Source organism: Flavobacterium sp. ACN2, from assembly GCF_002303885.1.
GTDB lineage: Bacteria > Bacteroidota > Bacteroidia > Flavobacteriales > Flavobacteriaceae > Flavobacterium.
In genome coordinates this window covers 1-230,686 of record NZ_MRCM01000006.1, presented here as the reverse complement: position 1 = coordinate 230,686, position 230,686 = coordinate 1, and the positions used below count along the sequence as shown (strand labels likewise).

Annotated in this window: 208 protein-coding genes and 1 tRNA gene (1 of these 209 cut by a window edge); 95 read left to right on the top strand and 114 right to left on the bottom strand. The window is 34.0% G+C overall.

The window, feature by feature from the left end:
- From hisG to BSF41_RS09680, 3 genes are all read right to left on the bottom strand, one after another.
- Positions 1–121 carry the start of an ATP phosphoribosyltransferase gene (gene hisG / locus BSF41_RS09690; RefSeq protein ID WP_095929293.1) on the bottom strand. The gene continues 737 nt to the left of window position 1, outside the view, so 121 of the gene's 858 nt are visible here — the first part of the coding sequence; its start codon is at positions 119–121; its stop codon lies off the left edge, out of view.
- A 311-nt stretch (positions 122–432) separates the two neighbouring features.
- Entirely contained in the window at positions 433–1,833 is a 1,401-nt protein-coding gene (locus tag BSF41_RS09685) for a cell wall metabolism sensor histidine kinase WalK (protein ID WP_095929339.1), read from the bottom strand.
- Between the two features lie 4 nt (positions 1,834–1,837).
- Entirely contained in the window at positions 1,838–2,500 is a 663-nt protein-coding gene (locus BSF41_RS09680; RefSeq protein ID WP_095929292.1) for a response regulator transcription factor, read from the bottom strand.
- A gap of 202 nt (positions 2,501–2,702) precedes the next feature.
- Between BSF41_RS09680 and BSF41_RS09675 the strand changes: the two genes are divergently transcribed.
- Positions 2,703–4,838: an LTA synthase family protein gene (locus tag BSF41_RS09675; protein WP_095929291.1), complete on the top strand. Its 2,136-nt coding sequence runs from the start codon at positions 2,703–2,705 to the stop codon at positions 4,836–4,838.
- Positions 4,839–4,916: 78 nt separating this feature from the next.
- Here BSF41_RS09675 and BSF41_RS09670 read toward each other — a convergent pair whose 3' ends face one another.
- On the bottom strand, positions 4,917–5,915 hold the full coding sequence (locus tag BSF41_RS09670) for a zinc dependent phospholipase C family protein (protein ID WP_095929290.1): 999 nt from the start codon (positions 5,913–5,915) through the stop codon (positions 4,917–4,919).
- A gap of 174 nt (positions 5,916–6,089) precedes the next feature.
- Here BSF41_RS09670 and BSF41_RS23730 point away from each other — a divergent pair, with 174 nt between their 5' ends.
- Complete coding sequence (locus BSF41_RS23730) at positions 6,090–7,040, top strand: hypothetical protein (protein ID WP_095929289.1); 951 nt, start codon at positions 6,090–6,092, stop codon at positions 7,038–7,040.
- A gap of 151 nt (positions 7,041–7,191) precedes the next feature.
- Here the strand turns inward: BSF41_RS23730 and BSF41_RS09660 are convergent, their stop codons facing one another.
- The 21 genes from BSF41_RS09660 to BSF41_RS09560 form a co-directional block, all read right to left on the bottom strand.
- The gene (locus BSF41_RS09660) at positions 7,192–8,157 is read right to left on the bottom strand and encodes a YeiH family protein (RefSeq protein ID WP_095929288.1); all 966 of its coding nucleotides are present in this window, start codon (positions 8,155–8,157) and stop codon (positions 7,192–7,194) included.
- Between the two features lie 75 nt (positions 8,158–8,232).
- Entirely contained in the window at positions 8,233–9,129 is an 897-nt protein-coding gene (locus tag BSF41_RS09655) for a LysR family transcriptional regulator (RefSeq protein WP_095929287.1), read from the bottom strand.
- A 24-nt stretch (positions 9,130–9,153) separates the two neighbouring features.
- On the bottom strand, positions 9,154–9,495 hold the full coding sequence (locus tag BSF41_RS09650; RefSeq protein ID WP_095929286.1) for a hypothetical protein: 342 nt from the start codon (positions 9,493–9,495) through the stop codon (positions 9,154–9,156).
- A gap of 11 nt (positions 9,496–9,506) precedes the next feature.
- On the bottom strand, positions 9,507–11,534 hold the full coding sequence (locus BSF41_RS09645) for a hypothetical protein (protein ID WP_095929285.1): 2,028 nt from the start codon (positions 11,532–11,534) through the stop codon (positions 9,507–9,509).
- 79 nt (positions 11,535–11,613) lie between these two features.
- Positions 11,614–12,360, bottom strand: coding sequence for a 3-oxoacyl-[acyl-carrier-protein] reductase (gene fabG / locus BSF41_RS09640; RefSeq protein ID WP_095929284.1), 747 nt, complete (start codon positions 12,358–12,360; stop codon positions 11,614–11,616).
- A 245-nt stretch (positions 12,361–12,605) separates the two neighbouring features.
- Positions 12,606–12,794, bottom strand: a complete 189-nt coding sequence (locus BSF41_RS09635) for a hypothetical protein (protein WP_141248133.1) — start codon at positions 12,792–12,794, stop codon at positions 12,606–12,608.
- Positions 12,795–13,339: 545 nt separating this feature from the next.
- Positions 13,340–14,680 carry a DUF4302 domain-containing protein gene (locus BSF41_RS09630; protein ID WP_371611026.1) on the bottom strand — a complete coding sequence of 447 codons (1,341 nt, stop codon included), beginning with the start codon at positions 14,678–14,680 and terminating at the stop codon, positions 13,340–13,342.
- Positions 14,681–14,696: 16 nt separating this feature from the next.
- Positions 14,697–15,554 carry a substrate import-associated zinc metallohydrolase lipoprotein gene (locus BSF41_RS09625; RefSeq protein WP_095929338.1) on the bottom strand — a complete coding sequence of 286 codons (858 nt, stop codon included), beginning with the start codon at positions 15,552–15,554 and terminating at the stop codon, positions 14,697–14,699.
- Positions 15,555–15,571: 17 nt separating this feature from the next.
- The gene (locus BSF41_RS09620; RefSeq protein ID WP_095929281.1) at positions 15,572–17,047 is read right to left on the bottom strand and encodes a RagB/SusD family nutrient uptake outer membrane protein; all 1,476 of its coding nucleotides are present in this window, start codon (positions 17,045–17,047) and stop codon (positions 15,572–15,574) included.
- 11 nt (positions 17,048–17,058) lie between these two features.
- Positions 17,059–20,784 carry a SusC/RagA family TonB-linked outer membrane protein gene (locus BSF41_RS09615; RefSeq protein WP_095929280.1) on the bottom strand — a complete coding sequence of 1,242 codons (3,726 nt, stop codon included), beginning with the start codon at positions 20,782–20,784 and terminating at the stop codon, positions 17,059–17,061.
- Positions 20,785–21,014: 230 nt separating this feature from the next.
- Complete coding sequence (locus BSF41_RS09610) at positions 21,015–22,130, bottom strand: FecR family protein (protein ID WP_095929279.1); 1,116 nt, start codon at positions 22,128–22,130, stop codon at positions 21,015–21,017.
- A 90-nt stretch (positions 22,131–22,220) separates the two neighbouring features.
- A complete protein-coding gene (locus tag BSF41_RS09605; RefSeq protein ID WP_095929278.1) occupies positions 22,221–22,826 on the bottom strand; it encodes an RNA polymerase sigma factor in 606 nt (201 codons plus the stop codon).
- Positions 22,827–23,335: 509 nt separating this feature from the next.
- Entirely contained in the window at positions 23,336–23,764 is a 429-nt protein-coding gene (locus BSF41_RS09600) for a hypothetical protein (protein WP_095929277.1), read from the bottom strand.
- A 144-nt stretch (positions 23,765–23,908) separates the two neighbouring features.
- Entirely contained in the window at positions 23,909–24,781 is an 873-nt protein-coding gene (gene sucD, locus BSF41_RS09595; RefSeq protein WP_057118027.1) for a succinate--CoA ligase subunit alpha, read from the bottom strand.
- 86 nt (positions 24,782–24,867) lie between these two features.
- A complete protein-coding gene (locus tag BSF41_RS09590; RefSeq protein ID WP_095929276.1) occupies positions 24,868–25,230 on the bottom strand; it encodes a nuclear transport factor 2 family protein in 363 nt (120 codons plus the stop codon).
- A 2-nt stretch (positions 25,231–25,232) separates the two neighbouring features.
- A complete protein-coding gene (locus BSF41_RS09585; RefSeq protein ID WP_095929275.1) occupies positions 25,233–26,162 on the bottom strand; it encodes a UDP-3-O-(3-hydroxymyristoyl)glucosamine N-acyltransferase in 930 nt (309 codons plus the stop codon).
- 121 nt (positions 26,163–26,283) lie between these two features.
- Positions 26,284–26,850, bottom strand: coding sequence for an elongation factor P (gene efp / locus BSF41_RS09580; RefSeq protein ID WP_095929274.1), 567 nt, complete (start codon positions 26,848–26,850; stop codon positions 26,284–26,286).
- A 125-nt stretch (positions 26,851–26,975) separates the two neighbouring features.
- Positions 26,976–27,761, bottom strand: a complete 786-nt coding sequence (gene lpxA, locus BSF41_RS09575) for an acyl-ACP--UDP-N-acetylglucosamine O-acyltransferase (RefSeq protein WP_091497682.1) — start codon at positions 27,759–27,761, stop codon at positions 26,976–26,978.
- A 74-nt stretch (positions 27,762–27,835) separates the two neighbouring features.
- Positions 27,836–29,224: a bifunctional UDP-3-O-[3-hydroxymyristoyl] N-acetylglucosamine deacetylase/3-hydroxyacyl-ACP dehydratase gene (locus BSF41_RS09570; RefSeq protein ID WP_095929337.1), complete on the bottom strand. Its 1,389-nt coding sequence runs from the start codon at positions 29,222–29,224 to the stop codon at positions 27,836–27,838.
- On the bottom strand, positions 29,217–30,260 hold the full coding sequence (gene lpxD, locus BSF41_RS09565) for a UDP-3-O-(3-hydroxymyristoyl)glucosamine N-acyltransferase (RefSeq protein WP_095929273.1): 1,044 nt from the start codon (positions 30,258–30,260) through the stop codon (positions 29,217–29,219). Before lpxD ends, BSF41_RS09570 begins: the two co-directional genes overlap by 8 nt.
- A gap of 39 nt (positions 30,261–30,299) precedes the next feature.
- Positions 30,300–31,529, bottom strand: coding sequence for an HD domain-containing protein (locus tag BSF41_RS09560; protein ID WP_095929272.1), 1,230 nt, complete (start codon positions 31,527–31,529; stop codon positions 30,300–30,302).
- 223 nt (positions 31,530–31,752) lie between these two features.
- Between BSF41_RS09560 and BSF41_RS09555 the strand changes: the two genes are divergently transcribed.
- From BSF41_RS09555 to BSF41_RS09540, 4 genes are all read left to right on the top strand, one after another.
- A complete protein-coding gene (locus BSF41_RS09555) occupies positions 31,753–33,306 on the top strand; it encodes a bifunctional response regulator/alkaline phosphatase family protein (protein ID WP_095929271.1) in 1,554 nt (517 codons plus the stop codon).
- 104 nt (positions 33,307–33,410) lie between these two features.
- A complete protein-coding gene (tsaE, locus tag BSF41_RS09550) occupies positions 33,411–33,818 on the top strand; it encodes a tRNA (adenosine(37)-N6)-threonylcarbamoyltransferase complex ATPase subunit type 1 TsaE (RefSeq protein ID WP_095929270.1) in 408 nt (135 codons plus the stop codon).
- Between the two features lie 84 nt (positions 33,819–33,902).
- Positions 33,903–35,102 (top strand): alanine dehydrogenase, encoded by a 1,200-nt coding sequence (locus BSF41_RS09545; protein WP_095929269.1) that lies wholly within the window; start codon positions 33,903–33,905, stop codon positions 35,100–35,102.
- Between the two features lie 36 nt (positions 35,103–35,138).
- Positions 35,139–35,513, top strand: a complete 375-nt coding sequence (locus BSF41_RS09540) for a DUF4258 domain-containing protein (RefSeq protein ID WP_095929268.1) — start codon at positions 35,139–35,141, stop codon at positions 35,511–35,513.
- 143 nt (positions 35,514–35,656) lie between these two features.
- Here the strand turns inward: BSF41_RS09540 and BSF41_RS09535 are convergent, their stop codons facing one another.
- On the bottom strand, positions 35,657–36,322 hold the full coding sequence (locus BSF41_RS09535) for a uracil-DNA glycosylase (RefSeq protein ID WP_095929267.1): 666 nt from the start codon (positions 36,320–36,322) through the stop codon (positions 35,657–35,659).
- Positions 36,323–36,485: 163 nt separating this feature from the next.
- Here BSF41_RS09535 and BSF41_RS09530 point away from each other — a divergent pair, with 163 nt between their 5' ends.
- Together BSF41_RS09530 and BSF41_RS09525 are read left to right on the top strand one after the other, a co-directional pair.
- Entirely contained in the window at positions 36,486–38,651 is a 2,166-nt protein-coding gene (locus BSF41_RS09530) for a DNA mismatch repair protein MutS (RefSeq protein ID WP_095929266.1), read from the top strand.
- Between the two features lie 283 nt (positions 38,652–38,934).
- Entirely contained in the window at positions 38,935–39,348 is a 414-nt protein-coding gene (locus tag BSF41_RS09525) for a thiol-disulfide oxidoreductase DCC family protein (protein ID WP_095929265.1), read from the top strand.
- A 142-nt stretch (positions 39,349–39,490) separates the two neighbouring features.
- On the opposite strand, the gene ettA is transcribed toward BSF41_RS09525, so the two are convergent.
- The 3 genes from ettA to holA form a co-directional block, all read right to left on the bottom strand.
- Positions 39,491–41,182 (bottom strand): energy-dependent translational throttle protein EttA, encoded by a 1,692-nt coding sequence (ettA, locus tag BSF41_RS09520; RefSeq protein ID WP_095929264.1) that lies wholly within the window; start codon positions 41,180–41,182, stop codon positions 39,491–39,493.
- Between the two features lie 49 nt (positions 41,183–41,231).
- Positions 41,232–41,414, bottom strand: coding sequence for a CAL67264 family membrane protein (locus tag BSF41_RS09515; protein WP_095929263.1), 183 nt, complete (start codon positions 41,412–41,414; stop codon positions 41,232–41,234).
- Between the two features lie 64 nt (positions 41,415–41,478).
- Complete coding sequence (holA, locus tag BSF41_RS09510) at positions 41,479–42,483, bottom strand: DNA polymerase III subunit delta (RefSeq protein ID WP_095929262.1); 1,005 nt, start codon at positions 42,481–42,483, stop codon at positions 41,479–41,481.
- 93 nt (positions 42,484–42,576) lie between these two features.
- Between holA and BSF41_RS09505 the strand changes: the two genes are divergently transcribed.
- Genes BSF41_RS09505 through BSF41_RS09495 form a run of 3 tightly spaced genes read left to right on the top strand, consistent with a single transcriptional unit; the run spans position 42,577 to position 44,938 of the window.
- Positions 42,577–43,029 carry a type I restriction enzyme HsdR N-terminal domain-containing protein gene (locus BSF41_RS09505; protein WP_095929261.1) on the top strand — a complete coding sequence of 151 codons (453 nt, stop codon included), beginning with the start codon at positions 42,577–42,579 and terminating at the stop codon, positions 43,027–43,029.
- Between the two features lie 23 nt (positions 43,030–43,052).
- The gene (locus tag BSF41_RS09500; RefSeq protein ID WP_095929260.1) at positions 43,053–44,072 is read left to right on the top strand and encodes a glycosyltransferase; all 1,020 of its coding nucleotides are present in this window, start codon (positions 43,053–43,055) and stop codon (positions 44,070–44,072) included.
- A gap of 32 nt (positions 44,073–44,104) precedes the next feature.
- Complete coding sequence (locus BSF41_RS09495) at positions 44,105–44,938, top strand: OmpA family protein (RefSeq protein WP_095929259.1); 834 nt, start codon at positions 44,105–44,107, stop codon at positions 44,936–44,938.
- 187 nt (positions 44,939–45,125) lie between these two features.
- On the opposite strand, the gene BSF41_RS09490 is transcribed toward BSF41_RS09495, so the two are convergent.
- Both BSF41_RS09490 and BSF41_RS09485 read right to left on the bottom strand, forming a co-directional pair.
- Positions 45,126–45,746, bottom strand: coding sequence for an L-threonylcarbamoyladenylate synthase (locus tag BSF41_RS09490; RefSeq protein WP_095929258.1), 621 nt, complete (start codon positions 45,744–45,746; stop codon positions 45,126–45,128).
- A gap of 102 nt (positions 45,747–45,848) precedes the next feature.
- A complete protein-coding gene (locus BSF41_RS09485; RefSeq protein ID WP_095929257.1) occupies positions 45,849–48,185 on the bottom strand; it encodes an ATP-dependent helicase in 2,337 nt (778 codons plus the stop codon).
- Between the two features lie 282 nt (positions 48,186–48,467).
- Between BSF41_RS09485 and BSF41_RS09480 the strand changes: the two genes are divergently transcribed.
- A complete protein-coding gene (locus BSF41_RS09480; protein ID WP_095929256.1) occupies positions 48,468–48,755 on the top strand; it encodes a type II toxin-antitoxin system RelE/ParE family toxin in 288 nt (95 codons plus the stop codon).
- Here BSF41_RS09480 and BSF41_RS09475 read toward each other — a convergent pair.
- Together BSF41_RS09475 and BSF41_RS09470 are read right to left on the bottom strand one after the other, a co-directional pair.
- The gene (locus BSF41_RS09475; RefSeq protein ID WP_095929255.1) at positions 48,732–49,031 is read right to left on the bottom strand and encodes a hypothetical protein; all 300 of its coding nucleotides are present in this window, start codon (positions 49,029–49,031) and stop codon (positions 48,732–48,734) included. The two genes, BSF41_RS09480 and BSF41_RS09475, sit on opposite strands and share 24 nt — an antisense overlap.
- A gap of 134 nt (positions 49,032–49,165) precedes the next feature.
- Positions 49,166–49,933 (bottom strand): TSUP family transporter, encoded by a 768-nt coding sequence (locus tag BSF41_RS09470; RefSeq protein ID WP_095929254.1) that lies wholly within the window; start codon positions 49,931–49,933, stop codon positions 49,166–49,168.
- Between the two features lie 124 nt (positions 49,934–50,057).
- On the opposite strand from BSF41_RS09470, the gene BSF41_RS09465 reads away from it, so the two are divergent.
- Positions 50,058–50,582 (top strand): hypothetical protein, encoded by a 525-nt coding sequence (locus tag BSF41_RS09465; protein ID WP_095929253.1) that lies wholly within the window; start codon positions 50,058–50,060, stop codon positions 50,580–50,582.
- Positions 50,583–50,659: 77 nt separating this feature from the next.
- On the opposite strand, the gene BSF41_RS09460 is transcribed toward BSF41_RS09465, so the two are convergent.
- Together BSF41_RS09460 and BSF41_RS09455 are read right to left on the bottom strand one after the other, a co-directional pair.
- Positions 50,660–51,568, bottom strand: a complete 909-nt coding sequence (locus BSF41_RS09460; protein WP_095929252.1) for a patatin family protein — start codon at positions 51,566–51,568, stop codon at positions 50,660–50,662.
- A gap of 109 nt (positions 51,569–51,677) precedes the next feature.
- A complete protein-coding gene (locus tag BSF41_RS09455) occupies positions 51,678–53,741 on the bottom strand; it encodes a M1 family aminopeptidase (RefSeq protein WP_095929251.1) in 2,064 nt (687 codons plus the stop codon).
- 100 nt (positions 53,742–53,841) lie between these two features.
- Here BSF41_RS09455 and BSF41_RS09450 point away from each other — a divergent pair, with 100 nt between their 5' ends.
- Genes BSF41_RS09450 through BSF41_RS09440 form a run of 3 tightly spaced genes read left to right on the top strand, consistent with a single transcriptional unit; the run spans position 53,842 to position 55,465 of the window.
- Positions 53,842–54,579: a diphthine--ammonia ligase gene (locus tag BSF41_RS09450; RefSeq protein ID WP_095929336.1), complete on the top strand. Its 738-nt coding sequence runs from the start codon at positions 53,842–53,844 to the stop codon at positions 54,577–54,579.
- Positions 54,580–54,960 carry a hypothetical protein gene (locus BSF41_RS09445; protein ID WP_095929250.1) on the top strand — a complete coding sequence of 127 codons (381 nt, stop codon included), beginning with the start codon at positions 54,580–54,582 and terminating at the stop codon, positions 54,958–54,960.
- A 1-nt stretch (position 54,961) separates the two neighbouring features.
- Positions 54,962–55,465, top strand: a complete 504-nt coding sequence (locus BSF41_RS09440) for a hypothetical protein (protein ID WP_095929249.1) — start codon at positions 54,962–54,964, stop codon at positions 55,463–55,465.
- 2 nt (positions 55,466–55,467) lie between these two features.
- Here the strand turns inward: BSF41_RS09440 and BSF41_RS09435 are convergent, their stop codons facing one another.
- From BSF41_RS09435 to BSF41_RS09420, 4 genes are all read right to left on the bottom strand, one after another.
- The gene (locus BSF41_RS09435) at positions 55,468–55,869 is read right to left on the bottom strand and encodes a DUF4348 domain-containing protein (RefSeq protein ID WP_095929248.1); all 402 of its coding nucleotides are present in this window, start codon (positions 55,867–55,869) and stop codon (positions 55,468–55,470) included.
- Positions 55,869–56,408 carry a DUF1697 domain-containing protein gene (locus tag BSF41_RS09430; RefSeq protein WP_095929247.1) on the bottom strand — a complete coding sequence of 180 codons (540 nt, stop codon included), beginning with the start codon at positions 56,406–56,408 and terminating at the stop codon, positions 55,869–55,871. The genes BSF41_RS09435 and BSF41_RS09430 overlap by 1 nt, the downstream gene beginning before the upstream one ends.
- A gap of 29 nt (positions 56,409–56,437) precedes the next feature.
- Positions 56,438–58,213, bottom strand: a complete 1,776-nt coding sequence (locus BSF41_RS09425) for a hypothetical protein (RefSeq protein ID WP_253251795.1) — start codon at positions 58,211–58,213, stop codon at positions 56,438–56,440.
- Between the two features lie 130 nt (positions 58,214–58,343).
- Positions 58,344–58,769 carry a hypothetical protein gene (locus BSF41_RS09420; RefSeq protein ID WP_095929246.1) on the bottom strand — a complete coding sequence of 142 codons (426 nt, stop codon included), beginning with the start codon at positions 58,767–58,769 and terminating at the stop codon, positions 58,344–58,346.
- Positions 58,770–59,026: 257 nt separating this feature from the next.
- On the opposite strand from BSF41_RS09420, the gene recG reads away from it, so the two are divergent.
- Positions 59,027–61,135: an ATP-dependent DNA helicase RecG gene (gene recG, locus BSF41_RS09415; protein ID WP_095929245.1), complete on the top strand. Its 2,109-nt coding sequence runs from the start codon at positions 59,027–59,029 to the stop codon at positions 61,133–61,135.
- Positions 61,136–61,386: 251 nt separating this feature from the next.
- Here recG and BSF41_RS09410 read toward each other — a convergent pair whose 3' ends face one another.
- The 4 genes from BSF41_RS09410 to BSF41_RS09395 all read right to left on the bottom strand — a co-directional run bounded on the left by BSF41_RS09410 (position 61,387) and on the right by BSF41_RS09395 (position 63,941).
- Positions 61,387–61,989 (bottom strand): PAS domain-containing protein, encoded by a 603-nt coding sequence (locus tag BSF41_RS09410; RefSeq protein ID WP_095929244.1) that lies wholly within the window; start codon positions 61,987–61,989, stop codon positions 61,387–61,389.
- Positions 61,990–62,046: 57 nt separating this feature from the next.
- On the bottom strand, positions 62,047–62,391 hold the full coding sequence (locus BSF41_RS09405) for a hypothetical protein (RefSeq protein ID WP_095929243.1): 345 nt from the start codon (positions 62,389–62,391) through the stop codon (positions 62,047–62,049).
- Positions 62,392–62,458: 67 nt separating this feature from the next.
- Positions 62,459–63,313, bottom strand: a complete 855-nt coding sequence (locus tag BSF41_RS09400; RefSeq protein WP_095929242.1) for a hypothetical protein — start codon at positions 63,311–63,313, stop codon at positions 62,459–62,461.
- A gap of 28 nt (positions 63,314–63,341) precedes the next feature.
- Entirely contained in the window at positions 63,342–63,941 is a 600-nt protein-coding gene (locus BSF41_RS09395) for a peroxiredoxin (RefSeq protein ID WP_095929241.1), read from the bottom strand.
- Between the two features lie 477 nt (positions 63,942–64,418).
- On the opposite strand from BSF41_RS09395, the gene BSF41_RS09390 reads away from it, so the two are divergent.
- The 5 genes from BSF41_RS09390 (at position 64,419) to BSF41_RS09370 (ending at position 72,116) form a co-directional block, all read left to right on the top strand.
- Positions 64,419–65,477 (top strand): efflux RND transporter periplasmic adaptor subunit, encoded by a 1,059-nt coding sequence (locus BSF41_RS09390; RefSeq protein WP_095929240.1) that lies wholly within the window; start codon positions 64,419–64,421, stop codon positions 65,475–65,477.
- A gap of 111 nt (positions 65,478–65,588) precedes the next feature.
- Positions 65,589–68,687 (top strand): efflux RND transporter permease subunit, encoded by a 3,099-nt coding sequence (locus tag BSF41_RS09385; protein ID WP_095929239.1) that lies wholly within the window; start codon positions 65,589–65,591, stop codon positions 68,685–68,687.
- A gap of 38 nt (positions 68,688–68,725) precedes the next feature.
- Positions 68,726–70,036, top strand: coding sequence for a TolC family protein (locus BSF41_RS09380; protein ID WP_095929238.1), 1,311 nt, complete (start codon positions 68,726–68,728; stop codon positions 70,034–70,036).
- 221 nt (positions 70,037–70,257) lie between these two features.
- A complete protein-coding gene (locus tag BSF41_RS09375) occupies positions 70,258–71,121 on the top strand; it encodes a bestrophin family protein (protein WP_095929237.1) in 864 nt (287 codons plus the stop codon).
- Between the two features lie 71 nt (positions 71,122–71,192).
- Entirely contained in the window at positions 71,193–72,116 is a 924-nt protein-coding gene (locus BSF41_RS09370) for an AraC family transcriptional regulator (protein ID WP_095929236.1), read from the top strand.
- An 85-nt stretch (positions 72,117–72,201) separates the two neighbouring features.
- Here the strand turns inward: BSF41_RS09370 and BSF41_RS09365 are convergent, their stop codons facing one another.
- The 3 genes from BSF41_RS09365 to BSF41_RS09355 form a co-directional block, all read right to left on the bottom strand.
- Positions 72,202–72,576 carry a DUF779 domain-containing protein gene (locus BSF41_RS09365; RefSeq protein ID WP_091497581.1) on the bottom strand — a complete coding sequence of 125 codons (375 nt, stop codon included), beginning with the start codon at positions 72,574–72,576 and terminating at the stop codon, positions 72,202–72,204.
- Between the two features lie 68 nt (positions 72,577–72,644).
- Complete coding sequence (gene adhP / locus BSF41_RS09360; RefSeq protein ID WP_095929235.1) at positions 72,645–73,679, bottom strand: alcohol dehydrogenase AdhP; 1,035 nt, start codon at positions 73,677–73,679, stop codon at positions 72,645–72,647.
- 61 nt (positions 73,680–73,740) lie between these two features.
- On the bottom strand, positions 73,741–75,246 hold the full coding sequence (locus tag BSF41_RS09355; protein ID WP_095929334.1) for an aldehyde dehydrogenase family protein: 1,506 nt from the start codon (positions 75,244–75,246) through the stop codon (positions 73,741–73,743).
- 274 nt (positions 75,247–75,520) lie between these two features.
- On the opposite strand from BSF41_RS09355, the gene pheT reads away from it, so the two are divergent.
- A complete protein-coding gene (gene pheT / locus BSF41_RS09350) occupies positions 75,521–77,941 on the top strand; it encodes a phenylalanine--tRNA ligase subunit beta (RefSeq protein ID WP_095929234.1) in 2,421 nt (806 codons plus the stop codon).
- Between the two features lie 231 nt (positions 77,942–78,172).
- Here the strand turns inward: pheT and BSF41_RS09345 are convergent, their stop codons facing one another.
- The gene (locus BSF41_RS09345) at positions 78,173–78,685 is read right to left on the bottom strand and encodes an adenine phosphoribosyltransferase (protein ID WP_095929233.1); all 513 of its coding nucleotides are present in this window, start codon (positions 78,683–78,685) and stop codon (positions 78,173–78,175) included.
- A 114-nt stretch (positions 78,686–78,799) separates the two neighbouring features.
- Between BSF41_RS09345 and BSF41_RS09340 the strand changes: the two genes are divergently transcribed.
- Positions 78,800–78,873: transfer RNA gene (locus BSF41_RS09340), tRNA-Arg, on the top strand.
- Between the two features lie 153 nt (positions 78,874–79,026).
- On the opposite strand, the gene BSF41_RS09335 is transcribed toward BSF41_RS09340, so the two are convergent.
- From BSF41_RS09335 to BSF41_RS09320, 4 genes are all read right to left on the bottom strand, one after another.
- The gene (locus BSF41_RS09335) at positions 79,027–79,479 is read right to left on the bottom strand and encodes an Lrp/AsnC family transcriptional regulator (protein ID WP_095929232.1); all 453 of its coding nucleotides are present in this window, start codon (positions 79,477–79,479) and stop codon (positions 79,027–79,029) included.
- Between the two features lie 219 nt (positions 79,480–79,698).
- Positions 79,699–80,691 carry a bile acid:sodium symporter family protein gene (locus tag BSF41_RS09330; RefSeq protein ID WP_095929231.1) on the bottom strand — a complete coding sequence of 331 codons (993 nt, stop codon included), beginning with the start codon at positions 80,689–80,691 and terminating at the stop codon, positions 79,699–79,701.
- Between the two features lie 58 nt (positions 80,692–80,749).
- Positions 80,750–81,781, bottom strand: coding sequence for a methionine synthase (locus tag BSF41_RS09325; protein WP_095929230.1), 1,032 nt, complete (start codon positions 81,779–81,781; stop codon positions 80,750–80,752).
- Between the two features lie 30 nt (positions 81,782–81,811).
- The gene (locus tag BSF41_RS09320; protein WP_095929229.1) at positions 81,812–82,864 is read right to left on the bottom strand and encodes a DUF1852 domain-containing protein; all 1,053 of its coding nucleotides are present in this window, start codon (positions 82,862–82,864) and stop codon (positions 81,812–81,814) included.
- 267 nt (positions 82,865–83,131) lie between these two features.
- On the opposite strand from BSF41_RS09320, the gene BSF41_RS09315 reads away from it, so the two are divergent.
- Positions 83,132–83,761 carry a nitroreductase family protein gene (locus BSF41_RS09315; protein WP_095929228.1) on the top strand — a complete coding sequence of 210 codons (630 nt, stop codon included), beginning with the start codon at positions 83,132–83,134 and terminating at the stop codon, positions 83,759–83,761.
- 142 nt (positions 83,762–83,903) lie between these two features.
- On the opposite strand, the gene BSF41_RS09310 is transcribed toward BSF41_RS09315, so the two are convergent.
- The 3 genes from BSF41_RS09310 to BSF41_RS09300 all read right to left on the bottom strand — a co-directional run bounded on the left by BSF41_RS09310 (position 83,904) and on the right by BSF41_RS09300 (position 87,352).
- The gene (locus BSF41_RS09310; RefSeq protein ID WP_095929227.1) at positions 83,904–85,625 is read right to left on the bottom strand and encodes an FAD/NAD(P)-binding protein; all 1,722 of its coding nucleotides are present in this window, start codon (positions 85,623–85,625) and stop codon (positions 83,904–83,906) included.
- A gap of 224 nt (positions 85,626–85,849) precedes the next feature.
- Positions 85,850–86,254: a DUF2141 domain-containing protein gene (locus tag BSF41_RS09305; protein WP_172426875.1), complete on the bottom strand. Its 405-nt coding sequence runs from the start codon at positions 86,252–86,254 to the stop codon at positions 85,850–85,852.
- Positions 86,255–86,293: 39 nt separating this feature from the next.
- Positions 86,294–87,352, bottom strand: coding sequence for an NAD(P)-dependent oxidoreductase (locus BSF41_RS09300; RefSeq protein WP_095929225.1), 1,059 nt, complete (start codon positions 87,350–87,352; stop codon positions 86,294–86,296).
- A 216-nt stretch (positions 87,353–87,568) separates the two neighbouring features.
- On the opposite strand from BSF41_RS09300, the gene BSF41_RS09295 reads away from it, so the two are divergent.
- The gene (locus BSF41_RS09295) at positions 87,569–88,117 is read left to right on the top strand and encodes a TetR/AcrR family transcriptional regulator (RefSeq protein WP_095929224.1); all 549 of its coding nucleotides are present in this window, start codon (positions 87,569–87,571) and stop codon (positions 88,115–88,117) included.
- 169 nt (positions 88,118–88,286) lie between these two features.
- On the opposite strand, the gene BSF41_RS09290 is transcribed toward BSF41_RS09295, so the two are convergent.
- Entirely contained in the window at positions 88,287–88,586 is a 300-nt protein-coding gene (locus tag BSF41_RS09290) for a hypothetical protein (protein WP_095929223.1), read from the bottom strand.
- 223 nt (positions 88,587–88,809) lie between these two features.
- Between BSF41_RS09290 and BSF41_RS09285 the strand changes: the two genes are divergently transcribed.
- The 3 genes from BSF41_RS09285 (at position 88,810) to BSF41_RS09275 (ending at position 90,467) form a co-directional block, all read left to right on the top strand.
- Positions 88,810–89,487 (top strand): SRPBCC family protein, encoded by a 678-nt coding sequence (locus tag BSF41_RS09285; protein ID WP_095929222.1) that lies wholly within the window; start codon positions 88,810–88,812, stop codon positions 89,485–89,487.
- A complete protein-coding gene (locus tag BSF41_RS09280; protein ID WP_095929221.1) occupies positions 89,480–89,674 on the top strand; it encodes a hypothetical protein in 195 nt (64 codons plus the stop codon). The genes BSF41_RS09285 and BSF41_RS09280 overlap by 8 nt, the downstream gene beginning before the upstream one ends.
- 136 nt (positions 89,675–89,810) lie before the next feature.
- Positions 89,811–90,467: a DUF6766 family protein gene (locus BSF41_RS09275; protein ID WP_095929220.1), complete on the top strand. Its 657-nt coding sequence runs from the start codon at positions 89,811–89,813 to the stop codon at positions 90,465–90,467.
- A 319-nt stretch (positions 90,468–90,786) separates the two neighbouring features.
- Here BSF41_RS09275 and BSF41_RS09270 read toward each other — a convergent pair whose 3' ends face one another.
- The gene (locus BSF41_RS09270; protein WP_095929219.1) at positions 90,787–91,047 is read right to left on the bottom strand and encodes a hypothetical protein; all 261 of its coding nucleotides are present in this window, start codon (positions 91,045–91,047) and stop codon (positions 90,787–90,789) included.
- 138 nt (positions 91,048–91,185) lie between these two features.
- Between BSF41_RS09270 and BSF41_RS09265 the strand changes: the two genes are divergently transcribed.
- The 6 genes from BSF41_RS09265 (at position 91,186) to BSF41_RS09245 (ending at position 98,931) form a co-directional block, all read left to right on the top strand.
- Positions 91,186–94,407: a CheR family methyltransferase gene (locus tag BSF41_RS09265; RefSeq protein WP_095929218.1), complete on the top strand. Its 3,222-nt coding sequence runs from the start codon at positions 91,186–91,188 to the stop codon at positions 94,405–94,407.
- Positions 94,408–94,616: 209 nt separating this feature from the next.
- The gene (locus BSF41_RS09260) at positions 94,617–96,761 is read left to right on the top strand and encodes a catalase (protein WP_095929217.1); all 2,145 of its coding nucleotides are present in this window, start codon (positions 94,617–94,619) and stop codon (positions 96,759–96,761) included.
- An 18-nt stretch (positions 96,762–96,779) separates the two neighbouring features.
- Positions 96,780–97,379 (top strand): ferritin-like domain-containing protein, encoded by a 600-nt coding sequence (locus BSF41_RS09255; protein ID WP_095929216.1) that lies wholly within the window; start codon positions 96,780–96,782, stop codon positions 97,377–97,379.
- A 195-nt stretch (positions 97,380–97,574) separates the two neighbouring features.
- Positions 97,575–97,715 carry a hypothetical protein gene (locus tag BSF41_RS23725; RefSeq protein WP_172426874.1) on the top strand — a complete coding sequence of 47 codons (141 nt, stop codon included), beginning with the start codon at positions 97,575–97,577 and terminating at the stop codon, positions 97,713–97,715.
- Between the two features lie 16 nt (positions 97,716–97,731).
- Positions 97,732–98,082 (top strand): hypothetical protein, encoded by a 351-nt coding sequence (locus BSF41_RS09250; protein ID WP_095929215.1) that lies wholly within the window; start codon positions 97,732–97,734, stop codon positions 98,080–98,082.
- Between the two features lie 648 nt (positions 98,083–98,730).
- Entirely contained in the window at positions 98,731–98,931 is a 201-nt protein-coding gene (locus BSF41_RS09245; protein WP_095929214.1) for a hypothetical protein, read from the top strand.
- Between the two features lie 276 nt (positions 98,932–99,207).
- Here BSF41_RS09245 and BSF41_RS09240 read toward each other — a convergent pair whose 3' ends face one another.
- The gene (locus BSF41_RS09240) at positions 99,208–100,029 is read right to left on the bottom strand and encodes a T9SS type A sorting domain-containing protein (protein ID WP_095929213.1); all 822 of its coding nucleotides are present in this window, start codon (positions 100,027–100,029) and stop codon (positions 99,208–99,210) included.
- A 735-nt stretch (positions 100,030–100,764) separates the two neighbouring features.
- Here BSF41_RS09240 and BSF41_RS09235 point away from each other — a divergent pair.
- The gene (locus tag BSF41_RS09235; protein WP_095929212.1) at positions 100,765–101,904 is read left to right on the top strand and encodes a serine hydrolase; all 1,140 of its coding nucleotides are present in this window, start codon (positions 100,765–100,767) and stop codon (positions 101,902–101,904) included.
- Positions 101,905–101,993: 89 nt separating this feature from the next.
- Here BSF41_RS09235 and BSF41_RS09230 read toward each other — a convergent pair whose 3' ends face one another.
- The 5 genes from BSF41_RS09230 to BSF41_RS09210 all read right to left on the bottom strand — a co-directional run bounded on the left by BSF41_RS09230 (position 101,994) and on the right by BSF41_RS09210 (position 105,888).
- Positions 101,994–102,572, bottom strand: a complete 579-nt coding sequence (locus BSF41_RS09230) for a DUF4833 domain-containing protein (protein ID WP_095929333.1) — start codon at positions 102,570–102,572, stop codon at positions 101,994–101,996.
- Between the two features lie 219 nt (positions 102,573–102,791).
- Positions 102,792–103,223, bottom strand: a complete 432-nt coding sequence (locus BSF41_RS09225) for a GtrA family protein (RefSeq protein ID WP_095929211.1) — start codon at positions 103,221–103,223, stop codon at positions 102,792–102,794.
- 1 nt (position 103,224) lies between these two features.
- Positions 103,225–103,911, bottom strand: coding sequence for a CDP-alcohol phosphatidyltransferase family protein (locus BSF41_RS09220; protein ID WP_095929210.1), 687 nt, complete (start codon positions 103,909–103,911; stop codon positions 103,225–103,227).
- 154 nt (positions 103,912–104,065) lie between these two features.
- On the bottom strand, positions 104,066–104,872 hold the full coding sequence (locus BSF41_RS09215) for a phytanoyl-CoA dioxygenase family protein (protein ID WP_095929209.1): 807 nt from the start codon (positions 104,870–104,872) through the stop codon (positions 104,066–104,068).
- A 227-nt stretch (positions 104,873–105,099) separates the two neighbouring features.
- Entirely contained in the window at positions 105,100–105,888 is a 789-nt protein-coding gene (locus BSF41_RS09210) for an SDR family oxidoreductase (protein ID WP_095929208.1), read from the bottom strand.
- 229 nt (positions 105,889–106,117) lie between these two features.
- On the opposite strand from BSF41_RS09210, the gene BSF41_RS09205 reads away from it, so the two are divergent.
- The 4 genes from BSF41_RS09205 to BSF41_RS09190 all read left to right on the top strand — a co-directional run bounded on the left by BSF41_RS09205 (position 106,118) and on the right by BSF41_RS09190 (position 109,144).
- On the top strand, positions 106,118–106,531 hold the full coding sequence (locus BSF41_RS09205) for a VOC family protein (RefSeq protein ID WP_095929207.1): 414 nt from the start codon (positions 106,118–106,120) through the stop codon (positions 106,529–106,531).
- A gap of 102 nt (positions 106,532–106,633) precedes the next feature.
- Entirely contained in the window at positions 106,634–107,212 is a 579-nt protein-coding gene (locus BSF41_RS09200; protein WP_095929206.1) for a TetR/AcrR family transcriptional regulator, read from the top strand.
- A 59-nt stretch (positions 107,213–107,271) separates the two neighbouring features.
- Positions 107,272–108,063, top strand: coding sequence for a glucose 1-dehydrogenase (locus BSF41_RS09195; RefSeq protein ID WP_095929205.1), 792 nt, complete (start codon positions 107,272–107,274; stop codon positions 108,061–108,063).
- A gap of 160 nt (positions 108,064–108,223) precedes the next feature.
- Positions 108,224–109,144: a hypothetical protein gene (locus BSF41_RS09190; RefSeq protein ID WP_172426873.1), complete on the top strand. Its 921-nt coding sequence runs from the start codon at positions 108,224–108,226 to the stop codon at positions 109,142–109,144.
- Between the two features lie 115 nt (positions 109,145–109,259).
- Here BSF41_RS09190 and BSF41_RS09185 read toward each other — a convergent pair whose 3' ends face one another.
- Both BSF41_RS09185 and BSF41_RS09180 read right to left on the bottom strand, forming a co-directional pair.
- Positions 109,260–110,225, bottom strand: coding sequence for an aldo/keto reductase (locus tag BSF41_RS09185; protein WP_253251794.1), 966 nt, complete (start codon positions 110,223–110,225; stop codon positions 109,260–109,262).
- A gap of 144 nt (positions 110,226–110,369) precedes the next feature.
- Positions 110,370–110,930: a hypothetical protein gene (locus BSF41_RS09180; protein WP_095929203.1), complete on the bottom strand. Its 561-nt coding sequence runs from the start codon at positions 110,928–110,930 to the stop codon at positions 110,370–110,372.
- A 288-nt stretch (positions 110,931–111,218) separates the two neighbouring features.
- On the opposite strand from BSF41_RS09180, the gene BSF41_RS09175 reads away from it, so the two are divergent.
- The 3 genes from BSF41_RS09175 to BSF41_RS09165 all read left to right on the top strand — a co-directional run bounded on the left by BSF41_RS09175 (position 111,219) and on the right by BSF41_RS09165 (position 115,595).
- Positions 111,219–111,626 carry a helix-turn-helix transcriptional regulator gene (locus tag BSF41_RS09175; protein WP_095929202.1) on the top strand — a complete coding sequence of 136 codons (408 nt, stop codon included), beginning with the start codon at positions 111,219–111,221 and terminating at the stop codon, positions 111,624–111,626.
- Positions 111,627–111,954: 328 nt separating this feature from the next.
- On the top strand, positions 111,955–115,170 hold the full coding sequence (locus BSF41_RS09170) for a fibronectin type III domain-containing protein (RefSeq protein WP_095929201.1): 3,216 nt from the start codon (positions 111,955–111,957) through the stop codon (positions 115,168–115,170).
- Between the two features lie 2 nt (positions 115,171–115,172).
- Positions 115,173–115,595 (top strand): hypothetical protein, encoded by a 423-nt coding sequence (locus tag BSF41_RS09165; RefSeq protein WP_095929200.1) that lies wholly within the window; start codon positions 115,173–115,175, stop codon positions 115,593–115,595.
- 405 nt (positions 115,596–116,000) lie between these two features.
- On the opposite strand, the gene BSF41_RS09160 is transcribed toward BSF41_RS09165, so the two are convergent.
- Positions 116,001–117,023, bottom strand: a complete 1,023-nt coding sequence (locus tag BSF41_RS09160) for an META domain-containing protein (RefSeq protein ID WP_253251793.1) — start codon at positions 117,021–117,023, stop codon at positions 116,001–116,003.
- A 360-nt stretch (positions 117,024–117,383) separates the two neighbouring features.
- Between BSF41_RS09160 and BSF41_RS09155 the strand changes: the two genes are divergently transcribed.
- Both BSF41_RS09155 and BSF41_RS09150 read left to right on the top strand, forming a co-directional pair.
- Positions 117,384–117,629 carry a CopG family transcriptional regulator gene (locus BSF41_RS09155; protein WP_095929198.1) on the top strand — a complete coding sequence of 82 codons (246 nt, stop codon included), beginning with the start codon at positions 117,384–117,386 and terminating at the stop codon, positions 117,627–117,629.
- The gene (locus BSF41_RS09150) at positions 117,622–117,900 is read left to right on the top strand and encodes a type II toxin-antitoxin system RelE/ParE family toxin (RefSeq protein WP_095929197.1); all 279 of its coding nucleotides are present in this window, start codon (positions 117,622–117,624) and stop codon (positions 117,898–117,900) included. The genes BSF41_RS09155 and BSF41_RS09150 overlap by 8 nt, the downstream gene beginning before the upstream one ends.
- A 62-nt stretch (positions 117,901–117,962) precedes the next feature.
- Here BSF41_RS09150 and BSF41_RS09145 read toward each other — a convergent pair whose 3' ends face one another.
- From BSF41_RS09145 to BSF41_RS09135, 3 genes are all read right to left on the bottom strand, one after another.
- The gene (locus BSF41_RS09145; protein ID WP_253251792.1) at positions 117,963–118,589 is read right to left on the bottom strand and encodes an MEDS domain-containing protein; all 627 of its coding nucleotides are present in this window, start codon (positions 118,587–118,589) and stop codon (positions 117,963–117,965) included.
- 169 nt (positions 118,590–118,758) lie between these two features.
- Positions 118,759–120,183: an amino acid permease gene (locus tag BSF41_RS09140; protein WP_095929331.1), complete on the bottom strand. Its 1,425-nt coding sequence runs from the start codon at positions 120,181–120,183 to the stop codon at positions 118,759–118,761.
- 136 nt (positions 120,184–120,319) lie between these two features.
- Positions 120,320–121,018, bottom strand: a complete 699-nt coding sequence (locus tag BSF41_RS09135) for a DUF1826 domain-containing protein (RefSeq protein WP_095929195.1) — start codon at positions 121,016–121,018, stop codon at positions 120,320–120,322.
- Positions 121,019–121,217: 199 nt separating this feature from the next.
- Between BSF41_RS09135 and BSF41_RS09130 the strand changes: the two genes are divergently transcribed.
- Positions 121,218–121,820, top strand: coding sequence for a hypothetical protein (locus tag BSF41_RS09130; RefSeq protein ID WP_095929194.1), 603 nt, complete (start codon positions 121,218–121,220; stop codon positions 121,818–121,820).
- A 60-nt stretch (positions 121,821–121,880) separates the two neighbouring features.
- On the opposite strand, the gene BSF41_RS09125 is transcribed toward BSF41_RS09130, so the two are convergent.
- The 3 genes from BSF41_RS09125 to BSF41_RS09115 all read right to left on the bottom strand — a co-directional run bounded on the left by BSF41_RS09125 (position 121,881) and on the right by BSF41_RS09115 (position 125,303).
- A complete protein-coding gene (locus BSF41_RS09125; protein WP_095929193.1) occupies positions 121,881–123,239 on the bottom strand; it encodes an NAD-dependent succinate-semialdehyde dehydrogenase in 1,359 nt (452 codons plus the stop codon).
- 234 nt (positions 123,240–123,473) lie between these two features.
- A complete protein-coding gene (locus tag BSF41_RS09120; RefSeq protein WP_095929192.1) occupies positions 123,474–123,659 on the bottom strand; it encodes a hypothetical protein in 186 nt (61 codons plus the stop codon).
- Between the two features lie 93 nt (positions 123,660–123,752).
- On the bottom strand, positions 123,753–125,303 hold the full coding sequence (locus BSF41_RS09115) for a vitamin K epoxide reductase family protein (RefSeq protein WP_095929191.1): 1,551 nt from the start codon (positions 125,301–125,303) through the stop codon (positions 123,753–123,755).
- A gap of 658 nt (positions 125,304–125,961) precedes the next feature.
- Here BSF41_RS09115 and BSF41_RS09110 point away from each other — a divergent pair.
- Positions 125,962–126,750 (top strand): polysaccharide lyase, encoded by a 789-nt coding sequence (locus BSF41_RS09110; RefSeq protein WP_095929190.1) that lies wholly within the window; start codon positions 125,962–125,964, stop codon positions 126,748–126,750.
- A 106-nt stretch (positions 126,751–126,856) separates the two neighbouring features.
- On the opposite strand, the gene BSF41_RS24075 is transcribed toward BSF41_RS09110, so the two are convergent.
- The 5 genes from BSF41_RS24075 to BSF41_RS09090 all read right to left on the bottom strand — a co-directional run bounded on the left by BSF41_RS24075 (position 126,857) and on the right by BSF41_RS09090 (position 130,845).
- On the bottom strand, positions 126,857–127,831 hold the full coding sequence (locus BSF41_RS24075; protein ID WP_095929189.1) for a GNAT family N-acetyltransferase: 975 nt from the start codon (positions 127,829–127,831) through the stop codon (positions 126,857–126,859).
- A 218-nt stretch (positions 127,832–128,049) separates the two neighbouring features.
- A complete protein-coding gene (locus BSF41_RS24070) occupies positions 128,050–128,202 on the bottom strand; it encodes a putative quinol monooxygenase (protein WP_371610989.1) in 153 nt (50 codons plus the stop codon).
- A complete protein-coding gene (locus BSF41_RS23940) occupies positions 128,172–128,342 on the bottom strand; it encodes a hypothetical protein (protein WP_253251791.1) in 171 nt (56 codons plus the stop codon). The genes BSF41_RS24070 and BSF41_RS23940 overlap by 31 nt, the downstream gene beginning before the upstream one ends.
- Before the next feature lie 204 nt (positions 128,343–128,546).
- Positions 128,547–129,242, bottom strand: a complete 696-nt coding sequence (locus tag BSF41_RS09095; RefSeq protein ID WP_095929188.1) for a LytTR family DNA-binding domain-containing protein — start codon at positions 129,240–129,242, stop codon at positions 128,547–128,549.
- Position 129,243: 1 nt separating this feature from the next.
- Complete coding sequence (locus BSF41_RS09090) at positions 129,244–130,845, bottom strand: histidine kinase (protein WP_253251790.1); 1,602 nt, start codon at positions 130,843–130,845, stop codon at positions 129,244–129,246.
- 163 nt (positions 130,846–131,008) lie between these two features.
- Between BSF41_RS09090 and BSF41_RS09085 the strand changes: the two genes are divergently transcribed.
- Positions 131,009–133,387, top strand: a complete 2,379-nt coding sequence (locus BSF41_RS09085; protein ID WP_095929186.1) for an outer membrane beta-barrel family protein — start codon at positions 131,009–131,011, stop codon at positions 133,385–133,387.
- Positions 133,388–133,446: 59 nt separating this feature from the next.
- Positions 133,447–133,914: a cupin domain-containing protein gene (locus BSF41_RS09080; RefSeq protein ID WP_253251789.1), complete on the top strand. Its 468-nt coding sequence runs from the start codon at positions 133,447–133,449 to the stop codon at positions 133,912–133,914.
- Positions 133,915–133,970: 56 nt separating this feature from the next.
- Here BSF41_RS09080 and BSF41_RS09075 read toward each other — a convergent pair whose 3' ends face one another.
- Positions 133,971–134,993 (bottom strand): LLM class flavin-dependent oxidoreductase, encoded by a 1,023-nt coding sequence (locus BSF41_RS09075; protein WP_095929184.1) that lies wholly within the window; start codon positions 134,991–134,993, stop codon positions 133,971–133,973.
- Positions 134,994–135,389: 396 nt separating this feature from the next.
- Between BSF41_RS09075 and aspT the strand changes: the two genes are divergently transcribed.
- The 4 genes from aspT to BSF41_RS09055 are packed head-to-tail and all read left to right on the top strand — an operon-like array spanning position 135,390 to position 141,057.
- The gene (gene aspT / locus BSF41_RS09070; RefSeq protein ID WP_095929183.1) at positions 135,390–137,084 is read left to right on the top strand and encodes an aspartate-alanine antiporter; all 1,695 of its coding nucleotides are present in this window, start codon (positions 135,390–135,392) and stop codon (positions 137,082–137,084) included.
- A gap of 34 nt (positions 137,085–137,118) precedes the next feature.
- Entirely contained in the window at positions 137,119–138,765 is a 1,647-nt protein-coding gene (aspD, locus tag BSF41_RS09065) for an aspartate 4-decarboxylase (RefSeq protein ID WP_095929182.1), read from the top strand.
- A 28-nt stretch (positions 138,766–138,793) separates the two neighbouring features.
- Positions 138,794–139,843 (top strand): type II asparaginase, encoded by a 1,050-nt coding sequence (locus BSF41_RS09060; RefSeq protein ID WP_095929181.1) that lies wholly within the window; start codon positions 138,794–138,796, stop codon positions 139,841–139,843.
- A 20-nt stretch (positions 139,844–139,863) separates the two neighbouring features.
- Positions 139,864–141,057: a porin gene (locus BSF41_RS09055; protein ID WP_095929180.1), complete on the top strand. Its 1,194-nt coding sequence runs from the start codon at positions 139,864–139,866 to the stop codon at positions 141,055–141,057.
- Positions 141,058–141,686: 629 nt separating this feature from the next.
- Here BSF41_RS09055 and BSF41_RS09045 read toward each other — a convergent pair.
- The 4 genes from BSF41_RS09045 to BSF41_RS09030 are packed head-to-tail and all read right to left on the bottom strand — an operon-like array spanning position 141,687 to position 146,438.
- Positions 141,687–142,844, bottom strand: a complete 1,158-nt coding sequence (locus BSF41_RS09045; RefSeq protein WP_095929179.1) for an ABC transporter permease — start codon at positions 142,842–142,844, stop codon at positions 141,687–141,689.
- Positions 142,813–143,997 carry an ABC transporter permease gene (locus BSF41_RS09040; RefSeq protein WP_095929178.1) on the bottom strand — a complete coding sequence of 395 codons (1,185 nt, stop codon included), beginning with the start codon at positions 143,995–143,997 and terminating at the stop codon, positions 142,813–142,815. The genes BSF41_RS09045 and BSF41_RS09040 overlap by 32 nt, the downstream gene beginning before the upstream one ends.
- Positions 143,994–144,986 (bottom strand): HlyD family secretion protein, encoded by a 993-nt coding sequence (locus tag BSF41_RS09035; RefSeq protein ID WP_095929177.1) that lies wholly within the window; start codon positions 144,984–144,986, stop codon positions 143,994–143,996. Before BSF41_RS09035 ends, BSF41_RS09040 begins: the two co-directional genes overlap by 4 nt.
- Positions 144,987–146,438, bottom strand: a complete 1,452-nt coding sequence (locus BSF41_RS09030; RefSeq protein ID WP_095929176.1) for a TolC family protein — start codon at positions 146,436–146,438, stop codon at positions 144,987–144,989.
- A gap of 489 nt (positions 146,439–146,927) precedes the next feature.
- Between BSF41_RS09030 and BSF41_RS09025 the strand changes: the two genes are divergently transcribed.
- Positions 146,928–147,608, top strand: coding sequence for a metal-dependent hydrolase (locus tag BSF41_RS09025; protein WP_095929175.1), 681 nt, complete (start codon positions 146,928–146,930; stop codon positions 147,606–147,608).
- A gap of 167 nt (positions 147,609–147,775) precedes the next feature.
- Here the strand turns inward: BSF41_RS09025 and BSF41_RS09020 are convergent, their stop codons facing one another.
- A complete protein-coding gene (locus BSF41_RS09020) occupies positions 147,776–148,612 on the bottom strand; it encodes an alpha/beta fold hydrolase (RefSeq protein WP_095929174.1) in 837 nt (278 codons plus the stop codon).
- A gap of 281 nt (positions 148,613–148,893) precedes the next feature.
- Here BSF41_RS09020 and BSF41_RS09015 point away from each other — a divergent pair, with 281 nt between their 5' ends.
- On the top strand, positions 148,894–149,682 hold the full coding sequence (locus BSF41_RS09015; protein ID WP_253251788.1) for an alpha/beta fold hydrolase: 789 nt from the start codon (positions 148,894–148,896) through the stop codon (positions 149,680–149,682).
- A gap of 123 nt (positions 149,683–149,805) precedes the next feature.
- On the opposite strand, the gene BSF41_RS09010 is transcribed toward BSF41_RS09015, so the two are convergent.
- Entirely contained in the window at positions 149,806–151,782 is a 1,977-nt protein-coding gene (locus BSF41_RS09010; RefSeq protein WP_216359040.1) for a sigma 54-interacting response regulator, read from the bottom strand.
- A 202-nt stretch (positions 151,783–151,984) separates the two neighbouring features.
- Here BSF41_RS09010 and BSF41_RS09005 point away from each other — a divergent pair, with 202 nt between their 5' ends.
- From BSF41_RS09005 to BSF41_RS08985, 5 genes are all read left to right on the top strand, one after another.
- Positions 151,985–154,420, top strand: a complete 2,436-nt coding sequence (locus BSF41_RS09005; protein WP_095929173.1) for a sensor histidine kinase — start codon at positions 151,985–151,987, stop codon at positions 154,418–154,420.
- Between the two features lie 349 nt (positions 154,421–154,769).
- Positions 154,770–155,513, top strand: a complete 744-nt coding sequence (locus BSF41_RS09000; RefSeq protein WP_095929172.1) for a hypothetical protein — start codon at positions 154,770–154,772, stop codon at positions 155,511–155,513.
- A gap of 25 nt (positions 155,514–155,538) precedes the next feature.
- Positions 155,539–156,576, top strand: coding sequence for an alpha/beta hydrolase (locus BSF41_RS08995; RefSeq protein WP_095929171.1), 1,038 nt, complete (start codon positions 155,539–155,541; stop codon positions 156,574–156,576).
- A 103-nt stretch (positions 156,577–156,679) separates the two neighbouring features.
- The gene (locus BSF41_RS08990; protein WP_095929170.1) at positions 156,680–157,219 is read left to right on the top strand and encodes a hydrolase; all 540 of its coding nucleotides are present in this window, start codon (positions 156,680–156,682) and stop codon (positions 157,217–157,219) included.
- A gap of 8 nt (positions 157,220–157,227) precedes the next feature.
- Positions 157,228–157,998 carry a carboxylesterase gene (locus BSF41_RS08985; protein ID WP_095929169.1) on the top strand — a complete coding sequence of 257 codons (771 nt, stop codon included), beginning with the start codon at positions 157,228–157,230 and terminating at the stop codon, positions 157,996–157,998.
- 90 nt (positions 157,999–158,088) lie between these two features.
- On the opposite strand, the gene BSF41_RS08980 is transcribed toward BSF41_RS08985, so the two are convergent.
- From BSF41_RS08980 to BSF41_RS08955, 6 genes are all read right to left on the bottom strand, one after another.
- Entirely contained in the window at positions 158,089–159,018 is a 930-nt protein-coding gene (locus BSF41_RS08980; protein ID WP_095929168.1) for an NAD-dependent epimerase/dehydratase family protein, read from the bottom strand.
- 329 nt (positions 159,019–159,347) lie between these two features.
- A complete protein-coding gene (locus BSF41_RS08975; RefSeq protein ID WP_095929167.1) occupies positions 159,348–160,772 on the bottom strand; it encodes a SusD/RagB family nutrient-binding outer membrane lipoprotein in 1,425 nt (474 codons plus the stop codon).
- A gap of 12 nt (positions 160,773–160,784) precedes the next feature.
- On the bottom strand, positions 160,785–163,976 hold the full coding sequence (locus BSF41_RS08970) for a SusC/RagA family TonB-linked outer membrane protein (protein ID WP_095929166.1): 3,192 nt from the start codon (positions 163,974–163,976) through the stop codon (positions 160,785–160,787).
- Between the two features lie 664 nt (positions 163,977–164,640).
- A complete protein-coding gene (locus tag BSF41_RS08965; protein ID WP_095929165.1) occupies positions 164,641–165,084 on the bottom strand; it encodes a hypothetical protein in 444 nt (147 codons plus the stop codon).
- 162 nt (positions 165,085–165,246) lie between these two features.
- Entirely contained in the window at positions 165,247–165,882 is a 636-nt protein-coding gene (locus BSF41_RS08960; protein WP_095929164.1) for a hypothetical protein, read from the bottom strand.
- A gap of 168 nt (positions 165,883–166,050) precedes the next feature.
- Positions 166,051–166,254, bottom strand: a complete 204-nt coding sequence (locus tag BSF41_RS08955) for a hypothetical protein (protein ID WP_095929163.1) — start codon at positions 166,252–166,254, stop codon at positions 166,051–166,053.
- Positions 166,255–166,499: 245 nt separating this feature from the next.
- Between BSF41_RS08955 and BSF41_RS08950 the strand changes: the two genes are divergently transcribed.
- From BSF41_RS08950 to BSF41_RS08935, 4 genes are all read left to right on the top strand, one after another.
- Entirely contained in the window at positions 166,500–167,117 is a 618-nt protein-coding gene (locus BSF41_RS08950; RefSeq protein WP_095929162.1) for an isochorismatase family cysteine hydrolase, read from the top strand.
- A gap of 130 nt (positions 167,118–167,247) precedes the next feature.
- Entirely contained in the window at positions 167,248–168,231 is a 984-nt protein-coding gene (locus BSF41_RS08945) for a hypothetical protein (RefSeq protein WP_095929161.1), read from the top strand.
- A gap of 57 nt (positions 168,232–168,288) precedes the next feature.
- Positions 168,289–169,707: an NAD(P)/FAD-dependent oxidoreductase gene (locus BSF41_RS08940; RefSeq protein WP_095929160.1), complete on the top strand. Its 1,419-nt coding sequence runs from the start codon at positions 168,289–168,291 to the stop codon at positions 169,705–169,707.
- A 188-nt stretch (positions 169,708–169,895) separates the two neighbouring features.
- Positions 169,896–170,099, top strand: coding sequence for a hypothetical protein (locus BSF41_RS08935; RefSeq protein WP_095929159.1), 204 nt, complete (start codon positions 169,896–169,898; stop codon positions 170,097–170,099).
- A gap of 59 nt (positions 170,100–170,158) precedes the next feature.
- Here the strand turns inward: BSF41_RS08935 and BSF41_RS08930 are convergent, their stop codons facing one another.
- The 7 genes from BSF41_RS08930 to BSF41_RS08900 form a co-directional block, all read right to left on the bottom strand.
- Positions 170,159–170,407: a hypothetical protein gene (locus BSF41_RS08930; protein WP_095929158.1), complete on the bottom strand. Its 249-nt coding sequence runs from the start codon at positions 170,405–170,407 to the stop codon at positions 170,159–170,161.
- A 173-nt stretch (positions 170,408–170,580) separates the two neighbouring features.
- Positions 170,581–171,600 carry a cytochrome-c peroxidase gene (locus tag BSF41_RS08925; protein WP_095929157.1) on the bottom strand — a complete coding sequence of 340 codons (1,020 nt, stop codon included), beginning with the start codon at positions 171,598–171,600 and terminating at the stop codon, positions 170,581–170,583.
- A gap of 360 nt (positions 171,601–171,960) precedes the next feature.
- On the bottom strand, positions 171,961–172,827 hold the full coding sequence (locus tag BSF41_RS08920; protein ID WP_095929156.1) for an MbnP family protein: 867 nt from the start codon (positions 172,825–172,827) through the stop codon (positions 171,961–171,963).
- Positions 172,828–173,062: 235 nt separating this feature from the next.
- Positions 173,063–173,431 carry a hypothetical protein gene (locus BSF41_RS08915; RefSeq protein ID WP_141248132.1) on the bottom strand — a complete coding sequence of 123 codons (369 nt, stop codon included), beginning with the start codon at positions 173,429–173,431 and terminating at the stop codon, positions 173,063–173,065.
- Positions 173,432–173,599: 168 nt separating this feature from the next.
- The gene (locus BSF41_RS08910) at positions 173,600–175,579 is read right to left on the bottom strand and encodes a TonB-dependent siderophore receptor (RefSeq protein WP_095929154.1); all 1,980 of its coding nucleotides are present in this window, start codon (positions 175,577–175,579) and stop codon (positions 173,600–173,602) included.
- Positions 175,580–175,583: 4 nt separating this feature from the next.
- Positions 175,584–176,507 carry a hypothetical protein gene (locus BSF41_RS08905; RefSeq protein WP_095929153.1) on the bottom strand — a complete coding sequence of 308 codons (924 nt, stop codon included), beginning with the start codon at positions 176,505–176,507 and terminating at the stop codon, positions 175,584–175,586.
- 305 nt (positions 176,508–176,812) lie between these two features.
- Entirely contained in the window at positions 176,813–177,190 is a 378-nt protein-coding gene (locus BSF41_RS08900) for a hypothetical protein (RefSeq protein ID WP_253251787.1), read from the bottom strand.
- 534 nt (positions 177,191–177,724) lie between these two features.
- Here BSF41_RS08900 and BSF41_RS08895 point away from each other — a divergent pair.
- The 10 genes from BSF41_RS08895 to BSF41_RS08850 all read left to right on the top strand — a co-directional run bounded on the left by BSF41_RS08895 (position 177,725) and on the right by BSF41_RS08850 (position 185,788).
- Complete coding sequence (locus BSF41_RS08895; protein WP_095929151.1) at positions 177,725–178,540, top strand: alpha/beta fold hydrolase; 816 nt, start codon at positions 177,725–177,727, stop codon at positions 178,538–178,540.
- 55 nt (positions 178,541–178,595) lie between these two features.
- The gene (locus BSF41_RS08890; protein ID WP_095929150.1) at positions 178,596–178,913 is read left to right on the top strand and encodes a phosphoribosylpyrophosphate synthetase; all 318 of its coding nucleotides are present in this window, start codon (positions 178,596–178,598) and stop codon (positions 178,911–178,913) included.
- A gap of 82 nt (positions 178,914–178,995) precedes the next feature.
- Positions 178,996–179,628, top strand: coding sequence for a hydrolase (locus BSF41_RS08885; RefSeq protein ID WP_095929149.1), 633 nt, complete (start codon positions 178,996–178,998; stop codon positions 179,626–179,628).
- A gap of 83 nt (positions 179,629–179,711) precedes the next feature.
- A complete protein-coding gene (locus BSF41_RS08880) occupies positions 179,712–181,064 on the top strand; it encodes an alginate export family protein (protein ID WP_253251786.1) in 1,353 nt (450 codons plus the stop codon).
- Between the two features lie 302 nt (positions 181,065–181,366).
- Complete coding sequence (locus tag BSF41_RS08875) at positions 181,367–181,840, top strand: Dps family protein (RefSeq protein WP_095929147.1); 474 nt, start codon at positions 181,367–181,369, stop codon at positions 181,838–181,840.
- 9 nt (positions 181,841–181,849) lie between these two features.
- Positions 181,850–182,518, top strand: coding sequence for a YoaK family protein (locus tag BSF41_RS08870; protein ID WP_095929146.1), 669 nt, complete (start codon positions 181,850–181,852; stop codon positions 182,516–182,518).
- A gap of 170 nt (positions 182,519–182,688) precedes the next feature.
- Complete coding sequence (locus BSF41_RS08865) at positions 182,689–184,050, top strand: sigma-54 dependent transcriptional regulator (RefSeq protein ID WP_095929145.1); 1,362 nt, start codon at positions 182,689–182,691, stop codon at positions 184,048–184,050.
- 301 nt (positions 184,051–184,351) lie between these two features.
- Positions 184,352–184,642: a GNAT family N-acetyltransferase gene (locus tag BSF41_RS08860; RefSeq protein ID WP_095929144.1), complete on the top strand. Its 291-nt coding sequence runs from the start codon at positions 184,352–184,354 to the stop codon at positions 184,640–184,642.
- 172 nt (positions 184,643–184,814) lie between these two features.
- Entirely contained in the window at positions 184,815–185,435 is a 621-nt protein-coding gene (locus tag BSF41_RS08855; RefSeq protein WP_095929143.1) for an alpha/beta hydrolase, read from the top strand.
- Complete coding sequence (locus BSF41_RS08850) at positions 185,435–185,788, top strand: hypothetical protein (RefSeq protein ID WP_095929142.1); 354 nt, start codon at positions 185,435–185,437, stop codon at positions 185,786–185,788. The genes BSF41_RS08855 and BSF41_RS08850 overlap by 1 nt, the downstream gene beginning before the upstream one ends.
- A 213-nt stretch (positions 185,789–186,001) precedes the next feature.
- Here the strand turns inward: BSF41_RS08850 and BSF41_RS08845 are convergent, their stop codons facing one another.
- Positions 186,002–187,573, bottom strand: a complete 1,572-nt coding sequence (locus BSF41_RS08845; RefSeq protein WP_095929141.1) for a sigma-54-dependent Fis family transcriptional regulator — start codon at positions 187,571–187,573, stop codon at positions 186,002–186,004.
- Positions 187,574–187,889: 316 nt separating this feature from the next.
- On the opposite strand from BSF41_RS08845, the gene BSF41_RS08840 reads away from it, so the two are divergent.
- From BSF41_RS08840 to BSF41_RS08830, 3 genes are all read left to right on the top strand, one after another.
- A complete protein-coding gene (locus BSF41_RS08840; RefSeq protein WP_095929140.1) occupies positions 187,890–188,828 on the top strand; it encodes a ring-cleaving dioxygenase in 939 nt (312 codons plus the stop codon).
- Positions 188,829–189,060: 232 nt separating this feature from the next.
- Positions 189,061–190,215, top strand: coding sequence for a DUF4291 domain-containing protein (locus tag BSF41_RS08835; RefSeq protein ID WP_095929139.1), 1,155 nt, complete (start codon positions 189,061–189,063; stop codon positions 190,213–190,215).
- 231 nt (positions 190,216–190,446) lie between these two features.
- Positions 190,447–192,852, top strand: coding sequence for a sensor histidine kinase (locus BSF41_RS08830; RefSeq protein WP_095929138.1), 2,406 nt, complete (start codon positions 190,447–190,449; stop codon positions 192,850–192,852).
- A 4-nt stretch (positions 192,853–192,856) separates the two neighbouring features.
- On the opposite strand, the gene BSF41_RS08825 is transcribed toward BSF41_RS08830, so the two are convergent.
- From BSF41_RS08825 to BSF41_RS08785, 8 genes are all read right to left on the bottom strand, one after another.
- The gene (locus tag BSF41_RS08825) at positions 192,857–193,639 is read right to left on the bottom strand and encodes a hypothetical protein (RefSeq protein ID WP_095929137.1); all 783 of its coding nucleotides are present in this window, start codon (positions 193,637–193,639) and stop codon (positions 192,857–192,859) included.
- Positions 193,640–193,721: 82 nt separating this feature from the next.
- Positions 193,722–195,131 carry an efflux transporter outer membrane subunit gene (locus tag BSF41_RS08820; RefSeq protein WP_095929136.1) on the bottom strand — a complete coding sequence of 470 codons (1,410 nt, stop codon included), beginning with the start codon at positions 195,129–195,131 and terminating at the stop codon, positions 193,722–193,724.
- A gap of 2 nt (positions 195,132–195,133) precedes the next feature.
- On the bottom strand, positions 195,134–198,289 hold the full coding sequence (locus BSF41_RS08815; protein WP_095929135.1) for an efflux RND transporter permease subunit: 3,156 nt from the start codon (positions 198,287–198,289) through the stop codon (positions 195,134–195,136).
- Between the two features lie 27 nt (positions 198,290–198,316).
- Entirely contained in the window at positions 198,317–199,450 is a 1,134-nt protein-coding gene (locus tag BSF41_RS08810; RefSeq protein ID WP_095929327.1) for an efflux RND transporter periplasmic adaptor subunit, read from the bottom strand.
- A gap of 667 nt (positions 199,451–200,117) precedes the next feature.
- Positions 200,118–200,873, bottom strand: coding sequence for a LytTR family DNA-binding domain-containing protein (locus BSF41_RS08805; RefSeq protein ID WP_095929134.1), 756 nt, complete (start codon positions 200,871–200,873; stop codon positions 200,118–200,120).
- Positions 200,874–200,878: 5 nt separating this feature from the next.
- Entirely contained in the window at positions 200,879–201,973 is a 1,095-nt protein-coding gene (locus BSF41_RS08800; protein WP_095929133.1) for a sensor histidine kinase, read from the bottom strand.
- 39 nt (positions 201,974–202,012) lie between these two features.
- Complete coding sequence (locus tag BSF41_RS08795; protein ID WP_095929132.1) at positions 202,013–203,059, bottom strand: beta-ketoacyl-ACP synthase III; 1,047 nt, start codon at positions 203,057–203,059, stop codon at positions 202,013–202,015.
- Positions 203,060–203,662: 603 nt separating this feature from the next.
- Positions 203,663–204,496, bottom strand: coding sequence for a universal stress protein (locus tag BSF41_RS08785; protein ID WP_095929130.1), 834 nt, complete (start codon positions 204,494–204,496; stop codon positions 203,663–203,665).
- Positions 204,497–204,711: 215 nt separating this feature from the next.
- On the opposite strand from BSF41_RS08785, the gene BSF41_RS08780 reads away from it, so the two are divergent.
- The 7 genes from BSF41_RS08780 (at position 204,712) to BSF41_RS08750 (ending at position 209,207) form a co-directional block, all read left to right on the top strand.
- Positions 204,712–205,296: a Crp/Fnr family transcriptional regulator gene (locus BSF41_RS08780; protein ID WP_095929129.1), complete on the top strand. Its 585-nt coding sequence runs from the start codon at positions 204,712–204,714 to the stop codon at positions 205,294–205,296.
- Between the two features lie 85 nt (positions 205,297–205,381).
- On the top strand, positions 205,382–205,915 hold the full coding sequence (locus BSF41_RS08775) for a YceI family protein (protein ID WP_095929128.1): 534 nt from the start codon (positions 205,382–205,384) through the stop codon (positions 205,913–205,915).
- Positions 205,916–205,927: 12 nt separating this feature from the next.
- Entirely contained in the window at positions 205,928–206,146 is a 219-nt protein-coding gene (locus BSF41_RS08770; protein WP_095929127.1) for a 4-oxalocrotonate tautomerase family protein, read from the top strand.
- Positions 206,147–206,164: 18 nt separating this feature from the next.
- Positions 206,165–206,902, top strand: coding sequence for an SDR family NAD(P)-dependent oxidoreductase (locus tag BSF41_RS08765; protein WP_095929126.1), 738 nt, complete (start codon positions 206,165–206,167; stop codon positions 206,900–206,902).
- A gap of 20 nt (positions 206,903–206,922) precedes the next feature.
- Positions 206,923–207,297: a nuclear transport factor 2 family protein gene (locus BSF41_RS08760; protein ID WP_095929125.1), complete on the top strand. Its 375-nt coding sequence runs from the start codon at positions 206,923–206,925 to the stop codon at positions 207,295–207,297.
- 6 nt (positions 207,298–207,303) lie between these two features.
- A complete protein-coding gene (locus tag BSF41_RS08755) occupies positions 207,304–208,365 on the top strand; it encodes a nitronate monooxygenase family protein (RefSeq protein WP_095929124.1) in 1,062 nt (353 codons plus the stop codon).
- A gap of 452 nt (positions 208,366–208,817) precedes the next feature.
- Positions 208,818–209,207 (top strand): DoxX family protein, encoded by a 390-nt coding sequence (locus tag BSF41_RS08750; protein ID WP_095929123.1) that lies wholly within the window; start codon positions 208,818–208,820, stop codon positions 209,205–209,207.
- A gap of 492 nt (positions 209,208–209,699) precedes the next feature.
- Here the strand turns inward: BSF41_RS08750 and BSF41_RS08745 are convergent, their stop codons facing one another.
- The 8 genes from BSF41_RS08745 to BSF41_RS08705 form a co-directional block, all read right to left on the bottom strand.
- Positions 209,700–210,467, bottom strand: a complete 768-nt coding sequence (locus BSF41_RS08745) for a LytTR family DNA-binding domain-containing protein (protein WP_095929122.1) — start codon at positions 210,465–210,467, stop codon at positions 209,700–209,702.
- Positions 210,448–211,464, bottom strand: a complete 1,017-nt coding sequence (locus tag BSF41_RS08740) for a sensor histidine kinase (protein ID WP_095929121.1) — start codon at positions 211,462–211,464, stop codon at positions 210,448–210,450. Before BSF41_RS08740 ends, BSF41_RS08745 begins: the two co-directional genes overlap by 20 nt.
- Before the next feature lie 270 nt (positions 211,465–211,734).
- Entirely contained in the window at positions 211,735–212,469 is a 735-nt protein-coding gene (locus BSF41_RS08735; RefSeq protein WP_095929120.1) for a thioredoxin family protein, read from the bottom strand.
- A 104-nt stretch (positions 212,470–212,573) separates the two neighbouring features.
- The gene (locus BSF41_RS08730) at positions 212,574–212,984 is read right to left on the bottom strand and encodes an organic hydroperoxide resistance protein (protein WP_095929119.1); all 411 of its coding nucleotides are present in this window, start codon (positions 212,982–212,984) and stop codon (positions 212,574–212,576) included.
- Between the two features lie 97 nt (positions 212,985–213,081).
- Complete coding sequence (locus BSF41_RS08725; RefSeq protein WP_095929118.1) at positions 213,082–214,068, bottom strand: alpha/beta fold hydrolase; 987 nt, start codon at positions 214,066–214,068, stop codon at positions 213,082–213,084.
- A gap of 587 nt (positions 214,069–214,655) precedes the next feature.
- Positions 214,656–215,069 (bottom strand): cupin domain-containing protein, encoded by a 414-nt coding sequence (locus BSF41_RS08720; RefSeq protein ID WP_095929117.1) that lies wholly within the window; start codon positions 215,067–215,069, stop codon positions 214,656–214,658.
- A 54-nt stretch (positions 215,070–215,123) separates the two neighbouring features.
- A complete protein-coding gene (locus BSF41_RS08715) occupies positions 215,124–216,431 on the bottom strand; it encodes an epoxide hydrolase family protein (protein WP_095929326.1) in 1,308 nt (435 codons plus the stop codon).
- A 464-nt stretch (positions 216,432–216,895) separates the two neighbouring features.
- Positions 216,896–219,430, bottom strand: a complete 2,535-nt coding sequence (locus tag BSF41_RS08705) for a hypothetical protein (protein WP_253251785.1) — start codon at positions 219,428–219,430, stop codon at positions 216,896–216,898.
- 520 nt (positions 219,431–219,950) lie between these two features.
- Here BSF41_RS08705 and BSF41_RS08700 point away from each other — a divergent pair.
- Both BSF41_RS08700 and BSF41_RS08690 read left to right on the top strand, forming a co-directional pair.
- Positions 219,951–220,367 carry an OsmC family protein gene (locus BSF41_RS08700; RefSeq protein WP_095929114.1) on the top strand — a complete coding sequence of 139 codons (417 nt, stop codon included), beginning with the start codon at positions 219,951–219,953 and terminating at the stop codon, positions 220,365–220,367.
- A 209-nt stretch (positions 220,368–220,576) separates the two neighbouring features.
- A complete protein-coding gene (locus tag BSF41_RS08690) occupies positions 220,577–221,341 on the top strand; it encodes an alpha/beta hydrolase (RefSeq protein WP_095929112.1) in 765 nt (254 codons plus the stop codon).
- Positions 221,342–221,451: 110 nt separating this feature from the next.
- On the opposite strand, the gene BSF41_RS08685 is transcribed toward BSF41_RS08690, so the two are convergent.
- Positions 221,452–222,420, bottom strand: coding sequence for a hydrogen peroxide-inducible genes activator (locus BSF41_RS08685; protein WP_095929111.1), 969 nt, complete (start codon positions 222,418–222,420; stop codon positions 221,452–221,454).
- A gap of 485 nt (positions 222,421–222,905) precedes the next feature.
- On the opposite strand from BSF41_RS08685, the gene BSF41_RS08680 reads away from it, so the two are divergent.
- The 9 genes from BSF41_RS08680 (at position 222,906) to BSF41_RS08650 (ending at position 230,607) form a co-directional block, all read left to right on the top strand.
- Positions 222,906–224,711 carry a type VI secretion system Vgr family protein gene (locus BSF41_RS08680; protein WP_095929110.1) on the top strand — a complete coding sequence of 602 codons (1,806 nt, stop codon included), beginning with the start codon at positions 222,906–222,908 and terminating at the stop codon, positions 224,709–224,711.
- 7 nt (positions 224,712–224,718) lie between these two features.
- Positions 224,719–224,892: a hypothetical protein gene (locus BSF41_RS23720; RefSeq protein ID WP_172426872.1), complete on the top strand. Its 174-nt coding sequence runs from the start codon at positions 224,719–224,721 to the stop codon at positions 224,890–224,892.
- Entirely contained in the window at positions 224,882–226,069 is a 1,188-nt protein-coding gene (locus tag BSF41_RS08675) for a glycoside hydrolase family 19 protein (RefSeq protein WP_095929109.1), read from the top strand. Before BSF41_RS23720 ends, BSF41_RS08675 begins: the two co-directional genes overlap by 11 nt.
- On the top strand, positions 226,044–226,643 hold the full coding sequence (locus tag BSF41_RS08670) for a hypothetical protein (protein ID WP_095929108.1): 600 nt from the start codon (positions 226,044–226,046) through the stop codon (positions 226,641–226,643). The genes BSF41_RS08675 and BSF41_RS08670 overlap by 26 nt, the downstream gene beginning before the upstream one ends.
- Before the next feature lie 7 nt (positions 226,644–226,650).
- Positions 226,651–226,788 carry a hypothetical protein gene (locus tag BSF41_RS23715; RefSeq protein ID WP_172426871.1) on the top strand — a complete coding sequence of 46 codons (138 nt, stop codon included), beginning with the start codon at positions 226,651–226,653 and terminating at the stop codon, positions 226,786–226,788.
- A complete protein-coding gene (locus BSF41_RS08665; protein WP_095929107.1) occupies positions 226,778–227,509 on the top strand; it encodes a hypothetical protein in 732 nt (243 codons plus the stop codon). The genes BSF41_RS23715 and BSF41_RS08665 overlap by 11 nt, the downstream gene beginning before the upstream one ends.
- Before the next feature lie 99 nt (positions 227,510–227,608).
- Positions 227,609–228,307 (top strand): hypothetical protein, encoded by a 699-nt coding sequence (locus tag BSF41_RS08660; protein WP_095929106.1) that lies wholly within the window; start codon positions 227,609–227,611, stop codon positions 228,305–228,307.
- 161 nt (positions 228,308–228,468) lie between these two features.
- The gene (locus BSF41_RS08655; protein ID WP_095929105.1) at positions 228,469–229,203 is read left to right on the top strand and encodes a hypothetical protein; all 735 of its coding nucleotides are present in this window, start codon (positions 228,469–228,471) and stop codon (positions 229,201–229,203) included.
- Positions 229,204–229,458: 255 nt separating this feature from the next.
- Positions 229,459–230,607, top strand: a complete 1,149-nt coding sequence (locus BSF41_RS08650; RefSeq protein WP_095929104.1) for a hypothetical protein — start codon at positions 229,459–229,461, stop codon at positions 230,605–230,607.
- Positions 230,608–230,686 lie beyond the last annotated feature (79 nt).

Here is a 230,686-nt window from a genome sequence, read left to right as displayed (position 1 = left end):
AAGCTTCTGCTTTTAACTGATCGATTCCGTTGTTGATTGAAATACCGCAGTCTTTTAGAATTTGAATGCTGTCTTCGTTTAAACGACCCGATTTTTGAATTGCAATTTTTAAAGTACTCATTTTTTTAGTTGTTTGTTGGATTAATAGTTTGAGTACAAAGAGAGTTAGAATTAAAAAACCCGTTTGATGTACTCAAACGGGTTTTAAAATATGATGATTTACATGCATACCATTAACACATCGCTTGAGAGCAATAATGTAAATGATGATGATGTAATTGAATTGAAATCATGATTGGTTTTGTTTTTACTTCTTTGATTCGGTTGCAAATATACTAGATAAAATAATTAAAAAGCAATTTTTAATTTAACTTAACGATAGTTTATTGTTAAAAATCGTTTTCAACTGCATTTTACTTGATGATTTTAAAATTACTTTAACGAATTATCATATTCTTCAAAAACCAACAATACCTTGGTTCCTTTCCCAATTTCGCTTTCAATTTTAAATTTAATCTGTAGCAAATCTGTCATTCTTTTTACTATAAACAAACCAAGTCCTGTTCCTTTTATTTCAGAGTGATTTAAGGAATCTGACCTAAAAAAAGGATTCAAAATAGACTCTAAATCTTTTTTGACGATCCCAATTCCTTGATCTGAAATATTGCACAAAATTTTATGATTTTCTCTGGATAATGAAATTTTAACTTCACTATTCGGTTTAGAATATTTTATAGCATTTGAAATGATATTTCGAAGAATGGTCACTACTAAATAATTATCAGAATAAATATAAAATTCTTCTTGAGCATCCAAAATCACATTTATTTGTCCAGATTTTATTTTCTCCGTATTTAATGTCAACACATCCAAAACGACTGCATTCAGATAAACATTTTCTTTTAAAATATTCTGTTTTTGATTCTCAAAACGAGCCATCATAAGCAACTGATCGACAAGAGAATTCAAATGGTCAACTTCATTAATACAATAGTTAATTTTTTCTTCGTATTCCTTGCTGTCACGAGGTTTACGAATAAGTACTTCAAGTGTTCCTTTAATTACAGTTAAAGGCGTTCTTAATTCGTGTGAGGCATCAGATGTGAACTGTTTTTCGCGTTCGATCGCGTCTTCAATTCGGTTCAATAAATTATTAATGGTTTTTGAAAGTGTAAACAATTCATCCCTGGTTTTTGGCAACGGAATTCTTGCTTTCAGGTTGTCTTTAGTAATAATTTTCGAAGTTTGAATAATATTATTTATCGGCTTAATACTTCGTCCTGCAAAAAATCTTGCTAGAAAAAATAAAATCAAAAGTATAATTGGAAAAGCAATTAGTAAAGTATCCATTAGATTATCCAACACTTTTGAAGAATCAGAAAGAGACATTGCAATAATTAAATAGCCCACTTTTTTAGACTGTACATGAAGCGGCACTTGTATCTGGCGAATTGTATTCCCTAATAATTTCGTATCAAAAGGATGAAAATGCTCTTTGTTATTATGAAAAACGAGCTTTTCATTTTTTAAATTAGGAGACTTTTCGATAATTTTTTTGTTCAAATCCAAAAACTGAACAAAAATAGGGTTAACATCTACTGAATTATGCTCTCTTTCCTCCCATTCTTCGGCATCCATAAAAATTATAGTACCTTTTTCTATTCTTAGTTCTTTAAAATGATCCTGAACTTCTATATTTAAATTCTCGTCGATATGATTGTAAACGGTGAGTTTTACAATAAAATATATAGCCGAAAAGACTGCTAAAACCAACAATCCGGTTCCTACAATATAATTTAATGCAATTCTATTTCTAAAGGATAATGAAGTCATTTTATTAATCATTGGCGATATATCCAATGCCACGGATAGTTTTTATATAATCTTCTTCAATTTTAAGATTGAGTTTTTTTCTAATTGCATTCATAAAAACATCAATAACACCCGTGTCGTATTCAAAGTTGATTTCCCAAACATCTTTTAAAATCTGATTTCTTGTGCAGACTTTTCCTTTATGCTGAATTAAATAGGCCAACAATTCAAACTCTCGCTGTGTTAGCGAAATTTCTTCCTCACCTTTTAGAACAATATGTCTCGCCAAATCCATCGTAATGTTTCCGAGTGTCAAGGTTTCAGCTTGCTGTTTATTTCTAAAGTGAACTTTAATTCGCTCAACCAATTCCTCGAAGCTAAATGGCTTTTTGATGTAATCGTTTGCTCCAGCTTTTAATCCTTCAATAGTTTCCTGAACCGTATCTTTTGCAGTCAAAAAAATAATTGGCGTAGTCTGATCTTTGATTCTGATTGCCTTACAAAGATCTAAACCATTGATTTTTGGCAGCATCCAATCTAAAAGAATCAAGTCAAATTTCTGTTCCTGAACCAATTCAAAACCTTTAGAACCATCGGCTGCGGTCGTAATTTGATAACCTTCTTCTTGCAAACCTTGTTTTAGAAATTGAACAATTCCTACTTCGTCTTCAACTATTAAAATATGCATTTATCGTATCTGATTAAAATTTGAATTTCATTTTTTCAATTCAAAGATAGAAAATTTAACACTGAGTAATAATGGAATACCCTAATAAATAAAGAAAACCAGCATCTTAAGCAAACTTTAAGTTAACATTAAGTAAGGTAAAAGTGGAACTTAATCTGGCATTAATCAATCGAAAGTAATTTTGTAAAAAAAAATAAATCTGATGAATTTTTCAAAAAAGCTTTCTCCTTTTTACAATCTATCTTTACTCTATTTTATTGTGAGTTTTACCCTTAGAATTGTATTATTATTTCATCCTATCACCCAAAGTTCGTTTACCTTTTCTGAGAGTTTAAAAATATTCTCATTGGGTTTAGTATCAGACTTTTTCGTTTTTTCTATAGCTCTGGCTTTCTTGTGGCTGTATCTTATTTTTATTTCAAATTCTAAATATAATAAACCATACGGATATATTATACTAGCGACTTTTTTGGCACTATTACTATATATCGCTTCTGGAAAAAGTATTTTAGATGAATATGGTGGCGCTTTGCCTAGAATCGTTTTGATTTTCGTTTCGATAAAAACACTTCTTTTTGCGCTTTTTCTTTTCTTGCCCAAACACAGAGATAAGATCCGATTTTGGCTTTTTGCTTTTGTGATTTTCCTTTACGTTTTACTGATTTTACAAAACGCAATAAGTGAATTTTTCTTCTGGAATGAGTTTGGTGTTAAATACAATTTCATCGCTGTCAATTACCTAATTTATACTAACGAAGTAATTGGAAACATTATGCAATCTTATCCTGTAGTCCCTATTTTCTCTGCATTATTTATTATCACTGGGATTATTACGTTTTTCATCATAAAAAAATCAAGAAACTATATTGACGAGATTCCTAGTTTTAATGAAAAATTAAAAATTACAGCTATTTACGCCGTTTTATTTGTTTTTTCTTTATTGGCGATTCCTAGTTTGGCTAAAACAGAAAACTCTAAAAATATATTCGTTAACGAATTGCAATCGAATGGCATTTATAAATTCTATCTGGCTTTTCAGAACAATAAATTAGATTATTTTAAATTCTACAAAACGATTCCAAACGAAAAAGCTTTTGCCATATTAAAGGAAGAAATGCCTACTATTTCAGGAACAAACACTTTGCGCGAAATAAAAGAAGATTCGCTTGAACAACGTAAAAATGTAGTTTTAATTACGATTGAAAGTTTAAGTGCCGATTTCATGAAAATGTATGGGAACGAACAAAATATTACACCTTTTCTAGATAGTCTTGCTCAAAAAAGCTTGTTGTTTACAAATGTATATGCAGCTGGAAACAGAACTGTACGCGGTCTAGAAGCCGTAACTTTATGTCTTCCTCCAACGGCTGGAGAAAGCGTTGTAAAAAGAGAGGATAATAAAAACAAATTTTCGACTGGATCTGTCTTTCTTCAAAAAGGTTACAATGTAAAATTTATGTATGGAGGAGATGCTTTTTTTGATAATATGCAGGATTTCTACACTGGAAATGGTTACCAAATTATTGACAAATCTAGTTTTGCCGAAAACGAAGTTACTTTTTCTAATGTTTGGGGAGTTTGTGATGAAGATATGTACAACAAAGCGATTAAAGTGATGAATGCTGAGGCGAAGCAGAATAAGCCTTTTTTTAATCATATTATGACAGTAAGCAATCACAGGCCTTTTACTTATCCTAATAATAAAATTGACATTCCTGGGGATATTAAATCTCGCGATGGTGGTGTAAAATATACAGATTATGCTTTAAGCCAATTCTTTATGCAAGCTCAAAAACAGCCTTGGTTTAAAAATACGGTTTTTGTAATTGTTGCCGATCACTGTGCGTCGAGCGCAGGAAAAACGGAACTTCCGTTAGATAAATACAGAATTCCAGCTTTAATATATACTCCAAATATGAAGCCTGAAAAATGCACTAAATTGATGTCTCAAATAGATGTTATGCCAACATTATTTGGTCTTTTAAATTTTGATTACCAAAGTAAATTCTTTGGATGTGATGTTTTCAAACCAGATTATCAGCCAAGAGCTTTTATTGCTACCTATCAGGATTTAGGATTAATAAAAGACAATGTTTTGACTATTTTATCTCCAAAACAACAGATAAAACAGTTTCAATTAAAACTTAATAGTAAAGCTGGTATTTCTCCCGAATTTCAAATTCATTATGATGAGATACCATTGAAAACTGAAAACAAGAATCTAGTCAACGAAACTATTTCTTATTACCAATCAGCTTCTTACGTATTGAAAGAGAAAGAATATCAGCTTAAAGATTTAGCCAATAAGAATAAAAAATTATACGCAAACATTCGTTAATGTAAGCAATCAAAAAAGCCGCAAATTATAAAATTTGCGGCTTTTTTTCTATTTCAATAGGAAACTTGAAACAAAAACTTAATCGTTTTGACTTTTCATTCCAAACAAATCTCCTTTTTGGAACATTTTCAAATCATCCTGTAAAAATTGATAGTTTCTTTGAGTCACAGCTGGCGCATCTAAATCGCTCAAATCTGGTTTTCCAGCATTTATCCAAGCCGTATACCAGAAACTTGCAGTTGCTGCAATAGCTTTTTTCATTTGGCTTTCAACCATTCCATTCAATTGTTCGTGCAGTTTTTTAGCATAGTCATCAGAGAAAACAGCTGTATTGTATTTCGTTTTCAATACATTTCCTTCAGCATCCATTTTAAACACTTTGTCTTGCGGAGTTGCCACTCTTAATTTTTTGTCGATATCCAATAAAGGCTGTGCTAAACTGTGCGTATCGTTGATCAAGTCCCAAATTGCTTTGTGAACATCTGGATAATATTGCGCTTCAGGAACATTTAATTTGTAATTTTTAACAAACAACTCTGGCAATCTGCTTTCCCAAAGTGAATGAATTCCTTTTTGGTCTGTCAATTGTCCATCGTGATTTGCAGAAGTATGCAATGGCATGTGTGCATCACCAACATAATGACCTAAATCTGCCGCTAGGAATAAGATTTCAGCTTTATTTTTTTCTTTAAAAGCTTTAGTCAGTTTTACCATCATTTCTTCCAAATACCATGGCAAGATTCCGTTATCCGATAAGAATTTAGCATCGTATTTTTGTTTCGCTTCTTCTAATGTTTTTGGATAAGTATCAGCAGCACCAAAGTTTTCCATATCAAAATAGTGTCTTTGACCTTCTTCTTTATAATTTAAAGCATACTTACGGATATCAGGAACCGAAGCTTCTTGTGTAATAAAATCAATGTGATTGTAGAAAAATATCTGTAATTGTTTTGGTAAAGCCATTACAGCAGCTTTGTTAATACGCTCATGGCCAACATTTCCCCATGACAGCATAATAAAGCCAATAATTAATGCACCGAAAGCGATTAATTTTGGTCTCATTTGGATTTTTTTCATTTGTTTTTTTATTAGAGGGAGCAAATTTAGCTTTAATTAAAGAATACGCAAAAAATACTATCAATAAGATTCTACAATTTTAATTTTTTGAGATTTTAAGCTTTAAAAACAGTATAAGCATATATTAACACTAATTTTCTTTATACATTTGCTTTACTAACAAAATTCAATTTTATGCGCCAGATTACCTTAAATTTATTTTTATTAATTTCTACTTTTTGCTTTGCACAAGAAACTGATTTACAGCTGAAAAATGTTAGTGACACCCTATTAAACCCAAAAAGAATCCTTAAAGTTTCTGATCCTTTAAACGGTGAAAAAACAATGCAAAAACTGTTTCCTGGCAATTTATATCATCTTTCTGATAAAAACACTTTTATAAGCTGGAAATGCAAATCTTGTAAACCTTCTCCTTTTCTGGATGTAAATGGCGTAGAAGGCGATCAGATGTTTCCTTATGCAGAAGGCGTTGCCACAAGACTTATTGCTAATATTGATTATAGCGATTCAAAAGGAAATCAATTTAAAATTTTAGCTTTTAACCATTCTGTTCATGACGAAGACGGACTTCAAACAGGGCGTTTTTCTGGCGGATTGTTAGGCGTAGCTAAGTTTGCAAAGAATGATAATGTTTGGGAAATGAGATCTTTTCAACCTGCAGTAGCTGCGTTTGGGGCTTTTGCGCGATGTCCGACTCCTAAATTAGTTGAAATTGGAGAAGATCAATATGCTTTCACTTTAATTCATGCAAACGGTGGTGCTGGCGGCGCTTATGAAGGCTATCTTTATCTCATTGCTGGTTTTGGCGGAAAATATCAGCCTATTCTGGAAGTCAATAATTATCAGTTGACTAACTCTTCTTTTATTGCTTGGAGCGGATCTTACAAAGTAGTCAATGATAATTCTAAGAAACATTTTAGAGATATTATCATTACCACAAAAGGAACTTATAATATAAAAGTAAGAGGTGAAGACGAATTTGACGTTGAATTTCCTGAAGAAATTGCAACAATGGCCAAAACCAAAAAAGCATTTGATTTTGAGATTGAAAGACGCTATTCATTCAAAGGAAAATTTTACAAAATGATAGACAAACCAATTGTAAAATTCTCCAATGTAAAATAATAGTTGAAAAACTTTGAGTATAGTTTTACCGCAAAGAGCGCAAAGTTTATATACCTAAAATTTTGAATAAAACGCAAAGTTCGCAAAGCTTTGCACAAAAAACTTTGCGAACTTTGCGTAATTCTTTGTGCTCTTTGCGGTTAAAAAAATATTAGTTCAAATAAAGAATTGATACTAAAGCTAAAACAGCAATAAAAATCCAAAGAAAAACGCCTTGAAGCAATGGCTTTACTCCTACCGCTTTTAAAGTGGCAAAGTTTAAAGTTGCTCCAATTAGGAACAAGGTTATGGTTAGACCAATTTTTGCAATGCCTACAAGATGTCCTGTAAAAATGGCTGTTGACGGAACATACGTATTCACTAGCATTGCTATAACAAACAAACCGATAAAATAAGGAATTTTAATTCTTGAATTCTTGCTTTTAAAAACAAAAGCGGTCAAGATTGAAATTGGAATAATCCATAAAGCTCTGGCTAATTTTACTGTCGTAGCAACTTGTAATGCTTCTGCGCCGTATTTATTGGCAGCACCAACTACAGAACTTGTATCGTGAATGGCAATGGCACACCAAAGACCAAAATCTTTTTGTGACAAATCTAATTGATGCCCAATAAACGGAAAAACGAATAAAGCAATTGAATTTAGTATAAAAATAACTCCCAAGGCAATTGAAGTCTGATTTTCGTTTGATTTGATAACTGGCGAAATAGCTGCGATTGCACTTCCTCCGCAAATTGCTGTTCCGCAAGAAATTAAATGAGACGTTTTTTTCTCTGTTTTAAGCCATTTACCTAACAATAATCCAAAAAGTAAAGTACTGAAGATTGAAAAAACCGTTAGAACAAATCCTTCTTTACCAGCTGAAACAGCGCTATGGGCATTCATCCCGAATCCTAAACCAACAACCGAAAACTGCAACAAAAATGTAATGGCTTTGTGATTGAATTCTACAAATGGATTCCCGAAAAGATTCACAATTAAAACGCCAAATAGAAGAGCTATTGGCGGAGAAATAATCGAAAATAAACATAATAGAATTACGGCAAGAAAAAGGACTTGCTGTAAGGACTGATTAATTTCAAATAATTGTGTTGTTGTTTGTTCTTTTGTTTTCAAAATAAATGGGTATTGATATTATGTAGCAAAGTTCCGCCGTTTATATTGAAAACGCCAATCGTAAATTGCAATTGGCTATAACTTCAAGTTATAATGAGATGCTAAATTTTGAATAAACAGTTCTGATAATGAATCTGATTTTCCTTGTAAGGTAGCCACATAAAAATATCTTTCTATTGACAGCTTCTCTACATCCAAAACAATCAATTCTTTATTTTTCAGCTCTTTGCTCACAGCATGAATAGACATAAAAGCAAAACAATCTGAGTTTAGCAAATAGGACTTTATGCTTTCTGTACTTCCTAACTGCATTTCTATCTGTAAATCGGTTAGTTTTAAATTTACTTTTTTCAATGCAAATTCTATAACTTCAAGTGTTCCAGATCCGCGTTCGCGAGTTAGAAATTTCATTGATTTCAAATCGTTTACCGAAATTTCATTTTGTTTTACAAAAGGATTATGACTGTTGCAAACCAAAACCAATTCGTCTTTTAAAAACGGAATGTATTTTATAGATTGATTTTTAGATTGTCCTTCTACAATTCCGATTTCAATTTCTTTATTGATTAAGGCATTTTCGATTTGTTCTGTATTTCCATTCAGCAAATTGACTTTTATATCTTTTTGCTTTTGATGAAAACGCGCCAAAACTGGTGAAATAATATATTGTGAAATGGTTGTACTAGCTCCTAGCCTAAGCAAACCTTGACGTTCTTTATTAAAAGAACTCATTTCAAAGTCTATTTCGCGATAGATATCAAAAATACTTTTAGTATATTTTAGAAGGATTTTTCCAGCTGGAGTTAAAGCGATTTTAGAACCGTTTCGTTCAAAAAGTTTGGTTTTATAGGTTTCCTCTAATTCTTGGATATGTTTAGAAACTGCTGGCTGAGTAATATACAGTTCTGTTGCCGCTTTAGTAAAATTAAGGCGGAGCGCAACGGTGTAGAAAACTTTTAGCCTGAAATCCATTTCAAAAAAATTAAAGATAAATAATTATTGCCAATCTATTGGAAATGTTCCAGATTCGTTTAATAATAAAACTAAATTATATTTACCTATTTTTTTATCTTTTCTATAAATATAAACTTTTTTTGAAAATGCTTTTTTAACTAAACTATCGTCTTTTTGAATATCGATCTTATAAGAATTAAAATTAGCAAAATTGAATTTCTTTTCCACACCATCCACAGTAATGTTACCTTTTGCATTTTCATTAATTTTAGTGATCACAAATTGATAGTCATTTCTATTTTCTTTTCTAGCGTTTATGTAAATCCAAAAAAAAATAGCACAAAAAAACAGACTAAAGAAAATGAAAACTTTTTTAAAAGACATAACACTTCATTTTAAAGCAACCCATTATACTTTCTAACAAACCATTCAATTGTTAGTAAAGTAGCAATCAAAATCAATAACCAAACCCAGTCAATAATTGGCGTTTTACTTGAGATATTTTTTTCAATTGATTTGTATTCTTTGTTTTCTAAAAGTGTATTAATCAATTGATCGGCTTGATCTTCGAAGAAAGCTTTTCCTCCTGTTTGCTGAGCCAATTGCTGTAATTTAACCACATCCGGATTTACGAATTGCTTTTCGATATCAAAATCTAAAATTTCAAAATGACTTGCGTATGAAGTATTCGAGTTTAATTCTTTTACTGTAAAGTTATATTTTCCTGCTGGAAGTCCTTCTAAATTAGCCGAGAAAGAATTGCTTCCTTTCAATAAATCATAATTCTTAGTTTGTTTCGTCGCAGCATTTACAACAGTAATGGTAAGTCTGGCTTTTTCATCAAACTCATAATTTTTATTGAAATATTGCGCGTTAATAATGATCTCTTCGCCAGAATTATAAAAACTTTCGTGAGATACTACTAACGATTTCTTTGAAGTCGATGATGCTAAATATTGAATAATTTTATCCATAAAAACATCATACTTTTCAAATGACTGATTATCGACATGACTTTGCAAACGCCACTTCCAGCTGTTTTCTCCTAAAAGAAAAGCGGTTCTTTTTCCTTGATTTTCGGCGAAAGCCAATAAAGGTGCATTGGTAGAAACGTTTCTAATTTTTGACGAAAGCAATACAGATACATTTCCGTTAGTGCTGATATTTCCAAACGGATTTTGCAAAGGCGGGAAATTTTCAAAACCAATATTATCAATTGCAAACAGGTTGAAAGCTGATTGGAATTCACATAAAAAATCTTCTCGCTGATTACTCATTTTAAAAACCAGATTGTTCTGCTGCTGATTTAGAAAATTGAAATCGGTATTGTTTCCTGTTACAATAAAGGTATTTGTTCCTTTTAATTTATTGTTCTCAAATATCGCTTTAAAAGCTGTTGTTGGCTGATATAAAACCAAAACAGAAACATCATCTAAATCGCTAATTTGATTTGGTTTAACTAATATTACTTTACGCTGTGCATTAACTTCAATCGAACGTTTTAAAACGGAAATATCTGGATGATTTATAGCAGAAACAATTGCAACAGTTGATTTTTGATCTATTATTTCTACTGCAAAATTTTTGACGTTATTATAACTGTTTTTTTCTTTTGCAGATGATTGAATATTGGCTTTATAAATCTGCAATCCTACTTTGTCTGCTGGAAGAAGCAAGTTTAGCGAAACTGTTTTCTTTGATGGCGAGAAAGCTAGTTTTTCTTTTGCTACAACTGTGCTTCCTTGCGTAATGGTAAATTCTGCATTTGTGGTTTTATCTCCTCCATATTGCAGAAAAACTTCAACTGGAAATTTATTTTTGTGAAAAGCGTATTTATTTACGTTTAACTGATTGATTTTTAAATCAAAAAAAGTGGTTGTATCTCCCACAACCAAAGGATAAACTTTATTGACAGGATCAAAACGATATACATAATCGTTTCCTGTAGTTTGATTTCCGTCAGTAATAATAACTGTTGGGAAAATCAGATTTTTGTGGATGCTTTTTAGATTTTTGGCCACTTCGTCTAAATTGGTCTGATTTCCTTTGAAATCAAATTGGTCTGAAGTTTTAAAATCATTATCAAACTGATAGGTTTGAACATCGAATTTTTCTTTTAAAGCTGGATTCGAAACCACTTTTTGGTATAATTCAACCGCTTTCTGGTCTGATTTTAAAGCAGCAATAGAACTCGAATTATCAACAACAATTGCCAGAGGTGTTTTGGTGATCTCGAGAGAATTTTTTGAAATAATCGGATTTATCAATAAAACCAACAATCCGAAAATGGCTAGAAAACGTAAAAAAGCCAAAAGTATAATCACATTGGATTTACTTTTGGCTTTGAAAAAATATTGAAAATACGACAAACCACCAGCAATTACTAAAGAAAGCAATAATAAAAGAATCGTGTTTGTAGTCATAGTTTATTCAGTAATTGGAAGATTAATAATTCAAAGATTTCAAAACCTTTGAACCTTTGCAACTTAGCACCTCAGTACCTTAGGTTAGCATTCCTCCGCAAACATTAAGAACTTGCCCTGTAATGTAAGCACTCATGTCTGAAGCTAAGAAAAGACAAGCGTTTGCAACGTCTTCTGTAGTTCCTCCGCGTTTCAACGGAATACCTTCTCTCCATCCTTTTACTACATCTTCACTTAATTTTGCAGTCATTTCAGTTTCGATAAAACCTGGTGCGATTGCATTGCAACGAATATTACGAGAACCTAACTCAAGAGCTACAGATTTAGTAAATCCGATTGCACCTGCTTTTGAAGCTGCATAATTTGTTTGACCTGCGTTTCCAGAAACTCCAACAACAGAACTAATATTAATGATAGATCCTGCTCTTTGTTTCAAGAAAGTTTTCTGAATCGCTTTTGTCATATTAAAAACCGATTTCAAATTCACATCAATTACTTGGTCAAAATCTGCCTCAGACATACGCATTAACAAATTGTCTTTTGTAATTCCGGCGTTGTTGATTAAGATGTCAACAGTTCCAAAATCTGCTAAAACAGCATCAACAAAAGTCTGCGCTTCGTTAAAATCTGCTGCATTAGATTGGTATCCTTTAGCTTTTACTCCTAAAGCATTTAATTCTGCTTCTAAAGCTTCTGCAGATGCTGCAGATGAGCTGTATGTAAAAGCAACATTTGCTCCATGTTTAGCAAAAACTTCAGCAATTCCTTTTCCAATTCCACGGCTTGCACCAGTAATAATTGCAACTTTTCCTTCTAGTAATTTCATATTCAAAATTAATGTTAATATTTCTTTACAGCTTGTGCCATTACTTATTTGCATTTTCTGCTAAAAAAGAAAATTCCATAAGTTTTACCTACGCTATAAATGACTTGTCAAATATATAATATTTCCCTTTTTAAAAAAAATAGCATTAGTGTAATTTATAAATAAGAGCTTTTCTTTAGCATAAAACAAAAAACCGTTTCAATTTGAAACGGCTTTATTACTTAAAAGTTTACCTAGTAATATAATTAAGGCAAATCAAATTCTGGAGCTGGAATAATCTCAACTGGCTGATCAATACATGGATGAATGTATTGCCCCATTACGGCTCCATCTCCTGTTTGACAATCCCAAGTTAACTCTCCAGCTTTAATACTTCTTTGCTCTTCGCGGTTCAAAATCTCAACCCCTTGAAAATTTAAAATTGATTTTAACATAATTATTTGTTCTTTGTTTTTTTGGCACACTCAATCCTTTATGGTCTGTTGAGTTTTCAGACATGAAAAATTAATTTCAGCTTTAAATATAAGAAAAAAAGTATAATAAATTTACATAAAGAAAGATTAAACTTAAAAAACAAAAAACAGCTCATAAAAATGAGCTGTTTCCCCCAAAATAAAAAAACAAAACTAAAAATCTTAAATATGATTTTGCCACATTTTAAAAAATACAATTGTATCAATACTATATTGTTTTGCATCCTTAAAATTCATTGGCAGTCTTTATTCGTCATTATCTTCATTAATCTTATTCATGACTACACACGCAATCGCTATTACTATGGACAGATATAAATAAGGTCTTAAATATGGATAATAGTATTCATTTACAATAAGTAGCCCTATTAGCCAAAAGAATATTGCTATAGTTGCAGGTGTAATTATTTTTTTAATCATAATATCTATAAATTAAGAAGTTATATACTTGATTCAGAAATTATGCTAGATAAGAGCAGCTCAAAAAAATGAGCTGCTCTTTAAAATTAATTAAGTTTCCAAGTTGTCATTCTAAACGGACTTGACGCGCTTGTAAATGTGTAAACAGGATCTGAGTAGAATAATCTGAAACTTTCTGCTTTTACATAAATTCCTTGCGGATCCATGAAGTATTTATCAATACTTGCCAAGAAGAATGGTGTCGCTACGGTAGTATTTCCGTTCCATGATTTATGTTTCAAAATCATTTTCTTACCTGCTGCGTCTTCTTCAATAGTAACATGATGCTGTAAAGGAGATCTTCCGACAAAAGTGTAATAAATAAAAGTTCCAATAGCATGATTGCTATAGATTTCAATAGATGCGATACTTTGTCCAGCCGGCAACGATGCGTTTACTTTTTCTAGTTCAGCGTAAAATAATGATGAGTTTGCTGGAGAATCGATTGTGTAATCGTCTACAAAGAATCCAAACCAAGCTAACGGTTTACCTGGAAGCAATAGTTTATAATCGTCTGTAAGAACTAAAGGTTTGTCAGTATACTTTATAACTGCAGATACGCCACCTGTTCCTGTTGCAGTAAAACTTCCATCAGTATCGTTATAAACAAAATTTGATAATTTTTGCCCGCCTACTTCAACTGCTGGACTTACTACAATTCCTGTTGGAGAATATCCTATTCCCATGTTATAGCTTACAGAGTAACCGTTTTCAATAGAATTTGAGTTTGCAAAGCGCGTTACTGCTGTAAATGAAAAATCGAATTTATGCGTAGTTGTACCATCATTTGTTTCTAATAGTCTAAAAAGCGGTCTTTCTTCTCCTCCAATAACATTCTTTTCCATGAGAAGATTTTTAGGCAATTCTGTCCAATCTTCTGCAGTCGCTTTTACAAAACGTAATTCTTGATTGCTTCTGTTGGTTTTAAAAATGATTTCTCCATTTTCTTGTCCATAGTACAAAAATTGAAAATCTCCTAAATAACCTTTTGCTCTCAATGCTGGAATGGGATAATTGTCTGAATCTGATAAAAGATGAATTCTATTTTTTGTAGTAAAAGTTAAACTCACCGTGCTTCCTACTTGAATTGCGTATTCACTTTTATAAGTAGCTGTATCAGTATCAAAATCTGATGCCATTTGCACAGTTCCATCGTCAGCAAATCTAAATAAATGAGTATATCCTCCTAAAACTGTATTATCTGTAAAATAAACCGCTTTCCACCCGTATTGAGATGAAAGCAATGCTTCGCTTAACTCTGTTTTTTGCTTATTTAATCGAGCGGTAGGCGTATCATTAAAAAGTTGTTCTGCATCTGTATTATTATTACAGGCGATCAATTGCAGTATTAAAACAGCTGCAAATAAGTATTTATATAGTTGTTTCATTTTCATAATGCTTGTTTTAATTTATTACAGATGTTGTATTCTTTTCTGCTTCATCTCTTAAAGCATAAAAATCCATGTTGAATGCTTCTTTGAAATACTTAACCACAATAGCTTCTTTTGATTTTAAAGCCTGAAGAGCAAAAGGATTTTCAATACCATCCAAAAATGCCGCGTATTCTGCTTTTGTATAAATTAGAATCATTGCTGCAGTTTCTGCAAAATCTTCGTTAATATTTGATCTTGCATAACTTGTAATAAATCCAAGCTCATTTGATTCTTCAATTTCAAAATTGTACCAATCTGCAGTATAACCTCCCGGTGTAAGCGTTTTCCAAGTTTTTTCGTCAAAAGGTTTGTTCTGATTTAAAATATGAATGTATTCGTGCTGAATTGTATGTATAAACTGCGCTACGTTTTCGCGATCCGATTTATCGATATAATCTGTTTCAAACAAAGTAACTCTCTGCCCTCCTTCAGCCAAACCTAAAGTTTTAGTTCCAACACTGTTTAAATTAACTCCTCCAACCAAAACAATTTCTCTTGGAGCAATTTTCTTTACAAAATCTGGACCTCCAATTGCGGCATAACTTTTTAGCCAAATTGTTTCAACTATTTCAAGAGCAGGTTTTACTTTATCAACTTCAGGTGGGAATAAATAACGACTGTTGTCTACCGTGTTTTGGTTCCATTTATACTGAACATTAATGTTGTATGAATTTAAATAAGTAGCGTCAATCCAATTATCTAAACTTGTTTTCTCTGGTTGTGTAAAATCTAATTGGCTTTCTCCAGGCAAGTCATCGCCTCCACATGAAAATAGAGTTATCGAAACTAGAGCTAAAACCGCAATTTTATTATATTTTAATAATTTCATAATTTTCATTTTTAAGATTATCTAGGATTTAGTTCGATACCAGTGCTTGAAGCGTGCAACGGAATTTGCAATGCTCTTCTGTTATCGTCTTTTACTAAAATATTAGCTGGTTTGTTTGATGTCTCGTGTCTAACTACTAGGTTAAAACGTTTAATATCAAACCATCTAAGTCCTTCGTGTATAAAATCTCTTCTTCTTGTTTCTGCAATTGCTTTTACATAAGAGGTCTGCACTGGAGTCATTGTATAGAATGGCGTATATTCGTCTGCAATTACAGGGAATTTAGCCACTACTCTAGCCTCAGTCAATTTATCTGTTGTCGGATTGTATGTTGGAGTTCTTGTTGCTAAGAAATATTCTAATTCTCCAGTAGCTGTAGCGATATCTCCTTTCATTACATGCGCTTCGATTCTGTTTAAGAAAAACTCATCGTTGCTTAATAATACTTCAGCAACATAAGGATCTCCAATTCCGGCTGTTACGTTAGAATATTTAAAGTATTCATAAAACTTAGGCAAGAACAATGTGATACTTCCGTTTGAAGAATAAAAATTATAATAGTACGCTTTTCCGAAAAGATTTGTGCTTGTTCCAAAGATTTCTGGACGACGTAAACCTGATAAATTAAAACGATTTAAATGGTATACTCTACTTACGATCGTATTTGCAGAAACGATCAAAAGATTGGTTCCAACATCACTCGCTCCGTATTTTAACTGCTGATCTTCTACACTTAAAGGTTCGTAAACTGAAAAATCTCTTATTGCTGAGGGTCTAGAACCTAAGTCATTAGACAATTCAATTACTTTATCCCAATTTCCTTTTACTAAATAAAATCTGCTGGCAAAAGCTTTTGAAGCCGCTACATTAAAGTGAAATTTTGGTTCTTTATAATCGTTTGTCACGTACTTTAAACCTTCTTCAATATCTTTTTCAAGAAAAGCATATACTTCAGCAAGTGTATTTCTCTTATATTTTGTTATCAATTCCGTTTCTGGTTTTGTTACATACGGAACCCCTAAATCTGTATCTGCAGTTGCTGGATTGTAACGTTTTGACCATAGTGAAACCAACATAAAATGAGAATAAGCTCTCGCCATCAAAGCTTCACCTTTTTGCGGATTTAAGCTTGCCGGACTTCCCAACTCTTCTATTGCCTCCAATGCTTTGTTTGCGTGTGCAATTGCCCTATAACAAGCATCCCAGTAATACGCTTGAGTATCAATATCAGTAGCTTCTGTATTAATTTCCCAATTGTAGTTTTGCTCGTTTCTTACTAATGTTGTAGCTAATCCACTATCAAAAACATTATCAGACATAGTTTCAGCAATCTCGAAATAACTCATTTGAGGATAAGCTTCTACTAATAATTCTTTTATTTTTTCTGGCGTATCAATTTCGGTTCTATTATCTGGTTTCTCCGACAAGAAATCATCGCAGCTAGTAATACAAATAAGTATTAATAGGGATAATGCTATTTTTAAGTTTTTCATGATTTTGACTATTATAATGAAAGGTTTAAAGTAAATGTGTATTGAGTTGTTACAGGAAAAGCAACTCCTCCAGAATTACGAAACTCAGGATCTTGTCCATTTAATCTTTTATCAGAATAAACTAACCAAGGATTTACCGCTGAGCCTTTTAATGTAAAAGTGCTCACACCGATTTTCTTTTTAAAATCAGCAGGAAATTCCCAGCTTAATGATATATTTTTTAATCTGACAAAATCTCCATCTGCAATACGAACATCAGAATAATTATACGTATTATAAGCTCTTGCCAAGGTACGGTCTCCGCCATAATTAGCATTTAAACGTCTGTCTGCAATAACTGGAACATTGGTATAATTTTCATCACCAGGATTAATCCAACGGTTTGTAAAGTCTTTTGTAAACACTGTTAAATCATCGTAAGTACTATCGTATACAGGATTTAAACGAACTTTATTTCCTCCTGAACCTACAAAGAATATGTACAGAGACAAGTTTTTGTATGTAAATGTATTGGCAAAACCAAATGATTTATTAGGCTCGATTGATCCTTCATATTTCAAATATTTAGTAACATTTAAATTATCCTGAAAATTAGCATCTGTAATGTTATTCTCTGCTCCGTCTTGCAATATAAACGTAGGAAGACCTTGGTTGTTCAAACCTGTAAATTGGTAAGAGTACAATGAATTTCTTGGATGTCCAACCGTATTTCCTCCGTTTGAATCAACTAAATCGAATGCCGTTGGCGTGTTCTGCAATTTTGTAATCTCTTGATGATAAACAGAAAAATTAAGGTTTGTAGACCATTTAAAATCTTTACCATTAATGTTTTTAGTTGTAATACCAACCTCCAAACCTTTAGTCTCCATATCGGCATTGTTACCTTGTCTAATTCTTTGTCCGCCAATACCAGAAGTAATTACATAATCTACAAGATCAAAAGCTTTACGACGGTAAACGTCTGTTGTAAGCTGCACTCTGTTATTAAACATTCCAAGATCAAGTCCGATATTTGTTTCAAACTGTTTTTCCCAAGTCAAATTTCCGTTTTGAAGCTCTTCAATTCTAATTCCTGATTCTCTATCATCAAGTCCGAAACGATCTGTAATGGCACTTTTGTAAATCGCCAAAGAGTTTGTTGCTGGTCCTGCTGTAGCTGTTAAACCATACGAAGCTCTTACTGCTAAAGTATTTACTGATTGTACATCTTTCATGAAGCTTTCTTCAGCCACATTCCATTTCCCACTAAAAGTGTAAGTTGGCAGCCATCTTGACGAATCGCTATCTCCTTGTCTATTAGACCCATCATAACGTCCTGTAACAGAAGCTGTATAACGTCTATCATAAGTATAACCTACCTTACCAAAGAAACCTACTGTTCTTTCTTTTTCTTCATTAAAACCGTAGTATGAATCTCCAGCATTAATTATTTTTTCGATAATTCTCGGATCTGTAAAAGCAGTTAAACCACGATCGTATTGCAAACCCGCAGCTGTAAATTGATCACTAGTTCTGTCGACAACTCTCATTTCAGTTCCAAACAGACCTTCTACTTCGTGCTTGTCGCTAAATATATTTCTGTAACTAACACTATTTCTTAAATTGTAAGACGTCATGTCGTTTGTAAACTTTCTTAAGAATCCTCCATTTGGCAAGACTGATTCTTTTGGAGCTGTTAAATCGTTTGGATCTTGGTATAAAAAGATATTTTGATCTCTAACCAATGTGTTTACCCCATCTTCTCCAATTGCTGTTCCTGCTCTGTATGCACCAACAACGTTTGAACCTTCTAAAATTTTATGCTCACGGCTTGTATTAGCATAACGAGCTGAACCTGTTAAATTATAAGTTAAATGCGGATTAATTTTATAATCTAAATCCAATTGAAAACGAATGTCTTTTACCTCAATTTCCATGAAATTGTTAGCCAATTCGTTTACGATGTTCATTTTTGCCCAGTTATTTCGGTAGTATTCCAAATTTCCATTATCGTCATACGGACGTAAAGTTCTACTTGTATTCAACACATAATTAAAAGGGTTGATATCAAAATCACGGGTTACTTTACCAAAAACAACATCTTTTTCACTTTCATAACTTCCTGGAGCACCTTGATCTCTAATAGAAGCCAATGTAGATAAGGTTATATTTAATTTATCGTTTACATAAAAAGTACCTTTAATGTTACTAGAAATCTGTTTTACATCATCAGCAATAGTCCATCCTGGATCTGTATAGTAGCCCAATGAAGCATAAAATGTATTGTTTTTGCCTCCACCAGAAAAACTCAAAGAGTGATTTTGCGTAATAGATGGTCTAAACAAAACGCTGAACCAATCTGTATTGGCTTGTTCGTATTTCTTCAAAAAATTATTACGGCTAACAGGATCATTATTAACTAAATAATTTCCAGTTTCAGGGTTGTAAGTATTTATAGCTCTTCCTAAAATATTGTAAGCGCCTCCATATCTTCCATTTACAGTAGTTGGCAAATCCAAATATCCTTTAGCTTCCATCTCTTTAAAAATACTCATAGATTCCTGAGAATTTAGAATATCAAATTGACTATAATTTGGAACTGTTCTTACAGTCTGTTCCAATCCGTAGCTAATTTTTAACGGAGAATCTCTACGTCCTTGTTTTGTTGTTACAACAACAACTCCATTTAACGATCTTGAACCATAAATTGACGTAGCCGATGCATCTTTAAGAATTTCAATACTTTGAATATCGTTTGCACTTAAGCCTGCTACAGATGAACTTAATAATGTCTCTGAATTTCCAGATGCCAAATCAGCAAAAGACATATTGATAATATCTTCTTGGACAACACCATCAATAACCCATAATGGCTTTGTATCCCCAAAAATTGAAGAAGATCCACGAACGGTAATTTTAGGAGCTGTACCAAAAGTTCCTGTAACATTCTGTACGGTAACCCCAGCCGCTTTACCTTCGATCATTCGGCTTACGTCAACTACACCATCTATTTTTAATTCAGTGCCCGAAATTTTACTAATAGCACCAGTAAACGTTCTTTTTGAAGTTTTTTCGTATCCAGTAGTAACCACAACCTCTTTTAGGTTCTGACCAGCTTCGGTTAAAACAACTGTTGGAGAAGTATTGTCAATACCAATTTCTTTTGTCTCCATACCTACATAAGAAATAAGCAAACGGTCTACATTTGCAGGCATTTCGATCGTAAAATTTCCATCAAAATCTGTTAAGACAGCTGTTTTTGTGCCTTTTGCCATTACAGTAGCGCCAGGTAGCGGACTTCCTGATTGGTCTGTAACTTTTCCTTTAATAATGGGTCCAAAAGTCAAAATCTCAAACAAAGAATCATGATTGTTTCCATAAGAAAAAGTATTAATCGTATTCTTTTGAAGGACAATCTGATTGCTTACTTCTGAAAAAGTAATATTAAAAGGAACCAATATTCTGCTAAGTACACTCGACAGAGTTTCTTGGTTTGCTTCTATACTAACCTTCTCTCCTAGTTGAGGAAGTCTTGAGTTATAGGAAAATTTTACATGAGCAGACTTTTCGATTTTTGATAAAGCATTGTCTAAAGTTAGATTATCAACTGTAATAGTAACTTTAGTATCTAATTTTTTCTGCCCATTTACATTATTTGCGAGAGTAACACTTGAAAACACAAGCGCTAACACAAACTGAAACAGCGTTATTTTCATGATTTGGTGAAGTAATCGTTGCTTGACAACAGGTTTTTTCATAATTTTGGTTTGTTTTGATTAATACTATTCGCGTGTATTTTAAGAAACATCATAAATTACCCTTTACAGAGAGTGATTTATTCAGATTTAAGTGTCGATAATGTTACAGCATTCTCGGCACTTTTTTTATGCATTCATTTTTTACATAGGCAATTACAAATTATTTTTTAGTTTTTGAATTAGTTAAAATTTTGGATGTTTTTCTTTTTATTTTAATTGAATTAAGAATTCTAGTTACAGCCAGAAGTCGTAATTACAATCTGATTTCCATTCATTTCATAATTGGTATCATTACCGATGCTTTTGCAGATTATTTTCAGCTTTTCGGCCAACGGCTGATCGCTTAATGAAGTGGTTAATCGGCAGTCTTTCAATTTGTCGTGAGGAAAATCAATATCTACTAAATAAGCTTGCTCTATAGTTTCAAGTATTTGTGCCACAGGAATATCTGTAAACTCAAAGCTTAATTGCTCGATATTTCGCACACTGCTCACTAAAATCGGATCTTGCGTAATATTGGTTATTTTATTAAAAACCAATTCTTTACGAGCAAATCGAAGTGCCTGATTTGGAAGTAGCACAATTTCTTTGTTTTCGTTACTTCGAACTAAATCATTCGATTTTACCTTTACTTTACCGGTGCGAACAAGAACTTCAACATTTTGCTGATCTGGATAAGCTTTTATTCTAAAGCTCGTTCCCACAACTCGAGTTACAATTTCGTTAGCATAAACAAAAAAAGGCTTTTTAGGATTTTTACTAATTTCAAAGAAACCTTCGCCGGATAAATACACCTTTCTTTCGTTTCCGGTAAAGATTTTAGGGTAACTTAATTTACTATTAGGCTGTAATAAGACCGAACTTCCGTCAGATAAAGTAATGGTCTGAGACTTTTCAGTATTATTAGTTTGTTCTACCAAACCTTCATCATTTTCCTGAACCAGTTCGTTGTAAGTAACTACATTATCATTTGCAGTCCATTCAGTTCTAAAAAACCATACAGAAAAAACACCTACCAAAATAGCAGCTGCAACACCGCTAATCCAGTATCTCTGTACTTTTAATTTTTTGATTTTTGAAGTTTGCTGAGAAAGTTCTTCTCTTTGTTCAATCTTACGCCAAGTTTCCTTCAAGGCTTCATGAACTTCATTTGAAGATAAGTTAGATTCTGGAACTCGCATTGCCAACAGTACAAGCCTTGCATCTTCAACAAGTTTGGCTCTTTGAAGATTTTCGAGAGTCCATTCTTCCCAGCCTTGTTCATCAATCTTGGACAAAATCCATAATTGAAAAGATTCATCAGCTAAGAAGTCTTCTATTTCGGTATAATTGTTACGTTTTTGCATCTCACTATTAGGGTTACAAAAACATAGAGGACAGTTTTTTTATTATATACTCATCTATTTAAGATTTTTTTTTGATTTTCTCTTAATTTTTTAAAAAACCCCTGAAGATATAAGGATTAAAAGCGGAATACTGCCTTTCCATTCTTTTCGAAGACTTAACAAACCACGATGCAAAAGATTGCTGACCGATTGATAATTTACATCTAACAAATCGGCTATTTGATCTACACTTAGACCTTGGTGATAACGCAAATACAGTGCTTCTTTTTGACGGCCCGGAAGATCGTTCAATAATTTATTTAAATACAAAACGCGCTCGGCTGTAACTTCATCTTCAACCAAACGGTTTTCTATAGAAAAGTCAAAAAGAAATTCTAAAACATCAGTCGTCGTTGTTTTCCTAAATACATGATCTCTTTCATGCAAACGCGCAATTCTCTTTCTAACACTAGAAAGTAAATAAGCTTTAACAATAACATTATCTTGAAGAGAGTCGCGATAAAGCCAGATATCAGCAAAAACATCTTGAATACAATCTTGCACTTTCTCTTCATACGGCCAAAGTGAATTGCCGTAACTGATTAAGTCTCTATAATATTTCTCAAAAAGTAAAGAGAATGATTTCTCATTACCATTTTTCAAATTATTCCATAGAATAAAATCGTCTAAAACTTTGTTCTTTAAAATTTGGCTCATACAAAAAAGCTTTGGGGCGTAAAATCAAATTATTTAAGAAGGATTTCTTTAAATAACAGATTAATTACAGGGATTAAATTGTATACTAAATTTTGATTTTTTTTAGAATTAAACTAACCTATAAAACGTTTAATTAACAAAAATTAAACAAGTATTTTACATGATAACTCATTTTAAGACCTATAAAAAGAATCAAATTTTAACATTATCTTTTGTTTTTGTTTGATAAATATAGAAAAGCAAATAATCAAAACCCAACTTATTACAAAAAAAGATAAACTTTTTCCAAAATCATCAGAATTTACCTTTTGTTTTTGATTAAACTTAAATTTACTATAATTTAAATTTTAATTAACTAAAGTAGATTCAGTTATTAAAATTTTAAACTCTCAAAACATTTCGCCATGATTTTATAAAATGAAGTACACTTATAAAAACTGAAACTTTATAGCATAAAAAAAAGCCTTACTGAAAACAGTAAGGCTTTTCTTCTATAAATTTTGTACTGCTTAAAAAGCTACATTCCATCTTGGCAATTTACCATTTGCCTCTAAGAAATTTTGCAAAACTTGCCCTTCTACAGCAGTTGGAATCGATTTTACATCTCCAGCAAAAGTTTCGTACCAAACTACTTCTAATGCTTCAATGTTCTCTAGTTTCATTTGTGCTGGCCAAGAATATTTTCTTCCAGTTTTAGCAAATTGGTGTCCGTTTACGATTTTGTCGTAAAGTCCGCCATTTTTGCTTTTTAAAGTTCCGTCATTCTGAACAGTTCCTGTAGAACCAACCATGATCAATTCTTTTTCATCACCTTCAACAGCATAAACAACAAAGATTCCTGCACTACCTTCTGGCGCGTTGCAAGCTTCTTCTAAACTATCATTTACAGTAAAAACAAAACTGTTTGTTGACTTAAATTTTTCTAATTCTTTGTACATATTTCTTATTTAAGCTTCTAAGATACTGAGGTTCTAAGATGCTAAGTTTTTTTTTCATTTACGCCTCAGCCTTTAAAATGTAAAAAAGTCTCAACAGGATATTGAGACTTTTTTTTTGGAATTTTTTATTTTGAAACTTGAAAATTATCCAAGTACTTCTTTTACTTTTTTACCAATTTCAGCTGGTGAATCAACAACGTGAATTCCGTTGTCTCTCATAATTTGTTTTTTAGCTGCAGCTGTATCATCAGAACCTCCAACGATTGCACCTGCGTGCCCCATTGTTCTACCAGCAGGAGCAGTTTCTCCAGCGATAAATCCAATAACTGGTTTACGGTTACCATCAGCTTTTACCCATCTTGCAGCATCAGCTTCAAGTTGACCACCGATCTCTCCAATCATGATGATAGCTTCAGTTTCTGGATCGTTCATTAATAATTCAACAGCCTCTTTAGTTGTAGTTCCAATAATTGGATCTCCACCAATACCAATTGCTGTAGTGATTCCTAAACCTTGTTTTACAACTTGGTCAGCAGCTTCGTAAGTTAAAGTTCCTGATTTAGAAACGATACCAACTGTTCCTTTTTTGAAAACGAAACCTGGCATAATACCAACTTTAGCTTCACCTGGAGTAATTACACCTGGACAGTTTGGACCAATTAATCTTGAATTTCTTTCTTTAACATAATTATTTGCTTTAATCATATCTGCTACAGGAATTCCTTCTGTAATAGCAATAATTACTTTAATTCCAGCATCAGCAGCTTCCATAATTGCATCAGCAGCAAAAGCTGGCGGAACAAAAATGATAGAAGTATCAGCACCAGCTTGATCAACAGCATCTTTTACCGTATTAAAAACTGGACGATCTAAATGGCTAGTACCACCTTTTCCTGGAGTAACACCTCCAACAACATTAGTACCGTACTCAATCATTTGAGAAGCATGGAAAGTACCTTCGCTTCCTGTAAATCCCTGAACAATTATTTTGGAATCTTTATTAACTAAAACACTCATGATATATATTTTATGTAGTTTTTAAATTTGTGTTGCAAAAATAAGGTTTTGTAATGTATTTTGCCTCTTTTATTGTCAAAAAAATATTAAGAAAATTGACTCATTTGATAACCTCTATAAAGTTTATCATCTTTTATCTGCCAAATGGTTGCAAAATGCGCTAAAAGCATTTCTTCTCTCGGATTCTCGATTGTTTTTACAAAATGAGAGTAACGTACTGATACTAAATCATCTTCGGTAATAATATGGCTAATTCTAACTTTAGAGCGCACATAGGCACGGCTAAGTTCATTGGCCATTTCAACTATCGAATCATAATCCATTTGAATAAAACCTTTACTGCTGTTCCATTCAAGAATAACATCAGGATGCAGATAAGTTTTTAAAATTTCGCTATCAATTAAGGCATCTGACTTGTAAAATTTCTGAACAAATTCTTTAATAGACATAATTACTTCAATTTATTTAAAATTTCAGGAATCTTCTTAATATTGGCTAATTGTTTCAATTTTTCTCTAGACTCTTCAATTGGAGTGCCAAAATACGATTTTCCACCTTCAACTGACTTAGTTACACCTGTCTGCCCCATTACAACAGCTTTCGCACCAATTGTAATACCGCTAGTCGTTCCTACTTGTCCCCATAAGGTTACTTCATCTTCAATAATCACACAGCCTGCAATACCAGTCTGTGAAGCAATTAAACATTTCTTACCAATTACGGTATCATGTCCAACATGCACTTGATTGTCTAGTTTTGAACCAGCTCCAATTGTTGTATCTCCAGTAACACCTTTATCGATTGTACACAGAGCTCCAATACCAACATTATCTTCGATAACAACTCTTCCGCCAGAAATTAACTGATCAAAGCCTTCTGGACGTTTCTTATAGTAAAAAGCATCGGCTCCTAAAATAGTTCCCGCATGTATGATTACATTATCTCCAATTACAGTATGATCGTAAATAGAAACATTAGAATGTATTAGACAGTTTTTACCAATTTTCACATGGTTACCAACAAATGAATTTGGTTGAATTATAGTTCCCTCTCCTATTTCTGCAGATGCTGCAATAGCAACATTAGCAAACTGAAAGGGCTTAAAATGTCTGGTAAGAATATTAAAATCTCTAAAAGGGTCGTCTGAGATTAAAAGCGCTTTACCTTCTGGGCATTCTACTTCTTTGTTTATCAAAACAATGGTCGCAGCCGATTGTAAAGCTTTATCATAGTATTTTGGATGGTCCACAAAAACAATATCTCCAGGCTCTACAACGTGTATCTCGTTCATGCCTAAAACTTGAAAGTCTTTGTCTCCAATAAATTTGCAGTTAAGCAAATTGGCAATTTCTTGTAAAGAATGACTCTTTGGAAATTTCATATAGTATAATTAGAAAACTTGTAAATTAGAAAATGAGTCAATTAGAATGTGAATATACAAAATTATGTCGATTCACAGATTACCTAATTGACTCATTGTCAAATTATCTTAATTAAAGTAACTATTCTTTAACACGCTCCATGTAAGAACCTGAAGCTGTATCAATTTTAATTTTATCGCCTTCGTTAATAAACAAAGGAACATTTATGTTTGCTCCAGTTTCTACCGTAGCATTTTTTGTAGCATTTGTAGCAGTATTTCCTTTTACTCCTGGCTCAGCATAAGTAACTTCAAGAATTACAGATGCAGGCATATCTACTGATAATGGCAAATCTGTTTCTGTGTTAATTTGCACCATAACGTTTGTTCCTTCTTTCAACAAATCTGGAGCATCCAAAATGTTTTTGTTTAAAGAAATCTGCTCAAACGTTTCAGCATTCATAAAGTGAAATTCATCACCTTCTGGGTATAAATATTGAAATGTATGCGTTTCAACACGAATAACGTCAATTTTGTGACCTGCTGAGAAAGTATTGTCTAATACTTTACCAGAAGTTAAACTTTTCAATTTTGTTCTTACGAAAGCTGGACCTTTTCCAGGTTTTACGTGAAGAAATTCAATGATTTTATAGATATCGTGATTAAATTTAATGCACAATCCGTTTCTAATATCTGATGTAGATGCCATTTGTTTTTTTATTTTAGATTTTAGAATGTAGATTTTAGATTCTAGACAAAGAATCAATCTTCATTTTTTTTGTTATTTATTATCTGTCGTTTAGAAATCTAAAATCAGAAATCTAAACTCTAAAATTAATAGTTCCCTGAGTAACCTTTCATAATTCCTCGAGAAGAATTTCTAATAAAATCTAGAATTTCATCTCTTTCTGGAGTCGCTTCCATTTCAGCCTCAATAATACTTAAAGCTTGAGTGGTATTGTAATTCTTTTGGTATAAAATTCTGTAGATTTCCTGAATTTCTCTAATTTTTTCAGTAGTAAAACCTCTTCTTCTTAAACCAACAGAATTGATTCCCACATAAGACAACGGCTCTTTTGCCGCTTTTGTAAACGGAGGAACGTCTTTTCTAACTAATGATCCACCAGAAATCATGGCATGATCTCCAATATGGATAAACTGGTGAATTGCCGCTAAACCTCCAATAACAGCATGATTACCAACCACTACGTGTCCAGCTAATGCAACACCATTTACAATAATTGCATTATTTCCGATCTCACAATCGTGCGCTATGTGAGCATAAGCCATTACTAAACAATTATTACCAATTACAGTCTGACCAGAAGCAATTGTTCCTCTATTTATAGTTACACATTCTCTAATTGTACAATTATCACCGATAATAGCAAGAGAATCTTCACCTCCAAATTTTAAATCTTGTGGCACTGCAGAAATTACAGCTCCTGGAAAAATGTTACAGTTTTTTCCAATTCGAGCACCTTCCATAATGGTCACGTTTGAACCAATCCAAGTACCATCACCAATAACAACATTATTGTGAATTGTTGTAAATGGCTCTATTACAACGTTTTTAGCGATTTTCGCGCCTGGATGAACATATGCTAATGGTTGATTCATCTGTATGTTTTATATTTTTAATTAAAATATTCTAATTTGAAGCAACAAACCTAAACAATAAATTTGATAATTTATTATTGTTTTCTTGCTATTTGTGCCATTAATTCTGCCTCAGTAACTAATTTACCATTTGCGTAAGCGTTAGCCTGCATATGGCAAATTCCTCTTCTGATAGGAGAAATTAACTCACATTTAAAAATTAAAGTATCGCCTGGCAACACTTTATGCTTAAATTTAACATTGTCAATTTTCATGAAATATGTTAAGTAATTTTCAGGATCTGGAACAGTGCTTAATACTAAAATCCCACCTGTTTGTGCCATTGCTTCTACAATTAATACACCTGGCATAACTGGAGCTTCTGGGAAGTGACCAACGAAGAAATTCTCATTCATAGTAACATTTTTCAATCCTACTACGTGACGATCAGACATTTCAATAATTCTGTCGATCAACAAGAATGGTGGTCTGTGAGGTAGCATAGACATGATTTTATGAATATCCATCAATGGTTCTTGATGCAAATCATAAGTAGGAACATGATTTCTCTGCTCTATTTTGATAATTTTTGCTAATTTCTTTGCAAATTGAGTGTTTACAAAATGTCCTGGTTTATTAGCAATAATTTTTCCTTGAATACGAACTCCAATAAGAGACAAATCTCCAATTACATCAAGAAGTTTATGTCTTGCTGCTTCGTTTGGATAGTGTAAAGTCAAATTATCTAAAACGCCATTTGGCTTAACAGAAATCTCTTCTTTACCAAATGCTTTCTTTAAATTCTCCATTGTAGATTCAGAGATTTCTTTATCTACATATACAATTGCATTGTTTAAATCTCCACCTTTAATAAGTCCGTGCTCCAACAAAGACTCTAATTCGTGCAAAAAGCTAAAAGTTCTAGAGCTTGCAATTTCAGATTTAAAATCTGTTAAACTTTTAAGAGTAGCATTTTGAGTACCTAAAACTTTAGTACCAAAATCTACCATAGTAGTAACCTGATATTCGTCGCTTGGCATAACAAGAATTTCGCTTCCTGTTGCTTCGTCTGTAAAAGATATAACTTCTTTTACTACGTAAACATTACGTTGTGCATCTTGTTCTTCGATTCCAGCTTTTTCAATAGCTTCAACAAAATATTTTGATGAACCATCCATAATTGGAAGTTCAGAGGCATTCAATTCAATAATAATATTATCCAAATCACAGCCAACCACTGCAGCTAAAACATGTTCTGGTGTTTGAATTTTCACACCAAGTTTCTCAAGATTTGTTCCTCTTTGAGTATTAACAACATAATTAGCATCAGCTTCAATTACCGGTTGACCTTGCAAATCTACTCTTACAAAAGTGAAACCATTATTAACGGGTGCAGGTTTAAAAGTCATTGTAACTTCTTTTCCAGTGTGTAAACCAACTCCTGTTAGCGAAATTTCATTTTTGATGGTCTTCTGTTTAACCATTATTTCCATTTTTTGGGTTTATTATTTGTTTTTTTAATTCTTCAACTTCAGCCACAATTTTAGGCAGATTCTTAAAATGAACGTACGATTTATTAAAATCTGTATATCCAAGAGACGGAGTTCCTTGTAGAACTTCATCATCTTTAATGTTTCTGGCTACACCCGATTGCGCTTGAAGCCTAACATTATTTCCTATTGTTAAATGACCTGCAATACCTACCTGTCCTCCAATCATACAATTCTCTCCAATTTTTGTAGAACCAGCAACACCACTTTGAGCGGCTATCACGGTATTTTTTCCAATTTCTACATTGTGAGCAATCATAATCTGATTGTCTAACTTAACTCCTTTTCTAATTATTGTAGAACCCAGAGTTGCTCTATCTATTGTTGTGTTAGCGCCAATATCTACATTATCTTCAATAATAACGTTTCCAATTTGCGGCACTTTACTGTATTCACCATTTTCATTTGGAGCAAAACCAAAACCATCAGCACCAATTATAACGCCAGAGTGAATCGTGCAATTGTTTCCAATTACAGTTTCCGAATAGATTTTTGCACCAGCAAAAATGAATACATTGTCACCAATAGTAACATTGTCGCCAATAAAACTATTTGGATATATTTTCACATTATTACCTAAAACTACATTTTGTCCGATATAACCAAAACTTCCTAAATATAGATTTTCTCCATATTTGGTTCCCTCAGACATAAATGACTGTGGTTCGATTCCTGTTTTGTTTAATTTTACCTGATTATAAAAATGCAAAAGTTTAGAAAACGCCGCATAAGCATCTTCCACTTTAATTAGTGTAGTTGTTATTTCTTGTTCTGGAATAAAGCTATCATTAACAATTGTTACCGTCGCTTTTGTAGTATATATATAATTGATATACTTTGGGTTAGCCAAAAAAGTAAGCGATCCTTCGTCTCCTTCTTCGATTTTAGAAAGCTTAGAAACTTCTGCATTGGGATTCCCAACAACTTCTCCTTCTAAAATTCCTGCTATTTGTTCTGCTGTAAATTTCATCGCGACAAAAATATAAAAAATAGGTTTTAAATGTTAATTTTATATAAGTTGTTTTGGAAAACAGATATAATATTTTGTCACCAATTTAGATAACGATTTCAAATTCAGCTGGTCAGAAGCTTCAACAACATCTTCAATTGTTTTATCTTTTTTCAAAATACGAATAGGTTCTGCTTCTTTACTGTATGCTTGGTTTTTTATTTTCCCTCTAAAAATAAAATATCCAGCATCTACTGCCGAAATTTGATGTGCTTCTGCAAACTCTTCTTTTAAAGACTGAGATTCTTCCATCGGAATTTTTTCTGCACTAAGCTTAATTTTCAACAAATCCCTGTTAATTATCATTTTGCTTAAAGTAGAAAGTATAAAATCATTATGTCTCTGCCAAGCTTTCAGCGCACTAATAATATCAAAATCATCTAATTGCGAAAACAAATCCAATTTCTCAGCATCAAAATCTTCTAGTGTAATTTTATTTTGCATGAAATACATCAAAGGCTCACTGCAAGGCAATTTAACTCCTTTCAAAGTCAGTTCTTTTGCTCTTTTCAGCACCTTCATTAAAATTAATTCGGCTACTAAACTGGTTTTGTGCAAATAAGCTTGCCAATACATTAATCTTCTAGAAAGTAAGAATTTCTCGACGGAATAAATTCCTTTTTCTTCAATTACCAAAACATCGTTTTCAACATTCATCATCTGAATCAATCGTTCAGAATTTACATTTCCTTCAGCTACACCTGTATAAAAACTATCTCGCTTTAAGTAATCCATTCGATCCATATCCAACTGACTTGAAATCAATTGCAACATGAATTTCCTATGATATTCTCCCTTAAAAACCTGAATTGCCAAACTTAATCTTCCATCAAACTCCTCATTCAACTGATTCATAAACAATAACGAAATAGCTTCGTGATGCACATCTTCTACAATACTTTTTTCCATAGCATGTGAAAATGGCCCGTGCCCAATATCGTGAAGCAAAATTGCTATTAAAAGCGCATTTTCTTCTTCTTCAGAAATCACAACATCCTTAAAACGAAGCGTATCAATTGCTTTCTTCATCAAATGCATACATCCTAATGCGTGATGAAAACGAGTATGATTTGCTCCCGGATACACCAAATACGATAATCCCATCTGAGAAATACGACGCAGACGCTGAAAGTAAGGGTGTTGAATTAAGTCGTAAACTAGTTCGTTCGGAATCGTAATGAAACCATATATAGGGTCGTTGAATATTTTTAATTTATTGATCTGAGTCACAGTCCAGTTATTTTTTTGGTCAACAAATATAAGTAAATAAGTATAAAGAGTTTGGTGTTTTTTATTTAAAAATCACACTTTAAATTACCATGATTATCAATAAAATACATTTAAAAATGTTAAAATTCAAAATAAAATCATGCTTCAACTTTGGTAATTTTATACTATTTTTAATACTTTTTAAGTTCTATAACTTTAAATTGCAGTAAAATTAAATTGATTTATGGATAAGATAAAAATACTTTGGGTCGACGATGAAATCGATCTTTTAAAGCCTCACATATTATTTCTCGAAAAAAAGAATTACGAAGTTACTACTTGCAATAACGGATTAGACGCGATTGCCTTGTTTGAAGAAGATAATTTTGATATTGTTTTTCTAGACGAAAACATGCCTGGAATGAGCGGATTGGAAACGCTTTCTGAAATGAAAGAAAAAAAATCAGCAATTCCGATGATTATGATCACCAAGAGTGAGGAAGAATATATAATGGAAGAAGCCATTGGTTCTAAAATTGCTGATTATTTGATTAAACCAGTAAATCCGAATCAGATTCTATTGAGTTTGAAGAAAAATTTGGATGATTCGAGATTAATTACAGAAAAAACAACTTTAGACTATCAGAAGGAATTCAGAAAAATTTCAATGGAGTTGGCAATGGTTAATTCTTATGAAGACTGGATTGAATTGTATAAAAAATTGCTTTTTTGGGAATTAAAACTAGAAGACATCAACGATACAGCGATGATCGAAATTTTAGAATCTCAAAAAGTAGAAGCCAATTCGCAATTCGGAAAATTCATTGAACGAAACTATGAAGATTGGTTTGCTCCAAAAGCAGATAAACCGATACAGTCCAACACCTTATTTAAAGAACTTGTTGTTCCTGAACTTAAAAAGAAAGACAAGCCGATTCTATTTGTGGTAATAGACAATCTAAGATACGATCAATGGAAATCTTTCGAATCTGTCATTTCAAATTATTACAAATTAGAAAAAGAAGTACCATACTACTCTATTCTTCCAACAGCTACGCAATATGCGCGAAATTCAATTTTCTCAGGTTTAATGCCTTTAGAAATGGAAAAACAGTTTCCTGAATATTGGAAAAATGATGTTGAAGATGGTGGAAAAAACCTTTACGAAGCAGAATTTTTATCGGCTCAATTAAAACGTTTGGGTTTAAACATTAAAGAAGATTATTTTAAAATCACCAATTATGCTGGCGGAAAAAAGTTAGCAGAAAACTTTAAAGCTTTAAAAGGAAATGATTTAGTAACGGTGGTTTACAATTTTGTGGATATGCTTTCGCACGCTAAAACCGAAATGGAAGTAGTAAAAGAATTAGCATCAGACGACAAAGCATATCGTTCTTTAACTCTAAGCTGGTTTAAAAATTCTCCATTACTTGAAATTATTCAGCAGGCACAGCTTTTAGGCTTCAAATTAATTTTAACCACAGATCACGGAACAATTAATGTAAAAAATCCGTCGAAAGTTGTGGGAGATAAAAATACAAGTCTAAATTTGCGTTATAAAACAGGACGTAGTTTAACCTACGAACAAAAAGATGTTTATGTTGTAAAAGAACCTAAAACCATTGGTTTACCTGCCATAAACATGAGTAGTTCTTTTATTTTTGCCAAAAATGATTTCTTTTTGGCATACGTTAACAACTATAATCATTATGTGAGTTATTACAAAAACACGTATCAGCATGGCGGAATTTCTTTAGAAGAAATGATTATTCCGTTCTTGGTATTTAATCCGAAATAAAAGTTTATCGCCACGAATTTCACAAATTGACACTAATTTTAATTGAAAAGAAAGAATTAATTCGTGAAAATTCGTGAAATTCGTGGCAAAAATCAACACATACAATGAACATCGTTTTTTCATTAGATCAAATTCAAGAAGTTGCAGAGCAGATTATCGCTTCAAATCCTAAAAAAATCATTCTTTTTAATGGCGAAATGGGAGTTGGAAAAACAACTTTAATCAAACAGTTATGCAAAAGTTTAGGTGTTAAAGACGCCACAAGCAGTCCTACTTTTTCTCTTGTAAATGAATATCAAACTTCTAATAACCAAACCGTTTATCATTTTGATTTCTACAGATTAAACAAAGAAACCGAAGCGCTAGATATGGGAGTTGATGATTATTTATACTCTGGAAATTGGTGTTTTATTGAATGGTCTGAAAAAATTGCGAGTCTCCTTCCTGAAGACACTTCAACAATAACAATTGAGTTATTAGCAGATGGAAAAAGGGAATTAAAATTAGCTTAATATTGATCCTTACTATTAGCACAATTTTTACACTAATTTTAAAACTTTTTACGTAATTTGTACCTTTAATTTTTTGCATTATCCATGTCAATCACATTAACTCCATTTACAAAACAACAATTAATACCGCAAGAAGAAAAACTTGAGGTAGGTCGTTTTAAAAGAGAACTTTTTATAGGAATTCCTAAAGAGACAAGTTATCAGGAACGCCGTATCTGCCTTACGCCAGATGCAGTCACTTCCTTAACTTATGAAGGTCATCGCGTTATGATCGAATCTGGAGCGGGAGAAAGTTCGAGTTATACAGATAAAGAATATGCAGATGCTGGTGCAGAAATCACAAAAGACACTAAAAGAGTTTTTGGCTGTCCTTTTCTATTAAAGGTAGAACCGCCAACTTTAGCAGAAATTGAAATGATTAATCCTGAAACAGTTATCATTTCTGCTATTCAGCTTAAAACTAAAAAGAAAGAATACTTCGAAGCGCTAGCGCAAAAAAAGATTACAGCTTTAGCTTTTGAATATATTAAAGATGAAGATGGCTCTTATCCTGCAGTAAAATCTTTAAGCGAAATTGCAGGAACAGCTTCAATCCTTATTGCAGCTGAGCTAATGATTACTAACGAATTTGGAAAAGGCCTTTTGTTTGGAAACATTACAGGCGTTCCTCCTACTGAAGTTGTTATTTTAGGAGCAGGAACAGTTGGCGAATTTGCCGCAAAAACTGCTATTGGACTTGGTGCAAACGTAAAAGTTTTTGATAATTCTATTACAAAACTACGTCGTCTTCAAAACAATTTAAATCAAAGAATTTTCACTTCGACTATTCAGCAAAAAGGCTTATTAAAAGCCTTAAGACGTTGTGATGTAGCTATTGGCGCCATGCGCGGAAAAGAAAGATGTCCGATTGTGGTGAATGAAACAATGGTTGAACACATGAAAAAAGGAGCTGTAATTGTTGATGTCAGCATCGATACTGGCGGTTGCTTTGAAACCTCAGAAGTTACAACTCACGAAAAACCTACATTTATAAAAAGTAACGTTTTACATTATTGTGTACCTAATATACCTTCACGTTATTCCAAAACGGCCTCATTATCAATAAGTAATATCCTAACCCCTTATCTGCATCAGATAGCTGAAGATGGTGGTATCGAAAGTGCAATTCGTTGCAACAAAGGTCTTAAAAACGGAATTTATCTGTATCATGGAATTTTAACCAATAAAGCAATTGGCGATTGGTTTGATTTACCTGATAACGATATTAATTTACTTGTATTCTAAAGGAACTTTAGTGTACCTTTGCAAAAAAATTATTTCATGAAGTTCGCATACCGTTTTGCATATTATCTGATTGGTCTCGTAATGGGATGTTTTATCGTATCAGGATTTTTTATTGGAAAAGATACTCGTTGTAATTATTTCCCAAATGCTCGAGTGTTAAATAATCTTAGAACAAAACCTTTTCAATATTCCCCAAAAGCCGTTCAGACTTTAAGTGAAAAATGGGTTGACACTGCAGATGTCAAAAATACATTAACTTATGGAGATGTAGATTTTGATCAAAGCAACGTTCCGTTCAATAAAGGAAAACTTTATATCATTGAAGGAAAAACAGTAAAAAATCAAGAGATTATTCTAAAAGTCGTGAATTACGAAAACAAAGCTGTTTTAGAAGAAATCGTAAAAAAATAACATAAAATCAAATCTTTTGTTTCTCGCAGATTCAAAAGATTTTTTTTTATAAAAGTATTTCTCGCAAAGTCACAAAGACACAAAGTTTTCACCTTTGCCCCTTTGTCACTCTGAAACTTTGTTACTTTGTTACTTTAAAAAAATCACCATTCAATCTCTTTCAATCCTTTTGATTTCAGAAAAGCATTTGTCTTACTGAAATGTTTGTTTCCGAACCAAAATCCCCTATTTGCACTTAATGGCGAAGGATGTCCCGATTTTAAAATATGATGTTTTGAAGCATCAATCAAAGCAGCTTTCTTTTGAGCGAAACCTCCCCAAAGCAAGAAAACAACATTTTCTTTTTCAGCAGAAATTTGCTTAATAACTGCATCTGTAAATTTTTCCCATCCTTTTCCCTGATGACTTCCTGCTTCAGATTGCCTTACCGTTAAAGTTGCATTTAACAGAAAAACACCTTGATCTGCCCAGCGTTCCAAATTACCTGTGTTAGGCATTGGTATATTGAAATCATCTTGAATTTCTTTGAATATATTTTGAAGTGATGGCGGAAAAGGAATTCCGTCATTTACAGAAAAACACAATCCATTGGCTTGATTTGGTCCATGATAAGGATCTTGTCCAATAATAACCACTTTTACTTCATCAAAATGACAATGATCAAAAGCTGAAAAAATCTGATTTCCTTTTGGATAACAAACTTTTGTTGCGTATTCAGATTTTACAAATTCGATTAAATCGTTGAAATATGGTTTTTCGAATTCTTCATTCAAAACTGGTTTCCAAGAAGAATGCATTTTTACGTCCATAATTTTTTTTATGCGAATTTCAGAAATAATTACTTAAAATCATATTTACTAAAAAGAAAAATATCAAAAATAGAAAGTCAAAAATTAAAATGACAATAAAGAAAAAAACTCATAATTCATTATTGTTTTCGTACTTTTGCCTCTACTTTCATAAAGAAATTAAATGATCAGTATTACAGAAAAAACATTACAAGACTTACAATTTCCAACTGTTTTGGAAACCATCTCAGATGGTTGCAACACCGATATTGGAAAAGAAAAGGCTTTACAAATAAAACCATTTAGAGACAAAGAAGAATTAATGCAATCGCTGATGCAAACATCAGAGTACGTATCTTCTTTTCAAAATAATAACGCAATTCCAAATCACGGATTTGACGCTATCACGCACGAAATTAAATTCTTAGCAATTGAGGATAGCTTTCTTGAAGTAGGAAGTTTTAGAAAAATCGCAAATCTTTCCGCAACAACAAATGTCTTACTGAATTTCTTGAAAAAATTCGATGACTATTATCCCAATTTAAATGCTAGAGCCTCAAGAGTAGAATTAACCAAAGACATTATTACTGCAATTGATGCAATTGTAGATAAATATGGCGAAATAAAAGACAATGCTTCTCCTGCTTTGGCTGGGATTAGACAAAACATGAACTTAGTTCGCGGAAAAGTGAATCAAAGTTTTGGTGTCGCTTTAACGCAGTACAACGGCTTGGGTTATCTAGACGATATTAAAGAAAGTTTTGTACAAAACCGTAGAGTTTTAGCGGTTTTAGCTATGTATCGTCGTAAAGTAAAAGGTTCAATTTTAGGGAGTTCCAAAACTGGAAGCATTGCTTATATCGAACCTGAAGCTACTTTGAAATATTCTCGCGAATTAGCAAACTTAGAATACGAAGAGAAAGAAGAAATTACAAGAATTTTAAAAAATCTATCAAATGTAATTCGTCCGTATCTTTCTTTATTAATTGAATATCAAGACTTTTTGAGCGACATTGATGTAGTTGCAGGAAAGGCAAAATATGCAAATCGAATAAACGGAATCTTACCAACAATTACAGAAGAAAGAAGATTATTCTTTAGAGAAGCGTATCATCCAATTTTATATCTTAACAATAAGCAGAAAAAAGAAGTTACGCATCCGCAGACCATTGAGTTAAAACAAGAAAATAGAATTATTGTAATTTCGGGACCAAATGCTGGAGGAAAAACCATTTCCTTAAAAACAGTTGGTTTATTGCAATTAATGCTCCAATCTGGAATCTTGATTCCGGTTCACGAAAGAAGCGAAACTTTCTTATTTGATAGAATTTTAACCGATATCGGAGACAATCAATCTATTGAAAATCACCTAAGTACTTATAGCTACCGATTAAAAAACATGAATTACTTTTTAAAGAAATGTAATAGCAAAACCATGTTTTTAATTGATGAATTTGGTACAGGTTCTGATCCTGAATTGGGTGGTGCTCTGGCTGAAATTTTCCTGGAAGAATTTTATCATCGTGAAGCGTTCGGAATTATCACAACACATTATTCCAATTTAAAAATTTTGGCAAACGAGCTACCATATGCTACAAATGCCAATATGATGTTTGACGAAAAATCTCTTGAACCAATGTACAAATTAGCTTTGGGTCAGGCAGGAAGTTCGTTTACATTTGAAGTTGCTCAAAAAAATGGAATTCCGTTTGGATTGATTAATCGTGCAAAAAAGAAAATTGAAGTCGGAAAAGTTCGTTTTGATAAAACAATTGCTACTCTACAGAAAGAGCGTTCGAAGTTGGAAAAAACTTCTTTGAATCTGAAAGAAGAAGAAACTCGTGCTCGAGAAGAAAGCAAAAAGATGGAAAACATCAATACGAGAATCCAACAAAAATTGGAAAGCTATCAGGAATTATATGACAGCAATCAAAAGATAATTTACATCGGACAAAAAATTGATGATATTGCTGAGAAGTATTTCAATAACAAAAACAAAAAAGAACTGATCGGTGAATTTTTGAAAATTGTTGAGATTGAAAATTCTAAACGTAAAAAAGCAACTCCGAAAGAAGTAAAAGCAAAAGTTGAAAAACAAAAAGAAATTATTGCTGAAGTACAGGTTAAAGTTGAGGAAATTCGAAAAGAGAAAAAAGAGAAGAAACTTAAACCCGTTATTGAAAAACCAAAACCAATTTTGAAAGTTGGTGATAGAGTAAGAATGCTTGACGGAAGATCTGTTGGAAGTATTGATTTAATCGAAAAAAATAAAGCAACAGTTAATTACGGAATTTTTACTTCGAAAGTAAGTTTAGATGAATTGGAATTGGTTGAAGCGGTCAAAAAGTAAAAATTTCAGTCTCGGTCGCAGTTTTCAGTCTTTAAAAACGGCTAAAAAACTGCAAAACCAAAATAAAACGATTTAAGAAACGTTTTTATAAAATACGATAAAATAGATGCTTTATTTTTTAAAATTCATCTTAAAGGATTTATTAAAGCCGTTTTTGATTTATAAAATTTATTAAAAACGACAATTCAATAAGCAGAATTAATAAGTACTAATTTAATTAATCCAAGTTCATTTTTATGTATATCAAAACGTGAAATGTAAAATTTGAAATAAACACAATAAAATGGAAAGCCTTCCAGAAAATAAAAAAATAGTTCTTTTTGACGGAGTTTGCAATCTGTGCAGTTCTGCTGTGCAATACATTATAAACCATGACAAAAAAGACATTTTTAGATTTGTTGCCTTGCAATCAGAATTGGGTATTTCCATTTGCAAACATCTCGGAATCAGTTTTTCTAAAATGGATAGTATTATTTTGTACGATCCAAAAACAGCGTATTTTTATAAGTCTTCGGCAGCAATTGAAATAGCTAAAAATTTTGGAGGTTTATGGAAGCTCATTTCAATTTTTAGAATTGTTCCCATTTTTATTAGCGACAGAATTTACGATTATGTTGCAAAAAATAGATACAATTGGTACGGCAAGAAAGAAAGCTGTATGATTCCGACTCCAGAGTTGAAATCTAAGTTTCTTTAAGAAATTCCAAAATTCTGAAATCCCAAGTTCCAATAGCAAAACTAACAACATACTTTATCTAAAACATATTCAATTCAAAATAAAAATCCCAAACTCCGGTAAATTTGGAATTTGGGATTTTTTATTTGAAATTTATCAGAAACTATCTGATCAATTTTCTGTATTTCAAACGTTTTGGAGTTAAATCACCACCAAGACGTTTCTTTTTGTTTTCTTCATAATCAGAGAAACTTCCTTCGAAGAAATAAACTTCAGAATCTCCTTCGAAAGCTAAAATGTGTGTACAAATTCTATCCAAGAACCATCTGTCGTGAGAAATAATTACAGCACAACCTGCAAAATTTTCTAAACCTTCTTCAAGAGCTCGAAGTGTATTTACGTCAAGGTCATTTGTTGGCTCATCCAGTAAAAGTACGTTTCCTTCTTCTTTCAAAGTCATTGCCAAGTGTAAACGGTTACGTTCTCCACCAGAAAGCATTGAAACTTTTTTGTTTTGCTCGCCACCACCAAAGTTAAAACGTGATAAATAAGCTCTTGAGTTCACTTGCTTTCCTCCCATCATAATCAATTCCTGACCATCAGCAAAGTTTTCCCAAATAGATTTGTTTGGATCAATATTAGAGTGCGACTGATCTACGTAAGCAATTTTTACAGTTTCACCAACAGAAAATTCACCACTATCCGTAGCTTGTTCTCCCATAATCATTTTGAAAATAGTCGATTTACCAGCACCGTTTGGTCCGATAATCCCAACAATACCAGCTTGTGGCAAAGTAAAGTTCAAATTATCATACAATAATTTTTCACCAAAAGCTTTAGCAACGTTTTTAGCTTCAATAACATTTGTACCTAAACGTGGACCGTTCGGGATATAAATTTCTAGATTTTCATCTAGTTGTTTTTGATCTTCATTTAATAATTTGTCGTAATTCTGTAAACGTGCTTTTTGTTTAGTCTGACGACCTTTAGCTCCTTGACGAACCCACTCCAACTCACGTTCTAAAGTTTTTCTACGTTTAGAAGCCACTTTTTCTTCTTGAGCCATACGGTTTGATTTTTGATCCAACCAAGAAGAATAATTTCCTTTCCATGGAATACCTTCTCCTCTATCTAACTCTAGAATCCATCCGGCAACATTATCCAAGAAATAACGGTCGTGCGTTACAGCAATTACAGTTCCTGAATATTGCGCTAAATGCTGCTCCAACCACAGAACTGACTCAGCATCAAGGTGGTTGGTTGGCTCATCTAATAACAATACATCTGGCTGTTGCAATAACAAACGGCATAAAGCTACACGACGACGCTCTCCTCCTGAAAGGTTTTTGATTGGTGTATCTCCTTCTGGAGTACGCAACGCATCCATTGCGATTTCTAATTTGGTATCGATTTCCCAAGCACCAAGAGCATCAATTTTGTCTTGTAATGCCGCTTGACGGTCCATCAATTTATCCATTTTATCCTGATCTTCGTAGTATTCTGGAAGACCAAATAAGTCATTGATTTGGTTGTACTCCTCTAAAACTGCCATTGTTTCTGCAGCTCCTTCACGTACAATTTCGATAACTGTCTTAGAATCATCAAGAATTGGTTCTTGCTCTAAATATCCTACTGTATATCCAGGTTGAAAAACTACATCTCCTTGGTAGTTTTTGTCAACTCCAGCAATAATCTTTAAAAGAGAAGATTTTCCAGAACCATTAAGTCCCAAAATACCAATCTTAGCACCATAAAAGAAACTAAGATAAATATTCTTAAGAACCGGTTTGTCTGCTCCCTGATAGGTTTTGCTCAATTTCTGCATTGAGAAAATTACTTTCTTATCGTCTGACATTTTTTATTTTTTTATTATAATTATTTACTTTTTTTTAAATCTCAAAATTCTAAACTCTGCCTTTCAAAGCATTGAATACCCAAGCATTAGCAAAAAATCCAACTCCAACAGCAGCAAATCCCCATCCTGAAACATCACTATATCTAAAGATTCCAAGAGCTATAAGCAACAACCCCATAAGTACCATTATCAAAGTTGCCCATCCTAAAATGGTGTTTTTATTCATTCCCATAATTGTGCAATTATTTTTAAGTAGTAAAATTTTTAGAAACGCAAATATCGTGAATTTTAATGGCTTAATTAAATATTTTATAGAGCATTTCTTTTAGCAAATCCGATTGTGGCAAAGCGTTGGCTCCCACACCTTTACTTTTAACATCAATATCACGTAAGGCTCCAACAATTTGACTCACCTTTCTCATTGGATAATTTTTTACTGCCAAATCATATTCTTTTAAGAAATACGGATTAACTCCAAGTGCCGAAGCGACATTTTTAGGGTTTTTATCTTTTAATCCGTGGTATTTTAAAAGCTGGACAAAGAATCCAAATACCAATCCAGTAGTCATAACTAAAGGATATTCTTTAGGGTTATGAGCAAAATTCTCTGCTATCTTATAAGCTTTCAATTGATTGCGTTCTCCGATTGCTTTTCTAAGTTCAAATACATTATAATCTTTACTAAAACCAATATTCTCTTCAATATGCTCTGCAGTAATCATCGTGCCTTGCGGTAAAATAATCTGTAGTTTTTCTAGCTCATTGTTGATTTTACTCAAATCTGTACCTAAAAATTCTACAAGCATGGCATTGGCTTTCGGATCAATTGTATATTTTTTCCCAGCCAAAACGCGTTTAATCCAGTCTCCTACTTGATTTTCGTATAATTTTTTACTTTCGTAAACAACACCTTTTTGTCCTAATAGCTTAGTAACTTTTTTACGTTTATCTAGTGTCTTATATTTATAGCAAAAAACTAAAACAGTTGTTTGCATTGGATTTTCTACATAAGACTCTATTTTATCAATTGTTCTGGATAAATCCTGCGCTTCTTTTACGATAACAACCTGACGTTCAGCCATCATAGGATAGCGCTTGGCCGTTGAAACAATATCATCAATTGATACATCTCTTCCGTATAAAACTGTCTGATTAAAACCTTTTTCTTCTTCAGCTAATACATTCTGTTCAATATATTCAGACAATTTATCTATATAATAAGGTTCTTCACCCATTAAAAAATAAATCGGTTTAATATCTCCGGCTTTAATTTCATTAACAATTTTTACTACTTCGTCCATTCAATCTTTTGTTTCAAGTTTCAGGTTTCAAATTCTGTTTCAAAACTTGAAACTTTAAATTTGAAACCTGAAACTATTTTATATTTTTGCTTTATGCTTAAACTTAATTTCCCAGCTTATACTTTCCGATTCAAAAATAGCGAAAATAAAGTGTCAATTTTTGATGAAATCAGGAAAAAATTTATAATTCTTACGCCAGAAGAATGGGTTCGCCAACACGTAGTTCATTTTTTAATGCATGAAAAAAAATATCCCAAATCACTTATTAATGTCGAGAAAGTTTTAACTGTCAACGGATTACGAAAACGATACGACGTTGTTGTATTTAACCCAGATGGTTCTATACACATACTAGTAGAGTGCAAGGCGCCAGAAGTTAGAATCTCTCAGGCAACTTTTGATCAAATTGCACGTTACAATATGACAATGCAGGCACGGTTTTTGAATGTTACGAACGGACTGAACCATTTTTATTGTCAAATGGATTTTGAAAACGAGAAATATGAGTTTTTAAAAAATCTGCCTGACTATAAAGAAAACCACTAACAAATAATAAAGACTAAGTACTTTTGGATAAAATAGCAGTTGTCATTTTAAATTGGAACGGAGTAAAATTGCTGGAGCAGTTTTTACCCTCTGTTATTCAGTTTTCAGAAGGAGCAGCAATTTACGTTGCTGACAATGATTCTACGGACAATTCTGTTGCGTATGTTACAGAACATTTCCCAACCGTAAAAATTGTAAAAAATTCAAGCAATTATGGTTTTGCAAAAGGTTATAATGACGCCTTAAAACATATTGATGCTGAAATATATGCATTAGTAAATTCAGATATTGAAGTCACAGAAAATTGGCTTCAACCCATTCTAGACATTTTCGAAAAAGAAAATCAAACTGCTATTATTCAGCCAAAAATTCTTGACTTTAAAAACAAGGAATATTTTGAATATGCAGGTGCTGCTGGTGGTTTTATCGATAAATACGGATTTCCTTTTTGCAGAGGAAGAATATTCGATACAATTGAAAAAGACAATGGGCAATACAATGATAATATAGAATTGTTCTGGGCTTCAGGCGCTTGTTTTTTTATTAGAAAGAACGTTTTTCATGAACTGGGAGGTTTTGATGAAAGCTTCTTCGCACATCAAGAAGAAATTGATTTATGCTGGCGAGCTTCAAATGAAGGGCATATTATAAAATACAATTACCAATCTGTTGTTTATCATGTTGGCGGCGCAACTTTACAACAAGGAAATCCTAAAAAAACGTATTTAAATTTTAGAAATTCATTACTAATGTTGGTTAAAAATCTGCCTTCAAAAGGATTATTTTTTGTGATTTTTTTCCGCATGGTATTAGATGGTATTGCCGGTATCCGTTTTCTTACACAAGGTAAATTCGGGCACACTTTTGCTATTTTAAAAGCCCATTTTTCATTTTATTGCTTATCTTTAAAATATCTTAAAAAACGAAAAGATTTTCAAATACAGCAATACTATTCGGTGAAAAGCATCGTTTTCCTTTATTATATCAAGAAATTGACCTTATTTAAAGAAATCTTTAACAGTATTCAAAATATTAAAAACTAAATTTGTAATCAAGTCTAATTAAAATTAAATTTATGAGAAAAATAGTTATCGCACTATCAGTATTAATGGCCCTAACATCTTGTGTTTCTAAAAAGAAATATGCAGAGTTAGAAGCTAAAAACAAAGAGACTCAAGATTTGTTAAACTCTTGTACTGTAAAATTAAACACGTGCTTAGAAGAAAAAGCTGGATTGGCTGCTACAGCTGAAAGCTACAAACAACATAATCAAGATTTAATCAACAGCTCTAAAGATTTAACTATCTTAACTACTAAAGGTGCTGAAAACCTTGAAAAATCTCTTGAAAGTTTAAAAGAAAAAGATTTGAAAATCTCTAGACTTCAAGATGCTTTAACTAAAAAAGACAGTGTTACTTTAGCATTAGTTACAAGCTTGAAAGGTGCAGTTGGAATCAATGATCCAGACATCGAAATCAATGTTGAAAAAGGAGTTGTATTTATCTCTATCGCTGATAAATTATTATTCAAAAGCGGAAGCTATGACGTAAGTGACAAAGCTAAATCTGTTTTAGCAAAAGTTGCTAAAGTTGTAAACGATAAACCAGATTTCGAATGTATGGTTGAAGGACACACTGATGACGTTCCTTACAAAAGCAACGGAATTATCTTAGACAACTGGGATTTGAGTGTTAAACGTTCTACTTCAATCGTTCGTGTATTAACAAACGATCTTGGTGTTAACCCAGCTAAATTAATTGCTGCAGGTAGAAGTTCTTATGTACCATTAGTTGCAAACGATTCTGCTGAAAACAAAGCTCGTAACAGAAGAACTCGTATTGTTGTTATGCCAAAAATCGATCAATTCTATGATATGATTGAAAAAGAAATGAAGAAACAACAAAAATAATTAGAGTTTCACATACTTTATAATACAGAAAAAGCAGGTCTAATGACCTGCTTTTATGTATCCTTAATTTTTTTAATAACCAATTAAATATAAATCAAGAATAGCATTATTTTTAAGTAACTAACTAAATTTTAACATAATAAAGTTACTCATAATTTCTCTACTTTTATACTTTTAGTGTATTTTTTTACAAAATATCAATATCTCCCTTACCTTCCCTTACGATAACTGGCTCATGTTCAGAAAGATCAATAATTGTAGAACCTACATTATCTCCATAGCCTCCATCGATTACAAGATCTACAATATTCTGCCATTTTTCAAAAATTAATTCTGGATCAGTAGTATATTCTATTACATCATCTTCATCTCGAATAGAAGTTGAAACAACCGGATTTCCTAACTGGCGAACAATCTCTAATATGATATTATTATCAGGTACACGAATACCAACTGTAGTTTTCTTTTTAAACTCTTTTGGCAAACTATTATTTCCAGGTAAAATAAAAGTATATGGTCCCGGCAAGGCTCTCTTTAAAATCTTAAACGTTGACGTATTAATCTGCCTTACATAATCTGATAAATTACTCAAATCGTGGCAAATAAATGAAAAGTTCGCCTTCTCTAATTTTACGCCTTTTATTCTAGCAATTTTTTCCAACGCTCTCGAATTGGTAATATCACAACCTAAACCATAAACAGTATCAGTTGGATAAATTACCAAACCGCCATTCTGAAGCACTTTTACCACTTTTGCAATAGCAGCTTCACTAGGTTTATCTGGGTATATTTTAATAAATTCGGCCATTTTGTTTTTTGTTAGTTTTTGTTTCAGATATAAAGTTTCAAGTTATGCAGTTATTCTCAAAGTCAAGCAACCTGAAACTTGAAACCTGAAACAAAAATATTATTATCCTACGACATCTAATTTAGCAAATCTTAACAACAATTTCTTAATTCCTCCAACTTCAAATTTAATTTCTGCTTTTCTATCTGGCCCAACACCTTCTAGATTCATCACTTCTCCTTTTCCAAAACGTTCGTGCATTACCACATTTCCAACAGTTAGTTTACTGTCAAATAAATTCGAATTTCCGTTACTTGGCGCATTTCCAGAAACCGGTTTTAGTTTTCTAATATTCAAATCAGGCTTTGGATTGTTGTCTGTAATATGTTTTGGCGGAGTTCCTCCTACCGGTTTTGCCAATCGCAATTTTGATTTATCTACATCTCCAAAAATATCGCCATCAATTGGAGACTTATAACGATAATTTGTTTCGGCTGGAGTCAAATATTCCAAAAACTGACCGTCAATTTCTTCAATAAAACGAGAAGGTTCACTATCCGTTAGTTTCCCCCAACGGTAACGAGACTGGGCATAAGTCAAATACGCTTGATGTTCTGCACGGGTTAACGCTACATAGAACAATCGGCGCTCTTCTTCCAATTCACTTCTTGTACTCATACTCATAGCACTTGGAAACAAATCTTCTTCCATACCCACCACAAATACATGCGGAAACTCCAGCCCTTTTGCTAAGTGAATTGTCATCAAAGCAACACGATCATCATCGTTTGTATCTTTATCCAAATCGGTTGCCAAAGCTACATCTTCCATAAACTCAGAAAGCGCACCTCTTGCTCCATCAATTTCTCTTTGTCCTTCTGTAAAATCTTTAATACCGTTTAAAAGCTCTTCGATATTCTGAATTTTGGCCATTCCTTCAGGAGTAGCATCTTTCTTCAATTCCTGAACCAATCCGGTTTTCTTTGCAACGTGATCTGTAATATAAAAAGCATCTTGATTCTGATCGATAACCTGAAAACTCTGGATCATAGTAACAAAATCTTTCAATTTGTTCTTTGTACCAGCATTCAATTTCAAATCGATTTTATCAATATTTACCATTACTTCCCAAATCGAACGTTTGTAATGATTAGCCGCAATAGTTAATTTTTCAACTGTCGTATCTCCAATTCCACGTGCTGGATAATTGATTACACGAACCAAAGCTTCTTCGTCTTTCGGATTTAGAACCAGACGCAAATAACATAAAACGTCCTTAATCTCTTTACGTTGATAGAAAGACAAACCGCCATAAATTCTATACGGAATATCACGTTTTCTCAAAGCATCCTCCATGGCACGCGACTGAGCGTTGGTACGATACAAAATTGCAAAAGCACCATTATGCAATTGATTTTGCATTTTCTGTTCGAAAATCGTACTTGCAACAAAACGACCTTCTTCTGCATCAGTCAAACTTCTATGAACCTTAATTTTTGGTCCAAATTCGTTTGCTGTCCAAACCACTTTATCTAGTTTGGTTTTATTGTGTTCCATCACGGTATTTGCCGCTTCTACAATATTTCTTGTTGAACGGTAATTCTGCTCTAAACGGAACATAATTACGCCTTCGTAATCTTTCTGGAAATTCAGAATGTTATTGATATTCGCACCACGGAAAGCATAAATACTCTGCGCATCATCTCCAACCACACAGATATTCTGAAATCTATCCGATAAAGCTCTAACAATCAAATATTGAGAGTGATTCGTATCTTGGTACTCATCAACCAAAATATAACGGAAACGATCTTGGTATTTAGCTAAAACCTCAGGAAAACGAGTCAATAATTCGTTGGTTTTCAACAACAAATCATCGAAATCCATTGCACCAGCCTTAAAACAGCGATCAACATATTGCTGATAAATCTCTCCTAATCTCGGTCTTTTAGCCATTGCATCGGCCTCGACCAATTCTGGATTGTTAAAATAAGCTTTAACCGTAATTAAACTATTTTTATAATTAGATATACGTCCTAAAACTTGTTTTGGTTTGTAAACATCGCGATCCAGCTGCATTTCTTTTATAATAGAAGAAATCAGTCTAGCCGAATCCTGAGAATCATAAATGGTAAAATTTGAAGGATACCCCAAGTGATCTGATTCGGCACGCAGAATACGAGCAAAAATAGAGTGGAAAGTTCCCATCCAAAGGTTCTTTGCTTCGCTCGCTCCCACAATATCCGAGATCCTGTGTTTCATCTCGCGGGCTGCTTTATTGGTAAAAGTAAGCGACAAAATATTGAAGGCATCAATACCTTGAGCCATCAAATACGCAATTCTAATTGTTAAAACACGTGTTTTTCCCGAACCTGCACCAGCAATAATAATCATTGGCCCGTCTTTCTTTAAAACAGGCGCTCTCTGCGCTTCGTTGAGCTGGTCAATATATTTCTGCATGTAATTTTCTCCTTTTATGCAAAAATAAGAATTAAAAAAGAAAGTTCCTAAGATGCTTTTGGAAGGTTCTAAGTTCCTAAGATTCTAAGATGCTAAGTTTTTTTTTGAAGCCAAACAAATGGCATTTTATTAGACATGGTTTCCCGCTTTCGGCTTTATCTCTCCGCTCCGCTACGAGGATACCGCCTCAATCGGGGCTAAAATCCAAGCAATTGTTGTTGATTTTTTTTGAAAGAAAATTCTTTAAAATTATTTTTATATTTGCAACTTATGTAAAAGCAAATGAAAGTAAAATTAACAGAAAATGCCGAAAAGACATTTTCGCAAATTATTAGTAACTATAGTGATCAAAAAGCTGCTAAGTTTTCAAATCAAACCATCTCCACAATAGAAGTAATTATTCAGAATAATTTCATAGGTTCTAAATATAAAAAAACTTCTTATAGAAAATTTCCAATATCAAATCAAGTATTTTTATTCTATTTAATAGAAGAAAAAACAATTTATATTGCTCTATTCTGGGACAATAAAAGAAATCCCTTGGAATTAGATATTATACTTAGCTCTTAATTTTTGTTTAAAATCTTCAAAATCTACTGTTCTTCCAGCTTTTATATCTTCTTGACTTTTTTGTAATTCCTGCATTAAAATTTCTTCGGGAAATAGTAAAGAAGTAATTAGCTTTACTTCTTGATGTGTAAAACTATTAGATTTCAATTTTCTATAATAAGTTGCGTGTTTTAATCCTAGTTTTTGAATAAAAAACTCTGTTTTGTAATAAGATTTATCTATTAGTTCGGGCAACGAATTAATGTAATTCTCATAATTTTCAACTATTTCTATCATTTTTCGTAAATTAAATTCTCAAAATATGATACAAAAATAGTCAATTTATAGTTACAAAAAACAACTTTAACTATAAGTTCAAAAAATAGAAAACTAAGCATCTTAGAACCTTAGCAACTCAGAATCTTAGAATCTTACTTAAAAAACACATCATAAGCAAATCGAATCAAAGTACCCACAACAACTATCAAAAAGAAAATTCTAATAAATCCGTTTCCTTTGTTGATGGCTAGTTTTGCTCCGAGCCAACCTCCCAATCCATTGCTAATTGCCATCGGAATTGCAATGCTCCAGATGATTTTTCCTTTAATCATAAATAGGCAAATCGAACCGAAATTGGTTGCTAAATTTACCATTTTAGCATTCGCAGAAGCGTGAAGAAAATCGAATCCTAAAAGAGCAATAAAAGCTACAACAAAGAAACTTCCAGTTCCAGGTCCGATAAATCCGTCGTAAAATCCAACAATTATACTAATAACAACAGCATAAAATATTTGGGTTGTCATCGAATGGTCTTTAGCAACATGCTGTCCGAAATTTTTCTTGGCATAAGTATATACAAATAACAACGATAAAACCACCAACAAAAGCGGTTTCATAAAATCATTGCTTACCATGGTCAAAATTGTAGATCCTAAAAATGCCGACGGAACCGCCAAACACATCATAATAATTAACAGTTTCCACTGAATCACTACTTTCTTTAAATATTGAAAAGCGGCAAAAGCAGTTCCGCTAAATGCTGGAATTTTCAAGGTTCCAACTACAGTCGAAACAGGAAGATTTGGTAATAAAATTAATCCCATTGGTGTTTGGATTAATCCGCCGCCGCCTACAATTGCATCAATAAATCCTGCAGCAAACGCCGCCAAACAAAGAAAAAGTATTAAGTATGAATCCATTAAAAATATATTTTGGTCTCAATAAAAAACAAGTTGCAAAAGTACATCTTCCTTTTTGTTTATTACCATAAATTTAAAGTTGATTTTTGATCAAAAAGTATATTTTTGCTTAAAAATTATTCAAATGGATTTCAACAAAATAATAGAACTTGCGAGTTATACTTTACCAGCCTTAGTTACAGGAGTTGTAGCTTATCGTTTTTTTGAGTTACATATTAAAAACAATGACAGAAAACGTGCTTTTTTATTAAACAAACAAGCACACAAAGAGTCGTTGCCACTACGTTTACAGGCTTACGAGCGTATGACTTTATTTTTGGAGCGTATCAACTTGACCAAATTATTAATCAGAGTTTCTCCTATTTCTCAAAATAAACATGATTACGAAAATTATGTAATTGACCAAATTGAACAAGAATTCGAGCACAATTTAACACAGCAGATTTATATGTCAGAAGACTGCTGGACAATCATTATAACTGCAAAAAATGCAACAATCCAAATGATTCGTAAAGCTGCCATGAGCGATAAAGTTGAAAATGCTGATAAACTTCGTGAAGTAATCTTGAATGATTTACTAGAAAAACAATCTCCAAGTAATGCCGCTTTAAGTTTCATTAAAAGTGAAGTTGCAGAACTTTGGTATTAAAAATATTTAAGATTGTAGATTTTAGATTTTAGGTTGGTTTTTCTAAATCTGAACTCTTAAATCTAAAATCTACAATCTTAAATAAATATCTTATTGTCGCTCATTACTTCAGACTTATTCTGAGCGTACTCATAACCTTGTTCCCACCATTCTTTCATTACCTCTTTATTAAAAATCAAGGCATTATCGGTTAATTTTATGGGAGTGTAATATAAATTTAGTTTTACATTCTTATTATTTGCCATAAGTTTTCCTATAGCAATATCATGTTTTTCAACCTGATCTAAGGCAATTCGGAACAAATCGATCATTAATGAAAACGGATTCTTCCCGATTACTGTTTTAGTTGTATTAACCTCCGTTTCAAGCACAATTACGTCTATTTCTGTAGCTCCTCTGTTAATTGCTTCACGTATTGGAACTAAGCTTGAAAATCCACCATCACCATATTCGCAGTTATTTTTTTCAACCAAACTCATAAAAGGAACATAATTACTCGATATCCAAGACCACTCGCAAAATTCTTCGTACGTACAGTCTTTTACCGATTTATATTCTGATTCGTTTTTAGTAAAATTGGTTACCGTAACGATAACGTCGGTTTTTAATTTTTTGAGTTTATTAAAATCAGAAAGAGAAAAATTATTCTGAATATACTTTTTCAACCCTTTACTTTCTCCAAAAGTTCGTTTTCCTTTAAAAAACTGACGTAATACATTAAAGTGATTAATTGTCACAATGTCAACTCCATCTTTGGATTTCACCACAAATGGGCAAATATTGAAGATACTTGACATGGTAACATTGGTGTATACAGAATGTATTTTTTTGATATGACCGAGAGCTAAATGCGGAATCAATAAACTTCCAGTAGAAGTTCCTATAAATAAATCGTATTCATGTTTCTTTTCTTCTATTAGATACTGGGCAACACCGCCGGCAAATGCGCCTTTACTGCCACCACCTGAAATAACCAATGCTCTCATAAATTGTAATATAGGTTTTGTTTTTGGATTTTATTTAAGCTGAAAGAATATAGAATATAGAAAAAAGACTTCTACTCAATCTATTTTTCTATTTTCTATTCTCTATTCTCTAAAGCTCTTTCAACAAACGATTCAACTGGAATTGCTCATCGGGTGTCAAATTAGGTAAAATTCTATTAAATGAAGCACGCATTTCAGGATTTTTTAGCAGAAGTCTAATTGTGTCTCTTCCAAATTTTGAAAACTGCCACATATGGTGTGTAGTAGCGCCAACTAAATTACTCAAAACCTGATCGTTAATAATTTTGAAGGCTATTAACTTTTCTAAAGCATTTTGTCGTGTTGTAGCTTCATATTTGGTAGACGAAAACGCAATCAACTCATTTACTAAAGAATCTGGATCATTACTATAGTTTGGTGTTGACAAAGCAAGAGAAAGCCACAACGTTCTTAGATTATAATCATTAAAACCAATCCAATTTTTAGATTTATCCAAATATCCTGTTCTATGATTGGGGAAATTTCTCCACAACCAATACAGTGCTGCTTCTTGTGTCTGATAGGATTTATCATCTAAAAGTGTTTCATAATTTGCTCTAAAATCTTCTGGAACTTTGGTTAAAGATCCAGCAAGATTTTGACGGACTTTAATATTATTGGTTTGCATTGCTAAAAGCAAAAGCGACTTTTTGTCTTCGTATTTTTCATTTTCCAACTGATCAACAACCGCTTCTTTTACAGATTGGTAAACATCTGATTCTAAAACGTTTTTCAAGATATCTGTTTTCTCTCCTAATGGCGTTTTTTTCAATTTATCGATTTCCAATCTTTTTTGGATTGCTTCGTTTTTACTTAATAAAGCATTTGCAGTCGGCGTATCAAAAGCAGTTGATTCCAGCCAAGTTTTTTGAAATTTATCCAAATCGAAATCAGATACTTTTTTTATCTCGTCGAAAAAATTCTGTGTGTTTACGGTTTGATAAGCGTATTTATTTAAATAACTTTTAATTGCTTTTTTAAACGCCTTATCTCCAATAGATTCATGCAAAACGAATAACGCCCAAGCTCCTTTTTCGTAAAATGTCAGCGAACTTGCTTTTGGATTTAAAACTGGAATAGTATCGGTGCGAGAAGCAAATTTTATCTGCTGTGCCGTATCGTATAATTTAGAATAAAAGTAATCTTCTCCGTAAATATCTTTTTCAGCAAGCAAGGCAAAGTATGTTGCAAATCCTTCCTGAAGCCAATGGTGCGTACTACTTTCAGCTGTAATCAAATCTCCAAACCAATGATGCGCCAATTCATGCGCATCTACATTGGTATAATTTCGATCGCAAAAACCTGTTGAATCTACTACATATCGTGTTGCAAAAAGAGTTGAAGTTGTATTCTCCATTCCAGCATACAAAAAGTCTCTAACAGGAATCTGTCTGTTAATCTTCCAAGGATATTTTACGCCAATTTCTTTTTCCAGAAAATCAAAAATTCGTTTTGAATAACGATAAGTGGGTTCAAAACGATCTGCATCTTTAGGCTCGTAATAATATTCTAAAGGTATTCTGCTTTTAGATTTAAACTCTTTTTTATCATATTTTCCGATTGCCAGCATTAACAAATACGAACTCATTGGCTTCTCCATCTGATATTGCCAGTGATTTAGATTTCCGTTAGCTGTTTTTTCTTTTAAAACCCCGTTTGAAACTACTTGATAGTCTTTATCGTAAGAAATGCCTAGATTAAAAATCAATTTTTCATTCACATCGTCAAAACTCGGAAACCAATTGCTCGTGTATCTTCCCTGCCCTTGTGTCCAGATTTGTACTTCGTCATTTTCCATATCCACAAAATACAAGGCTTGTTTTGGTTTTGTTGAATAATTAAAAGTTAGACGATTTTCTCCTTTTTTAAATGGAAAAACCAATTTTAATTGTTTGGTTGTATTAATGAAAATGATTTCTTTCTCGTTGATTTTCACATTCGAGAATTCCATGTTTTTAGCGTCAATCGAAATCGTATCACAATCCTTTAAAACCTCAAATTGAAAATCGACAGCACCCGAAACTGTTTTTTCTTTTGAATTTAAAGACAATTGTCCTGAAACAGATTTAAAATCGACGTATTGCGTTTGTTGTGCAAAAAGAAAACCAGTGAATAATAAAAAAATGTATTTCATTGAAACAAATTTGAAGGCGAAAACCCAAAGTTACAAAAGGTTTCCTTTACAAGTAGAATGAAATTTGTAAGTTTACCATATAAAACCGCAAATCGTGTCTATACCTCAAAAAGCCTTATTTAACTGGAGCAGCGGTAAAGATTCTGCTCTAGCCTTATACAAAACACTTCAAAATACTGATTTTCAGATAGAATATTTGCTAACAAGTGTAAACCAGCAGTATCAGCGCATTTCGATGCACGGAATTCGCGTTGAACTATTACAGGAACAAGCGCAAAGCATCGGAATTCCGTTAAAAATTCTTGAAGTTCCAGAAATGCCAACTATGGAAGTTTATGAAAAAGTGATGACTGAAGTCTTAACCGAATTAAAAGAAAACGGAATAACACATTCTATTTTTGGAGATATTTTTCTGGAAGATTTACGTCAATATCGCGAAAATCAGTTGGCAAAAATTGGCTTAAAAGGTGTTTTTCCAATCTGGAAAATTCCAACTCAAGATTTAATTCACGAGTTTATTGCATTGGGATTCAAAACAATTGTGGTTTGTGTAAACGAAAAATATTTAGACAAAAGTTTTGTTGGTAGAGTTATCGATCAGGATTTCATAAATGACTTACCTAAAAATGTAGATGTTTGTGGTGAAAACGGTGAATTTCATACTTTTACTTTTGACGGGCCAATATTTTCTAAACCAATTGATTTTGAAATTGGCGAAATTGTTTATCGAAAATATGAAAAACCAGAAAAGAAAGATTCGTCAAACACAGCTTGCGATACCAATGATGAAACTGCTTTTGATTTTGGATTTTGGTATTGTGATTTAATTAAAAAGTAAATGAAGTTTTTTTATAAATTTATATTTCTAGTTCTTATTTCTTTCTCTTTGCAAAGTTGTTTGGTTAACAGATGCAAAAGGCCTCAAATTACCGGCTATATTTACGATGCAGAAACGAAACAACCTATAGGAAATTGTACTGTTGGAGAGACTTTAAGTCAAACAAACGGTTACTTTACATTAGCAGAGAAGCGTTATCGCCAATTTACATTTTTTGGTTTCGAGGCGCCAACTTTAGCTGTAAATGAAGCGATTAAAAAAGAAGGTTACGAATCTCAAAACATTCAATTTATACAGCCTTTTGGCGGTGGAATGAAAAAAGGAGCTTTTCATAATGCAGACACTATTTACATCAAGAAGACTATTTTAAAAACAAACTAATATGGCTTTAAAAGAAAATGATGAAGTAAAAAAAGTACTATTCTTTTTGAATGAAATTGGTATTGAAATTATTGAAAAAGAGCTTGAAGCAACCTTTTTGCCAGGTTTAGATTTAGGGCCCAATTGCATTTATATCGATTATAGTAAACTATTATATCCTGGCGATATTTTACATGAAGCTGGACATCTTGCAGTAACAATTCCTTCAGAAAGAGAATTGGTTGGTTCTACACAAATTTCTAAAGATTGGCCGACTCAAGGCGACGAAATTGCTGCTATTTTATGGTCGTATGCCGCGTTGCATCATTTACAATTTCCTGCTGAATTTGTATTTCATCCAAACGGATACAAAGGTCATTCTGACTGGTTTATTTCGAACTTCGAATCTGAAAATTATATGGGATTACCTCTTCTGGAATGGATGGGATTATGTCTTGGAAATGAAAAAGCCGAAAAAGAAAATAAATCTCCTTTTCCGGCTATGCAAAAATGGCTTCGTGATTGATCTTAAGTAGATTGGTCAACCCAAGTTTTTAAGAACCATTTGTTATCTTTTAGTTCAAAAATGTAATCAATATAAATTCCGCTATCAAGTCCTCGTTCTTGAAGTGTGACTTTATTTTTCTTTACCACCAAGGCGCGCTTTAAATATTTCTCATCCGATTTTCTATTCAAATTAAGGGATTTATAATTTTCTTTTGGCATTGTATAATCCGCTAATTCAAAATCATCATTATTCATTTTATACTTTAAAGGAAAAATAACTCTGCTAATTTGAAATTTCTGATCTTCATTAAATTTCTTAAAAAAGACATTAAAATCTTCTGGAGCTGTTTTGGCGTTCTGAGCATAAACTGCAGCATTTAAACTCATTGCAAAAACAAAAACTATAAAAAAGTACTTTTTCATTATTCTTCATACATTTTAAGCAAGTTCGTAACGGTATTCCAGTTTCGAATTGTTGCTGTTACATTTAATTTTTTCTCGATATATTTTTGATCAAAACGTGTTTTTCCAGCACCAACGGCATATTTAATAAAAATCCTGTTTTCATCGATACTGGCTTCGTCTGGTTTAAACTGACTGATTTTCAAATCGTTTATACTTTCCTTTTTTAAATTCATTGAAACAAAAGCCACATAAAGCTTTTTGGTATCAATATCTTTCTCTTTTAAAAACGGATTATTGGCAAAACAAGATTCTAAGTTCTCTTTGGCAATCATCACAACAGGAACTTCGTGTCCAAAAACTTTAAATATTTCTTGTTTGATCATAAAACCAACTTTAGAAGCTTCTTCTTCGCTGTCTACAAAGACATTTCCAGATTGCAGATACGTTCTAACATTCTGAAAACCAATATTTTCCAGCATCGCTTTCAAAGCTTCCATTTTCATCATGTTATGCCCAGAAACGTTGATTCCGCGTAAAAGCGCTAAATGTGTTTTCATTTTTTCTAATTTAAGTCAAAGATAAAAAACTATTCGTCATCATCTTCTTCACTAATTTCAATATCAAATTTCACTAAGAAATCATTGAACTTTTGCTTGTATTTTCTTTTTGCTTGTGCTACAATTTCGTCTGCTTCTTCATTTGATTCTATAGCATCAAAACCAAACTGTTCTTTAACCCATTTTTGAAACTCTTCTTTATTTTCGCTTTCCTCATAATATTCTTCATCTTTATAAAAATAAGCAGAATCAAAATCAACAGAAATTTCAGTGTCTAATGTCAGAAGCTGAATTAGTTTACGAGTGCTTTCTGCTACAACGTGAACACCACCTTCATCGCCAAAAACAACAATCGGACAATTATTCAAATCTTTATCTATAAGCCAATACGCATATGAACTTCCAGATCCGTTTGCGCCTGCAAATTCGATAAAACTATTGTAAAATTCCTCTTCTTCAGACCATGTTTTTATTCCTGTTTTCTCTTCAGTTATAGTAAGTCCAAAACATTCCGAATAAGATTCTACTCCATGTTCTTGCTCGAACTCATACAATTTCACTAAATCTTCAGGTAATTTATAGCTGCCAAATTGAACTGCAAATTCTTCCAATGAAAAACTGCCGTCATAATCTGCATATTCTGTTTCATCCTCTTCGTCATCTTCTTCTTCGGCTTCTGGAGCCATCAATATTTCAAATGTTTTAAGGACAGCATTTTTTACGCAGAAAAACTCAATTCCGGGAGCATTTTCGTCATTCATCCATTGGTATTTTGGATCTCCGTTTTCATCAAGATATTCCAGAATAATCATAATTTCTTCATCTTCATGACACCACAAAGCACGCATTCGGATATTAAAACCATTTGAAATTTCTTCAGAAATCTGGCTGTATTTTTTTCCTTCATAATCAAAAGGAATAAACAAATAAGTGGTTCCAGAAATATGTCTAACGATTTTTCCGTTTTCTTTCAATTCTTCATTTTCAGATAAAACTTCGACCATATTGATAAACTGATTACGGAAATCTGCATACGAATACTGCTCTTTTTTATCGTAATCTAAGATTGAAAGTCCTTCTTTAAAAATATCCAAATAGTTATTGCCCAATATTTCGCTTCCATAACTAGAAAGTTCTACAAAAGCATCGTCTACAATATCTGACAGTTTGTGTGTTGAAGGCAGATAATTCTCGACAGTTATAATAGATCCGTCAGTGTCTTGCACATTACTGCAAATCAAAACGTCGGGTCTGCCCGAACTTATGATCGCCTGAACATCTGTAAAACGTTCAAAATGAAACAGCATATCATCTGTATAAATTAGCCAAGCTATAAGATCACCTTTTACAAAAAGTTCTCCGTGATTATATTCTCCCGCAAGCGTATCGCACTGTAAGCCTCCGCCCAAATAATGAACGCTTCCAAACAAATTGATATTGACTGTTGTTGTCTTTCCTAAAACAATTAAAGCCGGAGAATTATCCGTATCAAAAGAACTGATAAGCTTTGCAACTGTTAGATTTCCTTTGAAAATAAATCCTAAAATGAAAATATCCGGATGTTCTTCGGTACTAAAATCCATCTCAAACAAGTCCATTTCTACATCATCTTCTGCTAATAGAAATATCGGATTTTCTTCGTAATCAGGAAAACGCCAAGTATCTTCAAAAACATTATAAATTTTCTGATTCTTGAAATCGATAAGATCTCCTATAATATTGTTGGCTTCGTGTCGGTTAATTACTTTGAATGTAATACCAGAAAACACCATAGTTTCAAAAGGAACTTTTTCTTCTTTAATCATAATTTGAGGCTTATAATTTAAATGTTTTAACAAATCTAATAATCTTTTTTATTAAAATTATACTGACGATAAAAATAAAAAACTCTGTTAGTTTCCCAACAGAGTTTTACAGCTTTTACTTATTTCAATTTTAATTTGCTTTCTTAAATACAAAACTGCCGTCACATGCGCGAGCATCATCTAGCAGATGTCCTGACTTGTTCAGAGTAAAACTTTCTATCAAACTGCCTGTACAGTTTGAAATGAATGAATTCTCCTTTTTCTCTTTATAAGTTAATATAAAACGAGTTAGATTTTCTTTGCTTATAATCTCAAAAGTTCCTGTAAGTGTTACATCAATATTTTCATAAACTCTCCTTTTTGAAAATGTATTGTCTTTATTAAATACATAAGAATACTGTTTTGAAGAAGGGGCGTTTGAAAACTTAGCCTCGGTATACTGTATCCACTTCCCGTAATAATCTGTAACGGCTGCATCTGCCTTGTCGCTTGAATCGTCGTTAGAACAAGAAATTAAAGAAACAAACATTGCAATCAAAAGTCCAATTTTTTTCATTTTTATAGTTTTTAATGAGTTAATTATTATTAAGATTTTCCTTTCTTAAAACAGTTGCGTCTAAACATTACAACTTAACGATAAGTTAATATTCAAACACTTGAAAACAACAAATCATTTTTAAAATTCCCAATTAAAATCTATCTTCGCTTCTTAATAAAATTCCAATTAAATAAATTCCAAATTCCAATTCCGTCCCGAATTTTCAGGATAGAAACCAAATCTAAAATCAGCAATCTAAAATCTAAAATAAATTAATGTCTAATAATCTTCTAGAAACTCCAATTGAATACTTAAAAGGTGTTGGTCCGAGCCGTGGCCAGCTGCTTCGTAAGGAATTGGGCATTCATAAATATGGAGATTTAGTCAATCTTTTTCCGAATCGATATATTGACAGAACGCGTTATTACAAGATTAATGAATTGCAGAATACGGGTTCTGAAGTCCAGATTATTGGAAAAATAATCAATATTAAAACCGTTGAATTTGCCAAAAACAAAAAGCGTCTCGTAGCAACTTTTGTTGACGATACTGGGCAAATTGATTTGAATTGGTTTCAAGGCCATAAATGGATTCGTGAAAGTTTAAAACTGAACGAACCTTTGGTTATTTTTGGAAAATGTTCATTGTATGGAAGCCAATTTAGTATGGCGCATCCCGAAATTGAATTGTTAAGCGAACACGAAAGAAGTTTACGTTCGGCTATGCAGCCCGTTTATCCTTCGACAGAAGCTTTGGCTAATAAAGGAATTTCCAACCGTACCATTAATAAGTTGATGGAACAGCTTTTCTTGGAAACACAGGCATTGTTTACAGAAACTTTTCCGCCGTTTTTAATTGAAGAATTAAAACTGATTCCGAAACGCGCTGCATTATTCAACATTCATTTTCCAAAAAGCGCCGAGATTTTAGCGAAAGCGCAATTCCGACTAAAATTTGAAGAATTGTTCTTTATTCAGCTGCAATTAATTACAAAGAATCTCATTCGAAAACATAAAATAAAAGGACATCCATTTGACAAAGTGGGAGAACTTTTTAATGAATTTTATAAAAATCATTTGCCTTTTAATTTAACGAATGCTCAAAAAAGAGTTATCAAAGAAATTAGGACAGATATGGGCAGTAATGCTCAAATGAATCGTTTGCTTCAAGGTGACGTGGGTTCTGGAAAAACGATTGTGGCTTTTATGAGTATGCTTTTGGCAATTGATAATGGTTTTCAGGCTTGTTTGATGGCGCCGACAGAAATCTTGGCCAATCAGCATTTTTTGGGTTTATCTGAATTTGCTAAAACACTAAATATCAATATTCGAATTTTAACAGGTTCTACTAAAACTGCCGAAAGAAAAATTATTCATGAAGAACTAGAAAGCGGACAACTTAAAATTTTGATTGGAACTCATGCTTTATTGGAAGATAAAGTGCAATTTCAGAATTTAGGCTTGGCTGTAATTGATGAACAGCATCGTTTTGGAGTGGAACAAAGATCTAAATTGTGGAAGAAAAACGATATTCCGCCACACGTTTTAGTCATGACCGCTACTCCTATTCCCAGAACGCTGGCAATGAGTTTATATGGCGATTTGGATATTTCGGTTATTGATGAATTACCTCCTGGAAGAAAACCAATTCAGACCGTACATCGTTATGATACGAATAGATTAAAAGTCTGGAAATTTCTTCGTGATGAAATTGCAAAAGGAAGACAAATCTATATTGTTTACCCGCTTATTCAGGAGTCTGAAAAAATGGATTATAAAGATTTAATGGACGGTTATGAAAGTATTTCTCGCGATTTTCCGCTTCCGCAATATTCTATTTCTATTCTTCACGGAAAAATGAAGCCAGCTGATAAAGATGCTGAAATGAAGCGTTTCTCTGAAGGAAAAACAAATATCATGGTGGCAACAACTGTAATTGAGGTTGGTGTAAACGTGCCAAATGCGAGTGTAATGATTATAGAAAGTGCCGAACGATTTGGGCTTTCTCAATTGCATCAGCTCCGCGGGCGCGTGGGTCGTGGTGCCGAACAGAGTTATTGCATCTTAATGACCGGACATAAATTAAGCTCTGATAGCAAAACTAGAATGGAAACCATGGTGCAAACCAACGATGGTTTTGAAATTGCCGAAGTTGACTTAAAACTTCGTGGTCCCGGCGATTTAATGGGAACGCAGCAAAGTGGCGTTTTAAACCTTCAAATTGCTGATATTGTAAAAGACAGAGATATTTTATCTCTGGCAAGAAATTATGCCATGAAAATCTTAAAAGAAGATTCTGCTCTCCAAAAACCAGAACACGCTGTTTTAAGAAACATCTTTATAGAATTAACCAAGAAAAAGAATATTTGGAATTATATAAGTTAGAAAGCTTCTAAGTTGCTAAGATTCTAATACTCTAAGTTTTCCTAAAAAAGGTCAAAGGTTAAATACTTAATCTTTGACCTTTTAAACTTTCAAACTTAAAAACTTAGAAACTTAGTATCTCAGAACCTTAGCATCTTTAAAAAAAAACTCCATTGCGTCCTTTATTTTCATTCATGTGATTTAGTTTTGCTGGGGGACAAATTTAAGGGGTGAATATTTTTATCGGACACAATGAAGTATATAATCAGTTGTTATTTTTTTGCCTCGTTTTTCTTTTCAAAAAGACCGCTAAACAAACCTTTGCTTATTTTATTTTTATCATCCTTTCCGGTTGCAATCATGTGATCGATATATTCCATGTACGTTTTCTTTCTCTCTTCTAGAAAACCTACAAGATATTCCTCAGAAGCATGCATACCGCTGGTTTCTTCAATCTGCAAAAGTTTCTTGTATAAGGGCTCAATAAATTTTACAATAATATCGTTTGGAACCGATTTTCGAGTGCAGAAGAAGCCAACAATTTCGCCGTCTGTATCTGCAACAATTTTAAAATCAGTTACAACCCAGTAATAACGACCGGTTTTTGCCATGTTTTTTACAATGACATGAATGTTTTCACTAGATTTAATACTATCCCACAAAAATTTAAAAATTACTTTTGGCATATCGGGATGACGTACAATATTATGAGGCTGGCCAACAAGCTCAAATTCATCATAACCAGAAACATCTATAAAGTCTTCATTGGCATATAAAATGGTTCCTTTTTTATCTGTTTTACTAAGCAACACTTTATTCTTATTCCAGTCCACTTCTCTATCCGAAGCTGTTGGACGGTGTAATCTGGTATCCATAACTCTTACATTTAAATTAATTTACAATTCAATTCGTATAAAATGAATCCATAAACCTTAATTTGACTCGATTTCTAAGACAAGTAGAATATTTCTGATTTTACGAAAAACTGTTTCCAATTCATTTTCAAGCCATTCTGGAATTTCATTATTAACAGCAAGATTAAGCTGTCTAATATCATTCATAATCTGAATTAGCTTTTTGTATTGAAAATCAAGATCGTAAACATGCGAACTCGTTCGGTAATTTTTAAAAATCTCCTTTACCTCTATTTCAAAATCAGATTGAATCCCCATTTTTTCAATCGAATCTAATGTTATGCTTTCATTCAAAAAATCTTCAATTATTCTTTTAAGACTATGCAGCGTAGGCACTGCAGTGGGTAAATCATGCTTAAACATACAACAGGTTTAAAAAATATTAATATTGTTTTCTTTGGGACTTGATTTTAATTCTAGTTTTAAAAAACTAGTTTCTATTGGTTGTTGATTTTACATGAATATCATTGACTAAATCATCAATTTTTTTGGCGCTTTCTCTCATCATTTCAAGATAACTAAGCAGTTTATCGTTGTCTGTATGTCCTTTTGAAACATCAATTAATTTTAAAACTGAATTTACGGGCAGTTTTAAGTCTAAAGTTGTTCTATGAATAAAATCATTATAATCTTTTGTAGCTGACATTGAGCTGTATTTTGCTGAAGCCAATTTCATGTTTTCCAACTCATATTCGTCTGAAATTTTGGAGATATGATTTTCGCTATGTTCTTTAAAGTAATATGCCCAATAGCCATTCATAAAGAAAACCACTGCGGCCAAAACGGTATGAATAATCAACGTTTCGAGATCAAAATTTACTTGCGAAAAATACACCTGAAGGCCGTTGGCATCATTATAAATATAGTTTTGCAGGTACGCCAATCCAGCATGATGGAGAACAACCAATAAAGTAAGCGGAATTTGAAGCTTCCAATTCTGATAAATAATCAAAATGGTACTGGCAATGAATACTGTAAAATGCATTTCGAACATTCCATGCATCTGATAAATGTACTGCGCCATAAAAATAGCCAGAACAACAGATAAAACGTATTGGTAAAATTTGGAATTTTTCATGAAAAATTTTGCCGAATAATAAAGCAAAAGGTTCAATGTCCCGACGCCAACGCCAATTTCAAAAGTATCATATTTAAAAGAAAGTCCGATACCCAGAAGAAAATATACTGCAAGTACATAATTAATAATTGTATCTGATTTTTGTGTCATTGTAGACATAAAACTGTGCAGATAATCTTGTTCGTTTAAGCTAGCTTTTGTTTTCATAGGTTTAGATTTAGGTTTTTGGAAAAAGTTATTTAGTACATTTTGGTAACGAACATCCGTATGCTTTAAGAGCTAAAGCATTAAAAGAAGGTTTCTCTTTTTGGTTGAGAAGAGAATCAATCGCCATTTGAGCATAATTGCTTTTGCTATCTGTACAATATCTGGTTTTATTGTAATTCCCTCTATAATATAAATTATGTGATTGATCTAATAAAACTGCCTGCGGAGTAGAGAAAACACCACATTTTTTGGCTATTGCTTCATCAAAATATACAGGAATCTCAGCACCAAACTTTTCCTGAATTTCATCAATCGTAAAACTCTTCTGTTTGTTTAACACCACAATTTTAAAATTGACCTGGTCTCCGTATTTTTTAATTAAGTCGCTAACATGTGGGACATTAAACCGCGAACAGGGACATTCGGGATTATAAAAATGGATAAATATAGGTTTGTTGTCAAATGCACAGCACGGACCAAGTTCTATTTTTGAACCCATTGCAATCGCATGATAATTTTTGGGAATAGGTGTTGGCAGACTGTATTGGAACTCATTTTGCCAAAACAGATAACCAATGGAAAGAAGCAAAAATGTAAACCATAAGCTTAGAAGTAATTTTTTCTTCATAAATTATTTTTTTTATATTATTTAACAACAAACAATAAACACTTGTTAATATAATTATTCATTATATATAATCAAAAACCAAAAAAAACAACTTCTACATACGTATTTTAACACAAAAATCAAACGCAACCGTTAGCATCCGTGTTAAAATCTTTCATTTTGTTTAACATATCAATGTTACAAATAAAATCGATAAAGTGCAAAAAAAATCAGACAAATTGCAAAAAAAATCTTCCATACTAGAAACGATAAGCGCTTATCTAAGTCTTAGAACGTGATTTTATCTTTAGCATCTCTACTTTCTTCAAAAAAAAATTAAACTTAAATTAAACCTTTTTGCCTGCCTGTAGTCTAAATGCAAACCTTTGTACATACAAATGTTAAATAAACGCTAACAGCTTTCGATTTCGCACCAAAAAGTTAAATTTGTAAGCTTACTAAAAACAAAAACCTAAATTCTATATTCACCTCATTTTTATGAAACTAAAACACCTCATTTACACCGTTTTAATTGTTGCAATTGGTGGCTTTGTCACCTACAGAATTATTTCGAACAAGGGTAAAAACGATGAATCTAAAAATTTCAATGATAAAAAAGCTCCAACAACTGTTAATGGAATCGTAATAAAGACGGCTACTTTTGACAATAATTTAGCATTATCAGGATCTATTGAAGCAAACGAACAAGTAGAAATTCATAGTGAGGTTTCAGGAATTGTTGAAGGAATATTTTTTAACGAAGGCAGCAATGTAACAAAAGGACAAGTGCTTCTTAAAGTAAATGATATCGAATTAAAGGCACAGCTAAGACAAGCTCTAACTAAAGAAGATTTGGCTGCTGAAAACGCAAGAAGAGCAAAATTATTACTGCAAAAAGAAGCCATCAGTCAAGAAGAAGCAGATGTCGCAAAAGCAGATCTTGCTTCTGCACAAGCGCAAACACAATTAATAAGAGCGCAAATTTCTAAAACCTCTATTAGAGCTCCTTTTTCAGGAAAAATTGGTTTGCGTAATATTTCTCCAGGAACTTATATTACACCAACTGTTTTAGTGGCAAAATTAGTCAACACTAGCAAACTAAAAATCACTTTTTCTATTCCAGAAAAATATGCTGCCGAAGTAAAATCTGGATCTGTAATCGACTTTAAAGTTTCTGGTTCAGACAAAACTTATAATGCAAAAATCTATGCAATCGAGCCAGAAGTTGCCGTTGCCACACGTACACTTCAAATTCGTGCGCTTGCAGATAATGTGGACGGAAAACTTTTCCCTGGAACTTTCGCAGATATTAAATTACCTTTAAATATTATTAAAGACGCTATAGTAGTTCCTTCTGAAGCTATTGTGCCAATTCAAGACGGTAAAAAAGTATTTGTTGCCAATAACGGACAAGCAAAAGAAGTAATGGTTGATGCAACAACAAGAACAGATTCTTCCATTTTAATCTTAGCTGGATTAAAACCTGGAGATACTTTAATTACAAGCGGTGTTATGTCTTTAAAAAACGAAGCCCCTATCAAAGTTCAAGTAAAATAATAGTTCTAAAGCCAAAAGTCGAAAGACTTGAATATAGATTTAAAGATGGTAGTAAAGATTTAGTAATAAATCTGAAATCTAAAATCAACAATCTAAAATCTAAAATTACAAATGAGTTTATCAACTACAAGTATAAAAAGACCTGTCTTAACAATAGTACTGAATCTGTTAATTATACTATTCGGTTTTATTGGTTATACGTTTCTAGGAGTCAGAGAATTTCCATCTATTGACCCTGCGCAGGTTTCCATTCGTACCAATTATACTGGTGCCAATTCTGATATTATTGAATCGCAAATTACAGAGCCTCTTGAAAAAGCCGTAAATGCGATTGATGGAATTCGAAATATTACTTCATCCAGCAACCAAGGAAGCAGCACCATTACAATCGAGTTTAATTTAGATAAGGATTTAGAGGAAGCGGCTAATGATGTTCGAGACAAGGTCTCGCAAGCCATTAGAAATCTCCCACAAGATATTGATGCCCCACCAGTTGTTTCTAAAGCCGATGCAGATAGCGAATCTATTATTTCGATGACGGTTCAAAGTGACAGCAGAAGCTCTTTAGAATTAAGCGATTATGCCGAAAATGTTATTTCTCAGCGTTTGGAAACTATTCCAGGCGTAAGTGGCGTGCAAATTTGGGGGCAAAAACGCTATGCAATGCGTTTATGGATAGATCCTGTAAAACTAAATGCTTATAAGTGTACAGTTGCCGATGTGAGAAGCGCATTAAATGCTCAGAACGTCGAACTGCCATCTGGTAAATTAACAGGAAACAATACCGAATTAACCGTAAAAACAGTTGGAAATCTTTCTAAACCAGAAGAATTCAACAATATTATCATTCGCACAGATGGCGATAAAATCGTAAGGCTTAGTGATGTAGGCGGTGCCGAATTAGGTCCAGAGAATATAGAGACTTCTTTGATGTCTTCTGGGCTTCCAATGATTGGAATGGCTATTGTTCCAATGCCAGGAGCCAATTATCTGGACATTTCAGCTGAATTTTACAAAAAATTTGAAGCCTTAAAAAAAGATTTACCTAAAGACATTAAACTTAATATTGCGCTTGATAACACGCAATTTGTAAAGAAATCTGTATTGGAGGTTGCCGAAACTTTAGGAATATCAATCGTTCTGGTTATTATTATTATTTATTTATTTTTTAGAGACTGGGCAATTGCTTTCAGACCATTAATTGACATTCCTGTATCGTTAATTGCTACATTCTTCATTATGTGGCTTTTTGGTTTCTCAATAAATGTACTAACACTTCTTGCTATTGTGCTTGCAACAGGACTTGTTGTGGATGACGGTATTGTTGTAACTGAAAATATTTTCAAAAAGGTCGAAGAAGGAATGTCTCCTATCGAAGCAGCTATTAAAGGTTCTAATGAAATCTTTTACGCTGTTATATCCATTTCTGTCACTTTAGCAGCGGTATTTTTGCCCGTAATTTTCTTAGAAGGTTTTGTTGGCCGACTCTTTAGAGAATTTGGAGTTGTAATTGGAGCTGCAGTATTGATTTCAGCCTTTGTCTCCTTGACTTTAACACCAATGTTAAATGCCTATTTAATGAAAGGTGGCGAACAAAAGAAATCAAAATTCTATATTAAAACTGAGCCATTTTTTGAAAAAATGAACAGCAGCTATGCTGAATCACTGACAAAATTCATGGACAAAAAATGGATCAGCTTTCCTATTTTAATTGCTTGTTTTGGAATTATATATTTATTCTTTACGATTCTTCCAAAAGAAACAGCACCTTATGATGACAGAAGTTCTGTTACCATGCGTATGACCACGCCAGAAGGCTCTTCTTACGATTATACTTATCGTTTTATGCAAGAAATTTCAAAACTTGTTGACGATTCAATCCCAGAAAAAAAAGTTAGTTTAGTAATTACTGCTGGAGGATCTGGAGGTTCTGCAACGAACTCAGGTTTTGTGAGACTGTCATTAAAAGAACCAGACGAAAGAACCAGATCTCAAAAAGAAATTGCAGACAAATTAAGCAAATGGACAAAAAGATATCCTGATGCTAAAATAGCAGTAATTCAACAGCCTACAATTGCCGTTAACAGACGTGGCGGTTTACCAATACAATATATTATTCAGGCTCCAAGCTTTGATAAGTTGAGAGAAAAAATCCCTGTTTTTATGAATGAAGTAGGTAAAAGTGATGTGTTTTCGACAACAGATGTAAACTTAAAATTTAACAAGCCTGAAATCAACGTTACCATTGACCGTGCAAAAGCAGAAAGTTTAGGAATTTCTATTCTTGACATTGCACAGACTTTACAGCTTTCTTTAAGTGGACAGCGTTTTGGCTATTTTATTAAAAACGGAAAACAATATCAAGTAATTGGACAATTTGACCAAAAAGACAGATCGAAACCTTTGGATTTGACTTCTATGTTTGTGAAAAACAAAAATGGCGAATTGATTCAGATGGATAACGTTGTAAACGTATACGAACAAAGTAATCCGCCGCAATTGTATCATAATAACAGATACATGTCTGCAACAGTTTCTGCCGGTTTAGCGCCAGGAAAAAGTATGGGAGACGGAATTGAAGAAATGGATCGTATTAAAGCAAAAGTTTTAGATGAAAGCTTCACTACAGATTTAGCTGGAGAATCACGAGATTTCGTAGAAAGTAGCTCTAATACTTCTTTCGCTTTCGGATTGGCTTTATTACTTATTTTCTTGATTCTTGCAGCGCAGTTTGAAAGTTTTATTGATCCGTTTATTATCATTTTAACGGTTCCAATGGCGGTTGCAGGGGCTTTATTTTCATTATGGCTCTTCAATCAAACATGGAACATTTTCAGCCAGATTGGTACAGTAATGTTGATTGGTCTCGTAACCAAAAACGGTATTTTGATTGTAGAATTTGCCAATCAGTTACGAGAACAAGGTAAGCCTAAATTAGAGGCTATCTTAGAAGCTTCAGAGGCACGTTTACGTCCAATTTTAATGACGAGTTTGGCTATTGCATTAGGAGCACTTCCAATTGCAATGTCGCTTGGAGCTGCGTCTACAAGTAGAATTGGTATGGGAGTTGTAATTGTGGGTGGAACTATTTTCTCATTGGCTTTAACGCTATTTGTAATTCCTGCCATTTATTTAATGTGGTCTAAAGCCAGAAAACATTATCCTGAGTTTGATCATATTGACGAATACGAAAGAGAAAGCATTAAATAATAATCAGAAATATACTTTTCTGGTTAAAGAAAACGAATATGAATATCAAAAAAATATATTGTACAGTACTTATCCTGCTTTTTTGTGCAATTCAGACAAAGGCACAGGAAGTTCTTACTATTGAACAAGCTATGACCATAGCTTTGGAAAATAATTTTGAAATTAAAATTGCCAAAAATAATTCCAAAATAACCGAAACAAATGTAACAATTGGTAATGCAGGAATGTTGCCGACTGCAACAGCAAATATTACAGACAATAATAATCTTACGAATTCAACACAAGTGCGTCAGGATGGTACATCAACTACATTGAATAATGCTAAAAACAATAGTTTAAACTATGGTGTTAGTTTAGGATGGACTGTTTTTGACGGAATGAAAATGTTTGCCAAACTGGATCAGTTGAAAGAACTTCAGAAACTAGGCGACGCAGAACTTAAAAGAACTATTTTAGTCAAAATTGCTCAGGTAAATTCAGCTTATTATGATTTAGTTCAAATGCAACAGCAATTGTCGGCATTAGACACTACAATCGTAATTTCGAACCAGCGTTTGACTTTGGCTAAAAATCGCTTTAGCATAGGAAAAGCTTCAAAACTTGAAGTATTAAACGCACAGGTCGATTTAAACTCAGATCAGGTTGCTTTATTGAGACAAAAAGAAGCGTATGCCAATGGTAAAATTTTGCTGAATCAGCATTTAGCGCGCGATCCAAAAATTGACTTTAAAGTGACTGATAAAGTTACCGTTGATAATAAATTGGTCTTGGCTGATTTAATGGAATTAGCTCAAAAGCAAAATCCAGGTTTAGAAGCCGAAATTATAAACAAACGTATAGCCGAACTAGAGCTTAAACAAGTAAAAGCAGACCGCTACCCTATTTTGAGATTAACTACGGGATACAATTTTTCTGAAAGTCAGTCGAGTCTAGGATTTACCAGCGAAACATCTTCTAAAGGTTTAAACTACGGTTTTAATGCTTCCATGAATATATTCGACGGTTTCAATCAGCATCGTAATGAAAAAGTTGCCAAATTACAGATCGAAAATTCACAACTTGCTATAGAACAGCAAAACATAACGTTAAACACACAGTTGAGCACTGCTTTTCAAACCTATTTAACCAATTTAGAGTTAATTGATTTAGAAGAAGATAATGAAGCTATCGCAAGACAGAATTTAGAAATCACTTTGGACAAATTTAAAATCGGAACTATTACAACTCTAGATTTTAGAACTGCCCAACTCAATTATGTCAATGCAAAAGTGCGTTACAGCAACGCGCAATACGAAGCAAAATTATCTGAAATTGCTTTAAAAGAATTAGCGGGAAATATTAATTTTTAATTCGCTTTTAAAAATCAAATATTATCTGTCCAATCTGCTAAATCTGCGAGCTATTTTTCTCTCGCAGATTTAGCAGATTGGACAGATTTTTTTTTAATTTCAGCAAAAGTTACATAACGTTTTTAAGAAAACATTCTGTTTATTCTTGGTGCTGAATATTTTTATAATTTACTTCCAACAGAATATTTTTTTACTTTAAATTTGTTACAAAACAAGTTTCAATGATTACATACAATACCAAAGACTGGTTCACCTTTATTTTTCATTTTCATAAGTCAGATACAGTTCGAAAACTGTTTACGATTATGATTGCAATTGGAATTTATGCCTCAGCTGTCTGTTATCTTGAACTTCATTATTTTAAAGTAACCAAAAACGATTATATCCACAATATTCCGATTATGCACGGAATGCTTGGATTTGTAATCTCGCTTTTGCTTGTTTTTAGAACCAATACAGCTTATGACAGATGGTGGGAAGGCCGAAAACTTTGGGGAGGACTTGTAAATAACAGCCGTAATCTTGCTATAAAACTATCCGCAATTTTAAAAGATGAAAATGATAGAAAGTTTTTTAGAAAATACATTCCGATGTACGCAGATATACTTCATCATCATTTAAAAGATGAAGATACTGGCAAAATGCTGTTTGAAGATGTTGAACTGGAAATTGACCAGCATAAACACAAGCCAAATCAATTAAAGAGAATCATGTATCACAAAATCAATGATTTGTATGATGCTAAAAAAATATCGGGAGAGCAACTCATTACCTTAAATGAAGAATTAGTTGCTTTCACAGACATTTGCGGAGCGTGCGAACGTATTAAAAACACTCCTATTCCCTACTCTTACAGTGCTTTTATAAAGAAATTCATCTTCTTTTATACTATGACGCTTCCTTTTGGATATTCTGTTAGTTTAGGTTATCTAGTTGCTCCTGTTGTTGTTTTTATCTTTTATGTTTTGGCAAGTTTAGAACTTATTGCTGAAGAAATTGAAGATCCGTTTGGAAATGATGAGAACGACCTTCCAACAAAAAAAATATCTGAAAACATCAGAAAACATGTGGAAGAATTGATATAATTAAACGTTAAATCTGTAATTTATATTCTTATTTTCATTAAATTTAAAGTCTTCACCAAAAAATAAATTTAATGAACAACCAACGATTTTTAGTCAATCCGCTCCAATTATCGCAAGAAAAATCATTAAAGACTCTTGTAGAAAATAGAACTATTTACAATTTGAATCATTGTGAATTAAATCTATTTGAAACCTACGAATCGACTCAAAAAGTTCCATTAAAGTTTAATGATCTGGTGGTGACCAGCATGCTTCGCGGCAAAAAAATCATGCATCTTTTTGATGACCCTGAATTTGTATATCTTCCAGGCGAAACGGTGATTGTTCCTTCTAATGTAGAAATGAAAATTGATTTTCCTGAAGCTTCAAAAAACAATCCGACGCAATGTTTAGCATTGGCCATCGATCAGGATAAAATTGCCGAGATTTTAAATTTCTTAAATGAGCAATATCCAAAAGAAGGCAATAACCTGTACTGGCAGCTCAATTACCAGAATTATTTCTTTTACAATAATATCGAAATGGCTGCTACCATAAACAAACTCATCAAAGAATGTATGAGCACTTCGATTACCAAAGACATTTTTGCCGATTTGACTTTAAAAGAATTATTAATAAGAATTATTCAAACTCAGACCGTAAAATCTCTGGACGAAGGAAAACCTTTTGAAGACAATAATCCGATTAAAGAAGTTACCGAATACATCAAACAAAATTTAAAGGAAAATATCAATTTGAAATCGCTGAGCGAAAAAGCTTGTATGAGTACCACTTCTTTTTATCGTTTCTTTAAACGCGAACTCGGAATGAGTCCGATTGAATATATTTTAAATGAAAAAATAAAATGCGCTAAAAACCTATTAAGAAACCCAACGCTTCAAATTAACGAAGTTTGTTATTTAGCAGGGTTTGAAGATGCGAATTACTTCATTAGATTATTCAAAAAATATGAAGGAATTACACCAAAACAGTATCAGTTACTATATATTAATTAAAGGTTCTGAGATGCTAAGATACTAAGGTTCTAAGTTTTTCAACTTGAAACCTGAAACTTGAAACCTGAAACTTGAAACAAAAAAACTATTCAATCCTAAAAACTGGTTCCAAATCCTTCTCCTCTTCGGGAGTGAAAATACGATATTCTATTTGAAACGTTTTCTTTAATGGGGTTTCTAACGAAAAACCTCCTACTCCAAATGCATCAATTACAGTTAAGGTAAAATGTGCGTGTTTCCAATATTCAAATAAATCTTTGTCTACCCAAAATTCAACATCTTCTACTGTACCAATACAAACATCACCAGTTCGCTGATAATAGCCACCTTTTTCAAAACACTGTGGCTGTGTTCCTTCGCAGCATCCTCCAGCTTGGTAAAACATCAAATCACCGTGTTTCTCTTTTAGAATATTTATCAGTTCAACTGCTTTTTCTGTGGCATCAATTCGTTTAATCATAACTTTTAAGTATTAAAAAAAAGCAGTAAATTCAATTAAGAATTTACTGCTTCAACATAACCAACTATTTAGGACTGTGCTATATCGAGCACAATTCGTCCTTCAATCTCACCTTTCTTCATTTTATCGAAAACTGTATTAACGTCTTCTAATTTTGAAGTTGTTACGGTTGCTTTGACTTTGCCATCAACGGCAAATTCAATAGCTTCTTTCATATCTTTTCTAGTTCCAACAATAGAACCTCTTATCGTAATTCTATTTAAAACAGTATCGAAAATAGACAAATCAAAATTGCCTGGAGGAAGTCCGTTTAATGCCATTGTACCTTTTCTTCTCAACGTCTCAAGCCCTTGTTTGAAAGCAATTGGAGAAACTGCGGTAACCAATGCCCCATGCATACCACCAACTTCTTTCTTTAAGAATTCTCCAGGATTTTGATTTTTAGCATTTACTACCAAATCGGCACCTAATTTTTTTGCCAGTTCCAATTTATCATCTCCAATATCAATTGCTGCAACATTCATTCCCATAGCTTTTGCATATTGCACTGCAACATGTCCTAAACCTCCAATTCCAGAAATTGCAACCCATTCTCCAGGTTTCACCTCAGTTTCTTTTAATCCTTTGTAAACAGTAACTCCTGCGCATAAGATGGGAGCCATTTCGATAAAATTCACATTAGAAGGCAAAATTCCAACATATCTCGCATCTGCAATTACAAATTCTGCAAATCCGCCATCTACACTGTAACCGCCATTCTGCTGGCTTTCACATAAGGTTTCCCAGCCTGTAATGCAATGGTCACAGCCACCGCAAGCACTGTAAAGCCAAGGCACACCAACAGCATCTCCTTCTTTTACATTTTTCACATCCTGACCTACTGCAGCAACATAGCCAACAGCTTCGTGTCCCGGAATTAAAGGCATTTTGGGTTTTACCGGCCAATCGCCTTCTACAGCATGTAAATCGGTGTGACAGACTCCACTTGCAATTACTTTTACAAGAATTTCATTTCTACCAGGGCGTTTTACTTCGACTTCTTCTATTCTTAAAAGAGAACCGAATTCTCGAACGACCGCAGCTTTCATTGTTTTTGGAAGCATAATTCTATGGTTTTAAGAGAATAGAAAACTTTTTAGCTTTCTATTCCCAAGTTTATATTCTTTAGAAGAATCCTAATTTCTTTTTGTCATAAGAAATCAGCATGTTTTTGGTTTGACGGTATTGGCTCAACATCATTTTATGGTTTTCACGACCAATTCCAGATTGTTTGTAACCTCCAAACGGAGCACCGGCAGGATAAGAATGATATTGATTTATCCATACACGACCGGACTGAATTGCTCTTGGAACCTGATAAATTTCATGCGCATCACGTGTCCAAACTCCAGCCCCTAAACCATACATCGTGTCGTTTGCAATTTCGATCGCTTCTTCTGTAGTTTTAAAAGTTGTAACCGCCAAAACTGGCCCGAAAATCTCTTCTTGAAAGATTCTCATTTTGTTATGACCTTTAAACAACGTTGGCTTGATGTAATAACCACCTTCTAATTCGCCTCCTAATTTATTTTCATCTCCTCCAGTTAAAACCTCTGCTCCTTCTTCTTTTCCTAATTTAATGTAAGACATGATTTTTTCTTTCTGCACAATCGAAGTCTGAGCCCCAATCATAGTCGATTTATCCAACGGATTTCCCGCTATAATCGCTTCAGTTCTTTCGATAACTTTTTTGATAAACTTTTCGTAAATATCTTCGTGGATTAATAGCCTAGAAGGACAAGTACAGATTTCACCTTGATTTAAAGCAAATAATACAGCACCTTCTACAGCTTTATCAAAGAAATCATCGTCGTGATCTGCTACTGACGGGAAGAAAATATTTGGTGATTTTCCGCCCAATTCTAAAGTGACCGGAATAATGTTTTCTGTTGCGTATTGCATTACCAAGCGTCCTGTTGTAGTAGAACCTGTAAATGCTGCTTTTGACACTTTTTTATTGGTTACTAACGGACGACCTAATTCGGCACCAAAACCGTTTACAATATTTAGAACTCCTGGAGGAAGAATATCTCCAACTAATTCCATTAAAACCATAATCGAAATTGGTGTGCTTTCTGCTGGTTTTAAAACAATTGTGTTTCCTGCTGCAAGTGCTGGAGCAATTTTCCAAACGGCCATTAAAATCGGGAAATTCCACGGAATAATCTGCGCCACAACTCCAAGAGGTTCGCTTAACGCAATAGAAACAGTCTGCGAATCTAATTCTGCTATCGAACTTTCTTCTGCGCGAATTACACCTGCAAAATACCTAAAGTGGTCAATGGCTAATGGAATATCGGCAGCAAGTGTTTCGCGAATTGGTTTTCCGTTGTCTACCGTTTCAACTGCTGCAATATATTCTAAATTGTCTTCAATTTTTTGTGCAATCTTATTTAGTAAAATACTCCTTTCGGTTACAGAAGTTTTTCCCCAAGTTTTAAATGCTTCATAAGCAGTATCTACAGCCAATTCAAGATCTTCTTTTCCAGAATGCGCTGCTTTTGTAAATACTTTTCCATCAATTGGAGAAACAACATCAAAGTATTCTCCTTTAATTGGGGCTACAAATTTTCCACCAATATAGTTATCGTATTTTACCTTAAATTCAGGTCTTTTTACTGCAGTACTCATAATATTCTTTTTTTGATTCACTTCAAATTTAGTTTCATAAAAAGAAACAGAATAGCACTTTTCGTTCATCTTGTAGCACAAAAATTACACATTCGTTTTTTTTAGACTTTTATAATAATCATTTAGCAAAATTTTAATCTATAAATTGCTAAATAATTAGTAGACAGCATTTTTCGGTCATTTAAAAACAAATAGAAAAAACTACTCAATTTTTTCTTACTCCAACGTGCAATCCTTATATTTGTAACCTCATACAAAGAATTAAAGAACTACAATGAAAATATCTTACAACTGGTTAAAACAATTTATTAAAACTGATTGGACATCTGAGCAGACTTCTGAATTACTAACAGATTTAGGTTTAGAAGTTGAAGTTGTTGAAAAATACGAATCAATTAAAGGAGGTTTGGCAGGCGTTGTTGTTGGACACGTTCTAACTTGCGAAAAACATCCTGATGCTGATAGATTGAAAGTTACTACAGTTGATGTTGGTTTAGAAGCTCCTGTACAAATTGTTTGCGGCGCTGCAAATGTGGCTGCAGGACAAAAAGTACCTGTTGCAACAATTGGAACCGTTTTATACGATAAAGATGGTGCAGAATTTACCATTAAAAAAGGAAAAATTCGCGGACAGGAAAGCCACGGAATGATCTGTGCTGAAGATGAATTAGGTTTAGGAAATAGCCATGACGGAATTATGGTTTTGGCCGAAGATTTGGTTCCAGGAACTCCTGCTTCTGAAGTTTTTCAAATTGCAAATGATGAAGTTTTCGAAATCGGATTAACACCAAACCGTGCCGATGCAATGAGCCATTTTGGAACAGCTCGTGATTTAAGAGCTGGAATGCTACAGCGTGGTGTAAACATAGAATTGATTACGCCTTCGGTAAGCAATTTTAGAGTTGACATGCGTACGCTTAAAATTGACGTAAATGTTGAGGACAATCATTTAGCTCCAAGATATTGCGGTGTAACTATTTCTGGAATTTCTGTACACGAATCTCCAAGCTGGTTACAAGACCGTTTAAAAGCTATTGGTCTAACTCCAAAAAATAATATTGTTGACGTTACGAATTATGTTTTACATGAATTAGGACAACCTTTACACGCTTTTGATGCTGCCAAAATCAACGGAAAAATTATTGTAAAGACCGTTGCAGAAGGAACTAAATTTGTTACTCTTGATGACGTTGAAAGAACGCTTCATAAAGAAGATTTAATGATTTGCGACGAAAAAGGTCCACTTTGTATTGCTGGAGTTTTTGGAGGAAAAAAATCTGGAGTTTCTGAAGGAACTACTTCTATTTTCTTAGAAAGTGCTTATTTTGATCCTGTAAGCATTCGTAAAACAGCAAAAAGACATCAGTTAAGTACAGATGCTTCTTTTAGATTTGAAAGAGGAATTGATCCAACGATTACAGAATACGCTTTAAAACGTGCGGCACTTCTAATTCAGGAAGTTGCTGGCGGAAAAATCACTTCTGATGTTGTAGAAGTTTATCCTAAAAAGGTTGAAGATTTTTCTGTTTTGTTGAATTTCAGCCATGTTTCTAAAATTATCGGACAAGAAATTCCAAAAGATACGATCAAAAAAATATTAGTTTCATTAGATATTAAAGTAAACAGCGTTTCAGATACTGGTTTAGGTTTAACTATTCCTGCATATCGTGTAGACGTTCAGCGCGAAATTGATGTAATCGAAGAAATTTTGAGAGTTTATGGTTATAATAATATTAACTTCTCTAAGAAATTTAATGCTACAGTAGCAAATTCGCCAAGAACAGAAGATTACAAAGTACAAAACGTAATTGCTTCTCAGTTGAATTCGCAAGGTTTCCATGAAATGATGGCTAATTCGTTAACGACTGCAGCTTACGCGAAATTATCTGCTTCATTAAAAGAAGAGCATAATGTATCGATGTTGAATCCGTTGAGTAGTGATTTAGCAACACTTCGCCAATCTTTATTGTTTTCTGGATTAGAAGCAGTTTCATATAACATTAATAGAAAAAATTCAGATTTAAAATTATTTGAATTCGGAAAAACATACCATAAGTATTTAAACGGTTACGAAGAACATAAACACCTTTCTTTATTGATCTCTGGAAACAGAAACAAAGAAAGCTGGACAAATCCGCAAAAAACAACAGATTTCTTCTTGTTGAAAGGATATGTAAAAGCTATTTTATCTCGTTTAGGAATTGAAAAGATTTCGAATGCGCCAGTTCAATCTGATATTTATTCTGAAGGAACAGCAATTACTTACAACAACGATATTTTGGTTGAAATGGGTGTTATTAAAAAGCCTATTTTGAAACATTTTGGTATTAAGCAAGACGTTTATTACGCAGATTTTAACTGGGATTTGGTTTTAAAAATCATTACAGGAAAAATTAAGTATACTGAAATTCCTAAATATCCAGAAGTTCGTAGAGATTTGGCTTTACTAATCGATGAAAAAACGACTTATGAAAGCATTTTCAATTTGGCAAAACAAACAGAAAAAGCGCTTTTAAAAGACATTAATCTATTTGATGTTTATCAAGGAAATAAATTACCAGAAGGAAAAAAATCATACGCTTTGAGTTTTACTATTCAAGACAATACTAAAACATTAACCGATGCTCAAATCGATAAAATCATGTCTAAATTACAGCAGACTTTCGAAACTGAACTTGGTGCAAGTTTAAGATAATTTCTTTCTTACTTTCAAAATAAAAAACCCGACAATGATTTTGTCGGGTTTTTGTTTTTTGTTTCAAGTTTCCGGTTTAAAGTTCAGGTTAAATCCAAACAGGGTGCGTTGTTTGGCTTTAATCTTATTTTTAAAGCTGAATCATGAATTTACTATTTTCTAGTCTTAAACGTGCAATAAAAGACGAAATTAGACTCAAACCTTTACTGCACGAGATTTTTTTCGTTTCTATTAATATGTTAGTGCGGCAAAAACGGGATACTCTTTTATTTTTTCTCTTCCGTTAAGAAAAGTCAGCTCCATTAAGAAATTACATTGTACAATTTCCCCACCTAATTTCTCTACCAATTCGCAAACTGCTTTTGCGGTTCCGCCAGTAGCTAATACATCGTCGTGAATTAAAACTCGATCGCCTTTTTTAATAGCATCGGTATGCATTTCTAAACTATCAGTGCCGTATTCCAATTCGTAAGAAGCAGAAATGGTATCAAACGGAAGCTTTTTTGGTTTTCTTACGGGAACAAATCCGGCATTTAACTCTTGCGCCAACAACATTCCGAAGAAAAAACCACGAGATTCAGCACCAACAACCTTATCTATTTTTTGATCATTTAAAGAATCTACCAAAATTTTTAAGCAATTTGTTCGTGCTTCAGTGTCATTTAGTAAAGGTGTTATATCTTTAAACAAAATTCCTTCTTTTGGAAATCCCTGAATATCACGTATATAATTTTTAATCTGCATTTTTTTTTATTTTTCTGTTATTTTTCTCTTGTATATCTCACATTTATGTCTATCTTTGCACCCGCAATAAGCAATCAACAAAGCTACAAAAAAATAGCTAATTGATAACAAAAAGGCCTCGTGGCGCAACTGAATAGCGCATCTGATTACGGCTCAGAAGGTTACTGGTTTGAATCCAGTCGAGGTCACAAAAACGAGACAACTAACTAATAGTTGTCTCGTTTTTTTATATACAAATATGTAGATTTTTCAAGCCTTTACAAGATACTTCATGAATGGAGTTATTACATTTTCAATCACAAAACCTAAGGCGAATTTCAAATAAATAAGCCATCGCGGAACTATCCGTACAAATTTTTTATCTCCGACATAACAAAGGTACTTTGGGTACTTCCTATACTTTCAACTGATCCCAATTTATTAAACACAAAATCCTGATAATGCTTCATGTCTTTGGCAGAAACTTTCATTAAAAAATCGTAATCTCCTGAGATATTATAACATTCTACAACTTCTTCTATTTTCATAATATCACTAACAAACTGATTCCCGATATTACGATCGTGCTGTTTAAGTTTGATATTACAAAAAACAATGAAACCTCTATTTAGTTTTTCTGCATCAAGCAGGGCAATATATTTTTTAATATAGCCACTGTTTTCCAATCTTTTAATTCGCTCGAAAACAGGCGATGCCGAAAGATTTACCATCTTAGCAAGCTCTTTTACTGTATACTTAGAATTATCGTGAAGTATATTTAATAACTGAAGATCAATATCGTCTATTTGTTCCATAGAATATTTTGGTTTAATTTATTTCTAAAACAGAATGAAATTCTTCAAATATAACCAAAAACAATACAAAAATCTTGTTTTATAGAAATTAAAAACATAGCATACTGCAAAGTTTATATTCACAGTATAAAAATCTAAGACACATTATTTTATAGCAGGGAGCGCTATCTTTGGTACCCTTTATCGAAAAAAAGATAAAGGGGCACGTCACAAATAAAATTATACTTCTTTTCGTCGAGCCATACCCTGAGCAATGATACTAGCGGCTATCAATTGCAAGGCATGGTAAAGCATGAGCGGAAGCAATACGATTCCAGTGATGGTACTGTGCTGAAAAAGTACTTTTGACATAACGGTACCATGCACCAATGACTTTTTAGACCCGCAGAATAAGACTGTAATACGGTCTTCATCTGAAAAACCAAGCAGGCGGCTGAGTAGTCCGACACAAAAGAATACGGCAAAAAATAACGCCATCATCCCTGCAGCGAGTCCGGCAAGTTCAAGGGCGGTGAAGCCTTCAAAAAGATGTTCGGAAAATGACTTGCAAAACGACGTGTAAATAATCGTTAGAATAACTGCCTGATCGAAGTATTTAAGCTGTTTCTTGTATTTTTCAGCCATGGCACCTAAACGGGAATTGAGGCTTATGCCAATGATAACAGGCAGCAAGACTTGAAGAATCAACTTTATGACGATTTGAGTCACATCAAAATCGCCTGTTGCAGAAGCTATAAACAGCCCAACCCAGAGCGGCGTAACCACTACTCCTATCAAACTGGAAATGCTTGCATTGAAAATGGCTGCGGGTATGTTTCCCTTGGCAATCGAAACCATGACCACCGAAGAGGATACTGTAGACGGCAACGCTGCCAAAAAAAATACACCCAGCCAAAGCAGCTCGAAGCCGTTATTGACAAACAACGGACGAAATGCCAAAACAATGAGGGGAAAAAATAAAAAGGTTGTCAACTGGACGACAATATGCATTTTCCAATTGGAAAGTCCGACTTTTAGCTTCTCAACACTTAGCCGTAAGCCATAAAACAAAAAAATCAAGGAAACGCCCGCATTGGCAATCTCCTCCAGCGAAACAGGTTCTTTGACCATACCTGGCTTTGGCAAAAAATAAGCCATCAGAATCATGGTGGCTATCATTAACAGGAAACCGTCGAAACCTGCTTTTTTTAATACTTCTAATAATTTCTTCAATGTGTTTTAAATATTATTCCTCCGTAGAGGTACGGACTCCATTATTAATATATTGAGACTAAATCCCAAGTTCTTTGCGTATAATTTCTGCTCCTGCGCTTAAAGCACTTAACTTGCCTCTAGCTATGTTTCGAGATAGCGGGGCCATACCGCAATTTGTAGAAGGATAAAGATTTTCGGCATCTACAAACTCAAGAGCTTTACGCAGGGTAGCAGCTACTTCTTCTGGCGTTTCAATAGCATTGGTTGCCACATCAATGGCGCCTACCATTACTTTTTTACCGCGAACAAGTTCCATTAAATCTAAAGGAACATTGGAGTTGTGACATTCTAAAGAAACCACATCAATTTTAGATTTTTGAATTTTCGGAAAAATTTCTTCGTATTGTCGCCACTCAGAACCTAATGTCTTTTTCCAATCAGTATTGGCCTGTATTCCATAACCATAGCAAATATGAACCGCAGTTTGACAGTGTAAACCTTCAATGGCTCTTTCTAATGCTGCCATTCCCCAATCGTTTACTTCATCAAAGAACACATTAAATGCAGGTTCATCAAACTGGATAATATCTACTCCTGCATCTTGAAGTTCTCTTGCTTCTTCATTGAGTGCTTTCGCAAATTCCCAGGCCAATTTTTCCCGGCTTTTATAATGATCGTCGTACAAGGTATCTACCATTGTCAGCGGGCCCGGCAATGCCCATTTTATAGGCTTATTAGTCTGTTTACGTAAAAATTTAGCATCTTCAACAAAAACTGCTTTTTGACGTGCAACCTCACCTACAACCACTGGAACACTCGCGTCATAACGGTTACGGATTTTTACTGTTTTACGATTTTCAAAATCTACACCACTTAAATGCTCGATAAAAGTCGTTACAAAATGCTGGCGTGTCTGCTCGCCGTCACAAATGATATCCAGATCTGCCAATTGTTGTTCCTGCAGCGAAATGCGCAAAGCGTCTTGTTTCCCTTCAACTAGCTGATCGCCTTCTAATTTCCATGGTGACCAAAGTTTTTCGGGTGGTGCAAGCCAGGCAGGTTTGGGTAAACTTCCAACAATAGAGGTAGGTAATAATAATTTCTTCATAGTAATATAATTTTAATGCGTTGTAATCAATTAAAGGGTAAAATTGGCAGACCATTGTTCCAGGAGACTTTTGTAAGGCTTAATGAAATGCTCTTCTGCATATTTTCCCTGTTCAACAGCCAATCGGCTGCGCTCTTCGCGGTCATAATCCACACGAGTCAGTGAATAATCTTCGTGTTTAAGATTAGGTTGATAGATTTTCCCAGCCACTGAATTTGCATTGTAAATTTCTGGACGATAAATCTTCTGAAAAGTCTCCATTGTGCTGATTGAGCTGATTAATCCAAGATCAGTATAATCAGCAAGAAGATCTCCGGAATGATAAAAAGCCATCGGTGCCACACTGTTCGGAGGCATAAAAAAACGAACTTTTAAGCCCATTTTAGAGAAATATTCATCAGTGATAGAATACTGGTCCTGCAGATACTCAAAACCCAGAACCGGATGCTTATACTCAGTGCGAGTATAAGTTTTGTTGCTCGATACACTTAGACAAATGATCGGTGACATCTTAAAGTACTCTTTATAAGTGGCTGAATTGACAAAGCACTTATAAAGTTTTCCGTGCAAATCACCAAAATTTTCAGGAATACAAAAATTAGCTTTATTTTTATTGTGCTTGATCAATAAAATACTGAAATCATAATCACGGACATAAGAAGAATAATTATTTCCGGCAACTCCTTCGATTTGCTGGCCAGTCTTACGGTCAATAATATTTGTTTTTAAAACTTCAATCATCGGTAGATCGTTAATACCATTCTTATCATCAATACTCATTGTTACTGTGAGAATTTCAAGTTCCACATGGTAACGATCCGCTTTTGGATTATCCACATGAGCCAATGCATTGAATCGATTGTTAATCATATTTAAAGCATTACGTAAGTTTTGTTGGCGATTAGCTCCTCTGGCCAAGTTGGCAAAATTGGTTGTTAAACGCGTTTTACTTGAGGGGTGATAGTTTTCATCTAAACAAGTGCTCTTGAGTGTGAATGCAAAATCATTCTGAATTGTATTCTGAGTATTTTCAATATTCTGCTTTTCGTTTATTCCGCTATCTTCTTGTATATTCGCTTTCATCTGATGATAATGTTTAGTTTTTTTACCTTGCAAATTTGAATATAAAAGATTAAATATTTTTATTTATGCGTAAATTCAGTTAATTATTCTTTCAAAGTACATTTATAAAGATTATTAATCTTCAAACAAATATAATAATGAAGGAAAACAGATAAATATTCTTTTGTGACCTAAGATGATTGACCTGGAGTTTGCCAGAGCGCTTTAAAAACTCAAAAAAGAAAATAATATCATTTATATTTGCCAAAATTTAAGATAGCCATAGCAATGAATTTGATAGAAAATTTAAAATGGCGCTACGCCACAAAAGCTTATAATAACATTAAAGTAGCAGAAGAGAAAGTCGATCAGATCTTAGAGGCTATAAATCTTTCAGCATCTTCTTGCGGTCTGCAATCTTACCGTGTTTTTGTTGTAAGCAATCCGGAAATTCAAAAAAAATTAGGTGCTGATTCGTATAATGGACAAATTAGCTCTTGCTCTCATTTGCTGGTTTTTGCGGCACTCACTGACATGTCTTCGACTTACATTGACGATTACATGGCAATGACAGAAAAACAAAGAGGTCTTGATGCCGGTGCCTTATCAGGATTTAGAAATGGACTGCATTCTTATTTCAGCGCTATTAACGCAGAACAAAAAGCACATTGGGCGGCCAAACAAGCCTATATTGCATTAGGAACAGCACTTATTGCTGCGGCAGAATTGAAAGTGGACGCCACTCCTATTGAAGGATTTAATGCTTCTATTATCGATGCCGTTTTGGGTTTGCAAGAAAAAGGATTACATTCTACAGTTATCCTCGCTTTAGGATATCGGGATTCGGAAAAAGACTATATGGCAGCTACGAAAAAAGTTCGTTTGCCTATAGATGAAATGATAACGAAAGTTTACTAATATTTAGATCTGCTAATTATTAGAGAAAAAGTATACGTTCAACCTTGTGGACTTGATGCCTTCTCTGCTATTAAGAGCTAAGGCAAATTATACCGTTTTTATAAATGTAGAATAAATGAAGAACAAGTCTAAGCTTACTTTACTAATCCTTCAGAATATCTTTTACTATGCGCAGAGAAGCTGCTTCACAAAAATCTAAACCGGAATAATCGGGATTTAAACCACCAATGTAAGGCACTGCCATAATATATACGTTTTTGTTAAATGCTCCATATTGATCCATAATTTGAAAATTGTCATTAATGGCTATTCCTGAAACATTCAAAAAATAATCTCCATTTTCATCTTTCTGAATTGCTTCGGAATTCTTTATATAAGCATTAAGCCCGGATTCTTTAGATTTGAATTTTAAACGCGCAGGACTAATAGCTTTTTGAGTGAGCAGACTTTTAAATGGAAAATCATGATAAGATAAATGAGGCTGTCCCACACAATCTACAAATGTTTTATAGAATACAGATTGCTCATTCTTATCGTTATCTGTAAAATTATAAAGAACTCCTCCACCATTTTGCGGTTCGACTGTGCTGTCATCTCCAACCGAAACCAAGTCTAGAACACCCGCTTGATGAAGAGCCAGTAATTCTTCACAGGATTTTTGAGGAACAAAGGCAATTACAATTGAAATAAGCGGCATCAATACTTTTTGAAGCCGCTGCATATCTTCTGCCGAAAAATATTTGGCAGGATGATTCATAGCAAAACTAAGAACTGCCAGCATTTCTTTCCAATAAATTGATTCCTGTCTTTTGATCGACTTCTCGGCCTGAACGTATTCCGCTTTCAAAAGCTGAAAAGGATCAAGGCGCTCTCGCAGTTCCATCATATCGGCTACGAAATCTTCAATTGAAAAATCTTTGATACGCTGATAGAATTCTGGATCTTTTTCTCGAAAAATTTCTTTAAAATCCTTTTCAAAAATAAAATCAAGCGATAAAAATCCATCATTATTATTTCTATGCAAATCTATCTCTTCTTTAGTCAATAAAGAATCGTTAGAAAGATGCGAATCTTCCAGATGAAAACGAACCGCTGGAAGCATGCCACTTCTGGAATGCATTATCATTTTAAAATTAGAACTTTCTGGATTTAATTTGAAATTAAGGTTTTCTTCTGAATCTTTTGAAAATGATCCATTATTTCTTGCCAGTGTTCTTATGGCATCAATTGCTGTTAAAGAAGAACCTTTTATGGCGATGGGATGATCGAAATGCTTCGCCAATTTTTGAGGCGGATATGGAGCATCGTAATAGCCCTGCACTTTCCCTTCATAACGTATTGGCCAGTTGTGACCAGTGCAGATAATGACATAATCAAATTCCTGATGATTGCCATTTAAGGTTTCAACTCTTACAGTTTCATTTTTAAAATCATAATTAATATCACTAACCGTGCTTTCAAAATGTACAGTTGTATTAATTCCCGCTTTTTTTCCTGCTTCAAGTAATATTTCGAACTGCGCGGCAAGATAACTTCCAAAAAGAAGCCTCGGCACCACTTTATATTCGTTAAATTGATCTGGTTTAATATTAAATCTTTGCAGTAATTGGGCAGGTGCAGTATAAATCCACTCTGACATAGTGGAAACAATCTCCGGAACTTCATTATCTGATACATTTGTGATATGCTCTGTATTAGACCCTTCGCTACTGTAAGGCATCCCAGATCCCAGCTGTGCTTTTCTCTCCAAAACAGTAATTTCAAAATCGTTTGAACCGGATTCGACCAATCTCTTATAAACAAAAAGACCGCTTGGGCCTCCTCCTACAATTGCAATACGTTTTTTAGTACTTTTGGTCTCCATTGATTTTTTAATTTTAATTCTCAATTATAAAAATTGGCCGCTATAAGACTATTTACAATAGAACGACACGGTCTAAAATTATCAGATACAAATATCAATAACCATATCAGCAGGTAGTTACATGATTCAAAACTGAAATTATATAATTACGCTTCTCTGGAATGTCAAATATTTTTATTTCCCAAAACCAATATATTAAATCAATTGAATTGATAGACGACTTACTATTTCCCAATCAATGCAATACTGGTTGTAGCATATTGATCAATTGCAATTTTTACCTCGTCAAAATTAGGGGCTGAGAGTTTTGGTTTATAATTTTTTGAAAATCCAAATCCCTCGGTCGGATAACCAATCATATTACGATCACATTTTCCGTTACTATTAACATCTTGATACACAGCGATAGCATAATTGCCATCGGGCAAGTTTTTGAATGTATAGACTACACTATTTTGGTTAGCTTTTACTTTTGCGGTGGCAATCTGCGACTCAATATCAAGAAAGCCCTTCTCTTTATCATACAATCCAAAAAAGACATATCCTTTTCCAGGTTGCACGCCCGTTACTTCAACACTGAAATTATGTTGTGCAAACAATGTCCCATTAACCAATATCAATACTAGCAAGCTTATTATTTTAGTTTTCATAAATAAAATTATTAGGGTTTACAATAGAGCCTTTTCCAGTTTCTTATCCTCCGATTGGGTAAAAAAATGATTCATTTCTTTCAAATTTCCTTTTTTATGCGCCTTATAAGGATCTGATTTTGAGAGCAACCACTTTTTTATAATACTTCTAAAAAGAAAAGTTGTTTTTTTCTGCATCGGATGAATTTTCTGGCGGACCATCTGGAAATAATCCTTCAAATTTTGTTGTCGAAAACCTAGAATATTATCTAAATCATCACCATCTTTTAAAATCCCGCAGTGAAAGTTTTTCTCAGCAAACGCTTTTTGTGGAAAATCAGCATTACCTAAGCCAAATTCAGCAAACATTTTGTCTAGAAACGATTTATATGAAATTACACAATCCTCTCCCCCTCCTAAGTTAAATATTTGCTTTTCTAATTTTTCTTGGTGCTCAATTGCTTTACAAAAAGCCCTACCCGTATCTTTGGGCGTGCAGATTTCAATGGGCGTTTCCAGTGGCATGTGAAACATAAGAGGAGATATTTTATGATTGCCCATAATGGCAGCCAGACGAAAAATACTCCATGATAATTTTGACTGACGAATCAGCGATTCACACAGCACTTTGGTTTGACCATATTGATCACCAGGACTGGGCTGCAAAACATCCGATACAATGATTTCGGGGTTTTGAATACGATCTCCATAAACTGAAATACTGGAACTAAAAATCAAATAACACTCTGGTGAATTTTTCTCTAAAGCGTAAATAAGATTTTCTGTTCCTTTTACATTCACATTATAAGCCAGATTGGGATTAATATCAGCAAGCGGAGGAATAACCGCCGCTAAATGAATAGCTACATCCTTATTTTGAGCCACTTTCAGCAATTGTTCTCTATTACTGATGTCGCCGTAGACAATCTCTACGCGAGATCTAAAGGGAGCCAGTTTTTTGACCGATTTTTGAGTCTTTACATCAAAGACCGTTATTTCATAATCCGTATGCTGAACAAGATGCTGCAGGGTTTCAAAACCTACAGTTCCAGATGCACCTGTGAGCAGTATTCTTTTTCGTGATGTCTGATTTTCCATTTTCTTAAATTTAATATTTGCACTTTCTATTCCTTACAATTTTGAAGAAAAAGCTATATTTGTTATACAATGTGTTCCTTATTTAACTTTGTGTTCTTTTTCTAACACTATGTAAAGCTATTAAAGAGAGATTTATTTGTTGTCTCAAAAAATTGTATTACTGTACATTAGCGAACACAAATCAGCATTTTTGTATCATATATAAAATAATTTGTGATGGATTTAAGAAAAGACCGAAGAGTTCTGTATACTAAAAAAATATTGCGTGAGGCACTATTGAGTTTGTTGCAGGAGAAGGAACTTAGCGAAATTTCTATTTCTGAACTGTGTAAAACAGCCGATGTCAATCGCAATACATTTTATCGTCATTATAATATTCCGCTGGATATACTCCTTGAAATAGAAGAAGATGTTTTTGAAAAACTCTCAGCGGTTTTGCGTAAAAGCACCAATATGGATGATGTGATACTCCTCAGCTGCCAGCTGCTGGAAAGCGATAAGCAGATGAGTAAAATTGTGTTTGCAAAAGCCGATGGAAGCGGAATCCTGTCACGAATACTGAGAAGCGTTCGAAATAATTTTCCCGTAGAAAATCAAATCGAACTTACACCCGAAATGCAACCTTTTGCTGAAATGACATACCAATTTGGCGAAAAAGGAAGTATCGCTGTGATCAAAAATTGGATCGAAAATGACTTCTCTATTCCCGCTGAAAATATTGCGCAAATGATTAGTTATCTGGTAAATAAACTCAATAAATTATAGCGATTTATATGCCATTCTCTATCTTATTTTGAATTAAACAGAACGTAAATAAATCAAAAGCAGTTGAAGATTAGGAACAATAAATCTTTTCTCGTAATTACTATTTATAAAAAAAATCTTGAAAAGAACTTTGATAAAATTCTCTTCAAGATTTTTGATTTTACAGCATTTATTTCTTCAATGAATCTGTTCTTACATTCTGATTGCCTTTTTGAGTAGACCCTTCCGTTCCAGATCCTGTGGTACCTTCTCCTGTAGCACCAGTTGTTCCTTGCTGGCCATTTTGCTCAGGATTCAAAGTCGCTGAGGAATCCATAGCTGGGCCAACAGTATCTACACTCATGTCCATACTATCTGTTTCAGATTTATACTCTGGATCTACAGCATTGGTATCATGCTTCTTACATGAAAATGCCAATCCTGCCGTAAGAACTAATATCAGTATTCTAATTTTAAATAAAGATTTCATAATAGCTTTTTTAAGTTAATAGTAAAATCAAAAGTAAAGTCTTCATTTTCAAGATATTTATATAATTATTCCATTCGTTTACAGGAATCAAAGAAACTGTGTAGATCTCCTAAAAAACATGTATTTCTATCAGCATAATTGTATAAGCAATCTGTAAAATAGTGTAAACAAAATTTTCATAAAGAACTTAATTTTAATCTATGAACAATTAATTTCTATTACTATGAACACAACAGCAATAACTCAGCAAGGACAAAAATCAAAATCTATATTAAAAACAAATGTTTCAGCATTAGAAAGAGTGCTTATGGTTACTAGCGGTGCCTATCTACTTTATAACGCCTTGTCTAAAGAAAAGAAAAGCATTTCACAAGCTGGTGCAGGCGGTGCGATGCTTTTAAGAGGAATTTCGGGCTACTGCCCAATTTATGATGCTGCAGGACATTTAATGAATGATAAAGCCTCGAATGTTAATATAAGATTGAACACGGTCATTAATAAACCAGTAGGCGAAGTATATGATTTCTGGCGTAATCTCGAAAACTTACCAAAATTTATGAGTCATCTTGCAAGTATTAAAACTATTGATGAAAACACTTCGGAATGGACCGCTAAAGGACCTGGCGGAATTGGATCTGTAAGCTGGAAAGCTAAAATTGCTAAGGATCGAAAAGATAAACTTTTAAGCTGGTTTTCTCTAGATGATGCGACCATTAGAAATGCAGGGAAAGTGATTTTTAAAGCTCATGGCAATACCACAGAACTTGATATTACAATCTCTTACCATGCACCACTCGGAATTGCAGGAGAAAGCGCCGCAAAATTACTGAATCCGTATTTTGAAAAATTAGTAAAAACTGATCTTTTGAGTTTAAAAAATCACTTAGAATCTAATGAATAAACAGATTATGGATATCGCATTCAAAAAAGGACAGGAAGTTCGTCAGGAATTTGGCGGGCCTGTCATGAAAGTAATTGGTTTTGAACCCGAGCTTATAGAAAATGTAATTACGCAATGGGAAGATGATAATGGAACTGTCATAACTGCAAAATTTATGGACTCCCTCCTCATTCCTGCCGATCACTAACTCAACAATTTTACATGTTTAGAATTACTCAAATTCTTAACACAAAATTTATCCTTTACTAAATTTATAAATCAAAATTGAATTATGTAGACATTCCTAAAAATGTTTACATAATTCTTTTATAAACAAATCAAAAATGAAAACTTTTTTAAGAAATAACGGATTATCTATCTGTTTCATACTGCTTTTCATTGGCGCTTTGGCTGGACAAGTAGTGTTAGGTTTTAAAGAACATAATAAAGAATTAATTGAAGAAGGAGCTCAATTAATAAACTTTCCTGCCTACCTCACCTCTGGCCATTTTATTGAGTCTACATTTGAAAATTGGGAAAGTGAATTTCTTCAAATGGGACTTTTTGTTTTTCTCACCATTTTCTTAAAACAAAAAGGATCATCAGAATCCAAAAAAATAGACGAACCCGAGGAAGTTGACAGAGAACCGGATCCTAATCGGAAAGATGTACCATGGCCAGTCAAAAAGGGTGGTTTTATTTTGCAACTCTACAAACATTCCCTTACTATAATTTTACTTTTATTATTTGTTATTTCACTTGTACTTCACTTTTTTGGAAGTTTAAAAGACGAAAACGAAAAACTTCTTCTTGAAGGAAAACCATTAGAAACCGTTTCCTCTTATTTAGGAAATTCAAGATTTTGGTTTGAATCTTTCCAAAACTGGCAGAGCGAATTTCTTTCTGTATTTGCTATAATTATGTTATCTATTTATTTCAGACAAATTGGCTCATCACAGTCCAAACCAGTAGATGCACCGCATATGGAAACGGGAGAATAAAGATTTGTTTTTTTGTTTCAGGTTTCAAGTTTCAAGTTGCTGTAGCTTAATTTTTAATGGAAATTATGAAAGTCTTTAATTTAATTATAGTAAAGCTTTTAAAAAAGTAGCTTTATATTTACAGCTAAAGAAATGATCATTATTTGAACATTCAATCCAATTATAGTATTTCTGTGATCGCCTGATAAATTAGTTCAGAGAGTGAATTTACAGTATCTATAAAAGCAATTTAAAAGAGAAGTTATTAGTGTGAAAAAAGAGAGAATAAAGTCTATCAAAAATATAAATAGACTTTATCCAACAGAATAAATCCAGATCATTACGGTCTTGTTCTGTTAATGGTATCTCTACCCTGCTGAGTCGTGTTTTCTTTAGACTTTACAGTTTTTCCCTTCTTTTCAGTACGCTGCCTATTGACTGTATCTTGCTTAGTAGTACTGCTTTTCTGCGTACTATTTTTGTGTTTGCTTTTTTGACTGTGAATAGTGTCTGTACCCTGTTTTTTCTTAACAGGAGTTTCCTGTGCAGATGCAAATCCGAAAAACAGGATCATACAAAAGCTTACAATTAAATTTTTCATAATTCATTTCTTTTAATTAATAATTTGATTTTCAAAACAATGCTTATTTGTTTCATTGCAAATTTTACAGTTTTGACTATCAGTTATTTACATCTGAAAATATTTAAATTATAGGATTGCCATAAACCCTCATTAAAAATGAAAACAAATGAATCAATAGATCTATCAAAATCTAACTTTCAAGTAACAGCAATAGGAAGTTCTCCAGCTGAAATTGATGTATTAAAAAAACTAATATCCGATCTTCCGTCAGATTCAGGGAGAGCTTATCTTGTTTTTGAAAATTTTTCTGCAGCTCAAACTCCTAATCTTGCAGATGTACTTGCGACACAGACCAATATACCAGTTACAGAAATCGTTCATCACATTGACGTACAATCCAACCATATTTACGTTATTCCTGAAAATAATTTCCTGGTTCATGAAAACGGAATATTACAGCTAAAACCACTAATTAGAGGCAGTAAAACCAATAACGGTTTCGATATCTTTTTTGAAACAATCGGAAATGTTTTTAAAAGCTATTCTATCGGTTTAATATTGACCTGGTCGCCCTTTGACGGCTCTACAGGTCTAAAAAAACTGAAAGAAGCTGGCGGATCAACAATTGCTGTTATTTTAAAAAAAGGTTTTATTCAAAATGCGGTAACTTCAGAATACATCGATTATTATACAGCGCCAAATGAAATTGCAGACAAGCTCACGCAGATTCACCAAAGTAACTTAATCACGCATTCATACGGTGAAAAAGAATCAACTGCTGATGAAAAAGAACTGCTAAATCAAATAATAGAAATATTGTTTTTGCGAACCAGCACCGATTTTCAGCATTATAAACATACTACACTGCGAAGAAGAATTGCAAAAAGAATGGTAGTTACCAAACAAGAAACCATAGAACGATACCTTATTTTACTGCGAAATAATACTAAAGAACAAGATTTATTGTTTGATGATATTTTGATTCCGGTTACCTATTTTTTCCGTGATGGGGAGGCTTTTGATAATTTATACCAAAGCATTTTTCCTTCTCTAATTGAAAATCTTACGAGTTCAACCTTACGATTCTGGTCGGCTGGTTGTTCTACAGGAGAAGAAGCCTATTCACTTGCAATCTGTATTCACGAATATCTGGAGGAAATTAATAGAAATGATATAAAAGTTCAGATTATCGCTTCAGATTTGTCTGAAAAATGTATTTCTAAAGCTCGTTTAGCCATTTATACAGCACAAGACATAAAAAATATAAACGAAAAAAGACTTGAAAAATACTTTACCAAAAGAGACAATAGTTTTCATGTTAATAAAGTCATTCGTGATATGTGTGTTTTTGCTGTTCATGATTTAATTAAAGATGCGCCTTTTGCCAAAATTGATTTTGTTTCCTGTCGCAATGTTTTAATTTATTTTGATACCGATTTACAGAATCAGGTATTATCCTCTTTTCATTATGCCCTTCGCGACAAAGGCTTTTTATTTCTCGGAAAATCAGAATGGACACAGCAGGTTCCGCACTTATTTACAACGGTTGACAAATTGTACAGAATTTACACCCGAAAAGCAGTTGACCAATTCCTGCCAAAAAAAATAATGCGAACTGATAACAGCCCTAAAATAAAGGAGAGCAGTGACCCCGAAACAAACTATAGAAAAATTGCTTCAGATATTCTGCTCGAACATTATTCGCCTCCTTCTGTAATCATTAACGAAGATCTCGAAATTGTACATTTTCATGGCGATACCAGTCCGTTTTTACAGCCCGCGCCCGGAAAGCCCAGTTTTAATATTCTGAATATGGTTCGTGAGGAATGGGGTTTTGAACTTAGAAATAGTATTTTAAAAGCCAGAAACGAAAAAAAGAACTTTTCGGGAGATTTTATTGCCTTAAAAAAGCAGTCTTTTTTAACTTCATTTGAAGTTATTTACCTTCCTGCTTATACCGATTTACTGCTTATCATATTCTGCAAAAAAAGCATTACTTCTACAGATTCAAACAATCACCATTCGCAGGAAATGGAGAAAGAATTGCTGCAGCTTCGGGGCGATTTTAAAAGAGTTACCGAAGAACAGCAGATTTATTTTGAAGAATTGCAGACTACAAACGAAGAATTGGTAAGCTCAAACGAAGAAATGCTGATGATAAATCAGCAGCTTGAAAATTCTACTCAGGAACTGCGATCCAATAATCAGGAACTTTCTTGTGTAAATGATGAACTCCAAAATCGTCGGGAAGAATTGGCTTCAATGCGTAATTTTTATGAATCTATTGTCAATACTATTAAAGAACCACTTCTTATTATTGATAAAAATTTTGTAATTAAAAGTGCCAATCCTGCTTTTTACAACTATTTTAAAACCACTGAAGAACAGACAGAAGGCCTTTCGATATTGGATATCGGAAATTCGCATTGGGATATACCTCAGTTTAAAGAATCTGTACTAAAAAAAGTGAGCCATAATGAAATTGTAGAAAATTTTAAAATCCAGTTTGACTTTGATATTCCGGGAAAAAAAATAATGCTTATTAACGCCACTCCCATTGTAAATGCTGTTCCAAACGGAATGATTTTAATAGCACTCGAAGATATTACAGATTTAGAACAAAGCCATGAATCTTTAAAAAACAAAAATCTGGAACTTTATAATTATACCAAACAATTAGAATCTTTTACGATAGCAGCAAGCGATCATTTATTAGAGCCTATTCGGAAAATTTATATGTTTGGAAAAAAGGTTTTAGATGCCGAAAAAACGCTGACAGAAACTGGAAAACACAATTTAAACCGCTTATTAAGTTCGGCTGTAAATATGAATCAGCTTCTTGAAGATTTGATTGATTATTCAAAAATAAATTTTGGACAGAAAGAGTTTAAAAAAACAGATTTGAATATTGTTCTAAAAAAAGTATTAGCCGACTTAAAATCTAGCATCAGTAAGCAGAAAGCGGAAATAGAATTCAATACCCTCCCAACCCTTCGTATTATTCCTTCGCAGATGCAGCAGCTTTTTACTCATTTGATTTCTAATGCTATAAAATATGCCAAACAAGACAGTAGCCCGAAAATCAAAATTGGTCTTGAGGAAGTTTCTCCGGATGAATTAATAGATTTTGGAGCCGATCTCGAAACACAGTATATTAAACTTTTTATTAGCGATAACGGAATTGGTTTTCCTAAAAATTTTGAAACGCTTATTTTTAATCCTTTCTATAAATTGAACACAAGCGACGAACAATACGGAAGCGGACTTGGATTAACATTGGTTCAAAAAATAATGTACAATCATAAAGGATTTATAAAACTTTCAAGTGAACCCAACAAAGGAACAATCGCTTTTATCTATCTCCCCGTTCCACATTAAATCTAAAAATAGCAAATCTCCAGAAATGGAGATTTTTTTGTTTTAAGCCGATTTTGTGGTAATTCTAGAACTATCATTTGCAATTGTATAAAAAACACATTTATACAAAAATTAAATTTGGATTACTTGAAATTACAGTCAGCAACTACCTACAAATCTGAAAGATAAGATTGTAATTGTTTTAAAGTTTTTAACCAATAAGAAATACCATGAAAAATTTTCAAGACGAAAAACAACGAGATTTATCCGTCAATACCTCCGATGGAACAAACAAAATTTTAACCACAGATCAGGGCGTGAAAATTAATGATGATAATAATTCACTTAAAGCCGGAGATCGCGGACCATCATTATTAGAAGATTTTATTTTAAGAGAAAAAATTACGCATTTTGATCACGAGCGAATTCCAGAAAGAATTGTTCACGCACGTGGTTCTGGCGCACACGGATTTTTTGAAGTAACCAATCCAATTCCCGAATTAACCAAAGCAGGTTTCTTACAGGAAAAAGGACAAATAACACCTGTTTTTACTCGATTTTCTACCGTAGCAGGATCAAGAGGTTCTACCGATCTGGCTAGGGATGCGAGAGGATTTGCGGTGAAATTTTATACGCAGGAAGGAATTTACGATTTAGTAGCCAATAATATTCCCGTATTTTTTATTCAGGATGCTTCGAAATTTCCTGATTTAGTTCATGCTGTAAAACCAGAACCGCATAACGAGATTCCTCAGGCTGCATCGGCACACGATACTTTTTGGGATTTCATTTCGCTAATGCCAGAATCTATGCACATGATTATGTGGGTAATGTCTGATCGTGCTATTCCTAGAAGCTACAGAATGATGGAAGGTTTTGGTGTTCATACTTTCAGACTCGTAAATGCTCAGGAAGAATCGGTATTTGTGAAATTTCATTTTAAACCCAAATTAGGAACGCACGCCGTTGCTTGGGATGAAGCACAGAAAATTTCAGGAAAAAATCCTGATTTTCACAGACAAGATTTATGGGAAGCTATTGAATCAGGAAATTTCCCAGAATGGGAATTGGGCGTTCAGGTTATTCCAGCGGAAGACGAACATAAATATGAATTTGATCTTTTGGACCCAACGAAAATTGTTCCCGAAGAATTAGTTCCTGTAACCATTGTAGGAAGAATGGTTTTGAACAAAAATCCTGAAAATTTCTTTGCAGAGACGGAACAAATTGCGTTTCATCCAGGTCATGTTGTTCCAGGAATCGATTTTTCTAATGATCCGCTTTTGCAGGGAAGATTGTTTTCTTACACCGATACACAATTATCGAGATTAGGAAGTCCGAATTTTCATGAAATTCCAATCAACAGAAGCGTTGCTCCCGTTCATAACAATCAGCGTGACGGACATATGCGTCAGGAAATCAATAAAGGTCGCGTAAGTTATTCTCCAAACTCTCTTGGCGGAGGATGCCCGTATCAGGCAAAAATTGCCGAAGGCGGATTTGCAAGTTTCAATGAGCGTGTAGATTCTCATAAAGTAAGAGCTAGAAGCGAGAGTTTTAACGATCATTTCGGTCAGGCCAAATTGTTTTTTAACAGCCAAACGCCTGAAGAAAAAAGCCATATCGTAAAAGCATTACGTTTTGAATTGGGAAAAGTTGAAACGACAGCAATTAGAGTTCGAATGTTGGGCTTATTATCTCAAGTGGATACAGAACTTGCCGAAAAAGTAGCCCAAGGACTTGGAGCAACCGTTCCATCGACTTTAGAAACTCCCATGAATAAAGGCGTATCGCCAGAAACGGAAGAAGCAGGAACTCAAGAACCGCAAACCGTTCCATCTTCGGTTGAATCTTCTCAAGCTTTGAGCATGATTAATAACCCAACCAATTCACCAACAATCGAGTCCAGAAAAGTAGCGATTCTAGTAACTGAAGGCGTTTCTGAAGCTGCTGTAATGAACATGAAAAATGCACTGAAAAAAGCAGGTGCCAAAGGCTGTGTTATTGCACCTCATTTGGGTTCTGTTGCAACAGATGCTGATGGCGCGATTTCGGCTGAATTCAGTTTCTTAACTGCTTCTTCAGTATTGTTTGATGCTGTTTATATTCCTCATGGTTTAGGATTAAATGCTTTGGCAGAAAATGACGATGCTCTTGAATACTTAAACGATGCTTATAAGCATTGTAAAGTGATAGGTGCCGATGGCGAGGCTTCAGAAATAATAAGCGCCGCCCCTTTTGCTGGAAAAATTACAAATGACGATGAAGGCGTTATTGTAACCAGCGAAATTGCCAGCGAAGCATTTGCTCAGGAATTTATAAATGCAATGACCAAACATCGTTTTTGGCAGCGTGAACCAAACTTATACAATTAATTCAAAAAAAAAATAAAAATGAAAAATTCAGAAAAACAAGGTCAGACTAACGCTGCACAACCAAAAGCGAGTCCATCTACAGATATAAAAAACAATGGCAAAATAAATATTGTAGAACCAGCACCAGATGCTGCTACAGATTTGAAAGATTTATTTATTGACAGTTTAAAAGACATTTACTGGGCAGAAAATGCTTTGGTGGGTGCTTTGCCAAAAATGGCGGCGAATGCTTCAGCTGCAGGACTTTCGGGAGCTATTTTAGAACATCTTTCTGTAACTCAAAATCAAGTGGCAAGACTGGAACAGGTTTTTGATTTATTGGGAGAAAAAGCCGAAGGAAAAAAATGTGAAGCTATGGCTGGTTTATTAAAAGAAGGAGACAGTATTCTCTTAGAAACCACTCCAGGTGCTGTTAGAGATGCCGGAATAATTGCTGCTTCGCAAAAAATCGAACATTATGAAATTGCGACTTATGGCACTTTGGTGGCTTTTGCAAAAGCAATTGGCGAAAATGATGCTGCAAAATTATTAACCCAAACGCTTGCAGAAGAAAAAGAAGCAGATTGTTTGCTAAATGATGTAGCATTGAATGTCGTAAATGCTGTAGCTGCAGAATAAGAAAAACATTTTTTTTATTTTTTTACTTTTTACCTTTTTTATTACTTAAAAACACCTGTATTCAAAACAGGTGTTTTTTTATTTAAAAAAAATTAATCACCTGTTAATTATACAATTAGAAGTGCCATTATATGTAAAATAATGACTTGTAGTCCCTGTACATTTGGCTTATTAACGAATTTAAAAAATTATATTATGGCAACTTCAAACACCAAAAAAAGCACTGATAGTGCTAAGGCATCAGATAAACAAACTGATAAAAAAGAAACAGCTTCAAAAGGTGGTTCTAAACCTGCTTCGGATTCAAAAAAAGAATCAGGTTCAACTAAAAAATAACATTTAAAATTGTATTATGAATTTAGAAGAAAAAGAAAATTACAATCTGGAAGATCAGAATTTTCAAAATAACGAACGATATCAAGATCCAGACATTGACTTACCGCCAGATCATACTGTATCAGATAATGCTGAGCCAGATTATGGTAATGACCTGGAGAGTCAGGAATTTGGAAAAGAAAATTTCGATAACGAAAATCTTGGTAAGGAACAAACAGATTCAGAAGAGTTTAATACTGAAGATTCAGAAACTGACGAACTAGATGATGAATTTGACAATGAAGAAGTTGGTAATGAAGAATTAGACAACGAAGATCTAGGAGATTTAGATGACGAAGACGGCGTAAAGCCAGATCGTAATCTTTAAATAAAATAAAACCCGTCTTTAAATAGACGGGTTTGCTTATAAATTTTGTTTCTGTTTCTTTTCTTTTCCCAGATTAATTTCTGTGTTTTTTTGCATTCCAAAATTCTATCACACATTTTATAACCTGTTTAAGCTTTTCCTCGGTGTAAGGATTTACAAAATAACTTTGTGTTGGCACAGAATACTTGTCAATAACAAAACAATTCGGAAATAAAAGCGAAAAGAACAAACAAGGACAATCGAATTTTTGTCAAATATCCTGTTGATCGTTTACAGATTCCTTCTTTTTATCTTCATTAAATTGGAAAGATCAGGAGAATAAATATTTCAATTTATACAATTACAGTTCTCCAGTTTTATAATTACCATGTTTGAGATTAAAAATGTAGTCCAAATCGGTTTTTAAAAATAATAGTGTACTTTTTAAATAGACAAAATGCTTCCAATTAGAAAAGAAATATGGGAATTATATAAATCCAAACTAAAATTATATAAGCAAGTCCCTTGTACTGTTCTATCTTTGTGAACTTTACAATCCTTCTAAACTAATCAAAACCAATATATTAAAACCTCAATTATCAATAAAATCTAAAAACCTATATTCTTCGGAATTAAAACTCAGAAGAATTTATTCTAAAAATTAATACAATGGAAAATTCAAAATTAGATAATGGTAAAAGTTACTGCCGTATTTCAAATACGCTTATTTACTCCGATGATAATAAAGACTTAGTATGTGTGAAAATGTATAAAGGAGACTGGGGAGACTGGGATGAAAAACCTGAAATAACACAATCAATTTCAAAGGATTGTGAAGATAATATAATTAAAAATCCGAGTCAGATCTAATTTGAACTTAAATATTTTTAAGTACAAATATTCAAACTGTTCCTGAAAAAAATTAAAGTAATTATTTATCAATCAACTTGAAAACAAGTCAATTTCTTTAATCCTGCATAAAATTTGTGTGAATCGTAAAGGTCACCAAAAAACGTTAACTCCTAGGAATTAACGTTTTTTTTATGCCATGATATTATCACCTTTTAATATTTAAAACTATACTAAAAAAAAAGTGGCAGAATTTAAAAAAAACTGCCACTGAAAAGATATAATTATAATGTGAAATTAAAATATTATTTTTTTTGATGTTCTACTCCTGTCTTCAAAAAATACCCTGATCAGGAATACTTGACTGCCAGAGTTGATGCCATCAATCTCTAAATCAAATGCTTTTAGTTGCCCAACATTGTAAATGAGCCTCCCTGCCACATCATAAATTGAAACTTGCTCCATAGCGGTCGTAAAAGATTTTAATGTGATAACTTTATTTTTTGAAGTAACTATTAGATTTTCGGGATTATTATCAAATTGAGCATTCCCTAAACTTGCCTTGGCAGTATAGCGAATTATAAAACGATCTACAAAAGTTCCTTTTTCTGTTGAAAATGTATAAGCGCCTTTTTTTAAATTATGCACAATACCAGTCTCTTTATCCTCTAGATAAATATCCTGATCAGCTAAATCGCCATCTGCATGATCAATTGAAATGCTTAAATCTCCGACAATTCCAGACCTATAACCAAGAGGAACTGTATCGCTGAGAAGAAACGGCAGACCACGTGCCTGAATCACAAGTTTCTTTCCTTCGTTAATGCTATAAAAATCTGCATATTTATTTCCATCCACGGAAACAGCATCATAATTAAAATCAAAACCATTAGTTGCTCCTTCTATATAACCAAGTAAAAGCTGCTTAAAAAGCCCTTCATTATTAGTCAGATTAAGCCATACTCGGTGTCTTTCAATTGCGGGAACACTCTTGTAAGGTAATATGGATTGATAACTGTTTTGAAATACAGGCTTGCAAAAAACAGAATGGGCTTTTAGAGAGCTTAATAAGACAAAAGAAATTAAAAGTATAAAATTTGATGAGTATTTTTTTTTCATAACGTAAAATTTAATAAGTAGTAAGTGGGTAAATAAATTTGATGCTCTTTACTCTAAAATAATCTTAAACACTTGATTACGTTTTAGCTAAAATTAGAAGAGTAAATTATAATTTGACAAAAAAAGAAAGGAGGTGAATTTGAATTTACAGCCATAAAAAAGATATTTTATTAGTAAGTTTTAGCACTATGCTTAAAATAAATTTATAACTGAACACTAAAAATTCATTTATATTTATACCTCTAAAAGTTATAAACATCCCACTCACAAGGGAGAACAAGCTGTAAAAACATGCTTTTATAGAAACCGAAACGGAATCAGAAAATTTTCTATAGTTTCAATCACTGGCATGTACGCCAGTAATTGAATTTCTATATCTATTAAGACCGTTAGTTTTTACTATTAACAGCTTTTAGATTATTGATATTGATTCAATTCAATCTCAGAAGGATTAAGTAAAAAGAATCATAAACTTCCCCCAAAAAGCCTATCAACATCTTAAATAGAAGTGTCTTTTATAACAATTGCAAATTTGATTGATTTAGTGGTATAATTACAAGATCACAAGGGAGTAAAATATTCTTAGTAGTTATAATATTTAACTTCAAAGGGGTTTCTTTATGTTTTCATCATAACTGAATGCTGTTCTTCTCTGGCTCATTAGTTTAAATTGTTAATTTTACGGAGCAGTTAACTTGAAAAAAAAACACATAAAAAATATAACCATTTAAAACTATGAAAAATAGATTCGTTCTAATTCTTCTACTGTCTTCTATCTTTTGCTTAGCCCAGAGCTCGCAAGCAGAAAAGATTAATATTAAAAGTTTTATCGATAGTGCGGCCAATAGAATGATTAAAAAACCTCTAATCCATTCTACTTCAATCGCAATAGTTTATAAAGGGAAAGAGTTTATTGGTCATTATGGAGAATTAGAAAAAGGAAAAAATAATTGCCCTAATAATGAAACCATTTATGAAATTGGTTCTTTAAGCAAAACATTTGCCGGAACACTAGCAGCAGAAGCCGTTATTCAAAACAAACTGAATATTGAAGAGGATATCCAGAAATATTTACCCGAAGATTATCCAAATTTAAAGTATGGCAAACAGCCTATTCTTATAAAACACTTACTTTCACATACAAGCGGATTACCCAATATGCTACCATTGGAAGCAAATACAATTCTAGAAAATTTCACCAGCCACGATACTCCAGCAAAAATCAATGAACTTTATAAAAACTATAGCGAAAAAGATTTTTTAAGAGATCTTCATAAAGTCAAAATTGATTCGGTTCCAGGTTATAAATATCAGTATTCAAGTGCAGGCAGCCAACTTATAGCTTTTGTTTTAGAAAAAATTTATAAAACAAAGTACGAAAAGCTATTAACAGATTACCTGATAAAAAATATGGCCATGCAGAACACCAAAATCAGTCTTTCTGCTCAGGAAGCCAAAAAACTTGCTGTAGGCTATCACAGTGACAACCCTGTAATCACGACGCCGATGCCAGAATTACCGTGGGGTGCGTCTGGTAATATGAAATCAACAATACCTGATATGGCTAAATATATTAAGTATCAGTTGAAAAATAATAAAGTTGTTGCCGAATCACATCAACCAATTGTAAAATTTGACAAGGAGTTTAGTATTGGTTATTTCTGGAATATCGCCACAGATAACAAAGAACTGGGAACCTTTTACCTTCATCATGGCGGAGTGCCACGTTCTCAATGTTATTTTTATATAGTTCCGAAATATGATTTAGGCGCATTTATTATCACGAATCAAAGTGGTAACGACACAGCCAGAATTATGGAAGAGACATTAAATGAAATATTCGAAAAAATAAAAGCAACTGAAAAAAATAGCTAAAATTAGTACTGCTTTAATATCTTATTTAAAAAGCCCATTTCTTTTGAAATGGGCTTTTTTATGATTTTGTGTGAGACTTAATTAAATATTTATTTCAACAATATCCTCTCAGTAATTGCTTTGTTCGAAGAAGTCTCAATTCCGGTAACTTCGGCATACTTTACATTTGGAAGCCAAAAAGAACCTCCTTCAATACGCACAAATATTTTTTCTACTTGTATTTTTTTCTGATTTACACTTACAAAAACATGATATTTTTGATCTGAATCTATCTTTTTCAAAGTTAACGGCAACTTTTTATACGATACAAATTGAAGCTCAAATTCCTCATTATTCAAGACTTTGCTTTCTATTCCGTAAGCAAATTTGCGTTGTATATAATTAAAGTCTTTCTTCTCTCCTTTCTCGGCATATCGAATCCAATACCCTTTTATCGGATTCTCTTTATCTATTTTTCCATTTTCTTGGTAGTTTATGGCATAAATAGCGGTGTTTATATTAGGGTCTCGCTGAATGTAAAATAGCATATTATCTACGTTTTTAGGCGTGGGAAAATTTAATGGCGAAGGATTTTTAGCTTGTGCCGATAGATTTTCGGAGATTATATTGACTAAGATCGTTACAACGATTAGTGATTTTGTAAAATATTTAAATGATAATTTATTCATGATGAAATTTTTATATAATCCATTATTTAACACATAGAAACATAGATTTACGAAACATAAAAAGGCGTTTCACTTGTTTAAAATAAACATAATTCGCTATGTGTTAGAAACTGGTTTCTTTTAGTCTTCTTCTTTACACAAATAAAAACTATGTTTCTAGCCTGCACTGAGTGGAGTCAAAGTGTGTTAAAAAAATATATCGAAGAGTTTATTTATATTCTAGTTTGATTCGATTGCTTCCTGTTCTTTCTTTATTTTAAAAACCCAATATTTTATCAGCGGGTAATTAAATCCATAAGAAACAAAACTGTCGGTGATTAATCTTCCGATTCGGTAATCAATTTGAAATACTTTTTGCAAAATAAGCGTACTAAATGACTTTAAAGAAATGCTTCCTAATACAACCAACGCAAATTTAAAAAGCTGACTATTAATGCGGCTACTATAACCACATTGATTTTTAAACACCCAAAATCTATTGATGCTGAAATTGATAATTGCGCCAATGGTTCCGGAGATTAAAATAGAGAAGGTAAAATGCAGCTTACATACTTCTGTTAATAGAATCATTAAGCCATAATCGGTAATACCACCTAAAAATGCCGCAACTTGAGCCTGCAAAAAAGTGACAATAGCTTTCTTCTTGAACATTTCAGCCTTGGTTTTTATCTTTTAAATCACCCAACTTTAAGAGTTTCAAGCTGTCTATGGTATTAATTATAAATAACGCAATGGTGATTAAGCCTGCCAAATAAGTTATAGATCCAGGAAATAAAACTTCTGTAATTAAAATTAAAGCAATAATAAATCGAAGCTCTGTTGGACCGACTAAGCCAGAATCTATACTGTATTGATCTGTAATTTTGTAGCGTAACTGACTGATTATAATCGACCAGCCATACAATGCAACAAAAGCAAAGGCTAATACTTGTGTGCCATTTTCAGCATAAATGTAGTAGCCAAAGCCTATAAGTACAATACCGATCCAATCGGCGATAATATCGAGTGCAAAACCATACCAACGGCGCGGAATATTTCTATAATAAGCCAATCTTCCGTCCAAAGAATCGCCTAACCAATTTATAGCCAATCCGATAATACCCAAAAGCAAATACCAATTGGCTGAATAAGTTCCTAAAACAAAAGCTAAAAAAACGAATCCCGAACCAAGCGTTCCAAGTAAAGTAAGCAAGTTGGGCGAAATGAATTTAGGCACTTTTGGAAGCAAAAATACAATCGTTAACTGTTCTGCTCTTTTTAAAATATTAGTTCGCTTGCGGTCCGAAAATGTTCTTTGCGCAATTGTACTATACTCCTCCACCTGTATTTCTTTTCCCATTATTAGCCCAATATTTGTAACCCTGACAGGATTGCCAATTCTACTTTTGCAATTTTCAATTTGATTTTTCTTTGCTTGATTTTAAAAAAATCGGAGGCACTTTTTAGTTTACCTGATCTAACCAGATAACTAAATGCGAGAACAATCAGCATAATTATTTAACAATACCTGCAAAACGTTGATAGAAAACCGTTGGACTGTTCTCGTTTTTAGGAGCATATTTCCCTGCTATAATCGGAATATAAATAACCCTTCTTCTACTCTCTTCGCCACGAATAGAGGATTGCGCCACTCTGTGCCACAAACGCCCATCGTGAATAGTCAAATCTCCAGCTTCCGGATTGATAGAAACTTCCTCTGGATCGGCTTGATGATCTAAAAAGTATTTTTTACGAAAAAGCATTTGATAAATACTTTGCTTGTGTGTACCTGGAATGATTTTAAGACCGCCATTTTCAGGTTTTAAAGTACTTAAATGAATGCCCACATTTAGCATCGGGTTTAATTTTCCACCATAAAAAATATCTCTTAAACCGTCTGTGTGCCAGCCCATTTTAGTAAACTTACTTTCTGGCCCGTTGATGTAATGATTGAAAACCATTCCGTCTTTTTCTTCAGTTCCCAATCTAGCTCCATCGCCTGCCAATTGCAGTAAACTGTTAAATCTCGGATCAAGCAAAAGACCGCTTAAAGTTTGATGATGTTGATTGATAAAAGCAAAACGTTGTACAATAGCAGAACTATCTAAATCTTTTCCATATTTAATTGGAACGCCGTTTATTTTTTTAATGTCATTTTCAATCCATTTTTGCTCCACTTGTTTGGAAGCATCAATGATGGATGAAACCGTTTCCGGATTTATGAATTTTTTGAAATGGATAAAACCATGTTCGTTAAAAAAGTTTATTTGCTCATTAGTTAATTGCTCAGTAAGGGTGAAGGTTTTATAAGAAGATCCCATGATAATATAGATTTAATAAATGAAATAATAGTGTTTATAATTTTGTCTAAAAGATTGCAGCAACAACAACAGCACATTCGCATGTTTGCTTGCATTCGACCTTTAGGAAAATTAAACGTATTTTTTCTTTTACCTGACATACTCTATAGAATTAGTAGAATTTAATACAAACATAATATATATTTTTTCTTTTGCAAAGAATATTTTTATATTTTTTCGAAAAAAAATTAGATTTTATAAATCCCAGCTGCCGTTTTTTCGATAAAAGCCTTTGGCAGTATGCGGTTGGCATAAACCGAAATGATATTGGTAAACCCCGGAATAACTTCAGATTTTTTGCTAAACATGGCTTTTACAGCCATTTTTGCCACTTCATCGGGCTGCATATTAAACTTTTCTGCCATTTTATTTAAAGCGCTTAAACCAGCTCTTGCAGCAAAACCAGTATCAACTGGACCTGGACTAAAACAGGTTACCGAAATTGAGGTTTGAGCCAATTCGAAACGCAAGGCACGGGTAAACGATAGAACGAAAGCCTTTGTAGCGGAATAAACCGCAAGCGTAGGCACAGCTTGATAGGCAGCGGTACTCGATATATTTAAAATGTAGCCTTGTTTTTGTTTTGAAAGTATGGGAACTAATAAATGCGAAAGCTCTACCACTACATTCATGTTGAGCTGCATCATGCCAAGCTGATCGCTTAGAGCAGACTGACTAAAATTGCCCCACACGCCATAACCAGCATTATTAACTAGAATTCCAAGTGGGTAATTATTACTTTTTATCCAATCGGTTACTTTTTGTGATGCGCCATTTGTTGAAAGATCAATCGATAAAATAAAAGCATTGATACGGAATTTATCTTGAAGATCATTAGATAATGCTTTTAATTCCTCGTCACTTCTTGCCACAAGCAATAGCGGATAACCCTGTTTAGCCAATTCATAAGCAATAGATTTTCCAATGCCTTTGCTGGCGCCCGTTATTAAGACATACGGTTTCGTTTTTTCGCTCATTTTCTTCATTTAAATTACTCAAATATAAAAATTAATTATAAACCGCTGGATAAGCAACATCCATAATAGTTATCCCTAACCCTATTCGCTGGCACTTATTTCGCCCAATACGCCAACAAGATATTCAAACCGATTCTGAATAAATTCTAATAATCAAGCGCACTTAAACTATTGAAAATAGTATAGTTAAAAAAAACACTATTTTTATAGTAACATATAATTGAAGTTTATGAAATTGGAAGAAGAAAAAAATCAAGACAAAGTTACACTTCAGAAAGCTCAAATCAAGCCTTTCCTGACAGTGAATGACGGATTAAAAGCGGTTAAATTTTATACTGACGCTTTTGGCGCTGTTGAATCTAAAAGATTTGAAGCGGATAACAATAAAATATCTTCTGTATTGCAAATTGAAGGCGCCGAATTTTATCTTAGTGACGAGACACCCTGTGATGGCAGTGAAAATCCAGCATTTAACACACTAATCAGAATAATTTTAGAAACTAAAAATGCAGACCAAATATTTGAAAATGTACTAAAATTTGGTGCAATACAGATTTGCCCCATGGTAACCGAAGAAGACTGGAGAATTGGAAAGCTAAAAGATCCTTTTGGGCATATATGGGAGATTGGCTATGAATTATAAGAAAATAATAGCAATTGAGAATACTACCCAAAATGAGTTAAAGAAAAGTTATAATTCAAACAACTGTATTTAAATGAATATTTTTTCATTTAACTTTACTGTATGAGACCATTAGATCCGGATAAAAGAGAGAAAATTTTGAAATCTGTATATGTACTTACAGGCAAACAGGGATTAGCAAGCGTTACCATTTCTGGTATAAGTAAAACCGCCGAAGTTGCTGCAGGAACACTTTACATTTACTTTAAAAACAAAGAAGAGGTAGTACAATTGGCCTATGCCGCTGTAGAGGATAAAATGACCCAGGCCATGTATCGGGACTTTGACATTAATTTACCCGTAAGGCAATCACTTAAGAAGATTTACATCAATATGCTTAACTACAGGCTAAATCATTATGATGAAACCGTATTTATCGACCAGTATCAGCAGTCGGGTTACATACAGCTCAATTTCTCCAAACAACTGGCTGAGTATGAAAAACAGAATAAACCTCTTTATGATCTTTTAGGAAAAGGACAGCGAGAAGGAATCATAAAAGCACTAGATGCCATTATACTCATCAGCTTTTTTGATGGTGCGGTACGCTCCTGCTCTACAGGCATCATCCAAAAGTTATTTCCATTAAGCCAGCAGCTCATCGATGACTGCTTTGATTTGGTCTGGAGAGGTATAAGCTAGCATTTTTTTAAATTTTAAATGAATAATTTTTCAATTAACATATTTTAATACTATATATCATGAGCATTTTTAAAGACAAAACAATTATCATTACTGGAGCAGCTATGGGGCTCGGACTAGCAGCAAGTAAAGCAGTAGCAGTAAAAGGAGCCAATCTGTCAATTGTAGATTACAATGCCGAAGCACTAGAAAAAGCAAAAGCAGAAATCCATTCAGTTGCTCCAAATGCAAAAATCATAACCATAATCGCTGACGTTTCAGACGAACAGGCTGTCAAAAATTATGTAGACAAAACAGTTCAAGAGTTTGGCCGTATCGATGGATTCTACAATAATGCTGGTATCGAAGGAAAACAGGCTTCAATAGTGGATTATGACATCAATATATTTAAAAAAGTAATTGACATCAATCTTATGGGTGTCTATTACGGACTAAAATATGTGATTCCGGTAATGCAGAAAAACGGCGGAGGAAAAATTGTAAACGTAGCTTCTGTAGGCGGAATCAGAGGGGTTGTTAATCAGATGCCTTATGTCGCAAGTAAACATGCCGTTTCGGGTATGACCAAAAATGCAGCAATAGAATATGGTAAAGATGGAATTTATACCAATGCAATCGCGCCTGGAGCTATACTTACTCCAATGGTGGCTGAAGCTTTTAAACAGGTAAACCCTTCCGACCCTAAAGCTGCTGAAACAACATACGCACAAAGAAACCCTACAAGAAGATTAGGGAAACCTGAAGACGTAGGTAACCTTGTTGCATTTCTTCTTAGCGATGAATGCCAATATGTAAACGGACAGACCATTGCTATTGATGGAGGGGAATCAAACCTTTACGGTAATTCTTAAATCAAGATATTTTTATGTAGAAACGGATTGCATCATAGCCTGTAATCCGTTTTTTTATATTCGCTTTCTAAGTTAAGCCTTCACAAATTCTATTTCTAACGAAATGTTTTTTTTAACAGTAAAAAGTTAATTCGTATTTTTAATGTTAAACAAAATCAATATGAAGCAGCGTAAAATATTTATTTTATTCGTTATATCTATTTTTGTATCCTCGTGTTCAACCGTTTTGAATAGTCCAAAAATTGATTATCTCACCAGCAATTACTGCCAACCTACTATTGAATACGATTATTCTAAACTCGAAGTTTTCCCTAATAAATCGTCCAATAACGACAGTATTCTAAAAGCCAATTTATCGCAGCATGATATCCTGATAAGCAAGGCTATTGGCATTGAATCTTATCTGGCAGAATATCTTCAAACCAAAAAAGACACTTTAAAAAGACTCGTTTTAAAACAAAAAATTACCGATCGTTTAATTCTTACCAGCATAGAGATAAATGCACTCGCATCAGAATTAGATTGTAATGGCGAACGTATCGACAAACTGGCCAATTTTGTAAACGATATCAATAATAAAAAAACTAGAAATCTTACCGTCGCTTCTGTAACTATTGGCGCGTTAACTACTGTAGCCACTGTTTTAATAAAAAACAATAACGCCAGTGATATCGTTGGTGTCAGCGGCGGATTAGTGAGTGCCGGATTAGGAGCGCTGACTATTGCTCCTAAAGGAAAAAAAATCAATTTAAAACTGGAAAGAAATCTGTTGCGAAATATCTGGTTCAATGATAATTCTAACGGTGCATACCCAAACTCTATCTGGGCGATTCTAAACGAAAAACAATTTAGCAATTCTGGAAAAAATGACCTGCAGGAAAGCATTAAAAACAGATGGCTGCAATACAATTTTGATGGAAAAATAGATGCTGAAACCGAAAAACTCTTTTTTTATGATGGCGGAATTTACACCGCAGACGATTTATCTTCGAGAGCCAATATGCTAAATGAATTGCAAGCCACTGTTCGCTCTCTCGAACAAGATTTAAAAAGTTTATCGGTAAGACTTAACAGCATTTAATATGCACTAAAAATTAAAATATTGATCTGTAATTTGATTTTGTAAAGGACAAAAAAAAAACTCTAAATCAATCATTTAGAGTTTTTTTTTCAATAGACTTTCACACCGTTCTTATTTAGCTCCATTCCGGAAATTGGGTTTTGTTTAAATCCAATTTTTCAATCGCTTTCATATCGGCAACATCAAGCTTGAAATCAAATATATTGAGGTTTTCTATAATATGCGCTTTTTGTGATGATCTCGGAATGCTCACAATACCGCGCTGGTAATGCCATCTCAGACTTACCTGTGCGGTAGTCTTGCCATACTTTTTAGCAATCTGGGTTAATACTGAATTTGTAAAAAGACCATTACGGCCTTCTGCAAAAGGTGCCCAAGCTTCCATTTGGATATTATGCTGTTTTAATACGTTATAATCATTGGTCTGTTGAAAATAGGCATGAGTCTCAATCTGATTCACAACAGGTTTTACCTCCGCATAAGATAAAAGATCTTTCAGTTGCTCTGGGCCAAAGTTGCTAATGCCAATTGCTTTGATTTTTCCCGCTTTGTAAAGCTCTTCCATTGCCTTCCACGATCCTTTTACATCGCCTCGTGGACGATGAATGAGGTACAAATCAAGATATTCAAGACCTAGTTTTCTTAGTGTTTCTTCAAAACCTTTTTTAGCATTTTCATAACCAGCATCATCAACCCATAGTTTTGAAGTAACAAAAAGTTGCTTTCTATCCACTCCGCTTTGTTTTATTGCTTTCCCCACTTCTACTTCATTTCCGTATACTTTTGCAGTGTCAATAAGACGATACCCTGCAGCTATGGCTTCGACTACCGATTTCTGACATACATCACCGCTGAGTCCGTATGTTCCAAATCCGAGTATGGGTATTTTTAAACCGTTATTTAGTTTAACATCTGGAATGCCTTTAGCCTCTTTATCCATCAAGACATTTCCAAATAGATCAGGCATGCCAAACATACCAAGATAAATTCCTGCAGCGGCAAGTTTTACGCCATTTTGTAAAAATCGGCGTCGGTTTATTTCATTTTTCTGGTTTTGAGAATTCATGCTTTTTTGGTCCAATTAGTTAGTAATAGTATAGTGTTTTTTCATTATTCTGATTTTAAAAATGCTTCATTATCACATTTTAATGCTAACGTTTTAAAAATCCATGAATAATTTTGGTTGTTAAATATACTAAATTATCAATATCAAATTGCTTTCGCTTTATTCGGTTACAGCACCAACTGGAATCTTTTTCTTGATTTTCTCCACTCCCCTTTCTCTTATTAATTCTACTGCATCGAGCATTTTGATTACATGAATATAAGGCGTCATCAAGTCAGGATCAGGATCTGCGGCATGAGGCGACAACGAAAACTCTAGAACTTGATATAGAAATAATTCAAACTCTTGGAGCGTTTTTTCATTAAATGCATTCTGAAATACTATAAAAGGATTCTCGTATTCTTCTTTAGTTAGAGAAGAAAGATGAAAAACCTTTTCTTGCGCCAAAGATTCATTTACCTTCCATTTTTTGCTTTTCTCTTTTAAACAATAACAAACTCTGAGGAATGATTTGAGAACCGAGTACAAAATAAAAACATCTGAAGGATTTTCCTGTTTGTAGACTTTTGTTTTATAACAGTAAATAGTCGCTTCGCTTAAAGTCTGTTTATAATAATCGAGATCTGCATAGACAAAAAAGGCATTAATTACCTTAAATGGATTTCCTTCTATATTTCCTGCCCAAAAGCTGGTTTCGAACGGCATTTTATTCTTTTTCATAGTCAATAGATTTAATTTATGTAGCGAAATTCTTCTATTTTAAAAGAATAAACTATTCCAAATACAGATATAATACCGATTGTATATTCAATATAGCCCAATTTCATTGTACTATTTTCATATTACATCGGCATTATACCAGAAAATATTGGACTTAAATACAAGCAAAATGCGGTATAATATTCTGACAAAAACAGTTCTTCTTTAGGATATTTTTTTATCTTTGAAACGCATGATTTTTAGCCGAAATGGCTTTATCTTTGATCTTTTAGAAAAAATGATATTAGTATGGAACAGAAAATACATCAGGGAAGAAACGTAAAACGTTTTAGAGAAATGCTTAACATAAAGCAGGAAGCTTTAGCTTATGATCTGGGCGAAGACTGGAACCAAAAGAAAATTTCTATGCTGGAGCAGAAAGATGTAATTGAAGACAGTTTGCTAAAACAAATTTCAGCTGTATTGAAAATTCCTGTTGAAGCTTTTCAGAATTTTGATGAGGAACAAGCGATAAATATTATTTCTAATACTTTTTCTGATTTTAAAGATGGTGCTTCGGCAATTAATATTCAACCAACTTTTAATCCTATAAAAGAGGTTTTAAAACTTCATGAAGAAAAAATTGCTTTGTATGAAAGGATGTTGAAGGAGAAAGAGGAAATGATGGTGAGGCTTGAGAAGTTGATTGGGAAATAATTATTTTTAAAGATATATTGATTCTGTAACAGAGAATTAATCAACTGCCCGCAAAAAAGTTAGATACTATTTGTGGGCTTTTTTATGTAAAAAAATTAAGTTAAATTATGTTGTTTAAAAACACCCCATTTAAAAAGAAAATAGAAAGATGTTTTCAGAATTTTCCAATTGCATTTTTTCTAGAAATAATTCATTATTGGCTTATTATGCTATTTTAATGTCCTATTGAGGAGGTTTTTAATTTTTTGCAGGATTATGTTCGTTGATTGTTTTATAGGATTTTTTAATCAGGTAAAACAAGCTAACCTAAAACTATTACCTGTAGAGAATGAAAAATAAAATCAAAAGATACATTGCGTTAGTTCTATTTATTACTACAAATTTTTATAGTAATGCACAACTTTATCCTGTTCAATTAACAGCAGTATTCAAAAGTCCATATAGCGTTAAAATCTCAGATTATGCTAGCAGTATGGATACTAAAATGCAGCTGCTGATTAATCCAACCGACATTTCGATAAACAACCGACAGGTTCGTTTGAAACTTTACATACAAGGTAATGGACTTAATATACAAACCAGCGATTATGTACAGGGACAGAAACCGATTTTTATAAACGGAGGAGAACTTCTAACTCTCACCAATACCGAGATTTCTGCCTTATTCAGATTAGAAAACCTACAGGGAATTAACGCTTCACAATATGCAAATGGACTGCCGGAAGGAATGTATAATTTTTGTTTTGAAATGTATGATTACATTACCAATCAAAAAATATCCCAGAAGAGCTGTGCCAGTCTGTATTTAATTCTAAATGATCCTCCGCTTTTAAATACGCCGCAGAAAAACGAACAGATAGCACAAAGCGATTTTCCTAATATTATGTTTACCTGGACACCGCGCCAGATAAACGCAACAAATGTTTCCTATAAGTTTGAATTAAAACAGCTTTTAGATCCAACACTCGATCCACAGTTTGCGTTTCAAATGTCACCCGTTCTGTACGAAGAAACACTTTTTGGAACAGCGCTGCTTTACAACTTAAGCATGCCTGTACTAATGCCTGGAATGCGTTATGCTTGGCGTGTACGTGCAGTATCAACAACTGGACTTTCAGAAAATGCAATATTTAAAAATGATGGTTACAGTGAAATCTATTGGTTTAAATATACCCAAAGGTGCAATGCTCCAACTTTTGCACTATCAGAAATTGTTAGTCCCAGCACAGTAAAAATAACATGGCAGGGAACTCCAGACCATACCAGATATCAGGTTCAGTACAGAAAAAAAGCTATTACAGAAACCAACAAAAGAGGAAAAACAACTGAAAAAACTTTTGAATGGTTTTCTTCTTACAGCCTTAACAATCAGGTTTTATTGACCAATCTAGAGCCAGAAACAGAATATGAGTTTAGAGTAGGTTCCAGCTGTACGACAGAAGCAGACGGAATTCAGAGTTTTACCTACTCGAATACCAACACGTTTGCAATACCTAAAAAAGAAAATGCAATTGCAAGCTATAATTGTGGTATAAAGCCCAATCTGAGCATAACCAATAAAACCCCACTCAATAACCTAATACAAAGCGAAACTTTTACAGCAGGCGATTTTCCGGTTACTGTTTTGGAATTAGGAAAAGAGCATAGCCCTTATACAGGAAAAGGGTACATTATTGTGCAATATCTGGCAGACACTAAAATTGCTGTTGAATTTAAAGATATTTTAATTAATACAGACTATCAGCTAATAAGCGGTGTTGTAGAAACGGCATATAATTCAAAATGGGATAATGTTGTTGATGCAAAAGAATTAGCAGCTGATTTCAAAGGGTTATTAAATCAGATTACTGGACTATTAGATAAAGCAAATGAATTAGAAAATCAAAAAATTTCGGGAGCAGTTGAAGAAGAAAAATACAATAAAGAATGGAAAGAAATCTATGAAAATTTAGAAAAAGCAAATGAGCAGTATAAAGCCTTAGTCGAATCTTATAACGTTTCAGACGAACTTAAGAAAAAATTAGCAGATTTAAACCCCGTTTTTGTCGAACTGGCTTCTAATAATTATGCCACAGCAGGCGATCAAACCAAAGAAAACCTAACAAAAATAAATGAAAAGTACAATGAACTAGATAAACTGCTCAGCGACGAATGCAATGATGCTTTAAAAAGTATTGCTGCTTTTTTAACCACCGAAAAAGTAAATTATTTAAAACTGGCAGCAAGTGAAGTTTCAAAAAACGCAACTTCAGTTTCAGAGACTGACAAAAAGTATAATGTTTCTATTTATGATGAAGGAAATGGTGCTTTAAAAATAACACATTATAAAGACTGGAGCATTAGTAATCCTGTACAGAATTTATTCCTGATTGAAACTAAAGATTCAGAATTAAATAAACTAAAAATTACAAAGTTTTGGCTTAGTTATGCTCCTAATAATGTGAATGGAAATGCCGCTAGTATTGATGTTGTTGTTTATTTTAAAGACCCTGTACCAAATCAAGAAGAGCCTTTCTGTACGCAAAATACGACTATTGCAAAAGGAGTTTCGATTCAAGCTCAGCTTGCAGATAATTTTGAGGAAGCGGTTTTTTATGCCACATTGAGCATTGCCGCCGCAGAAGTGGCAGGCGGTGTAAAGTTATCTGAATGTGTAACTGGTTTTGCTCTTGATGCAGGCTTTCAAATGGGTATAAATGCTATTGTAAAACGATATTTAAATGAAAATTTTACAACCCAGCAATTGGTAAAAGAAATTTCAGTGCCAAGTGCGGCAACAAGTTGCGCAACAGCTGCCTTGGTCAATAAATGTGGCACAGGATGTGCTGGAATTAGCGGTTTTGCGGTAGGTTTTAGCGATGATGTTTTAAAACAGTTAAAAAGTGGAAAAAAATTATCTGAAATAGAAGTAAGCCAAAGCACATTAAACGGAATAAAGCAGGGAATTTTAAATATTGTAGTTCAAAAAGTAGTTACTTTTGGCATAAGCAAGTTTTCTGCATGGAGAGGAAAATATACAGCAAAACAGGTTGAAGATGCGTTAGAGGATTTAACCGAACATCCTGAGAAGTATGGAGTTGCAACTGAAGTTAGAAAATTGACTTCTGAGATTGTAAATGAGACAAAAAAATATTTTATAAATGGAACAGAAATCGGTTCAGCTAGAATTTCTAATGCAGGTTATATAGGATTTGATATAAGAATACCTGTAGAATTACAAAAACAAGGATATGCAACTCAGATTTTTGAAGATGCAATAAATTATTATAAAAGTCAAAATAAGACAATAAATGGAATTGAAGGAAGATGGTTATCAACTAATAGTTATGAAGGAGGAATGTCTACAAACTTAAAAAGCTTCATTGATGATTTTCTTTATAATGGAAAAACATTTGAAGATGCAGCTTTAAACACGCCTACTGGTAAAATTGCAACAAAAAATGGTTTTACTAAAGTAATCAAAAGCGATTGGGATGTTTTAGATTTAGGAGGCAGTAAACCTTCTGAAATATATTGGATAGAATTAAAATTTAAAAAACCTTGATAATGAAAAAGTTATTTACAGAAAATCATAAAAATATAATGACTTGCAATGATTTTGAAATTAAATTCAAAGACTATTTAAAATATATTGAAATGAAAAACCCCAATTTATATAATTTGTTTATAAAAAATATAGATTTTTCAATTCAGAATGTCAATGACTTTAAGAAAGAATTTAATGTTTTTTTTGAATTGTGGCTAAAAGAAGTTTATGGTTATAGTTTAGTTTTTAATGAAAAAAATGTCACACAATTTATGGATTCTTTTATTGTTGAATTTAAAATGACTGATATTGGTTTTAGCGAACTTTTTTCAAATTTTAATTTTTACAAAAAGGTAAATTCTGCAAAAGATGTCTTTTTTATTTATGATATTTCTCAAAATGAAGATATAAAATATAATGAAATAATCAAGAATAACAAATAAATCCCCTGCTCTGCAAAGTGTACCTCACAAGCGCTGCGCAAATGTCTCTGACTTTGCGCCATTTTTCAAATATATAATTTAAAACGTAAAAGCCATAAAGTCTCAGACTTTAAAACTAAATTTCTTAAATGCAATTTATAGATAGAAAGAATAAAAAACAACACTAAAAAATAATTGTAAAAAGTCGGGAGACTTTTATAAATTTTACTAATTCACAAGTGTAAAAAAAGCGCAAAGTCAGAGACATTTGCACAACATTTCAGTTGAACTCTTTGGAAATCTGAAGTAATCGAATCTCAGACTTTAAAACTAATTACCCATAAAAAAACCAGTGAATCAACTTCACTGGTTTTAAAATTATCTTTCATAAATCATCCTCTATTTTAAGACGCTTATAGAACTTTTTTATTTCGTAATGCCAAACATCATGACCAATTTATCGTTAAGATAAAAATTAAGCGTTTGATCTGCTACATCAAAACGTAGGCCTTTATTGTTTAAATAAGATAACATTTTTTGCTCTGTTTCATTTCCTTCACCAATACATGCCATTCTTGTAGATGCTACTTTATCAAAAGAAATATTATCCCCGTTAGTTTCATAAGTTCCAGAGAAGTTGTTGCAGCCTGTGTTTCCGCTCACTTTCTTTTCTGCTACATTAAACTTAATAGAAGCTCTTCCGTAATCCTGTCCAACATTTTCTAGCGCTATTAGTTTCCAGTTATTTTTTTCGATAAAACTCCACAATTGGTCTTGAGTTGGAATAGAAAATTCCATAACCACTTTGTTCTTCGCATTTTTAAACTGTACGGTATTGTTTTTCTTTACAATTTTGAACTTTTTCTTTGTTATTGCAGCACTAAATTCTTGTTCTAATTTCATGCTTTCGTCGTCGCAAGCCATTAAAGTTCCCATTGGAGAATTGGTCTTAATTTGATTTTTTGCAGAAAGCTTCGTGTATTTTACGTTGAAATTATTACATCCGTTTTTACCGCTTATTTTACCAGTTTCATCGTTAATGGTGATAAATGCTTTTCCGCTATTTATCTTTTTTCCGTTTAACTGGGTTAAAATCATTTTGGTATTGTAAATGCCTTTTTCGGTATTTACAGGCGTTTTCGAAATAATACTTTTCAGTTTATACTGGTAGGAAGAAGCATCTGCCGGAATAGGTTCTGGTCTTTTGGTTCTGGTTACCATTATCTCATATCGATTTCCTTTTTCAAAATTAAAACCTTCAATATGATCATAAAAAAGTTGCCATTCTTTGTCCTTATCATACTTCACTTGCAGACATTCCATAGGACCAACACCTTGACATGGCACTTTACTTTCTTTTACAAACATTTTTAAACTTTCCTGACCGTATGTAAATGCTGATACTAATACTACCACAAAAACATACATACATTTAAATCTTTTCATCATTTTAATTTTTTAGAATACCGATTAAGCATTCAGATTATTTATGTTTTTTTTGCAGGCATGAATTGTGCCATTATAAAATAAAGAATGCTTTTAACTTTTTTTTATCAGCCTAAATTCGGCTTTTTCTTTAACAATCAAACTGCTAGATATTGATAATCAGTTTACTTGTTTTACTTAAGCAAAAGTTCTTCTTTCTATTACATTTAAGGATGTTTTAGTAGGATTTTTAGTTTTTTTAAGCTTAAAACTGCCACTGTACTGCAAAATTAGGTAAACTTTTTTTAAACTTTAATAATTCATAAATGTTTCCATTTCAAAATTTTTGGTGTAAATTTACACCAAAAAAAAACTTGTATTATTATGACACGACAAAGTATATCATTAACTACTCCTAATGATGAGTGGTTGAAAAATCAGGTTAATACAGAAGAATTTAGCAGTAAAAGCGAAGCTATCAACTATTTGATTAAGCAAGCTCGTTCGCAAGAAGAATATTATGAGTTTGTAAGAGCTAAAATAGATAAGGGAGAAAAAAGCGGTTTTGCAAAAAAACAAACTAGAGAAGAAATGTTAGCCGAATTTAAAAAAGGTCTGCCTGATGTATAGCTATTATTTAAGTAGCGAAGCCAAAGAAGATTTAAAAAGAATTTATTATTATGGTGTTGGTAAGTTTGGCATTAATCAAGCTGACAGCTATTTCAATATGTTTTATGATTGTTTTGAAAAAATAGAGGAAAATCCTTTTTTATTTCCATCTGCTGACCACATTAAAATAGGATATCGCTATTGTGTATGTGGTGTTGACACTATTTATTACCAAATTAATGGAGATAATCGGATAGAGATTATTACCATCATCGGAAGGCAAGACTTTTAAAGCAGTTCAAATTTACGTGTTATCGTTGCGCATATTCAAGTGATGGATCTAAAAATAATTTCTTAAGACTTAAGCTTATCAGATCGATAATTCGAAAGATTAGAAATAAATTCTAAAGGCTCTACATAATGCGGATTTTTGCTGATTTTACCATCCTTTATTACATAAGGATGTGTAAGCAATATATCGGTAAGTGTACTTGGGCTAAAACTGTTCACATCGTACATACAAATTAGTGAAACTGCATGTTGTGGAGTTAACAGATTTAATTTGGCTTCATATTCTAAAAGTTCATCAGTTCCTGGCAGGTTCTTAAGAGCCCAAATCATATCTCCACACGCCCTTACGCTATCATATCCTGATCTTGAAGCTGATAATAAAGTCTGTTCAAGCGTTTTGTACATTTTTTCGGCAGCAAACTCGCCGTCCTTGATATACGTATTTTCAGAAGCTAGCACTTCCAATTGGCCACTCGCGAGTTTTTGAGCAATAGATATTCCATTATCAGCCAGACAACGACAATGTTCTCCATGGCGGTTTCCTTCAAGAATATTAATTACTTTATCATTCGTTTCCAGTCCCTCCAAAATATAAGGAATAATGACTTCATACTGTTGTTCTCTCGAATCGAAAAAACCACAAATATGCATTGGAGCCGAAAATGATTCTCCACATACCGAAAAAGACATTTGTTTGTTCATAACTCAAATATCGCAATAAGCTTTTGCTTACACAAGTACTACATTTTAAAATTTCAATACCATTTCGTGTTTCAATTTTCCCAATATAAAAAGGCATCAAAAATCAACTCTACGTTAATAATCAATGCCTTAATAATGATACTATACTAAATGATGCCTATTCTTTCGTTTTAAAAACTTTATAAAACACAAAAAGAATACCGAGCCAAATCGGAATTAATTCTACAGATATCTCCATATTCGTCATCCACATAATGGCTAAAATACCCAATAAAAACGCGAAACAGATGTAATTGCTTATTGGATAAAATATAGAAGCAAACTTGGTTTTGGTATTTTCCTTGTCTTTGGCACGTCTAAATTGCAGATGCGTATACGAAATCATCACCCAGTTAATTACCAAGCAAGACACTACTAAAGACATCAAAATACTAAAGGCTTCTTCTGGAATTATTTTGTTTATTAAAATACAGATAGCGGCAAAACACGAAGAAACTAAAATAGCATTAACCGGAACAAATTGTTTGTTTAACTTCTTTAAAAATTTAGGCGCACTATTCTGATCTGCCAAACCAAATAACATACGCGAGTTACTATAAACACTACTATTGTAAACAGATAAAGCGGCAGTTAATACAATTAAGTTAAGCACATTGGCGATAAGGCTTGTAAAAAATATTTTGTTACCAAAAAGTTCAAATTCCATTCCGTTTAAGTTTTGAAAAACCATTACAAACGGACTACTGTCTGTCGTAATTTGTCTCCAAGGCGACAAAGCAAATAAAATGACCAATGCTCCAACGTAAAATATAAGGATTCTGTAAATAACCTGATTGGTAGCTTTTGGAATGTTTTTCTCTGGATTTTCTGCTTCAGCAGCGGTAATTCCAATAAGTTCCAAACCACCAAAAGAGAACATAATCAAAGCCATTGCAGACAATAAACCTTGAAAACTGCCTGTTTCAGTTTTTTCAAAAATCCCTTTTGGAAAAAAGCCTCCGTCGTTATATAAATTATGAATTGTAGCGTGTTCCCCTCCTGTTCCGCTTATTAGCAGATAAGTGCCAAAAAGAATCATGGCGATAATGGCTACCACTTTTATAATTGAAAACCAAAATTCAGTTTCTCCGTACACCTTTACCGAGGCAAAATTTAAGGCATTAATAACCAGAAAGAAAAATAAACTGGATGCCCAAAGCGGAATTTCGGGCCACCAAAACTGCACATAAACTCCAATGGCTGTAAGTTCGGCCATACTTACCAGAATATACAAAATCCAATAATTCCAACCTGATGCAAAACCGGCAAACGAACCGCAATATTTATAAGCAAAATAGCTAAAGCTTCCAGATACGGGTTCTTCGACAACCATTTCTCCAAGTTGTCTCATTATAAAGAAAGCGATAATTCCGGCAATAGCATATCCTAAAATAACAGATGGCCCTGCTAATACGGCCGCTGGACCAATGCCAAGGAAAAGACCTGTTCCTATAGATCCGCCTAAGGCAATTAACTGAATGTGTCGATTAGTTAGTCCACGTTTAAGCTGATTCTCTTCTACAGCATCATGATTGTTTTTCACAGATTTTGTTTTAAGGTATTTAAATGTATTCAGAATGTATAAAAAGCGAAGATAAGTTAAAAAAGCAATCACACAAAGCATCGTTCTGTGACTTCTTTTATAATCAAATATAAATATTCTTTTTTTAGCCGTTGAACTAGCAAATCAACAATAAGCGATATTCTCCATCATTTTCTTTTGGTGCCCTATGAATACAAGGCTTTACTTGCTGTTTTGGATGATCGACGGCCAAACGCCAAAGATGCATTTGTCCTAAATTAATAGGTTCTGCACCTTCATGCAATTGATAATGCAAGTCAAAGAAATTCTCTTTTAAAAAGTCTTCGAAATCTTCCTCTGCTCCATCATGCAGTTCTTTTAATTTTGCTCGAATTTCTGGAATTAAAATCTTCTGTTCTGCCTGCGAGTTAGGAATAATATCACTTGCCGCTCCGTGGTAAGTGCACAAAAATGTATCGGTTGCAATGGGCGAACGATCAACATGAAACGAATATACATCTGTAGATATGAAATCAAATTCGTCATCGCGCTCGTAACACTTCAATAAATTAAGAGAAGGCGAAGCGCCAAATTCAGTTAATAATTGTAAATCGTTTAAGATTATTTCTCTGGCTCTATTTCCTTTTTCAGATAATTGAAGCGCGATTAAATCTTCTGGAGAAACTTCTGTTATATTTTCTTTTAAACTTAATTGATTCACAATCTCTTTAAAATCGCCATCCAGATTTCTGTACCAACATAATGCATTCATTTCTTCCTTAAAATCGGTATGCACAAGCTCCGAAAAAGTAGAGACCACGCCAATTTGGCTGCTGGAAGAAAATGTTTTATTCATAGTTTGGCTATTTTAGATCGATTGCAAAAATAGGCAATAGCAGTTGCTTCTTACCTTTTTATGCATTTAATTTTATTTGATGCTGCACTCTTTTCTTAAAGAAAAGCTACTGCTTTTTAATAGTAAATAACCATGAAATCAGGTATTGTTTACTGCATCTTGCATTGGTAAATTTGTTGTGAACTCAAAAAAACATAGAATGATAGATACTAATGTTGATGGTTTTAAAGTAATGAAATCATTTTCTTTAAAAAATAAAACAGTTCGTTTTGTAAAACAGCTTTTTTATGTTTCCATTTTAACCGTGCTTTTCTCGGCTTGTTCAAGCAGTGATAGTGAATCAAATAACAATGAATCTGATTATTATTTTAAAGCCACTCTAGATGGCCGTAAAATAAATTTTTATAATGCCAACTTTCAGGCCGCTGGCAACGATAATCGATTTGAGTATATTATACTCGGGGGTTCTGAAGCGCCTTATCCTAAAACTGCTGGTGAGCAACTTCCTCCATCATTAGATTTTGAAATTTGGAAAATTGGAGGAAATATCACCGCAGGCACTTATTCTACTCCAGCAGAATTAGAAATGGTGGCCCGATATGCTGTTCAAACCGCAAACGGAACTATTTTGTATAGTACTCGAGCTGCCGATGACGTTTTTATAGTAAAAATTGAATCTATAAGTAAAAACGGAATTAAAGGCACCTTTTCTGGAAAGGTTCGAAATCTAGAATCAGGAGTAGCAGTAGAAGTCACAGACGGATCTTTTAACCTTCCGGACTCAGACATAATTAATCCGTAAAGTAGGATTTTTAAAATTAAAAAAGGTGTTTGAAACTCTCAAACACCTTTTCTAATTCTGTTAATATTTATTAATGTAAACTGTTTTCTTGTTTACAAATTCCTGAATGCCGTCTTGCGAAAGTTCACGCCCATATCCTGAGTTTTTAGTTCCGCCAAAAGGCAGCCTCTGATCGCTTTTTACCAGTTCGTTTACAAATACTGCTCCTTCATTAAATTTGGGCACTAATCGGAATGCTTTTTCGAAATCCTCTGTAAAAATGGTAACGCCAAGTCCGAATGGGCTATTGTTAGAAAGTGCTATAGCTTCTTTTTCATCCTTAAAAGTCGTGATTCCAATTAATGGACCAAAAACCTCTTCTTTAAAAATTGACATATTTGTTGTTACATTTCCAATAACAGTAGGTTCAAAATAAGCCTTGTTTCTTTTGCCCCCTAGTAAAACTTCTCCGCCTTTATCCAATGTATCTTGAAGCTGTTTTTCCAATTCTTCAGCAAGGTCTACTCTTGCCATTGTTCCTATTGTTGTTTCTTCACTCAAAGGATCGCCCGAACGAAGCTTGCCAACTTCTTCTATAAAAGCTTTTGTAAACTCTTCTGCAATAGACGATTCTACTAAAAGACGTTTTCCTGCAATACAGCTTTGCCCCGCATTCTGAAAACGCGCCTGCACACAAGTTTTAACCGTTTTCTCCAGGTTACAATCTGCAAAAACCACCAAAGCATTACTGCCTCCTAATTCTAAAACAGTTTTCTTAATTTCATTTCCAGCAACCGCAGCTACGGCTCTTCCTGCGGCTTCGCTTCCTGTTAGTGTAACTGCTTTGATTTTAGGATTTTTAATGATTTCTTCTACCATTTTACTTCCAATAGGCAAATTAGTAAAACATCCTGCAGGAAAGCCTGCTCGATCAAATATTTTTTCAATGCTCATGGCGCTTTTCATCACATTGCTGGCGTGTTTTAAAACGGCAACATTTCCCGCCATTAATGCTGGAACAGCAAAACGCATCACTTGCCAGAAAGGATAATTCCATGGCATAATGGCCAAAACAATTCCTATTGGTTCGTAACTTACATAACTCTTATGGGCTTCTGTTTCGATTATTTTGTCGGCGAGCATCTTAGAGGCGTTCTCAGCATAATAATCACATAAAGCAGCGCATTTTTCTACTTCTGCCAAAGCTTGAGTAATCGGTTTTCCCATTTCTTGGGTAATTACCTCGGCATATTCTCTTGCATTTTTTCGTAACTCTTGACCCGCAGCTTTCATTAAAACGGAACGTTCAGAAAAGGGAATTTCTTTCCAAACCTCGTACTGAGCATCAGCTTTATCAATTGCATTTTCTACTTCTTTCCTATCAAACTCAGCAACTTCATAGACAATTTCTTGATTATAAGGATTTATAGACTTTATCATAACATTATTTTTTATCGTATTTATTTAAAAACGATATAAAAGGTACAATTTATTTTTAGTTTTTAAATTGTGTAAAGGCTGTTTTTTTTTGATGAAAGTCTCTTTTTAAAACAAAAAAAAAGAGACTGCCTAAACAGTCTCTTCTGATATTCTGATGTTAGAAATTCTTTTTTCTATAGTTATATTACATTATGTTAAAGCACCTAATCTGAAATATAACAGAATTTGAAATTCTTATCCTGGACAGCTAGTACCAATTAGTCTGCAAAGCTGTTCTCCTGTATCTGGATAAGGAGGACAACAATAATTACCTGGTTTTGGACATACTCCATCAACACACGCTAAACCTCCTTTTACACTTCTTTTTTCAATTTTAGTTAGCTCAGCAACACCGTCTAACTTTAAAATGTTTTTTAACATAGCATATAGTTTTTAATATTAGTTAATACTTCAATCGGTTTAAAGACACTTGAAGTTTATGTCTATTCTTGCGCAAGAATTTTTTATATATTTTCAAACTACTTTTCTTAAACTTTTTGCTTCTGAAAAATCACCTAAAAAGTATCTTAAGTCACTTATTTCATATTCATGAGGAAAGATTTCATTATTTACAATTTTCACTGGCGTGTAATTAAATTGATTTTCACGACACCAATCGTATTGCAATTCTACCTGTTGATTTGTTTTCATGCTAATAGAACCTGAATTCCATTTATCCAACCATTTATCCAATCCGATCTTTTTTATATGCCAATCTGAAATTGCTTCTAAAACGGAGTCCTTATTTTTGCTATTAATTTCCAATAATTGATCTACCACAATTTTATATGGATTGTTCGTGTTATCAGGATTAATATTGAATAAAACTTTAAGAGATATTTTTTCTGGATATTTGGTTATTAATTCCATAGATTCCGCAAAAGCTTTATGGCAATACCCGCAACTTGGACTTAAAATAATTAGAAGTTCAACATCAGCATCAATTTTACCAAACTGAAGACCTTCTAGCTTATTAAGACCAGCCAAAACCGGAATCTCCTTAGTCAACGAATTGAAGACTCCAAAATTTCTTTTAAATTTTTTCAATTTGTTTACCTCTTCTTCTGCTTTCATTTTACCTGTTAAAATAGGTTTTATTGCTAACCAAGAGGTGCCAATTAATATTAACGAAAACAAATAAGGAAAAAGGCTAGATGCATTATAAACAAATGGCTGCATCATAAAAATCCAAACAGCACTTTGAAGAATTATAATAGCGGAAACTGTCAAACACAACAAACACCACTTTTTAAGCTGCCATTTTTGTATATAAATAGAATAAGCAATTACAGGAAGAGATAGTAAACTTAAAAGTCCAATTACAACACTTGACCCAGAAGGATTGGCTAGTACCGCAAGTAAATTAACCCCGAAAAAAAGAACAGGCAAATCTGCGAAATTAATCCATTTATTAATCTCTCCTTTATTGGAGCCAATTACAGAGTCACATGATGCACTAGGACTCATACTACAAAATTTAGATACCATTTCGTTTTTTACACCTAGTTTTTCTTGAACTATAAAAACGCTGAAAACAAGGCCTGCAATTGAGGTTAAAAGCAACAGAATTTCGCTAATGCCGTAACTATTATAAACAAACGAAACAATTACCAAAGCAAGAATTGCTAAGGCATAATAATGCCAATTTGAAGTTGTTTTAAAGCTGGCTGATTTTGAAGTTTCATTGGGTTCAATAACTGCTACAATTCCATCCCAGTCTTGGGTAAAATCATCAAATGGTAAAACCTTCTTTCCTTCCTCTTCTGACTCAATAGTTATGGTGTCTTCTTTTTGAGTTGCCAACACTATATTATTTTTGTGTACGGCTATGAAAGAATCTGGCAATTCAGATAATTGTTCTTTTTGAATTCTTACGGCTACATTTTCTATAGATAATAAATCAAAAGTATCGGTAATGGCAAATAAGCTGGGAAAATCAGGATGAGATTGAAATAGGTCTTCGAATTCTTCTGTTTGATCTTTATAATTATTGATGCTTAAATACTTTTGAACTAATTGTACCATGTCTAAAGATTATGTTTGTTTTTTGTAAATGTAATTTAAATCTTTCAAAACAAGCAAGCTTTTTCAGTAAAAAAAATAGTACATTTTGGCATATTTTTTGATAATTTCGACAAAATCATGCAATATAAACACTATATCGACGTATATTTTAACATATTCTCAATATAAACAATCCAAGTATTTATTGGTGTTTTTGGGTATTCTAAGCTCAAAATGGATTATTCAATTAGTCATAAAAATCATTCTAATTTTCTTCTAAAAGGTCATCTTTCTACTTAGACATTTGTTAAAATGTGCATCTCAAAAAAGTTAAAATTTGCGTAAAAATCTTTTAAAAAAATCTCTCGAGATTGTGAGTGAGAGAAAACTTTTTTTGATATCTGAAATAAAATTAAATAGTCTAATTTTTTCTTTTTGCATTTCTTTAAGTTGACTTCTACTCTAGCGACATTCTTTTGCTTGTGCCGAAAAGCTTCTCAATATCAGTCTTATCTATTTGAGTTTGCAACAAATAGACACGCTGGATTTCTGTGTACGTAAAAACGTACTTTATTACTCCTAGTGTAAATTATTAATAATCAACTTTACACTTTCGGTTTCAAATACTACTATCTATTTTACTAACTATTAATTGTTTACTAACCTTAAAATTTAAAAAATGAAGAAAATCATAAAATTATCTTGTATGCTAGCTACTGCAGCATTGGTATTTTATTCCTGCGAAAAGGAACAAGATTTAGAGGTATCTCAAACTGCTAAAAAAGATGCTGCCTTAATCGCGAATAAAGACACTGTTTCAAATAATTCTGCCATACAAGCCGGTACAACAGCAAAAGGAACTGCTGGCGCAAGAACCATTACTTTGCAAACCAACACCTTATCTTGCCCAGGTGGATTGTGTACTTCTTATGGCGTTTGGTCTACAGGCGTTTATACAGTTTGGTTTCAGATGAAATTTAACAATGGATTTTATTGGAGCCGAGGTGGAAAATGCGGATATGGTATCTTAATTGGTGACCAAAATACGGGTGGCGATGCAGCATGGGACGGAAATGGAGGTAGCGCAAGGTTTATGTGGTATTGCCCAAGCGGTTCTAATACGGCTAAAGGAAGCGGCGCTTATCTTCAACCTTATGTATATTATAGAGATCAGCCGGGACAATATGGTAATGATTTCGGAAAGAAGTATTACATACAAGAAGGTGTTACTTATAATTGCCAGATATCTGTGAAGTTAAATACAGGATCAAATACCGACGGATATGTAAAATATTACGTGAACGGTACAGAGATATTGAACGAAAAAATTCGCTGGGTAACCAACGATGCTAAGCGAAATGTAAATGCAGTGAGTCTTCACACTTTCCGTGGAGGAAGTCAAAGCTATTGGACAGCTCCTGTAACAAGCTCTATCTACTATCCTAGTGCATCTTGGGATGCTCTATAGTGTTTAACGCACTTTAAAAAACATTTGAACCGAAAAAATAAACCCAACAACTTCGATGCTATTTATTATCATAAAAGCATCGAAGTTGTTATTAGTTAAAAGCTTTCTACAATTCCTTTTTGAAGCAAATACTAGTTTCTATTCCAGCATATTGTCCATAATTTTCGATAACAGTATACGTTTTAGTGTACAATGCAACTGCTTCTGTTTGCACATTACTAGTTTCTAAAACGGTCGATGCATAACCTAATTCTTTAGCCCAGTTTTCCAGCTCATTTAAAACCTTAGATGCTATGCCTCTTCCTCTATATTCGTCGGAAACAAACATGCGTTTTACCTCAACAGAATCATCATCAAATTGCTTTATTGCTCCGCAGCCCACCGCAATTCCGTTGATATAAGCAATAATAACGTGTTTAATGGCATCAACCTTATTAAATTGGTTGAAGTATTCCTGCATATCGCCATTTCGGCTTGCTAAATTCTCATCTAGTTTTACAATTAAACTGGCGAAATCTGCATTTTGAGAAGTCGTTCTTACAAGTTCCAGATTTTCAGTATATGCGTATATTTTCATATCTGTCAAATCTTCTTCTCTTTTTCTATAATCTTTTTTTAGAAGTCCTTCATATACAAATCCAGAACGTTCGGCTACTTTAATGCTTGCAGCGTTTTCTTCTGCAATTTTCATAAAAAGTTTATTAAACTTTTTAGTTGCAAAACACCAGTTTTTAAACGCTATTAATGCTTCGGCAGCATAATTATTACCATTATGTTCTTTGAAAATAAAATAAGCCAGCTCGCCCTTTGGAATTCTCCAATCAATTTCTCGTACAGATATATGTCCTATAAACTCATGGTTTTCTTTTGAAAATATACCGCAGGCATAACTTTTATTTTCTTGCCAATCTATCTCTTTCTGCTCCAGATATTTTTTTGTTGATTCTAAGCTATCATTCACTTTTATCATGTTTGCAAAGTAATCATACAAATATTCGCTGTTATCGGTTATACTTTTAAAGAAGCGTTCTGAATCTTCAACTCTATAAGGCTTTATTAAAAGGTTTTTGGTTGTTATCATTTTGTGGTTCTTTGTAGTTGTGTTTTCTAGGGATAAAACTAGACAAAAACCTAATGCGCAAAAATGCTATTTTTTAATTTGTTAATGCGTTTTTTGCATTACGCTCCTTTTTAACCATTCGTTAAAGTGTATTAAAAAATAAATACCAAAAATTAAAAGCCGACTCGTTTCTATTTATATTTTTTAAACAACGCTGCCATGGTCTCCACATCCAAAGCCTACAGATCATTAAGCTTTAGCGACTTGACCATCTTAAGTGTAGATGTTTTGTAAAGTAAAAAGTGAGGCGTTTTTAAATGAGACTGATATGCTTCATTATTAGCATAAATCTCTAATATTTTTATCTGATTTGGATGCTCTTTTTGAAACATTGAAAAATAGCAATCACTCCAGACTCCAACCTTATAGATGCCTCTGCTTCTTCTTTAAGAATAGCTTTGTATTGCTCCAGATAATCGGGTATTATCTCAACTTCTGCAATGCGAACCATGTGATCTTTATTTTGTGCCATAATACCAAGTGAGAAAAAAGTAAATAAAAACGATAGTTATTCCAAAATACATTCATAATTAATTCTTTTGTCTTGAATTTATAATTACTCTAGTTTAAATTCATTACTAGTGCTTTTAAATATACTGAAAATATAAACATCTGTCCGCATAATGGTTTTGGGTAATAGTGTTTAAAATACTTTAAATCGAAAAGGATTCCAAAACTAAATCAGTTTATTTTTAATCTCTTTGTACTTCGAACGTCCAATGGGTAGTAAGTCACCGTTTTTTAGCTGCATACTGTACTTTCCTCCTGCTTCAACGACAATTTTGTCTGCTTGTTCCCAACAGAGAATATAGGATTTATGTATTCTTTCAAATGTTTCAGGAAGCAGTTTTTCTAAAGCTTCAAGCGATTTATCGTGCAATTCTATTTTGTTATTTGCCAAATGCAATTCAGTATAAATCCCTGCCCCTTTAATGTATAGAATCTCATTAATGGGCACGAGTCTAAATGTCTTTGCTTTTCTTACTGCCAAAAAACGAACATCTCCGCCCGATTGTTTTCCCTGTGTCGTAAAACGTGTAAAGGCTTGCTCCAATCTGTGTTGATCGAAAGGTTTGGGTACAAAATCCAAAACTCCATAATTGAAGGCTGTAATAGCTTTATCGGTATAGGCCGAAATAATAATGGTCTGAAACGGTCCTGCCACAAAAGTCTGTAAGATTTCAAATCCGTCTTCTCCATTCAGATTTAAATCTAACAGCAGAAGATCGATTGGATTATTCTCAATCGCTATCAATCCGTTTTCGAGAGAATCAGAAAGTAGAATTTGCACGTCTTTATCAAAGAAATCACGAGTCATTCTTTCTACCCTCTTGGCAATACGAGCTTCGTCTTCAATTATGAGTATCTTCATCTTAATCAAAAATTTTAATGATGGTCTCCCACCCTTTTGCTACAGCATGAGAATCAAAAGACCAATTGGTGCCATAACTTTCTGTTAGTCTGGCTTCGATGTATTTAAATCCAGTTCCTACTCGCTTATCTTTTCTAGTTTGTCTATTTTTAGCTAAAGTCAATAAAGTGTATTCTTTGTATTGTTTTTCTCTGGTGAATTTTAAACAGAAAACAATGCAGCCTTCTTTTGGCGGAAGACTATGCGTAATTCCGTTTTCTATTATGGTATGAAAAATAGCTGGCGGAATCGTTTCGTTTTCGTCTATTCTTTCTTCCTGCCATTCATAACAAATTTCTTTACGAAAAGACATTACTTCCAAATGTCTTCGGCACAAACCAATCTCTTGCCTGATTGGAATAAGTGTGTCTTCGGCAATATCATTCATTATATCAAATTCTTCCGCTAGAGCGCGAATAAAAACAACCCCTTCTTTAGGCGATTCCTCAATCCAATCAATCAGCGAGGTTAAAGTATTTCGAAGAAAATGCGGCTGAATATTTTTCTTAATCAGTTCCAATTGCAATCTAGAAGAAAGCAGCAATGATGCATTATGAGCTTCTTCCATTGCTTTTGCCCGTATCGTATGGAGATAAAGCATGCAAAGCACCAAAATGGTAAAAGCTATAAACAATCCGAAGTCATAAAACATAAAATAATTGACCACTACTCCTGCCAATAAACCCGCTGCAACAATAAGTCCGCCTTTTGCTTTTCTAATAGCGGCTTCAATAGCAATTACAATAGAAAAGAAACGAGCAGTTATAGTAAAATAGGCTGCCGAAATATCATAATGCCCATAATACCCAATATAAACTGCTAAAAGGACAATGAACAAAAAAAACAGCACTAGTTTCTTTCTTTTAAATTCAAACTGCAACATAAAATACCACGGTATGAGCATTGAAACAGCAAAAGTGAGCCAACCGATAATCTTTAAACGAGTATAAAATTGATTATAAGGAATGTCTAGATAATACTTGACATATTCGATAATGAGCAAACAAAAGAAAAGCAAGCAAATAATTCCGAAAAGCAAAACGGCTAGTTCTTTTCGGGTACTATTGAGATAGAGAAAAAAATAGTAAATGCCTGCAATAAGAAAAGCACCTGCCATAATATTCATAAAAGAAACCACGATAAGCGGTGAACGTTGAAGTTGCAGATAATCTTTAAGTTTTACATCAATACCGCGCTGTGCTTCTCTATTGTAGGTTTGCGAACCCATTAAAACAACGGTGTGTTTCCCAAGTTTAGACAAATCGTTTGGTATTTGGTAATAAGATGTTTCTGTTCCTGGTACCTCAACACGATCTGCTTGTGCCATTTGACCATTTCTCCCAATCAAAACTCCATCCCAATACACATCAAAAGCACCAAAGGCATTTATTTGAAGCCCTAACGATTGAGAAGTATTTTTTCGTTTTTGTATTTCAACGTCTGTTTCAAATCTAAAACTCGAACTATCCGGTTTACCCCAATCCATCTTCTGATGATTGTAATCAACATCATATGTTACATCGGTTGTAACGTACTCTTTGTAATAGTTACAAGAGGTACACATGAGAAGAAGTAAAACGATAAAAAAGTAAGATTTATACATAAGATAAAGATAGAACAAATATCGAATTGCCAAATGCTTTTGAAAAGCTTATAGAGCCGTTTGAATGTTTTCGAAAACGGTGCTTTCTTTTATGAATTAATCTTGTACAACAAAATCAATCAAAATGAAATCTCTAATAATCAAAACCTTAATTCTCTTTATTCCATTTTTAGGAATAGCACAGCAAACCGTTATTTCTGGTAAAGTTCAAGACGGCGCTACAAAAGAAACACTGCCTTATGTAACGGTAACCATACAAGACAATGCATCAAAAACATTGGTCACAGCCATAACAGACGATCTTGGTTTATTTACTATTGAAGCAGCTCCAACTGGTTCGACCACTATCTCGTTTAGTTACACGGGGTATCAAAACCATACCCAATCTTTAATCATTTCAGGAAAACAAAAAATTGATTTGGGAACAATTGATTTAATTACCAATATGGTACAATTAAAAGCAGTTGAAATTAGCGGTCAAAAATCGAATGTTAGTTTAAAACTAGACAAAAAGGTTTTTGAAGTGGGTAAAGATGTGCTTTCGCAAAATGGCTCTGCTCACGATGTATTAAATGGGGTTCCATCTGTCGCTGTTGATGCTGCGGGAACGGTAAGTCTTCGTGGAAATAGTAATGTTTTAATATTAATTAACGGAAGACAATCTGGACTTACCCAAAGCAATGCGCTTGACCAGATTGCAGCCGACCAGATTGAACGAATTGAGGTTATTACCAATCCTTCTTCAAGATATGATGCTGCGGGTTCTGCGGGGATTATTAATATTATACTGAAAAAGAACAAAAAAAGCGGTTTTAGCGGTCAGGTTAGATTGGTTGCCGGCTCGCCAAATGATAGTCGTCTTAATCCGAGCCTTAATTTTAAATCAAACAAAATCAACATTTTTTCCAATTTCAGTATTCGTTCTAGCGATTATGTGGGTTTGTACACCACCGATCAGGTAACCAATAGTACCACTTCTCCAAATTACATGCATCGCGTGCAAAATGAAGACCGTCACGACGATGGAAAATTGCTTTATATGGGTGCCGATTATTTTATTAATGAACATCAAACGATTACGGCTGCTTTTTTAAAGAATGCCACACATGATAATGATAAAACCGATTTGCGTTATCAGTACGATAGTGATCTCAGTCATACAACACCTGATAGTCTTTTGACAAGACACGGAAAATCATTGGAAAAACGGGATTACAGTCAGATTGAGTTTAATTATACACGAACATTCCAACAGAAAGCAAAAAAATGGACTATTGACGTTCAATACGATTGGTGGAACAGCGACAAAAAATGGGATCTTTCTACACAGCGTTTGCTTCCAGACACAATGGTTTATCCTGGCATTAGAACAAGTTCTGTAGGAAACAGCAAAGATTTTCTGGCTAAGACTGATTTTATTCAGCCAATTGACAGTCTTTCTACTTTGGAATTTGGATTAAAAACTGAAATCAGAACGGTTGCGAGCAATTATCTGGCAGAAGAACAACAGGACAATAATTGGATCGTTTATCAGAACATTGATAATGATTTAAATTACGACGAAACCATAACGGGCGCTTATACGCAATTTAGCAGTAAAATCAACAAGTTTAGTTATATGTTGGGCTTAAGAGCCGAGCTTACAGATATTGCCATTAAAGATGTAGAAAATGCTTATAGTGATAAAAAAAATTATAACAAACTCTTTCCTACTGTCAATCTAGCTTATAACTTTGATGCTTCGTCATTGCAGTTAAATTACAGCAAACGCATTAAACGTCCGTCATTATATGCTTTATATCCTTTCAATGAAGTCACCGATTTAAATGCACAATATATCGGAAATCCTGATTTAAATCCTTCCTACACAGATGCATTTGAAATGGCATTTCTTAAAAATTGGAAAACATTTACTTTGAATCCTTCGCTTTATTATCAATACGAAAAAGGCTTTATTCAAGATTATACGTATCGCCAAGATGATATCTTTCTGACAACTCCCATAAATATTGATTACGAAATAAGAAGTGGAATTGAATTATCGACCTTATACAATCCGTTAAAATGGCTTCAGGTTAATGCCGAAATGAATTATTATCACTTCAAACAAAAAGGAAATTATAGAGACGAAAACCTAGATTACAGCAGTCAAAACTTTACTGCTCGATTAAGCACACAGATTAAACTTCCTGCTAAATTTAGTTTTCAAGGCCGTTATAACTTTCGTGGAGAAAAACGCAATGCACAAATTACCAGCGAAGCATTACAATCAATTGATTTCGGGTTTAGCAAACTCCTCCTTAAAGATAAAGCTACTATTGTGTTTGATGTTACGAATGCTTTTAATCTTCGTCAATATAAAAGCGTTACCACTGGAACCGATTATGTCATTAAAGATAATAGCATTCCAAATGCAGCTAGATATCGCTTGAGTTTTGTTTATCGTTTTAATCTAACCGATGCAAAAGCAATTCGACAAGCAAATGATGCTAATAGAAATTGATGTTCGTACAATAGCTAAGAAAAACAAAAACAAGAAGTTGTAGTATAAAACAGAAATAAATGAAGAAAATAATCATTATATTCACAGTACTTTTAACTGCATGTAATTCTAAAAAAAACAGTATGACTTCAACAGAAATATTTCCAAAAGGAGAACCTCTTTCTAAAGATTGGTTTACAGGCAATGCATTTTTGAAGCCTTTGATTGCAAGAGACAAGAACAATGAGTTTTCAGCAGGCAGCGTAACTTTTGAACCTGGAGCGAGAACGAACTGGCATACACATCCAAAAGGTCAAGTTCTGTTGGTTATTGAAGGTCATGGACTTTATCAAGAAAAAGGCAAACCTGCTCAAATAATTCAAAAAGGAGATGTAGTCAATATTCCCGAAAATGTAGAACATTGGCATGGTGCTAGCGCAACAACTACAATGGTTCATGTAGCAATCACTAACTTTAAAGAAGATACTCAAGTTACTTGGCTCAATCCTGTTACTGATGAAGAGTATAAAACTGCGAATGAAAATTAAATCATAAAAAAAGCCCTCTATAAACAGAGGGCTTTTTTCATTCTTTTTATCAAAACTTATCGCCAGCCCAATGCAGGTGCAACGTGTTCTAAAATAGAAGACAAAATATGAATATTGTAATCTACACCTATGGTATTCGGAATAGTTAGCAATAAAGTATCCGCTTCTTGAATAGCTTCATCTTGAGCAAGTTCTTCAATTAGTTTATCGGGTTCTGCTGCATAGCTTTTACCAAAGATGGCTCTTTTGTCTTGCTCGATATAACCAAAACTATCATTGCCTTTGGCTTGTCCGCCAAAATAATATCGATCCTGCTCATTGACCAATGCAAATATCGAACGACTTATCGAAACTCTCGCTTCACGCTGATGTCCTGCATTTTTCCAAGCTTCTTTATACAATCTTATCTGTTCGGCTTGCTGCACATGAAAAGGTTTTCCGTTTTCATCGTACTTAAGCGTAGAACTCTGAAGATGCATTCCGTTTTCGGCAGCCCAAACCGCCGTTGCATTTGACGCCGCTCCCCACCAGATTCTTTCTCTTAATCCTTCAGAATGCGGTTCAATACGCAATAATCCAGGCGGATTTGGAAACATTGGGTACGGATTTGGTTCTGCAAATCCTTCTCCTTTAAGTTTATCCAAAAACTCTAGTGCTTTTTTACGGCCCATATCGGCGTCCGTTTCTCCTTTTTCAGGTTCATAACCAAAGTAACTCCAACCGTCAATAACTTGTTCTGGTGATCCTCTACTAATTCCTAACTGCAAACGACCTTCCGATATTAAATCGGCAGATCCAGCATCTTCTACCATGTACAATGGGTTTTCATAACGCATATCGATTACGCCAGTTCCGATCTCGATTTTACTTGTTTTCGCTCCTACTGCCGCAAGCAAAGGAAAAGGCGATGCCAGTTGCTGCGCAAAATGATGTACTCGAAAATAAGCACCATCTATACCTATTTCTTCAGCAGCCACTGCTAAATCAATGGATTGCAACAATGTATCTGCCGCAGTACGAGTTTTATATGACGGATGATTAGCCCAATGCCCAAATGATAAAAATCCTATTTTCTTCATAATGGCTTTATTTTTTTATTCTCTCAAATATACGCATCAGAACCGATTAATGCTATACTTTACTCCATAATTGCACTAATTCTAAAAAAATACATAATTGGAATTTGATGCATTTTTATAATGTGCTTTTTGACAACTGATAAGAAAAAGAAAACATTCTTTCAAATTTCAATTTCTTAGGGGCGGCTTCCAATTTGCAACGTTAAGTTTCAAGTTTTCTTGTTTCAAGTTATAACTTGAAACATATCCTCCTCAAAATCATGCAATTATTCTCACTTTATGACATATTTTTGAATGGCCTAAATAATTTCTTCTTAAACGCCTCTCCCATATCTTTTCGTACTCCTCGATTTTCATAATCAATTATTGATATATCTAAACTAAAAACAAATAATTATGGATTGGATTATTACTACATTAAAAGATTATCCCGAACTGGCAATTTTTCTCACGCTATCACTAGGTTATTTTATCGGAAAATTTAAAATCGGAAGCTTTTCTTTAGGAACGGTTACCAGTGTTTTGCTTGTGGGAGTCTTAGTCGGGCAATTAGACATTGTAATTTCTCCCAACGTTAAATCTGTCTTTTTCCTTATGTTTCTTTTCGCCGTTGGATACAGTGTCGGACCCCAATTTTTTGGAGGTTTAAAAAAAGACGGGCTGCCTCAAATGCTTTATGCCACAGTAGTATGCGTTTTATGTTTGATCTGTCCGTATCTAATAGGAAAGATTATGGGCTACGACATGGGATTAACCTCTGGAATGCTTGCAGGCTCTCAAACCATATCTGCGGTAATTGGTGTCGCGTCTGACACTATAAATCAGCTTAGTATTCCTGCCGATCAAAAAACGGCTTTGATTAATAAAATTCCAGTTGCTTACGCTGTAACGTATATTTTCGGAACTGCTGGATCTGCTTGGCTATTGGCTTCTCTTGGTCCAAAACTATTAGGTGGAAATCTGGTGGAAAAAGCAAAAGAACTCGAGATTCAGCTTGGAGGAGATGCCATTGGCGATGATCCAAGTATTGCCTCTGCTTATGATCGTGTAATATACAATGCCTATCAGATTGCCGCACATTCTTATGCTAACAACAAAACAGTTGCAGATGTCGAAAATGAATTGGAAAGAAAAGGCAGACGTTTGTTTATACAGCGAATTCGAAGAGGAAAAGAGATCATAGATGCTAGTCCAGAATTTGTAATTCAAGAAAATGATGTTGTCGCACTCGGCGGAAGAAGAGAATACATGATGAACTATGTTGCTGTAAATGAAAAAGAAGTTCTAGATATCGAACTTCTTAATTTTCCTGTAGAAGTTTTAAGCATCTTAATTGTAAAAAAAGAAGTCATCAACAAAACCATTGCCGATTTGCGTCATTTAAAATACATGCACGGCGTGGTCGTGAGATCTTTAAAGCGAGCTGGAATCCAGATGCCCATATTACCCAATACTGTTCTTCAAAAAGGAGATATGATCGAACTAATTGGTATTAAACGAGACGTAGATCAAGTTGCGACACATATTGGATATCCGGACCGCCCTACAAATTCTACAGATATGGCCTTTGTTGGTTTAGGAATTGTATTAGGCGGACTACTTGGCGCATTAACCATTAAAGTTGGCGGAGTACCAATAAGCCTTAGTACCAGTGGAGGTGCCTTAATATCTGGACTATTCTTCGGATGGCTAAGAGGTCAGCATCCTACTTTTGGGCGAATTCCAGAGCCTGCCTTGTGGATTATGAATAATGTTGGTTTAAACATATTTATCGCTGTAGTGGGTATTACAGCGGGACCAAGTTTTATCGTAGGTTTTCAAGAAGCTGGATGGGGGCTTTTCATTGCAGGTGCTGCAGCAACAGCCATTCCGTTAATCCTCGGACTTCTTATAGGGAGATACATTTTCAAATTTCATCCTATTATTACTTTAGGATGTGCTGCTGGGGCAAGAACAACTACTGCCGCCTTGGGAGCTCTGCAAGATGCTGTAAAAAGCAAAACCCCTGCATTGGGTTATACCGTGACCTATGCAGTTGGTAATACGCTGCTCATTATATGGGGTGTCGTCATTATTTTAATCATGAGTTAGTCGAATTTTTATATAATCTCTAAATATTTTAGTTATGGCAATTGATATTTCAAAAATAAAAACATCAAGAGAGGTAGAAAAAACACTTCAGACCCTCAGCCCATTTGAAATTAAAAATGAATTAATTCATTTGGCAGATGAAAGTGCGCTTAAATCTACGGCGATAACACTTAATGCCGGAAGAGGAAATCCGAACTGGATTGCTACAGTTCCTAGAGAGGCTTTTTTCCTTTTCGGACAATTTGCATTAGAAGAATGCCGCAATGTTATGGAAGAACAAGGCATTCTAGCCGGAATTGTACAAAACAAAAGCGGAGTGGCTTCTCGTTTTGAAGCTTTTTTATTGAAACATAAAGATACTCCTGCTGCTGCACTTTTAGAAAAAACATATCATTATGGTGTAGACAAACATGCTTTTGATGGCGATGCGTGGATCCGTGAATGGATAGAAGCTGTAATCGGATTTAACTATCCTGTCCCAGATCGTATGCTAAGTCAGATAGAAATTATTGTTCATGATTATTTGGTGCAGGAAATGTGCGGTGCAGGAAACAACAAGGGCAAGTATGATATTTTTGCTGTTGAGGGCGGAACGGCTGCAATGTGTTACATTTTTGATTCGCTTATGCAAAACCACCTTACCGAGCGTGGTGATAAAATAGCCTTGCTTACGCCTACTTTTACGCCTTATATTGAAATTCCAGAATTAGATCGATACAAATTTGATGTCGTTTATGTAGAAGCAAGCGGAGTTGGCGAAAACGGATTCCATACCTGGCAATATCCAAATTCTGAATTAGACAAACTAAAAGATCCAGCCGTTAAAGTGGCTTTTGTGGTAAATCCGAGCAATCCGCCATCTTCGGCGATGAGCACTGACACGCTCAATTATATCGCTGATATAGTAAAAAATCATAACCCAGGTTTGATGGTTATTACAGATGACGTTTATGGAACTTTCGTTAATAATTTTAGATCATTAATGGCTATTATTCCACAAAATACCATCACGGTATATTCATTCTCAAAATATTTTGGCTGTACAGGCTGGAGACTTGGAACGATTGCCATTCATCAAGACAATATTTTCGATAAAAAAATTGCCGATTTAAGTCCAGAACTTAAAAAAGAACTGCACGATCGTTATTCTTCTCTAACATTAGAACCAGAAAAGATCAAGTTTATTGACCGACTTGTAGCTGATAGCCGACAAGTAGCTTTAAACCACACGGCTGGACTATCTCTGCCTCAGCAATTTCAAATGATGCTTTTCTCTGCGTTTTGTTTATTAGATACTCAGGATGTTTATAAAACGCTTACACAGTCTATTATTCACAAACGCCTGAGCTTATTATGGGAAGGATTAGAAGTTCCGATTCTAGAAGATCCGATGCGTGCAGGATATTATTCTGAAATAGACATTATGGTAGCGGCAAAACACTTTCATGGTGATGATTTTGCCAATTGGCTGAAAACAAATTTTGAACCTGTTGATGTTTTATTCCGTTTAGCAGAAAAAACAGCAATCGTACTTTTAAATGGAGGCGGTTTTGCTGGCCCAGAATGGAGTATCAGGGTTTCTCTTGCTAATCTTCCAACTGATAGTTATCTGATTCTTGGAAAAAATATCCGTAAAATTTTAATGGAATATGTAACCAGTTGGGAAAACTCAACAAAATAATAGAAGCTTAAATTAAAATATTAAACCTATGAAAAATTTATTTACTTTATTATTGTCCGTTTTATTAGTAACAGGTATTTATGCTCAAAAATTACCTAGAATTAAGATACTCGCAACTGGAGGAACAATTGCCGGACAAGGCGCATCTGCAGATCGTTCTGCTTATACTGCGGGACAATTGCCTATAAAAGATTTAATCGCAGCGGTTCCAGGAATTGATAAAGTTGCCGAAATTTCGGGAGAACAGATTTCAAATGTAGGAAGTCAGGATATGACTGTGGAGATTTGGATTAAGCTGAATAAAAGAATCAACGAAATTTATAAAAATAATGAAGCCGATGGTATCGTAATCACACACGGAACCGATACGCAAGAAGAAACAGCTTATTTTTTATCGCTAACGGTACGATCTGATAAACCCGTAATCGTTACCGGATCTATGCGTCCAGCAACAGCCATAAGTGCAGACGGTCCAAAGAATTTATATGATGCTGTAACTTTAGCAGCGTCTAAACAAGCAGCGCACAGCGGTGTTTTACTGGTATTTAATGAATATATTTTTACCGGAAGAAATGCCGTAAAAACCAGTACAACGCACTTAAATGCTTTTACAGCTCCAAACAGTGGGCCAATTGGGCAGGTTTATGACGGAAAAGTGACACTTTATGAAAGTCCGATTAGAAAAACCAATAAAAATACTCCGTTTGATATTACAGGTTTAACCACTTTACCAGAAGTAGCTGTTGTCGAATTATATGCTGATGCGCCGGCAACTGCCATAAATGCGTATGTAGCTTCGGGAGTAAAAGGAATTGTAACTGGTGGTTTAGGTAACGGAAATCTAAATAAAGTAAACTCAGATGCTGCGGCAAGCGCTGTTAAAAAAGGAATTGCTGTGGCAAGAGCCTCTAGAGTACCTTCTGGAAGAGTTACTTTGTTTGACGAAACCGATGATCAAAAGCTTGGTACTATTGTCGCAGATGATCTAATTCCTCAAAAAGCGAGGATTCTATTAATGTTGGGACTTACCCAAACTAAAGACAGTAAAAAACTCCAAGAATACTTCTTTGAGTATTAATCCAATTGAAATTGTAAACTATGCGTATCTTACCTTCAATAATTTTGAGCGTTTTTCTGGCAGCTGGCGTCTATGCACAGCAAGAAAAACAGACTGATACCGTCCTAAATCATAAAACACCTTTGATCAAAGCAACCAAAGTTGATTTGCTTAATAATGTTGATTTAATTTTCAATACTCAATTAGGATTTAACACCTATATAGAAGATGGAAAATATACTGAAAGTAAATTTGAAGTAAACCAGTTTAGACTGGAAGTAAAAGGGAGAGTCTATAAGGACAAAGTATTTTTTAGGTTTCGAGACCGATATACTAAAGAAACAGAACCACAATCTACAGATAACATCAGCAGTTCTACCGATTTAGCTTTTATTGGGTATAAAATATCCGACAGAACCAGTATTGCAATTGGAAAAATGACAGCAAACTGGGGTGGTTATGAATTTGATATGAATCCGATTGATATCTATCAATACAATGATATTGTGGAGAATTCGGATAACTTTTTGACTGGAGTTCAGGTCAACTGGAAACTAAATGAAAATCATACCTTTTCTGGACAGGTTTTAAATTCTAGAACCAAAACTTTTTCTGAACTTTATCAAAATGTACCCAATGTAGAAGAAGCAAAATTTCCTGCAGCGTATGTAGGAAATTGGAATGGAAGTTTTTTAGACGGAAAATTTAAAACCATTTATAGTTTCAGTATTTTTCAGGAAGCCACAAAAAATGGAAAACCTGTAAATATGTATTATACCGCATTAGGAAATCAGTTTAGATCTAAAAAATGGCTCTTTCAATATGATTTCAAATGGAGCAGCGAAGATTTGGATCGAACAGGAGTTGTGAGTTCTTTGCTTCCAGATACGGTTTTAGATCATGCAGCAGAAAATGTTTATTATATCGAACATTGGCTTAGAGCGGTATATTCTCTAAATGAACAATGGAAACTTACGGTTATCGGAATGACAAGTAAATCTTCGTGGAAAGATATACCTGATCCTAATGTGAGTTCAAACCGAATTCGTACTGCATATGGAATTATTCCAACAGTTGAATTTTATCCGATTAAAAACTTTAACTTAAAGTTTTTTGCCACTTATGTAGCTCGATGGTACGATTACAGTGATTATGCCAAAACAGATTTGGGACAATCTAACAACACAACAGGAAGAATTATGCTTGGTGTAATTTCTCCTTTGGTGGTATTATAATATTGTAAATTCACATAATACAAAATGCTGGAACACATCGTAAAACGCGATTTATTCCAGCATTTTTTTATTGTATCTCTCGCCTATTCAAATAGAGTTTACTTGCTATTTTATTTGTTCTCTCGCAGATTCGGCAGATTCAGCAGATTTAATAATCATTGATAATTTAAAACTCTTTAAATAGAGTTTTTTTTATGAATAGCCTCCAGCTTTAGCTGGAGGTATTTAATAATCGTAAGAATAAGGCTTTAGCCAAATCGCTATTTTTGGCTAAAGCCATTTTCATTCACTTTATGTAAACTCCGGCTAAAGCTGGAGCCAATTCAAATTAATAACTGGTTTATACGCATTACCCGCATCTCCGTGGTTGAAACCACGGGCTATGTTTAAATATATGCATAATGATTAGGCAACACGCATAACTCACAACTCTTTATTCTTTACTCTTTACTCTTTATTCTTTATTCTTTATTCTTTATTCTTTATTCTTTACTCTTTATTCTTTACTCTTTACTCTTTACTCTTTACTCTTTACTCTTTACTCTTTACTCTTTACTCTTTATTCTTTATTCTTTATTCTTTATTCTTTATTCTTTACTCTTTACTCTTTACTCTTTACTCTTTATTCTTTATTCTCTCCTCATCAAATATTTTAACCGAACAAAACAAATCGCACTATAAAAAGCAAAAAGCAGTATAAGATGCAATAAAACAGACGGATTATCCCATAAACTGGCACCCGATTGTACAATGCCGGTATATAAAACAATAAAAGGCGTTGTAGGCAAAAGATTAGACAGCCACTGCAATGCTAGCGGAAGCGATTCAAATGGCCAGCTGTATCCTGTGATCAAGAAAATCGGATAAGTTGAAAAAGCCATCATCTGCAAACAAAGCAATTGCGATTTGAACAACGAACCTATAAACTGCGCCATCGGAATTAAAGTAACAATAAACAAAAGCAGTAATAAACTTAATTCGAATCCGCTGCCTCTCATGGCTAAATTGAGCAGTTTGTAATTTACATTTAAAAAGAAAAAGCCATACGAAGCAAAAAGTATCAGATAGAATAATCCTTTGCCCCAAATTCCATTAGAAATACCCGAACCGAGCCACTCTCCTAAACGAGAACGCTGCCGCTCGCCTGCTACACTTTCGCATAAGCCAATTAATAAGGTTTGCTGCAGAATTAAAGCCAAAAGTCCTGGCAATAAAAATGCGCCATAACTCGATCTTTCGTTAAATAAAGGACGATAATCTAAGTTTACAGGCATCACATTTTCCATCGCAATGGTAGTACTCATTCCTTCCTTTTTCTGATAATATTGAAGACGTACTCCTGCTCCAACGGTCAAACATATCTGCTGCACATTTAACAACAGATCACTTGAAGGCAGAAACCTCGCGGCATTGATTGCCAATACTACATTGCTTTGTTTTAAACTCAACAAGTTGGCTTCTGTTCCCTCTGGAATATAAAAATATCCCTGGCAATTGCCTTGATACATCTGCTCCTTTGCCTGTTCCAAATTCGAAAAATGAATCAGTTCTACAATTGGAGAATCATCTATATTCTGCTGCAGCAAACGGGATAATCTCGAACCATCATCATCTACGACAGCCAATTTTACATCGAATTCTTCTTTATTGATATAAATGCTTCCGTAAAAAAAAGCATACAGCAAAGGAGCAATAAGAAGCGTAAGCAGCAAACTATGATCCTTTACTACTTGCGAAGCTTCTCTCAAAAAGAGACTAATCAACGATTGTTGCGGTTTCTTTTTCATCTTTAATCGAATTAAATTGACGTTTAAACAACAACATTGCTGTTGGATACATGACCACGCAAAACAACAAGAGTTTGGCGAATTCGCCTTGAGCATATTTTAAAGGCAAATTCATATAATACACCTTAAAAAAACCGTCTAAAAAAGCAGTATAAGGCATTATAAGCGCATAATACTGATCGTACCAAGGCATTGCCCATCTGGGAAAAGTAAATCCGCTAAACACAAAAGCAGGCGAAGTATAAAAAAGAGCCACATCTCCCGAAAGCATTACATCTTTAAACAAAGCCGATATAAACATCCCGATACCAATACATGCCAAAGAAAGCATAGTATATAGCGCAAAAAACTTTCCAGTGGCTGCGGGAACCCCGATATCGAAAAAAGTAAAAATAATTCCTGTAATAATGAGAAAATTAATCCAACTGATGGCTAGATGAGCTATTGTTTTTCCTATAATTGCAACAACAACAGAACCTTTTGATGAATCGTACAGTTCGTGCATTGTTCCTGTAACCCATTCATAATTTAAAGCCAGCATAGAGCTGATAATTAGAATCATCTGCATTCCGACAGTTATTAATCCTGGAACCAAATATTCCTGATAATTATAAGTTGGATTATAAAGCTGATAGGTTCTCAGACTAATCGGATTTGCAATCGCCATTGCTTGATCAGATTTCATTCCCGTTTTTACCAACTTCTGCAAAATTACACCTGTGCTTCCTGTAATTACAACTTCGGCAACAGCCTTATAAACTAACTTAGCAGGAACAAGCGCGGCGGCATTGGTGTACAAAGTCACATTACTCGGATGACGGCTGTAGATATTCTTTTGCAGATTTGCAGGAAAATGCACGGCGCCCAGTATTTTACCTTCTTGAATCAGTTTTTTAACTTCGGCTTCACTGCTTACTCTTCTCGTAATCTGCAACGTTTCTTTTTGCTCTAATAAAAAAATCAGCTCTCGGCTTATGGCGCTTTGATCTTCATCCCAAATAGCAAATGCTAAGTTCTTGGCATCTTGCTTCTGATATATAAAAGCATAGAAGAAAAACAAAGCGACAGGAACAACAAGCATGACCAAGTAAAAAACCTTTAAACTCAGAATGCGCTTCCACTCCCTAATGATTATGTTCGTGATCAAAATCATTGAGGAAGAATTAAAGAAGCAGTCATACCAGAACGAAGGCCTTTAATCTGTGCAAGGTTTTCGGGTTTCACTTCTATTGTAAAAGTTCTCAATTCAAATTCTCCTTTATCTTTAGACGGAACCCAATTGGCAAATTCTAAGGTAGGCGCAATAGAATGCACAACGACATCAAACGTTTCGGGCTCGCAACCTGGAACTTTAACTGCTGTTTTGCTTCCCACTTTAAGCAAATTGGATTTATCCTGTCGGATATTAAACTTAATTATCGTTGAGTTCTTTTTCTCTATGGTCATAATCGGATACCCAATAGAAATAATTTCACCCTGATGTGTAACCAAGTTAGAAATTACTCCGTCTGCTGGAGCATAAACTCTAGTATTATCTCCAAGTGCTTTTGTTAGTTCGTAAGCTTGTTCTGCTTGTTTTACGATGGCATTTGCGGTTTTTAACAATTCGGGTCTTGTACCATTTTTGAGCATTTGCAGATTTAACTGAGCGGTTTCCATTTCCTTTTTTGCGGCTTGAAATTTAAAATAGAAAACATCTTTTTCCTGTCCCGAGATCACATCTTCATTATACAGACGTTCCATGCGGTCATAAGTCGTGCTAAACAATTTATATTGCTCTTGACTGATTTGATACAGTTTAGAAGTCGCTTCTATCAATTCTGGTCTTGCTCCTTGCGTAAGCAGCTCCTGCTGTCCTTTTGCAGCATCAATTGCCGATAATGCCTGTGCTTTTATGGCGTTTATTTCGTTAGATCGAAGTACAGCCAGCAATTGTCCTGTTTTTACGGTATCGCCCTGTTTTACAAGCAACGAATCCAATCTGCCTGGAAATTCGGCCGCCACATCTACACTGGTTGCATCGACCATTCCTATAAAATTGCCATCTTCTTTATTGTTGTCTTTTAAGAAAAAAATCAGTCCTGCTATTACTACAAAGATTGGAATAATCAGCGCCCAGTAGTTTTTAAATATATCTTTCATCTATTTAATAAATTGCGTTATTTGACTTGGATTTCCTAAACTATTAAAATATTCCGCTAATGCCAGATAGTATCCTAAAACAGCTGTATAATACCCTTTTTCTATTTCTGTTTCTATCAATAAAGCATCATTAACATCTTTTGGCGACGAGAGCTGATTGTTCATTCTCTTGGTTATTAAACTGCTTGTCGTATTGGCTTCCTTTCTCGCTGCATCCATAGCCATAACATCATTTTGTAATGAAGTCATTTTGTTCTTTGCCACCCTCGACTGCACCTGAAGCATTAAACTGGAATTCTCTTCTCCTAGTTTCGCTTCTTCTATCAACTGTTTTGCGGCTAAAGTCCTTTTATTGGTCTGTCCGTTATACAAAGTCCATTGCAATTCCAGCCCTACAAACCAATCGGGAATAGAAACGGGTAAGTCTTTCTGATATAAATTGTAATTCCCAATGGCAAAAATGTTAGGCAAAGCCAATGATTTGCTAATCTTTTCGGCCGTTTCTGCATAAGAGATCTTGTTGTTTGCAATTCTGTAAACCGGGTTTGTAAGCCAATACTCATTCATAGGTTTCTCTAGATTGATTTCGGCATATTTTAAAGTATCAGAAATCACTATTGCAGCGTCAAGGTCTACTCCCATCAGTTTATTCAGTTCAAGATGGGCATTTTGTTTTTCCATCTTGATATTGTTATACTGAGTCTGTGCCTGAATTAAAACCACATTCGTCCAATTTTTTTGGTATGGAGGCAGTATTTTATTCTTGACCAATTCTTCGGCGTAATTTTTATTTTTGTCTAAAGCACTTACAATCTGTTCTTGTTTCTTAATTAAAGAGTTAAGGTACAATATTCTAAGATATTGCACTGCAATTAAAAAATTAACTTCTTTACCGGCAATCTCAACACCAATTCCTGCCGAATTAGCAACCGATTGAGCCAGATCTATACTCGAATTGATTTTGTTTCCCAGAAAAATAGGCTGACGAACTCCCACTCCTGCAACAAAATAAGACTGTTTGCTTAAACTAGGATTATAGTCTGGATAAATACCGCCAATAACTGTTTTTGAAGTATTATAAATACGATCCTGCACTGCCTGCGATAAATTGTTTCCTGTAATTTCATGATAAATTTCGTTTGCCGTATTCACACTTTGCTGTGATGAACCTTCAACGATTCCGTCTTTAACGGTCTGTAGATTTATCGTAAGCGGACTGCTCAAATAAGAATAACTCGACAAAAGATCTACTTTAGGCAAATAGCCTTTCTTTTCTGCCTGAAGATTATATTCGCCTGTCTTCAATGCAGATTTTGCCTGTTTAATGGTAATGTTATTTTGCTGTGCGATAGAAAAACATTCTTCAAGAGAAGTGTTCTGTGCTTTTGTTTCCAGAGAGAACAAAAAGCAAAACAAAATAAAAAGCTTTAGAAATTGTAGTTTTATATGCATCTATATAATATTCTAATGATTTGAAATTACTTTTAACTAGCGACTTCTTTGCTGTTTAATTAAAAACTGCAGGATAAAATAGAAATGAGATAAAAACTTATTATTCAGATAAATTCTGAAATGGTTTAAATTTATTTAGAATATACTGTTTACGAAAATTTGGGGTCCTTAACTTAAGCAGCGAAAAAAGTATATCAGCAAAAAACATATATAAACCAATATACCAACTAGTTAAAGATAAAAATTTTATTTTATAAGTGCTATTTTAATTTACGGAAAATCAGTGTAATGCAATCTCCTTCTCTAAAACCATTTTTTATGTCGCTCCGTTGGAGCTTTCTGTAGCGGTGAAATGTAATTCTATAAATATTTTGCTCCACTAGAGCATTTAAACAAAGTTCTTAATAATTTTGCTTTTATAACGTCATTCCCCACTGGCACATTTCTTGAAAATAATTATCATTATTAACTGATTTAAAACGTTTTACCATGAAAGTTACTTACTACGGACATTCGTGTTTTTCTGTTTATGCCAGCGGAAAACACCTTCTTTTCGATCCTTTTGTTACACCAAACGAGTTAGCCAAAGAGGTTGATGTAGATGGTATAAAGGCCGATTACATTTTTATCTCACATGCGCATTATGACCATATTCTCGATGTAGAGCGAATTGCCAAAAATACGGGCGCAAAAGTGCTCGGAAATTTTGAAATCTATAATTGGCTATTGAAAAACGGAATCGAAAATGCACATCCCATTAATCCAGGCGGAAAATTCGATTTTGATTTCGGAACCGTAAAATGTGTGATAGCCCAGCATCCTAGCAGTTTTATAGATGGCTCTTACGGCGGAATTGCCTGTGGTTTTGTGCTTTCAACAACAGATGGGAATTTCTATTACAGCGGCGATACGGCTCTAACTTTAGACATGCAACTGATTCCTAAATTTACCAAACTTGACTTTGCTGTTTTCCCTATTGGCGACGGACTTACCATGGGAATTGAAGAAGCTATTGAAGCCGCAAAACTCGTTGCGGTAAACAAAATATTAGGCGTTCATTACGATACTTTCGGATTTATTGTAATGGATCATCAGAAAGCTTTAGAAGAGTTTAACAAAGCTTCTTTTCAATTATTCTTGCCTAAAATAAACACAACCATTGAAATTTAAATTGATTATTTTTCATTGCTATATTTCGCTAAAATGTGGGTTTTAGCGAAATATCATTTTATAAAAAAGACTACAGAAAACAACACCATTTTTTTTCATAAAAAAAAGGAATAGCTGCTGACACTATTCCTTTTGCATATAATGAAGTTCTGCTGATGAACTTCAAATTATATGTATTCTACAAAATTAATGATGTATTGCGCGGTAAGTTCCGGATATTGATGCTGAGGTGCGTGTCCTGTTGTGGCATAAACAATCATTTGCGCATTTGTCATTTGATTGATAATCGGATACCAATTGTCTACGGCAAAACTGATGTCATGATCTCCAGAAATAATTAGAATAGGCGTTTTGGTCTTTTTCAATTGTTCTCTAAAGTTTAAAGCATCTTCTCTAAAAGTATCTCCTCCGCCAAAATACAATTGAAAAACATCCATTGTAGAAGGAATTTTATCTACGGCTATCTTTTTATGAATTCTATCGTGCGAAGCTTTTGCTGCCAAACGGCTTGATTCTGATTTTGGTTCAAAAAACAGCACAATTTCATCATCAAAATCATTTAAAGGTTTGAGTGCGGCATCAAAAAATGCTTGCTCAATAGGAATTTTGTTTTCTCCCGGCGGATTTGTTCCCACCAAAACGGCATGCGTTACCAAATTAGGATAAAGCAAAGTTGCCGTCTGTGCCACCAACCCACCATAAGACCATCCTAAAACAACAACCGAATCTAATTTTAAGGCATCTGCCAAATCCTTTACGTCTTTGGCTACAACGGTAATGTCTGGAGCAAGACTTCCTGTAGAAGAGCCAATTCCAGAATAATCAAATACGATAACGTTGAACTTTTCTGCCATCGATGCAACAAACAACGGATCCCAAGTATCTAGTGTTCCTCTAAAACGGTTCACAAAAATTACTGCTTTTCCTTTGCCGTACGAACGATAAGCAATTTTACGATCGCCTAAATCGGCAAAACGTGTCTCTGCGTCATAAATTTTTTCCATAATTATAAGTTAAAGATTGAAATCAATATTCGTTTTCATCAAGTAGACAAAGATTAAACCAAAACGCAGAACACTAACAATAAAGCATTTAACGATTATTCGTATGCTAAAGAATTATGATATTTCAAGAATCCAATCTTCTTTTTAACGATATATAATAATTCCCTCATGCGTTTTAAGAACAATGCTTTTAGAATCAATACTTTATAAAAAAGGCATTCCTTTTGTTTTTTGTAAATGAAATAGTACTCTTTTCTAAACATTAATCTAACAGCTTCGATATGATGTATTTATCTACTAAAAAAACGATTATGTTTATTACTGGAACATTCATCAGCCATGCTTGCTGGAAAAAATGGATTGTTTTTTTTGAAAATGAAGGCTATAAAACAGTTGCTCCGCCTTGGCTTTACAAAAACGAATTGGCAGTCGATTTGAGACAAAACCATTCAGAGTCCAAAATTGCTTTAATTCGTTTAAATAACTTATTGGATTATTACACTGAAATCATTGACAAGCTTCCTGAAAAACCAATCTTGATAGGTCATTCCTATGGCGGACTTCTAACGCAGTTACTGCTTCAAAAAGAATTGGGATCGCACGGAATCTGCATCAATTCTATTCCGCCTGGTAATCTTATGCATTTTAATTTTTCGTTTTATAAAGCAATCTGGAACCTTTCTGATCGTTTTAGCTCAACAAATAAGCCCTTTTTAATGCCTTTTAAGACATGGCAACACTATTTTGCGAACCAAATGCCGTTTGAAAAACAAAAAGAAGCTTACGAAGCTCTATTGATTCCAGAATCTAAATCAGTTATACGAAACGTTTATTCTAAGTCGGCTAAGATTGATTTCAAGAAAAAACACAATCCGCTTTTGTTTGTATCGGGTTCAGAAGATGCTTTTGTTCCTGCTTCTCTAAATTATTTAAACTTTAAAAAATACAAAAACCTTCATTCTATCACTTGTTACAAAGAATTTCAAGAGGGCAATCATTTGAGTATAAATCAAGAAAACTGGCAGACTATTGCTGAGTTCATCGCCAATTGGCTAAAGAAAATTTCTTAATGGATTGCAGATTTTTTTTGTGTTCACGTGGTTGAAACCTCTTGCGGAATTTTTAAATGTTCCCGTGGTTGAAACCACGGGCTATGTTTAAACATGATTAAAAAAACAGAATCAATATTCCCACTAAATAATCCCTTTCTTAATTTCCAGCTTTTTAATCTTAGAATTTAAAGTCGACGGATGAATATCCAGAATTTCGGCGGCGCCACCAGCACCAGAAATTTTTCCGTTGCATTTTTTAAGGATATACAAAATATAATCTCGTTCATTTTCTAATATCGTTTTTATAGAAAATGATTCTTGTGCTGGTTCAGGATGCATTTTGGAAGACATAGAAAGTTCAATTTCTTTAATCGCATTTCCTTCTGTCAGCAAAATGGCGCGTTGCATTACATGTTCGAGTTCTCTAATGTTTCCTGGCCAATTGTAATTTATAATCTGCTGCAAAGCAAAATCGGAAAGAATAGGCGCTTTTCTACCCATTTTCTCACTATAAACTGCTATAAAATGATTAGCTAAATCTGGAATGTCTTCTTTTCTCTTTTTTAATGGCGGAACCATAATCGGAAAAACATGCAAACGATAGTACAAATCCATTCTAAATCGTCCTGCTGCCACTTCTTCTTCCAAATTTTTATTGGTTGCCGCAATAATCCTAACATCTATTTTCATTGGCGAAGTACCGCCTACACGCTCAATTTCTCTTTCTTGCAAAACACGAAGCAGTTTTACCTGCAATTCGAGAGACATCTCTCCTATTTCATCTAAAAAAATAGTTCCTCCATCTGCCAATTCAAATTTACCAATGCGTCTGTCCAAAGCGCCTGTAAAAGCCCCTTTTTCATGCCCAAAAAGCAATGATTCGGCAAGATTTTCAGGAATAGCGCCACAATTGATAATAACCAAAGGTTTGTCTTTTCTCGGAGATAAAGCATGTATGCTTTGCGCAATTTTTTCTTTTCCTGTTCCGCTTTCTCCTAAAACTAAAACCGAAGTATCTGAAGGCGAAACTTTCCGAATATAATTAAAAACTGTGCCCATTTGCGAACTGTTGCCAATAATCCCTTTAAAACCTTCTTGCGTGTTTACAGGAGGAGTTGTGCTTTTGACTTCCGTTTTTTTAATAGGCAGATTTAAATCTTCTTTCGAATAAATTTTAGCAATAAATTGATGAAAAAGCGTTTCAAGTGAACCTAATAATCGCAAGTGTTCTTGAGAATAAACACTAAGGCTACGGCTGTAAAAAGTAAAATGATAGCTCTGGATCGAGGCAATTGAAAGCGGAAAAACCAAATAAGATTTGATCCCAAAATTGTGTGCAATTAAAGCTTTAATTGGCGCTTCTTGCAGGTTGTTAATCAATGCTTCTTCGCTATAAATCACAGGCTTTTTATCTACTTTAGATTTCCTGTAAGTTTCGTTGATTTCTTTTTCTGACAATACCGCTATTTGCGAAAGTTTCTGCAAATTGATGATTTGATATTGTTCTAAATTTCTGCGGACAATTCCGAGATTATCATAATGCGTGGAAGTCACAAAACCCGTTTCCAAATAATCAAAAGGAATAAAAGTTTGAGCCGCTTTTGCAAATGCCAATAACGCCTCTTCTTTCTTTAGATTTGAATTTATAATTTCTGTAATTGCGGTCTGAAACTGAAACTGCTGCATGAGCTGACTTTCTAAGCTGTATTGCTGACGATAAAATGCAATTTCAAGAGTCGTTAGCACATCTTGATCTCGGAAAGGTTTTACGATAAACCCATAAGGATGAGTAGTTTTAGCTTGATCTAATACAGTTTTACTTGAATTGGCAGAAATAAATATGAAACCAATATATTTCTCTTTAAGAATATGCGCCAACTCAATACCATTTCGGCTTCCTTTGAGCATAATATCCAAGAAGACCAAATCTGGTTTTTCAATTTCAATTTGTTCCAATGCCTGTTCTACCGACCGCGCGATTCCGATAACTTCATAATTTGCTTTCTCGAGAATTAACTGTAAATCGTGAGCTTCAATAAATTGATCTTCTACAATTAAAATTCGTTTTTTCAAACCTGAAGAAACAGTTTCATATCCGTTATCGGGAGAATTTTTCATAAGTGGTTATTTTTTATCTATCTTGCACTTAATTTATTGATACAAAAATAGTTAATTATCACAATTAAAATTAGTCGTTTCCAAATTTAGATAAATAAAAATCATAATTAACCGTAATTTTCATATTATTTTTCAAAACATAAAAATTGTTTCTTCCTATATTTGTTAATCCAAAACCTACTAAATTTAATTCTAATAAACCATGAAGCTACTTTACACGTTTTGTCTGCTGTTTTTTATTACAATTAATTCTCAGGCACAAAACCATCCTGCAACAGCAAATTATGACTTAAAAAAGAAACGTCTATTAATTCACACCTGCTCTTCTTATTTATACAATTCAAATCAAGGCTCTATTGATGCCGATAGTTCTGTAGTTTTAACCTGCAAGGCCTATAAACTTCCTGTTTCTTTAGCTTATGACGAAGGTTTTAATGATGGCTCTTATCTAATTGGAAATGATTTAATTGAAAAAGGAAACATCGATGCCGCAAAAAAGCTTTATTTGAAATCTAAAGGTGTCGATAAAATAAAACTGGCGCTACAATTGGGAATCTTTTATCTCTTCAAACCTTTTACAAAGCCAGAAGATTTAAAAAACGCTAATCTTTATATCACCGACGCGGTAAAGATTAGTAATGAGCTAAAAACACAAAAATGGCAGCATGAAAGTTTAATGCTTTTGGGAAAATTTTATTTCCAAATCAACAACTATCCTGAAAGTAAAAAATGCTTTTTACAGGTTGTAAACGAGTGCCGAAAACAAAAAGATAAAACAGCGCTGGCACATGCATTACTCAATCAGGCGAGCTATCAATATGACTTAGATCCCGAAAAAGAGAAAATTCTAAAAGAAGCCGAAGCTTTGTTTAAAACATTGGGTCTTGAAGAAAAAAGACTGGAAACAAAAGCAAAGCTGTGCACCATTTATTTCTGGCACGGAAAAATAAACGATGCCAAAAAAATACTCTATCAAAATATTGCCGATATGCGAAAAATCGGCTTCAGACAGCAGCAGTATGGAGAAACTACAATTGCTCATATAGAAGCTGTTCAGTTTAACATGAAAAGTGCTTTATATTATGCTCTAAAGAGTGTGCAAACAATGGAATCTACCAAAGATTACACTTTTGCAGATATTTTTTATATGCGTCTAGGTTTAATGTATTTGCAGATGGGACATACCGATGATGCCATGAAAATGGCTGAAAAAAGCATAAAATACGGGCAAAATGTTTTTAGCAGTGGAAGCTGGTATAAAAGTTTCATCACGGCTACAGCCTCTTTGTCTGCCAAAGGAAAAAACAAAGAAGCCATAGAATATATGAATTCTATAACAAGCCATTATCCGCCTCCAAATAAATTTGACAACATGATTATGAATTTTGCCTACGCAAATTGTTATTGGCGAATTAAAAATTATGGCACCGCCGAAAAGTATTTTATAAAAGCCGGAGAAGCTGCAGATGCTTTAGATTCACCGCAAACTTATCGAGATCTCTGCAATACGTATTCGTCTATTGCTTTATTTTATGCAAATCGGCAAAATCTAGCCAAAACAAAATTTTATATTGATAAAGTCGAAGCGCTTTCCAAAAAATATGGTAAGACCTACAATTCGGAAGCATTGGAAATGTCTTTGTATAAATTGGATTCGCTAAATGGGGATTTTAAATCGGCTTTGGTACATCATAAATTGTATAAAAAATTCAGTGATTCTCTTTTAGATTATTCTAAAAACAAACAAATTGAAGAGCTTAGAATTCAATACGAAACAGAAAATAAAGAACAAAAAATCAAACAATTAGACAAAGAAACCGATTTACAGCAAACGGCTTTAAAAAAATCAAAATTATTAAATACGCTTTCCATCTGGAGTTTGGTTTTATTGGCTCTTTTTCTTGGTTTATTATACAATCGATACCGCCTAAAACAGAGAACGAATGCTGAATTGGAATTTAAAGAAAAAGAAATCAATCAAAAGAACATTAATCTTAGACATTTGTTAGATGAAAAAGAATGGCTTTTGAAAGAAATCCATCACCGCGTAAAAAATAATCTTCAAACCGTCATAAGCCTTCTTAATTCGCAATCGGCTTATTTGGAGAACGATATGGCGTTGTCGGCCATTAAAAACAGTCAGCATCGCATTCATTCTATGTCGTTAATTCATCAAAAACTATATAGTTCAGAGAATATTTCGACGATCAATATGCCCAATTACATCAAAGAATTAGTCGAGTATTTGAGAGAATCTTTCTCGCTTGGACAACGCATTCGCTTTGAACTTAAAATTGATCCGCTCGAATTAGATGTTGCACAGGCCGTTCCGCTTGGGCTTATCTTAAACGAAGCTATTACCAATTCAATAAAATACGCTTTTCCAGACAACAGAATAGGAATGATTTATGTTACGCTCCAAGCGACAACAGAAGACAAATACCTGCTGACAATTGCTGATAACGGAGTGGGCTTTGATGCAAACATCAGCAATAAAAAAATCAATTCGTTTGGCTTAAGTCTAATAAGAGGTCTTAGCGATGATTTGGATGCGGCTTTTTCTATGGAAAACAATAATGGAACAATTCTTAAAATAGAATTCTCTAAAGAGTTTCCAATCAATGAAAAAAGAAGATAGTTTTCTATTGGATACAATTAATTTCAACACATAGAAACATAGTTTTGTTTGTATCTGAAAGAAGACAAAAGAAACAAGTTTCTAAACATAGATAACTATGTGTTTTTAAATTAGTAAAATACCTTTTCTAGTTCAAGGTCAACACTTTAAACTATGTCTCTATGTGTTTAGTATCACACTACAATGCTTATTTCTTTTGTAGCGATATCTCACGAATCGAAATGGGTTTAGCGAAATATAGCGCTTTTAATCTTCATAAAAAGCGCTAAAACCTTATTATTAAAGCTTTTATTGCCATGGCATATAAATTGGTTTTCTAGGGAAGTTAACCCTTAAAAACCAATTTATTATGAAAAAATCAATATTGCTAATCATCATTTTATTTCTAAATTTTAGCGCTGCAAAAGCCTGCGATAAATGCAGTTCCTACAATAACAGTGATTTTAAAATAAAATCGGCTACAATAACCCATAAAGCAGATTTAGGCCTTACGGTTTGGGACATTAAAGTAGAAGGAACTGCAGGAAAAACAATGCCTAAACCAGTTGGCCAGTTAAATGGTGCGCCAGTTTTGGCCTATGTTTTTCCGACTACTTTAAAATCTTCTGATATTGGTTTCGGTCAAGCCGAAGGAATAGTAGCACTTGCGCTTACTTCTCATCCCGATTTTGAAGACACTCCGCTTTGGGATGAAAATCTTGACGGAAATTATCTCAATGATGGTTTAATCTGGCATGCACACTGGGTTTTGTTAGTTGAAGACAAACGTGTTGCCGGCGGACTTTCGGTTAGAGAATTTACAAAAGGAGATCCAAATGTGGTTCTTCCTCCAACAAATCCTGGAATGGCAATGTATATGGATAGCCCAGGTTTTAATATCGTGTCTAAAGGAAATTCTATAAAAGTAATCGTACCCGATTTTAGAATCAACAACAAAACCAATTTTAAGTTTGATGCTGTAAGCTGCTATATGGAAGTTAGCACAGGAGCTGGCGGTTCGCATGATTCTGAAGGTTCTAAGCCAATGCTCGGGGTATACAAAGTTTATACTGTTGCCAGCGGAAATCTTTCATTGCCTTATTCTGTAAAATAAAACATAATTCTAAAGCTTAAACACAATGAAAAAATCAATTCTCTTAAAAATGATCTTTATTCCTTATATAATTTTAAACACTTTAACAACAAAAGGTTATGCGCAAGGCGATTATGCTACAGATCCGCATTTGACTCCAGCCGTAAAAGCCTTTTTAAAACCTCTAAATTCTGGAGGAGCTCCATTAGAATCGCTTCCGGTTGCAGATGCCCGAAATGTATTGGTTGGCGCTCAAAATGCTTTTAAAGTTGATTTGTCTGGAATTGAAGAATCGGAAAAAGAAATTACAGCCGACGGTTACAAAATCAAGTTGAATATTGTTCGTCCCGCTGGCGCGAAAGGAAAACTGCCTGTTTTTATGTTCATTCATGGCGGCGGTTGGGTGCTGGGCGATTATCCTACTCACAAAAGAATGGTTAGAGATTTAAGCGTTTTAACGGGTTATGTGGGCGTTTTTGTCAATTATTCTCTGGCTCCAGAACACAAATATCCTCAGCCTGTAAACGAGGTTTACGCAGCCGCAAAATGGATTTCGGCGCATGGAAGCGAAATCAATGTGGATGGAAGCAAATTAGGAATCGTGGGCAATAGTGCTGGTGGAAATCTGGCTACAGCGAGTGCCTTGATGGCGAAAGAAAAAGGAACGCCGCTCTATAAAGTGCAGATTCTTTTCTGGCCTGTAACCGATGCTAATTTTGAAACAGAATCGTATAAACTCTATGGCAAACAGCGCTTTCTGACCGATTCTTTAATGAAATGGATGTGGGATCAATACGTAGATCCTTCCAAAAGAAAAGAAATATACGCTTCGCCACTGCAAGCCAATTTATCTCAGCTGAAAGGTCTTCCTCCTACTTTAATTCAAGTTGCCGAAAATGATATTTTGAGAGATGAAGGAGAAGCTTACGGACGTAAATTGAGTGATGCGGGAGTTGTGGTTACAACTGTTCGCTACAACGACGTCATTCACGATTTCGGGTTATTGAATGGTTTAGCTGAAATTCCGCAGACAAAAGCACTTTTTATTCAAGCCGCAGCAGAACTTAAAAAGTATTTGAAGTAAGATTAATCCTTGAACAAAACAAACTTAACAATCTGTAATTAAATATTTTACAAGAAAATAAATTTGTAAATTTAATTCTCAAAAACAATAAAAAGAAGTCGTTATGCTTGTACAAGAAAAAACTGGATTGATTGTAATTGATGTTCAAGGAAAATTGGCCCGAATGGTGCACAACAGCGAAAAGCTAACCGCTAATTTGGAAAAACTTATTCGAGGCTGTCAATTACTTTCAATTCCGATAATTTGGGCCGAACAAAACCCAAAAGGACTTGGCGCAACGATACCTGAATTAGAAAAGCTATTTCAGGATCAGAAACCAATTGAGAAGTTTTCTTTCAATGCATTGGATAACGAAACTTTTAAACAGGCGATTATAGATTCTGGTAGAAAGCAGTGGTTAATCTGCGGTATAGAAGCTCATATCTGTGTGTATCAAACGGCAATAGGATTATTGGCCTATAATTTTGAAGTCGAAGTTGTAGCCAATTGTATTTCTTCCAGATCAGAAGAAAGCATTGTAATTGCTTTGCAAAAACTGCAGCACAAAGGAGCTTCAGTAACCAATGTTGAAATGTGCCTTTATGAACTTGTAAAAGATTCGAGACGGGAAATTTTTAAAGAAATTCTAACACTAATCAAATAAAAAGAATCATGTCAAAATCTAAAACTATTGTACTCATTCATGGAAATTTTGTGAACGACAAAACGTGGACAGAATGGAAAAAGTACTATGAACAAAAAGGATATACGGTTTATACTCCCGCAAACCCAGGACACGAAGGAGTTCCTGCCGAATTGAGAGCAAGAGTGCATCCTGATCTTACTAAAACTGGATTTATAGATATTGTTACGGCCATCAGCAAATTAATAGACACTTTACCCGAAAAGCCTTTGGTAATAGGACATTCTATGGCGGGTATGGCCACCTTAAAACTGGTTGAATTAGGTAAAGCAGCGGCTGGAGTAAGCATTGATGGTGCGCCTCCAAAAAATGTGTTTCCGCCATTTCAAACCTTAAAAACAGTAATACCGGCTTTTGGCTTTTTCTCTACAAGCAAATATTTTATGGGAAGCAGAAAATGGTATGATTATGCTTTTTTTAATACCATTCCGGAATCGCAAAAAAGCATTGCTTTTGAGAAATTCGCAGTGCCTGAAAGCTATAAAGTCAGCAGAGAATTGGTTTTGAATTCTTTCTCTAATATCAATTTCAAAAAACCGCACGAACCTATTTTGTTTATTGGCGGCGGAAACGACCATATCTTCCCTCCTAATTTAACAGAGACAATTGCCAGCCGATACAAAGAAAATGCAGGTCGTGTCGATCTAAAAATATTTGATGGCAAAAGCCATTTTATTTGCGGAGAACCGGGCTGGGAAAGTGTTGCCGATTATATTTTAGATTGGTATGAATCGTTATAGAAATTATATATTTCGACTTTAAAAAATATATAAAAATGCTAGATCTTTTGGATTTAGCATTTTTAATTTTCTTTCAAACCATCATTCTGATTAAAATTGCTGCTCCTTTTTTATTTCTTCAATTCCGTTTCTATAGCTTGTTACAGCAAAATCTGGAAAACGCTTTCTAAATTTTGAATCATCAAAAACATTGGCATGCTCATATCTTGGAAGCAATTCTTGGAGTTCTTTTGCTTGTTTACTGAAAAATGCACCAATGGTAAAAACAAACTTTGGAATAACTTTATATTTTAGTTCTCTCTCATATATTTCAGAAGCTAAGGCAATAAATTCTTTATAATTAAGATGGCTTTCATCGACTGGCAAATGCCAAGTCTGCCCAAAAGCATCTGGCGTATTGCCTATTAAAGCTGTGGCACGGCTTGCGTCTGGTGTCCAAATTAGGCTTCTTTTTTTAGAGTCTTTCAAAGGAACTTTTAGTTTTTTATTTTCTTTAATAGCATTAAAGATTAAAGTATTGGTAATGCTCTGCGTTTTGGCAGGCCCATAAAATTCAGGTGCACGACAGATTACGCCTTCCAATTGTCCCGCTTTTATTTCGCTTAGCACCATTTCTGCCATTTCTTTTCTAATTTCTCCCTTTCTGCCGACAGGTTCAAAGGCCGTTTCTTCGGTAAGCACTCTGCTGTCTTGTGGATACATATAGGTATTATCAAAAAAGACCAATTTCGTTTTATTGATTTTACAGGCTTCAATAACATTTCTTAAAATCAGCACAAACTGTTTTTCCCATAAGTCAGTATCCATCGGAAGTCCTAATGTAAAATAAGCTATTTCACTACCTTTGACGGCTTCTATTGCTTTTTCTTTAATGGTTAAATCTGCCGAAAAAACGGAATCTGTATCATTTACTTTTTGTGCTTTACGGCTTACAATTCGTATATCTGAGGTATAATTTCTTTTTAATTCTCTTGCCAATTCTTCTCCAATCTGTCCGTTGGCTCCTAATATAGTTTGCATACTGCTTAACTTTTTAAATTGCTTTGTTTTTTCTGACACTTGTATTTACTGTAGAAATTATAGCAAGTCTCATAAACTCTAACTCATTTATATTCTACTTTATTGCTATTTTAGAACCTATAAATCAGTTAATTTATTTCTAAATTACAACAAAAAAACATACCATTTTTTCTGTGTTTATTATTAGTAAAATCGGAGAAAGTTTTGTTACTGAATTCTATAACTTTTTTTACTTTTTTAAATTGAACTATATAGAAAATGCGAATGCAAAAGCCCTGTATCAAATAAGATACAGGGCTTTTTTTGACTCAAAAAAACAACAACATTTTTTATTTTACATCAAACCATAATTTGGTTGTCAATAAATCTTTTCCTTGTTCCGCTACAGCTGCTTGGTAACTAGCACCATTTAAAGACTGTTCTGTACCAGGATAGAAAAGACGCGAAGGAATTTTTCCGTCCAAAACAGTAGCAGGACCAGCTGTAAGAACTGGATAATCCAATCTTCTCCATTCTGTAAAAGCATCTAAACCTTGTCCGAAAAAAGAAATCCATTTTTGCGTACCAATAGATTTAGCATAATTTGATGCATCATATTTCACACTTGCTTGATCTAAATAAGTTGAAATAGTAGTCGAATTAGTAATTCCAAACTGATTCAAAGATGCTGTAATAGCATTTTTATAATACTGTTCTGCATCTCCCGAAATATATCCGCGGGCTGCGGCTTCTGCAAGATTAAACAATGTTTCTGAATAAGAAGCAATTACAGCTGGAGAAGCCGATGTCAAGAAATAAGTTCCAGGTTTTGATGTTTTAGCAAAACCTTGGCTATTAGCATCACTATTTGATAATCCGTTTGCACCTCCAACATATTTCCCTACAGTTGCATCTGAAGGCAATTGTGCAAAAACAGGCAAACGAGGATCTGACAATGCATATAATTGATCGACCATAGTTTTTGAAATACGGAAATCATCTCTAGTTTCAAACCAAGCCGAAGCTGGATTTTGCTGTGGTGAACTGGTATAAACAAATTGGAAGGTTTCGGCGTTGCTGCCAATTAATCCTCCTGCATCGCTTGTAGCATCTATAGCAGCTTGTTTTGCCAAACCTGGTTCTTTGTCTGAAATTCTCAGCGCAATACGCAAACGAAGTGAGTTTACCAGTTTTTTCCATTTCAAGATATCGCCTTTGTAAGCCAAATCACCTGTAACAGAACCATTTGCTGGATTTAACAAAGATTGCGCTTGTTTTAAATCATCAAGCAATCCTGTGTATACTTCTTTTTGTGTGCCATAGGCAGGCGTTACGTTTTGACCCGCTTCTTTGTACGGAATGCTTCCGTAAGCATCTGTCAGTAATAAAAAGATCCATGAACGCAACGTTAAGGCGATACCTTTATAGTTAGAGTTTGCCTGAGCATCTGGAAATTTTATAATCGTATTCAAATCTGTAATTAGAGTCGAATATCCCTTATCCCACAATGACGTGAAAGAAGCATTAGAAACATCATAGCGATCTGGTTCTGTATATTGAATTTTAGCCCAATGCTGCACAAACAGCAAAGTCGAGTTAAAGTTATTTGCATCACCCCAGTACAAATCGGCACTTTGCTTTAAGGTACCTGTTAAAAGATACGGTGCAAGAGGGGTTTCAGTTGCATTTGGATTTTTATTAATATCGTCCAAAGTATCACTGCAAGAGCTCAGTGTCAATGCAAACAGTATTGTATATGATAGTTTTTTTAGCATGATTCCGAGTTTTTAAAATTTAACGTTAAGGTTTAAACTGAAATTTCTAGTTGTTGGTAAAGCCAAACTTTCCAATCCTTGCGCATTTCCAGTATTGAAAGCCGTTTCAGGGTCAATATTTGGAGCATCTTTGTAAATAAAGAATAAGTTACGGCCGGCAGCGGTAACGCTTGCTCCTTCTAATCCTAGTTTTTTAATCAGCTTTTTATTAAAATTATAAGTAAGTTTTATCTCTCTCATTTTTACGAAAGTTGAACTATAGATGTAAGCTTCACTAATATTGTATGATGCTTTATAATATTCTTGTGCGCTAATCACTTTATTATTAGGAGTTCCGTCTGCAAACACACCTCCGAAAATCATTCCGTCATCATAAATCGTTGCACCACCTGGAGCTGCTCCGCCTGTTACCAAAGTCTTCGGATTAGCGGTATTGTTTCCTGGATAATAGTAGCTTAAACCTCCATTTTCAGCACCACGACCTGGAAGAGTCTGTGCTAAAACTCCTGTATAGTTACCTGTTCTGTTTGTTCCTGAGAAAAGTTCTCCACCAACACTAGCATCTACAAGGAACGAAAGCTCAAGATTTTTGTAAGTCAAAGTATTCGTAAGACCAGCTAAATAATCTGGAGTATAATGTCCTAATACTTTTTTTGTCGGATCTGCTTTTGGAAGACCATTTGCTCCCACTACAATATTTCCGCTTGCATCACGCTCGTAAGCTGTTCCGTAAAGTGCACCATACGCTTGCCCTACAGATGCCAATACATCTACACCTCCAGAAGAACCAATCGTATAGTTTTTAATATCTCCTGCGTAATCTAGAATTTCTACTTTACTTTTGTTTTTAGAATAATTTACAGCAACATTCCACTTAAAGTTTTCTGTTTGCACAGGATTTGCGTCTAACTGTATTTCAATACCTTGGTTATTAATTTTACCTGCATTGATTAACTGCGAAGTGTAACCGCTTGCTGCTGTAGTTTTGATTTCTAAAATCTGGTCAAAACTATTGGTATTGTAATACGCGATATCAAAATGAAGTCTGTTTTTCCAGAAAGAAGCTTCACCACCTATTTCAGTAGAACGTGTCGTTTCTGGCTTCAAATTTTCATTCAGTTTTCTTTGAGAAGAAGTCTGGATCGGATTTCCGTCAAATGCAGTTTGGAAATTATAAACTGTAGCCAATTGGTACGGATCTGCATCGTTACCTACTTCAGACCATCCTCCACGAAGCTTTAAGAAATCTAATGTACTGCTCTTAATATTTAATGCATCTGTTAAAACCACACTACCGTTAATAGATGGGTAGAAATAAGAACGATTGCTGCTTGGTAATGTAGAAGACCAGTCATTACGGGCCGTAACGTTCAAGAAAGCATAATTTCTAAAACCAAACTGAGCAGAAGCATAAGCACTGTAAACTCTCAATCTAGATAATGAGTTTGATGATGTTAACGGATCTCTAGAGTTTGTTAAAGTATACAAATCTGGAACCGCTAAACGTGGCGCTTTCTGATAGTTGTTGGCATCGCTATGGTTACGAATGTTGAATCCCGCAAGTGCATCTACAGTAAAATCATCATTAAGCTGTTTTGTATATTGAAATATACCCTCAGTATTTTGCTCATTTACAGTGTAAGCATCTTCTGCGTACGATCCGAAAGGAGTTCCATTTGTACCATATTTAATAGTATATTTTCTTCTATCGTTGTAATAATCAACTCCTGTACGGAATCTGAAGTTTAATCCTTCTGCCAATTTCGCGTCTAAATGGATATCTCCAATTAAACGGTTACGCTGTTGGCTTGTTGTATTGTAATAGGCATTCCAATATGGGTTGCTGTAATAGCTGTTATTCCAGTTGGTATTTCTATCTTTTTCCAATTCATTAATATCAACCTGACGTCCGAACCAAAGAAACTGAAGCATTACACCAGCCGCACGACCACCAGATGGACCACCTGGCAATTGAGGAGCATTTGTAGCGATATAATTGGCATTAACCCCAACTTTTACACTTTCAGAAATCTGATAATTAGTATTAATAGAAAAGTTTGTTTTGTTGATTTCACTGTTTGGTACAGTTCCAAGCTGTTTTTGATTGTTTACACCTAAACGGAAATCTGATTTATCGTTAGCTTTTGCAATAGAAACACTATTATCGTAAGTAAGTCCTGTGTTGAAGAAATCTTTCACGTTATTTGGGTGCGCAATAAAAGGAACAGCTTCTCCTTTAGAATAAAATTGTGGGATAAGGCGTCCGTCCATTCTTGGTCCCCAGCTTTCATCAACACCATCATTAACTCCTCCACCTTTTCCGTCTACGTAGCTAAATCTTCCGTTAGAACCTTGTCCAAAAGTGTTTTGGAAAGAAGGCAAAGTAGCCACTTGAGAAACAGTTAAACCTGTATTAAAAGTAACACCAAATCCTCCTTTTTGTCCTTTTCCTGATTTTGTTGTAATAAGCACAACACCATGAGCAGCACGTGATCCGTAAAGAGCAGCAGCATTTGGCCCTTTTAAAACAGTCAAAGTTTCAATATCCTGCGGATTCAAATCGGCAATTGCATTTCTGAAATCACGAGTAGCTCCACCAAAATTTAATTGTGAGTTATCTACAGGAACACCGTCTACCACAAAAAGCGGTTGGTTGTTTCCTGCAATAGAGGTTTCTCCACGAATAATAATACGAGAAGATCCCATATCTCCTTGTGAATTGGTAATACGCACACCCGCTACTTTACCAGAAAGCGCATTCAAGAAGTTGGTTTCTTTGGTAGTCGCCAATTCTTTTCCTTTTACTGATTGAGTTGTATATCCTAAAGATTTCTTTTCTTTTGAAATTCCAAGTGCTGTAACCACCACTTCAGATAAAGCGTTTTGTTCTTCGGTAAGATCGATCGTAATATCGTTTTTGTTTACTACAACTTCTTGTTTTTTATATCCTAAATAACTAACTAAAAGTACATAAGGGAATTTTTGTCCTGTTTGGAAATAAAATTTTCCATCTGTATCTGTAATAACACCATGTGTAGTTCCTTGAATCGTTACCGAAGCCCCAATAATAGGCTCTTTTGTAACGGCATCGACAACTGTTCCTTCCAGTTTAGACTGAATTAGTGGCTTTGTTTCTTGAGCTTTAACTCCTATGGAAATCAAGAAAATACATAGCCAAGCATATCTTTTTAATTTTATTTTCATTACTTTGTTTTAGTTTAATAAATAAGGCGAGCTTAGAGCGCTTTGTGCTATTCTAGCTTTCCCTTTTAGAGATGACAATTTCTTTTTAAGCTTCTACCATTTCTGCTGCAACAGAAATGGTTTTTTCTTTTTATCTGCAACACATTCGTTTTTTCATTTTTACTTTTTTTTTTTGGATTACTATTCTTTTAAATTGGCCTATAAAATTTTAACCCCTATTCGGGATTGTTGTACTTCTTAAAATTTATAATGAATTAAAAAAGAGGACTTTTAACCGTAGAATGCATAAGGACGAAAACTGCCGAATGCTTTTTGCTTATTTTGGAATGAAATATCGTGGTTCTAATCTCTGGCTTTTAACTTATATTTTAAACTCTACTAATTTGATAGAACAAAAGTAAATTAAAAATAGTATTCCCCAAATTTTAATTAAACTTTTTGCAAAAAAAATGTTAACCTTTTTAAACAGAGAGACATAAACAACTAAAAACAAATAAGTTATAAAAAACAGGCGTTTTTATGCTTTTATAAGAATTGTACTAAAATCTTAAAATTAGAAACCCTTTTTTGGCTATTTTAAATTCCAATTCAGGAAAGTTTAAACCAAAAAAAAACTCCAAGATCATAAGACCTTGGAGTTTCTATTTTTTGTATTTCTAACTTATTATAGCTCGTTGAATTCGTGTAGGGATTTCAATGTCGTTTCATAAAATAAAATGGCTGCAATAAGATTTCCTTTATCTGAGTAAGGCATCATTTTTCTTTGAAACTCTACTGTAGTATCTAAGAAACTAGTTGTACCTAACGCCTGACCATCTAAGATTTTTTTGTTGTCAGCCGTATCAGGAATACCTAGATCTGCCATTGTAACACCTGGTTTAGTAACCAAAGCAATGTAAGGAAGTGTTTTTACTAAAACTTTAATACGTTCAATGTACAATTCTAAAAGCTCTCCTTTTTGCATACCGCTTAATTCTTTTTGATCGTGGTATTTACGGATTAAGGCTGTTGTACTAATGATACTTCTTGGTGCGTTTTTTGCCTGTGCAGAAACAGCGGCAGTCGTCAAGAAGAAAAGTGCACATAATAAAATAATTTTACTCTTCATTTTCTTAATAGATTTGGTTCTTGAATAAAAACAAAAATATATAAATTAACTTAAAATGCAATTTTTAGAAGTCCTTTTTACTAAAATTATAATAATCTTTTAATGTTATTAGCAAAATAGAAATAAAACGCCTACAAATTACGATATTCCAATCGTTCTTTTTTAAGACTTAATGATTCTAAAACGTCCTGGATATTTAATCCAAATGCTTTTCTTGTTTCCGTAGTAATCCATAAAATCTTCGCAGACAAAAACAGCATGAGCTTTTGACCAAGCCACAACTCCGCAATATTCGCTTCCAGATTCTCTTTTTAATTTCTGAATTTGTTTGCCCAATTTAAATCCTAAATATTTGTAGATGGTTGGAGTGTATACAGTGCCTTCTTCCAATTCTTCTAAGGCTTTCTCAAAAGTGGGTTCTTTATCGATAATCTGCATGTATTTTGCCATAACAGCATACGTTAAAACAGCATAATCGCGTATTTTTTCGCTGTCACAATTATCTTTAATATAAACAAAACCCGCAGATTTTCTAGCTTTAGTAACTTCGCTGCTGTCCAAATTAAAGGTTGCATTGTTTTTTAGCGTAATCCTATAAGAATTATTGTGTAGTTTTTCGCTTTCAAATAGATTATCTAATCCGTACACATTTAAAGAAGCTTTAATAAATGCTATCGATGAACAATTTGTACGTTCACCTTGCTTAAAACTTTCAAATATTTTGTCTGAACTCAATTGCGAATACGAACTTGAACAAACAAACATTAGAAGTAAAAAAAATGAAGTAACCGATTTCATGCCTTATTATATATTATTTCTCAATTATTTTTTGAAAAACTGTATTAGATTTTTACAAATCTATAAAAATCCAACCATACTTTTACTTCTTTACTTTTTATCTATTAAAAAAAAGTGTTTTCTGAGCGCAAAAAAAACGTCTCAAATAAACTTTGAGACGTTTCGGTATTATTTTTTTTCTTCGTTATTCAATTTATCATCGAGTTCAGGTTCTGTGCCTTTAAACTTTTTCGAGTCAACATCATAGTTTTCATCATTTGTCAAAACTTCGTCATGATCTTTATATTGATGTTTTCTCGTATCGTTTCGATGATCTCCTCCACCCTGTTCTTTAGGATTCGGGTTTTTCTGGGTTTGATTATTCTTCTCCATAATTCCTAGTTTTTAAATGATTATTAAAATTAGCTCAAATACAATAGTTTGGTTTATATAATCATTTTTAAAAATTATAAAATAAAACTGCTCCTATTTATATCTCACCTATTTACTGTATTTCGAAAATCTGCTAAATATCGCTGTTTCCTATCTTTTCTATTTTTTCTAAAAGGCAATAAATACAACAAAACTATAACTGGCATATTATTAGAATACAGCAACTTAAATTAAATTTTAAAATCATGAGCTTATATCAACTTCAAAAAACCGCCATCATTATTATTGATCCTTTTAATGATTTTCTTTCTGAAGGAGGAAAATTATATCCTGTAACAAAAGAAACCGTTGAAGGAAATCATGTGGTCAGTAATATAAAAAAGCTATTAACGGCTGCGAGAGAAAAGAAAATCCAAATTATCTATGCTCCACACCGCCATACGCAAATAAGAGATTATCTAAATTGGAAATTTATGGCGCCTTCTCATTTGGGGAGCAAAAGTATTTCTCTGTTTGAAAAAGATTCTTGGGGAGCTGAATTTCATCCCGATCTTATTATGCAGGAAGGCGATCTTATTGCTCAAAATCATTGGACTGCGAGCGGTTTTGCCAACACCGATTTGGATTTTCTTTTGCGTCAGCATGACATTGACCAGATTGTTCTTGCTGGCATGAGAGCCAATACCTGCATCGATTCGACCGCAAGATTTGGTGTTGAATTGGGTTATCACGTTACCTTGATAAAAGACGGAATTGGGGCTTTTAATTGGGAAGAAATCAAAGCAACGGTCGAAACTAATTTTCCGAATTACGGACATGTTCTTTCTTCTACAGAGGATTTTATAAATAATATCAACTCTTAAAAAGACTAGATTCTTCAACCAAAGAACTCACAACATTTTAATTGAGACCAAACCTCTGATTTCTCGTTAAATTATCTATTTTTACTTCAAATCAAAAGTATCTTTAAATAAAAAACAACCCATTTACACTATGTTCCCATATCTCGAAAAAAACTATACACAGGCACAATGGTTTTACGGCTCTTATGAAGCAAATATGCTAAAAAGCCTAAAGGGAAATGTCAAATTCATGAAGCAGATTGCTTATTTGATAAATAGCAATACGGAAGAATTTGAACCGGTTATAGGAACAGATTCAATTTCTCTTGAATTTAATGAACAAAAAGAAATTGTTACAAAATGGAGTATTAGGGACACTTACGAAACCAAATATAAAAGTTTTATAGAAGATAAAATTCTCTCCGTAAAGCATCACTCAGAAGATTTTGTAGAGTTATTTGAATATGATGCTATAACGGGACTTTCGAATAAGTATATCAAAATAAATAAGGAGGGTTCTAAAACCGAACAGCGTCTAAAAATAGAAATTCAAAAAGATGGATCTATTTATCATTCAGATAAAGACTATGATATTCAGTATGACAGTGATGAAAGAATAATTTGCAAAAAAGCAAACTACAGAAACTTTGAGATTATATATGATTATTTATCTCCTGTAAAAAAAGGATATTATACCAAAACGTATCATACCGATAATGAAATTAGTACTTTCGAAAAATACAGTTATGATGATGATACTTTGGTAGAAAAAATCATGTACCGTAATGATGCTGTTAGAAGTAAACAAATGTTTTTTTATGATGAAAGAAAAAGATTGTTCCAATGTCTCACATTATACGATGACGATTCTTTTGAAAATCACTACTATTTCTATAACGAGAAAGATTTACTAATTGAAGATAAAATATCCTATCCAGGAAGAACAATGGGAACTTGTGATTTTTTTGAATATGATATTCAGGACAACGTAATTAAAACGAGAGATAACAGTTTTCAATATACCTATGATCAATTTGGCAATTGGACGGAAAAACTGGAAATTTCCAACGAGAAGGTCGTTCAAAGAACCACTAGAGAATTTGACTATTTCCCGAAAGGTCTACACGTTGTCTAAAAGAACTTCTTCTAAAAAAATAATGCTAATTTTACAGCATTATAATTATAGAAGAATATGTGGACTATATGCCATGAATGCCAGGGACAAGGTAAAATAAATCGCGGACTCAGTAAAAAAGCACAACGCCTTTATAAAACGGAATTGGCTTTATATGAGAACAAGCAGAGTAATACTGCTCCGATACGTCCTAAGGCACATTTGCATTTATGCACAAATTGTTCTGGGTCTGGATTAATGCAATCTGAAAATTATCTTGAACCCGATCTCACAAAACCGCATGTTGCCATAATTGGCGCAGGTATTGGCGGAGTTGCTCTAGCGGTAGCCTGTTTGCATCGCGGTATTCCGTTTACCATTTATGAAAGAGACAGCAACTTTGATACCCGATCTCAAGGTTACGGACTTACGTTACAGCAAGCCAGTAAAGCAATGAAAGGGTTAGGGATTACTTCTTTAGGAGGTGTAATTTCTACAAAACATATCGTACACAATACCGAAGGAAAAATATTAGGCGAATGGGGAACCAGAAAATGGCTGGAAACCGCAATTAAAACGCCTACAAAACGCACCAACATACATATCGCAAGACAGTCGCTTCGTTTCGCTTTATTAGAACAACTTGGAGGAAATAATACTATCCAATGGGGACATCAATTAATAGATCTTACAGCATCTGAAAATGGTGTAAAACTAAATTTTCAGGTAAACGGCGAAATAAAAACCGCAAAAGCCGATCTTGTTGTCGGTGCCGATGGTATTCGCAGTGCCGTGAGAAAGCTAATAATTGGCGAAGAGGCAACACCGCTCCGTTATTTGGATTGCATTGTAATCTTAGGAATTTGTCCGTTAAGTTCGCTCGAAGGGTTTTCGAGTGATTTACTAGATGGTGCAACGATATTTCAGACTGCCAACGGAAATGAACGTATTTATATAATGCCTTATACTGCAGATTCTGTTATGTGGCAATTGAGTTTTCCGATGTCTGAAGAAGAGGCCAAAGAACTAAGTGCAAAAGGACCGCAAGCCTTGAAAGAGGAAGCCTGCCGAAGAACGCAATGGCATACTCCTATTCCTCAGATTTTACAGGCAACACAGGAAAATCTAATTTCTGGATATCCGGTTTATGATCGCGAGTTGTTGAGTTCAGAATTATTAGAAAAGAATCAGAATATTACTTTAATTGGCGATGCCGCGCATCCCATGAGTCCGTTTAAAGGTCAAGGTGCCAATCAGGCTTTGTTGGATGCTTTAAAATTGGCTAGAAAAATTTCGAAAGGCTGTAACGCTAAGTCCAAATGGAAAGAAAGAGGATTGAGAGAATGTTTATTAAACGATTTTGAATCTGAAATGCTCGAACGCAGCGCGACAAAAGTACAAGGCTCTGCAGATGCTGCGCAGTTTTTACATTCTGAAATTATACTTCTTGAAGGTGATGAACCGCGAGGGAGATGTTCTAAAAGGAGTGAAGAATAAAGAGCAAAGAATATAAATTGGAGATCAATAAAAAATGCTAAACCTATTGTTTAGCATTTTTTGTATAGAGTTATTTTTCAGTCATATACATGTAAATTAAACAATAATTTAATATTATTTTATAACTAAATCTGACTTGATCTTTTTAATTTTATGATCTCATTTACAAACAATTAAATACTTGCGCCATGAAAAATACACAAATAAATTTCAGTCCAAACAATAAAACCTGTACAGACCGAACTTTGGTTTGTGATGGTGATAATAATGAATTAATATTTCGTAAAACTTATGTAGGAGATTGGGGAGATTGGGACGAGAAACCAGATGAAATTTTAAAAGATCAGCATCTTTATCTGGATCAAAATACAAGTTTTACAAATGCAATTTAAACTAAAAGCTACTTATTAAGTATTATAATTTAAGCATTACAATCCTGCGATTCTATCTCTTATGCTAGAACGCTGATTGTATTGCTTAAATTTTCTTTGTTTATAAAATCCAAAATAAATTCTTTTACTTCTTTACTTGCTTCTGTTTTAGTTGCAAAAGAATTAATGTAGAATTCATCATCCTTGTCGCTAATATGGATAATTTCTGTGTAGCCTTTGGTTATTAAACTCCCTTTTAGTTTAATAATGTTTACTTCTTGTTTTCCGTCAAGTTCTTTGCGAACCTGTAATTTTATAGCTCTTTCCATATTCAAAAATTTTTAAATAATTAACTATCATTCAGTTATAAATTTAAAACATTTAATCTATCGAAATCAGATTTTAACACAGTTCGCAACGTATTATTTATCAACATATTATAAACATCTTTGTCTTTTTAAAAAAGAAATGCAAAACATCAGTAAAATCAATACTTTTCAAACTAATTTCCTGTAAAACCTTTGTCGCTCAGGGTTTTCATAAATGCAAGAAGATTCTCTTTTTCTTGTTCTGTAAGCGGAATTCTATTGCCATTATTTTTAAAAATAGGATCTAAATTTTCTGCACTCAAGACTCCATTATCAAAATAATCTAAAACAGCTCTTAAGGTAGCAAACTGACCAAAACTTCCGTAAGGTGCTGTATATTCGACATTTCGCAAACTTGGAACTCTAAAACTCATAAAATCAGACGGAATTCCGGTCACTCTGCCTCGTCCTGCCTCATTAGAATCTGTGTTTAAAGGAAAACCTATATTTCTAAAACTCTGATCTGTAAACAATTCGGTGCTATGACAGCTAGCGCATTTCTGCTGAAATGTGGCATAGCCTGCAGCTTCGCCTTCTGTAAACGTTTGCCCTTCTTTTCGTTTTACTTTATCGTATTTGCTATTAACAGAAATCAAGGTGTATTCGAACTGAGCAATACTTTTATAAATTCTATCGGGTGTAATTTCCTGATCTCCAAATGCGTTTTTGAACATCTCTTTATACGAAGCATCATCTTTAATTTTCCCGATAACTTCCAAAATCGAAGAATCCATTTCTTCGTGAGTTATAATAGGAACCAAAGGCTGGGTTTCTAATTGCAATCTGCTTCCATCCCAATTAAAGAATTTTAAAAACATCAAATTCTGAATCGGCGGCGCATTTCTAAGTCCCACTCTTCCTTCAATTCCAATAGCTCGCGCGTTATGGTCTGCAAAAGCATTTGCTTGGATATGACAGCTTGAACACGAAATGGTATTGTCTTTACTAAATCTTTTATCTGAGAAAAGCTTTTCGCCCAATTCGGCACCATATTTTGTAGGCTTGTTCAAACTCACATAACTGTTTACCTCTGGAAAATCAGTCGGAATAGGCAATGAAAGCTCAGGATTATCAAAATAAGTCTCATCAGAATCACTACTGCTACAAGAAGTGAAAAAGAGTACCATTAGGATAAAGCCAACTATTTTTTTCATTTTAATGAATTTTAAAATAGAGCCGTCTTTTAAAATTTCAGACGGCTCTGAAATATTTTTACAACATTTAGATTAAATTTAATCTGTATAAATCTGCTTTAATCCTTTTTAATCTGCGTGAAAAAATCTATTCGCAAAAATATTTCACGCAGATTTTATAAAGATTTTAGCAGATTAAAATTGATTTTTGCTTGATTAAAGTTTTCCAATAGCCCCTAGTTTCAACTAGGGATTTAAGAAATGTAAATTAGCTAGGCTTTAGCCAAACTAGCGTATTTAGGCTAAAGCCTTATTGGCGCAAATTTTATTTACCTCCATCTAAAGATGGAGGCAATTAATCTTCAAAACCTAAGAGTTAATTTAGTTTTCTACACTAGTTACAGAAAACATTCCTGTAATATCGTTTGTTACGTTTCCTCCTAAATTATCGACAAATTTTACCATTTGCGCTGCAGTATGAACATTTGGAGTTGCATTATCGCCCATTCCTGTTCCTGTAGACAATGTAATTGTATTGATTTTACCGCTCAACAATTTGTCCAAATCAGCTTTAATTTTGATTTTCGGAGCATTTTTACCTACAGTTGCGTTTGTAGTAAGGTTTAGCGTAATATCTCTATACGCATTTACACCTTGCTTATACGCTCCTTCTTCTCCTGCAACAGTACTTCCTGTATGAATAGACATAGCTTTATTGTCTGTATCATAAAATCCTTCAACTTTTGTAAAACGATATCCTGTTCCCCATTCCCACATCATTGCCGTGTCGTTGGCACCAGCTGCTGCGTAAAACTTAGGAAATCTTGTTTGGTCTAGCGTATTTTGTTCTGTTTTAATACCCAAACCAAATTTAATCTGCTTGTATGACGCAGAAGGCACATTGCTCAAAACATAGCTTAATGAAGCTACTTTTGCCTGATCGATTACTGTTGCACCTTTGTCTAAATCATTTACGTTGTAAGGCACTTCACTTCCGTCATCTTTTATTAGACGAATATTACTAATCACATATTTTACTTCAGAAAAATGATGCACTTGTCCTACCGCTGAAGTATTTGTAGACGCAGATGTTGAAGTTGCATCTCCCAAAACAATGGTTTTATCTTTGAACGTATTGTTGAATTCTAACGTTACATTGTTTGCTGCTGGAGCATCGTCATCGTTTGAACATGAAACAAATGCCAAAGCGGCCACTGATAATAAAAGGTATTTTTTAAAATTTTGCATTTTTATGATTTTAATTTCTGTACTGATTTTAAACCATTTAGCTAAATTATTCTAACACATAGAAACATAGTTTTCTAAACTTAAAAAAGGCGTTTCACTAATTTAAATTCACCTAGCAAACTATGTGTTAGAAACTAGTTTCTTTAAATTTCCTTTACCAAAAAAGAAAAATCTATGCTTCTATGTGTTAAAATTCAATCTAACGCAATGGCTATTTTATTAATCGAAAGGAAGATTATAAAATAGGCGGCGGTACAAAAATTTCAAGGCAAGGTTCTAGTCGATCCGATTCTTTGTAGATTGACACTTTCTTGGGGGTTATAGTTTTTAATAGTGGAACCTGAAACTCAAATGTTGTGTTTAAAGCAATATCGATCTTTTTGCTAATGCTTCTCAATTCCAAATCGGTATTTTTTTCCGATTCTTGAAGTTCTTTCTTCAAATGGCATTTACCATGACATTGCAGTTCTGGCTTAGCTTTGTTAACACAAAATTCTTTTTCTATAGCAACTTGATTCAGTTTAAAGTGCACCACGATAAGCGCCTGCTGGAAAGAAACCAGCAGGAACAGAATCGTCATTGTGATACTAAAAACTTTTTTCATTTTTAATTATAATTATCCTTTTTATGCACTTTTTTGTCATCCTGACAAACGTTGTCGTAGAACTATGTGTTAGAAACTAGTTTCTTTTTTCTATTCTCTATTTTCTTTTTTTTTCAACATTAAAAAAACTATGTTTCTATGTGTTTCAATTTAATTTTAGTCAACAGATTAGAAATTCAATTTTAAAGATGTGAAAATATTACGTCCCATTCTCGGGATATTTCCCCAGTCAGCATAAGTACTGTAATACGCATTTAATACGTTCTCTGCACCAATTTGTATCCTGCTTTGCACCTTATTAATTTTAAAAGAATAATCGGCAGAAATATTCCAAATGGCATAAGACGCTGTTTGATCTTCTCCATATTCTGGACTGTAATTAATCTGTTCAAAATCGCCATTTACAGAAGTCTGGATTCCAAAATTTTTATACATATAATGAATAGAAGTCAAATAGCTTAACGGACGTATAAAAGGCAGATTTCCTCCTTTATTATCCATTCCGCGTGCATAGGTAAGTGTTCCTTTCCAATGCAAATGCTCTAAAATATCGTAACTCACATTGGCAGACATATTTAAAAGCGTTGCATAATCTAATGACGTATACCCTTTTACTCCAACCGATTGATAATTCATCGGACTTCCCATGCTTAGGATTTTACCAATAATATAATTCTGAATATAGAAATAGTTGACTTTTCCTTGAATGCTCAATCTTTCGGTTTTAAAACCTGCACTTGCATTTCCTTCATACGAAATTTCATTTTTTAGATTCGGATCTCCAATGTAATCATAACGGTCAAAACTATTATAGATATAATAACCGTAACCCTCAGAAACAGAAGGCGCTCTATGGCCATAACCCGTTCCGACAGAAAAATTAAACTGATCAATATTTAAGTTATAGGCCGCATTTAGACTTGGCAGAAATCTCGTCTTTTCTTGAGGTGCTCCTGGATGAAAAATCCAATTGAATTCTACATATTTAGAATAATTATAATTCACTCCCAAAGAGCCTCCCAAATGCACTTGACTTTTTTCAGAAATGTCCCAAGAATTATTCATAGAAAGTCCTGCATAACGAGTGGTAACCCAAGGCCAACTGTAAGCAAACATCGTTCTTTCGCTTCGATCTTGCGGATACATGCGCATTTCTGCAATAGACAAATTATCGTAAGCATTCAGCTGAATTTCAGAAGAGTAATCATTCTTTTTCAAATTCGCTTTCGAAACCAATCCGTATGTTGTGCTCCAACCCGGCATATCCATGTGAACCAAGTTTTCTGGTCGTGTTGTATCGTCCATATAATGCTCAATGGCATTAAAATATACTTTAGTGTCCACTACTCTAACCAAACCTTCTTCGAACAATTGCTTATAAGAAGCTGAAGTAATTAGCGCTCGCGAAAGCCACAAATCCATTGGCAAAGCAGGATAACCCACATCTTTTGCCACATCAAAAATCGCATCTAATCTAACCGATGATAAATCGCTGGTTTTATACGCCAAACCTAACGAAGTATTGAATTTATTGTATTGAGAATGCTTTACTTCGTTGTTGTTTCCGTCGTAATAATTATCGGCCGTACGATACGAAACGCTTCCGTCGGCCACAAATTTTGTCCCTGAATAAGCAATATTTCCTAAATTGAAAAATTGCTTGTTATTAAATTCAAACCCTGTTTGATACGCTCCATTCCATTTCTTCTGAAGTCCAAATGGCGTGCTTTTTCTTTTTAAATCAATACTTCCCGCAACAGTTGCTCCATGCAAGCTTCCCTCCTGACCCGATTTAATATCTACTGCCGCCAGATTATTACTTTCAACATAAGACGTAATTGGATCCATTTTATCGGTACACGCGCCAAAAACATGCATTCCGTCAATGGTAACCGTAGAACGTTCTGTACTCATGTTGTTTAATAAAGGTTCCCAAGCGTAAGCTCCGCGTTTTATAAAACTAATATTATCAGATGAAGACAAAAATTCATCAACAGAAACAGCCATTTTCATCTCGGTTTCTATTTTCTTTTTCGTCGCGTTTTTTACCGTTACTTCTTCTAAGTTTTTTATGCTATCGTGATGTGCATGCTGATTTTGAGCTGTAACTGAAAAACCCAAGAAAAGCAGCATTATAATATATTTCATGTTTTTAAAATAAAGTATCAATATAAAGTTCACTTTTCACGCCTTCTACTCCTGGCGTATGATCGGTTGGAACTATAGTCCCTCTTACGATTAAACCGTTTTGGTTCATCATAATTAAGTTTAAGGTCCAGTTTCCTGTCATCGTATAATTAACAACACCGTGATACAAACCATCGTTTTCTTGTGTCAAATCCTTATTATTTGGCGAAGAATGATTTCCCATAGAAGGTTCTGGCATTCTAGGATCTAATTTTAAAGTGTATCCCACAACTTTAGAATAAGAAAACTGTGCCGGATCTGGAAAAGTTCCTGCTGGAGTTGTTGGCTTATTGTATTTGTAAACACCCGCAACCAACGCGTTTTCTGAAACTGTAGGTTTTTGAGGCGAAATCAAGGCAATTACATATTGCTCGCCATCATTTCCTGCAAAAGCAGTCATATTGAGGTTTTTATTGCTTTGTTTTTGAACAGTAACATCTTTATTGATCTCATACTTTTGGTTATCAGCTGTAAAACTGATGTACAATTTCCAGCTTGCTGTTGTAGTGCTTTCTCCCGTAAAAACAGCATAACCGTTGTAGTATTTATTGGTAGAATCATACAACACATTATACTCATGCGGACAAGAACTTTTGCTTCCGTCGGCATTACTTATTATGGGTAAAAAAGTTACCGCAGCTGTCGTCAATTCTTGGTTGTTTTGAGTATTGATAATTTTAAAATGAAGCTCATTATATCCTTTATAAAAAGTTCCGTTTAAAGCTTCTATACTAATCTTATAGTTACCGCTTGTAAGAGATGTTGCTTCTTTAAATTCTAGATTTTCAGGAACTTCAGAACCTATTTCAGCTTCGTAATCTGTTTTATCAATTGTACAGGAAGTAACCGCAAACAATAGTGCGATTATCCAAAAATTAAAAGATTTCATTTGATGATATTATAAAAAACGTTTAAAATATAGCACCCTGCCATAAATTTTTGAATACCAAAAAAAGAGCCAAAATGCTGTGAGTGAGCCAAAAGAATGGCAACGTAAATGAAAATGGAAAAATTTTCCCTTTCAATTACAAAGAAGATCAAAATCAGTTTTTAGAATAATAAATTATATAATCCTAGCCTAAACTTAGAATTTTTAATTCGAGTAATTCTGCCAATCCATTCAAAATTCAGAATTGAATTTGGAATCTGGAACTTGGAATTTGGAATTTGGAATTTAAAACTAAATAGTGATCTCTACACTGTGTAGAGAGGAGGATGAAAAGTAAGATTAGAAGCTCCGATTGGTTTCTTCTCAAACAAAATTGAAGTGTTATCTTTTGATTCCATCACTGGAATTGCGCCAAAAGTGATTTCAGCAGTATTTTGAACATACACAAGCTCTAATTGGTCTTTTAGACTGTCTTGCATTTTTCGTTCATTATCAGAATATTTTTTAATGCTTTTTTGAAGTTCGCATCGACCGTTACAACTGTTAAAAGCCTGTTTACGCTGAACGCAAATCGTTTTCGCAATTTCTTTCTGATTGATTTTAAAAGAAGCATAAATAAACAAGCTGCCAAAAGATGGCGACATAAGTAAAATAGAAAGTGCTATGATGATTAACCTTTTCAAGTGCTTGTTCAAATAGTTTGGTGGCAAAAGTACATACTATTTTGTATTTATTTTAACTAATTCAGATTTTTTATTTAATAAATCACAGATCCATTTTTATTTACAAAAAACGGACTATTCATAAAATAACGAAATATCGTAAATAAAAAAACATCCATTTTTAAACAAACCCCTTAAAATAAAGACACTGCGAATAAGGCACGTTAATTGGCAATTGTTATGGCATTCTACTAAATCACTTAAAAATGCTACACATTATGAGACCAAAACTACAGCCTTTTTCAGGTCAAGATCCAGCTTTTTGTAGAAAAGAAAAAGCAAATTTCTCTAGGAAAGATTCCGATAAGCTAAATTTTTTAACATCATTTTTCACTTCTTAATCTAGGTTAATCGATGCAGATGCTTTTCCGTAATAAGTTTGCATCAGAAACACCACAACATTGAACATCTATTAAACCATTTGTTAAAAAGTTAAACATAATTATTAAGTATTCAAATATTTCAAAATAAAATTAATCCTAAAATCAAAAAATCATGAGCACATTTACAGTAAAAGACGGAACACAAATTTATTACAAAGACTGGGGAACAGGACAACCAATTGTTTTTCACCACGGATGGCCTTTATCGAGTGACGATTGGGATGCACAAATGATGTTTTTCCTTCAAAAAGGCTACAGAGTTATTGCACACGACAGACGCGGACATGGTCGTTCTAGTCAAGCTTCTGAAGGAAATAACATGGAAACTTACGCATCTGATATCGCTGAATTGACTGAAGCTTTAGACTTAAAAGATGCTATACATGTTGGACACTCAACAGGTGGTGGTGAAGTAATTCGTTATGCTGCAAAATACGGAAAAGGTCGTGTTGCAAAAGCGGTAATCATAAGTGCAGTTACGCCAATAATGATTCAAAACGAATCTAATCCAGAAGGAGTTCCATTGTCAGTTTTTGACGAAATCAGAAAAGGAACAGGATTCAACAGAGCACAATATTTCTACGATTTCCCTATTCCTTTCTACGGATGGAACCGCGAAGGACAAACCGTTCAAGAAGGCATCAAAGCAAATTGGTGGCGTCAAGGAATGATGGGTTCTGTACTTTCTCACTACGAAGGAATTAAAGCATTCTCTGAATCTGATTTTACAGAAGATTTAAAAAGTTTAGATATTCCAGTTTTAGTATTGCACGGAGAAGACGACCAAATTGTTCCTTATGGTCAAGCGCCAAGAGCTGCAAAATTGTTGAAAAACGGAAAATTAATTTCTTATCCTGGATTTCCTCATGGTATGCCTACAACAGAGGCAGAAACGATCAACAACGATATTTTAGATTTCATCAAATAATCCAAAACCACTGCCTGTAAAGGTTTATTTACAGGTAGTTTAATCTTCTCACATTATGAGTTTTTTTCAACAACCCTCTTTTGATACGGTTACAGAAGCTTTGCAGTGGTTGAGTACACAAGGTTTTACAGAAAACTTTAATCTGGATTCTAACTGTATTCGCTACAATAACAATACGCAGAGCATGTCGCCAGAAGAATTCAAAATCGAATATTTATTCCGTTTTGAAGGAGATACCGATCCAGGAGATGAAGATATTGTCTACGGGATTAAATCTGAAATCTACAATATCAAAGGTGTTTTAACCAGCGCTTTTGGAATTTATGCCGACTCAATTTCTTCTGAAATGATTAAGAAATTGTCTACGCACTAATCTTTAAAAAAAACACGAAATATCGCTAATGATTATTGTATTTCATTAGCCTAACCAATTAAAAATCTTAAAAATAAATAGTATGAAACCATCAGTTAACTTATTATCACCAGATAATCACGCATTAGTATTAATCGATTTTGAAGGACAAATGGCCTTCGCAACGCACAATATTCCAGTAAGCGAATTACGCACGAATGTGGCAATTGTTGCTGGAGCATCGAAAATTTTTAACGTAGCAACAGTTGTAACTACAGTTGCAGAAGAAAGCTTTTCTGGACCTGTTTTTCCAGAATTAGAAGAATTTTATCCAATTGCTACTTCTGGGTACATTGACAGAACTACCATGAATACTTGGGAAGACGAAAATGCTTATAAAGCTATCGTAGCAAAAAACAAAAAGAAAATTGTGCTTGCTGGACTTTGGACAGGCGTTTGCATCGTAGGGCCTGCATTGTCTGCAATTGAAGAAGGTTACGAAGTGTACATTATTACAGATGCTTGTGGTGATGTTACTGCTGAAGCTCACGAACGTGCTGTACAAAGAATGGTTCAAGCTGGAGCAATTCCTATAACTTCTATTCAATATTTATTAGAACTTCAAAGAGACTGGGCACGCGAAGCAACTTACGGTCCTGTTACTTCTTTAATGAAAAAATATGGCGGTTCTTACGGAATTGGTATTCACTACGCACATAACATGTTGAAACACTAATCGGACTAATTCATTTTATTATAAATCTCTTACGCTTCATTATGTTGGAATCATCAAAATCCATATTATCAAAAATCCTTTTCATGTGTATTGTTTCTTTTCTTTTGATAGGAAACACGGCATCAGCTCAAAGTTTTAAGCTGCTCCGTTACGATGAAAATTATGAATTCTTAAAAGATTCAAACAGAAACTTTTACGAACGATTAAAGTTCATTCCCTTAAATCAAGATAAAGAGGTTTACATGTCTATTGGTGGCGAAGCCAGATATGAATATGTTGATTTCAACAATGAAGACTGGGGACGATTCAATATTGGGCACAACAATTTCTTACTCCAGCGTTACGATCTTCATGCCGATGTGCATTTGGGAAAACGCTTTAGAATATTTGCCCAATTAAGAAGCGCCCTAGAAGATGGCCGTGTAAATGGCGCTCGCGGAATAGACGAAGATCAGCTGAATGTGCAGAATCTTTTTGTAGATGTGAATGTATGGCAGCAAAAAGACAAAAAAATAACCGTCCGCGCTGGAAGACAAGAATTGGACTATGGTTCTGGAAGGTTAATTTCTGTTAGAGAAGGTCCAAATACGAGGCTTTATTTTACAGGAGGAAAATTAATGTACACTTCGTCAAGAGTATCAGTTGACGCCTTTGCCATGATGGCCGACACGGTTCATAACGGTGTTTTTGATAATAAAATGTCTAAACAGCTTAACCTTTGGGGTGCCTATTCTAAAATAATTTTTCCAAAAGCAGGAAATCTTGATCTGTATTATCTCGGGTTCAGAAGAGATGAATCTGTTTTTGAAGAAGGAATTGCTCCTGAAAGAAGGCATACAATCGGTTCGAGATTATGGAAATATGGTGGAGGTTTTATTTACAACCTCGAAGCAGCCTATCAATTCGGAACTTTTGGCTCAGGAAATATCAATGCTTGGACTGGATCTGTAGATATTGGGTATATGTTTGAAAACGTAAAATTTAAACCCACCATAAATCTTAGAAACGATTATATCTCAGGAGATAAAAATCAAGGCAACGGAAATCTTCAAACATTTAATCCGCTGTATCCAAAAGGAGGATATTTTGGTTTTAGTCCGCAAGTTGGACCAGTAAACCTTATCGATATTCATCCGTATGCTACGATGGATTTATTGCCACAGCTAAAGATGCAGGTCGATGTGGTTCTAAACTGGAGATTTTCAACACAAGACGGAGTTTATAGGCCAAGCGGAATTTTAAATCTTCGCGGAAGCGATTCTGACGAAAGATATATCGGAACTGCCTATCTCGCCAATTTTACCTATAGCGTAAACAAATATATTTCGGTTGTCAGCGGTATTCAGTACTTCAAAACAGGTGCTTTTATCGATGACATGATTCCGAACTCAAAAGACGGAGTTTTCTTTAATGCCCGTCTTGGATTCAAATTTTAATCAAATACATAAATTAATTTTTAAACACATAGAAACATAGCTTTTTTGAAGCGAGTAAAAGGCGTTTCACTTGCATGAATACTCATAGATTGTTTTATTCTCTCGCAGATTGAGCAGATTAAGCAGATTTTTTAATTTTTAATTATTAATTCTTTCATCTGCCTTTTTCAACGCAACAATCTATGTGTGAAAAACTAGTTTTTTTCTTTATTTTTTTCCAAAAACAAGAAAAATCTATGTTTCTATATGTTTAATTTAATTACCCTTAAACATAAATATTATTTACTAAACCTAATTTAAAAATGAAAACAAACATCGGAATTAAGCAAGATAACATCTCAAAAATCGTTGATGTATTAACTAAAATTCTTGCAGACGAATTCGTACTTTATACCAAAACAAAAAGAGCACACTGGAACGTTGAAGGCCCAGATTTCTACAACAAACACCTTTTCTTTGAACAGCAATACGACGCAATTGACGAAATTGTAGACACGGTTGCAGAAAGAATTAGAGCTTTAGGTCATTATGCTCCAGCGACTTTAAAAGATTTTTTAGCGCTGACACATTTAACAGAAGAATTAAAAGAGAAAAACGACAGTAATGGTTTTATCAAAGAATTGCTTTTAGATCACGAAAGCATTATTATTTATCTTCGAGAAAACATTAACCCTATTGCCAATGAATTGCAAGATGCTGGAACAAGCGATTTTATCACAGGTCTTGTAGAAAATCATGAAAAAATGGCGTGGATGCTTCGTGCACATTTAAACTAAAAACAAATTATGGAAATTCAACAAAAAAATATTTGGTACGTAACCCTGCTTCTCACCATAATAGCAGGGTATTGCGATACCGTCACTTTTGTCGCAGCCGATTCTATATTTTCGGCGCACGTAACAGGTAACTTTATCGTTTTTGCCTATCAGATTGTAAAAGGTTCAGACCTTCATGCTTGGGTAAAACTGCTTACTTTTCCTGTTTTCATTATTGCGGTAATTACAGGAGGAAGAATTGCGCTAAAGGCAACCAATCGCTACACTATTTTATTTTGGGAAGGTATAATATTGGTTTTAAGCGGTATTGCATCTTATGTTTTTGGCTATTTGCAAAACTTCGAACAATGGACCATGTATACAGTTGCTATGACAACAGTTTTTGCAATGGGGCTTCAGAATGCTTTTGGAAAACTTTATGCTAAAGAAACCTATGGACCAACCACTATGATGACAGGAAATGTGACTCAAGCTTCTCTTGATTTAGGAAGTTTATTAAAAAATGGGTTTAAAGATGCCGAAGTTCTTTTAAGTTTTAAAAAACAGTTTATAACCTTAATCGGATTTCTTGTTGGATGTTTTCTAGGAGCAGTTGCAGGAAAGTTTTTCGGATTAGGAACTTTAATTCTACCAGGAGCAGCCATGATTATTTGCTACTTATACTACCGAAAAAGCTAGTCAAACCTACATTTTCGGATTGCACATTTCTGATAATATAGTATCTTTAAAAAATGATTTTAGTTCCCTTTTCTCTGAAAGGGAATCCTAAAATCGATCCAAAAGAAATTTCTAAAAAACTCCAAATTCTTGGCTATTCCTGAAAATTCTGAAATTATACAAACAATGTAATGAAGGAGAAACTACTAATTGTTGAAGATGAATTTATAGTTGCAAATGATTTAAAAATCATGCTGCATAAAGCGGGTTATCAAGTTGTTGGCATTGCTGCCTCTGTAGCTCAGGCTCGAAAACTAATCGAAGAAAAAAGCCCTGACTGGATTCTGCTAGATATTATTTTAAAAGGCCAATTGACTGGAATTGATCTCGCTTGGGAACTTCGCCAAAAAAATCTGCCTTTTCTCTATATTTCAGCAAATACCAATCAAAGTACACTTGAAGCTGTAAAAGCTACACATCCGTACGGTTTTATGGTAAAGCCTTTTAGAGAAAAAGATCTTGTTGTAATGCTGGATATTGCCAGATATCGATTTAATCAAGAAAAAGAAGATTTGGCAGTAAAACATGCAAATCCAGAAACTCAAGAAATTCAAGGAATTATTGGTCAGAGTCCTCTCCTAAAAGAAGCCATTGAGAAAATAAAAATTGTAGCTCCAACTGAAACTTCTGTTTTAATTTTAGGCGAAAGCGGTACCGGAAAAGAAAGAGCAGCAAACGTCATACACGAACTTTCGGCACACAACTCACATCCGATTGTAGTGGTAAACTGCGCCGCTTTACCGCAATCTTTAATAGAATCTGAACTTTTTGGACACGAAAAAGGCGCTTTTACAGGAGCTAATGCCTTAAGAATCGGTAAATTTGAACAAGCCAATAACGGAACTATTTTTCTGGATGAAATTGGAGAATTACCGCTAGATTCTCAAGTTAAATTATTACGAGTTCTGCAAGAAAAAGAAATTCAGCGTCTTGGAGGCAATAAAACAATTAAAATTAATGTTCGAATTGTAGCGGCCACTAATAAAATTCTTGAAAAAGAAGTTGCAGAAGGCCGTTTTAGATTAGACTTATATTACAGACTAAATGTGTTTCCGATACAATTGCCTTCTTTAAGAGAACGAAAAGAAGATATTGAAATGCTTGCTACTTATTTTCTAAAAAAATATGCAGCCATTTCGAGAAGAAACGTAAACAGTATAAGCGCAAAAGCCTTAGAACAATTAAAAAATTACAGCTGGCCAGGAAATATACGCGAATTAGAACATTTGATTGAAAGAAATGTACTTCTCGCCAAAACAAACGAAATTGAAAAATTTGATTTATCTTCCATTGCCCCTATCGTGCCTTTAGAAATCGGTACAGACAAAATAAAGTCGATGGAAGAAATGGAAAAAGAACATATTATGAATGCGCTTCAAATGTGCAATGGCAAAGTTTCGGGTGTCGGTGGCGCTGCCGAACTTTTAAAACTACAACCGCAGACTTTGTATTCAAAAATGAAAAAATTAGGTATAAAACAAGGATATAATTAAAAATTTTAACCGCAGATTTAACTGCAGATTTAACCGCAGATTTAACCGCAAAGTTCGCTAAGGTTTACGCAAAGTACGCTAAGTTTTAATTAAAGATTAATTGAAAAATTTAAAGTTCGCAAAGGCTTTATTTAGACAAAGTTTTATCCGCACAAACCTTTGCGAACTCAATATTTAGATCTAGCTTAAGTTCTTAAAAAAAAATCTTAGCGAACTCTGCGTAAATTTTTTGCGTAATCAAAAAGTAAAAAACTTAGCGAACTTTGCGTTTAAATCCCACAAACCATTAAAAACCAAAAACATGGAAACAATAAAACTAGAATTAGACGAGAAAAAACATGGTGCTTTCAACCTTTATGTAGACGATAAAAAACTAGGAGAAATGACTGTAAGCATCAAACCAGATTTACTGACCGTTTACCACACAGGAGTTGAGCCAGAAGCAGAAGGAAAAGGCTATGCTAAGAAACTTTTAGAAGAAATGGTCTCTTACGTTCGTGCCAATAACCTGAAAGTTTTACCGCTTTGTCCTTACGTTCACGCGCAATTTAAAAGACATCCAGACGAATACGAAGATATCTGGAAGAAATAATTCTTGATAAAATGGTGTGAATTTTCTCTCGCAGATTTGGCAGATAATGCAGATTTTTAGCTGAAAAAAATTTACGCAGATTTTTTATAATCAACTTTAAAATCTGCTAAAATCTCTTTAAATCTGCGTGAAACATTAATTCGCTGTTCTAATAATTTAAAACAAAAAAACTATGAATACAGATATTTTAACAGATGGCATTCCTTTAAATGAAGCTAAAAAAGCCCTGATTCTAATTCACGGACGCGGTGCTAGCGCTCATGATATTCTTTCGATTGCAAAACACCTTAAGGTAGATGACTTTGCATTGGTTGCGCCTCAGGCAGAAAATAGAACTTGGTATCCGTATTCGTTTCTAGCTCCTTTAAACGAAAACGAACCATCCTTTTCAAAATCATTGGAAGCTATACATAAAGTTGTGGTCGCTATACAGCAAAACGGAATCGAAAAAGAGAATATTTATTTCTTAGGATTTTCTCAAGGCGCTTGTCTTGCTTTAGAATTCACTACAAGAAATGCAGCAAAATATGGTGGAATCGTAGCTTTCACGGGCGGATTAATTGGAGATCAAGTTTATGAAAATCATTATTCAGGAAACTTCGAAAATACACCTGTTTTTATCGGAACAAGCGATCCAGATTTTCACGTTCCTGTAGAAAGAGTTCATGCGACCGAAGCGCTTATGGAAAAAATGGGCGCAGATGTTACTAAAAAAATCTACCCAAATATGGGACATACGATCAGTCAAGACGAAATAAATTGTGCCAACGCATTAATTTTTAATAAAAAATAATGATTACGATAACTCGTGTTTACAGCGATGCCAATGGAGAAAGTCATTTTGAAGACTTTGAAGTTCCGTTAAAAAACAATGGCGATATCGGATTTTTATCTGACGATGAACCTGTCAAATCTATCGTTTTTAGAGAAGTTAGCCCTTCTTACGATTACGATTTTCATAATGCTCCAGATCGCCAATATATTGTTTTGCTGGAAGGAGGCGTAGAAATTGAAACTTCGTTAGGAGAAAAAAGGACATTCAATACGGGTTCTATTTTATTGGTAGAAGATACGACAGGAAAAGGTCACAAAACCAAAAATATGGAACCTAAACTTAGAAAATCTATTTTTATAAAGTTGGTTTAAAATAGTTTCAGGTTTCAGGTTCTGTCGAACTTTGTCAAAGTTGATATTTTTTTTAAACACATAGAAACATAGTTTATTCGATCTTGAAAAGACTTAAAAAAGAAACTAGTTTCTAACACATAGCGCTATGTGTATTTATGCAAGTGAAACGCCTTTTACACAAGCTAAAATCTATGTTTCTATGTGTTAAAACACTTTACACTTTCAAAAAAATCAATCCAAAAAATGTTCTTTTTTAATTCCGAGCTTCTTCATTCTAGAAGTCAATGTTGTAGACGGCAAACCGAGTAAAACAGCTGCGCCCTGCGGCCCCGAAATTCGTCCGTTGCATTTTTTTATCACTTTTAGAATGTGCTCCTTTTCTACTTCTTGAAGGGTTTTGGTATAAAAATCATTGACTAAAGTATCTGGGCTAGCCATTACAATTTCAGGAAAAATCATTTCTTTGATCTTTTCATCTTTGGCAAACAAGATGCTTCTTTCTACCATATTTTCTAGCTCACGCACATTTCCAGGCCATGCGTTAGTCATCATACTATTGAGTACTTTTTTAGAAAACCGTTTTACATTTCTCCCCATTTTTGTGGCATGCTTTTCCAAGAAAAAATGTCCCAAAACCGGAATATCTTCTTTACGGTCGCGTAAAGCAGGAAGCTTTATCGGATAAACATTCAATCGAAAATATAAATCACTTCTAAAACGGTCGCCATAAACTTCTTTTTCAAGTATTTTATTGGTTGCGGCAATAACTCTCGCATTCACTTTTATGCTTTTGTTTCCGCCAACCCTTTCAATTTCCTTTTCTTGTAAAACACGAAGCAGTTTACCTTGCAATTCTAATGGCAGCTCTCCTATTTCGTCTAGAAAAATGGTACTGTTTTCGGCTTGCTCAAATTTCCCGATTCTTTGTTCGGTTGCTCCTGTAAAAGCGCCTTTTTCATGACCGAATAATTCGCTTTCGATTAAGTTTTCAGGAATTGAAGCGCAATTTACCTTAATCATTTTTTGGTTGGAAACTTCAGATAAATTATGAATTGCACTTGCGACAAGTTCTTTTCCCGTTCCTGTTTCTCCCAAAATTAAAACCGTAGAATTTGAAGAGGCTCCTTGAGCAATCAATTCATAAACGTCTTTCATAGCGTCGCTAGTCCCTATAATTCCGTGAAAACCTTCCTTTTTTAGAATGTTTTTTTCTTTCTTTCCTAAAATATGCTGCTGCAATAATTGCAACTCGGCTAGCGTATTTTCATTTTGCTGAGTCAGCATAATGTTTCTCACCGTAATAGAAAGCTGCATCACAATTCCTCTCAAAACGCGATTCGATTCTCTGCTGAAAGTTTTAGCATTTTTAAAAAAAAGAAAAAGCACATTTCGATTTCCTTTTATATAAGGAAGCCCAATTCCGAATGCATTTTTAGAGCCTCTTTTATAAATGTTCTGAATATAATCTGGATGTTTTGAATTTGACAAATCGAAAGAAACTACATCAGCAAAATTAAGGCAATCATCAAAAAAGCCATCATTTATAGCATAACTTTTTGAATCTACATATTGATCTGTTGAATGAAAAATGAAATAATCTCCTTTGCTTTCATCAGAAGAAGCCAAAATAAAATCATCAAATTGAAAGTTCTCTTTTAATATTCCGTTTACAACAGATTCTAGTTCCTTTTTGTTTAAAGCCCGAGAAAGTGCTGTACAAATAGACATAATATTCATTTGTTCATTTTCTCTTTCCTGCAATCGGTTTATTACGATCGCAGCTTTATCTAAAGGCTTTTCCATAAACGGTATTTATTGTGGTATTTTGGCGGTGATAGCGTAAAAATAAGGAATAGCATTTAGTAAACAAGTATAGATTTTCTAAATATGCCATTTTTAAATCATAAAATTACGATATATCGTAGGTTCTAAAATCTGATACTTCTCCGAAAGCCTTGTTTTCAAAGCCTTTATTAAATCGGAATGTTATTTGGTTTGCTTTTGATGTTTTCAAAAAATAGTGCGTTTTTATTTCTTAATCTAGGTTAATCGATGCAGAAGCATAACCGCCGTAAATTTGTAAAAGAAAAATCAATAACAATTTAATATAAAAAATACCATGGAAAATAAAATTTTAGGCTTACACCATATTACTGCAATTGCAGGTGACGCTAAACGCAATTTTGACTTTTATTCAAAAATTTTAGGATTAAGATTCATTAAAAAAACAGTGAACTTTGACGATCCAGGAACGTATCACTTTTACTTTGGTGACGAAGTAGGAAGCGCAGGAACTATCTTAACCTTTTTCCCTTGGGGAGCAGGAATTCAGCAAGGAAGAAAAGGTTCTGGAATGGCAACTGAAATTGGATATTCTGTTCCTAAAGGAAGTCTTGATTTCTGGCAAAAACGTTTCGAAAAATACAACGTAATTTACAATAAACCAGCTGAAAAGTTTGGTGAAAAATATTTGACTTTCTTAGATCCAGACGGATTAAAATTGGAGTTAATCGAATCTAAAACAGACGATAACAGAAAAGCGTGGGAAACTGACGAAGTAAAAGCAGATGTGGCTACAAAAGGTTTTCATAACATTACTTTGACTTTAAACAACGTTAAACCAACTGCGGCTATCTTAACTGATATTTTTGGTTATAAATTGATTGACCAAGACGTAAACCGTTACCGTTATGCTACAGATGCTGTAGAAAATGCGGCAATTGTAGACTTGGTAGAATTACCTGAAGAAAAACGCGGTTTAAATGCAAACGGAACTGTGCACCACGTTGCTTTCCGTGTACCAAACGATGAAATTTTAATGAAATTCAGAGAAAAAATCGAAGATTACGGTTTGCAGATTACTCCGCAAATTGACAGACAATATTTCCACTCTCTATATTTCAGAGAACCAGGTGGAGTTTTGTTTGAAATTGCAACAGATAACCCTGGATTTACAGTAGACGAAAGCTTAGAAGAATTAGGTCAAAACTTAAAACTTCCAGCTCAATATGAGTCTCAAAGAGCTGCTATTGAAGAGCATTTGGTTAAAATTAATTAATTTAAATACTAAATTGGGTTCATCCCGAATAACACAACTATATTTTGAAAAAGCTATCCTATTTAGGGTGGCTTTTTTTGTTTGGGGAATTAAAGTTTTTTTATTTTTTATTAAGAAAACATTCTATATTTGGAGGGAAAGTGGACAAAAATAAACTTTATGGCATATCAAATGATCACAAAATATAAGATTTTGATGAACTTGATATGCAATTGTATTAATCGTAATAAAAATGAACCTAAAGACAATCCAACATCACCGATATGAGAAAGGACTTCCCCAAGAAGGAAATTTTATACTTGGACAAAAAAATGGATCCAATATTTTTGTCTATCAGGCATTCAATGATAGCATTGCAGACTATGCTATAAAAAATCAAAAATTCGGAGGAACAGATTACAGCTTCGAGAGAATGACTTGGATAAAGCCTAATTTTTTGTGGATGATGTACAGAAGTGATTGGGCTGAAAAAGATAATAACCAAAGCCGCATTTTAGCTATCGAGATGACTTTTGAAGGTTTCGAAGAACTTCTCGCTAATGGTGTTTTGACAAGCTACGACAAATCATACGGAGATGAATCAACATGGCGAGAAAATCTAAGCAACAGCAATGTAAGGATTCAATGGGATCCAGACCACAATTTTAAAGGAGAAAAGCTAAGACGCAGAGCCGTTCAAATCGGAATTAAAAATGAGGCATTACAAAAATTCAATAACGAGTTCATAAAATCAATTCAAGATATTACCTCTTTTGTAAAAGAACAAAAAACGAAAATTGATAGCGGTGACGAATGGTTTTATGTAATGAATGAATCCATAATTGAAGTCAACAGCGCTTTAAAAGAGAAATTTTCAATTCCTGAAGTTTTTCGTACACCATTTGTAGAAGGAATAATTTCAGAATTTAACACTACAAAGACAATCACCCAAGCCAATTTTGAGAAATTGTTAATTGACAGTGATGAACCTGAAAGAGCTGAATTTGTTGGTTATGTGAAAAATTACAAAAATACCGAACTGTCAAGATATCTATTAAAAACTGCTATTGCGTACAGAAGAGATGATGAATTAGGAGTATTTGATTGTATGTGCGAAGACCTTTTAATGTTTAGTTACTTTGCTAGCAAAAACAAAGATGCAATTGATCTTCATTTAATTTTAGAAGCTAAAATGGTTGATTTTGACACTTGGTGTGGATTTGATGGTGAAATGATTTTTTATCCATTGGGTCTTCAACCAACAAAAGAGTACATAGCAGCGAATAAGGATTTTCTGGTAGAAAATGTTGAAGGCTTTGCGCCCCAAACAGCCGACTATTTTATTGAATCTTTTAGTGAAGAATATGTGTATAAAGAAATCCATAGTAGAGCGTTTTGGTATTTTTGATCAAAAAACATGTAACAAAAAAGCCATGCAAGAATTACAATTTAAAAAGAAATAAGTGCATTCGCTCAAAAAGTATATGAAATGATTATAAAAAAAGCTGTCTACATTCTAGACAGCTTTTTTATAATCGTTTCATCACATAATTCTTCTTCGGAGCAATAAATTATCAATAAAAATGTTTTTTAAACACTTTTAAATCCCTTAGTTTTACTCCTCCAAACAATCCTAAACATGAAAAAAGTAATTTTCTTACTTTTACTAACTTTCTTTACCACAACCACTTTTAGCCAAAATGAATCCAATAAACTTAAGCTTAAGAAAGATAGATTGATGCTGCATAATGTCGCTATTTATCTTCGGAACGTTAATCAAGGTTCGATAGATATTGACAGCGCGATGATTTTGGCTAGCAAAGCGCACAAACTTCCGTACACGCTTGCCAATGATGAAGGTTTTAATGATGGGTCTAACTTTCCGGGAAACAATTTAATTACCAATAATTACGCCCGCGGAGCAGAATTGCTATTGCCAAGATTAAATACAGTCGATCAAATTAGACTGTCCTTGCAAATTGGGAGTTTTTATCTTTTTAAAGCTGGCGCAAAAAAAGATGATCTAAAAAATGCGCTTTTGTATATTAACAAAGCCCAAAAACTGGCAGAAAAATCCAAAATTCAAAAGTGGCATTTTCAATCTAAATATCTTCTTGCCAAATATTATTACCAAGCAGACAAACCACAACTGAGCAGCACCATTTTTTCGCAACTAGTTAATGCCGCAAGAAAAACACAAGACGAAAAAATATTAGCAGAAGCTATTGACAATCAAGGCACGTTTATGCCCGATAGCAACAAAGAAAAAGCAGTTATTTTAGCTGAGGCTTTGGCTATTTATAAAAAATTAGGCAACAAAGAAAAAGAGCTTGAAACCTATATGAAAATAATTCCGGTTCATTTTTGGACTGGTAAAATGAAATTGGCCAAACAAGAACTCCTTATAAGTCTTAATCTTCAGAAAAAAATTGGTTTTCTATACACACAATATACCGAAACGACTATTTCGTATATCGATTTATTCAACAATAATTTTAAAGATGCGCTATATTACGCTTTAAGGAGCGTTAGCTCGATGGAGAAAACAAAAGATTATGCTTTTGCAGATAGTTTTTATATACGCCTCGGCAATATTTACAACAGCACGGGCTATTATGATGATGCCATTAAATTTTATCAGAAAGGAATTGAGTACAATCAAAGAGAAATTAATGCGGGGACTTGGTACAAAAGTTTTTTTGGTTCTGTAAGGGCATTAATGGATAATTCTAAATATTCAGAAGCATTAAAATATCTGGAAAGCAACTCTAAAAAATACCCTCCAAAAAATGATTTAGACAATATGATTCTAAATCAGCTTAAGGCGCGCTGTTATGAAGAATTAGGAAAGTTGAAAGAAGCAGAAGCTTGTTATGAAAAACTTGATTTTTTTGCAAAAAAACTAAATTCAGCAGAAACACTCAAAGATGTCGCGACCTGTACTTCGATTATGGCGCTGTTTTATGTCAAAATTAATAAACCTCAAAAAGCAGAAGAAATAACCAATCGCATTCTTGCTACAACTCATAATACAGAGGGTTTTAACCGTTATGTTTTGGAACTTACTTTATTCAAAATTGACTCCGTAAACGGAAAATATTTTTCTGCGATCGAACACATGAGAAACTATACTCGAATTCAAGATTCGATGGATAACATGCGTAAAAACCTTGATTATGAAAATTTGAAATTCAAGTTTGAAACAAGTGCCAAAATACAAAATATAAAATCTTTAAAACAGCAGACCGATCTTCAGAAACGTGAATTGCATTCTTCCAAACTTTTAAATACAATTTCTATAAGCAGTTTATTTTTATTGCTGATTATCATTATTTTATTGTACAACAGAGCCAAAATAAAACAGCGCAGCACGAGCCGTCTTCAATTAAAAGAAAAAGAAATTAAGCTTAAAAATGTAAAATTGGAGCGTTTGGTTGAAGAAAAAGAATGGCTTTTGAAAGAAATTCATCATCGGGTAAAAAACAATCTTCAAACCATCATTAGTCTGCTTAATTCTCAATCTTCTTATTTAAAAGATGATTTGGCGATTTCTACCATAAAAAACAGCCAAAACAGAATTTATGCCATGTCATTGATTCATCAAAAATTATATAAGGAAGACAATGTTTCTATGATTGATATGCCCGATTACTGCAATGAATTGGTTGAGTATCTAAAAGAGTCTTTCAATGCAGAATACATTCATTTTGAAGTTCAAATTGATGCAATAGAATTGGATATTTCGCAAGCAATTGCATTGGGTTTAATTATCAACGAAGTAATCACCAATTCGATAAAATATGCTTTTAAAGATAGGCAAAATTGCATTATTAGGCTTTCTTTATCTGAGATTTCAGAAAACTGCTATAAGTTGTTTATTTCTGATAATGGAATCGGCATACAGGATATCGTAGAATTGCAAAATAGCAATTCGTTCGGAATGACACTTATAAACGGCTTAAGCAATACGCTTGAAGGAGATTTAGCTATTAAAAATGAAAATGGACTTAGCTTTGAGTTAGTATTTAAAAAGGAATTTAGATAAAAAACTACTCTTCGGCGCCCATTAATTCTATTTTAGCCATAATTAATGCAAGATTATTTTCTAAAGTAATCTTGCCATCACGCCATTCTTTTTTATTAGATCCTCTTGAAATTCTAAAAATGAAATCGCCTGTAAAAATGTAGCCAGAAGTTTCTCTTAAACCTGTTTTGGTTATTCTTTTCTGCGCTTCTCTCAAATCGATTTTTATTTCATTTTCATTTTTAAAGACGATTGTATCCAAACCATCAAGACCTTTTCTAAATTCATGTCCGCGATATTGAATCAGTTTGATTAAAGCATTCATAAACAGCAAAGCCCGATTCAAGTTTTCTTTAGAAACATTTAAATCTAAAATCTCCAATTTATCTGGCTGAATATCTTGATTTAAAGTTTTGTCTTTCCAATATTGCTTGGTTGCCGTAATAACCTCAAACGGATTTTCTAGCTTATCGCTAATGGTCAACGGAGCATCGACATCGTTCTTTATACTTTGAGCCAAATCAAGCAAAGGTGTAGATTTTGAAGGAACTCGAAGTTGCATTTCGTACGTCTTTTTCAAAATGGCAATTTCATTATTTCCTTTAAAATCCAATGAAAGTTGAGGAACATTTTTCCTCTTATATGCGGGTCCAATCCAGTGTCTGCTTTTAGGAAGCGGAATATTCATTTTTTCGCAAGCATTTTTAATTCCCATACTAGAAACTTCATAATGTTTTGCAATCTGCGGAATTGGAAATTTCCAAACCAAGCTATAAAGTTCTGATCGGGTAAAAGTAATTTTGTCCATAAATCAGATAAAATCAATTCAAAAGAAAATTCACCATCTCTATAATTTCTTATAGTAATGGTGAATTAAGAAAAATTAAGTACTACTCTACTCCGCCTCCTAAAGCACGGTACAGGTTAATTGCTGCATTCAGTTTTTCGAGTTTTATGGTTACCAGATCCAATTCGTTTTGAAGCGAACTGTTCTGCGCTGCGATTACTTCAAGATAATTGGCCATTCCGCTCTTATAAAGTAGAGAAGCATCTGAAGTTGCTTTATCTAGAGATTCTGCTTTATCTTTTGCTAAAACAATACGTTCGTCTGCATATTTCAATCTAGACATGGCATCATTTACTTCGCCAACTGCTGTTATAAATGACTGTTTGAATTGTACAACCGCTTTTTCTTGTTCTAAAACTGCTACTTCATAAGCTGTTCGCAAGGCTTTTTTTCTAAAAATGGGCTGTGCTAAATTTGCCGCAATTGTTTTGGTAACAGAACCTGGAAAATTAAACCAGTTTTCAAATTCAAAAGAGTTCAAACCAATCGACGGACTCAGACTTAAAGTCGGATACATCGTTGCTTTTGCTAATCCCGTTTTAGCATTGGCAGACATTACCGCATATTCGCTCGCTTTTACATCTGGCCTTCTGCTTAAAAGTGAAGCTGGAATTCCTGTTGGAAAAAGTACCGAAACTTCGGCAGCATCAATATTTCCAGCTCTTTCAATCTTATCTGGATATTGTCCGCATAAAATCTGCAAAGCATTTTCCTGAACTGCAATATTCGCTTTCGCTAAAGGCACTAGCAATTCGGCCGTTTTTTTCTGAGCCTCAGTTTGGTTTACTGCCAAAGAACTAATAGAACCCGATTTGTATTGCAATTGCATCATGCTCAAAGTATTCGTGCTCAACTCGATGTTTTTTTCTGCAATTTTCAGCTGTTCATCTAAACCTAAAAGATTATAATAAGACTGCGCTACCTGAACAATAATTCGAGTCTTTAATGCTGAAAGGTTTTCTTTTTGAGCAAAATAGGCCGCTTTAGCATCTCTTTTCTGCATGGCTGCCTTTCCCCAAATATCGACTTCCCAAGAAAGACGAAGATTAGCGCTATAGTCATCCATATAATCTTTACCAATAAACTGTTGACTCAAAGATCCATTCAAAGAATTTTTTGATGGATAAGAACGGCTCGCTCCAGCATCGAAATCTAGTGTGGGTAATAACGATAATTTGGCTTGTTTATAACTGAGGTCGAGCTGTTCCATACTTTTCATAGCAATGATAACTTCATTGTTTTTGATTAAAGCTTTTTCAATCAAAGCAACCAGCAAAGGATCTTTGTAATAGTTTTTCCACGGAAGCAAAACTGTATCTCCAGTAACCGCGACTTCTTCGCGGTACTTTTCTGGAGCATTTAAATCTGTACGAGAATATTTTTTGCCTACCACACACGATGTCATGATCGATCCGGTAAGTAAAACCATTCCGATTTTATATAATGTTTTCATTCTTATTCTTTTATCGTTTGAACTTGAGTTGCGATCTTTTTTCTAGATACTTTTTCCTGTAAATATTGAAATACAATGAAAAGTAACGGAATCACAAAAACGCCCAGTACAACACCGCTAAACATTCCGACAGCCGCACTCACACTGATTGATCGGTTTCCAACTGCAGTTCCTCCAGAAGCAAACATTAGCGGAATCATACCGACAATAAAAGCTAGCGAAGTCATGATAATTGGTCGTAATCTTGATCGTGAACCTTCAATTGCAGCTTCAACTATCGTTAATCCGGCAAGACGTCTCTGCAAAGCAAACTCCACAATCAAAATGGCATTTTTAGCTAGAAGTCCGACAAGCATGATTAATCCAACCTGAACATAAATATTGTTATCTAAACCAACCGCTTTAATTCCCGCGAAAGCGCCTAAAATTCCTGTAGGTATAGAAAGCAATACGGCAAGCGGCAATAAATAACTTTCGTATTGAGCAGCAAGCAGGAAGAATACAAACAATAAACACAACCCAAAAATGGCAACTGTCTGGCTTCCTCCTGCTTTTTCCTCCAAACTTAAACCTGTCCATTCGTACGTATAATCAGATGGAAGTTTATCTAAAACTTGTTCCAAATTTCCCATAATTTGTCCGTTACTATAACCTGGCAATGCCATCGCTGTAATGTTCACCGAATTATAAAGGTTATAACGGTTTACCGATTCTGGTCCGTACACTTTATGGAACTTCACAATTGATTTTACTGGAACCATTTGCATATCGGCATTTCTTACGAAAATTTCATTAAATGCATCTTCATCCATTCTAAAAATACCATCCGCTTTTACATTCACACGGTAAAACTTACCAAATCTCGAAAAGTCAGCTGATTGATCTCCTGCAAAATACGTCTGGATATTTCCTAAAAGTTCCTTGATATTTACGCCCATTTGCCGTGCTTTGTCTTCGTCAACTTCCAATTCCAATTGCGGATAATCGGCTCTAAAAGTCGTGTAAGCGTATTGAACTCCAGGTTGCTGCATAATCTGTCCGATTACTTTATCAGACATAGCTTTTAAAGTTTCTGGACTTCTCGCCATTCTGTCCTGCAACACGATTTCAGCACCACTTGTTACCCCAAAACCTTCAACTGGAGGCATTCTGAAAACCATAATCTGACCTTCTTTAATTTTAGCCAGTTTTCCGCTTACGATATTCATGATTTCCTCAATATCCTTAACCGCTCCCCTGTCTTTCTTTGGCTTAAGTTTAATAAAACCTAATCCATAAGCCGGGCTGGCACTATTACTCAAAATATTGAATCCTGTAATACTCGTATTTACATCAATCGCTTCTATTGGAGCCAATTCTTTTTCTAATTTCTGAATTACTGCTGTTGTACGATCAAGTGCCGTTCCTGGTGGCATTGATAAACTGTACACCATGAAACCATCATCTTCTAGAGGCACAAAACTTTTTGGTGTTGATGTCATCATGTACACGGCAAGTGCTGTAATTCCAGCCACTAAACCAGCCGCAATCCATTTTCTTCCAATTAAAAAACGCACACCCTTAATATATCTTCCCGTTAAATTGTTGAAACTTGTATTGAATCCAACGAAAAAACGGTCTTTAAAAGTAGTTTTGTGCTCGTGATCACCATGTTTAGATCCGTGATTCTTTAGCAGAAGCGCACATAATGCAGGCGTTAATGTTAAAGCATTTACAGCCGAAATAATAATCGCAATAGCCAGCGTATAAGCAAATTGTTTATAGAAAATCCCCGAAGATCCTGTCATAAATCCAATCGGAATAAATACCGCCGACATTACCAGAGTAATCGAAATTACCGCTCCCGTAATTTCTGCCATGGCGCTGTGTGTTGCTTCTTTGGCCGAAATTCCTTCGTCTTCTTCCATTTTACTGTGCACGGCTTCGACGACCACAATCGCATCATCGACCACAATTCCGATCGCCAATACCAAAGCAAAAAGCGTTAAGATGTTAATCGTAAATCCGAAAACGAGCAGGAAGAAAAATGTTCCCACAATCGCGACCGGAACCGCAATAGCCGGAATAATCGTCGAGCGAATGTCTTGAAGGAAAATGAATACTACAATAAATACCAGAATAAAAGCTTCAAAAAGAGTCGATTTTACCTGACCTGTGGCTTCATCCAATCTTTCTTTGGTACTCATTACGTTAACGTATTTGATACCTGGAGGAAAAGATTTAGACAATCGTTCTACTTCTTTGTTGATTCCGATTTCGATATCATTAGCATTTGAACCCGAAGTTTGTAAAATGGCCATTGTAACGGCGTTTTTACTATTCGATTTATTGTCACCGCTGTACGAAATAGAACCAAATTCTACTCTCGCTACATCTTTAAGTCTTAAAACATTACTTCCGACATTCTTAACCACAATATTTTCATATTGCTCTGGTTTGTTCTTTTTTCCTTTATAACGAATTACATATTCTAATGCCGCTGAAGATTCTTCTCCCAATTTACCTGGAGCAGACTCTAAACTCTGTTCTGCAATGGCCTGAGTTACATCTGACGGAACCAAACCTGCATTGGCCATTTTACGAGGATCCAGCCAAATTCTCATCGAATAATCTTTTACCCCAAAAATCTGAACTTGCCCTACTCCAGGAACACGTTTCATTTGAGGCACTAAGTTGATATTGGCGTAATTCTGCAAAAACAACTCATCATATTTGCTATTATCATCTGTATATAAGTTGAAGATAACAATCATACTATTTTGCTGTTTTGAAGTTGTTAATCCCATACGGATAACTTCCTGAGGCAATTTTGGAGTGGCTTGCTGCACTCTGTTCTGTACGTTTACTGCAGCCTGATCTGGGTCTACACCTTGTTTGAAAATGACACTGATAGAGAAAGATCCGTCATTACTTGCGGTAGATTTAATGTACTGCATATTTTCAACTCCGTTAATCTGCTCTTCTAAAGGCGTTACTACCGAACGGATAACGGTTTCACTGTTTCCCCCTGGATATGAACCGCTTACCATAACTGTTGGTGGTGAAATATCTGGGAATCGCGTTACCGATAATCGGGTAAGACCTATAATCCCCAGTATAACTAGTACAATAGAGATAACTGTGGCCAATACTGGCCTGTCTATTATTTTCTTTAACATGGAAATGTTATTTTATTAAATGAAAAATTATTTACTGCTTGCGTTTTTAGCAGCGATTTTTGGAACGACTTCCATGCCATCATAAAGTACATCGATGTTATTGAGCGCCACTTTATCTCCAGGTTTTAATCCAGATTTTACAAAATAATTTGCTCCAGCGCTTCCTGCAATTTCAATGGGAACCATGCCTACTTTGTTTCCTTCTTTTAAAACAAAAACAAAAAATTTATCTTGAATGTCTTTTACGCTCGCCATTGGAACTGTAATGACAGATGACAAGCTTTTATTCAAGACAATTCTTGCAGAACCTCCAGAACGCAATATCTTTTTCGGATTTGGAAAAATAGCTTTTAAAGCAATTGTTCCTGTTGCACGATCGATGTTTCCGCTGGCCACTTCTAGTTTTCCTTTTTGATCGTATTCGCTGTCATCTGCCATAATTAAACTTACGGTCTGATTGTTTTTTGCGTCTTTCGAAAAAGCCAAATAATCTGCTTCTGTTAAAGAGAAATAAACAAATACGCTGTTAATCTCTGAAAGTGTCGTTAACGGAACGGCATCATTTGGCGTAACCAAATTTCCAATACGGTTTGGAATACGGCTAATATAGCCGCTTACAGGAGCTTTAATCAAAGAGAAATCGGCATTTAACTGAGATGATCCTAAAGCGGCTTTAGCCTGTGCTACCTGTGCAGTCGCGGCTTCGTAATTGGCTTGTGCTGTTTTTAACTGCATGTCTGAGAAAACTTTTCCTTCAACCAAAGGTTTGATTTTCTCTACTTCTAGTTTTGCATTGGCCTGATTAGCCAAAGCGCTTTTGTAAGCTGCACGACTGTTATTTACTTGTTCGGCGTAAACATCACCTTTTATTTTAAAAAGGGATTGTCCTTTGGTTACATAGTCTCCTTCTTTAACATAAATTGCTTCTAGATAACCTGATACCTGAGCTTTTATGTCAACGTTTACAGTACCTTCGACTGTTCCTGGATATTTCTTTTCTACTTCTCCTGTTGCCGAATTAGTCTGAAGAAAATCTACTTCTGGCTTTGGAGGAGCCATTTGTGCCTCTCCGCTTTTTCCGCATGAAGAAAGGGAAAGGGTTATTAATAAAATTGCAATCTTGCCAATTGCTTTATTATTTTTAAAAAACTGTTTTGTCATTTTACTTTTCATTTTTAAATGAATTACCTCAAATTTGGGCGCAAAATAACAGCGTAAAACCCGTTTTTTAGGGAAGAAATTTACCCAAACGACATTTTTTGACACCGAAACGGATATTCTTTTTTAAGGTGCTAAGTGGCTAAGATGCTAAGGTTCTAAGTTTTTTTCTGCCATGAAGACACTAAGGCGAAAAGTTTTTTTAAGAATAATTGAAAAGAATCTCGCAAAGTCGCTGAGACGCGAAGTTTTTTATGCCACGAATTCACGAATTTCTCTAATTGAATTCTTGTGTGAAATACTGCAGATAATTTCTCGAATTTTTATCGCCAAGTTGGTAAAACGCAACGTTTGTCATTTCGACGAAGGAGAAATCTCCGCGAGAAACTCTACAAAGATTGGCAATAGATTGCGGAGCTACTTGTGGAGATTTCTCCTTCGTCGAAATGACAAAAATGAGAGCAAAACATCATAAACACAGGAAAAAATTAGCGGAAATTCGTGGAATTTGTAGCAAAAAAAAATCGCATCTTCGTATCAAAAAAATTCGTGAATTCGTGGCGAAAAAAAACTTCGCGTCTTAGTGCCTTCGTGGCAAAATTCGTGACAAAAATTCGTGGCAAAACAAAAAACCTCAGAATCTTAGCATCTCAGAACCTTAGCGCCTTCACTAGCGATCCATCCACTGTTTAAAGAAAGGCGTTTTTTCCCTGCTGATGATTACTTCGCGTTCGGGGTCGAGTTTTAGTTGGATTTTGAGTTTTGCGTTGAAGTAGTTCGCAATAGATTTGATGCTTTCGGCACGAATGAAAAACTGACGGTTGGCACGAAAAAAGAGATTAGGATCTAATTCCTGTTCCAGTTCTTCCATGGTTTGCGGAATGGATATAATTACGCCCGATTTTAGGAATAAATTACTGGTTTTAAACTCCGAATATATAAAGTCGATATCGGAAACGTCTACGCTTTTATAACCGTCACGATAGGTTACTAAAAAGCGCATTCTGAAAACTGGTTTTTCAATCAGTTCTTTTAGAATTCCGGCGATATTGGTCACGCTGGTTTCGTTTTTATTTAAAGATTTAAATTTGCTTAAGGCAAACTCCAATTCGTTCTTTTCGATAGGTTTCATCAAATAATCGATGCTGTTTACCTTAAAAGCACGAATCGCATATTCGTCGTATGCTGTAGTAAAAATTACAGGGCAAGTGATAGTAATTTCGTCAAAAATGGCAAAACTCAATCCGTCTGCTAAACGAATATCCATTGTAATCAAATCTGGACAAGGGTTGGATTTTAACCATTCGACTGTATCCACAACAGTATCAATGATTCCTAAAATCTCACAGTTAGGTTCCAGTTCTTCGAGCAGCCTTTTTAATCGGCTTGCGTTAATACTTTCATCTTCTACAATTAAAATTTTCATAACTTTTAAATTAATGGCAGACGTACCTCATAATAGCTGCTTGATTCATTAAAAATCGGCATTCTCTCAGATAAAATTTTATAACGAAATTCGATGTTTTTATTCCCTATTCCTGTTGAAGCCAAACTTTTTCCAGCGGTTCTCTGCAAGTTATTTCGAACAATAATATCACCAGAATCAGAAAAAACAGTAATGGTAAGCGGATTGGCCAAAGTGGCCATATTGTGTTTTACAGCATTTTCTACCAACAACTGCAAGGTTAATGGCGGTAAATGAAGTGCTAAAGAAGGAGAATCAACTTCAATTTTCAAATCGATTTTATCGCCTAATCTTTTCTTTAGTAAATAAAAATAAGCATTTAAGAATTCTATTTCCTCTTTTACAGTAATGGTATCTTTATTTGAATTGGAAATCATATAACGATATACTCTCGTTATATTTTCTAAGAACGAAGCCGCTTCTTTCTGATCTTCATAAATCAGCTCTGTCAAAGTGCTGAAATTATTGAACACAAAGTGCGGATCTAACTGCATCTTAAGAGATTCCAATTTTGAACGTGTTACCGATTCTTGAAGTTCTGATGCTTTAATTTTTAACTCGGCCGTTTCAATAGCGTTTAAACGCCATCTGTTTAGCAGAAATATTCCGGTATGAATGGCACTAATGAAAAGCGAGATAATCGCTGCCATAATTTTAGACTGCCAAATGGTAACCAAATCATTTTCTTCCAGCGCTGTACAAGGGTACAAATAATCCCAAAGGCAAGAAAAAAAGTAGTTTAAAAGTATGTTTCCAGCAATAAGACAAATAAACTGTGCTATTGCTCTAAATGCTGGATTTTGCTCCCAACTTATGTAGTAGTTTAATTTTCGGCCAACAAACAAAGTTAGTTCTGTAAGAATGGCGCAGTAAAGCAAAATGATGAAGATATCGAAGGTCTGATCTAAATCGAGCAAACCTTCCTCTTCAAAATTCCTATATGGATTTAGAAAATAATAGGACGAAAGATAGACCAAAAAAACGGCTGGAATTACTATAACCCTGTAGTATTTATAGAAAAAATTCTTGCCTGTTTTTTTATTTTGGTTCTTTCTACCCATTTATTCCCTCAACTGTAAAAATTGAAAAATCCTATCTTATTAGTGTTCTACTAGAACACCTTCTTCTTTTTTGTCTGCTTTTATGGTAGCAGTTGGATTTTTCTCACGCATAACGCCCCATTTTAAGCACGTTGCGCCCCAAGAAAATCCTGCACCAAAAGTAGTGATCAATACATTTTGTCCTTCTTTAAAATCATCTTTAAAATCCCATAAACACAACGGAACTGTTGCAGATGTTGTATTTCCGTAACGATCAATATTTACTTTTACTTTGTCAAAATCAATATTCAAGCTTTCGCTTACAGCATTAATGATTCTCAAATTTGCTTGATGCGGTACAACCCAATCAATTTTATCTGCTTCTAGTTCATTTTTTGCCAAAGCATCTTGCGAAACTTGGCTCATTGCTGCAACGGCTCTTTTAAATACAAAAGCACCGTCTTGTTTTAAATAATGCGTTCTGTGCAAAAGACTCTGCATAGAAGTTGGATTTCTAGAACCTCCAGCCGGTACAGCCAAAGAAGAAACTCCGCTTCCGTCTGTTTTTAGAATGGTTTTCATCAAACCAGCATCAGATTCTGTTTTTTCTAACAAAACTGCTCCTGCTCCATCTCCGAAAAGAATACAAGTATTACGGTCTTCATAATCTACGATAGAGCTCATTTTATCTGCTCCAACGATGATTAATTTTTTGTAACGACCGCTTTCGATCATGTTTGCTCCCATTTCTAGTGCATACAAAAATCCGCTGCAAGCCGCATTCATATCAATTCCAAAAGCATTTGTAAGTCCGCTTTTATCGCAAACAATACTTGCTGTTGGCGCTAAAATATGATCCGGAGTTGCTGTTGCTACCAACAGCGCTTCTATTTCTTCGCGATCTACCTTATAGTTTTCGATAAGATTTTCAATCGCTGCTGCGGCAAGATCAGATGTTGCTGTGTCGTCGTCTGCGATTCTACGTTCTCTAATTCCAGTTCTTTTAATGATCCATTCCTCCGATGTATCAACAGTTTCTGAAATCTTTTTATTGGTCAAAATTGATGATGGCACGAAACCACCTATTGCTGTAATAACTGCGCTCATTGTTTTTATTTTTTTTTAAGCTTTGTACTCTTAGAACGCAATGCTTAATACTTTTTCTCTTCTTTTACAGTCCAGCTCAATTAAGAACTGATGCGGGAAATAGAGTTGTATTCCTTAAAAAGCCGATTAAATCTGCTGGCAATATCATTTACTGAGAAATATTGTTTTAAAAAAACCTGAACAAGCTAAAATCATTATACAAAATCCAATTAAAATAAATTAAAAATATACACCAAGTGCTATCTCGGTATTACTTTGGAATAAAATCTTTAATTTATTTTATTTTTAAAATCATACAATGCTATTTCAGTTTGTAGATAATTCCCAATTATAGCTGTTGCCATACTGATAAAAAAACCTATTGCATTTAAGTTTTTAGAGTGCCACAAAATTAATTTAAAAAAATCTGAAACTAGCAGACAATTAAGAATAATTAACAAAACTGCCTTAAATGTTAAAATATATTTTTGAAATTCGGCATCAAGCACTAAAAATTATAGAATCCCTAAAATCAAAAAAAATCTGTTAAAATTTATTTTGATAAAATTTCTTCAAAAAAAACCTTGTAATTTTTATATCATTGTTTTTAAAACAAATTAATCTTTAATAATTTGGAAACGACAATAATGGAATATCTAGCCCTGCTGCCAAAATTCTAGTTTTACTTCTGTGGACCAAAGAATCCCAAAAACCGTATTTTTGAGGCACCATAATCAGCAAATCGGCCTCATAATTCTTTATTTCCTTCTTAATTTCGTTAATAACCGCATTCGATCTTACGGTTTTATAAAGATATTTTACGTCTTCAAATTCTTTTTCGATATTCGAATTCATTAAAATTCTGTGCTGCTCTTCTTTTAAATCGTCCAATTTTTCGTCTACGCTAAAAAATTCGATTTCTGCTCCAAAATCTCCTAAAGCATTTTTGATCCAGCTAAACTTTTTAATAGCCGAAAAACTCAAACTATCGCAGGCGTATAATACTTTTTTGATATTTAGGAAAAGGGCATTTTCAGGAACTGCCAAAACTGGAATTTGAAGATTCTTAATGGCTGTTGTAGTTGAATTTCCTAGTAATTCTTGTTCAAAAGAACGTTCTGCCATTCCCATTACAACAACATCTGCATTGGTTTCCTTGATAATTTTTGGAAGCTCATCTTCCAAAAAAGAATAGGTGCAAATTGCTGCTGTTTCAATTTTAAACGAATCTGCAATTTCTTTGGCTAAATTTTCTAGTCTAGAAATTGCTTTATCAATCTGTTTCTGCATTGCATCTGCAGTAATATGCGAGTTTGCACTGTGTACACTCAGCGAAAATGAATTAAATAAAACCAATTTTGCTCCTGTAGCTTTTGCAAGCCCAGCGGCATAATTAACTGCATTAGTGGCAATGGCAGAAAAATTTGTTGCGGCGATTATAGTAAGAGGTGAATTCATAAAATATAATTAAGCTTTTGCGCAAAATTGCTTAAATAAAGGCTTCAAGCATTTTTTATATAACTGAATGATCATTTTTAACGACTCAACCGTAAAATATCATTTCTGAAAAAACAGGCTTTCCTTTTTTGTTTCTTACTTTAAAAACCATAAAAAAATAATCGGCTCTGACCGTTTTAATATTTATTACTTTTACTTTTATTAAAACTTCAGCAATGGATGCCAAATCTTTATTAAAAGAGCATGTTTCTAAAATTGTCACCTTAACAGACGAACAGTTTGATTATTTCTTTTCGCATTTTAAAACAGAAACTTTTAAAAAAGGGCAAACTATTATTATTGAAAGTCAGGATGTTGACAAAGAGTATTTTGTAGTTTCGGGCTGTTTAAAGTCTTTTTATGTCAATGATGACGTAAAAATGTACATCCTACAGTTTGCTATGCCAACTTGGTGGGCTTCTGATTATGCGGCACTTTACAACAAAACTAAAGCTACAATTAATGTAGATTGTGTGTCGGATGTTGAAATTCTTTCTCTTTCAAATCAGGATCGAGAGAAAATCTGTAGTGAAATACACGAAATAGAACATTTTTTTAGATGGAGAACCAATCGCGGTTATGTCGCTTCTCAGAAAAGATTGCTTTCTTTTATGAATAATGACACCAAAACGAGATACGAAGAATTGCTTGCCCTCTATCCTGCCTTATACAATACTGTACCTAAACATTTAATCGCCGCTTATCTTGGTGTATCCAGAGAAACTTTAAGCCGATTGTACAACGCTTCTAAACCACATTGACGAATGTGATCTACATCACGTAATCTATTTTGAATACCGCCATTACTTTGTACTATAAATTAATAACAATTTAAAATACAGAATAATGGAAACTAAAAATTTTAAAATTTCGAATACTGAAAGTCAAGTAAACTGGATTGGAAAAAAAGTTACTGGACAACACAATGGAACAATTAATATCGAGAATGGTAATTTTACTTTTTCTAATGACGAACTTAGTGGAGGAAATGTCGTTATAGACACTACTTCTATCTCTATTCTTGATGTTACCGACTCTGCAACAAATCAGCAGTTTGCGGGACATTTGGCTTCTGAGGATTTCTTTTCTACAGACAAATTCAAAACTGCATCTTTAGACATTACGGCTGTTTCTAAACAATCTTCTTCAGCTTATTTTATCGAAGGCAATCTTACCATTAAAGCCATTACACATCCAATTGGTTTCAATTTGGAAGTGGAAAAAAATGAAAACGATTTGAAAGCTTCTGCTAAAATCATCGTTGACCGCACCAAATATGATATGAAATTCCGCTCTGGAAATTTCTTCACCAATCTTGGAGATACTTTGATTTACAACGAATTTGAATTACACGTAAACCTAACAGCAAAACTTGCTTAATACTTAGAAATCATGCCATATGTAAAAATTGAAGTAACTCGTGAAGGTGTTACAAGAGAACAAAAACAGCAGCTCATTTCTGGCATTACCCAATTAATAACTGATGTTTTGGACAAAGATCCGAGCCTTACACACATCGTGATTCAAGAAATAGAATTAGACGATTGGGGATTTGCAGGTGAACAGGTTTCTGTCTTGCGCGAAAGAGGCATTACAGCTCAAAAAAAATAATCATTTAAAATCAGAAAAATGAAAACAATTATAGTAACCGGTGCCTCAACAGGCATCGGTAAATCAATAGCTCAGTTATTTTTAGAAAAAGGCTACAATGTAGTGATCAATTCTGCCAATTTGCAGAATCTTGAAACTACTTTTAAAGAATTAGGACATGTGAATCAACTTGCAATGGTACACGGTGATGTAAGCAGTATTGCAACCGGAAAAGAATTAGTTGAAACTGCTTTAGACCGTTTCGGAAGTGTTGATGTATTGGTAAACAATGCGGGGATATTCCAGCCGCAAGCTTTCTTAGATGTTGAAGAACAAGACTTAGATCGTTTTTTAAACATTAATTTAAAAGGAACTTATTTTACAAGTCAAGCGGCTGTAAAACAAATGCTGCAACAAGGTGAAGGATCTATTATTAACATCGGAACTGTTTTAGTAGATCATGCCATCGACGGATTTCCTGCAACTGCGCCTATTTCTAGCAAAGGCGGCGTTCATGCCTTTACAAGACAACTTGCTGCAGAATTCGGAAAAAACAATATTAGAGTAAATGCGATTGCTCCAGGGATTATTAGAAGTCCGCTTCAAGCTAAAACAGGTGTCGATAATGCCGATAGTTTGGCAGGATTACATCTATTAAAACGAATTGGAGAAACCCACGATGTGGCGCAATTGGCTCTTTATTTGGCCGAAAGCAATTTTATAACTGGCGAAATCATTAATTTAGATGGCGGACACGTTGCTGGACACAGCATCTGATAACTTCAAAACTTAAAATCATGGAAAATTTTGGCACAAATGCAGCTCTGATTACAGCTGTGCTTATGAATTATTTTAACGGAATTTATACTGGTGATGTTCCTTTATTGCGAAGTGTGTTTCATCAAGAGGCAATTGTCGGTTTTGATATTAATGGGAAAACTCATTTTAAAACCGTAAATCAATATCTGGAAGGCGTAAAAAACCGTAAAAGTCCAAAGGAATTGGGAGAAGAATTCAAAATGAAAATCCTATCTTTAGAAATTATCAATAATACCGCTGTCGCGAAAGTTCAAGTTCCGATATTCGAGTATAATTATTATGACCTTTTAAGTCTTATCGTTGTTGATGGCAAATGGGTTATCAGTAACAAATTAGCAACTAAATTAAATTAAAATACAATGTGGAATTCAACCAAAATAACACAATTACTAGGTATTGAGTATCCAATTTTACAAGGTCCAATGGGCGGTGGTTTTTCAACTCCCGCTTTATTGGCTTCTGTAAGCAACGCAGGCGGATTAGGCAGTTATGGCGCTTACACACTCACACCTGAAGAAATTAGAGCCGCTGGAAGAGAAATTAAACTAGCTACTTCTAAACCTTACAATATCAATTTATGGGTTAATGATGTTGACAAAGAACTTCTAAATTATCCTCCAGAAAAACTGGAAAAGATAAAACAGAATTTTAAGCCTTATTTTGATGAATTAGGGATTCCGCTTCCTGATTTATCTTCGAACATTCCTTCTAAATTTGAAAAACAAGTAGAAGTTTTATTCGAACTCCAACCTGCTGTTTTCAGTTTTATTTTCGGAATTCCGTCAAAAGAAATACTGAAAGAAAGCCGAAAACTAGGCATAAAAACCATTGGCGCGGCAACAACTTTAGAAGAAGCGCTTGCTCTCGAAGATGCCGAAGTAGATGCGATTATCGCAGCAGGATTTGAAGCGGGCGGACACAGACCTTCTTTCTTAAAACCGGCACAAGATTCTTTTACAGGATTATTCAGTCTTGTACAGCAATTAAAAGCAAAAACTAAAACACCAATCATTGCTGCGGGCGGAATCATAGACGCAAAAGGAATCGCCGCCGCTCTAACCTTAGGCGCCGATGCTGTACAATTAGGAACTGCTTTTATGGTTACAGATGAATCGGGCGCTATACCTGTCCATAAAGAAATGCTTTTTACTCATCCGAATGTTCCAACTACGGTTTCAAAATCGCTTACAGGAAGAATGGGACGAATGATTAGCAATAAAATCTCTGACGCTGTTCCCTTTGAAACGGAAGTACTTCCTTTTCCTCTTCAAACCAAATTAATCGCTCCTTTAAAAGTGGCCGCACTCGCCCAAGGAAGAACCGACATGATTAGTTTTTGGTCGGGACAAAATACAAGCAATTTAAAATACCATAAAGCCAGCGAATTGATGCAGTATTTAATTGCTGAAATGTCGGTGTAGTTTTTTAACGCAAAGTTCGCGGAGGATTTTCGTAAAGCACGCTAAGTTTATTTAATCTCGCAAAGTCGCAGAGTCGCAAAGTTTTTTTACCTCTCGCAGATTTGGCAGATTGAGCAGATTATATTTTTAATATTAAAAAATCCCAATAAATCTGCCAAATCTGCGAGAGATAAATCCTTTTAATCTTTTTAATCTGTGGCTTTAAAAAATAAAAACTTTGCGCCTCTGCGACTTTGCGAGAATTTCATATCTTTTTTGTTCACATCGCTTTGCGAACTTAAATTCTACAGCATTTGTATAAAAAAAACCTTAGCGAACTTTGCGTTAAAAAATACCAAGCCCAGCAGCGTCCAGTTCACCCCGAAGTTTGTCCGCTTCAACATAATTTCGATTTCGTTTTTAAGGCTTTCAACGCACATTTGTACCGTTAAATAACTTTAAATATCAAAATCATGAACTCAAAAACAACAAAAATTATCTATTGGACAGGCGCAGTATTAACTTCTTTATGGTTTGGCGCAAGCGGTTTCTTCGAATTAACAAATAATCCATTGGTTTGGGGTATCACACAACAATTGGGTTATCCTGCACATTTCATTTACATCCTTGGCGTTTTTAAAGTAGCTGGTGTCATTACGCTTTTAATTCCGAACAAATTATTACGATTGAAAGAATGGGTTTTCGCAGGCGTATTTTTCGATATCATCTTTGCTTTCTTTTCCAAAATTGCCGTTTTAGGTTTTGGCGCTGCAACCGATGCTATTATTGCCTTTGTAATGGTTAGCGTAACGTATGCTATGTATAGAAAACTGTATACAGCAACTTATGCCCCAGTAGAATAAAATACTTATAGAACTTCAATAAAAATAAAAAAGCTTCAGCGGAGCGACATATATGAAAGATCATAAAAATATGTCACTCCTCCGGAGCTTTATATTGTAACTGTATACAATTGTCTACAAATATTTCGCTTCCCTGAAGCTTTCTCAAAAAAGAGCTAACCTTTTGAGACAGAATTCCAATAAAGCCAAATAAAAAAAGCTTCAACGGAGCGGAATATATTTGAGATTATAAAAAAAACATCACTCATCTAGAGCTTTATATTGTAACTGTATACAATTGTCTACAAATATTTCGCTTCTCTGAAGCTTACAAAAAAGAACTATCCTTTTAATATAGCCTCTACAAATTTTAATTTAATTTTCCCCAATGAAAAAGATCATTCTAATTCTCTGTTTTATACTTTCGGCTTTGTTTTTTATAAGCTGTTTTATGTTTCCAGGATTATAAAATCAAGCCAGTTAATTATCTGATAAAAAGAGAAATTAACTGGTTTATCGGTTTTCTAACCAGCTCAAAAATGCCGTTGCTTTTTCTTTTCCAACCAATAATTTTTCTTCTGTTGGAACACTTAGTTTTACAATTATTTTTCGCGAAAAATAATGTTCTGCTTCTCGAATAGCCGAAAAATTAACCAAATATTGTCTGTTGATTCTAAAGAACTGAATTGGCGATAAAAGCTTATGAATTTCGTCTAAAGACTGCGTTAAGGGATATTCGTTTTTGTCTAAAGTCATAATCGTTGGCGTTTCGTTTTTGATGAAGAAAAACGCAATATTCTCGGTTAAAACGGTTTGATATTTATTGTTTTTGAAAACTAAAAAACTGCTTTTCCCTTTATTTTCGCCATTTCTAGTCAATAAATAATCAAAATCGGGCATGGCTTTTTTATTTCTCTGAAAGAAGTTTTTCAATTCTCCCGCTTTCTTTAAAGCCTGCGAAATGCTGTCTCTAGAAAAAGGTTTTAGAACATAATCAATTCCGTTTGATTTGAATGCTTCGATGGCATAATCATCAAAAGCGGTACAGAAAATGACAGGCGACAAGACCTCAACATTCTTAAAAATCTCAAAACACTGACCGTCTGCCAGTTGAATATCCATAAAAATAAGATCTGGCTGATCGTTTTCTAAAAGATAATCTACTGCGCCGTCAATGCTTTGTATATAAGACAAAATCTGAACATCGGGTCTGATGCTCAGAATTAATTGACCAAGTGCTTTGGCCGTTTTTACTTCATCTTCAATTATTATGATAGTCATAATTTAGTGGTATTTTTACTTTAAAGGTAGTTTCGTCTTTTTCAATTTCAATTTCTTTATGAATCAGGTGCATAAAACGCTGGTTGATATTATCTAAACCAACACCTGTAGACACAGCGCCTCTTTTAAGCTGAATTTTATTTTCAACTACCAAAAACTCATTTTCTGTATAAAGCTTTATTTTGAGAGGTTTATCTAAAGAAACAACATTGTGTTTGATGCAGTTTTCAATTAATAATTGTAAAGTAAAAGGCGGAATTGCCGAATCGTACTGCTTTGGATCAATTTCATTTTCTAAAACAAATCCGTCTTCAAAACGCGCTTTCAGCAGATAAACGTATGAATCCAGAATTTGAATTTCTTCGCTCAGCGGAATCAAATCCATTTTTCGACTTTCAAGCGTAAAACGATAAAAATCGGATAATTTCAAGATAAAATCAGAACTCTGCGGATCTTGAATGTCGACCATAGATTTTAGCGTATTCAGACTATTAAATAAAAAATGCGGATTTACCTGTTGTTTCAATAATTCGTATTGAGCGCCAAGGTTTACCGCTTTTGTGCGTTCTAGCTCAACTCCCATTTGTTGCGTTTGGTAGTTTTGAAAAAGAAGATGCAAGAACATATAGACAATCAAGTTGATCAAAACTCCACGAAGTTCGAACATGATTGGCGCATCCATTTTTGAAACCTGAAACAGTTCCTGATGTGCGATTACCAAAATCACCATTAAGACAATCCCTAGAATAACACTCAGTAAAAGCTTCCAGTTAAAAAGGCTTTTATTGGCATGATTAGCAGAAAATTTTGGTAAACTATAAATATTGTAATACCATATAAAAAGGGAAAACAACAATGTAATCGAAGAGTTTATGACAATATCTCCAGATGTTGAACCGGCATCAAATAATTTAGGAATCGAAGCCAGAATCGCCAATGCAATCGAACTTCCCCAAATGACTTTGAGCGAAACCTGAAAACGTTTTGTTTTTTCCATATTGTAATTGGTTTGTTATGATCAAAGATAGGTTTATTTGAAAAAGATTTCACGCAGATTTTTAATGATTTTTGGAGATAAATTTTAATCTCGCAAAGTCGCAGAGACGCAAAGTTTTCAGTCTCGGGATGACAAACTGTGTGGAAAAATTGGAAGCAAAAAAACTAGTTCTTTGGTTCTGTGAATTTCTCTCGCAGATTTAGCAGATAAAACAGATTTTTTTATCTGCTAAATCTCCAAAATCTGCGAGAGAAAATTTTAATACTAAATCTAAGCCTTCTTAACTCCCAAAATAGCACCTGAATTCATATCTTGAACAAAACCAATGATTTCAAAATCCTGTGCATTATAATTTTTAGGAAGATGAATTGATGCTGTTCCTTTTTTGGCTTTGTTTAAATCTACAGATTGGAGATTACGAACAATTTGATAATGCGATAAAACCCGATGCGCATTCTCGCCTCTTTTTACATTGCTTTTAGCTTCTTTCTGAACAACTGCAAGCAATAAACGACTATTTTTTGAAGTGGCTTCGACGTTATAATTTACAGAAAGCGAATTCTCATTTTGATCTGCTTCTAAATTTAAACTCGCCGAAACTGGCTTTGAAAGCGCCGATTTAATTCCGTTTCTGAGACTCGTTTCCTGAGAACCGATAAAATCAGTTTTTCCATTAATAATTACTTGAGGCGTATAAATGGGTTCTTTTCCCATAAATTGGGCGTAATCGTATTGTCTTTTGGTAAAATCAGCATTGCTGAAAATATCTTTCCAACCTTGCTTGTCCCAATAATCGACATGATAAGCCAATACATAAACATTTTTATCTCGGTATTCATTCTGAATTTTTCCAAGCAATTCATCTGCTGGCGGACAGCTCGAACAGCCTTCGGAAGTATATAATTCTAAAAGTGCAAAACCTTTTGAGTTGTTTTGACTAAAAACGCTGTTTCCAATTAAAAAAAACAGCACTATAAACCCACTTAAAATTTTTATCTTTTTCATAATTAAATTTATTAAACCTGACAGGTTTTAAAATCCTGTCAGGTTTGTTGAGAGCTGAGTTATCGCATCAACTCATAACCCATAACTCATAACTTAAAACTCTTTTAAAGAATATTAATCTCAACGTTTATATTTCCTCTAGTCGCTTTAGAATATGGACAAGTCTGATGCGCTTGTGCCGCCAAAGTTTCTGCCGTTTGAGTATCAATTCCTGGAAGACTAATATTTAATCTTGCCTGAAGCGAATATTCTCCTTCTGTTACGCACAAATCTACTTCGGCATCTACAGCGGTTTCTGCTGGAAGTCTAACGCCAAGTTTAGAAGCCGCAATTCCTAAAGCTCCAATAAAACAAGCTGACCATCCCGCAGCAAACAATTGCTCCGGATTTGTTCCAGGACGTGAAGATCCGGGTGCGCTTAATTTGATATTCAATTGTTCGTCTGAACTTTGAGAAGCTCCTTCTCTACCGCCTGTTGTGTGTGTTTTTCCTGTGTATAAAATTTTTGTTTCCATGATTTTTTTGTGTAAAATGTTATTTGTAAAATGTGAAATGTTTATTGATATTGATTTTTGCTATTGAATTTGGAATTTGGGATTTAAAAATTGGAATTTACTTAGAGACATCAATTATCGCTTGTGCAAACGCCTTTGGATCTTCTTGCGGAACGTTGTGTCCGATTCCTTTTAAAACTCTGTGTTCGTATTTTCCGGTGAATTTGTTGGCGTACGCTTTTCCATCCGCGAAAGCGCCGTCAAAATCACTTCCTATTGTAATGGTTGGCACTTTAATCTCTGGTTTTGCAGCAAGGCGTTTTTCTAGATTATCGTATTTTGTTTCTCCTCCTTCAAGAGATTGTCTCCATCTGTAATTATGAATCACAATCGCTACATGATCTGGATTATCAAAAGATTGAGCCGTTTGATCGTAAGTTGCTTTATCGAAATTCCATAACGGAGAAGCGATTTTCCAGATTAGTTTATTGAAATCGTAAGTGTTTTGTGTGTAACCTTGTTTTCCCCTTTCGGTTGCGAAATAATATTGGTACCACCATCCTAACTCAGCTGTTGGAGGAAGCGGTTTTAAATTTGCTTCTAGATTCACCACCAAATAACCACTTACTGAAACCAAACCTTTTAAGCGTTCTGGCCAAAGTGCCGATACTACAACCGCAGTTCTCGCTCCCCAATCGAAACCGCCAATTACAGCTTTGTCAATTTTCAGTGCATCCATAAAAGCGATAATATCACTTGCTAAAGCAGCTTGTTGACCGTTTCTGAAAGTATCTTTCGAAAGAAAAGTCGTAGTTCCAAATCCGCGTAAGTATGGTGTAAAAACGTGATAACCTTTTGCTACTAAAATCGGAACGACTTCATTATAACTGTGAATATCATAAGGCCAGCCGTGAAGCAATATTACTGGAGTTCCGTTTGACGGACCTGCTTCTGTATACCCCACGTTTAATAATCCAGCATTAATTTGTTTTAAAGTTCCAAGTGAACTGTTTACTTCAATTGTTTTTTGTTTTGAAGTTTGTGCTTGAGTGAAAGCTCCATTCATAAAAAGAATAGCGATTAGAATATTAGATAGTGTTTTCATAATTTTTATTATTTGATTAGTTGATTATCAGTTAATTTCTTCGTCAAAGGTATCTTGACATTGTTTGTTTTAAAAGGTAAAAAAAGGTGAAGTGGACAAAGTTTAGGTTGAAATGGACAGACTTTAATTTGGGCAATTTTAACGCAAAGAGCACAAAGGATTCGCAAAGCGCACAAAGATTTTTTTGAGTTGAAACTAAGTTTCTTTTAAGTTCCCTAAGCTTTGTGAAAATAAAACTTTGCGACTTCGCGTCTTTGCGAGATAAAAAAAAGACAATATTCACAAAAAAGATCGCAGAGTTCGCAAAGGTTTTTCGCAGAGAACACAAAGATTTTTTTGAGTTGAAGCTAAGTTTCTTCTGAGTTCACAAAGCTTTATCTAACATGCTTCGCTAATTTTTTTTGCCACAGATTAAAGGATTAAAATGATTAAAATCTGTGAAAATCAATTTAATCTGTGGCGTAACTTTCAACACAAAGCTTTGCGAACTTAATGTCTACTGACATTCTCTTTAAACAGAACTTCGCGTACTTTGCGAAAAAGCTTTGCGCACTCTGCGTTAAAAACTACACGCATTCAACGTGAAACTATTTTTTCATAGTCAAAATCGGTTTCCCTTTTTCCACAATATAAGTCGCCAGTTCTGATGCTTTCACATTTGTATTATTTTTAGCCGAATGCACCACGCCTGCTGGAATAAAAAGTACTTCACCGGCTTTTAAAGTCACTGGTTTTTCGCCTTCAATCTGATACTCCAACGAGCCTTCAACAACGTAAATCACTTCTTCGCCCAGATGAGAATGTTTCCCAAAAGCGGAATGTCCGTCAAAATCGATTCTTGCCTGAACCATTTCGCGTCCCGGAACGCTTAGATCATGTTTTTGCAAATCGATGCGTTTAACGCCTGTTTGTGCTGTAATCTGATTCGGAACTAAAAACGCAATGACTCCTAAAACAATAATTGCGATGATAACCCATGTTTTTTGTTTTTTCGTTTCCATGATTTTTTCTGTTTTTTAGTTTGTGTATTTTCTATTTGTTTAATAATATTTGAATTAGTGTTTTCCTCTTAAACTTCTGAAAGCATCGCGAAGTTCAACAGTGAAAATTTGTGGCTCTTCCCATGAAGCGAAATGCCCGCCTTTGTTTACCTCATTATAGTAAGACAAGTTTTTGTATGCTTTTTCAGCCCAGCTTTTCGGTGCTTGATAAATCTCTCCAGGGAATACCGTAATCGCTACTGGAATTTTAATCTCAGCTGTTTTCTGTTCAAAAGCATTAAAATTGTTATTGTTATTTTCCCAATACAGTTGAGCCGAAGAATTAGCTGTATTAGTTAGCCAATACAATGAAATATCGTCTAGCATTTCATCTTTCGTAAGTGCTTTTTCGGCATTTCCTCCACTGTATGTCCATTCATTGAATTTATCCAAAAAAAATGAAGCCAATCCAACAGGAGAATCTGTCAATCCATAACCTAAAGTCTGCGGACGTGTTACCATCATTCCAGCATAACCGCCACCTTTTGTATATAATTTGTTTAGTGAATTAAAAGCTGCTTTTTCCTTAACCGATAATCCTTGAGGAGCCGAATCACCGTCTTTTAGCGCCTTAGCAACATCAGCGGGAACTGTCGCTGGCATATTTACATGAATTCCTAATAAACCTTCTGGGGCTTGTCGCGCCATAGCATCTGCGATTACAGAACCCCAATCGCCACCTTGCGAAACGTAATGTTTATAACCTAAACGTTTCATTAGAACATCCCAAGCGTTTCCAATTTTCTCTGGCCCCCAACCCGTTCCTTTTGGTTTTTCAGAAAAACCATAACCTGGCATTGACGGAATTACTAAATCGAAAGCATCTTCTGCTTTTCCTCCGTACGAAGTCGGATCTGTAAGCGGCCCAACTACTTTTAAAAGCTCAAAAACCGAACCTGGCCAGCCGTGCGTAATAATTAGTGGCATTGCATTTTTGTGTTTCGATTTTACATGTACAAACTGAATATCCAGTCCGTCGATGTTCGTTATAAACTGAGGCAGCGCATTTAGTTTATCTTCGGCCTTATGCCAATCATAATCCGTTCCCCAATATTTTACCAGACGCTGAATCTGATTTAATTGTACCCCTTGTGACTGATCGCTAACCGTTTCTTGATCTGGCCATCTTGTAGCATTGATACGATTTCGAAGATCTGTAATCGCTTCCTGTGAAACGGCAATATGATAAGGACGTATTAAACTCTCATCATTTTTATTTTGCTTGTCTTTGTTCTGTGCGAAAGAAGCTGATGCTAATAACATAAAAGTTCCCGCAGCAATTGTTTGAATAAAAGAATGTCTATTTCCCTGAGATGTTTTCATTTTTTTGATTTTTAAATTAGTGTTATTCGTTAATTTCTTTGTCAAAAGTATTTCGATAACCCTTGATACGAAATCAGAAAATAGGTGAAATGGACAAACTCTGAGGTGAAATGGACATGCCGTGAGTTGTGATTTGTGAGAGGTAAAATGTTTGAGAATTTAACCGCAAAAAGCGCAAGGATTTACGCAATCCCGATAGCTATCGGGAGCGAAGTTTTTAATCTCGCAAAGACGCAAAGTCGCAAAGTTTTATTCTCACAGCTTTGTGTTCTCAATACTTATAATAAGTTTGACTCTAAAAATATCTTTGTGTGCTTTGCGCAAACCTTTGCGCTCTTTGCGGTTAAATAAACGGCATGTAAAGCCTTCGTGACTTCCTGCCTTTGTGGCAAAATGAGCAAAAAAAATCAGGATTAGTGTTTTACCACCATCCTGATTTTCTGAATTAAATTTAACCTTCACTTTTATCTTCTGCCTCTAAAGCCGCCTCCGCCTCTGAAACCGCCACCGCCGAAGCCTCCACCATTAAAACGGCCTCCATCTCTTTGGATATTTTGAAAATTACGCGTTTGCATTTCTCCGCGATCTCTAGAAAGAGCCGAGCGATCCAAATCGTTTGTAATGTCTGGATGTCCAGCTTCTCCGAGCGGTTTATTTGGCTGTCCGAGGGTTTGATCTGCTTTAGGGAAATTATCGCGCTGCATTCCGTCTCCGATTCGGGTTTCGCCTCCTAGATTCTGCCCAGCTTTTGGCAAATTATCACGCTGAATTCTCTCTCCTGCCCCATTTGCTCCAAGCCCTTCATTAGGTCTGTCACGCTGAATTCTCTCTCCCGCTCCATTTGCACCAAGTCCCTGATTCGGTTTATTACGCTGAATCGCATCGCCCGCTTTTTTGGACGAACCCAAAGTTCCTGCTTGCGTCCAGCCACCATTTCCATTATTGTAATGACTCCAGTTTCCGTTGGCATCTCTTTTATAAACATGTCCATCGTGACCAGCGTACACATTATTATTGGTATGAATCGTAGTTCCACCACCTCTTCTATGCGTAATTACACCTTTATTTCCACCCGAAGTTTCATAACCAATTGCCGTACCGCGTCGCGTTGTAATATGACCTGTCTGCGCCCACTGATTTCCGTTTGTAGCAGCCGAATGTCCCCATTGTGCATACGCATTATGTCCTTGGTTGGTTCTCGCATAATTTCCCGTCCACGGATTATAAGTACTTGCAGCAGTGCGCCCGCCATACCAACCCTGAACACTTGCAGAACGCCCGTATCTTCCCGTTGCAGGATTATACCAAGCCGAAGTTCCAGCTGCGCCATAAGGTCCGTAAACGCGTCTTCCTGCGGCATAACCTCCCGTCCACGGATTGTAAACCGCTCCTCCTCCATACGCATAAGGCCACGGACGATAAATTGGATACAGTCCGCCATAATACATATAAGGCGGATAATACCATCCTGTGCCATAAGTCAATATCGCGCCGAATGTTGCACCAATAATAAAAGCACCTAAATAACCCGCTGTTGCACTACTTTCTACCGTTGTATCGGTTGTAGTTTGCGTTACATACGTTACGTTGTATACTGGCGAACTTGGCGGAATCGTATATATTTCTTTCGGCACAGAATCGCATGTTTTCCAAGGTCCGTTCGGATTTGTCGACATAAACCAAACCGCCTGAAAACACAAATAATACAAGTCGCCTACCTTTATAATCTTCTCTTGTGTATTGCTTGCATATTGCATTTTGGTTCCGTCAATAGGTTTAAACTGAGGCGTTCCTCCATCATACGCTACTTTTACTTTCGCTTCAGCATCCGATTTCTTTAAAATAGCCGTTGTTGGCACTTGCGATAACATTACCGCATCATTGGCTTCCTGCGTTCCTGGCACCGATGACAATACATTGGCACGCGGAGAATCTTTCGGAATTTTAGCAAAATCGGCAGGAAGACTATTACTGGCATAACTCCACGGTCCAGTTAACTCTTTAGACTTAAACCATCTTCCAGACAATAGTACATAATACTGACCTTTGTTTTCATCGGCAAAAATATCATTTTCAGTATTGTCAATATATAGTAATTTAGTTTCTGGAATTTTAACGAATTTCGGACTTCCGTTTATCGCAATCAATTCAGCAGGTTTATTGCTGTAGAAAACCTCTGGAGCGTTTCCAGAAGAAGGCGGCGGAATCATTTTCTTAACATCATCAAAATTCTGTCCCGAAGGCAGATTACTTAAACCCGAAGGGAGTTTGGTAGTTTTAGTCCATTTACCCGCGATATTTTTCGAAGTCAGCCAGATATTCTCTACCAATAAATAATAATCTTTTGTGGTTTTATCAAAAAACAAATCCCAATTGGTATTTACCACATATTGGATATCCGATTTTTCTACAGGCACCAAAACCGGTTCACCTTGCACAATAAGCAAAATGGACGGATTCGTACTGTAAAAAATCGCAGGAGGATCGTTTTTAGCCGCAATTCCTTTTGGCGGACTTTTGGTATGACTTAAATCTGCCAAAATACGATCTACCGAAATAGGATCTCCGCTCTGAGGCAACGTTTCTTTAAACAGCTTTTCCATTTCAGGAACTTTCTTTTCATCAAGAGCTGGAAACCGGATATCGGTTACCTGAATATTTTTAATAAAAGCACTTCGGTTGTCTTTGTCTACCAAAGTTTCCGCTTTTAAAGAAGCCACACCCAAAACCTGTTTTCCGTCTTTTGGAGTCAGCGAAAAAGCTACTCTCGCTGTAAGTTCCTTAAAATCTTTCCAGTCGTCTACCTGAGGCTGATAATAAACTAGTTTTGTACCGTTATTTTCGGCTTCCCGAGGCCAGCCACGATCTGCAATTAATGTAGAGTCGGCAGTATCAGACTTTCCAGTTTCAGAACTTGACTGCTCAGCATCTTTATCTTTTTTGCAGGAGAACAAAATTGCACTCAAACAAACTCCAATTATTAGAAAAGCATTTCTCATAAATTTAAAAGTTAGATTATTCATTGAAAATTTATTTTCTCGATCGTCTTATAAAATTCTTTCGTATAAAATTAAATTCACAGCATAAATAAAACTACAAATCGGTCGCTTACTTTGTTTCACATTATAATTTGAAACCAAATAAGTATCTAAATGCTCTTTCTTTTCTCAAACAAAAATTTTTAATCTGCTTCTAATAAGGTAAGCTAAAATGAAGCATTGATATTGATTAGGAGCTGTTTCCTGCTATCCGCTATATCTTTTCCTTGCTAAAGAAGCAAGAAAAAGGATACCGCTCCTATCAGGGCTAGGGCACTCATTTCCAAAAGGAAGTTTTACAGAAAATTATTATTTAAAGTGTTTTGTGTTCTAACCTCAATCTAATCAATGATTATAAATTATTTTTATAAATACAAAAAATTATTAATTTGATTAATAAATACCTTCCCTATACCTTTGTCTCATCAAAATCAAAGAAATGATTTGAACATCTTAAAAAATAACTTAAAAAATAGAAATCATGAAATTTACAAGAAGAGCAAACGCAAACTGGAAAGGTACAGGAATGGAAGGAAAAGGAACCATTAGTACACAAAGCACAACTTTAGATAATGCACAATTATCATTCAAAACTCGTTTTGAGCAAGGTGTTGGAACCAATCCTGAAGAATTAATCGCAGCGGCACATTCTGGGTGTTTTACTATGCAGTTAAGCTTTTTATTATCTGAAGCAGGTTTCGTTCCAGAAGATTTAGATACAACAGCTAAAGTAACTTTTGAAGACGGAACTATTACTTTAATTCAGTTAGAATTGACTGGAAAAGTACCCGGAATTTCTGCAGAAGAGTTTCAGCAAACTGCTCAGAAAGCAAAAGAAATTTGTCCAATTTCTAAATTGCTGAATACTGAGATTACTTTATCAATCACTTTACTTTAAATAAATCCCAATACAAAAATCCCAAATTCCAAAGCTTTGTCTTCCTGAGCGAAGTCGAAGGACACGCCAGAAATTCCACAAAGAATATCACCAATCTTTGTAGAGTTGCTTGCGAAGATTTGCTTCGCCAGTTCGCTATCGCTTGAGTCTCCTTCGTCGAAATGACAAAACTGGGACAAAACATATTTACAATCTAAAATTTTATAAAAATGAAAACAATATTTAAAAGCTTTTTAGCATTCGCAATACTAATTTTTAGTTTCGCATTTACAAACGTAAACGCACAAACTAATCCTAAAATTAAAAATGTCGTATTGGTTCATGGTGCATTTGCAGATGGCTCAGGATGGCAAGGTTTATACAAAGTTTTGACTAAAAAAGGCTATAATGTAACCATTGTTCAAAATCCGTTGAGTTCTTTAGAAGATGATGTTAAAGCCACAAACTTAGCTTTAGACAAACAAGATGGACCAACAATTTTGGTTGGACATTCTTGGGGAGGAACAGTAATTACAGAAGCTGGAAATCACCCTAAAGTAGCGGCTTTGGTTTATGTAGCGGCTTTACAGCCTGATAACGGTGAAAATTCTGTTCAATGGTTGCAAACTGCTCCTCCAGCTCCAGAAAATGGTGTATTGCCTCCAGATGAAAAAGGAATTGCGTATTATGACAAAGCTAAATTTCACGCTGGTTTTGCGGGAGACTTGAGCAAAGAACAAGCCGATTTTATGTATGCTTCGCAAGGTGCTTTTCATGCGCAAGGTTTTTTAACACCAATAACTAAAGCTGCTTGGAGAACTAAACCTTCTTACGGAATCGTAGCGACTGAAGATAAAAGTATTGTTCCGAGTATTCAGCACGCAATGTACAAACGTTCTAACACCAAAATCACTGAAATTAAAGGTAGCCACGTGGTATTTATTTCTCAACCAGAGAAAGTGGCGAATGTGATTATTGAAGCATCTAAAAATTAAATTCCAATATTTTAAACTCCAAATTCCAATGGATTGGGGGAAATTTCAAAATAAAAATTCCAAATTCCAAGCTGTACAGTTATTGGAATTTGGAATTTTTATTTTGTAATTTAACTCGACTTACTTACAGCTTTTATAAAATAAGGCGAATCGTTCCAGCGGATTTTTTTATAATTGAAATCTTTTTTCAACGATTCGGGAAGGCAGTTCCAGATTGCTTCATTCATTTTCTCGAGTAATAATTTCTTGGAGAAGGAATCGGAAACTACTAGACTTATTTCTCTTACGGGAACAGGTTCCTTGAAAGGTTTAAAAAGTCCGCCTGATTCGTTTAAGGTCGAAAGTTTAGGGATAATCGCAAATCCTAAATGCGCTCGGACTAGATTTTTTAAGGTTTCTATCGAATTAATATCGTACGTAAATTGTTCCTTTATTTTATCGGATGTTTTTAGTCCGCAGATGTCTAACAATTGTGCGTTGTAGCAATATTCGTGATGCAATAATAACAATTCGGTTTTGTCGCCAGGCTGCATTTCGTAAAATTCATCATTCGCCATAGGATGCGTCTGATTTAAATAGGCAACAAACGGTTCTTTAAAAACAACATGTTCGATTAAATTCGGATTTCCTGTTGGCGTAGCCATAATCGCAACGTCAATTGCGCCTGTTTCCAAATCGCGCATTAAATGCCCCGTATATCCTTCTTTAATAATAAAATGCACTTTTGGCGCCGCTTCTTTCATGGCCTGAATAAACAGCGGAATCAGATACGGCGATAAAGTCGAAATAATGCCAAGTTTCAGCTCTCCTTCCAATAGATTTTTTTCGTTGATCACAAAATCACGAATTTCATCAACTTCACGAAGTATCTTTTTGGCTTTATTAATAATTTCAATTCCTAAAACGGTTGGTGTCAGTGGCACTTTATTTCGATCAAAAATCTTAATTCCGATTTCTTCTTCCAGATTTTTTAACTGAATGGTAAGTCCGGGCTGCGTTACCATACAAACTTCAGCAGCTCTTGCAAAATGCCGTTCTTCGTCTAAAGCAACTATATATTTTAACTGCTGAATGGTCATGTTTTCTAGTTTCTAAGGTACTGAGATGCTAAGGTACTGAGTTGCTCTTTTTTTTTGTTAGTTTTTTTAAGAAAACTTTGCTTTTGTTTTTATTTAGCGATTCTTAAAATACCCTATTCTATTATTTTTTTGTCTTTTAGAGGTAATCGTTATTATTTCTCCCTGTCTATATTTACCATAATACCGCACTAAAAATACTGCGCATATACCAGCAGTAAATCCAACTACATTTTAGAAATCCCCCTATCCTTCTCTATATCAGAATAAAGGATCACAAAACTATTGCATCTCATTAACCTTAAAATTAACAGCATGAGCTTTCTAGCAAACTATAAATCAACGAAGAAGAATGTAACAGCATGAGCAAATTCTAATGCTCTTATCCATAGAACTGACCGCCAAAGAATCGGTTTTCGGCAATGCCAAGTTCTTTAAAAAATAGATTTCAATTTAACCAATCACTACACTATTTAAATTTCTAAAAAATGTCAAAATTCTCCGAACAGGTACATATTACCATAGAAGGCTTTACCCAAAATGTTATCTATTACAATCTTGAGCTCTCTCAAAAAATGGCAGACCACCATCATTTTTCTTTCTTTTGGCAATACACAGGAAAACCTATTATTGCCCCGCAGGATCAGGAAAAAGCCTTTAGCAATTACATTGGCAGCGAGGTCATTTTTACCTTTAAAGTAAAAGGCATACGATTAATGTCTAAAGGAAGAATTACAAAATTAGGCTCTATCGATCTGCACGGAAGCCCAGCCGGACTGCATGTAACGGGGACAAGCCATACCATTGCTCTGGATGATATGCCGAAATCTAGAATCTTTCGCGAAAAAAGCCTCCAGCAGATTGGTCTCGAAATTTTTGCTGAAGAAAATTCGGGAGAATTTTATCAGAGAGAAGCCATTGTGCCTACTTATACCAAAGAATTCAGCTTTAAGACTCAGTACAATGAAACGAGCTTTGATTTCCTTAAACGCCTTTCTGCACGCTATGCCCAATGGTTTTATTTTGACGGAATGCGCATGCAGTTTGGCCAGATTAAAAACACCGAAATAAAACTAATAAACGAATCATCGCTGCATAACTTTGGCATAGAGGCCAACTTGGTTTCGCACAAAACTTCGTTCAGCAGCTATGATTACAATAGCGCTTCCCGCATAAAAAATGGTGCAGAAAAAACCTCCGAAGGAAGCCGAGACCGTTTTGCATCCCTTGCCGTATTTAAGCAACCTTATATTGTTAGACCCGGACTTGAAAACGGCGCATACACCAGCAACGCTCAGAATAAAGAAGAAATTGATGAAATGGTGAAAATGCAAACCGCAGGACGCGATGCCAACAGCATATTCTACAGCGGCACCTCTTATCTGCCTATAGGTTTGGGACAGACTTTTTCTATTGAAAACAAAAATGTACAGCACCATTTATTGGCTGTTGAAATTATTCACTGCTCTGAAGTAAACGGAAATTATACCTGCAAATTTAAAGCTATTCCTGCCGATGTGGCAGCGCCGCACTACACAGACGTAACGGCATTTGCTCCCGCCGAAAGCCAGCCCGCAATAGTAATTGACAATAATGACCCTGAAAAAATGGGACGCATAAAAGTGGATTTCTTCTGGAGTGGCTGGTCAAGCAAAAGCGACTGGATGCGTGTAGTACAGCCTTACTCTGGTTCTGGAAAAGGGCTTTATTTCAGACCTGAAATTGGCGAAGAAGTTCAGGTGAGTTTTGAAGGCGGCAATGCAGAACGCCCGTATGTTTCTGGTACCTATTACAACGGAAAAGAAATGCCCGATTTCTTTGATGACAAAAACCGAATTAAAGGCTGGAAACTCCCTTTTGGACAGCTTTTCAAGTTTATTGAAAAAGTAGGTATCTGGCTTTCTGACCCGAGTGGTAATGAAATTCATTTGGATGAAGAAAGCAAAAATATTAATGTAACCTCTCCTGAAACAGTTACCATACGCGCTAAAAATATTGTTTTTGAGGCTGCTGAAAGTATTACACTGAAAGCAGGATATGACATTGATAATAATGCAGATAATAATATAACACAAATCGCAGGAAATAACATTGCCATAAACGCTAGCGGAAATCTTTTCGAAAAATCTGATGACCGAACAGAAATTGCAGATGAAAACTATTTGAGAGAAGTAGGCGGAACTGCAGGAGAAATAGCCGGAAAAATAAATATTAGTACAACTCAAGACGACATTAATATATATAGTGCAAAAAATATAAACGGACATTCAGCAGAAAATTCAAGCTTTAACTAAAAAGATTATGGCAATACTAAAACAAGCAAAAAATATTATAATAAAAGCGCAGTCAGACAGTAACATTATCGTGAATAAAACTATATCAAAAAATGCATCAAAAATAGTTTTAAAAACCACTCTTGGAGACGTACAACTGATAGCATCAAAACGACTAAAAACAAACAGCAATGGCGATTAATTTTTATGATTATGTAAGCAGTTACGACTTTGTACCTTTTGCAGAGTTACAAAGCAATGATGATTTTAAAGTAATTTCTTCAAACCAATCAAGTTTAATATCTACCGCAATAAAAGAAGTTTACAAAAAGAAATCTGAGGTTACAATTGAGTTTAAAGCTGAAACCATCAAAAAAGAAAAAACGATTTTAAAGTTTAAACTCCAGAAGGCGCATCAGTATGCCAGTGATCCAGACGGTTATTTACTATACAAACTAACTGCCGTAAACGGTCAGGTTTTTGTTTCGAACCACAATAAAAAAGAAGTTGAACACGATTTAGGCGTAAAAAGATACGACGACATTGTTGAGATTGTATTTAGTAAAAACTTAATGCTATCAGTAAAATACATTGATTTTTATTATAAAGATAACTCCGATGCATGGCTTGATCTCAAAGGCGATTTACCTGATAGTTGGGAACATTGTGGGAGGGTTACGATTGGAGCAAGTTCTACCTGTTATTGTAATCGGGATTTTACGGAGGAGGAAATGAGAGAAATTGTAAAAGAATTAAAAGAAAACACCTTTTATACCGCTAAAGATCCTGCATCTAAAGAAGAAAAAAAATATCCAATTACAAATTTGCCATATCATTCAATAGATAAAATATTTCATAGAAATGGATATTCGGGTAAATTTAAAAACGAGGAAGTAATTGACAATAGCTTTAAAACATTTACAAAATCATTAAATACAATTTTTACAAAATATGAAATAAATACCTGTAAGCTCAAAATACATTTTCTCTCACAGATTTACATTGAAACTCTATATTTTTCTCAAACTATAGAAACTGATAATAATTATACCGAAAGATATGATCCTTACCGAGGAAGAGGATTTATACATCTAACATGGGAGGAAAATTACAAGAAATACAAAAATGATAATAATATGGACATCGTATCTGATTATAGTTTAGTCGCGAAAGATCTTTCTATATCTGCAGACACAGCAGGTTGGTACTGGAGAAAAGGAAGTTCAAAAGGAGATATTAATAAAATTGCAAATAAAGGAACTGTTGAAGAAGTAACACCTTATATTAATGCTCTTTCGTTTAATTTGAAAGAAAGGAAAGATGCTTTTAATATTTTAATAAAAATTTTAAAATATGAAAATTGTAATAATAAAAAATAAACTATTTTTTATTTTAACTATTCTCAGTATTTTATTAAGCTGTAAAAATGAAATAAAAAAAAATATTGCAAACAAAAAAGGCGATAATTCTACGATATATTTCAATGGCAGAGATACTATAAGGTTATTTGAAAAAAAACAAAAAGAACGTGAAGTAAAATTAATAATCAGTAATGCTTCTTATACATTGTTTTTATCCAAATTAGCTATGTGTGAAGATAATTTGACAATAGGAAAAGTAAAAAAAACAAACAGAGATCAAACTAAATTTAGTTTTGAATTTGAAGTTTTATGCAGAGATTTTTTTGAAGATTATGTATTTGACTTTGACAGTAAAACAAAAAAATATTATTTAGAAACAGTTGTCCAAAAAATCAATAAAGACGAGAAAATTATTTTATCAACTCAAACAGAAAATGATACCGTTTTTTTAATTAGAACATTTACTATAAATAAAACTTTAAAAGAAATGGATAAGACTAAAATAGATGATGCACTATTGTCAACATTTAAATTAAAAGAAAAATACCTTTTAAGAAAAGACAGCAAAAGCATAAATGAATTTATGCAGTAAATGCTAAATGGAGAACAAAGTAGACTGGAATAGAATACGCACCTATTTGGATGCAGGCTTAACGACTGAACCAATTGTATCTCCTATTCTTAAAAAATTCTACTTGTTAGACGAAGAAAATAAAAAACTAAAGAATGAGGAATAGATTAGTAATAATATGCCTGTTTTTTATTCTTTTTTCTTGTGGACCATCAAAAAAATCGAAAGAAAATAAAATAGCTTATGCAAAATATTTAGCTTCAAGAAATATTGATCCTATTAAAGTAAATGATCTTGATTATTATGATGATTTTTTCGAATATAAAAAAGAAAAGAAAAAACAAGCTTTGATTAACAATCCATATTTAAGAGTAAACCAAGTTTATGTTCACTATATAAATAGTAAGTCTGTAGAGTTTTCTGTGTATTCTGATAAAGAAACTTTTTGCTTAAGCACTTTTGACTTGGATATTGATGGGCAAATTTTAAGTTTTCCAGAAAACGGAATTGTAAAAGTGATAAGACCTATTAGAGTTGAAGATTTTGGTGATTTTGAATTGACGGGGAATATTTTAAAAACTAGAAAAAGAAGTAAAACTCCATTTAATGAATGGTATGATTATGTAAATGGCTCTATAAAAAACGATACGATTCATTTTACTGAAAAATACGTTGGAACAAATCTTTATAAATTTAAGAAAAAAGGGGTGGCAAAAGCACGTAAAACAGATTTAAAAGAAATATATCAACCAAATTTAAAAGCTGAAAAGCATGTTAATGAATATGGACTTATCTACTTTACGGTTACTGGAGAGTTTAAATTTGTTAAACAAAAAGATACAGATGAAGAAAAAATGTTTATGCTTATGGATAAAATCAAATATTGAAAAACAATACACCTATTTGGATACAGGTTTAACCACTGAACCAATTCAATCTCCAATTCTTAAAAAATTCTACTTATTAGATGAAGAAAATAAAATCAAATGAAGAAAATAAAAATTAAAAGTTTCATTTTATCATTGTTCATTTTTGTTTTTTTTAATAGTTGCAAAACCAGGATTATAAAATATGACGGAAAAAGTGATATTGCATTTAAAGAATATCTAAAAGTTAGTAATATAGAATATAAAGAACTAAATGATAGTATATATTCCAAATATTATTCTAAATATCTTAAAGATGAATTAAAACAAAAATTTGATAAAAATCCATATCTAAAAACGAACCAAGTATATGTTCACTATAGAACAAATGATTCTGTAGAGTTTTCTGTTTATTCTGATGAAGGCGTCTTTTGCTTTAGCACTTTTGATTTAGATATGGATGGAAAAATTTTAAGTATTCCTAAAAATGGCATCGTAAAAGTACTACATCCAGTACCAGTTGAATTTTTTGGAGATTTTGAATTGATAAATGATTTTATTAGAACTAGAAAAAGATCTAAAACACCATTTAACGAATGGTACGATTATGTTAATGGCAGTATAAAAAATGATACTATTCATTTTACGGAAAAATATGTTGGAACAAACGACCATAAATTTAGGAAAAAATGGCTGGCAAAAACTCGAAAAGAAAATTTTATAACTGTATATCAACCCAATTTAATAGCTGTAAAACATGTTGATAAATACGGGCTCATCTATTTTACGGTTACTGGAGAGTTTAATGTGAAGCAATAATGAGTTTCATCATTTTTTTGTGGTATATAAAAATGATTCAAACAAAGTAGATTGGGATAGAGTACGTACTTATTTAGATTCAGGTTTAACAACTGAACCAATTCAATCTCCAATTCTTAAAAAATTCTATTTGTTAGATGAAGAAAATAAAAAGAAATCAGATGACGAGAAATAGAGTAGTAATATCATGCCTATTCTTTATACTTCTTTCTTGTGGATCATCAAAAAAATCTAAAGAAAATAAAATTGCTTATGCAAAATATTTAGCTTCGAGAAATATTGCACCAATAAAAGTAAATGATCTTGATTATTATGATGATTTTTTTGAATATAAGCAAGAAAAGAAAAAACAAGCACTAATTAACAATCCATATTTAAAAGTAAATCAGGTATATGTTCATTATAGAAATAGTCATTCTGTAGAATTTTCGGTTTATTCTGACGAGAGAACTTTTTGTTTAAGCACTTTTGATTTGGATATGGATGGACAAATTTTGAGTTTTCCAGAAAACAGCATTATCACAGTACTAAAGCCAATTAAAGTTGCTCATTATGGCACTTACGAATTGACAGATAACTTTTTAAAAACTAGAAAGAGAAGTAAAACACCATTTAACGAATGGTATGATTATCTAAACGGCAATATAAAAAATGATACTATTCATTTTACTGAAAAATATGCTGGAACAAGCGATCATAAATTTAAAAAAAAATGGCTGGCAAAAACCCGAAAAGAAGATTTAAAAGAGATATATCAGCCCAATCTCGAAGCAGTAAAATATGTTAACGAAAATGGGCTTATTTACTTCATGGTAACAGGAGAGTTTAAGTTTGTTAAACAAAAAGATACAAATGAAGAAAAAATGTTTATGATTATGGATAAAGTCAAATATTGAAAAACAATACACCTATTTGGATACAGGTTTAACCACTGAACCAATTCAATCCCCCTGCTGGCGTGAGCATCCCGCTCGTGAACGCAATGTAAATCAATTTTACAACTAAATCGGCACGAGCGGGACGCTCATGCCAGCAGGGGAACTTCTAGAGTTTATGCCAAAGGAGGAATTGAACACAACTCAAACGGATTTATAGATTATTTTGCTGAAAGCTATAATTATGGTGAACCACAGAAACCTCCTTTAAAACTTATGGATGGAGCTGTTAAAGAAATTGAACTTTTAACAGCCTTAGATCTTGGCTCTGCGAATAACAAATCGGGTAAAACACAGCAGGGAATGATTTTCGGAAACACATATCATTTTAGAGTAAAAAGTTATGTAAAAAATCCTCCTAATAATCTATCAACTATTAAATGGATGATTAAATATGAAAGTCCCTCTCAAAACAAGTGGCTGGAAATACCTCTTACCGCAAAAGGGAACTCTATAAAAATTACGCTCAATGACGAAGATATGTGTGGATGCTTTATATACTTACGTGCTTATGTATATAATAAGGAAAAAGAAGCCGAATACAAGGAATGGAAACATAATCGTTTTAAGTGGTTTGATAGCATGATTGTTGAAAACGAGATAATAGAGCGTACTGATAATGGTAAGCCTTGGCTAATTGATCAATCTGGAACTTCTTTATGCGGAATGGCATGCATTTTTTATTTATTTGCCAAAGAACAACCAGATGCTTATAAAAAATTTGCAAATGAACTTTTTAGAACTGGAGTAGCTACAGTTAATAGTTACACAGTAAAACCAAGTATTGAAGTTGTAGAAAAAGAAATGATAGCAATTAGGACTACAAAAGGAATAAAATTTGTTGCAAAAGGAACAGGAATGTCATTAGTAGACTATATCACAATGGCGAGCACAAGAAACACTGACAATTCAAGTTATAAAGGAGGTGATGAAGCTTTTCACGCAATTAATTGGCCTCCACTAATGACTTCCTTAAGTGAGAATCTTTTAGGATATAAAGATGTCGTTTCAAAAGGAGTGTACAATTCCGTGAAACCTTTAGCCTATACTTCTTTAGACGTCAAAAATAAAATAGATGATATAAATGCCCAACTAAAAGCCGGATACAGACTTATATTAATGATCGATTCTGATTTGATTGATGACATATGGGATACAAAAGATTTTGATTTACATTGGGTTGTTTTGGAAACACCTATAATATGGAATTATGTACCTGGTCTTTTAGGCTCCAAAGTAGATGAGATAGATTTTAGCGTATACTCATGGGGAACTGACCCATTTGGTTCGTCAAAATACTTAAGAAAAAAAATAACGTCAAATCATTTTATGAATAATTATAATGGATATATTAAAGCTAAATAAAATGAAGAAAATTATATTGTTTTTTTTTGTACTAATATTTTCATTTTTCATTTTTCGATTTTTTTATTTTACTGCTGAT

Coding starts and splice junctions, on each gene's coding strand:
- BSF41_RS09685 (WP_095929339.1), bottom strand. CDS start 1,833: ATGACTTCATTATCCTTTAGAAATAGAATTGCATTAAATTATATTGTA.
- BSF41_RS09680 (WP_095929292.1), bottom strand. CDS start 2,500: ATGCATATTTTAATAGTTGAAGACGAAGTAGGAATTGTTCAATTTCTA.
- BSF41_RS09675 (WP_095929291.1), top strand. CDS start 2,703: ATGAATTTTTCAAAAAAGCTTTCTCCTTTTTACAATCTATCTTTACTC.
- BSF41_RS09670 (WP_095929290.1), bottom strand. CDS start 5,915: ATGAAAAAAATCCAAATGAGACCAAAATTAATCGCTTTCGGTGCATTA.
- BSF41_RS23730 (WP_095929289.1), top strand. CDS start 6,090: ATGCGCCAGATTACCTTAAATTTATTTTTATTAATTTCTACTTTTTGC.
- BSF41_RS09655 (WP_095929287.1), bottom strand. CDS start 9,129: ATGGATTTCAGGCTAAAAGTTTTCTACACCGTTGCGCTCCGCCTTAAT.
- BSF41_RS09650 (WP_095929286.1), bottom strand. CDS start 9,495: ATGTCTTTTAAAAAAGTTTTCATTTTCTTTAGTCTGTTTTTTTGTGCT.
- BSF41_RS09645 (WP_095929285.1), bottom strand. CDS start 11,534: ATGACTACAAACACGATTCTTTTATTATTGCTTTCTTTAGTAATTGCT.
- fabG (WP_095929284.1), bottom strand. CDS start 12,360: ATGAAATTACTAGAAGGAAAAGTTGCAATTATTACTGGTGCAAGCCGT.
- BSF41_RS09635 (WP_141248133.1), bottom strand. CDS start 12,794: ATGTTAAAATCAATTTTAAATTTTCAAGGGGTTGAGATTTTGAACCGC.
- BSF41_RS09630 (WP_371611026.1), bottom strand. CDS start 14,680: ATGAAACAACTATATAAATACTTATTTGCAGCTGTTTTAATACTGCAA.
- BSF41_RS09625 (WP_095929338.1), bottom strand. CDS start 15,554: ATGAAATTATTAAAATATAATAAAATTGCGGTTTTAGCTCTAGTTTCG.
- BSF41_RS09620 (WP_095929281.1), bottom strand. CDS start 17,047: ATGAAAAACTTAAAAATAGCATTATCCCTATTAATACTTATTTGTATT.
- BSF41_RS09615 (WP_095929280.1), bottom strand. CDS start 20,784: ATGAAAAAACCTGTTGTCAAGCAACGATTACTTCACCAAATCATGAAA.
- BSF41_RS09610 (WP_095929279.1), bottom strand. CDS start 22,130: ATGCAAAAACGTAACAATTATACCGAAATAGAAGACTTCTTAGCTGAT.
- BSF41_RS09605 (WP_095929278.1), bottom strand. CDS start 22,826: ATGAGCCAAATTTTAAAGAACAAAGTTTTAGACGATTTTATTCTATGG.
- BSF41_RS09600 (WP_095929277.1), bottom strand. CDS start 23,764: ATGTACAAAGAATTAGAAAAATTTAAGTCAACAAACAGTTTTGTTTTT.
- sucD (WP_057118027.1), bottom strand. CDS start 24,781: ATGAGTGTTTTAGTTAATAAAGATTCCAAAATAATTGTTCAGGGATTT.
- BSF41_RS09590 (WP_095929276.1), bottom strand. CDS start 25,230: ATGTCTATTAAAGAATTTGTTCAGAAATTTTACAAGTCAGATGCCTTA.
- BSF41_RS09585 (WP_095929275.1), bottom strand. CDS start 26,162: ATGAAATTTCCAAAGAGTCATTCTTTACAAGAAATTGCCAATTTGCTT.
- efp (WP_095929274.1), bottom strand. CDS start 26,850: ATGGCATCTACATCAGATATTAGAAACGGATTGTGCATTAAATTTAAT.
- lpxA (WP_091497682.1), bottom strand. CDS start 27,761: ATGAATCAACCATTAGCATATGTTCATCCAGGCGCGAAAATCGCTAAA.
- BSF41_RS09570 (WP_095929337.1), bottom strand. CDS start 29,224: ATGGTTAAACAGAAGACCATCAAAAATGAAATTTCGCTAACAGGAGTT.
- lpxD (WP_095929273.1), bottom strand. CDS start 30,260: ATGAAATTTACAGCAGAACAAATAGCAGGAATTTTAGAAGGAGAAGTT.
- BSF41_RS09555 (WP_095929271.1), top strand. CDS start 31,753: ATGGATAAGATAAAAATACTTTGGGTCGACGATGAAATCGATCTTTTA.
- tsaE (WP_095929270.1), top strand. CDS start 33,411: ATGAACATCGTTTTTTCATTAGATCAAATTCAAGAAGTTGCAGAGCAG.
- BSF41_RS09545 (WP_095929269.1), top strand. CDS start 33,903: ATGTCAATCACATTAACTCCATTTACAAAACAACAATTAATACCGCAA.
- BSF41_RS09540 (WP_095929268.1), top strand. CDS start 35,139: ATGAAGTTCGCATACCGTTTTGCATATTATCTGATTGGTCTCGTAATG.
- BSF41_RS09535 (WP_095929267.1), bottom strand. CDS start 36,322: ATGGACGTAAAAATGCATTCTTCTTGGAAACCAGTTTTGAATGAAGAA.
- BSF41_RS09530 (WP_095929266.1), top strand. CDS start 36,486: ATGATCAGTATTACAGAAAAAACATTACAAGACTTACAATTTCCAACT.
- BSF41_RS09525 (WP_095929265.1), top strand. CDS start 38,935: ATGGAAAGCCTTCCAGAAAATAAAAAAATAGTTCTTTTTGACGGAGTT.
- ettA (WP_095929264.1), bottom strand. CDS start 41,182: ATGTCAGACGATAAGAAAGTAATTTTCTCAATGCAGAAATTGAGCAAA.
- BSF41_RS09515 (WP_095929263.1), bottom strand. CDS start 41,414: ATGGGAATGAATAAAAACACCATTTTAGGATGGGCAACTTTGATAATG.
- holA (WP_095929262.1), bottom strand. CDS start 42,483: ATGGACGAAGTAGTAAAAATTGTTAATGAAATTAAAGCCGGAGATATT.
- BSF41_RS09505 (WP_095929261.1), top strand. CDS start 42,577: ATGCTTAAACTTAATTTCCCAGCTTATACTTTCCGATTCAAAAATAGC.
- BSF41_RS09495 (WP_095929259.1), top strand. CDS start 44,105: ATGAGAAAAATAGTTATCGCACTATCAGTATTAATGGCCCTAACATCT.
- BSF41_RS09490 (WP_095929258.1), bottom strand. CDS start 45,746: ATGGCCGAATTTATTAAAATATACCCAGATAAACCTAGTGAAGCTGCT.
- BSF41_RS09485 (WP_095929257.1), bottom strand. CDS start 48,185: ATGCAGAAATATATTGACCAGCTCAACGAAGCGCAGAGAGCGCCTGTT.
- BSF41_RS09480 (WP_095929256.1), top strand. CDS start 48,468: ATGAAAGTAAAATTAACAGAAAATGCCGAAAAGACATTTTCGCAAATT.
- BSF41_RS09475 (WP_095929255.1), bottom strand. CDS start 49,031: ATGATAGAAATAGTTGAAAATTATGAGAATTACATTAATTCGTTGCCC.
- BSF41_RS09470 (WP_095929254.1), bottom strand. CDS start 49,933: ATGGATTCATACTTAATACTTTTTCTTTGTTTGGCGGCGTTTGCTGCA.
- BSF41_RS09465 (WP_095929253.1), top strand. CDS start 50,058: ATGGATTTCAACAAAATAATAGAACTTGCGAGTTATACTTTACCAGCC.
- BSF41_RS09460 (WP_095929252.1), bottom strand. CDS start 51,568: ATGAGAGCATTGGTTATTTCAGGTGGTGGCAGTAAAGGCGCATTTGCC.
- BSF41_RS09455 (WP_095929251.1), bottom strand. CDS start 53,741: ATGAAATACATTTTTTTATTATTCACTGGTTTTCTTTTTGCACAACAA.
- BSF41_RS09445 (WP_095929250.1), top strand. CDS start 54,580: ATGAAGTTTTTTTATAAATTTATATTTCTAGTTCTTATTTCTTTCTCT.
- BSF41_RS09440 (WP_095929249.1), top strand. CDS start 54,962: ATGGCTTTAAAAGAAAATGATGAAGTAAAAAAAGTACTATTCTTTTTG.
- BSF41_RS09435 (WP_095929248.1), bottom strand. CDS start 55,869: ATGAAAAAGTACTTTTTTATAGTTTTTGTTTTTGCAATGAGTTTAAAT.
- BSF41_RS09430 (WP_095929247.1), bottom strand. CDS start 56,408: ATGAAAACACATTTAGCGCTTTTACGCGGAATCAACGTTTCTGGGCAT.
- BSF41_RS09425 (WP_253251795.1), bottom strand. CDS start 58,213: ATGATTAAAGAAGAAAAAGTTCCTTTTGAAACTATGGTGTTTTCTGGT.
- BSF41_RS09420 (WP_095929246.1), bottom strand. CDS start 58,769: ATGAAAAAAATTGGACTTTTGATTGCAATGTTTGTTTCTTTAATTTCT.
- recG (WP_095929245.1), top strand. CDS start 59,027: ATGTCTAATAATCTTCTAGAAACTCCAATTGAATACTTAAAAGGTGTT.
- BSF41_RS09410 (WP_095929244.1), bottom strand. CDS start 61,989: ATGGATACCAGATTACACCGTCCAACAGCTTCGGATAGAGAAGTGGAC.
- BSF41_RS09405 (WP_095929243.1), bottom strand. CDS start 62,391: ATGTTTAAGCATGATTTACCCACTGCAGTGCCTACGCTGCATAGTCTT.
- BSF41_RS09400 (WP_095929242.1), bottom strand. CDS start 63,313: ATGAAAACAAAAGCTAGCTTAAACGAACAAGATTATCTGCACAGTTTT.
- BSF41_RS09395 (WP_095929241.1), bottom strand. CDS start 63,941: ATGAAGAAAAAATTACTTCTAAGCTTATGGTTTACATTTTTGCTTCTT.
- BSF41_RS09390 (WP_095929240.1), top strand. CDS start 64,419: ATGAAACTAAAACACCTCATTTACACCGTTTTAATTGTTGCAATTGGT.
- BSF41_RS09385 (WP_095929239.1), top strand. CDS start 65,589: ATGAGTTTATCAACTACAAGTATAAAAAGACCTGTCTTAACAATAGTA.
- BSF41_RS09380 (WP_095929238.1), top strand. CDS start 68,726: ATGAATATCAAAAAAATATATTGTACAGTACTTATCCTGCTTTTTTGT.
- BSF41_RS09375 (WP_095929237.1), top strand. CDS start 70,258: ATGATTACATACAATACCAAAGACTGGTTCACCTTTATTTTTCATTTT.
- BSF41_RS09370 (WP_095929236.1), top strand. CDS start 71,193: ATGAACAACCAACGATTTTTAGTCAATCCGCTCCAATTATCGCAAGAA.
- BSF41_RS09365 (WP_091497581.1), bottom strand. CDS start 72,576: ATGATTAAACGAATTGATGCCACAGAAAAAGCAGTTGAACTGATAAAT.
- adhP (WP_095929235.1), bottom strand. CDS start 73,679: ATGCTTCCAAAAACAATGAAAGCTGCGGTCGTTCGAGAATTCGGTTCT.
- BSF41_RS09355 (WP_095929334.1), bottom strand. CDS start 75,246: ATGAGTACTGCAGTAAAAAGACCTGAATTTAAGGTAAAATACGATAAC.
- pheT (WP_095929234.1), top strand. CDS start 75,521: ATGAAAATATCTTACAACTGGTTAAAACAATTTATTAAAACTGATTGG.
- BSF41_RS09345 (WP_095929233.1), bottom strand. CDS start 78,685: ATGCAGATTAAAAATTATATACGTGATATTCAGGGATTTCCAAAAGAA.
- BSF41_RS09335 (WP_095929232.1), bottom strand. CDS start 79,479: ATGGAACAAATAGACGATATTGATCTTCAGTTATTAAATATACTTCAC.
- BSF41_RS09325 (WP_095929230.1), bottom strand. CDS start 81,781: ATGAAGAAATTATTATTACCTACCTCTATTGTTGGAAGTTTACCCAAA.
- BSF41_RS09320 (WP_095929229.1), bottom strand. CDS start 82,864: ATGAAAGCGAATATACAAGAAGATAGCGGAATAAACGAAAAGCAGAAT.
- BSF41_RS09315 (WP_095929228.1), top strand. CDS start 83,132: ATGAATTTGATAGAAAATTTAAAATGGCGCTACGCCACAAAAGCTTAT.
- BSF41_RS09310 (WP_095929227.1), bottom strand. CDS start 85,625: ATGGAGACCAAAAGTACTAAAAAACGTATTGCAATTGTAGGAGGAGGC.
- BSF41_RS09300 (WP_095929225.1), bottom strand. CDS start 87,352: ATGGAAAATCAGACATCACGAAAAAGAATACTGCTCACAGGTGCATCT.
- BSF41_RS09295 (WP_095929224.1), top strand. CDS start 87,569: ATGGATTTAAGAAAAGACCGAAGAGTTCTGTATACTAAAAAAATATTG.
- BSF41_RS09290 (WP_095929223.1), bottom strand. CDS start 88,586: ATGAAATCTTTATTTAAAATTAGAATACTGATATTAGTTCTTACGGCA.
- BSF41_RS09285 (WP_095929222.1), top strand. CDS start 88,810: ATGAACACAACAGCAATAACTCAGCAAGGACAAAAATCAAAATCTATA.
- BSF41_RS09280 (WP_095929221.1), top strand. CDS start 89,480: ATGAATAAACAGATTATGGATATCGCATTCAAAAAAGGACAGGAAGTT.
- BSF41_RS09275 (WP_095929220.1), top strand. CDS start 89,811: ATGAAAACTTTTTTAAGAAATAACGGATTATCTATCTGTTTCATACTG.
- BSF41_RS09270 (WP_095929219.1), bottom strand. CDS start 91,047: ATGAAAAATTTAATTGTAAGCTTTTGTATGATCCTGTTTTTCGGATTT.
- BSF41_RS09265 (WP_095929218.1), top strand. CDS start 91,186: ATGAAAACAAATGAATCAATAGATCTATCAAAATCTAACTTTCAAGTA.
- BSF41_RS09260 (WP_095929217.1), top strand. CDS start 94,617: ATGAAAAATTTTCAAGACGAAAAACAACGAGATTTATCCGTCAATACC.
- BSF41_RS09255 (WP_095929216.1), top strand. CDS start 96,780: ATGAAAAATTCAGAAAAACAAGGTCAGACTAACGCTGCACAACCAAAA.
- BSF41_RS23725 (WP_172426874.1), top strand. CDS start 97,575: ATGGCAACTTCAAACACCAAAAAAAGCACTGATAGTGCTAAGGCATCA.
- BSF41_RS09250 (WP_095929215.1), top strand. CDS start 97,732: ATGAATTTAGAAGAAAAAGAAAATTACAATCTGGAAGATCAGAATTTT.
- BSF41_RS09245 (WP_095929214.1), top strand. CDS start 98,731: ATGGAAAATTCAAAATTAGATAATGGTAAAAGTTACTGCCGTATTTCA.
- BSF41_RS09240 (WP_095929213.1), bottom strand. CDS start 100,029: ATGAAAAAAAAATACTCATCAAATTTTATACTTTTAATTTCTTTTGTC.
- BSF41_RS09235 (WP_095929212.1), top strand. CDS start 100,765: ATGAAAAATAGATTCGTTCTAATTCTTCTACTGTCTTCTATCTTTTGC.
- BSF41_RS09230 (WP_095929333.1), bottom strand. CDS start 102,572: ATGAATAAATTATCATTTAAATATTTTACAAAATCACTAATCGTTGTA.
- BSF41_RS09225 (WP_095929211.1), bottom strand. CDS start 103,223: ATGTTCAAGAAGAAAGCTATTGTCACTTTTTTGCAGGCTCAAGTTGCG.
- BSF41_RS09220 (WP_095929210.1), bottom strand. CDS start 103,911: ATGGGAAAAGAAATACAGGTGGAGGAGTATAGTACAATTGCGCAAAGA.
- BSF41_RS09215 (WP_095929209.1), bottom strand. CDS start 104,872: ATGGGATCTTCTTATAAAACCTTCACCCTTACTGAGCAATTAACTAAT.
- BSF41_RS09210 (WP_095929208.1), bottom strand. CDS start 105,888: ATGAGCGAAAAAACGAAACCGTATGTCTTAATAACGGGCGCCAGCAAA.
- BSF41_RS09205 (WP_095929207.1), top strand. CDS start 106,118: ATGAAATTGGAAGAAGAAAAAAATCAAGACAAAGTTACACTTCAGAAA.
- BSF41_RS09200 (WP_095929206.1), top strand. CDS start 106,634: ATGAGACCATTAGATCCGGATAAAAGAGAGAAAATTTTGAAATCTGTA.
- BSF41_RS09195 (WP_095929205.1), top strand. CDS start 107,272: ATGAGCATTTTTAAAGACAAAACAATTATCATTACTGGAGCAGCTATG.
- BSF41_RS09190 (WP_172426873.1), top strand. CDS start 108,224: ATGAAGCAGCGTAAAATATTTATTTTATTCGTTATATCTATTTTTGTA.
- BSF41_RS09180 (WP_095929203.1), bottom strand. CDS start 110,930: ATGAAAAAGAATAAAATGCCGTTCGAAACCAGCTTTTGGGCAGGAAAT.
- BSF41_RS09175 (WP_095929202.1), top strand. CDS start 111,219: ATGGAACAGAAAATACATCAGGGAAGAAACGTAAAACGTTTTAGAGAA.
- BSF41_RS09170 (WP_095929201.1), top strand. CDS start 111,955: ATGAAAAATAAAATCAAAAGATACATTGCGTTAGTTCTATTTATTACT.
- BSF41_RS09165 (WP_095929200.1), top strand. CDS start 115,173: ATGAAAAAGTTATTTACAGAAAATCATAAAAATATAATGACTTGCAAT.
- BSF41_RS09160 (WP_253251793.1), bottom strand. CDS start 117,023: ATGATGAAAAGATTTAAATGTATGTATGTTTTTGTGGTAGTATTAGTA.
- BSF41_RS09155 (WP_095929198.1), top strand. CDS start 117,384: ATGACACGACAAAGTATATCATTAACTACTCCTAATGATGAGTGGTTG.
- BSF41_RS09150 (WP_095929197.1), top strand. CDS start 117,622: ATGTATAGCTATTATTTAAGTAGCGAAGCCAAAGAAGATTTAAAAAGA.
- BSF41_RS09145 (WP_253251792.1), bottom strand. CDS start 118,589: ATGTCTTTTTCGGTATGTGGAGAATCATTTTCGGCTCCAATGCATATT.
- BSF41_RS09135 (WP_095929195.1), bottom strand. CDS start 121,018: ATGAATAAAACATTTTCTTCCAGCAGCCAAATTGGCGTGGTCTCTACT.
- BSF41_RS09130 (WP_095929194.1), top strand. CDS start 121,218: ATGATAGATACTAATGTTGATGGTTTTAAAGTAATGAAATCATTTTCT.
- BSF41_RS09125 (WP_095929193.1), bottom strand. CDS start 123,239: ATGATAAAGTCTATAAATCCTTATAATCAAGAAATTGTCTATGAAGTT.
- BSF41_RS09120 (WP_095929192.1), bottom strand. CDS start 123,659: ATGTTAAAAAACATTTTAAAGTTAGACGGTGTTGCTGAGCTAACTAAA.
- BSF41_RS09115 (WP_095929191.1), bottom strand. CDS start 125,303: ATGGTACAATTAGTTCAAAAGTATTTAAGCATCAATAATTATAAAGAT.
- BSF41_RS09110 (WP_095929190.1), top strand. CDS start 125,962: ATGAAGAAAATCATAAAATTATCTTGTATGCTAGCTACTGCAGCATTG.
- BSF41_RS24075 (WP_095929189.1), bottom strand. CDS start 127,831: ATGATAACAACCAAAAACCTTTTAATAAAGCCTTATAGAGTTGAAGAT.
- BSF41_RS24070 (WP_371610989.1), bottom strand. CDS start 128,202: ATGTTTCAAAAAGAGCATCCAAATCAGATAAAAATATTAGAGATTTAT.
- BSF41_RS23940 (WP_253251791.1), bottom strand. CDS start 128,342: ATGGCACAAAATAAAGATCACATGGTTCGCATTGCAGAAGTTGAGATA.
- BSF41_RS09095 (WP_095929188.1), bottom strand. CDS start 129,242: ATGAAGATACTCATAATTGAAGACGAAGCTCGTATTGCCAAGAGGGTA.
- BSF41_RS09090 (WP_253251790.1), bottom strand. CDS start 130,845: ATGTGTACCTCTTGTAACTATTACAAAGAGTACGTTACAACCGATGTA.
- BSF41_RS09085 (WP_095929186.1), top strand. CDS start 131,009: ATGAAATCTCTAATAATCAAAACCTTAATTCTCTTTATTCCATTTTTA.
- BSF41_RS09080 (WP_253251789.1), top strand. CDS start 133,447: ATGAAGAAAATAATCATTATATTCACAGTACTTTTAACTGCATGTAAT.
- BSF41_RS09075 (WP_095929184.1), bottom strand. CDS start 134,993: ATGAAGAAAATAGGATTTTTATCATTTGGGCATTGGGCTAATCATCCG.
- aspT (WP_095929183.1), top strand. CDS start 135,390: ATGGATTGGATTATTACTACATTAAAAGATTATCCCGAACTGGCAATT.
- aspD (WP_095929182.1), top strand. CDS start 137,119: ATGGCAATTGATATTTCAAAAATAAAAACATCAAGAGAGGTAGAAAAA.
- BSF41_RS09060 (WP_095929181.1), top strand. CDS start 138,794: ATGAAAAATTTATTTACTTTATTATTGTCCGTTTTATTAGTAACAGGT.
- BSF41_RS09055 (WP_095929180.1), top strand. CDS start 139,864: ATGCGTATCTTACCTTCAATAATTTTGAGCGTTTTTCTGGCAGCTGGC.
- BSF41_RS09045 (WP_095929179.1), bottom strand. CDS start 142,844: ATGAAAAAGAAACCGCAACAATCGTTGATTAGTCTCTTTTTGAGAGAA.
- BSF41_RS09040 (WP_095929178.1), bottom strand. CDS start 143,997: ATGATTTTGATCACGAACATAATCATTAGGGAGTGGAAGCGCATTCTG.
- BSF41_RS09035 (WP_095929177.1), bottom strand. CDS start 144,986: ATGAAAGATATATTTAAAAACTACTGGGCGCTGATTATTCCAATCTTT.
- BSF41_RS09030 (WP_095929176.1), bottom strand. CDS start 146,438: ATGCATATAAAACTACAATTTCTAAAGCTTTTTATTTTGTTTTGCTTT.
- BSF41_RS09025 (WP_095929175.1), top strand. CDS start 146,928: ATGAAAGTTACTTACTACGGACATTCGTGTTTTTCTGTTTATGCCAGC.
- BSF41_RS09020 (WP_095929174.1), bottom strand. CDS start 148,612: ATGGAAAAAATTTATGACGCAGAGACACGTTTTGCCGATTTAGGCGAT.
- BSF41_RS09015 (WP_253251788.1), top strand. CDS start 148,894: ATGATGTATTTATCTACTAAAAAAACGATTATGTTTATTACTGGAACA.
- BSF41_RS09010 (WP_216359040.1), bottom strand. CDS start 151,782: ATGAAAAATTCTCCCGATAACGGATATGAAACTGTTTCTTCAGGTTTG.
- BSF41_RS09005 (WP_095929173.1), top strand. CDS start 151,985: ATGAAGCTACTTTACACGTTTTGTCTGCTGTTTTTTATTACAATTAAT.
- BSF41_RS09000 (WP_095929172.1), top strand. CDS start 154,770: ATGAAAAAATCAATATTGCTAATCATCATTTTATTTCTAAATTTTAGC.
- BSF41_RS08995 (WP_095929171.1), top strand. CDS start 155,539: ATGAAAAAATCAATTCTCTTAAAAATGATCTTTATTCCTTATATAATT.
- BSF41_RS08990 (WP_095929170.1), top strand. CDS start 156,680: ATGCTTGTACAAGAAAAAACTGGATTGATTGTAATTGATGTTCAAGGA.
- BSF41_RS08985 (WP_095929169.1), top strand. CDS start 157,228: ATGTCAAAATCTAAAACTATTGTACTCATTCATGGAAATTTTGTGAAC.
- BSF41_RS08980 (WP_095929168.1), bottom strand. CDS start 159,018: ATGCAAACTATATTAGGAGCCAACGGACAGATTGGAGAAGAATTGGCA.
- BSF41_RS08975 (WP_095929167.1), bottom strand. CDS start 160,772: ATGCTAAAAAAACTATCATATACAATACTGTTTGCATTGACACTGAGC.
- BSF41_RS08970 (WP_095929166.1), bottom strand. CDS start 163,976: ATGAAAATAAAATTAAAAAGATATGCTTGGCTATGTATTTTCTTGATT.
- BSF41_RS08965 (WP_095929165.1), bottom strand. CDS start 165,084: ATGAAGAGTAAAATTATTTTATTATGTGCACTTTTCTTCTTGACGACT.
- BSF41_RS08960 (WP_095929164.1), bottom strand. CDS start 165,882: ATGAAATCGGTTACTTCATTTTTTTTACTTCTAATGTTTGTTTGTTCA.
- BSF41_RS08955 (WP_095929163.1), bottom strand. CDS start 166,254: ATGGAGAAGAATAATCAAACCCAGAAAAACCCGAATCCTAAAGAACAG.
- BSF41_RS08950 (WP_095929162.1), top strand. CDS start 166,500: ATGAGCTTATATCAACTTCAAAAAACCGCCATCATTATTATTGATCCT.
- BSF41_RS08945 (WP_095929161.1), top strand. CDS start 167,248: ATGTTCCCATATCTCGAAAAAAACTATACACAGGCACAATGGTTTTAC.
- BSF41_RS08940 (WP_095929160.1), top strand. CDS start 168,289: ATGTGGACTATATGCCATGAATGCCAGGGACAAGGTAAAATAAATCGC.
- BSF41_RS08935 (WP_095929159.1), top strand. CDS start 169,896: ATGAAAAATACACAAATAAATTTCAGTCCAAACAATAAAACCTGTACA.
- BSF41_RS08930 (WP_095929158.1), bottom strand. CDS start 170,407: ATGGAAAGAGCTATAAAATTACAGGTTCGCAAAGAACTTGACGGAAAA.
- BSF41_RS08925 (WP_095929157.1), bottom strand. CDS start 171,600: ATGAAAAAAATAGTTGGCTTTATCCTAATGGTACTCTTTTTCACTTCT.
- BSF41_RS08920 (WP_095929156.1), bottom strand. CDS start 172,827: ATGCAAAATTTTAAAAAATACCTTTTATTATCAGTGGCCGCTTTGGCA.
- BSF41_RS08915 (WP_141248132.1), bottom strand. CDS start 173,431: ATGAAAAAAGTTTTTAGTATCACAATGACGATTCTGTTCCTGCTGGTT.
- BSF41_RS08910 (WP_095929154.1), bottom strand. CDS start 175,579: ATGAAATATATTATAATGCTGCTTTTCTTGGGTTTTTCAGTTACAGCT.
- BSF41_RS08905 (WP_095929153.1), bottom strand. CDS start 176,507: ATGAAATCTTTTAATTTTTGGATAATCGCACTATTGTTTGCGGTTACT.
- BSF41_RS08895 (WP_095929151.1), top strand. CDS start 177,725: ATGAGCACATTTACAGTAAAAGACGGAACACAAATTTATTACAAAGAC.
- BSF41_RS08890 (WP_095929150.1), top strand. CDS start 178,596: ATGAGTTTTTTTCAACAACCCTCTTTTGATACGGTTACAGAAGCTTTG.
- BSF41_RS08885 (WP_095929149.1), top strand. CDS start 178,996: ATGAAACCATCAGTTAACTTATTATCACCAGATAATCACGCATTAGTA.
- BSF41_RS08880 (WP_253251786.1), top strand. CDS start 179,712: ATGTGTATTGTTTCTTTTCTTTTGATAGGAAACACGGCATCAGCTCAA.
- BSF41_RS08875 (WP_095929147.1), top strand. CDS start 181,367: ATGAAAACAAACATCGGAATTAAGCAAGATAACATCTCAAAAATCGTT.
- BSF41_RS08870 (WP_095929146.1), top strand. CDS start 181,850: ATGGAAATTCAACAAAAAAATATTTGGTACGTAACCCTGCTTCTCACC.
- BSF41_RS08865 (WP_095929145.1), top strand. CDS start 182,689: ATGAAGGAGAAACTACTAATTGTTGAAGATGAATTTATAGTTGCAAAT.
- BSF41_RS08860 (WP_095929144.1), top strand. CDS start 184,352: ATGGAAACAATAAAACTAGAATTAGACGAGAAAAAACATGGTGCTTTC.
- BSF41_RS08855 (WP_095929143.1), top strand. CDS start 184,815: ATGAATACAGATATTTTAACAGATGGCATTCCTTTAAATGAAGCTAAA.
- BSF41_RS08850 (WP_095929142.1), top strand. CDS start 185,435: ATGATTACGATAACTCGTGTTTACAGCGATGCCAATGGAGAAAGTCAT.
- BSF41_RS08845 (WP_095929141.1), bottom strand. CDS start 187,573: ATGGAAAAGCCTTTAGATAAAGCTGCGATCGTAATAAACCGATTGCAG.
- BSF41_RS08840 (WP_095929140.1), top strand. CDS start 187,890: ATGGAAAATAAAATTTTAGGCTTACACCATATTACTGCAATTGCAGGT.
- BSF41_RS08835 (WP_095929139.1), top strand. CDS start 189,061: ATGAACCTAAAGACAATCCAACATCACCGATATGAGAAAGGACTTCCC.
- BSF41_RS08830 (WP_095929138.1), top strand. CDS start 190,447: ATGAAAAAAGTAATTTTCTTACTTTTACTAACTTTCTTTACCACAACC.
- BSF41_RS08825 (WP_095929137.1), bottom strand. CDS start 193,639: ATGGACAAAATTACTTTTACCCGATCAGAACTTTATAGCTTGGTTTGG.
- BSF41_RS08820 (WP_095929136.1), bottom strand. CDS start 195,131: ATGAAAACATTATATAAAATCGGAATGGTTTTACTTACCGGATCGATC.
- BSF41_RS08815 (WP_095929135.1), bottom strand. CDS start 198,289: ATGTTAAAGAAAATAATAGACAGGCCAGTATTGGCCACAGTTATCTCT.
- BSF41_RS08810 (WP_095929327.1), bottom strand. CDS start 199,450: ATGACAAAACAGTTTTTTAAAAATAATAAAGCAATTGGCAAGATTGCA.
- BSF41_RS08805 (WP_095929134.1), bottom strand. CDS start 200,873: ATGAAAATTTTAATTGTAGAAGATGAAAGTATTAACGCAAGCCGATTA.
- BSF41_RS08800 (WP_095929133.1), bottom strand. CDS start 201,973: ATGGGTAGAAAGAACCAAAATAAAAAAACAGGCAAGAATTTTTTCTAT.
- BSF41_RS08795 (WP_095929132.1), bottom strand. CDS start 203,059: ATGAGCGCAGTTATTACAGCAATAGGTGGTTTCGTGCCATCATCAATT.
- BSF41_RS08785 (WP_095929130.1), bottom strand. CDS start 204,496: ATGAATTCACCTCTTACTATAATCGCCGCAACAAATTTTTCTGCCATT.
- BSF41_RS08780 (WP_095929129.1), top strand. CDS start 204,712: ATGGATGCCAAATCTTTATTAAAAGAGCATGTTTCTAAAATTGTCACC.
- BSF41_RS08775 (WP_095929128.1), top strand. CDS start 205,382: ATGGAAACTAAAAATTTTAAAATTTCGAATACTGAAAGTCAAGTAAAC.
- BSF41_RS08770 (WP_095929127.1), top strand. CDS start 205,928: ATGCCATATGTAAAAATTGAAGTAACTCGTGAAGGTGTTACAAGAGAA.
- BSF41_RS08765 (WP_095929126.1), top strand. CDS start 206,165: ATGAAAACAATTATAGTAACCGGTGCCTCAACAGGCATCGGTAAATCA.
- BSF41_RS08760 (WP_095929125.1), top strand. CDS start 206,923: ATGGAAAATTTTGGCACAAATGCAGCTCTGATTACAGCTGTGCTTATG.
- BSF41_RS08755 (WP_095929124.1), top strand. CDS start 207,304: ATGTGGAATTCAACCAAAATAACACAATTACTAGGTATTGAGTATCCA.
- BSF41_RS08750 (WP_095929123.1), top strand. CDS start 208,818: ATGAACTCAAAAACAACAAAAATTATCTATTGGACAGGCGCAGTATTA.
- BSF41_RS08745 (WP_095929122.1), bottom strand. CDS start 210,467: ATGACTATCATAATAATTGAAGATGAAGTAAAAACGGCCAAAGCACTT.
- BSF41_RS08740 (WP_095929121.1), bottom strand. CDS start 211,464: ATGGAAAAAACAAAACGTTTTCAGGTTTCGCTCAAAGTCATTTGGGGA.
- BSF41_RS08735 (WP_095929120.1), bottom strand. CDS start 212,469: ATGAAAAAGATAAAAATTTTAAGTGGGTTTATAGTGCTGTTTTTTTTA.
- BSF41_RS08730 (WP_095929119.1), bottom strand. CDS start 212,984: ATGGAAACAAAAATTTTATACACAGGAAAAACACACACAACAGGCGGT.
- BSF41_RS08725 (WP_095929118.1), bottom strand. CDS start 214,068: ATGAAAACACTATCTAATATTCTAATCGCTATTCTTTTTATGAATGGA.
- BSF41_RS08720 (WP_095929117.1), bottom strand. CDS start 215,069: ATGGAAACGAAAAAACAAAAAACATGGGTTATCATCGCAATTATTGTT.
- BSF41_RS08715 (WP_095929326.1), bottom strand. CDS start 216,431: ATGAAAACATCTCAGGGAAATAGACATTCTTTTATTCAAACAATTGCT.
- BSF41_RS08705 (WP_253251785.1), bottom strand. CDS start 219,430: ATGAGAAATGCTTTTCTAATAATTGGAGTTTGTTTGAGTGCAATTTTG.
- BSF41_RS08700 (WP_095929114.1), top strand. CDS start 219,951: ATGAAATTTACAAGAAGAGCAAACGCAAACTGGAAAGGTACAGGAATG.
- BSF41_RS08690 (WP_095929112.1), top strand. CDS start 220,577: ATGAAAACAATATTTAAAAGCTTTTTAGCATTCGCAATACTAATTTTT.
- BSF41_RS08685 (WP_095929111.1), bottom strand. CDS start 222,420: ATGACCATTCAGCAGTTAAAATATATAGTTGCTTTAGACGAAGAACGG.
- BSF41_RS08680 (WP_095929110.1), top strand. CDS start 222,906: ATGTCAAAATTCTCCGAACAGGTACATATTACCATAGAAGGCTTTACC.
- BSF41_RS23720 (WP_172426872.1), top strand. CDS start 224,719: ATGGCAATACTAAAACAAGCAAAAAATATTATAATAAAAGCGCAGTCA.
- BSF41_RS08675 (WP_095929109.1), top strand. CDS start 224,882: ATGGCGATTAATTTTTATGATTATGTAAGCAGTTACGACTTTGTACCT.
- BSF41_RS08670 (WP_095929108.1), top strand. CDS start 226,044: ATGAAAATTGTAATAATAAAAAATAAACTATTTTTTATTTTAACTATT.
- BSF41_RS23715 (WP_172426871.1), top strand. CDS start 226,651: ATGGAGAACAAAGTAGACTGGAATAGAATACGCACCTATTTGGATGCA.
- BSF41_RS08665 (WP_095929107.1), top strand. CDS start 226,778: ATGAGGAATAGATTAGTAATAATATGCCTGTTTTTTATTCTTTTTTCT.
- BSF41_RS08660 (WP_095929106.1), top strand. CDS start 227,609: ATGAAGAAAATAAAAATTAAAAGTTTCATTTTATCATTGTTCATTTTT.
- BSF41_RS08655 (WP_095929105.1), top strand. CDS start 228,469: ATGACGAGAAATAGAGTAGTAATATCATGCCTATTCTTTATACTTCTT.
- BSF41_RS08650 (WP_095929104.1), top strand. CDS start 229,459: ATGGATGGAGCTGTTAAAGAAATTGAACTTTTAACAGCCTTAGATCTT.